The sequence below is a fragment of the Bacillus sp. FSL E2-0195 genome (assembly GCF_038003645.1).
GTDB classification, from domain to species: Bacteria; Bacillota; Bacilli; order Bacillales; family Bacillaceae_G; genus Bacillus_A; species Bacillus_A mycoides.
This window is the reverse complement of the sequence record NZ_JBBOPN010000001.1, coordinates 4,627,213-4,856,367: the sequence shown is the minus strand read 5'-3', so window position 1 is coordinate 4,856,367 and position 229,155 is coordinate 4,627,213. Positions and strand designations below refer to the sequence as shown.

General features: G+C 36.5%; 237 protein-coding genes, 22 tRNA genes, 3 rRNA genes, 7 pseudogenes, 2 riboswitches and 2 other annotated features. Of the genes and pseudogenes, 187 read left to right on the top strand and 82 right to left on the bottom strand.

Features of this window, described 5'->3' with window-relative positions; genetic code table 11:
* Positions 1 to 28: 28 nt before the first annotated feature.
* From MHH59_RS25260 to MHH59_RS25245, 4 genes are all read right to left on the bottom strand, one after another.
* The gene (locus MHH59_RS25260) at positions 29 to 346 is read right to left on the bottom strand and encodes a metal-sulfur cluster assembly factor (protein ID WP_000082522.1); all 318 of its coding nucleotides are present in this window, start codon (positions 344 to 346) and stop codon (positions 29 to 31) included.
* A gap of 120 nt (positions 347 to 466) precedes the next feature.
* Entirely contained in the window at positions 467 to 2,158 is a 1,692-nt protein-coding gene (locus MHH59_RS25255; protein ID WP_088044966.1) for a methyl-accepting chemotaxis protein, read from the bottom strand.
* Between the two features lie 228 nt (positions 2,159 to 2,386).
* Positions 2,387 to 4,081: a methyl-accepting chemotaxis protein gene (locus MHH59_RS25250; RefSeq protein ID WP_002129822.1), complete on the bottom strand. Its 1,695-nt coding sequence runs from the start codon at positions 4,079 to 4,081 to the stop codon at positions 2,387 to 2,389.
* Between the two features lie 416 nt (positions 4,082 to 4,497).
* On the bottom strand, positions 4,498 to 5,466 hold the full coding sequence (locus MHH59_RS25245) for a class I SAM-dependent methyltransferase (protein ID WP_078177974.1): 969 nt from the start codon (positions 5,464 to 5,466) through the stop codon (positions 4,498 to 4,500).
* Positions 5,430 to 5,700 (top strand) — a binding site (T-box leader). (Overlaps the previous gene by 37 nt.)
* Positions 5,701 to 5,750: 50 nt before the next feature.
* Between MHH59_RS25245 and metG the strand changes: the two genes are divergently transcribed.
* Positions 5,751 to 7,385 (top strand): methionine--tRNA ligase, encoded by a 1,635-nt coding sequence (metG, locus tag MHH59_RS25240; RefSeq protein ID WP_088044968.1) that lies wholly within the window; start codon positions 5,751 to 5,753, stop codon positions 7,383 to 7,385.
* Between the two features lie 195 nt (positions 7,386 to 7,580).
* On the opposite strand, the gene MHH59_RS25235 is transcribed toward metG, so the two are convergent.
* The 5 genes from MHH59_RS25235 to MHH59_RS25215 form a co-directional block, all read right to left on the bottom strand.
* A complete protein-coding gene (locus tag MHH59_RS25235) occupies positions 7,581 to 8,483 on the bottom strand; it encodes an EamA family transporter (protein WP_002015976.1) in 903 nt (300 codons plus the stop codon).
* 138 nt (positions 8,484 to 8,621) lie between these two features.
* Positions 8,622 to 10,061, bottom strand: coding sequence for a sensor histidine kinase (locus MHH59_RS25230; RefSeq protein ID WP_078177973.1), 1,440 nt, complete (start codon positions 10,059 to 10,061; stop codon positions 8,622 to 8,624).
* Positions 10,039 to 10,704, bottom strand: coding sequence for a response regulator transcription factor (locus tag MHH59_RS25225; protein WP_000148832.1), 666 nt, complete (start codon positions 10,702 to 10,704; stop codon positions 10,039 to 10,041). The genes MHH59_RS25230 and MHH59_RS25225 overlap by 23 nt, the downstream gene beginning before the upstream one ends.
* 364 nt (positions 10,705 to 11,068) lie before the next feature.
* A complete protein-coding gene (locus MHH59_RS25220) occupies positions 11,069 to 11,530 on the bottom strand; it encodes a L,D-transpeptidase (protein WP_147739975.1) in 462 nt (153 codons plus the stop codon).
* 30 nt (positions 11,531 to 11,560) lie between these two features.
* Positions 11,561 to 12,004 carry a DUF3978 family protein gene (locus MHH59_RS25215; RefSeq protein ID WP_147739974.1) on the bottom strand — a complete coding sequence of 148 codons (444 nt, stop codon included), beginning with the start codon at positions 12,002 to 12,004 and terminating at the stop codon, positions 11,561 to 11,563.
* Between the two features lie 410 nt (positions 12,005 to 12,414).
* Between MHH59_RS25215 and MHH59_RS25210 the strand changes: the two genes are divergently transcribed.
* The 11 genes and pseudogenes from MHH59_RS25210 (at position 12,415) to MHH59_RS25160 (ending at position 18,703) form a co-directional block, all read left to right on the top strand.
* On the top strand, positions 12,415 to 13,029 hold the full coding sequence (locus tag MHH59_RS25210) for a DedA family protein (protein WP_078177971.1): 615 nt from the start codon (positions 12,415 to 12,417) through the stop codon (positions 13,027 to 13,029).
* 402 nt (positions 13,030 to 13,431) lie between these two features.
* Positions 13,432 to 13,677 (top strand): helix-turn-helix transcriptional regulator, encoded by a 246-nt coding sequence (locus MHH59_RS25205; RefSeq protein WP_002067963.1) that lies wholly within the window; start codon positions 13,432 to 13,434, stop codon positions 13,675 to 13,677.
* Positions 13,667 to 14,374: a DUF3169 family protein gene (locus MHH59_RS25200; RefSeq protein ID WP_033713416.1), complete on the top strand. Its 708-nt coding sequence runs from the start codon at positions 13,667 to 13,669 to the stop codon at positions 14,372 to 14,374. The genes MHH59_RS25205 and MHH59_RS25200 overlap by 11 nt, the downstream gene beginning before the upstream one ends.
* 42 nt (positions 14,375 to 14,416) lie before the next feature.
* On the top strand, positions 14,417 to 15,469 hold the full coding sequence (locus tag MHH59_RS25195) for a site-2 protease family protein (protein ID WP_002129811.1): 1,053 nt from the start codon (positions 14,417 to 14,419) through the stop codon (positions 15,467 to 15,469).
* Between the two features lie 85 nt (positions 15,470 to 15,554).
* A complete protein-coding gene (locus MHH59_RS25190) occupies positions 15,555 to 15,695 on the top strand; it encodes a DUF3985 family protein (protein ID WP_000404757.1) in 141 nt (46 codons plus the stop codon).
* A 355-nt stretch (positions 15,696 to 16,050) separates the two neighbouring features.
* On the top strand, positions 16,051 to 16,230 hold the full coding sequence (locus tag MHH59_RS25185; protein ID WP_002129810.1) for a DUF4083 family protein: 180 nt from the start codon (positions 16,051 to 16,053) through the stop codon (positions 16,228 to 16,230).
* Positions 16,231 to 16,514: 284 nt separating this feature from the next.
* A pseudogene (locus MHH59_RS25180) lies at positions 16,515 to 16,619 on the top strand (XRE family transcriptional regulator); the annotation flags it as partial.
* A 189-nt stretch (positions 16,620 to 16,808) separates the two neighbouring features.
* On the top strand, positions 16,809 to 17,339 hold the full coding sequence (locus tag MHH59_RS25175; RefSeq protein ID WP_002129799.1) for a DUF4352 domain-containing protein: 531 nt from the start codon (positions 16,809 to 16,811) through the stop codon (positions 17,337 to 17,339).
* 17 nt (positions 17,340 to 17,356) lie between these two features.
* Positions 17,357 to 17,701 carry a DUF4064 domain-containing protein gene (locus MHH59_RS25170; protein ID WP_002129797.1) on the top strand — a complete coding sequence of 115 codons (345 nt, stop codon included), beginning with the start codon at positions 17,357 to 17,359 and terminating at the stop codon, positions 17,699 to 17,701.
* A gap of 59 nt (positions 17,702 to 17,760) precedes the next feature.
* Positions 17,761 to 18,009, top strand: a complete 249-nt coding sequence (locus tag MHH59_RS25165; protein WP_002129794.1) for a hypothetical protein — start codon at positions 17,761 to 17,763, stop codon at positions 18,007 to 18,009.
* A gap of 562 nt (positions 18,010 to 18,571) precedes the next feature.
* The gene (locus MHH59_RS25160) at positions 18,572 to 18,703 is read left to right on the top strand and encodes a hypothetical protein (protein WP_002129792.1); all 132 of its coding nucleotides are present in this window, start codon (positions 18,572 to 18,574) and stop codon (positions 18,701 to 18,703) included.
* Between the two features lie 299 nt (positions 18,704 to 19,002).
* Here the strand turns inward: MHH59_RS25160 and MHH59_RS25155 are convergent.
* A pseudogene (locus MHH59_RS25155) lies at positions 19,003 to 20,428 on the bottom strand (IS4 family transposase).
* A 181-nt stretch (positions 20,429 to 20,609) separates the two neighbouring features.
* Here MHH59_RS25155 and MHH59_RS25150 point away from each other — a divergent pair.
* Complete coding sequence (locus tag MHH59_RS25150) at positions 20,610 to 21,149, top strand: hypothetical protein (RefSeq protein WP_002129788.1); 540 nt, start codon at positions 20,610 to 20,612, stop codon at positions 21,147 to 21,149.
* 279 nt (positions 21,150 to 21,428) lie between these two features.
* Here the strand turns inward: MHH59_RS25150 and MHH59_RS25145 are convergent, their stop codons facing one another.
* Both MHH59_RS25145 and MHH59_RS25140 read right to left on the bottom strand, forming a co-directional pair.
* Positions 21,429 to 21,815 (bottom strand): DUF3938 domain-containing protein, encoded by a 387-nt coding sequence (locus MHH59_RS25145; RefSeq protein ID WP_002034640.1) that lies wholly within the window; start codon positions 21,813 to 21,815, stop codon positions 21,429 to 21,431.
* Positions 21,816 to 22,155: 340 nt separating this feature from the next.
* Positions 22,156 to 23,049, bottom strand: a complete 894-nt coding sequence (locus MHH59_RS25140; protein ID WP_000530031.1) for a YitT family protein — start codon at positions 23,047 to 23,049, stop codon at positions 22,156 to 22,158.
* A 275-nt stretch (positions 23,050 to 23,324) separates the two neighbouring features.
* On the opposite strand from MHH59_RS25140, the gene MHH59_RS25135 reads away from it, so the two are divergent.
* From MHH59_RS25135 to MHH59_RS25125, 3 genes are all read left to right on the top strand, one after another.
* Positions 23,325 to 23,609, top strand: a complete 285-nt coding sequence (locus tag MHH59_RS25135) for a hypothetical protein (protein ID WP_002015967.1) — start codon at positions 23,325 to 23,327, stop codon at positions 23,607 to 23,609.
* Between the two features lie 28 nt (positions 23,610 to 23,637).
* Positions 23,638 to 24,420: a membrane protein insertase YidC gene (gene yidC / locus MHH59_RS25130; protein ID WP_002015966.1), complete on the top strand. Its 783-nt coding sequence runs from the start codon at positions 23,638 to 23,640 to the stop codon at positions 24,418 to 24,420.
* Between the two features lie 129 nt (positions 24,421 to 24,549).
* On the top strand, positions 24,550 to 25,515 hold the full coding sequence (locus MHH59_RS25125; RefSeq protein ID WP_002129785.1) for a hypothetical protein: 966 nt from the start codon (positions 24,550 to 24,552) through the stop codon (positions 25,513 to 25,515).
* Between the two features lie 90 nt (positions 25,516 to 25,605).
* Here MHH59_RS25125 and MHH59_RS25120 read toward each other — a convergent pair whose 3' ends face one another.
* Positions 25,606 to 25,833 (bottom strand): hypothetical protein, encoded by a 228-nt coding sequence (locus tag MHH59_RS25120; RefSeq protein WP_002015964.1) that lies wholly within the window; start codon positions 25,831 to 25,833, stop codon positions 25,606 to 25,608.
* Between the two features lie 165 nt (positions 25,834 to 25,998).
* Positions 25,999 to 26,235 (top strand) — a binding site (T-box leader).
* 65 nt (positions 26,236 to 26,300) lie between these two features.
* On the opposite strand from MHH59_RS25120, the gene MHH59_RS25115 reads away from it, so the two are divergent.
* From MHH59_RS25115 to MHH59_RS25105, 3 genes are all read left to right on the top strand, one after another.
* Positions 26,301 to 27,614, top strand: a complete 1,314-nt coding sequence (locus MHH59_RS25115; protein ID WP_340852647.1) for an APC family permease — start codon at positions 26,301 to 26,303, stop codon at positions 27,612 to 27,614.
* Between the two features lie 110 nt (positions 27,615 to 27,724).
* The gene (locus tag MHH59_RS25110) at positions 27,725 to 28,909 is read left to right on the top strand and encodes an MFS transporter (RefSeq protein ID WP_078177968.1); all 1,185 of its coding nucleotides are present in this window, start codon (positions 27,725 to 27,727) and stop codon (positions 28,907 to 28,909) included.
* A 77-nt stretch (positions 28,910 to 28,986) separates the two neighbouring features.
* On the top strand, positions 28,987 to 29,160 hold the full coding sequence (locus MHH59_RS25105; protein ID WP_002034605.1) for a hypothetical protein: 174 nt from the start codon (positions 28,987 to 28,989) through the stop codon (positions 29,158 to 29,160).
* A 180-nt stretch (positions 29,161 to 29,340) separates the two neighbouring features.
* Here MHH59_RS25105 and MHH59_RS25100 read toward each other — a convergent pair whose 3' ends face one another.
* Positions 29,341 to 30,099 (bottom strand): TrmB family transcriptional regulator, encoded by a 759-nt coding sequence (locus tag MHH59_RS25100; protein ID WP_002034606.1) that lies wholly within the window; start codon positions 30,097 to 30,099, stop codon positions 29,341 to 29,343.
* Between the two features lie 208 nt (positions 30,100 to 30,307).
* Between MHH59_RS25100 and MHH59_RS25095 the strand changes: the two genes are divergently transcribed.
* The 4 genes from MHH59_RS25095 to MHH59_RS25080 all read left to right on the top strand — a co-directional run bounded on the left by MHH59_RS25095 (position 30,308) and on the right by MHH59_RS25080 (position 34,210).
* Entirely contained in the window at positions 30,308 to 32,308 is a 2,001-nt protein-coding gene (locus MHH59_RS25095; RefSeq protein WP_340852643.1) for a methyl-accepting chemotaxis protein, read from the top strand.
* Between the two features lie 77 nt (positions 32,309 to 32,385).
* A complete protein-coding gene (locus tag MHH59_RS25090) occupies positions 32,386 to 32,688 on the top strand; it encodes an MTH1187 family thiamine-binding protein (protein ID WP_001018862.1) in 303 nt (100 codons plus the stop codon).
* 48 nt (positions 32,689 to 32,736) lie between these two features.
* Positions 32,737 to 32,982: a YusU family protein gene (locus tag MHH59_RS25085; protein ID WP_001290599.1), complete on the top strand. Its 246-nt coding sequence runs from the start codon at positions 32,737 to 32,739 to the stop codon at positions 32,980 to 32,982.
* Positions 32,983 to 33,292: 310 nt separating this feature from the next.
* On the top strand, positions 33,293 to 34,210 hold the full coding sequence (locus MHH59_RS25080) for a proline dehydrogenase family protein (protein WP_002089421.1): 918 nt from the start codon (positions 33,293 to 33,295) through the stop codon (positions 34,208 to 34,210).
* A 22-nt stretch (positions 34,211 to 34,232) separates the two neighbouring features.
* Here MHH59_RS25080 and MHH59_RS25075 read toward each other — a convergent pair whose 3' ends face one another.
* The gene (locus MHH59_RS25075; protein ID WP_147739970.1) at positions 34,233 to 35,072 is read right to left on the bottom strand and encodes a D-alanyl-D-alanine carboxypeptidase family protein; all 840 of its coding nucleotides are present in this window, start codon (positions 35,070 to 35,072) and stop codon (positions 34,233 to 34,235) included.
* Between the two features lie 97 nt (positions 35,073 to 35,169).
* On the bottom strand, positions 35,170 to 35,316 hold the full coding sequence (locus tag MHH59_RS25070) for a YuzL family protein (RefSeq protein ID WP_002034611.1): 147 nt from the start codon (positions 35,314 to 35,316) through the stop codon (positions 35,170 to 35,172).
* Positions 35,317 to 35,553: 237 nt separating this feature from the next.
* On the opposite strand from MHH59_RS25070, the gene MHH59_RS25065 reads away from it, so the two are divergent.
* The 6 genes from MHH59_RS25065 to MHH59_RS25040 all read left to right on the top strand — a co-directional run bounded on the left by MHH59_RS25065 (position 35,554) and on the right by MHH59_RS25040 (position 42,725).
* Positions 35,554 to 37,935, top strand: coding sequence for a 3-hydroxyacyl-CoA dehydrogenase/enoyl-CoA hydratase family protein (locus tag MHH59_RS25065; protein WP_033730843.1), 2,382 nt, complete (start codon positions 35,554 to 35,556; stop codon positions 37,933 to 37,935).
* A gap of 21 nt (positions 37,936 to 37,956) precedes the next feature.
* Positions 37,957 to 39,129, top strand: coding sequence for an acetyl-CoA C-acetyltransferase (locus tag MHH59_RS25060; protein ID WP_001206332.1), 1,173 nt, complete (start codon positions 37,957 to 37,959; stop codon positions 39,127 to 39,129).
* 384 nt (positions 39,130 to 39,513) lie between these two features.
* Positions 39,514 to 41,298: an acyl-CoA dehydrogenase family protein gene (locus tag MHH59_RS25055; RefSeq protein ID WP_002089410.1), complete on the top strand. Its 1,785-nt coding sequence runs from the start codon at positions 39,514 to 39,516 to the stop codon at positions 41,296 to 41,298.
* A 130-nt stretch (positions 41,299 to 41,428) separates the two neighbouring features.
* Entirely contained in the window at positions 41,429 to 41,656 is a 228-nt protein-coding gene (locus MHH59_RS25050) for a helix-turn-helix transcriptional regulator (protein WP_002184716.1), read from the top strand.
* The gene (locus tag MHH59_RS25045; protein ID WP_016127712.1) at positions 41,653 to 41,940 is read left to right on the top strand and encodes a DUF2178 domain-containing protein; all 288 of its coding nucleotides are present in this window, start codon (positions 41,653 to 41,655) and stop codon (positions 41,938 to 41,940) included. The genes MHH59_RS25050 and MHH59_RS25045 overlap by 4 nt, the downstream gene beginning before the upstream one ends.
* A 62-nt stretch (positions 41,941 to 42,002) precedes the next feature.
* Positions 42,003 to 42,725: an MBL fold metallo-hydrolase gene (locus MHH59_RS25040; protein ID WP_016127713.1), complete on the top strand. Its 723-nt coding sequence runs from the start codon at positions 42,003 to 42,005 to the stop codon at positions 42,723 to 42,725.
* Positions 42,726 to 42,752: 27 nt separating this feature from the next.
* Here MHH59_RS25040 and MHH59_RS25035 read toward each other — a convergent pair whose 3' ends face one another.
* On the bottom strand, positions 42,753 to 42,881 hold the full coding sequence (locus MHH59_RS25035) for a hypothetical protein (protein WP_002112689.1): 129 nt from the start codon (positions 42,879 to 42,881) through the stop codon (positions 42,753 to 42,755).
* 241 nt (positions 42,882 to 43,122) lie between these two features.
* Here MHH59_RS25035 and MHH59_RS25030 point away from each other — a divergent pair, with 241 nt between their 5' ends.
* The 5 genes from MHH59_RS25030 (at position 43,123) to MHH59_RS25010 (ending at position 46,665) form a co-directional block, all read left to right on the top strand.
* Entirely contained in the window at positions 43,123 to 43,839 is a 717-nt protein-coding gene (locus MHH59_RS25030; protein WP_002184721.1) for a CPBP family intramembrane glutamic endopeptidase, read from the top strand.
* Positions 43,840 to 43,986: 147 nt separating this feature from the next.
* Positions 43,987 to 44,172, top strand: a complete 186-nt coding sequence (locus MHH59_RS25025; protein ID WP_001180550.1) for a hypothetical protein — start codon at positions 43,987 to 43,989, stop codon at positions 44,170 to 44,172.
* Positions 44,173 to 44,185: 13 nt separating this feature from the next.
* Positions 44,186 to 44,434, top strand: a complete 249-nt coding sequence (locus tag MHH59_RS25020) for a spore coat protein (protein ID WP_002015950.1) — start codon at positions 44,186 to 44,188, stop codon at positions 44,432 to 44,434.
* Positions 44,435 to 44,681: 247 nt separating this feature from the next.
* On the top strand, positions 44,682 to 45,629 hold the full coding sequence (locus MHH59_RS25015) for an L-lactate dehydrogenase (RefSeq protein ID WP_445290620.1): 948 nt from the start codon (positions 44,682 to 44,684) through the stop codon (positions 45,627 to 45,629).
* 22 nt (positions 45,630 to 45,651) lie between these two features.
* On the top strand, positions 45,652 to 46,665 hold the full coding sequence (locus MHH59_RS25010) for a PTS transporter subunit IIC (RefSeq protein WP_002089394.1): 1,014 nt from the start codon (positions 45,652 to 45,654) through the stop codon (positions 46,663 to 46,665).
* A gap of 57 nt (positions 46,666 to 46,722) precedes the next feature.
* On the opposite strand, the gene MHH59_RS25005 is transcribed toward MHH59_RS25010, so the two are convergent.
* The gene (locus MHH59_RS25005; protein ID WP_002089392.1) at positions 46,723 to 47,370 is read right to left on the bottom strand and encodes a phosphatase PAP2 family protein; all 648 of its coding nucleotides are present in this window, start codon (positions 47,368 to 47,370) and stop codon (positions 46,723 to 46,725) included.
* Between the two features lie 144 nt (positions 47,371 to 47,514).
* Between MHH59_RS25005 and MHH59_RS25000 the strand changes: the two genes are divergently transcribed.
* From MHH59_RS25000 to sufB, 15 genes are all read left to right on the top strand, one after another.
* Positions 47,515 to 48,042 (top strand): hypothetical protein, encoded by a 528-nt coding sequence (locus tag MHH59_RS25000; protein WP_078177965.1) that lies wholly within the window; start codon positions 47,515 to 47,517, stop codon positions 48,040 to 48,042.
* Positions 48,043 to 48,690: 648 nt separating this feature from the next.
* Positions 48,691 to 49,056, top strand: a complete 366-nt coding sequence (locus tag MHH59_RS24995) for an arsenate reductase family protein (RefSeq protein WP_002129756.1) — start codon at positions 48,691 to 48,693, stop codon at positions 49,054 to 49,056.
* A 41-nt stretch (positions 49,057 to 49,097) separates the two neighbouring features.
* Positions 49,098 to 49,481: a glycine cleavage system protein GcvH gene (gene gcvH / locus MHH59_RS24990; RefSeq protein ID WP_000026895.1), complete on the top strand. Its 384-nt coding sequence runs from the start codon at positions 49,098 to 49,100 to the stop codon at positions 49,479 to 49,481.
* A gap of 375 nt (positions 49,482 to 49,856) precedes the next feature.
* The gene (locus tag MHH59_RS24985) at positions 49,857 to 50,201 is read left to right on the top strand and encodes a toprim domain-containing protein (RefSeq protein WP_000640865.1); all 345 of its coding nucleotides are present in this window, start codon (positions 49,857 to 49,859) and stop codon (positions 50,199 to 50,201) included.
* Positions 50,202 to 50,204: 3 nt separating this feature from the next.
* Positions 50,205 to 50,513, top strand: coding sequence for a thioredoxin family protein (locus MHH59_RS24980; RefSeq protein WP_002015940.1), 309 nt, complete (start codon positions 50,205 to 50,207; stop codon positions 50,511 to 50,513).
* Between the two features lie 152 nt (positions 50,514 to 50,665).
* Positions 50,666 to 51,010, top strand: a complete 345-nt coding sequence (locus MHH59_RS24975; RefSeq protein ID WP_002015939.1) for a hypothetical protein — start codon at positions 50,666 to 50,668, stop codon at positions 51,008 to 51,010.
* Between the two features lie 125 nt (positions 51,011 to 51,135).
* Positions 51,136 to 51,243, top strand: a riboswitch (SAM riboswitch).
* 178 nt (positions 51,244 to 51,421) lie between these two features.
* Positions 51,422 to 52,447, top strand: a complete 1,026-nt coding sequence (locus MHH59_RS24970; RefSeq protein ID WP_002015938.1) for a methionine ABC transporter ATP-binding protein — start codon at positions 51,422 to 51,424, stop codon at positions 52,445 to 52,447.
* Positions 52,440 to 53,105, top strand: a complete 666-nt coding sequence (locus MHH59_RS24965; protein ID WP_340852633.1) for a methionine ABC transporter permease — start codon at positions 52,440 to 52,442, stop codon at positions 53,103 to 53,105. Before MHH59_RS24970 ends, MHH59_RS24965 begins: the two co-directional genes overlap by 8 nt.
* A 22-nt stretch (positions 53,106 to 53,127) precedes the next feature.
* Positions 53,128 to 53,940, top strand: a complete 813-nt coding sequence (metQ, locus tag MHH59_RS24960) for a methionine ABC transporter substrate-binding lipoprotein MetQ (protein WP_340852630.1) — start codon at positions 53,128 to 53,130, stop codon at positions 53,938 to 53,940.
* 71 nt (positions 53,941 to 54,011) lie between these two features.
* Positions 54,012 to 54,818 (top strand): methionine ABC transporter substrate-binding lipoprotein MetQ, encoded by an 807-nt coding sequence (gene metQ / locus MHH59_RS24955; RefSeq protein WP_002034573.1) that lies wholly within the window; start codon positions 54,012 to 54,014, stop codon positions 54,816 to 54,818.
* A gap of 237 nt (positions 54,819 to 55,055) precedes the next feature.
* The gene (gene sufC / locus MHH59_RS24950; protein ID WP_002034576.1) at positions 55,056 to 55,841 is read left to right on the top strand and encodes a Fe-S cluster assembly ATPase SufC; all 786 of its coding nucleotides are present in this window, start codon (positions 55,056 to 55,058) and stop codon (positions 55,839 to 55,841) included.
* A gap of 15 nt (positions 55,842 to 55,856) precedes the next feature.
* Positions 55,857 to 57,149: a Fe-S cluster assembly protein SufD gene (gene sufD / locus MHH59_RS24945; protein WP_002129751.1), complete on the top strand. Its 1,293-nt coding sequence runs from the start codon at positions 55,857 to 55,859 to the stop codon at positions 57,147 to 57,149.
* Entirely contained in the window at positions 57,149 to 58,369 is a 1,221-nt protein-coding gene (gene sufS, locus MHH59_RS24940) for a cysteine desulfurase SufS (RefSeq protein ID WP_002015930.1), read from the top strand. Before sufD ends, sufS begins: the two co-directional genes overlap by 1 nt.
* The gene (gene sufU / locus MHH59_RS24935; protein ID WP_002089369.1) at positions 58,359 to 58,790 is read left to right on the top strand and encodes a Fe-S cluster assembly sulfur transfer protein SufU; all 432 of its coding nucleotides are present in this window, start codon (positions 58,359 to 58,361) and stop codon (positions 58,788 to 58,790) included. Before sufS ends, sufU begins: the two co-directional genes overlap by 11 nt.
* 48 nt (positions 58,791 to 58,838) lie before the next feature.
* Positions 58,839 to 60,236, top strand: coding sequence for a Fe-S cluster assembly protein SufB (sufB, locus tag MHH59_RS24930; protein ID WP_050001064.1), 1,398 nt, complete (start codon positions 58,839 to 58,841; stop codon positions 60,234 to 60,236).
* 78 nt (positions 60,237 to 60,314) lie between these two features.
* Here the strand turns inward: sufB and MHH59_RS24925 are convergent, their stop codons facing one another.
* The gene (locus tag MHH59_RS24925; RefSeq protein ID WP_078422099.1) at positions 60,315 to 61,061 is read right to left on the bottom strand and encodes a VanZ family protein; all 747 of its coding nucleotides are present in this window, start codon (positions 61,059 to 61,061) and stop codon (positions 60,315 to 60,317) included.
* Positions 61,061 to 61,390 carry a PadR family transcriptional regulator gene (locus MHH59_RS24920; RefSeq protein WP_078177962.1) on the bottom strand — a complete coding sequence of 110 codons (330 nt, stop codon included), beginning with the start codon at positions 61,388 to 61,390 and terminating at the stop codon, positions 61,061 to 61,063. The genes MHH59_RS24925 and MHH59_RS24920 overlap by 1 nt, the downstream gene beginning before the upstream one ends.
* 352 nt (positions 61,391 to 61,742) lie before the next feature.
* Between MHH59_RS24920 and MHH59_RS24915 the strand changes: the two genes are divergently transcribed.
* The 3 genes from MHH59_RS24915 (at position 61,743) to yunB (ending at position 64,313) form a co-directional block, all read left to right on the top strand.
* Positions 61,743 to 63,158, top strand: coding sequence for a bifunctional metallophosphatase/5'-nucleotidase (locus MHH59_RS24915; protein WP_206764595.1), 1,416 nt, complete (start codon positions 61,743 to 61,745; stop codon positions 63,156 to 63,158).
* A gap of 65 nt (positions 63,159 to 63,223) precedes the next feature.
* Positions 63,224 to 63,526 carry a YunC family protein gene (locus tag MHH59_RS24910; RefSeq protein ID WP_002015926.1) on the top strand — a complete coding sequence of 101 codons (303 nt, stop codon included), beginning with the start codon at positions 63,224 to 63,226 and terminating at the stop codon, positions 63,524 to 63,526.
* Between the two features lie 55 nt (positions 63,527 to 63,581).
* Entirely contained in the window at positions 63,582 to 64,313 is a 732-nt protein-coding gene (yunB, locus tag MHH59_RS24905) for a sporulation protein YunB (RefSeq protein ID WP_002129745.1), read from the top strand.
* Between the two features lie 57 nt (positions 64,314 to 64,370).
* On the opposite strand, the gene MHH59_RS24900 is transcribed toward yunB, so the two are convergent.
* Entirely contained in the window at positions 64,371 to 65,354 is a 984-nt protein-coding gene (locus MHH59_RS24900; protein WP_002184733.1) for a M23 family metallopeptidase, read from the bottom strand.
* 189 nt (positions 65,355 to 65,543) lie between these two features.
* On the opposite strand from MHH59_RS24900, the gene lipA reads away from it, so the two are divergent.
* Positions 65,544 to 66,440, top strand: a complete 897-nt coding sequence (lipA, locus tag MHH59_RS24895; RefSeq protein WP_002034580.1) for a lipoyl synthase — start codon at positions 65,544 to 65,546, stop codon at positions 66,438 to 66,440.
* 20 nt (positions 66,441 to 66,460) lie between these two features.
* Here lipA and MHH59_RS24890 read toward each other — a convergent pair whose 3' ends face one another.
* Together MHH59_RS24890 and MHH59_RS24885 are read right to left on the bottom strand one after the other, a co-directional pair.
* Complete coding sequence (locus MHH59_RS24890) at positions 66,461 to 66,940, bottom strand: YbaK/EbsC family protein (RefSeq protein WP_002184734.1); 480 nt, start codon at positions 66,938 to 66,940, stop codon at positions 66,461 to 66,463.
* 74 nt (positions 66,941 to 67,014) lie between these two features.
* A complete protein-coding gene (locus MHH59_RS24885) occupies positions 67,015 to 67,569 on the bottom strand; it encodes a histidine phosphatase family protein (protein WP_002184735.1) in 555 nt (184 codons plus the stop codon).
* Between the two features lie 133 nt (positions 67,570 to 67,702).
* Here MHH59_RS24885 and MHH59_RS24880 point away from each other — a divergent pair.
* Positions 67,703 to 68,017: pseudogene (locus MHH59_RS24880) on the top strand (hypothetical protein); the annotation flags it as partial.
* Between the two features lie 297 nt (positions 68,018 to 68,314).
* On the opposite strand, the gene MHH59_RS24875 reads toward MHH59_RS24880, so the two are convergent.
* Entirely contained in the window at positions 68,315 to 69,130 is an 816-nt protein-coding gene (locus MHH59_RS24875; RefSeq protein WP_002015917.1) for a YhfC family intramembrane metalloprotease, read from the bottom strand.
* A gap of 99 nt (positions 69,131 to 69,229) precedes the next feature.
* On the opposite strand from MHH59_RS24875, the gene MHH59_RS24870 reads away from it, so the two are divergent.
* Positions 69,230 to 69,961, top strand: coding sequence for a MerR family transcriptional regulator (locus MHH59_RS24870; RefSeq protein WP_002129738.1), 732 nt, complete (start codon positions 69,230 to 69,232; stop codon positions 69,959 to 69,961).
* Between the two features lie 28 nt (positions 69,962 to 69,989).
* Here the strand turns inward: MHH59_RS24870 and MHH59_RS24865 are convergent, their stop codons facing one another.
* On the bottom strand, positions 69,990 to 70,568 hold the full coding sequence (locus tag MHH59_RS24865; protein WP_002015915.1) for a YhcN/YlaJ family sporulation lipoprotein: 579 nt from the start codon (positions 70,566 to 70,568) through the stop codon (positions 69,990 to 69,992).
* Positions 70,569 to 70,686: 118 nt separating this feature from the next.
* Here MHH59_RS24865 and MHH59_RS24860 point away from each other — a divergent pair, with 118 nt between their 5' ends.
* Positions 70,687 to 70,989, top strand: a complete 303-nt coding sequence (locus MHH59_RS24860; RefSeq protein ID WP_002015914.1) for a YutD family protein — start codon at positions 70,687 to 70,689, stop codon at positions 70,987 to 70,989.
* Between the two features lie 124 nt (positions 70,990 to 71,113).
* On the opposite strand, the gene MHH59_RS24855 is transcribed toward MHH59_RS24860, so the two are convergent.
* From MHH59_RS24855 to glpX, 3 genes are all read right to left on the bottom strand, one after another.
* Positions 71,114 to 71,611, bottom strand: coding sequence for a hypothetical protein (locus MHH59_RS24855; protein WP_002129735.1), 498 nt, complete (start codon positions 71,609 to 71,611; stop codon positions 71,114 to 71,116).
* A gap of 373 nt (positions 71,612 to 71,984) precedes the next feature.
* Positions 71,985 to 72,251, bottom strand: a complete 267-nt coding sequence (locus MHH59_RS24850) for a DUF3055 domain-containing protein (RefSeq protein WP_002034592.1) — start codon at positions 72,249 to 72,251, stop codon at positions 71,985 to 71,987.
* 16 nt (positions 72,252 to 72,267) lie between these two features.
* A complete protein-coding gene (gene glpX / locus MHH59_RS24845; protein WP_002015911.1) occupies positions 72,268 to 73,239 on the bottom strand; it encodes a class II fructose-bisphosphatase in 972 nt (323 codons plus the stop codon).
* 147 nt (positions 73,240 to 73,386) lie between these two features.
* On the opposite strand from glpX, the gene MHH59_RS24840 reads away from it, so the two are divergent.
* The 4 genes from MHH59_RS24840 (at position 73,387) to MHH59_RS24825 (ending at position 76,053) form a co-directional block, all read left to right on the top strand.
* Entirely contained in the window at positions 73,387 to 73,827 is a 441-nt protein-coding gene (locus MHH59_RS24840; RefSeq protein ID WP_002015910.1) for a DUF86 domain-containing protein, read from the top strand.
* Between the two features lie 78 nt (positions 73,828 to 73,905).
* A complete protein-coding gene (locus MHH59_RS24835) occupies positions 73,906 to 74,538 on the top strand; it encodes a helix-turn-helix transcriptional regulator (RefSeq protein ID WP_002167445.1) in 633 nt (210 codons plus the stop codon).
* 107 nt (positions 74,539 to 74,645) lie between these two features.
* Entirely contained in the window at positions 74,646 to 75,410 is a 765-nt protein-coding gene (locus MHH59_RS24830) for a TIGR01457 family HAD-type hydrolase (RefSeq protein ID WP_002089349.1), read from the top strand.
* Between the two features lie 112 nt (positions 75,411 to 75,522).
* Positions 75,523 to 76,053 carry an iron ABC transporter substrate-binding protein gene (locus tag MHH59_RS24825; RefSeq protein ID WP_340852621.1) on the top strand — a complete coding sequence of 177 codons (531 nt, stop codon included), beginning with the start codon at positions 75,523 to 75,525 and terminating at the stop codon, positions 76,051 to 76,053.
* A 32-nt stretch (positions 76,054 to 76,085) separates the two neighbouring features.
* On the opposite strand, the gene MHH59_RS24820 is transcribed toward MHH59_RS24825, so the two are convergent.
* The gene (locus tag MHH59_RS24820) at positions 76,086 to 76,667 is read right to left on the bottom strand and encodes an NAD(P)H-dependent oxidoreductase (protein ID WP_002129727.1); all 582 of its coding nucleotides are present in this window, start codon (positions 76,665 to 76,667) and stop codon (positions 76,086 to 76,088) included.
* A gap of 286 nt (positions 76,668 to 76,953) precedes the next feature.
* On the opposite strand from MHH59_RS24820, the gene MHH59_RS24815 reads away from it, so the two are divergent.
* From MHH59_RS24815 to MHH59_RS24805, 3 genes are all read left to right on the top strand, one after another.
* The gene (locus MHH59_RS24815; protein ID WP_002129726.1) at positions 76,954 to 77,742 is read left to right on the top strand and encodes an ABC transporter ATP-binding protein; all 789 of its coding nucleotides are present in this window, start codon (positions 76,954 to 76,956) and stop codon (positions 77,740 to 77,742) included.
* Positions 77,726 to 80,299, top strand: coding sequence for an FtsX-like permease family protein (locus MHH59_RS24810; RefSeq protein ID WP_340852616.1), 2,574 nt, complete (start codon positions 77,726 to 77,728; stop codon positions 80,297 to 80,299). The genes MHH59_RS24815 and MHH59_RS24810 overlap by 17 nt, the downstream gene beginning before the upstream one ends.
* 520 nt (positions 80,300 to 80,819) lie before the next feature.
* On the top strand, positions 80,820 to 81,299 hold the full coding sequence (locus MHH59_RS24805; RefSeq protein ID WP_002015903.1) for a GNAT family N-acetyltransferase: 480 nt from the start codon (positions 80,820 to 80,822) through the stop codon (positions 81,297 to 81,299).
* Between the two features lie 19 nt (positions 81,300 to 81,318).
* Here the strand turns inward: MHH59_RS24805 and MHH59_RS24800 are convergent, their stop codons facing one another.
* Positions 81,319 to 81,810, bottom strand: a complete 492-nt coding sequence (locus MHH59_RS24800; protein WP_002015902.1) for a phosphatidylglycerophosphatase A family protein — start codon at positions 81,808 to 81,810, stop codon at positions 81,319 to 81,321.
* A gap of 120 nt (positions 81,811 to 81,930) precedes the next feature.
* On the opposite strand from MHH59_RS24800, the gene yutH reads away from it, so the two are divergent.
* Positions 81,931 to 82,932, top strand: a complete 1,002-nt coding sequence (yutH, locus tag MHH59_RS24795; RefSeq protein ID WP_340852614.1) for a spore coat putative kinase YutH — start codon at positions 81,931 to 81,933, stop codon at positions 82,930 to 82,932.
* Positions 82,933 to 82,991: 59 nt separating this feature from the next.
* On the opposite strand, the gene MHH59_RS24790 is transcribed toward yutH, so the two are convergent.
* Both MHH59_RS24790 and MHH59_RS24785 read right to left on the bottom strand, forming a co-directional pair.
* Positions 82,992 to 83,207, bottom strand: a complete 216-nt coding sequence (locus MHH59_RS24790) for a hypothetical protein (RefSeq protein WP_001137788.1) — start codon at positions 83,205 to 83,207, stop codon at positions 82,992 to 82,994.
* A gap of 190 nt (positions 83,208 to 83,397) precedes the next feature.
* Positions 83,398 to 83,634 (bottom strand): NifU family protein, encoded by a 237-nt coding sequence (locus MHH59_RS24785; RefSeq protein ID WP_000431159.1) that lies wholly within the window; start codon positions 83,632 to 83,634, stop codon positions 83,398 to 83,400.
* A gap of 206 nt (positions 83,635 to 83,840) precedes the next feature.
* Between MHH59_RS24785 and MHH59_RS24780 the strand changes: the two genes are divergently transcribed.
* On the top strand, positions 83,841 to 84,149 hold the full coding sequence (locus MHH59_RS24780) for a YuzD family protein (RefSeq protein WP_000248590.1): 309 nt from the start codon (positions 83,841 to 83,843) through the stop codon (positions 84,147 to 84,149).
* Between the two features lie 52 nt (positions 84,150 to 84,201).
* Complete coding sequence (locus MHH59_RS24775) at positions 84,202 to 84,996, top strand: nucleotidyltransferase domain-containing protein (protein WP_340852613.1); 795 nt, start codon at positions 84,202 to 84,204, stop codon at positions 84,994 to 84,996.
* Between the two features lie 350 nt (positions 84,997 to 85,346).
* On the opposite strand, the gene MHH59_RS24770 is transcribed toward MHH59_RS24775, so the two are convergent.
* The gene (locus MHH59_RS24770; RefSeq protein WP_340852610.1) at positions 85,347 to 85,823 is read right to left on the bottom strand and encodes an SMI1/KNR4 family protein; all 477 of its coding nucleotides are present in this window, start codon (positions 85,821 to 85,823) and stop codon (positions 85,347 to 85,349) included.
* Positions 85,824 to 85,912: 89 nt separating this feature from the next.
* Between MHH59_RS24770 and MHH59_RS24765 the strand changes: the two genes are divergently transcribed.
* From MHH59_RS24765 to phnA, 4 genes are all read left to right on the top strand, one after another.
* Positions 85,913 to 86,167 carry a DUF7660 family protein gene (locus MHH59_RS24765; RefSeq protein ID WP_340852606.1) on the top strand — a complete coding sequence of 85 codons (255 nt, stop codon included), beginning with the start codon at positions 85,913 to 85,915 and terminating at the stop codon, positions 86,165 to 86,167.
* Between the two features lie 36 nt (positions 86,168 to 86,203).
* A complete protein-coding gene (locus MHH59_RS24760; protein WP_078422104.1) occupies positions 86,204 to 86,578 on the top strand; it encodes a hypothetical protein in 375 nt (124 codons plus the stop codon).
* A gap of 353 nt (positions 86,579 to 86,931) precedes the next feature.
* A complete protein-coding gene (locus MHH59_RS24755; RefSeq protein ID WP_078422108.1) occupies positions 86,932 to 87,705 on the top strand; it encodes a DUF2628 domain-containing protein in 774 nt (257 codons plus the stop codon).
* Positions 87,706 to 87,986: 281 nt separating this feature from the next.
* Positions 87,987 to 88,328, top strand: coding sequence for an alkylphosphonate utilization operon protein PhnA (gene phnA, locus MHH59_RS24750; RefSeq protein WP_002089332.1), 342 nt, complete (start codon positions 87,987 to 87,989; stop codon positions 88,326 to 88,328).
* A 50-nt stretch (positions 88,329 to 88,378) separates the two neighbouring features.
* On the opposite strand, the gene MHH59_RS24745 is transcribed toward phnA, so the two are convergent.
* The 3 genes from MHH59_RS24745 to MHH59_RS24735 form a co-directional block, all read right to left on the bottom strand.
* Complete coding sequence (locus MHH59_RS24745) at positions 88,379 to 89,173, bottom strand: ABC transporter permease (protein ID WP_002129719.1); 795 nt, start codon at positions 89,171 to 89,173, stop codon at positions 88,379 to 88,381.
* Positions 89,157 to 89,816: an ABC transporter ATP-binding protein gene (locus MHH59_RS24740; RefSeq protein ID WP_002129718.1), complete on the bottom strand. Its 660-nt coding sequence runs from the start codon at positions 89,814 to 89,816 to the stop codon at positions 89,157 to 89,159. Before MHH59_RS24740 ends, MHH59_RS24745 begins: the two co-directional genes overlap by 17 nt.
* Positions 89,817 to 90,079: 263 nt before the next feature.
* Entirely contained in the window at positions 90,080 to 91,150 is a 1,071-nt protein-coding gene (locus MHH59_RS24735; protein ID WP_002015890.1) for an NAD(P)/FAD-dependent oxidoreductase, read from the bottom strand.
* A 428-nt stretch (positions 91,151 to 91,578) separates the two neighbouring features.
* Between MHH59_RS24735 and MHH59_RS24730 the strand changes: the two genes are divergently transcribed.
* The 6 genes from MHH59_RS24730 to MHH59_RS24705 all read left to right on the top strand — a co-directional run bounded on the left by MHH59_RS24730 (position 91,579) and on the right by MHH59_RS24705 (position 95,444).
* Positions 91,579 to 91,818, top strand: coding sequence for a YuzB family protein (locus MHH59_RS24730; protein WP_002015892.1), 240 nt, complete (start codon positions 91,579 to 91,581; stop codon positions 91,816 to 91,818).
* A 327-nt stretch (positions 91,819 to 92,145) separates the two neighbouring features.
* Positions 92,146 to 93,012 carry a diaminopimelate epimerase gene (dapF, locus tag MHH59_RS24725; protein WP_002015893.1) on the top strand — a complete coding sequence of 289 codons (867 nt, stop codon included), beginning with the start codon at positions 92,146 to 92,148 and terminating at the stop codon, positions 93,010 to 93,012.
* Positions 93,013 to 93,053: 41 nt separating this feature from the next.
* Positions 93,054 to 93,407 (top strand): HesB/IscA family protein, encoded by a 354-nt coding sequence (locus tag MHH59_RS24720; protein ID WP_002034566.1) that lies wholly within the window; start codon positions 93,054 to 93,056, stop codon positions 93,405 to 93,407.
* Positions 93,408 to 93,675: 268 nt separating this feature from the next.
* A complete protein-coding gene (locus MHH59_RS24715; RefSeq protein WP_003192150.1) occupies positions 93,676 to 94,434 on the top strand; it encodes a hypothetical protein in 759 nt (252 codons plus the stop codon).
* An 87-nt stretch (positions 94,435 to 94,521) separates the two neighbouring features.
* Positions 94,522 to 94,713, top strand: a complete 192-nt coding sequence (locus tag MHH59_RS24710) for a hypothetical protein (RefSeq protein WP_340852598.1) — start codon at positions 94,522 to 94,524, stop codon at positions 94,711 to 94,713.
* Between the two features lie 377 nt (positions 94,714 to 95,090).
* The gene (locus MHH59_RS24705) at positions 95,091 to 95,444 is read left to right on the top strand and encodes a YxeA family protein (protein ID WP_016127721.1); all 354 of its coding nucleotides are present in this window, start codon (positions 95,091 to 95,093) and stop codon (positions 95,442 to 95,444) included.
* 30 nt (positions 95,445 to 95,474) lie between these two features.
* Here MHH59_RS24705 and MHH59_RS24700 read toward each other — a convergent pair whose 3' ends face one another.
* A complete protein-coding gene (locus MHH59_RS24700) occupies positions 95,475 to 95,936 on the bottom strand; it encodes a DUF523 domain-containing protein (RefSeq protein WP_002089319.1) in 462 nt (153 codons plus the stop codon).
* Between the two features lie 231 nt (positions 95,937 to 96,167).
* Here MHH59_RS24700 and MHH59_RS24695 point away from each other — a divergent pair, with 231 nt between their 5' ends.
* Positions 96,168 to 97,049: a helix-turn-helix domain-containing protein gene (locus MHH59_RS24695; protein ID WP_201057017.1), complete on the top strand. Its 882-nt coding sequence runs from the start codon at positions 96,168 to 96,170 to the stop codon at positions 97,047 to 97,049.
* Between the two features lie 17 nt (positions 97,050 to 97,066).
* On the opposite strand, the gene MHH59_RS24690 is transcribed toward MHH59_RS24695, so the two are convergent.
* From MHH59_RS24690 to MHH59_RS24680, 3 genes are all read right to left on the bottom strand, one after another.
* Positions 97,067 to 98,314 (bottom strand): MFS transporter, encoded by a 1,248-nt coding sequence (locus MHH59_RS24690; protein WP_078178515.1) that lies wholly within the window; start codon positions 98,312 to 98,314, stop codon positions 97,067 to 97,069.
* 328 nt (positions 98,315 to 98,642) lie between these two features.
* Positions 98,643 to 99,119 carry a GyrI-like domain-containing protein gene (locus tag MHH59_RS24685; RefSeq protein ID WP_002167457.1) on the bottom strand — a complete coding sequence of 159 codons (477 nt, stop codon included), beginning with the start codon at positions 99,117 to 99,119 and terminating at the stop codon, positions 98,643 to 98,645.
* A 165-nt stretch (positions 99,120 to 99,284) separates the two neighbouring features.
* Complete coding sequence (locus tag MHH59_RS24680) at positions 99,285 to 100,274, bottom strand: NAD(P)/FAD-dependent oxidoreductase (protein ID WP_002184753.1); 990 nt, start codon at positions 100,272 to 100,274, stop codon at positions 99,285 to 99,287.
* A 461-nt stretch (positions 100,275 to 100,735) separates the two neighbouring features.
* On the opposite strand from MHH59_RS24680, the gene MHH59_RS24675 reads away from it, so the two are divergent.
* The 5 genes from MHH59_RS24675 (at position 100,736) to pepA (ending at position 105,288) form a co-directional block, all read left to right on the top strand.
* The gene (locus MHH59_RS24675) at positions 100,736 to 101,944 is read left to right on the top strand and encodes an NAD(P)/FAD-dependent oxidoreductase (RefSeq protein WP_201057015.1); all 1,209 of its coding nucleotides are present in this window, start codon (positions 100,736 to 100,738) and stop codon (positions 101,942 to 101,944) included.
* Positions 101,945 to 102,064: 120 nt separating this feature from the next.
* Complete coding sequence (locus tag MHH59_RS24670) at positions 102,065 to 102,571, top strand: NUDIX hydrolase (RefSeq protein ID WP_002015875.1); 507 nt, start codon at positions 102,065 to 102,067, stop codon at positions 102,569 to 102,571.
* Entirely contained in the window at positions 102,568 to 102,885 is a 318-nt protein-coding gene (locus tag MHH59_RS24665; protein ID WP_002089308.1) for a YuiB family protein, read from the top strand. The genes MHH59_RS24670 and MHH59_RS24665 overlap by 4 nt, the downstream gene beginning before the upstream one ends.
* Before the next feature lie 86 nt (positions 102,886 to 102,971).
* Positions 102,972 to 103,598 (top strand): 3D domain-containing protein, encoded by a 627-nt coding sequence (locus MHH59_RS24660; protein WP_002129706.1) that lies wholly within the window; start codon positions 102,972 to 102,974, stop codon positions 103,596 to 103,598.
* A gap of 205 nt (positions 103,599 to 103,803) precedes the next feature.
* Positions 103,804 to 105,288 (top strand): cytosol aminopeptidase, encoded by a 1,485-nt coding sequence (gene pepA / locus MHH59_RS24655; RefSeq protein WP_002129705.1) that lies wholly within the window; start codon positions 103,804 to 103,806, stop codon positions 105,286 to 105,288.
* A 168-nt stretch (positions 105,289 to 105,456) separates the two neighbouring features.
* Here pepA and cdaS read toward each other — a convergent pair whose 3' ends face one another.
* The gene (cdaS, locus tag MHH59_RS24650; protein WP_002129703.1) at positions 105,457 to 106,062 is read right to left on the bottom strand and encodes a sporulation-specific diadenylate cyclase CdaS; all 606 of its coding nucleotides are present in this window, start codon (positions 106,060 to 106,062) and stop codon (positions 105,457 to 105,459) included.
* Between the two features lie 143 nt (positions 106,063 to 106,205).
* Between cdaS and MHH59_RS24645 the strand changes: the two genes are divergently transcribed.
* A complete protein-coding gene (locus MHH59_RS24645) occupies positions 106,206 to 107,930 on the top strand; it encodes a phospho-sugar mutase (RefSeq protein ID WP_016127723.1) in 1,725 nt (574 codons plus the stop codon).
* A gap of 152 nt (positions 107,931 to 108,082) precedes the next feature.
* Positions 108,083 to 108,970: a UTP--glucose-1-phosphate uridylyltransferase GalU gene (gene galU / locus MHH59_RS24640; RefSeq protein WP_002015869.1), complete on the top strand. Its 888-nt coding sequence runs from the start codon at positions 108,083 to 108,085 to the stop codon at positions 108,968 to 108,970.
* Positions 108,971 to 109,075: 105 nt separating this feature from the next.
* On the opposite strand, the gene MHH59_RS24635 is transcribed toward galU, so the two are convergent.
* The 3 genes from MHH59_RS24635 to MHH59_RS24625 form a co-directional block, all read right to left on the bottom strand.
* The gene (locus MHH59_RS24635) at positions 109,076 to 109,924 is read right to left on the bottom strand and encodes a hypothetical protein (protein ID WP_078178517.1); all 849 of its coding nucleotides are present in this window, start codon (positions 109,922 to 109,924) and stop codon (positions 109,076 to 109,078) included.
* Between the two features lie 149 nt (positions 109,925 to 110,073).
* Positions 110,074 to 110,667, bottom strand: coding sequence for a biotin transporter BioY (locus MHH59_RS24630; protein ID WP_002015867.1), 594 nt, complete (start codon positions 110,665 to 110,667; stop codon positions 110,074 to 110,076).
* A gap of 50 nt (positions 110,668 to 110,717) precedes the next feature.
* Entirely contained in the window at positions 110,718 to 111,461 is a 744-nt protein-coding gene (locus tag MHH59_RS24625) for a DUF3298 and DUF4163 domain-containing protein (protein WP_002129698.1), read from the bottom strand.
* A gap of 96 nt (positions 111,462 to 111,557) precedes the next feature.
* Between MHH59_RS24625 and MHH59_RS24620 the strand changes: the two genes are divergently transcribed.
* The gene (locus tag MHH59_RS24620; protein WP_002034550.1) at positions 111,558 to 111,941 is read left to right on the top strand and encodes a hotdog fold thioesterase; all 384 of its coding nucleotides are present in this window, start codon (positions 111,558 to 111,560) and stop codon (positions 111,939 to 111,941) included.
* Between the two features lie 36 nt (positions 111,942 to 111,977).
* On the opposite strand, the gene MHH59_RS24615 is transcribed toward MHH59_RS24620, so the two are convergent.
* A complete protein-coding gene (locus MHH59_RS24615; protein ID WP_002015863.1) occupies positions 111,978 to 113,354 on the bottom strand; it encodes a glycine--tRNA ligase in 1,377 nt (458 codons plus the stop codon).
* Between the two features lie 345 nt (positions 113,355 to 113,699).
* Positions 113,700 to 114,413: a DNA alkylation repair protein gene (locus tag MHH59_RS24610; RefSeq protein WP_340852591.1), complete on the bottom strand. Its 714-nt coding sequence runs from the start codon at positions 114,411 to 114,413 to the stop codon at positions 113,700 to 113,702.
* A gap of 123 nt (positions 114,414 to 114,536) precedes the next feature.
* Here MHH59_RS24610 and MHH59_RS24605 point away from each other — a divergent pair, with 123 nt between their 5' ends.
* Complete coding sequence (locus MHH59_RS24605; protein ID WP_002034556.1) at positions 114,537 to 115,004, top strand: hypothetical protein; 468 nt, start codon at positions 114,537 to 114,539, stop codon at positions 115,002 to 115,004.
* Positions 115,005 to 115,107: 103 nt separating this feature from the next.
* Here MHH59_RS24605 and MHH59_RS24600 read toward each other — a convergent pair whose 3' ends face one another.
* On the bottom strand, positions 115,108 to 116,433 hold the full coding sequence (locus MHH59_RS24600; RefSeq protein WP_002129696.1) for an ArsB/NhaD family transporter: 1,326 nt from the start codon (positions 116,431 to 116,433) through the stop codon (positions 115,108 to 115,110).
* Between the two features lie 290 nt (positions 116,434 to 116,723).
* On the opposite strand from MHH59_RS24600, the gene kapD reads away from it, so the two are divergent.
* On the top strand, positions 116,724 to 117,347 hold the full coding sequence (kapD, locus tag MHH59_RS24595; protein ID WP_002034559.1) for a 3'-5' exonuclease KapD: 624 nt from the start codon (positions 116,724 to 116,726) through the stop codon (positions 117,345 to 117,347).
* A gap of 40 nt (positions 117,348 to 117,387) precedes the next feature.
* Here the strand turns inward: kapD and MHH59_RS24590 are convergent, their stop codons facing one another.
* Positions 117,388 to 117,771, bottom strand: coding sequence for a kinase-associated lipoprotein B (locus tag MHH59_RS24590; protein WP_001209324.1), 384 nt, complete (start codon positions 117,769 to 117,771; stop codon positions 117,388 to 117,390).
* A gap of 165 nt (positions 117,772 to 117,936) precedes the next feature.
* Between MHH59_RS24590 and MHH59_RS24585 the strand changes: the two genes are divergently transcribed.
* Positions 117,937 to 118,113: a hypothetical protein gene (locus MHH59_RS24585; protein WP_000982764.1), complete on the top strand. Its 177-nt coding sequence runs from the start codon at positions 117,937 to 117,939 to the stop codon at positions 118,111 to 118,113.
* A gap of 68 nt (positions 118,114 to 118,181) precedes the next feature.
* The gene (locus MHH59_RS24580) at positions 118,182 to 118,721 is read left to right on the top strand and encodes a superoxide dismutase family protein (protein ID WP_002089287.1); all 540 of its coding nucleotides are present in this window, start codon (positions 118,182 to 118,184) and stop codon (positions 118,719 to 118,721) included.
* 117 nt (positions 118,722 to 118,838) lie between these two features.
* Here MHH59_RS24580 and MHH59_RS24575 read toward each other — a convergent pair whose 3' ends face one another.
* Entirely contained in the window at positions 118,839 to 119,990 is a 1,152-nt protein-coding gene (locus tag MHH59_RS24575; protein ID WP_002089285.1) for a MalY/PatB family protein, read from the bottom strand.
* Between the two features lie 117 nt (positions 119,991 to 120,107).
* On the opposite strand from MHH59_RS24575, the gene MHH59_RS24570 reads away from it, so the two are divergent.
* A complete protein-coding gene (locus tag MHH59_RS24570; protein ID WP_002015854.1) occupies positions 120,108 to 120,359 on the top strand; it encodes a YugE family protein in 252 nt (83 codons plus the stop codon).
* A gap of 215 nt (positions 120,360 to 120,574) precedes the next feature.
* Here the strand turns inward: MHH59_RS24570 and MHH59_RS24565 are convergent, their stop codons facing one another.
* Together MHH59_RS24565 and MHH59_RS24560 are read right to left on the bottom strand one after the other, a co-directional pair.
* Positions 120,575 to 121,414 (bottom strand): alpha/beta fold hydrolase, encoded by an 840-nt coding sequence (locus MHH59_RS24565; protein ID WP_002034539.1) that lies wholly within the window; start codon positions 121,412 to 121,414, stop codon positions 120,575 to 120,577.
* Positions 121,415 to 121,677: 263 nt separating this feature from the next.
* Positions 121,678 to 122,670 (bottom strand): 2-hydroxyacid dehydrogenase, encoded by a 993-nt coding sequence (locus MHH59_RS24560; protein ID WP_033707944.1) that lies wholly within the window; start codon positions 122,668 to 122,670, stop codon positions 121,678 to 121,680.
* Positions 122,671 to 122,966: 296 nt separating this feature from the next.
* On the opposite strand from MHH59_RS24560, the gene MHH59_RS24555 reads away from it, so the two are divergent.
* From MHH59_RS24555 to yugI, 3 genes are all read left to right on the top strand, one after another.
* On the top strand, positions 122,967 to 123,464 hold the full coding sequence (locus MHH59_RS24555) for an Lrp/AsnC family transcriptional regulator (RefSeq protein WP_002129688.1): 498 nt from the start codon (positions 122,967 to 122,969) through the stop codon (positions 123,462 to 123,464).
* Positions 123,461 to 124,651, top strand: a complete 1,191-nt coding sequence (locus MHH59_RS24550) for an aminotransferase (protein ID WP_078178521.1) — start codon at positions 123,461 to 123,463, stop codon at positions 124,649 to 124,651. The genes MHH59_RS24555 and MHH59_RS24550 overlap by 4 nt, the downstream gene beginning before the upstream one ends.
* A 252-nt stretch (positions 124,652 to 124,903) precedes the next feature.
* Positions 124,904 to 125,248, top strand: a complete 345-nt coding sequence (gene yugI / locus MHH59_RS24545) for a S1 domain-containing post-transcriptional regulator GSP13 (protein WP_002015848.1) — start codon at positions 124,904 to 124,906, stop codon at positions 125,246 to 125,248.
* Between the two features lie 112 nt (positions 125,249 to 125,360).
* On the opposite strand, the gene MHH59_RS24540 is transcribed toward yugI, so the two are convergent.
* A complete protein-coding gene (locus tag MHH59_RS24540) occupies positions 125,361 to 125,594 on the bottom strand; it encodes a DUF378 domain-containing protein (RefSeq protein WP_002089278.1) in 234 nt (77 codons plus the stop codon).
* Positions 125,595 to 125,876: 282 nt separating this feature from the next.
* Between MHH59_RS24540 and MHH59_RS24535 the strand changes: the two genes are divergently transcribed.
* Both MHH59_RS24535 and MHH59_RS24530 read left to right on the top strand, forming a co-directional pair.
* Entirely contained in the window at positions 125,877 to 127,229 is a 1,353-nt protein-coding gene (locus tag MHH59_RS24535) for a glucose-6-phosphate isomerase (RefSeq protein ID WP_002015845.1), read from the top strand.
* Between the two features lie 108 nt (positions 127,230 to 127,337).
* Positions 127,338 to 127,751: a YugN-like family protein gene (locus MHH59_RS24530; RefSeq protein ID WP_002131278.1), complete on the top strand. Its 414-nt coding sequence runs from the start codon at positions 127,338 to 127,340 to the stop codon at positions 127,749 to 127,751.
* Here the strand turns inward: MHH59_RS24530 and MHH59_RS24525 are convergent.
* Positions 127,738 to 128,733 carry a potassium channel family protein gene (locus MHH59_RS24525; protein ID WP_003192106.1) on the bottom strand — a complete coding sequence of 332 codons (996 nt, stop codon included), beginning with the start codon at positions 128,731 to 128,733 and terminating at the stop codon, positions 127,738 to 127,740. The genes MHH59_RS24530 and MHH59_RS24525 overlap by 14 nt on opposite strands.
* Positions 128,734 to 128,828: 95 nt before the next feature.
* Positions 128,829 to 129,512, bottom strand: a complete 684-nt coding sequence (locus MHH59_RS24520) for an MgtC/SapB family protein (protein ID WP_002034530.1) — start codon at positions 129,510 to 129,512, stop codon at positions 128,829 to 128,831.
* A gap of 552 nt (positions 129,513 to 130,064) precedes the next feature.
* Between MHH59_RS24520 and MHH59_RS24515 the strand changes: the two genes are divergently transcribed.
* From MHH59_RS24515 to MHH59_RS24395, 25 genes are all read left to right on the top strand, one after another.
* A 16S ribosomal RNA gene (locus tag MHH59_RS24515) occupies positions 130,065 to 131,616 on the top strand.
* A gap of 146 nt (positions 131,617 to 131,762) precedes the next feature.
* Positions 131,763 to 134,684 (top strand): 23S ribosomal RNA (locus tag MHH59_RS24510).
* A gap of 101 nt (positions 134,685 to 134,785) precedes the next feature.
* Positions 134,786 to 134,901 (top strand): 5S ribosomal RNA (rrf, locus tag MHH59_RS24505).
* The 16S, 23S and 5S rRNA genes sit together here with 22 tRNA genes alongside, the layout of an rRNA operon.
* Positions 134,902 to 134,906: 5 nt before the next feature.
* Positions 134,907 to 134,982, top strand: a tRNA-Val gene (locus MHH59_RS24500).
* 4 nt (positions 134,983 to 134,986) lie between these two features.
* Positions 134,987 to 135,062: transfer RNA gene (locus tag MHH59_RS24495), tRNA-Thr, on the top strand.
* A 10-nt stretch (positions 135,063 to 135,072) separates the two neighbouring features.
* Positions 135,073 to 135,148: transfer RNA gene (locus MHH59_RS24490), tRNA-His, on the top strand.
* 23 nt (positions 135,149 to 135,171) lie between these two features.
* Positions 135,172 to 135,252, top strand: a tRNA-Leu gene (locus MHH59_RS24485).
* A 29-nt stretch (positions 135,253 to 135,281) separates the two neighbouring features.
* A tRNA-Gly gene (locus tag MHH59_RS24480) sits at positions 135,282 to 135,356 on the top strand.
* Between the two features lie 16 nt (positions 135,357 to 135,372).
* Positions 135,373 to 135,461, top strand: a tRNA-Leu gene (locus tag MHH59_RS24475).
* Positions 135,462 to 135,464: 3 nt separating this feature from the next.
* Positions 135,465 to 135,538, top strand: a tRNA-Arg gene (locus MHH59_RS24470).
* Positions 135,539 to 135,549: 11 nt separating this feature from the next.
* Positions 135,550 to 135,623, top strand: a tRNA-Pro gene (locus MHH59_RS24465).
* A gap of 14 nt (positions 135,624 to 135,637) precedes the next feature.
* A tRNA-Ala gene (locus MHH59_RS24460) sits at positions 135,638 to 135,710 on the top strand.
* A 20-nt stretch (positions 135,711 to 135,730) separates the two neighbouring features.
* Positions 135,731 to 135,807, top strand: a tRNA-Met gene (locus tag MHH59_RS24455).
* Between the two features lie 4 nt (positions 135,808 to 135,811).
* A tRNA-Ile gene (locus MHH59_RS24450) sits at positions 135,812 to 135,888 on the top strand.
* Positions 135,889 to 135,905: 17 nt separating this feature from the next.
* Positions 135,906 to 135,998: transfer RNA gene (locus MHH59_RS24445), tRNA-Ser, on the top strand.
* Between the two features lie 27 nt (positions 135,999 to 136,025).
* Positions 136,026 to 136,102: transfer RNA gene (locus MHH59_RS24440), tRNA-Met, on the top strand.
* Positions 136,103 to 136,105: 3 nt separating this feature from the next.
* Positions 136,106 to 136,181: transfer RNA gene (locus tag MHH59_RS24435), tRNA-Asp, on the top strand.
* A 14-nt stretch (positions 136,182 to 136,195) separates the two neighbouring features.
* Positions 136,196 to 136,271 (top strand) — tRNA-Phe (locus tag MHH59_RS24430).
* Positions 136,272 to 136,285: 14 nt separating this feature from the next.
* Positions 136,286 to 136,361: transfer RNA gene (locus MHH59_RS24425), tRNA-Thr, on the top strand.
* Positions 136,362 to 136,371: 10 nt separating this feature from the next.
* Positions 136,372 to 136,447 (top strand) — tRNA-Lys (locus MHH59_RS24420).
* Between the two features lie 13 nt (positions 136,448 to 136,460).
* A tRNA-Gly gene (locus MHH59_RS24415) sits at positions 136,461 to 136,531 on the top strand.
* Positions 136,532 to 136,537: 6 nt separating this feature from the next.
* Positions 136,538 to 136,614 (top strand) — tRNA-Ile (locus tag MHH59_RS24410).
* Between the two features lie 7 nt (positions 136,615 to 136,621).
* Positions 136,622 to 136,696: transfer RNA gene (locus MHH59_RS24405), tRNA-Asn, on the top strand.
* 6 nt (positions 136,697 to 136,702) lie between these two features.
* A tRNA-Ser gene (locus MHH59_RS24400) sits at positions 136,703 to 136,793 on the top strand.
* Between the two features lie 6 nt (positions 136,794 to 136,799).
* Positions 136,800 to 136,871 (top strand) — tRNA-Glu (locus tag MHH59_RS24395).
* 182 nt (positions 136,872 to 137,053) lie between these two features.
* Here MHH59_RS24395 and MHH59_RS24390 read toward each other — a convergent pair.
* The gene (locus MHH59_RS24390; protein WP_340852581.1) at positions 137,054 to 138,100 is read right to left on the bottom strand and encodes an FUSC family protein; all 1,047 of its coding nucleotides are present in this window, start codon (positions 138,098 to 138,100) and stop codon (positions 137,054 to 137,056) included.
* Between the two features lie 684 nt (positions 138,101 to 138,784).
* Between MHH59_RS24390 and MHH59_RS24385 the strand changes: the two genes are divergently transcribed.
* The gene (locus MHH59_RS24385; RefSeq protein WP_002129674.1) at positions 138,785 to 139,729 is read left to right on the top strand and encodes an L-lactate dehydrogenase; all 945 of its coding nucleotides are present in this window, start codon (positions 138,785 to 138,787) and stop codon (positions 139,727 to 139,729) included.
* Between the two features lie 173 nt (positions 139,730 to 139,902).
* Here the strand turns inward: MHH59_RS24385 and MHH59_RS24380 are convergent.
* Positions 139,903 to 140,256, bottom strand: a pseudogene (locus MHH59_RS24380) (dockerin type I domain-containing protein); the annotation flags it as partial.
* Positions 140,250 to 140,369 (bottom strand): annotated as a pseudogene (locus MHH59_RS24375) (TasA family protein); the annotation flags it as partial. The pseudogenes MHH59_RS24380 and MHH59_RS24375, both read right to left, overlap by 7 nt.
* A gap of 470 nt (positions 140,370 to 140,839) precedes the next feature.
* Between MHH59_RS24375 and glgB the strand changes: the two are divergent.
* From glgB to glgP, 5 genes are all read left to right on the top strand, one after another.
* Entirely contained in the window at positions 140,840 to 142,777 is a 1,938-nt protein-coding gene (glgB, locus tag MHH59_RS24370; protein WP_002167470.1) for a 1,4-alpha-glucan branching protein GlgB, read from the top strand.
* A complete protein-coding gene (glgC, locus tag MHH59_RS24365; protein WP_050000918.1) occupies positions 142,725 to 143,855 on the top strand; it encodes a glucose-1-phosphate adenylyltransferase in 1,131 nt (376 codons plus the stop codon). Before glgB ends, glgC begins: the two co-directional genes overlap by 53 nt.
* An 18-nt stretch (positions 143,856 to 143,873) precedes the next feature.
* Positions 143,874 to 144,908 carry a glucose-1-phosphate adenylyltransferase subunit GlgD gene (glgD, locus tag MHH59_RS24360; RefSeq protein ID WP_078178331.1) on the top strand — a complete coding sequence of 345 codons (1,035 nt, stop codon included), beginning with the start codon at positions 143,874 to 143,876 and terminating at the stop codon, positions 144,906 to 144,908.
* Between the two features lie 137 nt (positions 144,909 to 145,045).
* Positions 145,046 to 146,476: a glycogen synthase GlgA gene (gene glgA / locus MHH59_RS24355; RefSeq protein WP_002167471.1), complete on the top strand. Its 1,431-nt coding sequence runs from the start codon at positions 145,046 to 145,048 to the stop codon at positions 146,474 to 146,476.
* 18 nt (positions 146,477 to 146,494) lie between these two features.
* Positions 146,495 to 148,903, top strand: a complete 2,409-nt coding sequence (gene glgP / locus MHH59_RS24350; protein WP_016095894.1) for a glycogen phosphorylase — start codon at positions 146,495 to 146,497, stop codon at positions 148,901 to 148,903.
* A 249-nt stretch (positions 148,904 to 149,152) separates the two neighbouring features.
* Here the strand turns inward: glgP and MHH59_RS24345 are convergent, their stop codons facing one another.
* Positions 149,153 to 149,875: a lipase family protein gene (locus MHH59_RS24345; protein ID WP_002089241.1), complete on the bottom strand. Its 723-nt coding sequence runs from the start codon at positions 149,873 to 149,875 to the stop codon at positions 149,153 to 149,155.
* A 141-nt stretch (positions 149,876 to 150,016) separates the two neighbouring features.
* On the opposite strand from MHH59_RS24345, the gene MHH59_RS24340 reads away from it, so the two are divergent.
* Positions 150,017 to 150,787, top strand: a complete 771-nt coding sequence (locus tag MHH59_RS24340; RefSeq protein WP_328017087.1) for a MerR family transcriptional regulator — start codon at positions 150,017 to 150,019, stop codon at positions 150,785 to 150,787.
* A 23-nt stretch (positions 150,788 to 150,810) separates the two neighbouring features.
* Here MHH59_RS24340 and MHH59_RS24335 read toward each other — a convergent pair whose 3' ends face one another.
* On the bottom strand, positions 150,811 to 151,593 hold the full coding sequence (locus tag MHH59_RS24335; protein ID WP_002015806.1) for a TIGR00266 family protein: 783 nt from the start codon (positions 151,591 to 151,593) through the stop codon (positions 150,811 to 150,813).
* 321 nt (positions 151,594 to 151,914) lie between these two features.
* Here MHH59_RS24335 and cspD point away from each other — a divergent pair, with 321 nt between their 5' ends.
* Positions 151,915 to 152,115: a cold-shock protein CspD gene (gene cspD / locus MHH59_RS24330; protein WP_001193051.1), complete on the top strand. Its 201-nt coding sequence runs from the start codon at positions 151,915 to 151,917 to the stop codon at positions 152,113 to 152,115.
* 43 nt (positions 152,116 to 152,158) lie between these two features.
* Here cspD and MHH59_RS24325 read toward each other — a convergent pair whose 3' ends face one another.
* Together MHH59_RS24325 and MHH59_RS24320 are read right to left on the bottom strand one after the other, a co-directional pair.
* Positions 152,159 to 152,890, bottom strand: a complete 732-nt coding sequence (locus MHH59_RS24325) for a yteA family sporulation protein (protein WP_002129658.1) — start codon at positions 152,888 to 152,890, stop codon at positions 152,159 to 152,161.
* A gap of 124 nt (positions 152,891 to 153,014) precedes the next feature.
* A complete protein-coding gene (locus MHH59_RS24320; protein WP_002015811.1) occupies positions 153,015 to 153,968 on the bottom strand; it encodes a 1,4-dihydroxy-2-naphthoate polyprenyltransferase in 954 nt (317 codons plus the stop codon).
* Positions 153,969 to 154,161: 193 nt separating this feature from the next.
* Between MHH59_RS24320 and MHH59_RS24315 the strand changes: the two genes are divergently transcribed.
* The 16 genes from MHH59_RS24315 to MHH59_RS30895 all read left to right on the top strand — a co-directional run bounded on the left by MHH59_RS24315 (position 154,162) and on the right by MHH59_RS30895 (position 171,728).
* The gene (locus tag MHH59_RS24315) at positions 154,162 to 155,556 is read left to right on the top strand and encodes an isochorismate synthase (protein ID WP_002015812.1); all 1,395 of its coding nucleotides are present in this window, start codon (positions 154,162 to 154,164) and stop codon (positions 155,554 to 155,556) included.
* Complete coding sequence (gene menD / locus MHH59_RS24310; RefSeq protein ID WP_340852575.1) at positions 155,553 to 157,307, top strand: 2-succinyl-5-enolpyruvyl-6-hydroxy-3-cyclohexene-1-carboxylic-acid synthase; 1,755 nt, start codon at positions 155,553 to 155,555, stop codon at positions 157,305 to 157,307. The genes MHH59_RS24315 and menD overlap by 4 nt, the downstream gene beginning before the upstream one ends.
* Entirely contained in the window at positions 157,304 to 158,116 is an 813-nt protein-coding gene (gene menH / locus MHH59_RS24305; RefSeq protein WP_002129651.1) for a 2-succinyl-6-hydroxy-2,4-cyclohexadiene-1-carboxylate synthase, read from the top strand. The genes menD and menH overlap by 4 nt, the downstream gene beginning before the upstream one ends.
* Positions 158,117 to 158,184: 68 nt before the next feature.
* Positions 158,185 to 159,003 carry a 1,4-dihydroxy-2-naphthoyl-CoA synthase gene (menB, locus tag MHH59_RS24300; protein WP_002089233.1) on the top strand — a complete coding sequence of 273 codons (819 nt, stop codon included), beginning with the start codon at positions 158,185 to 158,187 and terminating at the stop codon, positions 159,001 to 159,003.
* Positions 159,004 to 159,495: 492 nt separating this feature from the next.
* Positions 159,496 to 160,941, top strand: coding sequence for an o-succinylbenzoate--CoA ligase (locus MHH59_RS24295; protein ID WP_078178327.1), 1,446 nt, complete (start codon positions 159,496 to 159,498; stop codon positions 160,939 to 160,941).
* Positions 160,942 to 162,048, top strand: a complete 1,107-nt coding sequence (gene menC, locus MHH59_RS24290; RefSeq protein ID WP_003191956.1) for an o-succinylbenzoate synthase — start codon at positions 160,942 to 160,944, stop codon at positions 162,046 to 162,048.
* A 205-nt stretch (positions 162,049 to 162,253) separates the two neighbouring features.
* Complete coding sequence (locus tag MHH59_RS24285) at positions 162,254 to 162,952, top strand: response regulator transcription factor (protein WP_002015820.1); 699 nt, start codon at positions 162,254 to 162,256, stop codon at positions 162,950 to 162,952.
* Positions 162,945 to 164,051: a HAMP domain-containing sensor histidine kinase gene (locus tag MHH59_RS24280; RefSeq protein ID WP_002164874.1), complete on the top strand. Its 1,107-nt coding sequence runs from the start codon at positions 162,945 to 162,947 to the stop codon at positions 164,049 to 164,051. The genes MHH59_RS24285 and MHH59_RS24280 overlap by 8 nt, the downstream gene beginning before the upstream one ends.
* A gap of 82 nt (positions 164,052 to 164,133) precedes the next feature.
* Complete coding sequence (locus MHH59_RS24275) at positions 164,134 to 164,994, top strand: M15 family metallopeptidase (RefSeq protein ID WP_016120966.1); 861 nt, start codon at positions 164,134 to 164,136, stop codon at positions 164,992 to 164,994.
* Positions 164,995 to 165,269: 275 nt separating this feature from the next.
* Positions 165,270 to 166,370, top strand: coding sequence for an amidohydrolase/deacetylase family metallohydrolase (locus MHH59_RS24270; RefSeq protein WP_340852569.1), 1,101 nt, complete (start codon positions 165,270 to 165,272; stop codon positions 166,368 to 166,370).
* Positions 166,348 to 167,451 carry a DgaE family pyridoxal phosphate-dependent ammonia lyase gene (locus MHH59_RS24265; protein WP_002167480.1) on the top strand — a complete coding sequence of 368 codons (1,104 nt, stop codon included), beginning with the start codon at positions 166,348 to 166,350 and terminating at the stop codon, positions 167,449 to 167,451. The genes MHH59_RS24270 and MHH59_RS24265 overlap by 23 nt, the downstream gene beginning before the upstream one ends.
* A gap of 1 nt (position 167,452) precedes the next feature.
* Positions 167,453 to 168,208, top strand: coding sequence for a 2-dehydro-3-deoxy-phosphogluconate aldolase (dagF, locus tag MHH59_RS24260; RefSeq protein WP_002191030.1), 756 nt, complete (start codon positions 167,453 to 167,455; stop codon positions 168,206 to 168,208).
* A complete protein-coding gene (locus tag MHH59_RS24255; protein WP_201057006.1) occupies positions 168,201 to 169,217 on the top strand; it encodes a sugar kinase in 1,017 nt (338 codons plus the stop codon). The genes dagF and MHH59_RS24255 overlap by 8 nt, the downstream gene beginning before the upstream one ends.
* A complete protein-coding gene (locus MHH59_RS24250; RefSeq protein WP_340852566.1) occupies positions 169,217 to 169,942 on the top strand; it encodes a GntR family transcriptional regulator in 726 nt (241 codons plus the stop codon). The genes MHH59_RS24255 and MHH59_RS24250 overlap by 1 nt, the downstream gene beginning before the upstream one ends.
* A 65-nt stretch (positions 169,943 to 170,007) precedes the next feature.
* Positions 170,008 to 171,330: a gluconate permease GntP gene (gntP, locus tag MHH59_RS24245; protein WP_340852565.1), complete on the top strand. Its 1,323-nt coding sequence runs from the start codon at positions 170,008 to 170,010 to the stop codon at positions 171,328 to 171,330.
* 179 nt (positions 171,331 to 171,509) lie between these two features.
* Positions 171,510 to 171,728, top strand: a complete 219-nt coding sequence (locus MHH59_RS30895) for a YjcZ family sporulation protein (protein ID WP_016127572.1) — start codon at positions 171,510 to 171,512, stop codon at positions 171,726 to 171,728.
* 54 nt (positions 171,729 to 171,782) lie between these two features.
* Here MHH59_RS30895 and MHH59_RS24230 read toward each other — a convergent pair whose 3' ends face one another.
* The 6 genes from MHH59_RS24230 to MHH59_RS24205 form a co-directional block, all read right to left on the bottom strand.
* Entirely contained in the window at positions 171,783 to 173,771 is a 1,989-nt protein-coding gene (locus tag MHH59_RS24230) for an FtsX-like permease family protein (RefSeq protein ID WP_078178323.1), read from the bottom strand.
* Positions 173,768 to 174,520: an ABC transporter ATP-binding protein gene (locus tag MHH59_RS24225; RefSeq protein WP_328019535.1), complete on the bottom strand. Its 753-nt coding sequence runs from the start codon at positions 174,518 to 174,520 to the stop codon at positions 173,768 to 173,770. The genes MHH59_RS24230 and MHH59_RS24225 overlap by 4 nt, the downstream gene beginning before the upstream one ends.
* Before the next feature lie 19 nt (positions 174,521 to 174,539).
* Positions 174,540 to 176,498 carry an FtsX-like permease family protein gene (locus MHH59_RS24220; protein WP_098632316.1) on the bottom strand — a complete coding sequence of 653 codons (1,959 nt, stop codon included), beginning with the start codon at positions 176,496 to 176,498 and terminating at the stop codon, positions 174,540 to 174,542.
* Between the two features lie 79 nt (positions 176,499 to 176,577).
* A complete protein-coding gene (locus tag MHH59_RS24215) occupies positions 176,578 to 178,548 on the bottom strand; it encodes an FtsX-like permease family protein (RefSeq protein ID WP_078178321.1) in 1,971 nt (656 codons plus the stop codon).
* Positions 178,549 to 178,642: 94 nt separating this feature from the next.
* Positions 178,643 to 179,665, bottom strand: a complete 1,023-nt coding sequence (locus MHH59_RS24210) for a sensor histidine kinase (protein WP_002167488.1) — start codon at positions 179,663 to 179,665, stop codon at positions 178,643 to 178,645.
* 2 nt (positions 179,666 to 179,667) lie between these two features.
* Positions 179,668 to 180,363 (bottom strand): response regulator transcription factor, encoded by a 696-nt coding sequence (locus MHH59_RS24205; protein WP_000276730.1) that lies wholly within the window; start codon positions 180,361 to 180,363, stop codon positions 179,668 to 179,670.
* 414 nt (positions 180,364 to 180,777) lie between these two features.
* Here MHH59_RS24205 and MHH59_RS24200 point away from each other — a divergent pair, with 414 nt between their 5' ends.
* The 5 genes from MHH59_RS24200 (at position 180,778) to MHH59_RS24180 (ending at position 184,786) form a co-directional block, all read left to right on the top strand.
* Entirely contained in the window at positions 180,778 to 181,050 is a 273-nt protein-coding gene (locus MHH59_RS24200) for an autorepressor SdpR family transcription factor (protein ID WP_001070538.1), read from the top strand.
* Entirely contained in the window at positions 181,047 to 181,682 is a 636-nt protein-coding gene (locus tag MHH59_RS24195) for an SdpI family protein (protein WP_002143549.1), read from the top strand. The genes MHH59_RS24200 and MHH59_RS24195 overlap by 4 nt, the downstream gene beginning before the upstream one ends.
* A 24-nt stretch (positions 181,683 to 181,706) precedes the next feature.
* Entirely contained in the window at positions 181,707 to 182,345 is a 639-nt protein-coding gene (locus tag MHH59_RS24190; protein ID WP_340852554.1) for an SdpI family protein, read from the top strand.
* Between the two features lie 160 nt (positions 182,346 to 182,505).
* Positions 182,506 to 183,222, top strand: coding sequence for an ABC transporter ATP-binding protein (locus MHH59_RS24185; protein WP_002167491.1), 717 nt, complete (start codon positions 182,506 to 182,508; stop codon positions 183,220 to 183,222).
* A complete protein-coding gene (locus MHH59_RS24180) occupies positions 183,212 to 184,786 on the top strand; it encodes a hypothetical protein (protein ID WP_016127569.1) in 1,575 nt (524 codons plus the stop codon). The genes MHH59_RS24185 and MHH59_RS24180 overlap by 11 nt, the downstream gene beginning before the upstream one ends.
* A 65-nt stretch (positions 184,787 to 184,851) precedes the next feature.
* Here MHH59_RS24180 and MHH59_RS24175 read toward each other — a convergent pair whose 3' ends face one another.
* Entirely contained in the window at positions 184,852 to 185,724 is an 873-nt protein-coding gene (locus tag MHH59_RS24175; RefSeq protein ID WP_002191023.1) for an AraC family transcriptional regulator, read from the bottom strand.
* 305 nt (positions 185,725 to 186,029) lie between these two features.
* Here MHH59_RS24175 and MHH59_RS24170 point away from each other — a divergent pair, with 305 nt between their 5' ends.
* Both MHH59_RS24170 and MHH59_RS24165 read left to right on the top strand, forming a co-directional pair.
* Positions 186,030 to 186,800: an ABC transporter ATP-binding protein gene (locus MHH59_RS24170; protein WP_000859658.1), complete on the top strand. Its 771-nt coding sequence runs from the start codon at positions 186,030 to 186,032 to the stop codon at positions 186,798 to 186,800.
* A complete protein-coding gene (locus tag MHH59_RS24165; RefSeq protein WP_000176129.1) occupies positions 186,787 to 188,736 on the top strand; it encodes an ABC transporter permease in 1,950 nt (649 codons plus the stop codon). Before MHH59_RS24170 ends, MHH59_RS24165 begins: the two co-directional genes overlap by 14 nt.
* A 65-nt stretch (positions 188,737 to 188,801) precedes the next feature.
* Here the strand turns inward: MHH59_RS24165 and MHH59_RS24160 are convergent, their stop codons facing one another.
* Positions 188,802 to 189,260, bottom strand: coding sequence for a hypothetical protein (locus MHH59_RS24160; protein ID WP_001064712.1), 459 nt, complete (start codon positions 189,258 to 189,260; stop codon positions 188,802 to 188,804).
* A 308-nt stretch (positions 189,261 to 189,568) separates the two neighbouring features.
* Between MHH59_RS24160 and MHH59_RS24155 the strand changes: the two genes are divergently transcribed.
* The 11 genes from MHH59_RS24155 to MHH59_RS24105 all read left to right on the top strand — a co-directional run bounded on the left by MHH59_RS24155 (position 189,569) and on the right by MHH59_RS24105 (position 201,368).
* A complete protein-coding gene (locus tag MHH59_RS24155) occupies positions 189,569 to 190,147 on the top strand; it encodes a class I SAM-dependent methyltransferase (RefSeq protein ID WP_002129619.1) in 579 nt (192 codons plus the stop codon).
* Positions 190,147 to 190,761 (top strand): DedA family protein, encoded by a 615-nt coding sequence (locus tag MHH59_RS24150; RefSeq protein WP_000418950.1) that lies wholly within the window; start codon positions 190,147 to 190,149, stop codon positions 190,759 to 190,761. The genes MHH59_RS24155 and MHH59_RS24150 overlap by 1 nt, the downstream gene beginning before the upstream one ends.
* Before the next feature lie 28 nt (positions 190,762 to 190,789).
* Positions 190,790 to 191,491 (top strand): response regulator transcription factor, encoded by a 702-nt coding sequence (locus MHH59_RS24145; protein WP_000033680.1) that lies wholly within the window; start codon positions 190,790 to 190,792, stop codon positions 191,489 to 191,491.
* Positions 191,475 to 192,983 carry a sensor histidine kinase gene (locus MHH59_RS24140; protein WP_016127568.1) on the top strand — a complete coding sequence of 503 codons (1,509 nt, stop codon included), beginning with the start codon at positions 191,475 to 191,477 and terminating at the stop codon, positions 192,981 to 192,983. Before MHH59_RS24145 ends, MHH59_RS24140 begins: the two co-directional genes overlap by 17 nt.
* Positions 192,984 to 193,095: 112 nt before the next feature.
* Entirely contained in the window at positions 193,096 to 193,461 is a 366-nt protein-coding gene (locus MHH59_RS24135) for a YxeA family protein (RefSeq protein ID WP_003192005.1), read from the top strand.
* Positions 193,462 to 193,661: 200 nt separating this feature from the next.
* The gene (gene mreC, locus MHH59_RS24130) at positions 193,662 to 194,423 is read left to right on the top strand and encodes a rod shape-determining protein MreC (protein ID WP_003192006.1); all 762 of its coding nucleotides are present in this window, start codon (positions 193,662 to 193,664) and stop codon (positions 194,421 to 194,423) included.
* Between the two features lie 674 nt (positions 194,424 to 195,097).
* Positions 195,098 to 196,960: an ABC transporter permease gene (locus MHH59_RS24125; RefSeq protein ID WP_340852547.1), complete on the top strand. Its 1,863-nt coding sequence runs from the start codon at positions 195,098 to 195,100 to the stop codon at positions 196,958 to 196,960.
* A gap of 77 nt (positions 196,961 to 197,037) precedes the next feature.
* Positions 197,038 to 197,859: a peptidoglycan-N-acetylglucosamine deacetylase gene (locus MHH59_RS24120; RefSeq protein WP_340852546.1), complete on the top strand. Its 822-nt coding sequence runs from the start codon at positions 197,038 to 197,040 to the stop codon at positions 197,857 to 197,859.
* 17 nt (positions 197,860 to 197,876) lie between these two features.
* Positions 197,877 to 198,533: a YkyA family protein gene (locus MHH59_RS24115; RefSeq protein WP_033731514.1), complete on the top strand. Its 657-nt coding sequence runs from the start codon at positions 197,877 to 197,879 to the stop codon at positions 198,531 to 198,533.
* Between the two features lie 210 nt (positions 198,534 to 198,743).
* Positions 198,744 to 199,505: an ABC transporter ATP-binding protein gene (locus MHH59_RS24110; protein ID WP_340852542.1), complete on the top strand. Its 762-nt coding sequence runs from the start codon at positions 198,744 to 198,746 to the stop codon at positions 199,503 to 199,505.
* 15 nt (positions 199,506 to 199,520) lie between these two features.
* On the top strand, positions 199,521 to 201,368 hold the full coding sequence (locus MHH59_RS24105; RefSeq protein ID WP_033731510.1) for an FtsX-like permease family protein: 1,848 nt from the start codon (positions 199,521 to 199,523) through the stop codon (positions 201,366 to 201,368).
* A 168-nt stretch (positions 201,369 to 201,536) separates the two neighbouring features.
* Here the strand turns inward: MHH59_RS24105 and MHH59_RS24100 are convergent, their stop codons facing one another.
* Positions 201,537 to 201,716 (bottom strand): cold-inducible protein YdjO-related protein, encoded by a 180-nt coding sequence (locus MHH59_RS24100; RefSeq protein WP_002015777.1) that lies wholly within the window; start codon positions 201,714 to 201,716, stop codon positions 201,537 to 201,539.
* A gap of 374 nt (positions 201,717 to 202,090) precedes the next feature.
* On the opposite strand from MHH59_RS24100, the pseudogene MHH59_RS30890 reads away from it, so the two are divergent.
* From MHH59_RS30890 to MHH59_RS24080, 4 genes and pseudogenes are all read left to right on the top strand, one after another.
* Positions 202,091 to 202,261, top strand: a pseudogene (locus MHH59_RS30890) (FtsX-like permease family protein); the annotation flags it as partial.
* A gap of 121 nt (positions 202,262 to 202,382) precedes the next feature.
* A complete protein-coding gene (locus tag MHH59_RS24090; RefSeq protein WP_002143525.1) occupies positions 202,383 to 202,637 on the top strand; it encodes a hypothetical protein in 255 nt (84 codons plus the stop codon).
* A 55-nt stretch (positions 202,638 to 202,692) separates the two neighbouring features.
* Complete coding sequence (locus MHH59_RS24085) at positions 202,693 to 203,451, top strand: hypothetical protein (protein WP_340852537.1); 759 nt, start codon at positions 202,693 to 202,695, stop codon at positions 203,449 to 203,451.
* Between the two features lie 105 nt (positions 203,452 to 203,556).
* Positions 203,557 to 204,066, top strand: a complete 510-nt coding sequence (locus MHH59_RS24080) for a DUF2199 domain-containing protein (protein ID WP_016127563.1) — start codon at positions 203,557 to 203,559, stop codon at positions 204,064 to 204,066.
* Positions 204,067 to 204,107: 41 nt separating this feature from the next.
* On the opposite strand, the gene MHH59_RS24075 is transcribed toward MHH59_RS24080, so the two are convergent.
* The gene (locus MHH59_RS24075; RefSeq protein ID WP_002192389.1) at positions 204,108 to 205,010 is read right to left on the bottom strand and encodes a diacylglycerol/lipid kinase family protein; all 903 of its coding nucleotides are present in this window, start codon (positions 205,008 to 205,010) and stop codon (positions 204,108 to 204,110) included.
* A 150-nt stretch (positions 205,011 to 205,160) separates the two neighbouring features.
* A complete protein-coding gene (gene hpt, locus MHH59_RS24070; RefSeq protein WP_000687586.1) occupies positions 205,161 to 205,688 on the bottom strand; it encodes a hypoxanthine phosphoribosyltransferase in 528 nt (175 codons plus the stop codon).
* A 161-nt stretch (positions 205,689 to 205,849) separates the two neighbouring features.
* Here hpt and MHH59_RS24065 point away from each other — a divergent pair, with 161 nt between their 5' ends.
* From MHH59_RS24065 to MHH59_RS24040, 6 genes are all read left to right on the top strand, one after another.
* Complete coding sequence (locus MHH59_RS24065) at positions 205,850 to 206,065, top strand: hypothetical protein (protein ID WP_002129607.1); 216 nt, start codon at positions 205,850 to 205,852, stop codon at positions 206,063 to 206,065.
* A gap of 185 nt (positions 206,066 to 206,250) precedes the next feature.
* A complete protein-coding gene (locus tag MHH59_RS24060) occupies positions 206,251 to 206,583 on the top strand; it encodes a hypothetical protein (protein WP_000410949.1) in 333 nt (110 codons plus the stop codon).
* Positions 206,584 to 206,769: 186 nt separating this feature from the next.
* A complete protein-coding gene (locus MHH59_RS24055; protein WP_002129604.1) occupies positions 206,770 to 207,264 on the top strand; it encodes an LPXTG cell wall anchor domain-containing protein in 495 nt (164 codons plus the stop codon).
* Between the two features lie 89 nt (positions 207,265 to 207,353).
* The gene (locus MHH59_RS24050) at positions 207,354 to 207,974 is read left to right on the top strand and encodes a class D sortase (RefSeq protein ID WP_002129602.1); all 621 of its coding nucleotides are present in this window, start codon (positions 207,354 to 207,356) and stop codon (positions 207,972 to 207,974) included.
* 53 nt (positions 207,975 to 208,027) lie between these two features.
* A complete protein-coding gene (locus tag MHH59_RS24045; protein ID WP_000041840.1) occupies positions 208,028 to 208,717 on the top strand; it encodes a response regulator transcription factor in 690 nt (229 codons plus the stop codon).
* Positions 208,714 to 210,591 carry a sensor histidine kinase gene (locus MHH59_RS24040; protein WP_078213633.1) on the top strand — a complete coding sequence of 626 codons (1,878 nt, stop codon included), beginning with the start codon at positions 208,714 to 208,716 and terminating at the stop codon, positions 210,589 to 210,591. Before MHH59_RS24045 ends, MHH59_RS24040 begins: the two co-directional genes overlap by 4 nt.
* Before the next feature lie 208 nt (positions 210,592 to 210,799).
* On the opposite strand, the gene thiT is transcribed toward MHH59_RS24040, so the two are convergent.
* Entirely contained in the window at positions 210,800 to 211,471 is a 672-nt protein-coding gene (gene thiT, locus MHH59_RS24035; RefSeq protein WP_078178543.1) for an energy-coupled thiamine transporter ThiT, read from the bottom strand.
* A gap of 86 nt (positions 211,472 to 211,557) precedes the next feature.
* Positions 211,558 to 211,659: riboswitch (TPP riboswitch) on the bottom strand.
* A 194-nt stretch (positions 211,660 to 211,853) separates the two neighbouring features.
* On the opposite strand from thiT, the gene MHH59_RS24030 reads away from it, so the two are divergent.
* From MHH59_RS24030 to MHH59_RS24020, 3 genes are read left to right on the top strand one after another with little or no spacing between them, the layout of a single operon-like run.
* Entirely contained in the window at positions 211,854 to 212,081 is a 228-nt protein-coding gene (locus MHH59_RS24030; protein ID WP_000060512.1) for a FeoA family protein, read from the top strand.
* Positions 212,078 to 214,066 carry a ferrous iron transport protein B gene (feoB, locus tag MHH59_RS24025; protein ID WP_002167503.1) on the top strand — a complete coding sequence of 663 codons (1,989 nt, stop codon included), beginning with the start codon at positions 212,078 to 212,080 and terminating at the stop codon, positions 214,064 to 214,066. The genes MHH59_RS24030 and feoB overlap by 4 nt, the downstream gene beginning before the upstream one ends.
* 16 nt (positions 214,067 to 214,082) lie before the next feature.
* Positions 214,083 to 214,250 (top strand): FeoB-associated Cys-rich membrane protein, encoded by a 168-nt coding sequence (locus MHH59_RS24020; RefSeq protein ID WP_000989601.1) that lies wholly within the window; start codon positions 214,083 to 214,085, stop codon positions 214,248 to 214,250.
* Between the two features lie 35 nt (positions 214,251 to 214,285).
* On the opposite strand, the gene MHH59_RS24015 is transcribed toward MHH59_RS24020, so the two are convergent.
* Positions 214,286 to 214,864: a lipoprotein BA_5634 family protein gene (locus MHH59_RS24015; RefSeq protein ID WP_340852527.1), complete on the bottom strand. Its 579-nt coding sequence runs from the start codon at positions 214,862 to 214,864 to the stop codon at positions 214,286 to 214,288.
* Between the two features lie 403 nt (positions 214,865 to 215,267).
* On the opposite strand from MHH59_RS24015, the gene MHH59_RS24010 reads away from it, so the two are divergent.
* The 5 genes from MHH59_RS24010 (at position 215,268) to MHH59_RS23990 (ending at position 218,094) form a co-directional block, all read left to right on the top strand.
* Entirely contained in the window at positions 215,268 to 215,933 is a 666-nt protein-coding gene (locus tag MHH59_RS24010; protein WP_002015754.1) for a PspA/IM30 family protein, read from the top strand.
* An 80-nt stretch (positions 215,934 to 216,013) separates the two neighbouring features.
* A complete protein-coding gene (locus tag MHH59_RS24005) occupies positions 216,014 to 216,418 on the top strand; it encodes a DUF350 domain-containing protein (protein ID WP_002015753.1) in 405 nt (134 codons plus the stop codon).
* Positions 216,419 to 216,439: 21 nt separating this feature from the next.
* Positions 216,440 to 216,946 (top strand): DUF4178 domain-containing protein, encoded by a 507-nt coding sequence (locus MHH59_RS24000; RefSeq protein ID WP_002129592.1) that lies wholly within the window; start codon positions 216,440 to 216,442, stop codon positions 216,944 to 216,946.
* Between the two features lie 13 nt (positions 216,947 to 216,959).
* On the top strand, positions 216,960 to 217,778 hold the full coding sequence (locus MHH59_RS23995) for a DUF4247 domain-containing protein (RefSeq protein WP_002129590.1): 819 nt from the start codon (positions 216,960 to 216,962) through the stop codon (positions 217,776 to 217,778).
* Positions 217,779 to 217,875: 97 nt separating this feature from the next.
* Positions 217,876 to 218,094 (top strand): hypothetical protein, encoded by a 219-nt coding sequence (locus MHH59_RS23990; RefSeq protein WP_002167505.1) that lies wholly within the window; start codon positions 217,876 to 217,878, stop codon positions 218,092 to 218,094.
* 138 nt (positions 218,095 to 218,232) lie between these two features.
* Here the strand turns inward: MHH59_RS23990 and MHH59_RS23985 are convergent, their stop codons facing one another.
* Positions 218,233 to 219,105 (bottom strand): YitT family protein, encoded by an 873-nt coding sequence (locus tag MHH59_RS23985; protein ID WP_000738210.1) that lies wholly within the window; start codon positions 219,103 to 219,105, stop codon positions 218,233 to 218,235.
* A 202-nt stretch (positions 219,106 to 219,307) separates the two neighbouring features.
* Complete coding sequence (locus MHH59_RS23980; protein ID WP_002129589.1) at positions 219,308 to 220,342, bottom strand: YdcF family protein; 1,035 nt, start codon at positions 220,340 to 220,342, stop codon at positions 219,308 to 219,310.
* Between the two features lie 745 nt (positions 220,343 to 221,087).
* On the opposite strand from MHH59_RS23980, the gene MHH59_RS23975 reads away from it, so the two are divergent.
* Together MHH59_RS23975 and MHH59_RS23970 are read left to right on the top strand one after the other, a co-directional pair.
* Complete coding sequence (locus tag MHH59_RS23975) at positions 221,088 to 221,900, top strand: S-layer homology domain-containing protein (protein ID WP_002089166.1); 813 nt, start codon at positions 221,088 to 221,090, stop codon at positions 221,898 to 221,900.
* A gap of 84 nt (positions 221,901 to 221,984) precedes the next feature.
* Complete coding sequence (locus MHH59_RS23970; protein WP_002015747.1) at positions 221,985 to 222,218, top strand: spore germination protein; 234 nt, start codon at positions 221,985 to 221,987, stop codon at positions 222,216 to 222,218.
* A 169-nt stretch (positions 222,219 to 222,387) separates the two neighbouring features.
* On the opposite strand, the gene cydB is transcribed toward MHH59_RS23970, so the two are convergent.
* Positions 222,388 to 223,416 carry a cytochrome d ubiquinol oxidase subunit II gene (gene cydB, locus MHH59_RS23965; protein ID WP_002129586.1) on the bottom strand — a complete coding sequence of 343 codons (1,029 nt, stop codon included), beginning with the start codon at positions 223,414 to 223,416 and terminating at the stop codon, positions 222,388 to 222,390.
* Positions 223,406 to 224,755, bottom strand: coding sequence for a cytochrome ubiquinol oxidase subunit I (gene cydA, locus MHH59_RS23960; protein WP_340852522.1), 1,350 nt, complete (start codon positions 224,753 to 224,755; stop codon positions 223,406 to 223,408). Before cydA ends, cydB begins: the two co-directional genes overlap by 11 nt.
* 223 nt (positions 224,756 to 224,978) lie before the next feature.
* On the opposite strand from cydA, the gene MHH59_RS23955 reads away from it, so the two are divergent.
* Complete coding sequence (locus tag MHH59_RS23955; protein ID WP_002015742.1) at positions 224,979 to 225,542, top strand: beta-class carbonic anhydrase; 564 nt, start codon at positions 224,979 to 224,981, stop codon at positions 225,540 to 225,542.
* Here MHH59_RS23955 and yidD read toward each other — a convergent pair.
* Positions 225,539 to 225,775: a membrane protein insertion efficiency factor YidD gene (yidD, locus tag MHH59_RS23950; RefSeq protein WP_002112460.1), complete on the bottom strand. Its 237-nt coding sequence runs from the start codon at positions 225,773 to 225,775 to the stop codon at positions 225,539 to 225,541. The genes MHH59_RS23955 and yidD overlap by 4 nt on opposite strands.
* A gap of 128 nt (positions 225,776 to 225,903) precedes the next feature.
* Between yidD and luxS the strand changes: the two genes are divergently transcribed.
* The 4 genes from luxS (at position 225,904) to MHH59_RS23930 (ending at position 228,383) form a co-directional block, all read left to right on the top strand.
* Positions 225,904 to 226,377, top strand: coding sequence for an S-ribosylhomocysteine lyase LuxS (gene luxS, locus MHH59_RS23945; protein WP_001141371.1), 474 nt, complete (start codon positions 225,904 to 225,906; stop codon positions 226,375 to 226,377).
* 236 nt (positions 226,378 to 226,613) lie between these two features.
* Positions 226,614 to 227,375: a MerR family transcriptional regulator gene (locus MHH59_RS23940; RefSeq protein WP_201056991.1), complete on the top strand. Its 762-nt coding sequence runs from the start codon at positions 226,614 to 226,616 to the stop codon at positions 227,373 to 227,375.
* The gene (locus MHH59_RS23935) at positions 227,372 to 228,067 is read left to right on the top strand and encodes a DMT family transporter (protein WP_002129582.1); all 696 of its coding nucleotides are present in this window, start codon (positions 227,372 to 227,374) and stop codon (positions 228,065 to 228,067) included. Before MHH59_RS23940 ends, MHH59_RS23935 begins: the two co-directional genes overlap by 4 nt.
* A gap of 1 nt (position 228,068) precedes the next feature.
* Positions 228,069 to 228,383, top strand: a complete 315-nt coding sequence (locus MHH59_RS23930; RefSeq protein WP_002129581.1) for a DMT family transporter — start codon at positions 228,069 to 228,071, stop codon at positions 228,381 to 228,383.
* A gap of 27 nt (positions 228,384 to 228,410) precedes the next feature.
* Here MHH59_RS23930 and MHH59_RS23925 read toward each other — a convergent pair whose 3' ends face one another.
* The 3 genes and pseudogenes from MHH59_RS23925 to MHH59_RS23915 all read right to left on the bottom strand — a co-directional run bounded on the left by MHH59_RS23925 (position 228,411) and on the right by MHH59_RS23915 (position 229,138).
* Positions 228,411 to 228,641: a YczI family protein gene (locus MHH59_RS23925; protein ID WP_201057167.1), complete on the bottom strand. Its 231-nt coding sequence runs from the start codon at positions 228,639 to 228,641 to the stop codon at positions 228,411 to 228,413.
* Between the two features lie 11 nt (positions 228,642 to 228,652).
* Positions 228,653 to 228,875, bottom strand: a pseudogene (locus MHH59_RS23920) (hypothetical protein).
* A 29-nt stretch (positions 228,876 to 228,904) separates the two neighbouring features.
* The gene (locus tag MHH59_RS23915) at positions 228,905 to 229,138 is read right to left on the bottom strand and encodes a hypothetical protein (RefSeq protein ID WP_002129577.1); all 234 of its coding nucleotides are present in this window, start codon (positions 229,136 to 229,138) and stop codon (positions 228,905 to 228,907) included.
* Positions 229,139 to 229,155: the final 17 nt, after the last annotated feature.

Here is a 229,155-nt window from a genome sequence, read left to right as displayed (position 1 = left end):
TGACTGGATTGTCAGGTCTTTTCCTTATTTAGTCACGAATACCTAATGCGATTTTCGCCATACGCGACATACGTTCTTTTGTCCATGGCGGATTCCATACAACGTTTACTTCTATTTCATTTACTTCAGGTACGTTCGTTGATAATACTTTTTTAACGTCTGATACGATTTGGCCAGCCATTGGACAACCGATAGAAGTCATCGTCATTGTAATGACAGCATTATTATTTTCATCCGCTGTAACGTCATAAACTAATCCGAGATTGATAATATCAACACCTAGCTCAGGGTCAATAACAGCTTCTAAGTTTGCATATAACTTTTCTTCAAATGCTTGTTGTGACATGTGTAGCACCCCCTAAATATTAATGATATCGGTTCTCATTATAACGGATATGCGGGATAAGTGCAGGAAATGAGCTCAAAAAAATATTCCTCCCTGAGAGAGGAATATTTTTTTGAAAAGCTATTCAGTTTTAAAATGAGATACAAGCTGATCTAATTCTTCAACTGTTTGTTTCATTTGTTTTGCAGTGAGAGTCATTTCATTCATCACGATGACTTTCTGTTCAGCAGATTGTGCCGTTGCGGCTGTTTCACTAGATACTTCGTTTGAAATAGAAGCGATGTTATTAAGTGAAGCGTTCATTTCTTCAGCGCTTGCAGCCATTTCTTCAGCAGTTGCTGATATGTCTTGCATTTGAGTTGATACTTTATTTACTTGTTCAACAATTGTTGTGAAAGAAGTACCAGCCTCACGAACGACAGTAATGCCTTCAAATGCTTCAGAGCGGCCTTGAGACATCATAGAGCTAGCAGTTTCCGTATCATTTTGAATTTGATGAAGCAATTGATTAATATCTTTTGCCGCTGTTTTTGATTGTTCCGCAAGTTTACGAACTTCATCAGCTACGACAGCAAATCCTTTTCCTTGTTCACCAGCACGAGCCGCTTCAATAGAAGCATTTAAAGCAAGTAGATTCGTTTGCTCAGCGATATTAGAAATAGATTGTACAGCCGTATCAATATATTTCGTATGGGTGATTAGACGTTCGACTACTTCTGATGTAGCATTTACAGCTTCATGTATCGTTGTCATTTGTGAAACAGATTTTTGGATAACAGTACTTCCGTCGTTAGCGTGTTCATATGTAGCTACAGCAAGTTCGGCTACAGATGAAGCAGATTCAGCGATACGCTGAACACTTATTGCCATATCATCCATCGCAGTCGAGCTTTCTTCCATACTAGAAGTTTGCGATTGAATACTTGAATTTAAGTTGGACATCGAGCTTTGAACTCTTTTTGTTGCCTCGCGTGATGTATTAGTCTTTTCTAGCATATTTTCAGAAGCTGTTTGTACTTCTACAGATGTTTTTTGAACACGATTAATGATATGCTGCAAGTTTTCTAACATTTTATTAAATGATGTAGCAATAGCACCGATTTCATCATTGCTATTTACTTGTAGACGGGCTGTTAAGTCGCCTTCTTGAGAGGCTAATTCTTTTAGTTTAGTATCAATTTGTTGAATTGGTTTTACAAGCTTACCAGAGAACCACCATGCAAGAATAATTGCAGTTACAATACAAATAACAAGTGATAAGAAGACAACATATTCAATTCGTAGTGAAGATTGATCGATTTTTTCAATAGATTGTTCACGTAATTTAGCTTGTTCATTAGTGTAATTTGTGAAATCACCGATTACTTTATAAACAGTGCCATTCTCTGTAGAAGCTACTTGTAAAGCTTCTTCCCATTTTTGTTCTTTTGCAAGAGTGAATACTTTCTCTTCAATGAACTTTCTCCAAGTGGATCCTAATTCCATTGTGCTTTTCACGGACTGAGAAGTGTTAGGGTTAGAAAGAAGTTGCCCTTTTGTATCTTCAAGACGTTTACTCATCTCATTAAACTTGTCTAATTCGACTTGATCATGTTGTAGTAAATAACCTCTTAAAGCAGAAAGTTGTACTTGATAAGCGTCTCCGCGCTCTTTCAATTCTGTTGCAAGAGGAGAAATTTCTTTTTGTAATGTTTCAGCTTTATGAGACTGATCCATGGTAAAGAATAAAATAAAAGCTAAGGCGATGCCGAATAAAGCGCAAATCATTCCCATCATGAACATTAGTTTTTTTCGAATGCTAATAAAATTCATATGATAAAAATCCTCCTTGTAAAATCTTAGTATTAGAATTAATTAATTAATGTAAAAAATTGAAAGAAAGCTTTACTCCATCTGGAATAAAGCTTTCTTCTTTCCTTTAGGAATTATAGCAGACAGAATGGGAGATAGAAAGAGATATTTTAGCGTGAAAAAAGAGAGACTCTAAATCGCTCTTTCTAACAATTTAGAGTTCGTAGAAGTATAAATGAAATTTTCATTTTAACTATTTGTTTTGAAATGAGAAACGAGCACTTCAAGTTCTTGCACAATTGTTTTCATTTCTGATGATTTTTTAGCAACGACACTCATTTTGTTTACTTGGTCACCAGCTGAAGTTGCTGTTTTCGATGTTTCGGCAGCAACTTCATTTGAAATAGAAGCGATATTATTTAAAGCTGCATTCATTTCTTCAGAACTTGCGGCCATTTCTTCAGCAGTTGCAGACATTTCTTGTATTTGTGTAGAGAAATTGTTAATGTGATTAACAATTTCTGAGAATGAAGATCCAGCGGTACGAATGACTGTAATTCCTTCAGAAGCTTCTGACTGACCTTGTGTCATCATGTCATTTGCTATTTTTGTGTCCGCTTGAATTTGATGAAGTAAATGGTTAATGTCATTTGCTGCTAGCTGAGATTGTTCAGCAAGTTTTCGTACTTCATCGGCAACAACAGCGAATCCTTTTCCGTGTTCACCAGCACGGGCCGCTTCAATAGAAGCATTTAAAGCGAGCAAATTCGTCTGCTCGGCAATATTAGAAATAGATTGAAGTGCAGTATCAATATGATTCGTATGTGTAATGAGTCGCTCTACCACTTGTGATGTAGCGTTAACAGCTTCGTTAATTGTATGCATTTGTGTAATAGATTTTTCAATGACTTTATTTCCATCATCTGCTTTTTCAGAAGTTGTAACAGCTAGGCTAGCGGCAGAAGAGGCAGCTTGTGCAATGCGCTGAACACTCGTTGCCATATCATCCATTGCGGTTGAACTTTCTTCAATGCTAGAAACTTGTGAACGAATATTGTGCTCAAGAGCATTCATAGTCTCTTTAGTTTTTGCGGTATTTTCCATGGAAGCAGTTGTTTCGATAAACACATTTTCAGAAGCTTCTTTTACACTTGTTGATGTTTGTTGAACTTGCTTTATTATACGCTGTAAGTTAGCAAGCATTTGATTAAAGGAATTTGCGATGTCACCAATTTCATCTTTACTCGTTACGTGTAATCTAGCGGTTAAATCGCCATCTTGAGAAGCTAATTCTTTTAACTTCGCATCAATTTGTCGAATCGGTTTAACGAGTTTACCAGAGAACCACCATGCCAATAGAATAGACGTTAATGTACATGTAATGAGTGAGAAGAAAATAATATATTGAATAAGGGATGAAGAAGACTCTACGTCAGCAATTAATACGTCCCGTTTGTCATTTTCTTCATTTGCATATTTAGTAAAACGACTTAAAAGATCATTTACATAATCTGTTTGAGCAAGAGCAATTTTGGATGCTTCATCCCATTTTCCTTCCCGTGCAAGAGGAAGGACTTCATTATCTACGACGCTGCGCCATTTTGCTCCCATTAAAATGGCCTCTTTCATTCCTTCTGGGAGTTTTTTATCACTTGTTACTTTCTCCCTAGTATCAGCTAGTTTTTTTCCTTCCCGGTTGAATTTATCCAATCCTTTTTGGTCATGTGATAGTAAATATTCTTGTAAACCAGCGACTTGCGCTTGGAACCAATCGCCACGTTCTTTTAAAATCGTTGCTCTTTTCGATACATCATTCTTTAATGTTTCGATTTCACTTGCTTGATTCATCGCGAATGAAAGAATAACAATAAGAGCAATGCTAAATAAGGAAGAAATGCTTAAGAGTGTGAACAGTAGTTTTTTTCGAATGCTAACATATTTCATTGTTACCCCTACCTTTTTCTGAAAAACTATTTATTGTAATTTATAAATATTGAGAACGAAACTAATAAAAACATAATTAAGAAGTTATTAATCTGTTCAATGAAAATTATAGCAGATAATGGAATATGGCAGATTAATGTGAGTAAATGTTCTTAAAATGTATACATTTGTATATCAAAAAATTCATAAATAAAAATCAGAAATGGTATTGTAATTTGAAATAACATCCTGTATACTTCTAATTAGTTGATAACGATTATCACTATCAACTGAACATTACTCTTCGTTATGTTGGTCATACCCCTTTTTGACGACGTAAGTCAGAGACGAATGTTGAAATATCTTGTGTCCTATTCTACAGAATTATGGTAATCTCCAACCTCAACTTATATGCGTAAGCATGCAAAAAAAGGATCCTATCCGTGAAGGGATCCTTTTTTGCATGTTGTCGCAATTAATGTGTATAGACCTGGTATACGTTCTTCAATTCCTTCGGGTGAAGTAGAAGGGAAAACCCACCTTTGATGAGACCCGTGTTCTTCAACTAGCTTTTCAATTTTAAAACGTTCTTCCGCAAGTGTTGTAACAATTTCTCCTAACGTCCAGCGGCGTATGCTTGTCTTCGGTAATGATTCTTTCTGCGATTCTGTAAGAAGAATGCTATAAGCAACATCATCTTCAATCAATTCTTCATCGAAATAATTTCCATTGGCCCGAAATGATGGATGATCTACACCTAATAATTTAGTGTAAATAGGATGATAGTCACGAAGGATAAGCATTCCATCTTGTTTAAGTAAGTTAGCAATCTTTTGAAAGAGTGGTTTTAAATCTAAAAAGTAATGAAGTACACCAAGTTCCAGCAATACGACATCAAATGATTCGGAAAGATTTACATCCAGTACATCAGAGACGATGTATTGGATAGAGACACCAGCAGCTTCGGCTAGTTCGGTTGCGTATTTTTCATTACTTGCTGAAATGTCTACAACTGTTACATCGGCTCCTAAAAGAGCAAGAGCAACTGCTTTATTTCCTTTTGATCCGAGTAAATTAATAATACGCTTTCCTTTTGGAGATTGTATGTAAGCTAAATAATGATTTACCTCGCGCACGGGATCTTCCATGAGCTTTTTCGCATAATCCTCTGGCGCCCCGTGGCGATTTGTCCAAGCTTCATAAGCAGCTGCGTTCCAGCTTTTTTCATTAATAGTACTTAGTTGTTTTTGATTCAATTTTATCACTCCTTTTGTGAACGTATAGTTATTCGGTGAATGAGTAGGATTTCCTGTTTTTTTGAATAAAAGTTTGATTTTTCTGTTGTTAAGTCGTAAAATACGTTTTATACATAAAAGCGTTGAAAAGGAAAAGTAGAATGGAACCATTCTTTCCAGAGAGCTTCGGTAGCTGAGAAGAAGCAAGAATATTCATTTGAACAATGGCCTTTGAGCTTCGTCCTGAACTTATCAAATGATAATAGTAGGCGGCGACGAGAGTTGGTACTCGTTATCAAAACCACAGTATAAGAGCATATAGCTCCGTACTTGTTAAGGTTAGTTATGCGAATGACTGACGAAATAAGGTGGTACCGCGACTGTTTATACAGCCCCGCCCTTATCTTTTTTAAGATAAGGACGGGGCTTTTTATATTTTAAAGGAGGAATATAAGATGAGTATTTTTATTGGAGGCGCTTGGCCGTATGCAAATGGTTCGTTACACCTTGGACACATTGCTAGTTTGTTACCAGGAGATATTTTAGCACGTTATTACAGGGCAAAAGGTGAGCATGTGTTGTATGTTTCAGGAAGTGATTGTAATGGAACACCGATTACAATTAGAGCAAAGCAAGACGGTGTGATGGTGAAAGAAATTGCTGATAAGTATCACGAAGAGTTTGAGCGATGTTTTCGTAGCCTTGGTTTTACTTATGATTGCTATACACGTACAGATAGCGAGCATCATCATGAAACTGTTCAAAAAGTCTTTTTGCGACTATTAGAAGAAGGTTATATTTATAAAAAAGTAGTTGAACAAGCTTATTGCGAAACGTGTACGCAATTTTTACCGGATCGATATGTAGAAGGTATTTGTCCGCATTGTCATGAAGCAGCAAGGGGCGATCAATGCGATGCTTGTTCCGCTATTTTAGATCCACTCGATTTGTTAGAAAAGAAATGTAAGTTATGTGGTAGTACGCCATCAGTACAGGAAACAGAGCATTTCTATTTTGCATTGCATAAATTTCAGCAGCAAATTAAAGAGGTCGTAGAAATTGCAAAGCAGAAAGGAACATGGCGCGACAATGCAATTCAATTAACAGAGAGATATTTAAAGGAAGGATTACAAGATAGGGCAGTGTCACGTGATTTACCAATTGGGGTACCAATTCCAGTGGCAGGATATGAAGATAAGAAAATTTACGTATGGATTGAAGCAGTGACAGGATATTATTCGGCGAGTAAACATTGGGCTGAAGAAACAGGGAAAGATGATCAAGAGTTTTGGGATAGAGATGCGAAAACGTATTATGTACATGGTAAGGATAATATTCCGTTTCATTCAATCATTTGGCCAGCGGTATTACTTGGAATAGGAGAAGAAGCGATCCCGCGTCATATCGTTTCGAATGAGTATTTAACAGTAGAAAAAAGAAAATTATCGACAAGTAAAAACTGGGCAGTATGGGTACCTGATATATTGGAACGCTATAATCCCGATTCTATTCGTTACTTTTTAACAGTTAACGCACCAGAAAATCGTGATACTGATTTTTCATGGCGTGAATTCATTTACAGTCATAATAGTGAATTGTTAGGTGCATACGGGAACTTTGTGAACCGGACATTAAAGTTTATTGAAAAATATTATGGTGGTACTGTACCGAAGGGAAGTATTGATGTAGAGCTGAAAGATAAAGTAGAAGGATTATATAAAAGTGTAGGAGAGGCGATTGAACAAACTAAATTTAAGGTGGCACTAGAAACAATATTTGATGCAGTACGCTTTGCAAATAAATACTTTGATGAAAAGCAGCCTTGGAAACAAAGAGAAGACGACCCAGTTTCATGTGAGGAAACAATTTATAATTGTGTTTACCTAATAGCAAACTTTGCACAACTGCTTGAACCATTTTTACCGTTTTCAAGTGAAAGAGTTAGAAATACATTATCGAGTGTTAAAGTAAATTGGGAACCTCAAAATACGTTGCCAAACCGAATTGATAATGTGCAGCCATTATTTGAGCGAATCGATGTAAAACAAATTGAACATGAGGTAGAGAAGTTATATGGAGCGGTAAAGTGAAATATAAGGAAAAGACCTTTCAAATAAATGAAAGGTCTTTTGTTATGCTGTATAACCCTCTTTCTTATCTTTCAAAAAGAAAAGCACAGCAAGGATTACGAGAATAATAGCCGCAATATCATATGTTATTTTGAAGGTAGTAATAAAGTTTAACATATCGTAACTTTATTCACATTTATATACAAGTTGATGTTGTCACGCACTATGCACACGATTATGTTTTTTTTCTTTCCTAGCAGTAAGTAGTTGTGGTGTAAAAATACCGAGTAATATAACCACAATACCAATCCACTGCATTGGCGATACAACTTCATGAACAAGTGTAATAGAAGCGATAATTGCTGTTGGTAATTCAGCTGCACCTAATATTGTACCAAGTCCCGTTCCGACTTTTGGTACCCCAATTGAAAAACAAATGACAGGTATAATAACCCCGAACAGTCCAAGGAAGAAAGCATATTTCCATAGGCCTGCTTGTAAAGCGCCGTCCGTTAAAAAGGTAGGCGGGAAAAATAAGCATACAATAAGAGTAGCACTCGTTGTCATAAGAAAGCTTTTCGTATAAGGCGGAACATCTGTAGCAACGCGCCCGCTTACAAATACATAGAATGAGAAAGAGACGGCAGCTAATAGTCCGAAAATAATACCTTTCGTAGAAAAGTTTTGTCCAAGACCTTCAAATACTCCACCAGCAAACAATGTACCAGTAAATAAAATAATAATAGATATAACTTTCTCACGGCTTGGGAATGTCCGGTTGGCAATCGCTTCGATGACTACACCAATCCAAGTGAACTGAAAGAGTAAAACGACAGCGATAGAGGCTGGCAATTCTTCTACGGAAATAGCATAGAAAATACCTGTCATACTCATTGTTGTGCCGACTGTTAGTAACGAAAAGAATTGTTTTTTTGATACTTTATGACGTGAAAAGAACAGAACGAGTAAAAGTAGTCCAATCCATCCGAAGACATATTGCCCTCCTAGTAGTTGGTGTGCGGAAAATCCGTCGATGAATCCGAGTTTAAAAATAGTTGAAAGTACGCCGTAGCTACAAGCGCCGAATAAAACTAGTAATGAATACTTAAACTTCTCCATAAAAATCCTCCTTTTAAATAATAAAAAACGCCCGCCATCCAAATAAGGATAACGGGCGAACGAAACAGAGTAAGATACTCTACAAAATTCCGCCATTCATACGAAGTATGAATTTGGGGTATGAAATTAGAGTAGGTTTTACATTGCTTTTGGGAATACAATGGAGCATTTTACACCTTGAGGTGTGTTTTGTATTCCATAAGGAAACTGATGTTTATCTAATATTTGTTTTACAATATATAACCCAAGACCACTACCTTGTACTAAGCCATGTTTGTCAGGATTTGCGCGATAGAATGGTTCAAATAAATGGGCAAGTTTATCTTCATCAATTTGAGAACCTGTATTTAATACTTCTAATGCGTAACCGTTTGGCTTTTCATAAAGTTTTATATATACATGCTGATGGTCAATTGTATAATGAATTGCATTTGAAATAATGTTAAAAATAGCAGTTTGCATAAATTTAGGATCAGCTAAAATTTGTACATCTTGTTTAATGTTAGATTGAACATTTAATTGTTTTACAGATACAAAATAATCTACTTTCTTTATAACGTCCTCAATAATATTAGTTAATGAGATAACTTTTAAATTTGGTTTAAATTGAGGGTTTTGTATTTTGGATAATTCTGACACTTTTTCCGTTAATATGTTAATATCTTGCATCATCTCATATGAACGTTTTAAATATTTATCTCTATCTTTATAAGCGCCAATTCCGTGAATCATGCCATCGAGTTGTCCCATAACGGCTGCGATTGGTGTTTTTAATTCATGGGATATCATAGACATAAATTCTTTACGAGATTGTTCTAACTGTTGTTCCTTCTTGAGTTCATTTCTTAAATCTTGATTGCTTTCATGTAAATTTTTCACAATAGTAGGTACTTGTGAGGCAGCTACTTGCAAATTAAAATCTGTTTGATCTATATTTTTGTTAAGTAGCTTTTTATCTGAGAAATCAAGATTCATAATATCTTTTAAAGCATCGCTCATATATCGGAAAGGTTTGGCGATTATTTTTGCGTAGATTAAAGATCCAAGCAGAGATAATGCAAGCATTGTCGCCCCAATATGTGGAGCTAACTGCTGCAACACATCTGTTAACTTTGGATTATCATGTGTATCATTTGCTTTACTTGCTGCATTTTGTGTATGTAAGGCATCATTGTTAGTAACTTGCTTTTCCGCTTCTGTAAGTGAAGACGTTGTGTTACTTTTCCCCGGAATATTTTGTGCATGTTCTTTTGCTTTTGCAGTTTGGCTAGGCTGCAAAAGATGATTGATGGCTGTAGAGAGTGTTTTCATGTCTATTTGAGAAGATTGAAAATTAGAGATGCTACTCTCTGACACAGCTTTATTTTGCTTTGTTTTACTTTGGTCGTTTTGTTTGTCTGATTCCGCTTGTTCCGCAGTTTGCGTTCCAGAAGCTTTCAAACGATCTTTATCGTAATTTGAGGCTAGAAAATAAATAATTTGATAAAGACAAAGTGATAATAGAATACAAAATAATAAGGTTTTGATGAATATATTTTTGGTGATGTTGTCTTTGCTACGATTCGATTTTGTAGCCAATGCCTTTCACCGTTTTAATATAAGGAATTTCTAATTTTTTTCGTAAGTTTTTAATATGTGTATCTATAACCCTCACATCACCATAATGTTCATAGCCCCATACCTTATTCAACAAATCACTTCTTGATAGTACTTTTCCCCGATTTTGCAGTAAAGTATATATAATTTCAAATTCTTTTGTAGTCAATTCAATTTGATTACCATGAACATAAGCGGCATATGCTGTAGAATTTAACATCAATTCATGGAATTGTAGTATAGTTGCAGCTTCTGCTTCCTTTGTTGCTGCCCTTCTTAATACAGCTTCTACACGTTTTATAAATACGGTGTAATGGAACGGTTTTGTAATATAGTCATCAATACCTAACTCAAATCCTTTAATTTCACTTTCTTCATTATGTAAGCCTGTTAACATAATGATTGGTACATCAGATTGTCCTCGCATAATTTTACAAATACTATAGCCATCTATATCTGGTAACATTACATCGAGGAGGACAAGATCGTATGAATTTTTTTGGAAAAGAAGAATGCCTTCTGTTCCAGCACCAACTACATCAACAGTAAAGTTTTGTGCCATTAGAAATTCACGAATAAGTTCTTGTATATCTGGGTTGTCTTCAATCACCAGTATATGCGTCATAGTAACACCTCCTAAATAACGCTTTTTACTGCAATATTCGAATTCGTCATTTTTCGGATGACTCAGATTGTTTATACATATAATAAGCCCCCGCTATAAAATAGTAATGAAAGTAGCAAGGGGGATTGTTTAGTGTCACTGAATAGTTCAGAATTACAGTAGTTCTATTATAGTATGTATTGTAAAATTTATAAAACATTATAACTGTATAATTTTAATATCCATGTTTATCAATGTTACGATGAAGTTGAATGCAATCTATTTTTATTATATATGTAAATACAGTTACTTTGCTACTGTAAATGAATAAATAAAATAAGCCAAGACATAAAATTCTTGGCTACACATAAATCTTGTTCTTAGGCTAATTTACAGTGACAGTAGCTTGCTGCTGAACGCGCTCAAATAACCAGTGAATATCATTGTTAAACATACGAATACAACCAAGTGTTGTTGCTTTCCCGATTGCTTGATTATTGTTAGTTCCATGAATCGCATACGTTGTTCCGTAAGTTCCTGCCATATTTAATCCGAGCCAGCGGTCCCCAAGTGGATTACGTGGATCGCCGCCTTTAATTTTTCCTGTATAGTAAGGACGGTTTTTAATTTTATTTACGATTTGAAAAGTACCCTTAGGTGTTGGTGTTGCTGCTTTTCCAGTAGCGACAGTGAAACTTTTTATGAATTTTCCATCTTGATAATAATCCATTGTATTTATTTTTGTGTTTACGATAAGCTGATCTTTCGTCGTAGCTGCTTCTGCAGTAGTGAATGGAAGAGTTAAAAATCCTAATGATAATAGCGCACTTAATAATAGTTTTTTCATTATATTCTCCTTTTACTTATTGTAGTAGTCTTACATACAATGAATTTGTAAACCTCGTAATGCTTGATTGACATTTTCATCTAATGTTTCAAAGAAGGTAGTAATCTTTGGATTACATTTGTTGCTTTTATCAATAAGTAATCTTTCATTTAATAAAAGCTCACCATGTAGTCCAAAACTTTGAACTCGAATATTTAGTTCATCTTCAGTTTCAGAAATAATCGGTAAGAAATAGTGAAAAGCTTTCGTTGGAATGATGTAGCTTTTGCCAATCATGCTTTCTTGATTTGAATTAACCCATTTTCTCGTGACGATCTTAATGTTCTTTTTTGAAACGATAAAAGACAGCGTTGTAGATTTTGTTAAACTTACGTCAAATTCATTTGTTTCACATATTTGTAAATTAAAAACGGTTTCATTTTGATGAGATTCAGCATTCGTATTAATAAAATCGTGCATTTTATAAGCTTCCATTTCTTATTCACCCTTTTTTCAATTTCGAAAAGCGACTTATATTTATTCAGTTTAATGTTTAGTCATATATTAGCTAAATTTTTCAACAAATTCCGATATAATCTTACAATACGTATATGAAGCTAATATGAAGTTCATATGAGTTTGTGGTGGTTTTTTATAGAGAACAAAATCCGGTGGTTTTTGAGTGTTAAAAACCGGATAAAAATGTATATTAATGGTTTTTTTTACGATATATAGTTGTTAGCTCGTTTTTAAATGATAGTAGATATATGTAAATAAAGAACAGAAAACCTTAGCATGAGCCTTACAAAAATGTAATAAAAATGTAAGCTATTGTGATAGTTATTTCGACAATTTTTTTATACAATAATAGTAACAAGTTGTACGTGAATGAAAGGGGAGATGACATGGAATGGGTTCATGAATTATTTCAGCAATACGGGTATTATGTAGTACTTGTAGGCTTGCTGTTAGAATATATTGCACTTCCGTTTCCGGGAGAGCCAACATTAGCATATGCGGGATTTTTAGCACAGAAGGGTGATTTAAGTTTACCTATTTTAATTATCCTATCCTTTATTGGGACAAGTGTAGGAATGACAATCCAATACTTTTTAGGAAATAAGCTTGGTATGCCTTTTGTTCAAAAATACGGGAAGTACGTATTTTTAACACACAAAAAAATTGATTTAACGAGAATGTGGTTCGATAAGTATGGATATTTTCTAATCTTTATCGGTTTCTTCATTCCTGGAGTACGTCATTTTACAGGATACTTTGCAGGTATCATTAACTTACCGTTTCGCCGTTTCGCGATTACAATTTATTCAGGTGCTTTATTCTGGGTATCATTCTTTTTAATCGGTGGCTACTGGTTAGGTGGTAACTTACATGATATTTTCGGATTATTGGAAGATCATATCGGCAAAATCATTTTCGGAGCCATTGTCATTGTAGCAATTACGTTAAGCGTTCGTTTCCGCAAGCAACTAAAACGAGTATTTTTACAAAACGCAAGTTAATATGGAATCCATTCTATGTCAGATTTTAGGGAGGCAGTGCAAAAGCACTGCCTTTTTTATTGTATTTTCCAGTTTGCTTTTATTTTTCCATCGATACCGTAACCGGTGGCTGGTATATAATACGTTCCCGTTCTATTAGGTGAAAGTTCATACGTATCGTCACTTAGTTCGGAAAGGGGTTCATATTTATTAAATTCACTAGAAAAGCCAGTGCTATAACCTTGGTAGGTGCTATTTTCAGTAATAAGGAAGTTTACGTTGACCTCAATTATGTAGTTCTTGAAGATTATTATATAAGTTATGTTTAGTATAATATATATTCGTTTTTGACATGTATCTACGTCAAAATGACAATTATAATTGACAAAGATAAGGATATTATTTACAATTTTAATTAAATAAATGAAAAAGAGGGAAGACATGAAGCTTCAAAATCGAGTGAGGGAATTTCGAGCAAAGCATCGTTTATCACAAGGGGATTTAGGGAAAGCGATTGGCTCATCACGGCAAACCATTAGTTTAATTGAGCGTGGAGATTATGCACCATCTATTGTGTTATCGCTAAAAATCGCACAAATTTTTGGAGCGCCGGTGGAGGAGATATTTATGTTGGTGGAGGGGGAAGAGGACGATGAAGATGAAGAGTAAACGAAAAAAACAATTTGATTTTGTGGGGAAAATAGCATTAAGTATGATGGGTGGCTTTTTAACATCTTATATAGCTTTAAATTTACTCTCGAATGAACCGAGAAAATTATCATCTAATACATTTATAGGTGTATGTACTATTTTTGGAATCTTAATGATGTACTACACTTGGAAGAATACACGTATGTTAGCGGAGGCACGCGATGAAGAAGAGAGCGTACAAGGCAGAAAATTAGGCATTATAAGTATATATTTACGTGTAGGTGATATAGTTACGCAGGCATGGTTTGTATATGCAGTTATTACATGTAGACGTGCACTGTTACAGGATACAAATGTGTCATTTGCAGTGTGGAATTTAGTAGCTTCTATTGTCTGTTTAACTATTGTAGTGGTTATCGGGCTCATAACAAAAAATCGTTATAATAAGCTATATCCTGAACAAGGTGTAACATATATGGAATCTATGAAAATGTGGACGAAAAACGCAGATGAAGGATTAAAGCACATTGTGCATGAGGCTGGATATAAAGCATATGAATTTACGAATACAATATTGGCATATGTATGGTGGGCTGCCGTTATATATACAGCGGCTAGTGATATCGATTTTGTATTAATTGGCTTAATCTCATTTATTTGGATATTGCATCTCGGAAAATTCATGTACGAAATGCAGAGAAAAATGATTTATTAAGGGGAGAAAAAGGTGGATATTTTAAGAAGGCCAGCTGGTTCCATGACGGCGGCGCTAGTTCTGTCCATTTTATACGGAGTAATTCGAACTGGGAAATTAGAAGTAATGTTGAATATATGGGCAGTATTTGGAATTGTATTATTAGTGTTAGCCATTCATGAGCTAGGGCACGTAGTATTTGGTTTGATAGGTGGTTTGAATTTTAAATTTATGACAGTAGGACCTATCACTGTTCAAAAAGAAAAGGGGAAATTACGCATTCGAGAAAATAAATTATGGGCGTACTTTGGTGGTGTGGTGATGTTAGCACCGTCTTCTATAGAGACACCGAACCTTTCAAAGAAATGGGCGTGGATGACTTTAGGCGGACCAATTATGAGTTTATTATTCGGTATTACTTCAGGTTACATATACATGGTGAGCTATTATCAATATCTTTTATATTTTTCCGTTTTCCACTTTGTGATTTTTGCAGTTACAATCGTGCCGATAAAGGGAACGCTACTAAGCGATGGCATGCAATTTCTCATTTTAATTAAAGATGATGAAAAAGCTAAGCAGCATTTATATACGATTCAAATATCGAGTGAGTTATTTAGTTATAAAAGACCGAAAGATTGGGATGAGAGATTAGTAGAACTTAGTGAGGAAAAATTAAAAGAGGATAAAAGTATAAGAGAGATAATGAGCGGACTTATGCTCGTCTTTTATGCCCGAGCTGATCAAAAGGGAATGGAAAGAGCGATACCGTATATAGAACAAATTGTTCAGCTATCTGTAACGAAGGAAAATAAATTTTTCGTTGGTAGTTTTCATAGTTGGTATCTTTTATATAAAGCTCTTTATCAGACGGATAGCCTTTCTCTGCAAGAAGCAAAGGAACATGCAAAGGCCATTACCAAAATGGATTTAAACGGATATTACCGTACACAAGGAATTATTAAATATTTAGAGGACGATATGGAAGCTTCCCGCATTTATATGAAGAAAGCTGATAAAGAATTGGAGAGTGCTGAGAAGAGTGGAATGGGATATTTACAAGTAGAGAGAGAATGGTTTGAGCAGCTACAGGCGAGGGTATCTTACGATGGGTGAGGTATCCTCTTTTTTATATGTCATCTTATTCGATTTCATAAAAAACGAAGTACAGGTAGAATAAAAGAGATAGGAGGAGATACATATGGAAATTTTATCGATTATTTTGATAGTCTTGCTCATTTATGCTGTTTTTAAAGTGGCGTATGTAGCATTAAAGATACTCGCGATCCTATTAATTATCTTTTTAATCGTTGAGTTCGGCAGTAAGTTACTTGGGGGATAGGCATGTTGTGCGTTTTGAGTGTCGAACCGTCGATATAATGAAAAAATCGCTGATATAAGTGGAGAAACGATCGATATATTTTAAAAATCGTTGATATATTTAATTGAATACTAAGTGGGGTATATGGGAAAGAAGTTGCCGTGGAGGTAACTTCTTTTTATTTTGGTGATGGGGTATGAACACATCGCTATCAAGCTAATATTTTTAATTACCCCCATAACGAAAATTTTATGCATCGTTGACTATTGATAATGAGACGTTATGTTAACCGAGCATGTATACTATATACAACCAAAATCAAACAACATATCACTTCCTTCAAATGGTAAAATAGGGAAAAAGGAGGTTCTAAATAATGCCTTTAGAAACCAGTATTTATTACATAGAAGTTGCTATTATTTTAGTAATCATCGGTGCACTGTTTGGCGGGATTATACGTATAATTCGGCATACCAGCAATCGCAAAAAGCAAAATCCAATTGAGCAAAAGTTAGATAGGGTTATTCAACTATTAGAAAAACAAAACAAAGATTGACCCTCCCTCCAAACAGGAGGGGTTTGCAATAACTTCCAATAACGATAATTATGTAAATGAGCTGTCCATATGGGCAGCTTATTTTATTTTTTACTTAGCGTGGGTTTTTTCCGAAATGCTGGCGATACTCCTCAATGAATAAAATAACTTAACATGATAAAATAATATTTGGATGGGAGTCCAATACATATTATTAAAAGTAAAGTGGTTCAAGTCGGAGGAAGGCACCTTAGGTGTCTTTTTTACTGTAATTATATTAATGTTTTCTTTGTCATTTGTAATGCATTCAAAGAGTTTATAAGAAGCTTGATGGACGTCAACAAGGGCGATTCGCTAAACAATTAGCTTTATATGTCAAAATGTTACGTGATAACAAAGACATACTGTGATTTGACTTTAGAAGAAATTTTCCCCAATGAAAAACGGTAAAATTTCACACTATTTTACCATTCCTACCAGTGAGAGCTACGGCTCTCTTTTTTTTATTTTTATTCGACAAAATACGACAAAATAGTTGTAACCGTTTCTGTTATGATAGTTTCAGAAATCTTACATTCTACATAACTGGAGGAAACATAATGTATAAAAAAATGGGTACAATTGCATTAACTGGAGCACTTGCTTTTAGTTTGGCTGCATGTGGTGAAACAGAAGTAAAGGAAGTAAGTAAAACTGACGCTCCTAAACAAGAGGAAAAAAAGGACAAAAAAGCATCTACTGAAAACAAAGTTTATAAAACTGGCGAAACAGTAGAAGTTAATGGATTACAAATCACTTTCAATTCAGCTCAATTCGTTGAACCTAATGAGTATTCAAAAGCCGAAAAAGGAAAAGTACTAGAAATTGCTTTCTCTGCAAAAAACAACGGTAAGAAAGATGCTTATATTGGAACAGAAGAATTGAAGATCGCTGATGCTAGTGGTAACCAATTCAAAGAATATTTCGGCGCAGATAATGCATTTATGAATGAAAATGTTGGTCCAGGTAATCAAATTACAGGGAAAATGTACTTTGATGTATCTGAATCAGATAAATATACAGGTACATATAAACCAAACTTTACGTTGGACGATAAATCTGTGAAGTTCGAATTCACACCTGGTAAATAAAAGGAGAAATTATAAATATGAAAAGAACAACTGAATTTGTATTAGGACTTATTGGTGGTATTTTCGGTATTATTTGTGCATTTATCGCTTTAATGATCGGCGGTATGGGAGCTGCGTTTGAAGCTGAAGGTGCAGATAGCATTATCGGTTTAGGATGGGGAGCTGTCGCTCTATCAATCTTAGGGATTGTTGGCTGCGTAGTAGTTAAAAAGAATGCTAAAGTTGGCGGTATCATGATGACAATTGCTTCTATTGGCGGATTCATCTGTATCTCTATCGTTTACTTATTACCAGGAGTATTATTATTAATCGGTGGATTAATGGGCATCTTCCGTAAAGATAAAGCTGCTGTATCTGCATAAAACAGGCACTCGAAAGAGTGCTTTTATTTATGAATTAATACACAAAAGGAGATTAAACAGTGAAACTGACTTTATTTACAATATCTAACGAACAAATTAAAGAACAATTGAGCAAATTACAAACGAAGGTTGAATCTTTGGAATCTATAAAAGAGATTCAAGATAAAATAATCGCAACGAAAGATAGCCAAATAGCTTTTTTAAACGGGCAAATTGCAAATAAAATTAGGAGTAAGTCGAAATTAGGCACTCGAAAGAGTGCTTTTACTATTTCTCAATACTCGAAATTACTTAACGTGGTAAAATAATAATTGGATTGGCATCCAATACCATATTACGATGGTTCAAATCGCAGGAAGGCACCTTAGGGTGTCTTTTTTTTATTTTTAAAAAGGTATCGACAGCGTTTCAGAAAAATACCACGCTAAGAGCATGCAAGATTTTATACAGTTTTTCGGCTAATCCAGTAACAAACGAGAACTCTAAAACCGCGACAGAATAGGAATATATATAAAATACATAGATCGATAGAACAAAAAAGGAGGTTCCCCTGTGAAAATGGGATTCCCCCTTATCCTTGCTACCGATAATGATACGTTATGTTAACCGATCATGTATGGAATATACAGGGATTTATAACTTGATATAGAACATAAAAGGAGGAGTTTATACTGTAAATAAGGAGACATACATGATGTGGTGAATCTTTACACCCTTATTATAGTAAATGTTTATATATATATAATAATAATGCATTTTAATATGAAATATTGCATTTTTATACATTTAGACCTCTATTAGTCATCTCTTAATGGTATCATAGCGAGGTGAGAGTCTTCAAGGGTTCTCCTTAATAGGAGGAAACGATATATGGAAAGAGTGCAATCGATTGACAGTAATATGAAACTCAAGAGCTGGGGTAAACAGGTATTAGCTGTAGGCGGAATGTTAGGGTTCTGCTATTTGGTGTTATATGTTTTCAGTTTCTTAGTTGTTATATAAATACTATACAACTACACTAGTGGGGTCTTGCCTACAGAGGTAAGGCTCTTTTGTTGTACCTGAGGTAAACATACTATACACAATACCTCTCAAGATTTTCGGATTACCCTGTATGGTGCCTTGTTCCTCAGATGGTACAAATATAGGTTGATGGGCATGTGGCGGTACCCTATCGCTATCAAGCTAAGCTCATACAACGTCAATTATAGTAGAGAGTGTTTCTTTTTTCTAAAGGTTATGTGTAAGGAATTTAAAGATTTGCATACGAAATAAACCCTAGCGGGTTTCATTTTTTTGAATTAAGCCGCTTGATTATCAGACATGGTACAATTGTAAACGACACCTAATATAACAAAGACTGTTTTCTTCTCATATCGATGAGATTTTCTCCCGTTTTGCTGTAGGAGATTGAACAGGCGAAGTAACACCTTTGATAGCTCTTGGGTGTTTTTTTTGTATAGTTTGGAATAGAAGAAGGAAATAGTCTTTAATCATATATATGGCTTTATACTCACTAAGCTCTCGTTTTTTCTTCATGAGGAGCAATTGGCGCATTTGAAACATGATAGAAGAACAGAGTAGAATGGCAATCAATTGACCATATAAATGGCACTCTAATCGTTCTGGTTTTATCTTTTTACAATGATGAATTTGAAAGAATGACTTCCACGTTTTAAATAAAATTTCGATTTGCCAACGCAAAGAATACCAGTCATGTACCTGTCCCATCGGGACAATATCTGTAGGGGTGTTTGTCATATATACATTGATACCACTGAGTCGTTTACTACGAGGAGAATACTTCATTCCTTTCTTTTTTTCTCTTACAGCTTGATCTTGTAATCGTTTTTGTTGCTGTTGTTTTGTTAATCGATGAACAATTACACGAGCTGGCACTTTATCAATCATTCCTACATAAGCATCAGCTATTTCACATGTTTGTCCTGGTTGAAGGGAGCTCATTAACGTCTCCATATCTATCTGTATATACTCTGTACCTTTCTTAATTCTTCCGTCTTGAAAATAATCAGGGTTAGGATTTTTTTGATAAATACGTGTATTCGACTTGATACGAGAGATATAGTAGGCCTCTTTATCTTGTATATATTGAAGGTCTTTTAAATGAAAATAACCTAAATCTCGGATACATAAATCATTCGCTGTCACAGTTGGGGCACACAGAGAGCCGTAAGTGCGATCATGTTGTTTACCTGGTCCTGTATGAATATGGAGGAATTGTCCACTTAAAAGGTCATATTCAAGTTGAATTTTTACACCAGCCTTATGGCTACAACCTCCTGCACCAGGATAAACCGATGAAAATACATCTGGAAGTTGAAATGCAGTGGAATCTAAGATACGAATACGCTTAAAAATAGAAGTAAATGAAGAAGAAAACAACCTAGATGAAGATAATTTTTGGTTCAGAAGTTTAGCTAATACTGGTTGTAGAAACTGCACGGCTGCGGCATTAAATCGTTGATTTAGTCCTTCAGGACTGATGAGTACTTCTGTTGATGCTTCTAAACAACTACATAACTGGATTAAGGAAGTTTTTGCTACACTCTGGCTTATCCATACGCATAAAGCTACTAAATCTTGTGCTTGATACTTACTTGTTCGCTGTACAAACCCAACATCCCTAGCTAGATTCTGTAAGATATTTGGGGATGAAAAATTCTGAATCTCCTGTGCAAATAGTTGTAACTCGTCAGATATCGACATATAAAAACACCATCCTTTCCTATGATTCTACAGAAAGAATAGCGTATTTTTTCATTTTAAGAAAGTTTAGTTTTGTTAGCTTAATAGCGATGGGTCTTTACTCCAACAAGGGGATTTATGGAAAATTGTAGAATGTATTAATTTTAAATTCTTATACCCAATTTTTTAGGAGTGACTACAAATGCGAATATACCCTGATTGTCCAATTATTACTAGAACAGTAGAGGTTGGCGGACTTACGAAATCACAGCTTATTCAGAAATTGCAACAATACTCCATTTTGATGAATGAGTATGGAGAAAGACTGCTAGCTGATGATAAATTTACGACTTCTAATACAAAGTACAGCCTGCAGACCGTTGAACTAACCGTTATAGACCTTGGCTTTCCTGATGGAGCTACTACGGCTCAGCTCTTTAAAAGAGCGAGCGAACTTGGTTTGGAATTGTGTCCGCTTGAGCTGGGACCTCAACTAAGATTGGAGTATCTGGAACAGCCTGAAGGTTATTTGGGGAATGCCTCACAACAACATCAAGCTCCATCTGGCTCCATCACAATAGCATCGGAAATATTAACTAAAGACGATGATTTTCCGAAAGGCTTTTATCTTAGACAAATTAATGGCGTGTTTTGGCTACGCGGATACATCGCTGACCATCTGCACGTTTGGAAGCCTGAAGACCACTTTATCTTTGTCAAACAAAAAAATTTTAAAAAGTGAGAAATCATGAGAAACTTACCTGCTTTTGTTCAACTAAAGGGGGGCTTTACTTCATGAGACCGTCGTTAGACGGTCTTTTTTATTGTCCTTGTTTTTAGGGATCACCACATCACCATCAAGCTAAGAAAAGCAAATACCTCAAAACAAAAAAATAAGCTTTTTTGTTACAAGTTAATACAAAATTTAGTTCTGGGGGTACTATAAAATATTAGCTTGATAGCAATGGGGTATGAACAGGAAAGAACAGTAAACAAAAAAGCTGGAAGAATATCTTCCAGCTTACGAGTTACTTTCAATTTGACGACCATTTTCTTCTTCAGTGTCCTGTAATAGATTGAATACATCTGCTAGACAGAATGCGATAAACCAAGTCCATAGACCGTGGAAGAAAGCTGAGCTTAATTGAAGTGGTAATGTATAGTTTGTCATTGAGTAGGAAATACATCCACCAACGATTCCGATCATTGTTAATAACATTGTTTTTTGAGCATTTTCTTCTGGATTGAAGAGGAAGAAAATGTATCCGCCTAAAATTGAAGCGCTTACAAGGGTTTCGATTCCATTAAAAATGATATTCTCTCCAAGCTCTGTGTTTGTCCAGAAACAGATCACGCCGCCGACGATCGCAAATAGGACAGCTAGTGTGTATCGTATATATTGATTCATATGTTCATCTCCTTATGTAATAAGATGATTTGGAAGTCAAAAAGGTAGGTATAGTATATTGAAGTGAATTTTAGTTGTACGTATCTTTTATAAAAAGATCAGTGAAGAATAACTAAGATGATCGGTTTTTTTAAACCGTTACGTGTATGGTGTCTGAAATATACCCGACTGCTCGTTTCTTTTTGCTTATAAAAATAAGAGAAACTTCCAAGTCTATATACTCTTTTTTGTAAGTCTAGTTTTATTATAACATATTTAGTGATACAATAATAGAATTATCTGATTTTGTAATAAGTGTAAAAAATAAAAAACGCAAGGAATTGTAGTTCCTTGCGCCTTTTTATATACGTTTGAAACGGCCGACAATTTCAACTGTTTCAGTAATGTTCATAAATGCTTTATTATCCACTTGGCGGATAATACGTTTCATTTCGCCCAACTCGTAGCGAGTTACGACAGTGTAAATCATTTTTTTCTTATGGTTTGTATAGCCGCCGACAGCATCTACCATTGTTACGCCACGTATGCCGTGATGTAATAGTGAGCTTTTTATTTCCTCACCTTTTTCTGTAATTGTCATTATCGTTAATTTAATATGTTTTGTATGCACGGCATCAATTACTTTGCTGACTACAAACCGACTAATTAACGTATAAAGCGTAATATCCCATCCGAAAATAAATCCTGCTGCAACAAGTAAGATTAAGTTGAATCCAAAGATGATTGCTCCAATTGAAACATCGCGATGTTTCGCTACAATCAATCCAACAACATCAAAACCACCTGTTGAAGAAGCAAATCGGAATATGATTCCTGAGGCAGCACCGCAGATGACACCACCGAATACAGAAGACAGCAAAATATCATCTGAAACTTGGTGTACTGGGATAATGTTCATCGCTAAAGATGATACAGCCACAAAGTATGCCGTTAAAAAGGTTGTCTTCTTTCCTAAGTAAAAGTGACTTAAAATAAGAAGCGGAATGTTTAGTAAAAAGATAAGTGCTCCGATATTGTAGTGCATTAAATAACCGATAATCATCCCTACACCAGCGAATCCACCGCTAATCATATTATGCGGGATAAAAAACATATTCATAGAAATTGCATACAAAATAGAAGCTATAAAAATAACAACTAACTGTATGATGAATTCTAAATGAAATGTTTTAGCTGCTGGGAAGGATAAAAAGGCGGTGTCGGGAACGTAATCGGCGTCTCCTAGTTGACCCATAGTATGTTTCATCTCCATATTCATTTTTGATTACAAGAAGAGAATAAAGCTTTTTTCAAAAACTGGCAATAGTTTTATTATAATGCAAAAATTTTATAAATTTCTAACAAATTAAACCTATTCAAAGATACGTGTGAATATACTAAAGAAAGCGGATACATTAGTTTTCTAGCATAATTTTTTGAGAAAATATGCAAAAAAAATTTTTGAGAACAAAAGGAAATAGAGAATGTTTGCTGAATATGCTAAAATGACTTTATTAAGGATGTGAAGCGATGGAATTTTTATTGCAGGATGCAATTCTATATATATCGTTTGTAACGACAGCGCTTTGTGTATTAGAAGTCTTTTTTCTTGCTAACGTTTCTCGCTTTGTGCGTCAGCAAGCATCGAGCGGTAGACAGAGAGCTTTTAAACTAGTAGATACGTGTGAAGAGGGTACAAGAAATGTACCGCTATTTTCTATTTTTTATAAATATGGAATGATTCGTTCTGTCCGCAGACAAGAATCGAGTGGAGAGAGTGACGAGGTAGGTCCGTATACACCAATGTTTCGCTAATTAATTACGAAACATTGGAGGAATGAACATGTTAAAATCATACCGAGCTAGGCTCATTAGTTTATCATTATTACTTGTTTTTGTTTTATCTGGCTGCAGTAATGCAGGCACAATTGATTCACATAGTACGGGAATTTGGAACCATTATTTCGTATATCCAATCTCATTTATGATTCAATTTGTTGCTCATCATATACCTGGAGCTAGCTTCGGGATTGCCATTATTATCATGACGCTCGTTATTCGTTCAGCAATGATTCCATTAGCTGTTTCGCAATATCGTAGCCAAGCGAAAATGAAAAAAATGCAACCTGAATTACAGAAGCTGAAACAGAAATACGGTGATGTGGGTAAAGATCTTGAAAAACAAAAGCAGTATCAAAAAGAAATGTCAGAACTAATGAAATCAGGCGGTTGGAATCCGTTAGCTGGGTGCTGGCCAATCTTTATACAAATGCCGATTTTCTCTGCTTTGTATTATGCGATTAGCCGAACTGAAGAGATTCGTACATCTTCATTTTTATGGGTGAACCTAGGACATGCAGATCCATATCATATATTACCGATTATCGCAGCGTTAACAACATTTATTCAAATGAAGGTGTTCCAATCAAATGTAACGCCTGGAGAACAAGTTCAAATGCTGAAAATACAGCAAATTATGATGCCTGCAATGATTCTATTTATGGGATTTGCGGCGCCATCAGGACTGGTGCTGTATTGGATTACAGGTAACTTATTTACAATGACACAAACAATTGTATTAAGAAAAGTAATGGAACGTGAAGAATTACAATTACAAAAAGCTTAGAAAAACGCCGCTCGTGATGAGCGGTGTTTTTTATTTAAATCGTTAAGGAAATTTTAAGAAACCAACATTACTATTGGCATTGTATACGAAAGTGTACATGCTTTAGAACTATGAAGGAGGAAATTTCCTATGAAGAAGAAAACAGTTGGGTATGTAGCAATTGCAGGTGCTTTATCATTTGGAATTATAGGAGGAGCTTGCATACCAGCGTTTGCGGCAACGAATACTCCAGCGGCCGAGCAAGTTACAAAAGGAACTGCGAAGAAGAATTTAGATGAGGCTACAAAACAAAAAGTAAAAACGATTATGGACGATACAAAGAAACAGTTAGAGGAACTAGGTGTGAAACTTCCAGAGAAGGAGAAACGCAAAGACATGCTTGCGGACTTAGATGAGGCGACAAAAGAAAAAGCGAAGTCGATTCTAGAGCAAGAAAAATCCGGAAAATTAACTCGCGAACAAGCAAATGAGGAATTAACAAAGCTAGGCGTGAAATTCCCAGAGAAAGGTAAGCACAAAGATATATTCGCGAATTTAGATGAGGCGACAAAAGAAAAAGCGAAGTCCATTTTTGAGCAAGAAAAGTCCGGAGCATTAACGCATGAGCAAGTGAAAGAGAAATTGAAAGAATTAGGCGTAACGCTTCCAGAGAAAGGGAAGCACGGTGACATGTTCGCGGATTTAGATGAGGCGACAAAAGAAAAAGCGGAAGCAATTTTGAAGCAAGAAAAGTCTGGAACACTAACTCGTGAGCAAGCAAAAGCGAAGTTGAAAGAACTAGGTGTGAAATTCCCAGAGAAAGGGAAGCACGGTGATATGTTCGCGAATCTAGATGAGGCGACAAAAGAAAAAGCGAAGTCTATTTTTGAGCAAGAAAAGTCCGGGAAATTAACTCGCGAGCAAGCGAAAGAAGAATTGGCAAAACTAGGTGTGAATCTTCCAGAGAAAGGGAAGCATGAAGACATCTTTGCAAACTTAGATGAGGTGACAAAAGAAAAAGCGAAAGCGATTCTAGAAAAGGAAAAGAAACAATTAGCAGATTTAAATGTGGATCTTCCAAATCATAAATTTTTTATGAAAAAAGATGAAAAATAATTGAACTATGTAGTATCTTTCGTGTGGGCAACCGAAAGGTACATACGACAAATGCGAGGACCGATTTCTGTAAGCAGAAATCGGTCCCTTTTAATGATTCATTGAAATTCTTTTCATTGTTAGTATGTATCCAAAGATGCAGTAGAAGATTGCAAAACCGATAAACACTTCAGTATATTGGTATTTACCTAATACGTAGAAGGAAGCAGCTGGTATAATAGCTACCGCTAAAATGCTATAACCAGGATACTTATATCGATACATGATAGCGAATATAAAAGAAAGAACAGTAGCGATGATACAAAAAATAGCAATCATTATTAGTACACCTCCTACATGAATTATACCATTTTTAGGGAAATAGAGAAAAATGGTAACTTCTGTTATAATATAAGAAGAGAAATGTTTCTTATGTTATATAAAATATATATTGATTTTTTCTAACAATTCAATATAATGAACAATAACTACAAAATTCGACATCAAGAAGTGATGATGAGGACATGATCAATTTTTTACGATTCTCAGAGAGGGAAGCCTTTGGCTGTGAGCTTCCTAATACGAGAAAATCGATTACCACCTCTGAACTGCAGCAGTGAACGGATACCTAGTAATTGCTTGCCGGCAAAAACCGTTATTTGGACTTGAGAAATTGGTGAAGTGTGTCACTTTACGAATTGAAACAAGGGTGGAACCACGAATACAACACTCGTCCCTTTTTTAGGGAGGAGTGTTTTTTTATTTTATTTTTGCATCACACTAGTATTGGAAGGAGGATACGCAGCATGCATCATGATGAGAAAAACAAAATTGGTTTAACAGTAGCACTTTCTATCGTAGTAGGAACTATTATTGGGTCTGGTGTGTTTATGAAACCAGGGAGCGTATTAGATTACTCAGGGAGTTCTAATATGGCAATCCTTGCTTGGGTAATTGGTGGTCTGTTGACGTTAGCAAGTGGTTTAACAGTAGCCGAAATTGGAGCGCAAATTCCGAAAAATGGTGGGTTGTATACGTATTTAGAGGAGATTTACGGAAGTTTTTGGGGGTATTTATCTGGCTGGATGCAAACAATTGTTTATGGACCAGCTATTATTGGAACGTTAGGTTTGTATTTTAGTTCTTTAATGATTAATTTTTTCTATTTAGATAAAGTCTGGAATTTACCAATCGCAATTGGAACAGTTGTGTTCCTAGGCGTTATAAATAGTTTGGGAACAAAATATGGGGGCATCGTCCAAACGGTTACGACAGTTGGGAAGATGATTCCAATTATATTAATTGTTGTGCTAGGGTTTTGGAAAGGGAATAGTGATATCTTCAACGTAGTTGTACCGATATCAGAAAATCAAAGTATCGGGATGGCAATTTTAGCAACTTTATTTGCCTATGATGGCTGGATTTTGCTTGCTTCTATTGGCGGAGAAATGAAGAATCCAACAAAGTTATTACCGAAGGCAATGACAGTTGGGATTTTAATTGTAACAGCTGCTTACGTATTAATTAACTTAGCGTTACTAAATGTATTACCAGCAGCGAAAATTGTAGCCCTTGGAGAAAACGCAACGGCGACAGCTGCGGGAATGTTACTTGGAGAATATGGCGGGAAAATTATTAGTATCGGTATTATCATTTCTATTTTCGGTTGTTTAAATGGAAAGATTTTAACATTCCCACGTATTCCGATGTCGATGGCAGAGCGTGGACACCTTCCGTTTTCTAAGTTTATTGCAAAAGAAAATTCGAGATTTAAAACACCAGCGAATGCGATTACTGTTGAAATCATTTTAGGAATTATTTTAATGCTTATTAGTGATCCGAATAAGCTATCCGAGATTTCCGTATTTATTATTTATATTTTCTATGTAATGACATTTATAGGTGTCTTCATTTTAAGAAAACGTAACAAGAATAAAGAGCGTGCATATAGTGTACCGTTATTCCCGATTGTACCAATCGTTGCGATTTTAGGATCGTTGTTTGTACTTGGAAGTGCAATTATTAACGATCCGGTAAGCTGCTTCTTATCAATTGGAATTGTATTTACTGGACTTCCGGTATATTGGTACTTAAATAAGAAGAAAGAAACTGGAGTTTAATGATTGAAGGGCAGGCGTATTATACGCCTGCTTTTTTGCTATAAAAAAATTTGTACTTGCGTCCACTTTCTCTTTTGGTTACTATAATGGTAGTAACCAAAAGAGAAAGTGTGGGGAAAGGCTTGAATTTTCGTGTATATATTTTAGCTATTGCGGCTTTCGTAGTCGGAACGGTTGAGCTAATTATAGGAGGAACGCTTGATTTAGTTGCTAATGATTTAGGTGTGTCGATTAGTGCAGCTGGTCAGCTTATTACAATATTTTCAGTAGTATTCGCTCTATCAGGGCCGGTTTTATTAGCATTAACAGGCAAGTTTGAAAGAAAGAAATTGTATGTTGTGGCATTATCAATTTTCTTAATTGGAAATATCATTTCGGCATTTAGTGTGAATTACGAGATGTTAATGTTCTCGAGAGTAATTTGTGCAGCGAGTGGTTCGCTTATTATTGCACTATCGGTAACACTTGCTTCTAGTGTAGTAGAGCCGCATTTTCGTGCGCGTGCAATTGGAATCATTTTCATGGGTATTAGTGGATCACTCGTACTTGGAGTACCACTAGGTCTTGTACTCGGAAATGCATATGGATGGCGTGCACCATTTGTATTAATTTCAATATTAACGGTTATGGCGATTGCTTGTATTTCATTATTTTTAACGAAAGTACCAGCGACATCGGTATTATCAATAAGAGAACAAATTGCTACGTTAAAGGATAAAAAAATTGTAAGCGCACAGTTAACATCATTTTTATTTTTAACAGGTCATTTAACGCTATACGCATATTTAACACCGTTTTTAAAAGATGTCATGCATGTTGAAGCAAATTGGATTAGTGTGTTTTACTTCATTTTCGGAATTGCGGCGGTACTTGGAGGCGGCCTTGGCGGCTTGCTTGCTGATAAATGGGGATCGAAGAAAAGTATTATTTCCATCATTATCGTATTTGCATGTGCAATCTTTATGTTGCCGATGATGACATTCTCATTCCCGCTTTTCATTATTATGATGGGGCTTTGGAGTATGCTGAGCTGGGCAATTTCGCCAGCACAGCAAAACTATTTAATTGAAATTGCGCCAGAATCAGCTGGTATTCAGCAAGGTTTAAATAACTCTGCACTTCATTTAGGAATTGCACTTGGCTCAACAGTGGGCGGAGTTGTTATTGAGAAATCATCTGTTATATATAACGCTTGGGTAGGCGGCGTTTTCATTATATTGGCACTACTTTGTGCGATTTTCTCTATTACGAGAGGACGTTCGAATCAGCTTACGAAAGAAGAATCTATCATTTGATAGGTTCTTTTTTGTGTGAAAAATTGCAGGGGTTAGTAGAGAAATGGAGAAGGGAGTATATAGCGAGGTGATAGTATATGGAGTCTAATTTTTCAATTATTGGTTTTCTAATTTCTTTAGTCCCATTATTTCTTATTATTTTTGTATTTAGATGGATTCGTTTCATCTATCAAAATTCTGAGAAACAAGTAGAGCAAAATGAGAAGATTATTGAGCTTTTGATGGAGATAAAGGAGCAAAAAAAATCGTAAAATGAACGTTCTGTATTTACAAATCAAAACCATCCGAAAAACCAACTACATAAAATTGAATTAGCGAAAGCGTAAAAAAGAGCTGTACCAAATGAGTATGTAAAACTCCGTTTGGTACAGCTTTTTTTGTATGAAAAATTATATTATCTATTCAAATGGTAGAATCGATTTTTGGATTTGTTAATACCTCAACTTCATCAACAATTCCTTAATTTCCTCATCCTGCATAAAGAGATCATGGTGCTTCTCTGTAATCTTCGCAAGTGCAACGTCATGATAGAAGAACTCCGTAAAGAACTTCACGAAAGGTTGTGACATTGTTTTCATCGCTTGCCATGATTCTTGCTCTACACCAGCAAATAAAATTTCACTATCGTCAACGATGAGTAGTAAATAACGCTCTAATGCGTTAGGTTCTTGAGCTGGGATTAAAAAATGCATGTTTTCTAAGTCAGTTTCCACTTTTCCAACTATGAGGGACTCGACTTGGACGCCTTGTTTTTCTTTTTGTTCTAGTAAAGGAAGATATTCTAAAAGGGTATCGTTCCATGCGGAGATGCGTATGGATTCTTTCGCATCTTCTATAAGTTGCCTACTTTGTACTTTAATAGAAGACTGCATTTTTAAACTCCAAACGCGGTCATCTGTAAATGATTTTTTAGAAATATTATTTTCAAGTTCTTTAATATTAGATTGGAATTCTGTCGTTAACTTTTCAATTGCTAGCTTGAGTGGTAATGCTGTATACAATTTTTTCTTTTCAGAAACAGAATCCATTACCATCCCTTTATCAATGAGTCGTGCTAACACTTCGTATATTTTTGCTTTTGGAACACCTGAATGTTTAACGATAGTTGTTGCATCTAATGGGTCATTGCTTGATACGACAACTTCATAAGCTTGGCTTTCATATTGTGAGAAACCGAATTTTTGTAGCATAGTTCCCTCCGAACGAATGAGATTATATGTTAAGGATAATGAACTATTTGTTTTTACACAAGTGTTGAGATAACAAGTAGGTTGATTGAAATGAGAATAAATTTCAATTTTTTAAACTATATGGATTGAGCTTTCCGATTTATCTATTATACTTAATATAATGATTAATGCGATTGAATTTTACCGAGAAGGGGATGCTTGAGGGAATATGTTGAGAAGTTTACGTTTAAAAATTGCAGTAGTATTTTCGGTACTTATTTCTATGATGTTTGTAATATTAGGTACAGCTGTGTATCAATTGCAAAAAGAGAAAGAAACGCACTCATTAGACCAGTATTCTGAAAATACGATGGATCTTGTGACAGAGCAGTTAACTGCATTTATGCAGCGAATTGAAGAAGATATGGGTCATTATGGATCTCATGATGATATTCAAAACATGCTAAAAGATGGGGTTACTCCAGAAGAAGAGAGTTTTATTTTAAAGGAATTTTCAAGGTTTAAAAAGAATCATCCTGATATTTTAGATGTCTACATTGGGACGAAAGATAAAAAAACGTTGAGTGCAAATCTTGCAGATGGTGGGACAGTTCCAGAAGGATATGATCCGACGAGTCGCCCTTGGTATAAAGCGTCAGAAGCAGCTACAGAATCGACTATTTGGGGAGAACCACAATATGAAATCGCGACGGGTAAGTTAAGTATTGGAGTTTCAAAAGCCATTGTCGGACAAGATGGTTCTGTGTTAGGTGTTGTAGCAATGGATGTATCACTAGGAACGATTCAAAAGCTACTCCATAATATTCAATATAATAATGGCGGAGAAATGTTTGTTATAAATGATAAAAATATTGCCATTGTGTACCCGGAGAAAGTAGGAAAAGATGTTTCGAAAGAACCACTTGTTAAAAGTTTAAATAAAGATGAAACGAAATTTGCGGCGGCGACATTAGGTGGCAAAGATGTAGTAGCCTATAGTCAATTGTTTGATAAGATGAAATGGAAAATCGGGATTGTATATCCGAAAGAGTCCATTGATAACTTACTAATAGAAACAAGAAATACAGTTATTATAATGGCATGTATAAGTTTATTGATTGGAATATTAGCTTCATATGTATTCTCAAGAAGATTAGCAAGACCATTGCAACTATTAACAAATCACGTTCAAAAAGTAGCAGAAGGTGACTTAACGTTGCAAATGAAAGTGACAAGTAAGGATGAAGTTGGAGAACTGACAAATCATTTTAATCATATGGTTGAGCAAATGAATGAAATGGTAAGTAAAATTAAAAATAGTGTATCGACAGTACAGAAATCGACTCACAATCTGCATTATTTAACGAATGAAACTGTAGCAGCTAGTAGAGAAGTTTCAGGTGCAATGGATGATGTGAGCGGAGGCGCGTCTACTCTTGCTAATAGTGTAGAGGAGGTTTCAGCGCAACTTGAAAATATGGCGCAGTCGATGGGAGAAATGAATAGTTCCGTTGGTGAAATAAAGGGAGTGACTGGTAAGGCGGAAGAAGCGTCTAAGCAGGGACTCAATACGATGCGAAATTTAGTTCGTACAAGAGAACAATCATCTTCTATCGTTGTTCATACGGAAGAAGCGTCCGGTAAGTTAGAGCAAAGGGTTGGATCGATTCAAAATGTGGTAGAACTTATAAAAGGTCTTTCGGATCAAACGAATTTACTGGCTTTAAACGCTTCAATTGAAGCAGCACGTGCAGGTGAGCAAGGTAAGGGCTTTGCTGTTGTTGCGGAAGAGGTTCGGAAATTAGCTGAACAATCAAAAGAGGCAACGGGTGAGATTACAATAATGATTAGCGATGTGCAGTTAGAAGTAAAACGAGTTGTAGAAGTTGTAAGTAAATTGAAAGACATTGCGGATATACAAAATAAAGTTACGACAGAGGCGGAGACAGAATTCCGCACAATTATGTCAGTTGTAAATACTATTAGTACCTCAGTTGAAAAAATTGTAGAAGAGGTAAATAACATAGGTCACGAGCAAGAAGAAATTACAGAAGTTATGCAAACAATTGCTAGCACGAGTCAAGAGAGTGCGGCTGTTTCTGAAGAGGTAAATGCAGCAACTGAGTCACAAGTGAATCATTTAGAAAAAGTAGCTCATACGATGGAAAGTTTGACAGAGAATATGCAGGACTTAGAAAAATTGATTGAGCAGTTTAAAGTAGAAGAGTAACGTATTAGTAAAATGATGAGAATTTCGGTAAAATAGACAATGGATATATAAGAAGCAGTAATAGGAGGAAGATTATTATGGCAATTGTTGATGTATCGATTATTCCAGTAGGAACAGGTAACCCAAGTGTTAGTGAATATGTAGCAGAAGTACAAAAGGTCCTAGAGAAAAATGCTGATCGCGTGAAGTATCAATTAACACCGATGAATACAGTAATTGAAGGAGATCTTCCTGTCATTTTAGAAGTCATTCAACAAATGCATGAAGTTCCATACACGAAAGGTGCACAGCGCGTTGCGACAACAATTCGTATCGATGATCGCCGTGATAAAGTAAGTACGATGGAGAAGAAATTAAACTCTGTTCGATCAAAATTATAAGAAAAAGCAGCGATCTTCGCTGCTTTTTTCATATAGGAGGAAAATAAGATGAGTGAAAAGTTTAATGAGCAGTTTGATGGCTTGCTAGAGAAATACACGGAACTATTACTTGGAGAGAGCAACGAAGAGCGAAAAGAGCAGGTACAGAAATGGGCACTTTATTCTTATATGGCTAAGACGATGCCAGCTTTAGTGAAACATTGGAATGAGACGTATCCAGATGCAAAAGAAGAGATGGTACAGTTAATTACGAATATTAAAAAGCTGAATGATGAGAAGCGAAATGAGAAGTAAGAAGGCTTGAGATAATGTTACCTCAAGTTTTTGTTATTAATATCCTTATATAATTTACATGAAATATAAATGGTTTTGTGAGCATGTCGAATATTTTCGGCATGCTCATTTTTTCCCTAGTAAACCCGTTTTTTCTGAATGTCGAAAAATATTTTCTTTATATTTATAAACGAGAATATAGGGTTTTAAATGTTTTGATAGTATTTTATAAATTATCTAAATAATTATTTGTATCAAATAATTTTAAACAATGATATAATTTTGAAGAGGGGTAAAAAACAGATAAATTATAGTCGTAGGGGTGAATTACATGGAACAATTAATGCGAAATTCGTTTCTTTTCTTATCTAAAAATAAAGCGCTAACAAAACTGGCTAAAAAGTACGGTTTACGCTTTGGTGCAGGTCGCTTCGTCGCAGGGGAAACGATTGAATTAGCGACAGCTGCAATTAAAGCATTAAATAAGCAAGGTCTTTGTGTAACAATCGATTATTTAGGTGAATTCGTTGATAACGAAGCGGAAGCAAATGAAATGGCTAGCGAATCGATTGAAGCGATTCGTGCAATTGGAAGAGAAGGTCTTAATTCGCAACTTTCTTTAAAGATGACTTCTATGGGATTAGATATTTCTGACGAAATCGTAATGAACAATATGCGCCGTATTTTAGAAGCTGCAAAAGAAAATGGTGTGTTTATTACAATTGATATGGAAGACTATACGCGCTGCGGAAAAACAATTGATATCTTTAAACAATTAAAATCTGAATACGATAATATTGGTACAGTTATTCAAGCTTACTTATATCGTACAGAAAAAGATATGGAAGATTTAAACGCTTATAATCCTAATTTACGTCTTGTAAAAGGGGCCTATAAAGAACCTGAAGAAGTAGCGTTCCCGGAAAAGAAAGATGTAGATGACAATTATAAAAAAATTATTAAAATGCACTTATTAAATGGAAATTACACTGCAATTGCTTCACATGACGAAGCGATTATTGAATATACGAAAAAACTTGCGGAAGAACACAACATTCCAAGGGATCAATTTGAATTCCAAATGTTATTTGGTATTCGTACAGAGCGTCAACTTGAGCTAGTAAAAGAAGGTTACAAAATGCGCGTTTACGTGCCTTATGGAAACGACTGGTATGGCTATTTCATGCGCCGTCTAGCAGAACGTCCAGCAAACGTTGCGTTCGTATTAAAAGGTATGATCAAAAAATAACCAAGGAGAAAATACTCCTTGGTTATTTTAATTGCTGAAATGCGTAGTGCGCCATTTTCTTCGTATCAGGATATAGCTGCGTACGAGTAGAAGATAACACGACGTTAATGACGCGTTTACCGTCTTTTTCATCAACTGTTACGACTGTGTATTTTCCGAGTGCTGATAAACCGCTTTTACTTCCAATCGCATATGGATCATCATATAGTTCTTCCCGTCCATAGTTTGCGATTTTCGGAGAACGCTCTGAAGTATGTAGTGTTGTATGTATTGAATTCATATATTCTAAAACGATCGGATACTTCAAGGCTTCTTTCGTAATAATAGCAATGTCATATGGTGATACTTTATTTCCAAGTGCATCAGCACCGCTTGCGTTTTTGAAAGTCGCATGTTTTGTCCCAAGTTCCTTCGCCCTAGCGTTCATCATTTTCACAAACTCATTTTTTGATCCTGCGATATGTTCTGCAATTGACTCAGCGATTGGGTCTGCACTAATAATAAGCATAAGTTTTAATGCCTCATCACGTTTTAATTTTTCACCCGCGCGAAGCTTAATCTTCTTACTTTGACTTTCCGTTTTAATCGCATTCTCTGTAACCGTAATTTCTTCATCTTCTTTCACATTTTCTAGTAAGAGTAAGGTAGTCATCATTTTCCCTATACTAGCCGGATAAGAGCGTTCATCTTCCCGTTTTCCATACAAAATTTCACCTGTGTCTGCATCGATTGTAATCCCGTATTGCCCATTAATGTTAGGCTGATCTGCTCTTACAACTTGTTGCCTTTGTGCATAAGAGAAGAAAATCATCCCTGTAAATAGTGTGGCAATCATTACAATCATAATTATTGTTCGTTTCATCGTCGTTCCCTCTTTTGTTTTCCATATGTACAAATAAATTGGGCAGAAAAAGCAGCCATTAATCATTATGCCACGTCCTCTGCCCAAAAATATAGCGTTATTTTTCGCCCATATTATGCTTCTTATATTGTTGGTTATTACTTTGACGCCCTTTTTCAACACCGTGATTATGCGGACCTGCATTTCCAGTTACACTTGCTGCGCTAATTCCAGCTTTTGAAGGGTTCTTCTTAAGTTTTGCCATATATATTCCTCCAGTTTCGTCAGATTATAAAAAGGAAAAGTGCATTTTAATGAAGAAAATACACATGTATAGCATAGCCAAATGAAAGAAATATATTTATTTCAGAAAATTTTATCAATAAATATATTGCGAAAATTCAAACTGTATCATATATTTATTAGTAGAGGCTCACTCATTGATTGCGACTCATGTCGAAAAATTGAATGAGCATTCATTCAAGAATAGGGGGAGAAATGGATGTTCCAAATTAAAAAGGCTGCTGTTCTAGGTTCAGGCGTAATGGGTTCAGGAATTGCGGCACACTTAGCTAATATTGGTATTCCGACATTATTGCTTGATATTGTACCACCTGCGCTTACGAAAGAAGAAGAGGCGAAGGGACTTACATTAGAACATAAAAGTGTGAGAAATCGTTTTAGTAATACGGCTGTGCAAAAACTATTAAAGCAAAAACCAGCTCCTCTGACAGTGAAAGGAAATCTAGCACTGATTGAAGCAGGTAACTTAGAAGATGATCTTGAGCGTCTAGCTGATGTAGATTGGATTATCGAAGTAGTAGTTGAAAACTTAGATATTAAAAAGAAACTATTTGAAAAAGTAGATGCCGTTCGTAAAGCGGGTTCTATTGTAAGCTCGAATACGTCAGGCATTTCAGTAGAAAAAATGGCAGAAGGTCGTTCAGACGACTTCCAAAAGCACTTCTTAGGAACACACTTTTTTAACCCACCACGATATTTAAAACTTCTAGAGGTAATACCGACGAAAGAAACTGATCCACAAGTATTAAGCTTCATGAAACTATTTGGCGAAGACGTTCTTGGAAAAGGCGTTGTTATCGCAAAAGACACACCAAACTTTATTGGAAACCGCATCGGTACGTACGGTTTATTAGTAACTCTTCAAGAGATGATAAAACGCGGCTATAGCATTGGGGAAGTTGATTCTGTAACAGGCCCACTTATTGGTCGCCCGAAGAGCGCAACGTTCCGTACATTAGATGTTGTTGGTTTAGATACATTCGTACACGTTGCAAATAACGTATATGAAAACGTACAAGAAGAAGAGCGTGATGTATTTAAAGTACCAGCTTTCATGCATGACATGCTTGATAAAAAATGGCTTGGAAGCAAAACAGGTCAAGGCTTCTTCTTAAAACAAGGAAAAGAAATTTTAGAACTAAATCCTGAAACGATGGAATACGAAGCTCGCAAAAAATTAAAAGCTGCATCTATCGAATTAAGTAAACAAGAAAAAGGTTTATCGAATAAATTGAAAGCGCTTGTATACGCGAAAGACCGCGCAGGAGAGTTGTTATGGAACATCATCACACCAACTCTTTTATACTCTGCAAAACTTCATAAAGAAATTGCTGACGATATCGTTGCAATTGACCAAGCGATGAAGTGGGGCTTCGGCTGGGAGCAAGGACCATTTGAAGTTTGGGATGCAATCGGCGTTGAAAAGTCCGTTCAAAAGATGGAAGAAAACGGCGTAGTTGTTCCGACTTGGGTGAAAGAAATGTTAGAGAAAGGTTTCACTACTTTCTACAAACACGATAACGGAGATAGCTACTATTACGATAATGGCGAATATAAGCTAATCGAACGTAATAAAAAGGCAATTTCTCTTAAACAATTAAAAGCGAAAAATGGCGTATTAAAGAAAAATAGCGGAGCGAGCTTAATCGATTTAGGCGATGGTATCCTTTGCTTAGAATTCCATTCGAAGAGCAATGCAATCGGTATGGATATTACGCAAATGATTAACTACGCTGTTGATGAAGTAGAAAAGAATTATAAAGGTCTTGTTATCGGAAACCAATCGAAGAACTTCTGCGTTGGTGCGAACCTTGCAATGATCTTAATGGAAGCACAAGATGACAACTACTTTGAAATTGAGTTGGTTGTGAAAAACTTCCAAGATGCAATGACGAAAATTAAATACTCTTCTAAGCCAGTTGTAGCGGCACCATATGGTATGACGCTTGGCGGAGGTACAGAAGTTTGTTTACCAGCAGCGAGCATTCAAGCTTCTAGTGAGACTTATATGGGCTTAGTAGAAGTAGGTGTTGGCTTAATCCCTGGCGGAGGCGGTAACAAAGAGTTATACATTAAACACTTAAACAAAATGGCAAACGGTGTAGAATTTGACTTACAAAAAGTTGCGAATAAAGTATTCGAATCTGTAGCGATGGCGAAAGTTTCTACATCAGCACAAGAAGCTGTATCGAACAACTTCTTAGGCGATAAAGACGGTATTAGTGTGAATGGTGATCACTTACTATATGATGCGAAACAAAAAGCACTTTCTTTATATGAAGCAGGTTATAAAGCACCTATCCGCAAAAAGATACCAGTTGTTGGTGAGACAGGATATGCAGCGCTTGTACTTGGTGCAGAGGCAATGCATTTATCAGGTTACATTTCTGAACATGATCTGCACATTGCGAAGAAACTGGCATATGTCATTGCGGGTGGAAAAGTGCCGTACGGAACAGAAGTTGATGAGCAGTATTTATTAGATGTAGAACGTGAAGCATTTATTAGCTTAGTAAGTGAGATGAAATCACAAGCAAGAATGCAGCACATGCTTGTAAAAGGAAAACCATTACGTAACTAATAACGAGGGGAGATATCGTTCATGAGAGAAGCTGTCATTGTTGCGGGAGCAAGAACACCAATTGGAAAAGCAAAGAGGGGTTCATTAAAAACAGTTCGTCCTGACGATCTAGGGGCGTTAGTAGTAAAAGAAACGTTAAAGCGTGCGAATTATGAAGGACCAATTGATGATTTAATTTTCGGTTGTGCGATGCCAGAAGCAGAGCAAGGTTTAAATATGGCTCGTAATATCGGCGGGCTAGCAGGACTTTCTTACGATGTTCCAGCTATTACAATTAACCGTTACTGTTCTTCAGGTTTACAAAGTATCGCTTACGGAGCAGAGCGCATTATGCTTGGTCACTCTGAAGCTGTATTATCAGGCGGAGCGGAATCAATGAGTTTAGTTCCAATGATGGGGCACGTTGTTCGTCCGAACAGTCGCCTTGTAGAAGCTGCTCCAGAATATTATATGGGTATGGGACATACAGCAGAGCAAGTTGCTGTGAAATATGGAATTTCTCGTGAAGAACAAGATGCATTTGCAGTAAGAAGTCATCAACGTGCTGCGAAAGCATTAGCTGCAGGGAACTTTGCGGATGAAACAGTATCTGTAGATGTGACGTTACGCTCGGTTGGATCAAACAACAAACTGCAAGAAGAAACAATCATTTTCGCACAAGACGAAGGTGTAAGAGCAGAGACGACGCTAGACATTTTAGGTAAATTACGTCCAGCATTTAACGTTCGCGGTTCTGTAACGGCTGGTAACTCTTCACAAATGAGTGACGGTGCAGCATCTGTACTATTAATGGATCGTGAAAAAGCAGTGAGCGATGGCATGAAGCCACTTGCAAAATTCCGTTCATTCGCAGTAGCTGGAGTACCACCAGAAGTAATGGGAATCGGCCCAATTGCTGCAATTCCGAAAGCGTTAAAATTAGCTGGTTTAGAGCTATCTGATATCGGTCTATTTGAACTAAATGAAGCATTTGCTTCTCAATCTATCCAAGTTATTCGTGAACTTGGTTTAGATGAAGAAAAAGTAAACGTAAACGGCGGTGCAATCGCACTTGGACATCCACTTGGCTGTACAGGAGCAAAACTAACACTATCTCTTATTCACGAAATGAAACGTCGCAACCAACAATTCGGTATCGTAACAATGTGTATCGGTGGCGGAATGGGAGCAGCGGGAGTATTTGAATTACTATAAAAAAAGTGTAAGCGGCTCGCTCAGAATGTGAGGGGGATGGAGCTTCAGACGTAGAGGCGCTTTTTGCCTCGTAGGAAGAAGCGAAGCCACCGAACATTCTAGCCGCTGGAACTGGATTATATAAAAAGTGCAGGTGGCTTGCTCAGAACAGGAGGGCGTTGGAAGCCCTGACGAAGAGGCGCTTTTTGCCTCACAGGAAGGGATGAAACGACCGACTGTTTTAGCCACCGGAACTGGATTATAAAAAAAGCGCAGGCGGCTCGCTCAGAACAAGAGGGCGCTAAAGCAAAGAATGGAAGCAACAAAGGTTTATAAAAAAAATGAGAGCCAGCTTCTTTCAAAATGAGAAAAGCGGCTTATGAAAATATGAAGGAGGAAATTTTCATGGAAAAAACAGTAGGAAATGCGGTTAAAGGCGGTAGCTTTTTAGTAGAGGAGATTACGATTGATCAAGTATTTACGCCAGAAGATTTTTCATCTGAGCATAAAATGATTGCAAAAACGACAGAGGACTTTATCGTAAATGAAGTTCTTCCGGAGCTTGAATATTTAGAACAACACGAGTTTGATCGTTCTGTGCGTCTTTTAAAAGAAGCTGGTGAACTTGGTTTACTAGGCGCTGACGTACCAGAAGAGTACGGCGGAATTGGTCTTGATAAAGTAAGCTCAGCGTTAATCGCAGAGAAATTCTCGCGCGCTGGTGGTTTTGCAATCACTCACGGTGCTCACGTTGGTATCGGATCGTTACCAATCGTATTATTTGGTAACGAAGAGCAAAAGAAAAAATATTTACCATTACTTGCAACTGGTGAAAAATTAGCGGCATACGCATTAACTGAGCCAGGTTCAGGATCTGACGCATTAGGTGCAAAAACAACTGCACGTTTAAATGCAGAAGGTACGCATTACGTATTAAATGGTGAAAAACAATGGATTACAAACTCTGCATTTGCTGACGTATTTATCGTATACGCAAAAATAGACGGTGAGCACTTCTCAGCATTTATCGTAGAGAAAGACTATGCTGGTGTATCTACAAGCCCTGAAGAGAAGAAAATGGGTATTAAATGTTCTTCAACTCGTACGTTAATTTTAGAAGATGCGTTAGTACCGAAAGAAAACCTACTTGGTGAAATCGGTAAAGGCCATATTATCGCGTTCAACATTTTAAATATCGGTCGTTATAAATTAGGTGTTGGTACAGTTGGATCTGCGAAACGTGCAGTAGAAATTTCAGCACAATATGCAAATCAACGTCAACAATTCAAACAACCAATCGCTCGCTTCCCATTAATTCAAGAGAAACTTGCGAATATGGCAGCGAAAACATATGCAGCTGAAAGCTCTGTATATCGTACAGTAGGTTTATTCGAAAGTCGCATGAGCACATTATCTGAAGAAGAAGTAAAAGACGGTAAAGCAGTAGCAGCTTCTATCGCTGAATATGCAATCGAGTGCTCTTTAAATAAAGTATTCGGTTCTGAAGTGTTAGATTATACAGTAGATGAAGGTGTTCAAATTCACGGTGGTTACGGATTTATGGCAGAGTACGAGATTGAAAGAATGTACCGCGATTCTCGTATTAACCGTATTTTCGAAGGAACGAACGAAATTAACCGCCTAATCGTACCAGGTACGTTCTTACGTAAAGCGATGAAAGGTGAATTACCATTACTACAAAAAGCACAAAAATTACAAGAAGAGTTAATGATGATGATGCCAGAAGAAGTAGGCGATGAGCCATTAGCACTTCAAAAATATTTAGTAAAGAACGCGAAGAAAATCGGTTTAATGGTAGCTGGATTAGCAGCTCAAAAATACGGTAAAGCATTAGATAAAGAGCAAGAAATTCTTGTGAATATCGCTGACATCGTAAGCAATCTTTACGCAATGGAATCAGCTCTTCTTCGTACAGAAAAAGCAATTAAAACAACTGGTCTTGAAAAGAATAAACAAAAAGTGTTATACACTGAAGTATTCTGCCAAGAAGCATTCAACGAAATCGAAGCAGATGCGAAAGAAACACTTATCGCAGTTGAAAATGGCGACATGCTGCGCATGATGTTATCATCATTACGTAAATTAACTCGCCACACACCACTTAACGTAATTCCGAAGAAGCGTGAAATTGCTGCGAAAATTTTAGAAGATGAGCGTTATACAGTTTAATAGATGAAAGAGAACCAGTGGCCTGTTGGCTGCTGGTTTTTTATTTTTATTGATGTTAAAAATAGTTTACATGATGTTAAAAATAAATTACAATTAGAATATAGAAAATAATGTAAAATGAGGAGAGGTTATGAAACAGAGTGGAACGTTACAAAATAATCTCGTTGTACTCCGAGCAGAAAAACGCTGGTCACAAACGGATTTAGCGAACCAAGCTGGGGTAAGTAGACAAACAATCGCTTCAATTGAAGCGAATCGTTACAATCCATCTTTAATTTTAGCTTTTGAAATTGCAAGTATTTTAGGTAAGGAATTTCATGAAGTTTTTCAATATAAGATAGAGGGGGAAACGGAATGAGTATTGTAGTAGGGATAATAATCTCAGTAGCAGGACTAATAGGTGTTTTATATTCAACACGTTTTCAGAAGAATGAGGGGGAAGACGAAAGAGGCGAGCATATTACGGGGAATGCAGCTAAAATTTCGTTATTTGTATTTTTACTTCTATATTTAGTTATCTTTTTAATTGGAAATCTATATTCATTGACAGGCGAACAATATAAACTAGCGAATTCATTTTTGTTAGCAGGGGTACTTTGTTCTTATGCTTTAACTATTGTAGTTTTGAAAAGAAAATATTAACTGGAAAAGGGCTGTTTTACATATGTATTTGTAAACGGCTCTTTTTTATGGAGGTACAGGAGATGAGCGTAATAAAAGCAGGAACAGTTCATCAAATAGCATTTTTCCCGCATCTATTTCCAATCAACTGTTATTTTGTTGAGGAGGAGGCTGGATTAACTTTAATTGATGCTGCTTTATCATTTTGTGGAAAGAAGATTTTAGAATCGGCCCAAAAAATTGGTAAACCGATTACGAATATTATTATTACTCATGCTCATGATGACCACATAGGAGCGCTTGATGTTATAAAGAAAGAATTGCCGGATGTTCCGGTTTATATTTCTAAAAGAGATGCTCATTTACTTGAAGGAGATATGGCACTGCAAAAGGGAGAACGAAACACACCGATAAAAGTGGGTGTGTCCAAAAAGATAAAGACGATTCCAGATATTCTTCTTCAAGAAGGAGGTAGAATTGGTTCTCTTTTAGCGATTGAGACTCCAGGTCATACACCAGGTTCAATGGCGTTTTTAGATACGAGGAATGATGCGCTAGTTGTTGGAGATGCGTTTCAAACGAGGGGAGGAGTGGCCGTAGCAGGACAAATAAAGTGGTTATTTCCGTTCCCTGTGTTTGGTACTTGGGATGCAGAAACGGCGTTAATAAGCGCTCAGAAATTACTGGAATATAGGCCGACTATATTGGCGACAGGGCATGGGAAGATGATTAAGGATCCGTTAGTGCAAATGCAACGGGCGATTGAAGAAGCGGAAAGGAATTTAACAAGAAAGAGTCTCAAATAATTTTGAGGCTCTTTTTGCTAGATGATATTATTTTGCTGGTTTTAAAAATGTGTATATGGCTAAGGAAAAACAAAGGAAAATAAATGCGATAGGATCTTGATATGGATTAGGTTCAGAGCCCTTCTGGATTTCTGTAAGGAAGTCATGTGTTTTCATGTTCATTTCTCCTTTAATTAATAAGTTTTATATGATGCGAGGGTTATGGTGGATAGATAAGGAATTTTTGGAATTTCATCTAATAATTATTCTATAGTAATCTAATTCCTAAATCTATAGAATGCAAAGTTTTCGTGATATGTAAAATTGCATATTATTCTTGTTTTGGTTTTTGTTATGTTGTTTATATGTATATTAAGAACTAAAGATTATTATGAATTAAAACAAGTGGAGGAATAGTATGAGTAAAACAGTATTAGAGGCTTATAGCGTAGAAGAGAGGATAGACAATTTAACATATAAAAATTTATTAGTAATGATAGCAAGTATTTTGGGGTTCCTATTAATGGGGGGATTATTCCTTGCTTTAGCTCTTGGAATTTTTGGAGAAGAGGTATTACGTGCTAATTTAGAGGGATATTATTTACTTCTATTTGATGCGGCTGTGGTTGCTATTGTTTTATTTGCTTATAAACCAGTGCTTCATTTTATTAAGAACATTTGGGATGTATCTGTTTTAAAAAGTGGGAAAACCTACTTGTATTTATTACTAGGTTTTATCGTCATTGCATTAGCTCAGTATGTAATGTTAGAGCTGTTTAGCTTTGAAAGTGCAGGGCAGCAACGAGATCAATTAGGGGGAGAGACACTTCAAAATAGTGTGATACAAAGCATTATATATGTGTTAAGTGTGGCTATAATTACACCAGTTAAAGAAGAGGTTTTATATAGAGGGATTTTGTATCGATTTCTTGAAAAGAAATATAGTTTTCTAGTTGGTATCATTATTTCTTCCTTCATTTTTGGGATTTTTCATGGTGGTTTTCCAATTACGGCAACGATTATGGGGATTGTATTTGCTATGTTATATAAGAAGACACAGTCTATTGTACCTAGTATCATTTTACATATTGCATGGAACTTACTTGTGAGTATAAGTATGATTGTCTCTTTATAAAATTGAACGAATATTTAGCATAAAAGATGGATGGCTTAGCTATGCATCTTTTATTTTGTTTATAGGTAGGAAAAGTTAATTCATGCATACAATCCAAAAAGAACCAAATACTAATGACGAATGAACAAAGAAAGGTAGGAGTATCCTATGCAAAATTTAACAGAGCTTGAAGTAGAAAATTTACGTCATTTAATTGGTGGTCATGCGACGATTATTAACAAATTGGACCAGTATGCACAGGCTTGTACAGATCCACAGCTAAAGCAAATGCTACAAAAGGATGCGCAAGATGCGCGAAATACGAAACAGCAATTAATGACTTTTTTAGGATAGGAGGAAGAGAGAAATGAATGAAAAAGATATGGTAAACGATTATTTAGCAGGGTTAAACTCAAGTTTAACAAGTTATGCAAATTATATTTCTCAGTCTGATAACGAACAGTTACATCAAACGTTAATTCAAATTCGTAATCAAGATGAGATGCGTCAACGTAATATGTATGAATATGCAAAGCAAAAAAGTTATTACAAGCCGGCAGCACCTGCTAATCCAATGATTGTGCAGCAATTGAAAAGTCAATTAAGTGCGGAATAGTGTGATGAATGAAACGAGCGAATGGATTCGCTCGTTTTTTTGTTTGGTATATGTCAATAAATACATAATAAATATTTTTTCAGTTGTAACAAATATGACGAAAATTAAATATAACAATTCACAAAAAGGACAAAAGCTTTGCTCAATATTTCACAAAGTATCCATGGTTTCTATCGTGAGAACCTCTATAATTAGGGGTGTAAAGAACGAAAGAAATAGACTACATGATCAATTAGGAGAGATTGCTATGAATAGAAACACAAGAAAAATTGCAATTATCGGTACTGGATTAGTTGGATCAAGCTGTGCGTATTCCATTGTAAACCAAGGGATTTGCGAAGAGCTATTGTTAATTGATATAAATCATGAACGTGCAGTTGGAGAAGCGATGGATTTATCGCACTGCATTAACTTTACAAATACAAGAACAAAAGTATATGCCGGAAGCTATGAAGACTGCAAAGATATGGACATTGTTATTACAGCAGGACCAGCGCCGAAGCCTGGACAAAGTCGTTTAGACACTTTAGGAGCCAGCGCTAAGATTATGGAGGGTGTTGTTGGCGGCGTAATGGAAAGTGGATTTGATGGCATTTTCTTACTCGCATCGAACCCAGTTGACATTATTACATATCAAGTGTGGAAGCTATCTGGATTACCTAGAAATCGTGTGATTGGTACAGGTACATCACTAGATTCTTCTCGCTTAAGAACAATTTTATCTGAAATGTTACATGTAGATCCTCGTAGTATTCATGGGTATTCATTAGGAGAACATGGTGATTCTCAAATGGTTGCTTGGTCTCACGTAACTGTTGGTGGAAAATCAATTCTGCAAATTTTAGAGGAACAAAAAGAACGCTTAGGTGAAATAGATTTAGATGAAATTGTTGAGAAGACTGCAAAAGCTGGATGGGAAATTTATAAGCGTAAAGGAACTACTTATTACGGAATCGGAAATTCTTTAGCTTATATTGCGCGCTCAATTTTCAATGATGATCACCGTGTTATCGCTGTTTCAGCTATTTTAGATGGTGAATATGGCGAATACGATATTTGTACAGGAGTACCAGCAATTATTACTAGAGACGGTGTAAGAGAAGTTGTAGAACTAAACTTATCAGAAGATGAAGAAAGTCGCTTTGCAAAATCAAACGATGTTTTACGCGATTATATGAAAACAATTGGTTACTAAATTATAGGAGAAGGTGAAACAAATGAAGGAATATATAATGTCTCGTGTGTTTAAAGCTTCTGCCGGAATCGCACAGGGTATTTTCGTATCCCTTGGAATTGGTTTACTGATCGAAAATATAGGAAGAATTGTTGATATACCATTACTTATTACAATCGGAGTCGTTGCAAAATCACTTATGGCACCAGCAATTGGAGCCGGGATTGCCTTTATGCTCGGTGCAAACGGACTCGTAATTTTCTCAGCGATGGTAGCTGGAGCAATTGGAGCTGGTTCCATTTCAATTACTGAAGCTGGTCTCATCATTAAAACAGGTGAACCAATCGGTGCATTATTAACAGCGACTTTAGCAGTTTATATTGGTAAACGATTAAGTGGAAAAACTGCTTTAGATATGATGCTCGTTCCATTTGCAGCAATATTAGGTTCTGGTTTAGTCGGTATTTGGTTAGCTCAAAATATTAGCCCAGTTTTAAATACAGTTGGAGCATTCATTAAAGATAGTTCAGCTGGTAGCCCGTTTATCGCTTCTATCGTGATTGCTGTAGTTTGGGGATTGTTACTTATCTCTCCAGCTTCATCAGCTGCGTTAGCGATAGCGCTTAGCTTAGATGGTGTTGCAGGCGGTGCAGCACTTGCAGGATGTGTTGCTCAATTTATCGGATTCTCTGTTATTTCAGCGAAAGAAAATAACTTAGGTGGCATATTAGCCCAGGCACTTTGTACTCCAAAAGTGCAGTTACCGAACATTACTAAAAATCCAATGATTCTCGTCCCAACTGTCGTCGCCAGTGCAATAGTTGGCCCAGTATCGGCACTAATTTTCCAACTGGAAGCAGGAAAAGAAATTGCAGGTCTTGGATTAAGCTCTCTTATCGCACCAATTAATTTAATTTCCAGCCAAGGGTGGGAAGTTGTCCCAGCGATGGTAATCACTTATATCATCATTCCAGTAGCTGTTTCTTATATACTGTACATTGCTCTTAAAAAAGCAGGTCGTATTCATTCTGGTGATATGACTGTACCGCAATCTTAATTTGAAAATCTCCTTAATAATAGATAAAAGCAGACTGAGAAGACACAGTCTGCTTTTTTACATTTTATGATTTTGTTTTACTGGAACACGTACGGTTTCTTTTGCTAATAACAACTGAACGCCGAAGTAAAGTACGCTTGCAAGCGTCATTCCAGAAATGGCGTCTACAAATGCATGCTGCTTCGTAAATAATGTTGATAAAATAATAAGCGTACCGAAGAAAGTAAGGATGTAATATTCCAAAGTATGCTGTTCTCTACGCTTAAAGGCAGCTAACATAATTACAAATGTCGTAAGGACATGAATGCTTGGGAAGCAGTTTACTGGATGATCAATACTATAAATATAGCGGACTAGTTCGGAAAATACATCTGTTCCAACGACGGTTGGGCGTGGTACAGTTGTCTGCCAAAAAAAATAAATCGAAAAACAAGCAAGTTTTCCAAGAATTACACTACTTAAAGTGACATAATATTGCTTTCGATCAGCAAAACAGTAATAAATAAGTGCACCGTATAAGTATGGAAACCAAAGTAAGTAAGGAATAATAAATGCTTTCACAAATGGAATCCAATCATCTACTACAGTTGTGACATCTACTGCGTGAACAGTAGATTTATTTAATACATCGTAAAGGGGACTTACGAGTACGAGTAGAAGTATATAACTTAACGGAAGAAGAGATGAAAGTTTAAATTTCTTCATGATAATCTCCTATGTTTTAGTAATGTAAATAAATTCAATTGATTATAATATAGAAAATCCAATTGGGCTATCGATTTTACTTACATTTTCTTGAATTCACCTTACATTTTTGTCACTTGACTTAAAAGAGGGGGAGGGTGCTATATGAAGCGTTCACTGTATTTCTTAGTTTTTATATTGTTATGCCTAGTGAGTACTGGGTGTGCAAAGGATAAAGAAGGAGAAAATTTAGAATATAACGGGAGAGCACTCGTCATTGGAGTTGTTGGTGAAAAGCCGAAAGATACATTTAGAAATATAAAGTTTGAAAAAGTGAAGTTAGAGGAATTGGAAAAGAAAGCTAAGGAAGTGGATGGTTTTCTAATAATGAAAGATCACTTTCAAGAAGCCTCAACAGAGCAGTATAAAGATGTATTTTCATCGCTAAAGAAACCAGTATTTTTTATTGGTTTACAAGATAAATCATATTCAACTTTTATTACAAAAGGGATAGAGTATAACAGTGCACGAAAAGATGTAAATGCTATGTACGCGCAAGGTTTTGCAAATATTGGAAGTGGCGAAGGGCAACAATGGGGAGTAGGTTTATTGAATGGTGGAAATACAGAAGAAAGTATTCATAATATGTATATAGTAGTATTTCAAACCATTTCGGACTATTTAAGTCGATGATGAAGGAGCCTGTAAAAGGACTTCTTATTTTTTAAATAAAGTGAAACTTTAATCAGTGGGGGGTGTCCATCCCCCACTGATTATTAGCCCGCACCAATCGGGCTTTTACGGGCAGTTATCTCCCACCTAACTTCCTCGCATTTGCCGAATTTCGAGGTGGGAGTCTTACTGCCCGCAAATAGCGGGATAAACGTTTGTTTAAGATATATGTTCGGTATAGAAAATCATGTATTCCAAAGGTGATATAGAAAAACATGAAATTAATCAAACGTTTGTTTAAGAGGTATGTTCGGTATGGAAGAATTCATGTATTCCAAAGGTTGGGGTAGAAAAACATGAAATTAATCAAACGTTTGTTTAAGGTATATGTTCGGTATAAAAGAATCTACGTATTCCGAAGGTTGAGGTAGAAAAATATGAAATTAATCAAACGTTTGTTTAAGATATATGTTCGGCGTGGGATGAGAAAAAATTTTTAAAAAATTATATATTTATTTTTTCTTAATAAATGGCGGAAAAATAAGAAAAATTAGCAGGATTATTAAAAATTATCACGAAATAAGTAAAAGTTTAGCGAATAATCGTTTGAAATAATAAAATGTTTTCTATATGATAAAGGTAAAGGTTAGTAAAAAAGTAGGTGAATTTATGACAGTAACATTTTATTCATATCCAAAATGTGGCACATGTCAAAAAGCAAAGAAATGGTTTGAGGCAAACGATGTAGCATATGAGATGATTCATATTGTTGAAAATCCACCGTCAAAAGAAGATTTACGTAATTTACATGAGAAAAGTGAATTACCATTAAAAAAATTCTTTAATACAAGTGGAATGCGTTACCGCGAACTTGGTTTAAAAGATAAGTTAAAGGATGCAAGCGAAGACGAAATGTATGAGCTTTTAGCATCTGATGGCATGTTGATTAAACGTCCAATTGTAACAGATGGAACGAGTGTAACACTTGGTTTTAACGAAGAGCAGTTTGAAAGTGTGTGGAAAAAGTACCAATAAGGTATTTTTACATAATTAATACATTCACTGGAGGTACAGTCATGAGCATTCCAAATAATTTACGTTACTCTGAAGAACACGAATGGGTAAAAACAGAAGGTAATGCGGTTGTTATCGGTATTACTCATTTTGCGCAAGGTGAGTTAGGCGATATCGTATTCGTTGAACTTCCTGAAGTAGGTGCAACAATCCAAGCTGACGAGCCATTCGGAAGCGTAGAATCTGTTAAAACAGTTTCTGAATTATACGCACCTGTAAGTGGTAAAGTTGTAGCAGTAAACGAAGAATTAAGTGACCAACCAGAACTAGTTAACGAATCTCCATACGAGGGTGCATGGATGGTTAAAGTTGAACTTTCTGATGCAAGCCAAGTTGAGAAGTTATTAACTGCAGAAAAATATGCAGAAATGACAAACCAAGACTAATTATAGTCGAAGAAAAAGGACAGCCTTTGTGCTGTCCTTTTTTATGTTGTGTACATAATGAATTTAAAAACATATATATTAATTATTATGTAGGAGAACGTTTTTGAAAAACTTTTTTCATGTAGGCTTCATGCTGAGCAAGCCGCTTGAGCTTTTCGTTATGATCCAGCTCCAGCGGCTAGAACAGTCGGTCATTTCACTCCTTCACTTGAGGCAAAGAGCGCCTCTAGTTCAGGAGTTCCAATGCCCTCCTGTTCTGAACGAGCCGCTTGCGCTTTTCTTTTGCAAAAATAAACAGGAAACAACATGAAAATAACGAATATACTATATACTAAGTTAAAGGTTGTATAGTATATGGTGATCGGGTGATGACATATGATTTATGTGGAAAAAGTCATTATTGTAGAAGGTAAATCGGATAGAAGAAAGATTGAATCTATTATTCGTGAACCAGTGGAAATTGTTTGTACAAATGGTACAATTGGTTTGTCGAAAATGGATGAGCTCATTGATCAATTTTTTGATAAGGACGTATATGTGCTAGTGGATGCTGATGATGCAGGAGAAAAGTTAAGGAAACAATTCCGAAAAGAATTTCCGCAAGCAGAGCATATTTATATTGATCGCTCGTATCGCGAGGTGGCGACTGCACCTTCTTCACATTTAGCAAATGTATTATGGGGAGCAGACATTGACGTTTATACAGAATATTTACGGTAAGGAATGATAGAAGTGATTGATTGGACAGGTGCCGAAGCTACAGCCCTAATAGGAAATGAAGAAAAAACAGTGTTATATGTGTATACACCAATGTGTGGAACATGCCAATTGGCAAAGAAGATGTTAACGGTCGTTGAGATGACGATTGAAGATTTGAAAATTGGAATGTTAGATTTAAATTATGCCCCGCATTTAGCGAAAGAGTATGGGATAGAAAGTGTACCGTGTTTACTTATTTTTGAAAATGGGACACTGATGAAGAAAATATATGCATTTCATTCGGTTGAATATTTATATACGGAATTAAAGTAGGCGGCAAAGTTTTTGCCGCCTCGACATATTTCTTGGGAAATATGTCGACATGCGTGATAGATACAGTATTTGTCGAGCGAAAATAACAGGATTGCCCTTTAATAAGAGGGAATGGTATGTAATAGAAAGTGATATGAGGGATGTGGTTTAGGATGAAATTATATTCTTTGCTTCAATCATTTGTAAATTACGCTAATGGTCAATATCATTTAGAACCGCTTTTAAGGCAAGGAGAAAGAACTGTTAATTTTCGTTTTGGAGATGAATGCTGTTCGTTACAAATTTCAAGAGATTATATAGAACTTTTGAAAGAGGCGAGAGGAACGGAACAAATCGTTTGTTTAGAGGAAGAGGATGTACAAAAGTTAGTGACTGGAAATATGAGGTTGCAAAAGTTAATGAGTGATGGACGGGTACAATATTCTGGAACGTATCGAACGATGTTATTAGTTGAATCGATGTTTCATATATGTAAACCGATGTCAGTCGGAGCTTAAAATTCTGAAGTTTCTTTTTTTACGAAAATTTCTGTTGACAGAGCGTGTGGATATTGATACAATTCAATTCATAAAATATAGACAATTTCATAAATTTTAAATCAGACGAAAATTTAATCTGATTTCTCTTATTAAGAGAGGTGGAGGGACTGTGCCCTGTGAAGCCCGGCAACCGTCAACTTATGTTGAAATGGTGCCAATTCCTGCAAAGCAAATGCTTTGAGAGATGAGAGAGAGGGATAATGTTGTTATATACGCATATAAACCTTTCTGCTTCTCTAGAAGCGGAAAGGTTTTTTGTTGTTTGAATGCGGAGGACATTCAAATAATAAGAGGAGCTATAACGATGGACTACACGCATGAAAAATAAAAAAATGCGGAGTCTATCCAAACAAAAAAGGGGTGAACATCATGATCTTATTAGAAAATGTAAAGAAAATATATAAGGCAAAAAGCGGTGATGTCACTGCTGTAGATAACGCCAACTTAAAAGTAGATAAGGGTGAAATATTTGGTGTTATTGGATATAGTGGCGCTGGGAAAAGTTCGTTAATCAGATTGTTTAATCAGTTAGAGAAACCAACTTCTGGCCAAATTACAATTGCGAATCGTGTGATTTCAGCGATTACTGGAAATGAACTTCGTAAGGCAAGACAAGAAATCGGAATGATTTTTCAGCATTTCAACTTACTTTGGTCACGAACTGTGCGTGAAAATATCGCATTCCCACTTGAAATTGCAGGTGTCGATAAGGCGGAGAGAAGAAAACGTGTCGATGAGTTAATTCATCTTGTTGGATTAGAAGGAAGAGGAGACGCGTACCCATCTCAGCTAAGTGGTGGACAAAAGCAGCGCGTCGGGATTGCAAGAGCGTTAGCAAATAATCCACAAGTACTTTTATGTGATGAAGCAACGTCAGCTCTTGATCCGGAAACGACAGATCAAATTTTAGATTTATTGTTAGATATTAATAAGCGTCTCGGCTTAACAATTGTATTGATTACGCATGAGATGCACGTTATTCGCAAAATTTGTAATCGAGTTGCTGTAATGGAAAAAGGGAAGATCGTAGAAACGGGTCCAGTACTTGACGTATTCCGTAATCCACAGCAAGACATTACAAAACGATTTGTACAGCAGTTAACTGATTCTGAAGATACAAATGAAACGATTGAAAGTTTAATAGAAAAGTATCCAGATGGAAAAGTAATTCGTTTGCAGTTTGTCGGTGAAGCGGTAGAAAGACCGGTACTTCAAAGGTTAATGCAGCGCGGTGATATAGAAGTTAGCATTTTGCAAGGAAATATCGCGCAAACGAATAACGGATCTTACGGAAGTTTAGTCGTTCATTTAAATGGTGAAGAAACAGCGATCCAGCAAGCAATAGAAGGGATTCATCAAGATCAAGTAGAGCTGGAGGTGATTGCACATGGATAAGTTAATCGCAAATATTGATTGGAATCAAATGTTAGAAGCAACTGGTGAAACGTTATATATGATGGCAATCGCAGCACTTGCTACATTTGTTTTAGGACTTATTTTAGGACTATTACTCTTTATGACAGCGAAAGATAATTTATGGGAAAATAAAGCGATTAATACGGTGATTGGAGCGTTCGTAAACATTTTCCGTTCTATACCGTTCATCATTTTAATTATTTTATTAATCCCGTTCACAAAGATTCTTCTTGGAACAATACTCGGAGCGAGTGCAGCGCTGCCAGCTTTAATTATTGGAGCGGCACCATTTTACGCGAGAATGGTTGAAATCGCGCTTCGTGAGATTGATAAAGGTGTAATTGAAGCTTCAAAAGCGATGGGAGCAAAAACAAGCACAATTATTTTGAAGGTGTTAATTCCAGAATCGTTACCAGCGTTAGTATCTGGTATTACGGTTACGACTATTGCTTTAGTAGGCTATACAGCAATGGCAGGTGTTGTTGGTGCTGGTGGTCTTGGAACACTTGCTTACTTAGAGGGATTCCAGCGTGGAAATAACGATGTAACAATCGTTGCGACAATTTGTGTATTACTCGTTGTATTTTTAATTCAGTGGATTGGTGATAGTTTAACGACTCGAATAGATAAAAGATAATGAAAACAGGGGGATATTTCAAATGAAAAAATTATTACTTACAGCACTTATTTCAACTTCAATTTTTGGGTTAGCTGCTTGTGGCGGGAAAGATAAAGATGAAAAGAAACTTGTTGTTGGTGCTTCTAACGTACCGCACGCTGAAATTTTAGAAAAGGCAAAACCGTTACTTGAGAAAAAAGGAATTGAGCTAGAAATTAAAAAATTCCAAGACTACGTATTACCAAATAAATCGTTAGCGGATAAGGAATTAGATGCAAACTACTTCCAGCACATTCCGTATTTAGAAAAAGAGATTAAAGATAAGAAATATGATTTTGAAATAGCAGGAAAAATTCATTTAGAACCGATTGGTGTGTATTCTCAAAAATATAAGAGCTTAAAAGAACTTCCAAACGGGGCGACAATTATTATGAGTAATTCTGTTACTGATCATGGTCGTGGTTTAGCAATTTTACAAAAAGAAGGCATTTTAAAAATTAAAGACGGAGTAGAGCCAGTTAAAGCAACTCCAAAAGATATTGCGGATAATCCGAAAAACTTAAAGTTCAAAACAGATATCGAGCCTGGTTTATTGCCACAAGTGTATAACAATAAAGAAGGCGATGCGGTTCTAATTAATTCTAACTATGCAATTGATGCGAAATTAAACCCAGAAAAAGACGCGATTGCAATTGAAGGAAATGATTCTCCATACGCAAACGTAGTAGCTGTTCGTAAAGGCGATAAAGATAAAAAAGAGATTAAAGCTCTTATAGAAGTACTGCATTCTAAAGAAATTGAAGACTTAATTACTAAAGAATATAAAGGGGCAGTTGTTCCTGTAAAAGAATAATTGTGGAAAAAGGGCTGGTGTATGCCGGTCCTTTTTTTACTACATAACTATAGGGGAGAAGGGGACATCATATGAAAAAGATTCTATTGTCAGTTGTTACAGCACTGTCTGTATTTACATTAGCTGCTTGCGGGGGGAAAGATGAGAATAAGCTTGTCGTTGGCGCTTCTAATATACCGCACGCTGTTATTTTAGAAAAGGCACAGCCAATATTAGAGAAAAAGGGCATTAAGTTAGAGATAAAAAAATTCCAGGATTATGTTTTACCAAATAAGGCATTAGCTGATAAAGAAATCGATGCAAATTATTTTCAACATATCCCTTATTTAGATAAAGAGATTCAAGAAAAAGGATACAAAATTGTAAATGCAGGAAAAATTCATTTAGAGCCAATGGGCATTTATTCTAAGAAATATAAAAGCTTAAAAGAACTTCCAGATGGCGGAACAGTTATTATGAGTAATAACGTAGCGGAGCGTGGCCGTATGCTCGCATTGTTACAAAAAGGCGGCGTTATTAAATTAAAAGACGGTGTAGATGTTGTTAAAGCAACAGTAAAAGATGTTGTAGAAAATCCGAAAAATTTAAAGTTTAAAACAGATGTAGAACCTGGACTTTCACCGAAGCTGTACGAAAACAATGAAGGTGATGCTTTATTTATTAATTCAAACTACGCAATTGATGCGAAATTAAATCCAACAAAGGATGCAATTGCAATTGAAGGATCAGACTCTCCTTATGCAAATATTATCGCAGTTCGTAAAGGTGACGAGAAGAAAAAAGAAATTAAAGAGTTAGTAGACGTATTGCATTCAAAAGAAATTCAAGACTTTATCAATAAAGAATATAAAGGTGCTGTACTTCCAGTAAATGAATAGGTGCTGGGAAGGACTGGGAATCATCCAGTCCTTTTTTCTTTATATATATAAGAAGAAAGGTGTATCATAAGAGGATGTAAAGGAAATACTTATATACATTTTTGAAAAAATTGTTACATTTTCTTAGTGTTTGCGATATCATTTTATTTGATATAAGATTAGAATGAGAATAAAATGAGAATATGAACGTTTTAGTAATTTTTAAAATGTATATAGAGGATTAATGGAGGTATTGAGATGGCTGGTTCTACATTAACGGTTAAAGACTTACACGTATCAATCGATGGCAAAGAAATTTTAAAAGGTGTAAACCTTGAAGTAAAAGGTGGAGAAATCCACGCAATTATGGGACCTAACGGAACAGGTAAATCAACTTTATCTTCTGCGATTATGGGTCACCCAAAGTATGAAGTAACAGAAGGTAGCATTATCATCGACGGTGAAGATGTATTAGAAATGGAAGTAGATGAGCGTGCGCTAGCAGGTCTATTCTTAGCAATGCAATATCCAAGTGAAATTAGCGGAGTAACAAACGCGGACTTCTTACGTTCTGCAATTAATGCACGTCGTGAAGAAGGCGATGAAATTTCTCTTATGAAATTTATCCGTACTTTAGATAAAAACATGGAATTCCTAGAAATGGATCCAGAAATGGCACAACGTTACTTAAACGAAGGTTTCTCTGGTGGAGAGAAAAAACGTAACGAAATTCTTCAATTAATGATGATTGAGCCAAAAATCGCAATCTTAGATGAAATCGACTCAGGTCTTGATATCGATGCATTAAAAGTTGTATCTAAAGGTATTAACCAAATGCGCGGCGAAGAGTTCGGCTGCCTAATGATTACGCATTACCAACGTTTATTAAACTACATCACTCCAGACTTCGTTCACGTTATGATGAACGGTCGTATCGTTAAATCTGGTGGCCCTGAGCTTGCACAACGTCTAGAAGCTGAAGGTTACGACTGGATTAAAAAAGAATTAGGTATTGAAGACGAAACAGCAGAGCAAGAAGCGTAAGAGAGGAGCATAAACATGACAATCGGTACATTACCTTTCGATCAAGAAACAATCCGTCAGCGCGCAAGCGAAGTAAACGAAGCTGCTTGGTTGACTGAGTTCCGCTTACAAGCTCTTGCACAAGCAACTGAACTTCCAATGCCAACGCCTGATAAAACGAAAATTGAAAAATGGGACTTTATCGGAAAAGGCGACGCTGCTAAGCAAGAGCCTGTAAGTTCTTTAACAGAGCTTCCAGAAGCAGTGAAAAACTTAATCGATGAAAATAACAGCGTATTAGTACAACGTACTGGTACAACTGCTTTCGTTTCTTTAGCAGACGAAGCAAAAGAAAAAGGTGTTATTTTTACAGACATCGTAACAGCTGCAACAGAGCATGCTGAATTAGTACAAAAGTACTTAATGAAAGACGGCGTGAAAGTAGACGAGCATCGTCTAACTGCACTTCATGCTGCATTAATCAACGGCGGTGCATTCGTATATGTTCCGAAAAACGTTGTTCTTGAAACTCCACTTCAAGCTGTATTCTTAGTAGACGGCGAAGAAGCTAACGTATATAACCACGTATTATTCGTAGCTGATGCGAACAGTACTGTAACATATGTAGAAAACTACGTTGCAAATGAAAATGCTAAAGGTATTGCAAATATCGTAGCAGAAGTAATCGTGGAACAAGGCGCACAAGTGAAATTCGGTGCGGTTGATCTATTAGCAAAAGACGTAACAACTTACGTTAACCGCCGCGGAATTGTTGGACGCGACGGCCGCATTGATTGGGCTCTAGGCCTTATGAATGACGGAAATACAATCTCAGAGAACGTTACGAACTTAATGGGCGACGGATCATATGCTGATACAAAAACAGTAACAATTGGTCGTGGTAACCAAACACAAAACTTTACAACTAAAGTTGTTCACTTCGGTAAACACTCTGAAGGTTGGATTTTAAAACACGGTGTACAAAAAGATAGTGCAACATCTATCTTTAACGGAATTGGTAAGATTGAACACGGTGCATCTAAATCAAATGCACAACAATCTTCTCGCGTTCTTATGTTAGATGAGAAAGCTCGCGGTGATGCAAACCCAATTCTTTTAATCGACGAAGATGATGTAATGGCAGGTCACGCAGCTTCAGTAGGCCGCGTAGATCCATACCAATTATACTACTTGATGAGCCGTGGGATTCCAAAACGCGAAGCAGAACGTTTAGTCATCCATGGATTCTTAGCACCTGTAGTAAATGAGCTTCCAATTGAAGGAGTAAAGGCACAGCTTGTTGAGGTAATTGAAAGGAAAGTTCGCTAATGAATATTCATGAAATACGCAAACAGTTTCCAATTCTTGATCAAAAAGTGAACGGCAAACAACTTGTTTATTTCGATAGTGCAGCAACTTCTCAAAAACCAATTCAAGTCATTGAAACGTTAGAACGTTATTATAAAGAATATAATTCTAACGTGCATCGCGGTGTTCATACGCTCGGTACGAAAGCTACCGATGCGTATGAAGGTGCACGTGAGAAAGTTCGCAAGTTTATTAATGCGAAATCAATGGAAGAGATTATTTTCACGCGCGGAACGACAACTGCATTAAATACAGTAGCAGCTAGCTATGGTCTTGATAATGTAAAAGAAGGCGATGAAATCGTCATCTCTTACATGGAGCACCATAGTAACATCATTCCGTGGCAACAAGTTGCGAAGAAAACTGGTGCAACTTTAAAATACCTTCCGCTTCAACTAGACGGTACAATTTCTTTAGAAGATGTTCGTCAAACAGTTACACCGAATACAAAAATCGTTTCTATCATGCACGTTTCTAACGTACTTGGAACGATTAACCCTGTAAAAGAAATCGGAGCAATCGCACATGAAAACGGTGCAATCATGATCGTTGATGGAGCACAAAGTGCACCTCATATGAAAGTGGATGTACAAGATTTAAACTGTGATTTCTACGCATTATCTGCTCATAAGATGTGCGGACCAACAGGTGTCGGCGTATTATATGGTAAGAAAGAATTGCTAAACAATATGGAACCAATTGAATTTGGTGGTGAAATGATTGATTTCGTAGACTTACAAGAGTCTACTTGGAAAGAGCTTCCGTGGAAGTTCGAAGCAGGTACACCGATTATCGGTAATGCAATCGGACTTGGTGCGGCAATTGATTTCCTAGAAGAAATCGGTCTTCATAATATTGAAAAGCATGAACATGAATTAGCGCAATACGCTTTAGAGAGACTATCAGAAGTAGATGGCGTTACAATTTATGGTCCAAAGCATCGCGCTGGTCTAGTTACATTTAATATTGAAGACGTACATCCTCACGATGTAGCAACTGTATTAGATGTAGAAGGCATTGCGGTTCGCGCAGGACATCACTGTGCACAACCGCTTATGAAGTGGCTAAAAGCTTCTTCTACAGCACGTGCGAGCTTCTATTTATATAATACAAAAGAAGAAATTGATACATTTGTTGAATCACTAATCAAGACAAAGGAGTATTTCACAAATGTCATTTAATAATTTAGATACGTTATATCGTCAAGTTATTATGGATCATTATAAAAATCCTCGTAACCATGGCGTGTTAGAAGATAGTGTTACCGTTAACTTGAACAATCCAACTTGCGGCGATCGTATTCAACTTACGATGAAAGTAGAAGAGGGTATTGTACAAGAAGCGAAGTTTGAAGGCGAAGGATGTTCAATTTCAATGTCTTCAGCTTCAATGATGACACAAGCAGTAAAAGGAAAGAAAATTGAAGAGGCCCTTAAGCTTTCTAAAATTTTCTCTGACATGATGCTAGGAAAAGAGTATGATGACAGCATTGATTTAGGAGATATTGAAGCATTACAAGGCGTATGCAAGTTCCCGGCACGTATTAAATGTGCAACATTAGCGTGGAAAGCGTTAGAAAAGGGCTTAAACGAAGATAAGTAATGTTAAAGGTTCCTAAAAACGAGGTTATATAAGGAGGGACACACCAACATGGCGAAGCAACTGCCAGATATCGGCGATTATAAATATGGTTTCAAGGATAAAGACGTTTCGATTTTCCGTGCTGGACGCGGTTTAACAAAAGAAATCGTTGAAGAGATTTCACGTATGAAAGAAGAACCACAGTGGATGTTAGACTTCCGTTTAAAATCACTGGATAAGTTCTATGAAATGCCAATGCCACAATGGGGCGGCGACTTAAACGACTTAGATTTCGATGAAATTACGTACTACGTAAAACCATCTGAGAAATCTGAGAAGTCTTGGGATGAAGTACCTGAGGAAATTAAAGCGACATTTGATAAATTAGGTATTCCTGAAGCTGAGCAAAAATATTTAGCTGGTGTATCTGCACAGTACGAATCTGAAGTTGTATACCACAACATGAAAGAAGACCTAGAAAATCTAGGAGTCGTCTTCAAAGATACAGATAGCGCATTAAAAGAGAACGAAGATATTTTCCGTGAGCATTTCGGAAAAGTAATCCCACCAACAGACAACAAATTCTCTGCATTAAACTCTGCAGTTTGGTCTGGTGGATCATTCATCTACGTTCCAAAAGGTATTAAAGTTGATACACCACTTCAAGCGTATTTCCGTATTAACTCTGAAAATATGGGACAATTCGAGCGTACGCTTATCATCGTAGACGAAGGCGCACACGTACACTACGTAGAAGGTTGTACAGCACCTGTTTACACGACTAACTCACTTCATAGTGCGGTAGTAGAAATCATCATTAAGAAAGATGCATATTGCCGTTATACAACAATCCAAAACTGGGCGAACAACGTATACAACCTAGTTACAAAACGTGCGGTTTGTGAAGAAAACGCAACGATGGAATGGATTGACGGTAACATCGGATCTAAATTAACGATGAAATACCCAGCAGTTATCTTAAAAGGCGAAGGCGCTCGTGGTTTAACATTATCTATCGCGATTGCTGGTAAAGGCCAACACCAAGATGCTGGTGCGAAAATGATTCACTTAGCACCAAACACGTCTTCAACAATCGTTTCTAAATCGATTGCGAAGCATGGTGGTAAAGTAACTTACCGTGGTATCGTACAATTCGGACCAAAAGCGAAAAACTCTCGCTCTAACATCGAGTGTGACACGTTAATCATGGATAACCAATCTACATCTGATACAATTCCTTACAACGAAATCAAAAACGATTACGTTTCACTTGAGCACGAAGCGAAAGTATCTAAAGTATCAGAAGAACAATTATTCTACCTAATGAGCCGCGGTATTTCTGAGCAAGAAGCTACAGAAATGATCGTAATGGGCTTCATCGAGCCATTCACTCGCGAACTTCCAATGGAATACGCAGTTGAAATGAACCGTCTAATCAAGTTTGAGATGGAAGGTTCTATTGGTTAATATTTAAAAGTGAAAGCGCCCTGCTGTGCAGGGCGCTTTTTTATGTTCTATAAGCTGAGATGGGTATATACCCCGAACCTAAATCGTATCCACCTTATCCACAGATTTAATACGCTCCCAAATATGTTTCATCCCAACGAAAGAACCATATCCAATTAAAGCACCTAGCATATTCAGTATGATGTCATCGATATCGAAAATACCACTAAAAGTAAGGAGTTGTAACGATTCGATTAATAAAATAAACTTAATAAAAATTTTGGATGCCATTTTTACATTGTTTATTTGTTTAAATAATAAAGGTAGAAGGAATCCGAATGGGATGAATATGATGACGTTTCCTAATGTATTCATAAGTACGATGTCTATATTATAAGGATCTAGTAGATGTGTTAGATCGAATCCATTTAAATAGCGGATTGTACTTTTGAGCGGAACTAAGTTTATTAATCCGCCGTGTATAAAGTGCCAGTCGCCTGTTTCAAAGAAGTACTTCAGACTATCAAAGTAAACGGCTGGCCTTCCGAGCAACAGTTTAAATAATAAAACAAAAGAATACGGTAAAAATAATCCCCAGCCAATCCACTGTACATATTTTTGCGTGGAAGATTGCATCGCTTTTTCAATTTCAGTTCCTAAAGTAGAGGCTTCTCCAAAATTTTGGATGGCTAATGTAGTAGCTTCTTCTTCTGATTTTCCTTGATTGAGAAATTCTTGCTTTAAGCTTGTAAGATGATCATAAATTTCAAAGTATAGTTCGTCTCTATCAGATTGCGATAGGCTTGTTTTTTGAACGATACTCTTTATGTATTCTTCAATCGTCATTAATTTAAAGCTCCTTTCTGACAAGTTTTAATAAGAGTTGTAACTGAATCCCATGCTGTTAGTTTTTCTTCTAAAATTTTCTTCCCGCTCGTAGTAATGCGATAAAATTTTCGTTTCATACCAGTTTCAGATTCACCCCAGTATGAATTGATGAAATCCTTTTGTTCCAAGCGTTTGAGTGCTGGGTAGAGTGTACCTTGGCTCATCGTGTATAAATCATTGCTGTTTTCTTTTAGCTTTTGAATAATTTCATATCCGTACGTATCGTGCTGTTTAATGATGGAGAGAAGTAAAATATCAATACTTCCTTTTAATATCTCTTTATCCATTTTATGGTTCACCACCTTATGATGAGATTGTAACACGACATATGTCGTATTACAAGGTATATGTGTAGGGTAATACTCCATCTAGTAGGCAGCAAAAAGCTCTTCGCCAATCCGTCCAACAAACTTCCTGACAAATAGGTCCCCAACACCGACTACAAAAAGAATCCCCCTCAAACTAATCAACAGACTAGAAAAAGTAAAATAAAGTTTTCCATATTAAAAGGGCAATCTTTGGCTTTTTCTTATAATGCGAGTACAATGTAGAATAGCAAGAAAAGACGAAAAGTATTTACAGGATTATTGCGTACGTATAGCGTAAATGGCAGTAAGGAACTGAGAGGAGGTTTTTTCTCTGAATATAAATAAAGAAACAATCATCCACCTTTATCATACAAACGATATACATAGTCATTTTGAAAATTGGCCACAAATTTCTCGGTTTGTACAAGGGGAGAAAAGGCGAAGACAGGAAGCGGGAGAGACTGTTTTAACTGTGGATATTGGCGATCATGTGGATCGTTTTCATAGTATTTCGGAAGCGACAAATGGACTTGGGAATACAAAATTATTAAATGAGGCGTTATATGATTATGTAACGATCGGAAATAATGAAGGAATTACATTGGCGAAAGAGCATTTGAATCGTCTATATGATGATGCTGGGTTTGAGGTGCTCGTAGCGAATTTATTTGAAAAAGAAGGTGTACGTCCAGCGTGGGCGCAGCCTTATAAATTACATACAACGACAGATGGGATTACGATTGCCTTTATTGGATTAACGGTAGCTTATCCAGAGTTTTATCATATGTTAGATTGGCATATTGAAGATCCAATCATCCATTTAGAGTCTATTTTAGAAGAAGTTAAGGATACAGCTCATATTACTGTTGTGCTTTCTCATCTTGGAAAAAGTATGGATGAGTATATGGCGGAGCATTATGATATAGATGTTATTTTAGGGGCACATACGCATCATTTATTTGAGCGCGGTGTTCTTGTGGATAATACTTTGCTTTGCTGTTGTGAAAAGTGGGGACATTACGTTGGTCACGTTCAGCTTACTGTGGATAAAGAGACGAAGAGACTGTTGAAAAAAGACGGTAGAGCGATTAAGACAGAACGGTTAGGTGCTTATAGCGAGCCGTTATCCACAATTGAAATGCTAAAGGAAGAAAGTAAACAGATAATGGCTGAGCCTGTCGTTCATTTAAAAGAATCATTGCCGGTTGATTGGTTTAAGGAGACGACGTTTTCTCATATGTTGGCAAGTGCACTTAAAGAGTGGTGTAATGCGGATGTTGGGATGGTGAATGCTGGTGTACTTCTTGAGGGATTAAATGAAGGTGTTGTGACGCGCGGAGATATTCACAGAATTTGTCCACATCCAATTAATCCATGTTTATTAAAAGTGCCAGGAAAAACGTTACGAGAAGTTATTTTGAAAGCGCGTCGTCCGAATATGGAGAACCTTGAGGTGAAAGGATTCGGATTTCGTGGAAAAGTAATGGGGAAAATGATTTACGATGGTTTGGAAGTGATTCCAGATACGATTCCAGGGAATAAAATTTTACTAGAAGATGTATTGATTAACGGCGAATCGCTGGAATTAGACCGGATATATACGGTAGGAACGATTGATATGTTTACATTCGGATACTTATACCCAGAGCTATCCACACTTTCTGACAAACAATATTATATGCCGGAATTGCTTAGAGATGTACTAACAGACATGTTGATAACTTATACATCTTCAGTCAAACTATAGGCTAGTTAACTTGTAACACTCATTTTTCTCTTGTCATAAAGATAAGAAAGAGAGGAGTGTGAACTATGGTTAATGTAGAGCCAATTATAATTGATAACTATACGTTCATTGCTGTTAGCGTAAAACTTCCAAAGACAAATTTGCTAGCTGTAATGAGCGATAAAGGATATATTATGTGCGGTGCTTTAGATGTAGGTCTTCTAAATGAGAAGTTAGGTGATAGAGGAATTATTGCTGGCCGTGCGGTTGGTGTAAGAACGATTGAACAACTTCTTGAAGCACCGCTGGAATCAGTAACGACTGGAGCCGAAGCTTTAGGTATTCCGGTAGGCACAATCGGAAAAGATGCACTATTAAAAATGAGATAAGCATATATCGTCCCTCTTTCTTGCATAGAAATAATATAAGAAGGAGGGTTTTCTTATGGGCATATTTCGTTCGAAAAATTCGCGGTTTCGAAGGGGACCGATTTCCTTTCGGTATATACTGCTTATTTCATTTATTATTTTTATCGTAATGGTAGTTCAAGGTTTATGGATTGTAAATAAAAGTATTCAGCCAACGTTAATTAAGTATGGGGAAACAGAGACTCATAAAATGGCAACAGCAGTTATGACGAAAGCGGTAAAAGACCGGATTAATGAAGGGTTTGATGTAGATTCATTAATGAAAGTACAAACGGATAGGAACGGGAAAGTATCTACAATTGATTTAAATACAAAACAAGTAAATGAAATATTAACATCGACTACTGCATACATAGAAAAATATTTACAACAAGTAGAAAAAGGGGATACGAAAGCACTTGGTATTTTTGAAGAGAATGGGGTATCTATGTCAGTTCCTTTTGGGCGCATAACTGATAATGCGCTTCTTGGTAATATAGGACCGGATATTCCGATTAATTTTACGCCAATTGGTCATGTGAATACGGATATTAAACAATTAGTTGAGCCGCAAGGAATTAATAATACAGCGATCAAAATTATTATGGAAGTGGAAGTGACGTTACAAGTTATGATTCCGTTACGCACGAAAGAAATTAAAGTGAAGCAAAACATTCCGATTGCAACGCGCATCGTTCAAGGTGAAGTGCCTACTTATTACGGAAGCGGGGGGGTTGTTGTACCAGATAAAAAGAAAACGGATAATTAGTCAGTAGTGTTCTATTGATTTATATTTATAAAAAATAACCGTAGCAATTTGCTACGGTTATCTTTTTGTATTTGCTCGTTCTTTTCGTTCCCAGAGGCTTAAATGCATGTATGGATCGAAAGCCCATTCTGTATAGCCATTGTCTTTATACATGCCGAAATGTAAGTGAGGCGGGAACTTTCCAGCTGTACCAGGAGGACCGTAGCCGGTACTACCGACAAATCCGATTACTTTTCCTGGTTCGACAATTTGTCCGAGCTGTATTTCTTTAGAGAACCCGCCTAAATGAGCGTAATAGTGGTAATTATTATGAAGGTCACGAATACCAATGCGCCATCCACCAAGGCGATTCCATCCTTTTGTTTCAATAACGCCATAGCAAGTTGATCGTACTGGTACGCCATATCCAGCAAAAATATCGGTTCCTTCATGAATCCTCCTGCCGCCAAAGCTTCTACCAGCACCGAAAGTACTACGATAGCTATGGTCACTGCGAATCGGGAGAGGGAAAGCATTACCTTCTAAATTAATGCGTCCATAATGTTTATAAATTCGGGCGTATTCTGTAATTAATTCAACTGTTTTTGCACGTCTATAATATTCCCAAAGCATAATGTTAATACGGTCTTCCGACGTTCCTTGTTTCTTTAAAATAGTTGCTGCTGTATGCAGAAGATCACGGTCGTTATTTGCATTTGCAAATCCATCTTTGTCACCATCTAAACCCATTCCGCCAAATAGAGAAATTGTATGGGGGAGAGTATCATTACTATTAACAGGTCCAGCCCATATTTCAGGTTTGAAATAAAGGGAAATGATGGCATCTGGTTTTTTCGGAATATTTTTTCTTACGCTCCGTATGTTTCTTTCGTATTGATCCATTGCGGCTAAGTAATACCACGGAATACCGGAAGATTGCTCAGTTTCTTTATATAGTGCCATGCGCTTTTCATATATGCTTTGCTGATTATCTTCACCGTAAGCGATGTTTTGGTGGAGAAGAAAGCAAATCGAAAGCAAAAGAGAAATTTTTCGAAGCATGAAATAGACTCCTTTCACAACATCACTCTTTTTAGTGTGGGATATACGGAGTATTTCATTATAGGGAACGATTGGAAAAAATCTTAGAATCTTCATTTGAGCAAATCGCTTTCATACGTTAGAATAGATATGTTACATTGAAAGAAGCGAACACGGTAAACTATTTCATATTGTGCGGAGTTGATAACCATGACAAAACAAACAGAGTATAAGCGCAAGCCCGAATGGTTGAAAATTAAGTTAAACACGAATGAAAACTATACAGGCTTAAAGAAAATGATGCGTTCTAAGAATCTTCATACAGTTTGTGAAGAGGCGAAATGTCCGAATATTCATGAATGCTGGGCTGTAAGGAAAACAGCAACATTTATGATCTTAGGTGCGGTTTGTACACGTGCTTGTCGTTTTTGTGCGGTTAAAACAGGCTTACCAACTGAGCTTGATTTACAAGAGCCAGAACGCGTAGCAGATTCTGTAGTACAAATGGGCTTAAAGCACGTTGTTATAACAGCGGTTGCACGTGATGATTTAAAGGACGGCGGAGCAGCTGTTTTTGCTGAAACAGTACGCGCTGTACGTCGTGAAAATCCATTCACGTCTATCGAAGTATTACCATCTGATATGGGTGGGGTAGAAGAAAACTTAAAAATGTTAATGGATGCAAAACCAGATATTTTGAACCATAACATTGAAACAGTACGTCGATTATCTAACCGAGTTCGCGCTAGAGCAAAATATGACCGTTCATTAGAGTTTTTACGTCGAGCAAAAGAAATGCAGCCTGATATTCCAACTAAATCGAGCATTATGCTGGGCTTAGGTGAAACGAGAGAAGATTTAATTGAAGCAATGGATGACTTACGTGCAAACAATGTGGATATTTTAACTCTTGGACAATACCTACAACCATCTAAGAAGCATTTACCAGTTATTAAATATTATCCACCAGCAGAATTTGCAGAGCTAAAAGAAATTGCACTTAGCAAAGGATTTAGCCACTGTGAAGCTGGTCCACTTGTACGTTCTTCTTATCATGCGGACGAGCAAGTACGTTCTGCAAAAGAAAAAACAGCAGAAGCGAAATAATGAAAAAAGAGAGCTAATCATTAGCTCTCTTTTTTCTTATACTCTAAAACTTTATTTTGACATGTGGATAAAATCTTTTTTAATTCCTCTGTGGATAATTCAATTGTAAATTCAGGTACACCAGGTGTAATTAAAATTTTATCGTAAGTATAAATTGAACTGTCCACAATAATCGTTACATTTTGTGAATAACCGAAAGGAGCTACACATCCAGGAGTGCAACCAGTCTCTTCTCTTAGCTCATTAGGAGAACAGAGAGATAAGCTCTCTCCTGTTATTTCTTTCATCTCTCCTCGGTTGAGGCGAGTGCCTTCTAACGTAAAGAATACGTAATGCTCCCCGGATTTTGATTTTAAAAATAAGCTTTTACTTGGAGTGCCTTGCAAACCAAGTCTTTCACGAACGATACGATCTGTTTCATAGTCAAGTACTGGTTCGTGTTCAAATTTTTCATAAGAAGCATTTGTTTTATGTAGTAAAGAAAGTACATCTTCATACATATGGAATGATACCCCTCTCTATTGTTAATACAGTCTCTTCTCGTGGCGTCAACTGAGTGTTTTGGAAAGGGATACTACTTGGACGATGCTTCCCATAATCGTTTTATGAAACTTTGTTCATCGATTGTAATTTCGTAAACATCAGGATTCGTTAAAGTTCTCCATTCACTAAAGCCGATCGTACGATCAAAGTGCTTTAAAATGAGCGTAAGTAAGTTTCCATGTGTAACGAGTAGTGTTGTAGTATGGTTTAACTTTAAAACGTCTTGGATAAGCGATATAGCACGGTCCGTTGCTTGTTTTGTTGACTCTCCGCCTGAAAAGGCAATATCTATGTTTGTAAAAGTAGATTCTAGTTTTTGCATCCAATCATCCATCGGAACGTTGCTTAATATACGTTCAGCTAATCGTTCATCCTCTTCGATAGATAGGTTAGCTTGAATCGCATAGGGCCGAATGGAATCGATAGCTCGGACAAATGGGCTCGAAATAATATGATCTATTTGTAGCTGATTTTCTAAGAGGAATGCAGCAAGGGTGTTAGCTTGATCTTTTCCGGCAAACGTTAATTCGGCATCACGTTTTTGTCCAGTTGCGGAACAATGTCGTATTACAATAATTTTCTTCATAATTCATCCCCATCTTTCAAGTTGACGCTATATACTTCGACAAATGTGGAAAAAATTCCTTTTTATTGGAAACGGAATAGTGATCTAAGTATGTGGAAAAGTAATGTGGATAATGAAAATTTGAGGTGCAATTATGAAAAAAATGATATGCATTGTATTCAGTATTTGTTTTCTCGCGCAATTGTCCACAACATATGCACAATCAAATCAAAAATTAGACTATCCAAGCAATCGAAATAAGCCATTTGTGAGTGAGGATGTGTTTTACGAACAGTTAGATAAAAAGGTGTATAAAGAATATAAAAATGCAGCATATAGTGTTCGGAAAAAGATTTTATTTAAAGAAGTGCCCGATGAAGAATTTTCTTTCAGACAAAAAACAGCCGTGGGTTGTCGGAGTAGCGTGGTGTTTCAAGATTTTTTTATTCACCCTGATCGCCAAGTTTACCCCGCATTAACGGGCAGTAAGACTCCCACCGCAAAATTCAGTTTTAAAGAAAAGTAGTTAAATGGGAGATCAACTGCCCGTAAAAGCCCGATTGGTTCAACTAATAATCAGTGGATAAACCCCCACTGATTAAAGTTTCACTTTATTTTTCGCTTCCTTTTCTCAAGATGAAGTAGATGAGTTCCATAAGTACATCGTTATAGATGCGGAAACAAAGAGGGGGCTGCAAGGGGGGAAAAGTTATCATCACTACGAAAATCCATATAAAAAATAACCCACCAACTGGTGGGTTATTTTTTACTCTGGCACACTTACTAATTTCGCTTTCATTTTACGAATAAGAATGAAACCACCAATCGCGAAGAGAAGAGTAATTCCTTCTGCTACAAAGATGTTAATCATTTTTGTTTGGTAAAGTGCCGCGAAAAAGTCTACAAGTGCGTGGAATAATATAGCGTAAACAAGGAAAATGTATTTCTTTTGTTTTACTGCGTATACGACAAGCATTGTGAAGGCAATTTGCAGCACGAGTGCCATAATTCTTTCTAGGCTACCGAGTAAGTATAAATAGGCAGGTTGTTCTATTAACATATCCTTTACAAGATTTAATTGTGGTAGTTTTTCTGCCATTTGAGCGAAGCTACCATTGTTAATAGCATTAGCGAATATAAGTGTCTGCAATGCAGAGAATCCGCCAACTAAAATGGATTCAATCCCGCCATGACCAATTCCATAAGCGAAGCCATCTTTATATTCTAGATATTTTTTTAGTAGGAAGAAGAAGGCAACGAAGCGTCCTAATTCTTCAAAAATACCAGCAGTTAGTCCGCCATAAATTGCAAAGACATACGGATTTTCTAAAAATGGAGCGATTGCTGGATTACCACGCATAAATAGGTGGAACGGTGTTTCGAGAATTTGGGTAAATCCAATAAAGATAAGAACACCAACGCCGACCACTTTCCAATTAATATTATATTTTTTACGGAAATAAACGAGTACAATAATTGGGACCAGAACCGAAACAACAAGTTGAAATATGATGCTGGCAATTACAGTATTTGAAACCATACTTTCACCGCTTTCTAATATATGTACATATCTATTATGCATGAAATATGGGAGAGATGAAACTTTTAGAGATAAATGAATTTACTTATTGACTCTAACGTTGCGTCATACTTTATTGTATGTACTAAGGGGGAGATACACATGACAATGAAGGTAAAAGAAGTAGCTAATTTAGTTGGAATTAGTGTGCGCACACTGCATCATTACGATGAAATTGGGTTATTAACCCCAGACGAGACGACAGAGTCTGGATATCGTCTGTATTCCAATGAAAATTTAGAGACACTGCAGCAAATTTTATTTTTTAAAGAACTAGGCTTCCCTTTGAAGAAGATTAAAGAAATTATCATGAGTCCATCATTTGATCATGAAGAAGCACTACAGCTTCATAAGAAAATGCTTCTTGAAAAGCGTGCCAGGTTAGATAAGGTGATAGCGACGATTAATAAAACAATTCAGCATACAAAAGGAGAGATTGATATGACGAATAAAGAGAAATTTGAAGGATTTGATTTTAGTCATAACCCGTACGAAGAAGAAGCACGTGAACGATGGGGAGATGAGGCTGTAGATAAAGCGAATAAAACAGCGAAGGGGATGTCTAAAGAGAAACAGGAGGAGTTTAATAATATTTACAGAAATTTAGCAACACTTCGAAATGGAGCACCGGATTCTAAAGAGGCGCAATCCGCAATCGGGGTATGGTACGATTACTTGCAAAACTTCGGTGAATATTCATTAGAGGCCTTTAAGGGACTCGGTCAAATGTATGTTGCTGATGAGCGTTTTACGAAAAATATTGATAAGTTTGGTGAAGGTTTAGCGCAGTTTATGTGTGATGCGATGGAGGTTTATGCGGATCGTAAGAAATAGTAAAAAGGTGGAGGTTTTCTCCACCTTTTTATTTTTTAATCATGTCATTTAAAGTTTGATCCCCCGTATTGTTCAAATGAGGATTATCGCTCATTTCACGTTTTAACATATCAAGACTTTGTTCATATTCTTTATCGTTTAAGCTGCCAGATTGAAGACCTTGAATTTGAGAAATCAACTTTTGGTTTGTTGATACATATGCTTTATAATAGCGAGGAACGATGGACAAAGCAGTTTTATATACTTGATCTGTTACGAGTTTCGGATCTGTTGTGTTTGCACGGTATACAACGAACACTTCGTCGTCGGTAACGAGTGTAGCGGCATTGGTGACGTCAGGAAGTTTGACTGTCATGCTTGTAATCATTTCAGCGACTTTCTCACGGTTAATGGCGCCTACTTGTTTGTTAGATACTTCATGTTTTTGTTTAGATGAATAGCCCACCCTTGTGAGCCGTGTATTTGTATTTTCCGTATGATACATGTCGTTTTTGTTGGAAACAAGAACACGACTTCCTTCTTCACGCTCCATTTCGGCTTTATTAGTTGATTGGCAGCCTGCAAATAAGGAAAGAGTGAGAAGAGAGAGTATAATTTGTTTTTTCACGATGTAGCACCTCCTTCTCCATAGCATGCACTAATTTTCAATTTTTTGTATTTGAAATTGTTGGTTGTTATGCTTTGTGATACGATAAAAAGAAGAATGCTTAGAGAGGAAGTTCATAATGGAGCAAAAGCAAGAGATTCATACTACGGTGAGCGTTAATAATGTTCAGTACGAAGTGATTAAAAACTTTCGTGACGGTTTTAGTGAAGAAGCACTTAAAGAGCGCTATGCAGAAATTTTAAATAAATATGATTATATCGTTGGAGACTGGGGTTATGAGCAACTTAGATTGCGCGGATTCTTTGATGATAGTAATCAACGTTCGACATATGATACGAAAATTAGTACTTTATCAGAGTATTTATACGAGTACTGTAACTTCGGTTGTGCACACTTTGTATTACGAAAAGTGAAGAAATGAAAAAATCCTCTTACGATTGTAAGAGGATTTTTTCATAGCAATTATGAGGAGACTGTTTACATTACATCTAAGTCATTCAATAAATCAATCGTACCTTTTCTCACCTTTAACATGAGAGTCCACCTTACAAACAAATTGAAATGTAATCACCTTCAGAAAGAGTTTTGTTTGGTTTCATTTGTTGTCCGTTCAATTGGATATGCCCATTTTTAATTTTATCCACAATGAGTGCACGGCTCCAATCTGAAATATATGTGGATAACACTTTATCAATCCGGTGGGAACCGAAAACTATGTCTAATACGATCGTTATTTCGGCTATACCACTTTCTTTGTATTGTGTAATGGAAATGGTAGTACTTGTTTCCGTTTGTTCTTGCTGAGTCATCTCGACAGTTTCGACGTGATCAGTAAATGATTTATAAATATGAAGTTTTTGATTCCACGTATGATCTTTCGGACATTTATAAATTGCAAATCGGTATATGTTCTTTCCGTTTGCGTTATGCCTGCGAATGTTCGTGTCGGTAAAAAGGGTAGTACGCCTGCAATTTTTACAATATTTTTCGATTGTTGCTAGTTCGTTTTCATATAAACTCCAAGAAAGTTGTACTTTCTGCATTTTCCTTCACCCCTTATATTAGTGGCAAAGGAACGTAATACAGCTATTTGGATGTCTTGTAGTATGAAGACATAAGAAGTAGACAAAAATAAAAAGAGGTTCCCCCAAGAGGAACCTCCGTAAACATCATACTACAGATGCGTTACGTTCCTTCGTAATGGGAATGGGCAGACTACTCCCTTGAAAAAGCACGGTGCTTTTTTGAGAGTAATGCTATCCAATTGCTGATCCATTACAAAGTAAATGTTGGCATACGCAGATAACGTCCTTTCTATCCAAATAGATTTGTTCATAAGTATAACACGTAAGATTGAAAATTCAAAATATTAATTGTAAAAAAGCACCAGCTAACATAGCTGGTGCTCCAGATAAATTATATAAGTTCAAATAAAAATGAGCGTAATTCTTCTGCATTTTCTTCAGACATCGAAAATGCATGCTCTAAGTAGCCTTGTTCGTTTAAATCGTCAGGACCGATGATAGCAAATTTGTTGCTTTGCATATCAAGGACTATCGTTTTACCGTAATGACGATCGGAGTATAAAAGCGCTAAATCATGACGCTCATTTTCCCCCAAAAAGCTAACGAAACGAGTTTTTGTAGCGACTGTATCGTCGTACAGAAAGAAACGTTCTTCCATACACATGGCTCCTTTATTAAATATCTAAGTTTAAGTGTGGTTTATGATCTAAATGGTGATGCGTTTTAATGAAACGTACTGTTCTTGTTTTGTAACGCATTACGATAGAATATGTTTCAGCTAAATCTCCGCCAAGGAATTTCACGCCGTCTAATAATTCACCAGCAGATACACCTGTTGCTGAGAAGATTGCATCATCACCAGATACTAAGTCATCTAACATAAGAAGTTGACGAGGATCTTCTAATCCCATTTCACGACAACGAGCTTCTTCTTCTTCGTTCATTGGAACTAAGCGAGCTTGCATTTCACCTTCAAGGCATTTTAATGCTGCTGCAGAAATAACGCCTTCTGGAGCTCCGCCAACACCTACGAATAAGTCGATACCTGTTCCAGGTAAAGCTGTTGCGATTGATGCACCAACATCTCCATCACCAAATAGTTTTACGCGTGCACCTTTTGCACGAACACGGTCAATAATATCTTGATGACGTTCACGTTCTTGGATGATAACCGTTAGGTCACGAATTTTTTTATTGTTTGCTTCTGCCACAATATCAATTGTTTTTTCAATTGGATCATCTAAGCTAATTTTACCAGCTGCTTTTGGACCAACCGCGATTTTTTCCATGTACATATCCGGAGCATGAAGAAGGTTTCCTTTATCTGCGATTGCGATAACTGCCATTGCATTTGCAAGGCCTTTTGCAACGATGTTTGTACCTTCTAATGGATCAACGGCGATATCTACTTCTGGACCGTTACCTGTTCCTAGTTCTTCACCAATATACAACATCGGTGCTTCATCAAGTTCTCCTTCACCGATTACAACTGTACCTGCCATGTTTACTGAATCGAACATATCACGCATAGCTGTAGTTGCTGCATCATCTGCTTCGTTTTTCTTTCCGCGGCCCATCCACTGTGCGGATGCTAAGGCTGCTGCTTCTGTTACACGGACAATTTCTAGTGCGAGTTCACGTTCCAAGGTTGCATTCCTCCAATTTCAAAAATCATACAAATATAACTATAACAAATAACGAGGAAAAGGTGAATTCGAAAAATTGTCGATTTTTTCAGAAGAAAGCGTTACAATTAAAATGTAAATGCTTTAATTTCCAGGTAGGTGACATTCATGTACTTCGTAGACAGAAAGAAAATAGAACAAATGCTAGTATGTTTAGAACGAGCAACAAATACATTTCAAGAGAAAAAGACATATGAAACCGAGTTTGAATTTTACGCATTAGAGCGCATGGCGCATCTTATTATCGATTGTATATTAGATGTAGGGAATGCGATGATTGATGGATTTATTATGCGCGATCCAGGAAGTTACGAAGATATTATTGATATTTTAATGGACGAGAGAGTTATAAGTGGAGAAGAGGGAGCGCATATTAAAGAAATTATTCTTCTTCGAAAAATGCTTACGCAAGATTATATTCAAATGAATCATGATGAATTATATAAGACGATTCAAAAACATATCGCCGTGGTAGAGAAATACCCAGCGAATATTCACAGTTATTTAGAAAAGGAATTAGGACCTGTATCTGCATTTGTACCAGAATAATTGTGCTTATAAGATCCCCGGGAATTCCTTTGGGGATCTTATATTGTATAGGAGAAAGAAAAGGGAGAAGGGTGAGCTATGGGGGAAGCACGTACTACGAGAGAAGAGATTGTACAATTACTGAAGATAAAAGGAGAGCATACTGTAGCAGAATTAGCCGAAGCTTTAGAAATTACAGAGATGGCGATTCGTCGACATTTAAGTAAACTAGAAAATGATGAGCTAATTTATTCAAAGATGGTAAGGCAGCATGTTGGACGCCCAACATATTTGTATGGATTAAGTCAAAAGGGAGAAGATACATTCCCGAAAGAATATAAGCAGTTTGCTATTGATATGCTAGAAGATTTAGCTCGAATGGGCGATGAAAAAATGCTGCGTCACGTCTTGCAAGCGAGAACGAAACGAATGGAAGAACAGTTGCAAAAGAGGATAAGTAATCAAAGTAATTTAGCGTATAAAGTTCAAGAAGTAGCTGCTATGCAAGAGAGAAACGGTTATATGGTTCAAATAAAGCGAGATGGGGAGCATTCTTTCATATTTGAAAAGCAAAACTGTCCGTTAAAGGAAATTGCAGAGAGATTCCCGCAAGTGTGTGAAGATGAAAAAGATATGTACAAGCGGTTATTTGCAGATGCAAATGTGAAGACGTTAGCAAACATGTGTGAGGGAGATTGTAATTGTTCGTACCAAATAAAAGAGAAAAAATGAACGTTATGGGACGCTTTAGGGTAAAGCGTTTTTTTCTTTTGAAAAAGGGGTTAATATAAGAGTGGTATGATAGATGAGAACGTTAGCATAGAAGGAGAGACAAACAGATGTATAAAGGCTATTTAATTGACTTAGACGGTACAATGTATCGCGGTGAAGAGCAAATTGAAGAAGCAAGTGACTTCGTAAAAGCATTAGGGGAGCGCGGTATTCCATATTTATTCGTTACAAATAACTCAACTCGTAAACCAGAACAAGTTGCAGAAAAGCTTGTTCGTTTCGATATTCCAGCGAAAGCGGAGCAAGTATTCACAACGAGTATGGCTACAGCGAACTTTATTTATGAGCGCAAACAAGATGCAACTGTATATATGATTGGTGAAGAGGGCTTACACGCTGCACTTGTGGAAAAAGGCTTTGAACTTGTGGATGAAAATCCTGATTTCGTCATTGTTGGTTTAGATCGCGATATCACATATGAAAAATTAGCAAAAGCGTGCCTTGCTGTGCGTAACGGTGCAACGTTTATTTCAACAAATGGGGATATCGCAATTCCGACTGAGCGCGGATTATTACCAGGTAACGGTTCATTAACATCAGTTGTTGCAGTATCAACAGGTGTGGACCCAATCTTTATTGGTAAACCAGAATCAATCATTATGGAACAAGCGTTAAAAGTGCTTGGCATAGGAAAAGAAGAAGCTTTAATGGTTGGGGATAACTACGATACAGATATTTTAGCGGGGATAAATGCTAGTATGCATACCCTTCTTGTCCACACTGGAGTAACAACTGTGGACAAGTTAACAGAATATGAAGTACAACCGACGCAAGTTGTGCACAACTTGACGGAGTGGATTGAGAAGATGTAATGAAATGCAGGTAACCGGAAGAGGTTGCCTGTTTTTTTATGCACAATTGCATATGTACTATAGGGATTTAAAATGTAAAATTTATATATAATGATGAGAAGGGGGGATAAGAGTGTACTGGATGTCATGTATTATGTTTATTTTTACATTATGTGTTTTATTCTTTGTTCTATGGAAGATATATAAAATAAATGAAATGAAAAAAAGCGCGGGAAAGCTTATTGCAGCATATCCTCGGGTGAAACGACGTTGGATTGCCTTACTTGGACCAGTGTACTTTATCGGACAATGTATGTATATATATGCTCAATACGTAAGTGGTGATATTGGTACATTTGAACAGTTTCTCATTCAGTCAGGTAGTTATGCTGTAGCAAGTTGTTTTATGATTTTAATAGCGATCAATCTTATTAAAAGTGTACAAATATATGGAAAAGGTGTAATAGACGGATTGAACTATTATTCATACGAAGAATTAAAAGGCTATAAAACATCAACATGGGAAAATCCAAAAGAAAATATATTTTTATATCGCGGGCGAGAAAAAATGAATGATAATGTGAATTTACTTATTAGACAGGAAGATATGAATGAATTAGAAAGCATTCTTCAAAGATATATTCCGAAATTGATGATGAAATAAAAACTCCGGTTGTTATAACCGGAGTTTTTTTATTAAAACGCACGATTCACTACGTCTTTAACTTCTTCAAGATATTGTTTACGCACACTGTCATCCACAGAAGGAACACTTGTGTAGAATGTATGTTCCAGTGTTTCAATGCCTGTAAATTCAAAAATACCAGCATCAGTTGTTTTTTTCATTGCATCAAACATACCGCCTGCTGTGTATACTTCTTTCGAATTTCCCATCGTAGATAATAACAATCCTTTTTTACTGCTTAATAACTTTTCAATACCATTCTCACCGTAAGCATAAGCGAAGCCGTGGCTAAATACACGGTCAACGTATCCTTTTAAAATAGCAGGAAGACCCGCCCACCAAACTGGGTAAATGAATGTAATACTATCAGCCCAAGAGATATGCTTTTGTTCTTCTTTAATATCTTCTGGTGTGTTTCCTTGGGAAAATGAGATGAAATCGGAAGCACCTAATACTGGATTGAAGTTTAATTCGTATAAATCACGAACGCGTACTTCATGACCTTTTCCTTCTAATTCACTTTTTACAGTTTCTAAAATTGCATGGTTGAAGCTTTCTGTATTCGGGTGTGCATAAACGATCACATGTTTCATTGTTCTTCCTCCTAATTGTGGATATGTGAATAGTTTTTATATATTCGTGTAATTATTATGGTTACTTCCGTTGCGAGAGTCAACTTTTCTGACGTGAGAAATAAAGTGAAATTTTAATAGGTGGGGGGTGTCCATCCCGCACTGATTATTTGCTCACACTAATCGGGCACTTACTGCCGGTTAATATAAATGTTAGTATGTGACAAAAAAATACAAAATAGTAGGTATTTTGCATTTTCGAATAGAATATATAGATTGGTAAATAGAGAGAAAAGGGGATATCGGGATGAATATTATTGAAATTGAAGGGTTAGAAAAATCGTTTGATATTGGGGATAGTAAAGTAAAGATCTTAAAAGATATTAATGTTCAAATTCAAAAAGGTGACTTTGTTTGTATTATGGGGGCAAGTGGATCGGGTAAAACGACTTTACTTCAGCTGTTAGGTGGATTAGATATTCCATCGGTAGGTAGTATTCGAGTTGATGGTACGGAGATTTCAACATTAAAAGAAAAAGAGCTCGCTTTATTTAGAAGGCATAAAATCGGTTTTATTTTTCAGCAGTTTAATTTAATTCCAGTGTTTAATGCGGAGGAAAATGTAGGGTTGCCTTTACTATTAGATAATGTTTCGCAAAAGAAGGCAACGGTGACAGCAAATCGTTTATTAGAGCTCGTTGGATTGAAAGGAAAAGAAAAGCATTTACCAGCACAGTTATCAGGTGGGCAACAGCAAAGGGTTGCGATAGCAAGAGCTTTTGCAAATGAGCCGGCTATTATATTAGCAGATGAGCCAACAGGGGCGTTAGATTCAGAAAACAGCAAAAATATTATCGCGGCACTTCGCAATGCATGTGATGAATTAGGGCAAACAGCTGTCATTGTAACGCACGATCCGTTCGTAGCGGCCCATGCTGATAAAGTCGTTTTCTTATTAGATGGTGAGGTGATTCATGAGCATACTGAAAGTAAAGGGTGGAAATTTCGAAATATCCCGCAACAAGTTACTCAAATTCAAGAGATTATGAATCGTCACTTTAAAGTAGGAGGTAAAGGTGATGCGATGGGTAATTAAGTATGCGGTAAAATCGATGAAACAAAATTGGTTGCGAAATATGTTGATTGCCCTCGGTGCAGCTTTAGGTGTTATGTTAGCGACGATGTTATTACTAGGTAATCAATCAGTAGAGCAAAGTGTGAAGGAACAAGTAGTAAGTCGGTATGGAGATTATAATTTACAATTTGGCTATATAAAAAATGACATGTATTTAAATAATGAAAGTTTAAAAGGAATAGATGGCTTAGAAAATGCTGAAAAAATATCAAAAGCACTTATACCGTATCCTTTTCCACATTATAAAGAACTATCGGGAAAGCCATCTTATTGGGGTGTTGAGCAAGATTCTCCAGAAATGCATTCTTATAAAATATTAGAAGGACGATATCCGAAAGAAGGTGCTGAAGTAGCACTGACAAAAGGGTATACAGATCGTGAAAATATACGGGTAGGAGATACGATTAAACTGCCATTCCCGCAGCATGGTGAAAAGGCTGTGAAAGTTGTCGGTATTTTAAATCCACCGTTAATGGCGTCAATGGGGCATAGTGCTTATTTTCCAATCCATTGGCTTCAAAAAGAATTAAATTTACCAAATCAATTCAATCTTGTTCAAGTGAAAGTACAAGATGTAAATGTGAAAAAAGCAATTGCTTTTGATGTACATAAAAAGATTGAAAATATAAAGGTAGACCAACGTACTTATGTAGATAAGGCATTTGAACGACTAAATGTAATGAAGCCATTAATTTTTAGTTTAGGTGGTATTGCCTTATTTGTTGTAGCCCTTTTAATAATGGGAAGTTTCTTCTTATCTGTCAGAAGTCGATTTAAGCAATGGGCATTATTACGTGCACTTGGTAGTAATCCAAATCAAATTATATTAGTCGTTTTATTAGAGGCTTTATGTATTGGGGCAATCGGATCACTAGCAGGAGTTATTCTTGGAGCAGGTACGCAAACAATCGCCGCATCATTTATTAATAAATGGGTGAATATTGAGGGGGCAGGGAAAGAAGCATTCTCGATTTCAGGCGAGATTTTACTCATTACGTTTTTACTAGGGATTGTTATGTCTATCATAGGGGCTATTATACCAGCCTTTATGGTTAGAAAGATTCCACCAGTTCAAGCGCTTAGGCCAGGTCTTCCTAGTAATGAGAAAAAAGAAAAAAGGTGGAGTGCTTTTAGTGGTAGCATTTTAATCATTGGTAATGTTATTGGACTAGCGGGTAACGTATTAGAGCGATATATCGGTTTTAATCCAAGTGCGATAGGTGCGCTGTTATTTGCGGTCGGTTTGTTATTTGCGATTCCGTTATTTATTCGGATGATAGCACCAGTGATTGCAAAACCACTTCAAATGATATTACGAATTGAAACGACGATTAGTAGCCGAAATGTAATTCGTTATCGAAATAAGGCAGCTGTATCGGTTGCTATACTAGCATTTGGTTTTATGTTAGCACTTGTTGGAACGATGTATATAAACTCTATTTACGAAGGGATGAAAGATGGGTTACAAAAACATTTACCAGCTGATTTAGTAATAAGAATTCCAATAGAGTCGCAAAGTACTGAAGTATTACCATTTAGTTGGATGGAGAAGGTTAAAAAAATTGATGGTGTAGAAGAGAGCGTAGCAAATGTTACTGACTTTACAGCGAAGCTTATAAATTATGATTTTAAAAAAGCGGATCAAGAGTGGTATGAAAATGTGAGGAAAGATGATTTTGAATATGATGTGATAGAAGTTGTGGGGAATGATATTGTTGCTTATCAAAAAGTAACAAAAGCGAAAGTGATTACAGGACAAGATTTAAATAAGCCATTACAAGATGGTGAGGGAGTCGTTACGAAGAGAACTGCTAAAACATTAGGGATTCAGTTGCATGATACGATTGAAGTACAAGGAAAAGGGAAAGAAAAACAAACGATTAAAGTCGTTTCGATTATTGAGAAAGGATTAAGGGGAAGAGGATTAGACATTTTCGTAAATGAACAATGGGTTCGTGATAAGTTTCACGTGCAAGGATATGAAGCAATTCAAGTTATGACAAATTCTAATCAATCATTTGAAGAGATTAAGAAGCAAGTAAAACAAATTACAAATAATAAAGAGAACGTAGAAGTTATTAATAGCCATGATTTATTAAAAGAACAGGAGCAGTTATTATCGCAAATGATGATGTTAATTCGCTTGTTAGTTGTAATTGTTTTCATTATTTCTGGTATAGGGTTAATGAATGCGATTGTCTCAAGTTTACATGAAAGACGTGCTGAAATTAGTATGATTCGTGCGGTAGGAGCTATTCCGAAGCAAATGAGACGGATTGTTTTATTAGAGGGCACTTTACTTGGAGCGATAGCTGGTTGTATTGGGGTTTTAGGTGGAATTGTATTTAGTTATATTGTGTTATCAAGCTTAGAGTTAACGGTTATTATCATTCCGTATAATCAAGTTTTAATATTGGCACTAGCTAGCATTATACTCGGAGCAGGAGCAGCAATGATTGCTTCATTACAATTAAGAAAGTTTAAATTGAGTGATACTTTAAAGGAGTTATCAGCATAAAAGATTATTATATCCCGCTCATACAAAGTACAAAGAAGACGAATAAAATGATAACAATACCGATACCAAAGTTAAATACAAGAGTACTATCCATATATGTAACCTCCTTGTTTGAAAGTAAAAAGCACTCTGGCTGGAGTGCTTTTTATTATCCGAATATGTCGCAACGAACGCCGCAACATATAGAAAGGGAATAATGCGTTTAAAGAGTTATATTAATTTATGCATTAATTTTGTAAATGAGCAGGTCCTGCTCAGGTATAGAAAAAAGACACTCTTTCGAGTGTCTTTCATGATGACAAAACGTGCCAATTGCTTGAGTTTGATAAGACGTTAATTTTCCGGTTAACAGTCTTTCTTAATCAAGAAGTGTAACAACAGCGATTCAAATAGATTTTAGCATTTTTTAAAGGGGTGTGCGTATGTAACTATGCATATTACGATTAGAGGAGAATCAAGTTTGGAAATGAATGAGTAAATACATATAGATTAGTAGAGTATTTGATAAGGAGCGAGATGAATGGATATACATAAGTTAACAGAAGAAGAAGCGAAAGAAATAAATACGTGGAAGTATGAAAATCCCTATACGTTATATAGCTTTTCGGGAGATGCTGAAGTAATAGAAGAGTTGCTAGATGGAACGTATTACGGTTGTTGCGGAGAGAATGGAGAATTCATCGGCTATTTTTGTTTTGGAGAAAATGCACAAGTGCCAGGGGGAAGAGATGCTAATTTATATAGGGGAGAAGATGTAGTAGATATTGGGCTTGGAATGAAGCCGGAGTTAACAGGGAAAGGGATGGGAGAAATATTTTTTCAAGCGGGAATAGCATTTGCTACTGAGGAATTGAATTCGAAAATGTTTCGACTGAGTGTAGCGACATTCAATAAGAGAGCGATTAGGCTATATAAAAACATTGGATTTCAAGTGGGACCTCTTTTTTTGAGCCGTGGAAGAGAGTTCATGCTTATGGAATATGAAAGGCCGTCAGTATGAAACTGACGGCCTAGACCCCTTATTCCGAATGCTCAGCACGGTGCGCTAAACGACTTGAAGCAGCGGCAGCGATTCCGCCAACGATATCATCAAGGAATGTATGCACCTTTCCAGTTGATTTATCATTTAAGTATTCTAAAATACCTGGTTTTAATTTATCGATATATCCAAAGTTCGTGAAGCCAATTGACCCGTACACGTTAACGATTGAAAGTGCGATGACTTCATCAATTCCATATAGTCCTTCATCGCGTTTTACGATATCTTGTAACGGCTGACTTAACATTCCTTTTTCAGCAAGGACATCAAGTTCAATGCCTGTAATAAGAGCGTTTTGTACTTCTCGTTTTGATAGTACACGCTCAACGTTATAGCGACATTCTGACATCTCTAAATTTGCATGGTATTTCTTTTGAAGAAAATGAACAAGATCAGCAATATCGTCAATTGTAACACCGCGCTCTTGTAATAGTTGTAATGCTCTTTCTTGTAGTTGATTTGAGTCTTTCATGTTTATCACCTTTTTTTCTTTTTAGTATTTGTATACGTTTCGTTGCTTTATCATGTGCATAGGAATGAAAGGCGAGCACAAGCTCATATATATAAAGAAAAACCATAGGTGGCGACTGCGATGATTCAGCATATTTATGAGCATTATCACATGCATGTTAAAGAATTAATCCCCCTTGGCCCCTATAAAAGCTTTTGGATTCGCAACAAAATTTATGTACTTGTTCCAATTGGAGAAATGGAGGAAGAAGTACTTGTAGAGATGAAAAAGCTCAGTGATTATATGAACCAGCAAGGGGATATAACTGTTTCGACTTTCGTTCCGACTATACACGGCTACTATGTAAGTGAGATAGAAGAAAAAAATTACTGCTTATTAAAAGGTATGCGTATGTTAGAGCGACATGCTACATCATTAGGAAGTGAGCTTTCTATATTCCATAAACGTGGCGCATTCTTTCCAGAAGAAGTTGAGCAATTAAGCCGCATTGGTGAATGGAAAGCATTATGGGAAAAAAGGCTCGACCAATTAGAAAGGTTTTGGCAATCGCAAGTGATGAACCATCCTTTAGACGTATTCGATCAATTGTTTATTGAATCCTTCCCGTATTACTTAGGAGTTGCAGAAAATGCAATTCAATATGTTGTCGATACAGAAATGGATGATACACCACAAATAACTGACGCAGCAACAATTTGCCAAGAACGATTTACACCTTTATTATGGCAGCAAACGAAGCGTTTAAAACTTCCTTTTGATTGGGTATATGATCACCCAAGTAGAGATATAGCAGAATGTATTCGCTATATGATGATAGAAAAAAAGAAAGATTGGGAGCAAACGGTAGTTCAATTCATTACAGATTATGAACGTAATTATTCGCTCTCTTCATTTGGTTGGCGCTTATTATTCGCAAGGCTTCTGTTCCCGCTTCACTACTTTGAAACAATTGAACGATATTATCAAACAGGAAACGAAGAACAAAAAGGCATATATAGAGCCCGTTTAGAAATCATTTTACATGATGTGAAGCGCACTGAGCAATTTATGAATCATTTTTACGAGTCATTTCGTTTACCTGTTGATAAGTTAGGCATTAGGAAATTAGATTGGCTGTCTTAAAATGAAAAAAGAGACCGGGTGAGGTCTCTTTTTTATATATCACAATTGTATGTAATACATTATGCCCCTACCTGTTGATCTGCACATATATTTAAAATGAATTGATGTCTTTCGATTTTTTCATTTACTTTACTCAATAATTCTTGCTGGATTTCTTTAAATAAAAATTGATAACTTGCATTCCATGTTGGTATAACGGATGAAAGGTCTAATAAATACTCTTTTTTCTTTTCTAGTTCTTGAATTGTTAAGAAAGTGTTCCCCATTCTTGGCATGTGTCGTCCCCCTATGTTTTTTTCTGTATATGTGTGAACGATTCTATAGTATTAATTATCGCATTTTTTGAGAAGGATTTCCAATTTTGTTTTATGATGTTAAAGGGGAAGTGTTATTTGAATAAAAAAAGAGACCCATTTGGGTCTCTTTCTAGGAAGCGATTCTGAACGAGCCGCTTCTGCTTTTAGATTAAAATACTTGTTCTACTTCAATAACGCCTGGTACTTCTTCAAGTAGTGCGCGTTCGATACCAGCTTTTAGTGTGATTGTAGAACTTGGGCAGCTTCCGCAAGCACCCATAAGGCGTAATTTTACGATACCTTCTTCAATGTCTACTAATTCAACGTCTCCGCCATCGCGAAGTAAGAATGGACGTAATTTATCTAATACTTCTAATACTTGTTCTTGCATATGTGGGTTTTCCATTTTTATCGACTCCTTTCATCAGTTTTATTATAATCAAGATAGAGGGGAAAATCTATTTTTTCTGTTCTTGTTTTATTGTCGAAATTTTTTATCATGTTTACAACGTGTTTTTTCAGTATAGGGGTAGGGAATAAGTTTGTAAAATGATGTGCTTATGTACTAAGACATCTGAATATACTGTTGAAACAAGAAGCGGGGGAGAAGAAATGGTTAATGTGCAAGTGTATGGGACGAAAGTAATTTGTGCGAGCTGCGTTGGAATGCCATCTTCAACAGAAACGTTTGAGTGGTTACAAGCGGCGATTGGTCGTAAATATGAAGGACAAGAAAATAAATTTAATTTCGAGTATATTGATTTTCAAGAAGAACAAGAAGATGAAGATAAAAAAGCATTCGCAGAGCGCGTAGTGGAAGAAGATCTATTTTATCCGGTCGTTCTTGTAAATGGAGAAATTGTTGGAGAAGGAAATCCTCGTTTGAAGGATGTTTACGAAGAAATCGAGAAATATTTATAAAGCAGGAAGCCTTTGCGAATTTGCGAAGGCTTTTTTTATTGGAGGGATAGATGTGGAGAATGGAATAAAACATGCTTTACCAGAAGAAGTAAAGCAATTAATGGAGCAGTACATAGTAGAATTAAAAGAAATTTTTTCGGATGAAAAAATAGTCGGGGTATATATTTACGGATCAATCGCGCTAGGAGCATTTCATATAGAAACGAGCGATGTTGACTTTGTTACGGTAATAAGTGATTCCGTGAATGAAGCTGAAAAACAACAAATTATAGAACTGCATAAAAAAAATAGTAAAAGTACGTTAGGTAAAAGAATGGATGGTATGTATATTCCGCTTGCTGATTTAGGGAAATACAATGATGAAATGAATGCGTACGTGTATTGTGCAGATGGTAAGGCTGATATTGGTCATTGGGATATTAACGCGGTCACATGGTGGACATTGAAAAATCAAGGTATTACAGTTAGCGGGAAAGAAGTAGAAGACCTTTCCTTTCAAATAAAGTGGGACGATGTAGTAAATACAATGAAATACAACGTAGAACATTACTGGCTTGAAAAAGCGAAGCGTCCTTATTTATTTTTCATAGAAGAATGGGTAGAATCAGCTGTCGTTACGATGGGACGTATTTTATATACGTTAGATCATGAAACAATCGTTTCAAAAGATAGAGGATTACAATACTTATTAGAACGTTCAGCGAAAGAATGGGAGCCTTTATTAAAAGAGGTAGAGCGAATGCGAAATAATCCAAAGGGAAAGCGCAAGCTCTCTATTTGGAGGAGGGCTGATATGACGAAGAGGTATTTGCTGTGTTTGATTGAAGAGTGTAGGGGGAAGTGGTAGGTGAATAGTAAAAGCATCCTTCATATAAAGGATGCTTTTACTATTTTTATATAATGAAAAAGTACTTTGCAAGGAATGAGAAGTCGAAAGATAATCTAAAATATGGATAGTTTCATGTGAAACATTATGCAATAGACTGTTCTTTTTGATGTTTATCCCGCATTAACGGGCAGTAAGACTCTCACTTCAAAATTCGGCTGGAGCAAAGAAGGTAGTTGGGAGATCAACTGCCCGTAAAAGCCCGATTGGTGAAGGCTAATAATCAGTGGTGGATGAACAAAACCCCCACTGATTAAAGTTTCACTTTATAATGAAATCTTGCACTATTGCGCACTCCTTTAGAGATAGGTTTACTCTTCATCTTCATCATAATTGTATGTAGTTAAATTTTGTAAGAAAGTTTCAAAGTTAGGTGCTAATTCAATAATTTCCTCAAACTCATTATCGATAAATATAACTGGAGGATTTTCAGCTACGTTTCGATAGTCTAGTGCAATCCACGTATGTCCGTCACCAGATAAAAGCACGATATTCTCAGGCGTGTCCCATTCCTGAATTAAATAATGGCTCTCTAAAATACTAGATTCATTTTCATCAAAAGAAATGCCATATAATCCAGAAACATTAACGTGATCGTCTGCCCAAGAATTTGGCTCTGAAGTAGGATGAGCATCTAATCGAAGAGTTCCTCCGTTTTGTTCTTTTAGAAGATTTATGTACGATTCTGGGAGCTTTACGTTTAGTACTTCTTCTGCTTTTTTTATTAGTTCGTCGTTAATAGGTGCTAATTTTAAATAGTCATCTTCTGCCCAAAGTGTAGTCTTCATATTTGGTCACCTCAAATAATAGTTTTAAGAATCTTATTTCATATATTATAGTTAGTTTAAATGACGAGCAATAGAAAGGGGGAATGAATATGGATATATTCAAATACCTTGATCATGTGAATTCTAAGGAAGACTTGTTGAAGTTTCTTGTATATCTTCAAAAGGATTTCAAAGTGAATCAAGATGAATGGGAGAATATAGAGGTAGAGACTTATTTAGAGGCATTACATGGTTGGTTAGGTGCTTATGAAGGTGTTTATATAAATCAAGGGGAGAAGCTTCCAGAAAATATTCCATGGAAGTTTATTGCCCAGATGTTGCTTGCAGCAGCTTATTATGAATAAAATTAAATTTTTAAAAGATCTAATGGAGAAGATATTATGATTAACCACAATAAAATTAAACAACTTTTAGCACATGTAGATCGCGCTGAGGATAATGAAATTGAGTTAGAGTGCGAATTTGAACCTATGACAATCGAATTATTTAATAGTGAAGAAATAGAAGAAGGACAACTTGGTTATAGCTTTGATGAGGGAGGGCAAAACTTAGTCGGAAATGAAGAGGGAGATTGGAAAGACGGGTGGATTGTAATTGGGATAGATTCTTATCTCGGAGACCCGATCTTTGTAGATAGTAATGATGAGAATTGTCCGGTTTATACAGCTATGCATGGTGAGGGAGATTGGGAGCCAGAATGTATAGCTAAACGTATAGAAGATGTTATTGAGAAAGTGAAGGGTAATGTGGGATAGTTGTGTAAGTGGAAATATGTTTGAAATAGTAGAGAGCTAATTTGTGAAGTCTCTTAAGTCGAGATTTTAGGCTAGGTCATATTACAATAGTAGTTTAATAGGAGAAGGGTGTTTCAAAATGATTTTGATACATCCTTTTTTGCGAATATACAAGATGTTTAACGTAGTGTATTAAATATCTTATATATGAGTATTCTAATATATTTAATAGTAAAATGGAATATAGAATGGATAATTGTCGGAATGTATTCGATTTTTGTTCATTTTTATGAAATATAACTATTTTTTGTTAGATTCCTTCTTTTTATAGATATACAATAAAGTTATATAGAAATAAGAGAAGGATGATGTACGTGAAGGACACTGTTTTACAGGAAGCGATAGCTCCTAAAGAGTTACATAAAGTTGTGAGAAATAATACTGCATATTACGACTTTAAGTGGGGGAAAGCAAAAGATCCCGAGAAGGGAAATAGTTGGAACTGGATAGCCTTTTTCTTCCCATTATTGTGGTTAGCTTATCGCAAGATGTATAAATTATTTATTATTATTGCATTAGTAGGAGTTCCTACTTTAATTACCTCTGTTTTTATAGATATCCCGATGTGGATCGATTTTATTGTTTATTTCGGAACTATGCTATTTACTGGATGGCAAGGGAATCGTTTATATTACAAGCATACAGTTCGTGTTTTACATAAGGCAAAAGAGTTATCTGATGCACAACACAATTATTACTTCCAAACAAAGGGTGGCACTCATGTTGGGATTATGCTTGGATTAAATGCGTTATTATTTGTAGTATTTGGTGCAGCTGGTTATGGGTTATCGTATTTATCGACGGAACCAAATATAAAAGATGTAGTTCGTTTAAGTGATGAAGGGATTACATTGGAAGTTTTTACTGATGATCCAAAATGGACGTATGTAAAAAAAGAAGGACGTTTTGATATAGTAGAATTTACTGGTTATGATTATGAGGAAAAAAAGGATGTAAAGGTTAAGTTCGCTGTGTATTTAGATAAACAGAGATTTGAATGGAAAGAAATTTATTTAAACGATAAAAAGTTAAATGAAGAAGAAGCAGAAGAGTATCAATTTTATATTGAAGAAAATGCCTGGTATTAATATAAATAGATAATGATGTATCGCAAAAAGAAGAGTCTAATGAAGATTCTTCTTTTTATTTATGAGAAAGGATATGTAACAAGAAGAGAAAAACATTAGTAAACAAACGCCATACTAATTGAAATTTTGTAAAATACAATAAAAAATGAGAATTTGAGGTAGGCTTGTCAATAACGTGAGACTATGGCAGTATAAAGAAATGCTATACAAATTTTATTTATCGACATGTAAAAATCCGATTTGATTTTTACGTATAAATAATGAACGGAGGAAATGAATTTATGGCTACTTTACCAAATTGTCCAAAATGTAATTCAGAATATACGTATGAGGATGGCGCTCTTTTCGTATGTCCAGAATGTGCCCATGAGTGGGGTCAAGAAGCGGAAGCTGAAAGTAATGATGGTGCAAAAGTTGTAAAAGATGCGAATGGAAACGTTCTTCAAGATGGCGATGCTGTTACTGTAATTAAAGATTTAAAAGTAAAAGGAACTTCTTCAGTTGTAAAGATTGGTACGAAAGTAAAGAGTATCCGTCTAGTTGAGGGAGATCACGATATTGATTGCAAAATCGACGGTTTCGGAGCTATGAAGTTAAAATCACAGTTCGTTAAGAAAGCGTAAGATTAGCAAAGAAAAAAGACGCTCTGTAAGTAACTTGCAGAGCGTCTTTTTTATGATTGTACTTCAACTTCTTTCAACTGGCACCGCTTATTAAAGAACGTTTTATACCCAAGCTGTAAGAAGATAATAACAGAGAAAGCTGTACTTCCAGAAATGCCAAGTATAATCGCAATTTGATATTGGATAGCTGTAAATGGTGATACACCGGATAAAATTTGTCCTGTCATCATGCCGGGAAGACTTATAATTCCCATTCCGACCATGGAATTAATTGTTGGTAAAATAGCAGAATCGAAAGCGTCCCGTATGAGCGGAGCAGCTGCTTGTTTTGGAGTTGCGCCAAGCATAAGTGCACCTTCAATATGGTCTCTTTGTGATTTCATACTGTTTAAAAAGGTGTTTGCCCCGAGGCAAATACCTGTCATAGCATTACCGATTAGCATGCCGGCAATAGGAACGATATACTGCGGAGCATACCAAGGATCGTGTCCGATAATGACAAAGATAAATAGTAGAAGAGGGCCAATTGATCCAGCAATCATGGAGAGGGCAGCTACTCGTTTTAATTCTTTTGACATTGGAATATTAACTCGTTTATAAATATTGAAAATCGCAAAGGTAGTAATAGAAGTAATGAGAGCTATTGTATAAAACGGATTACTATTTTCAAATATGTATGTAAGAACATATGCGACTAGTACGAGCTGAATTGTCATACGTAATGTAGCAATTGTAATTTGTTTCTCACGCGGTATTCCTTTTAATTTCACAAGCCCGATTAAAATAAGGATGAAAATATATGCAGCTGCAAGTTGCCAAATTTGTAGTTCAATAACGCCCTTCAATTGATAGCACTTCCTTTCTAGTTGCACCGTTTGTTTTACTAATTTCAATAATATCGTCTGCGATTTCTTCTGGAAGTTGTTGCGAGTGCGTGATGAAGATAACTGTTTTTTTCTTTTCTCTTGCTAGCATAGTAAATTGTTTCATAACGCGGCGTTCTGTGTCACCATCTAGCGCAGAAGTTGGTTCATCTAATAAATAGACGGGCGGATCCATTAGTATAATACGAGCGAAAGCAAGTCTTTGTTTTTCGCCACCTGATAAAGAAGAGGCGTTATCTTCTAATTTTTTATCTAGGCTAACAGTCGTTAATGCGCCTTGCAGGGCGTCGTCATTTGGAAATGGCTTTTCAGAAAATCGAAGCCCCATTAATAAATTATCTTTAATTGTTCCATCAAAAATAGGCGGAGTTTGTCCGAGCATGACAACTTCACGGCGTAATTGAATGGGAGGATAATCTAAAATAGATTTTCCGTTATATTCAATTGTGCCAGATGTTGGTGATTGTAAATCGTTTAACATGCGAAGTAATGTGCTTTTACCACTACCACTTTCACCGATAATACAAGTTGTTTTTTCTTTTTGAATCTGTAAATAAGGAATGTGTAGAATATCTTTATATGTGATGTCTTTTAATATAAACATAAATTGCTCCTTTCTGATTCTAGTTATATCGTATCAAAAAGAGAGAAAAATAGAAAAATAAAGTCTCTTTAGAAGGAACATCTTTTTTCTTTGTTTTAAAACTTTGCGCGTGGCAGGAAAAGGTACTGACGGATCCTATACATAGCCAGTCCCTTTCGACCATTTAAAAAAATGCTTTTTTGTCGGTTTTTCATAGAATGACTGAGTAGTTACAAAAAATGAATAGAAAAAGGCTGTCTACTATGTAGGCAGCCTTTAAAGTATTAACCGTTATGATATTTGTACATCCAAAGAAGACCGGATTTTAATAATCTCGGTACACGTCCCATTAATGGTTGGTTTGCTAGTAAACCAAATCCATGTTTTTTGCCGAGAGAACCGAGAACACCTTTTAATTTAATAACAGGCAGTTCATCAGGAAGGGGTTCATTATTCCAACGTTTTAATAATATTTGGACAATTTGTTCTCCTTGACCTTCAGCAAGTTGAGCAGATGGTGCGTGTGGAAGTGCTGCACAATCTCCTACGACATAAACGTGCTCGTTATTTGGAATATTGTGATATTTCGTTAAAACAACCCGTCCGCTACCATCTTGTTCTACTGGAAGGTTTCGAACAACTTCATTTGCTTGAATACCAGCTGTCCAGACGATTGCATCACATTCAAGTGGTTCATCATGGTTGTATACAATGTTTGGTTCCACTTTTGTAATGTTAGAGTTTCGTATAATGGTAACTTTATGTTTTACAAACCATTCTTCTACGTATCTACTTAATTTCTCTGGATATGGGAATAAAATTCTATCTTTTCGATCAAATAAATAGATTTTTAAATCCGAACGGCTTTCGCGAAGTTCACTTGCCACTTCAACGCCGCTTAAACCAGCCCCAACGACAGCTACTGTTGCATTTGGTTCTAAGCTATTTAATTGTTCATATGTCTTACGTGTTTGTTCAATTGATTGTAGGCTATGTGTATATTCCTTTGCCCCAGGAACGTTATGATATTTATCTTCACAGCCAAGCCCGATAATTAAATCATCATATTGAATCGTTTCACCGCCATCGAGATGAACGGCTTTCGTTTCGAGGTCAATATTTGTTACTGTTCCGTATTGAATATTGAGACGTGGGTGCTCAGGAAACGGTATGCGAATATGCGTTTCTGAAATTGTACCCGCAACTAATGCATAATATTCAGTTTTAAAGCAATGATATGGTACTTTGTCGATTAATGTCACTTGTACATCATCTGGAAGTTGGTTGCTTGGAAGTAGCCGCTGCAGAATTCTCATTCCACCGTAGCCACCACCTAGTAGTACGAGGTGTTTCATGATGGATTACCCCTTTTCTGTTGAAATATCCCCTAATCATACAATTTTATATTAATAAAATATTTTGACTTTACACAATCAAATTATATCGAATTTGTGAACAAATAACAATGCATGAATGAATACTCTGTTGTACAATAAGAAGAAAAGTAAAGTAAGTGGTTTTCATTTTCTAGTTACTATTTACTATTTCATTATGAGTAGTATGTTATATAAAGAAGACCATCTATTATGAAGTGAAATAGTGAAGTAACTAAATAGTTTAGAATATATAACGAAAACAACAAGAAACAGCTTAGTTTTCTTCTTATAAATAAAGTGGAATGGTAACAAGTAGAGAGGGTTACTTATCCGTTTCGCAAATTAGGTATGCACATACCATATAAAGTAAATGGTAATTTGTTTAGAGATACAGGGGGGAGAGAGTTTTGATTAAACCATTAATCGAATTTTGTGTAGGTAACCTTGCAAGCGGTTCGCAAGCAGCTTTAGAAAAATTAGAAAAAGATCCTAATTTAGACGTAATGGAATATGGTTGTTTAGGATATTGTGGCATCTGTTTTGAAGGTCCATTTGCACTTGTAAATGGTGAAGTGGTACAAGGTGCAACAGTAGAAGAACTTGTAAATAATGTATATGATTATATGGATGAAAATCCAATGTTTTAAAGCGTTGCAAACAGGCAACGTTTTTCTTTTTTCATTTATCCCGCTATTTGCGGGCAGTAAGACTCCCACCTCAAAATCCAGCTGAAGCAAAGAATTTAGGTTAAAGCCCTGTTGCCCGTCCCCCCACTGATTAAAGTTTCACTTTATTAGGAGTGTTTATTTCGAAAAAAAAGCCCTTTTAGAAGGGATTTTTTCTTACACGATTTGTGTAAGAACGGCTTATTGCCAAAACACTGTCAAATATGAGAAACGGGGGACATTCATATTGTGTTCTAAAAGCATGCATTTTATACTTGAAATAATAAATTATTTTTGGAGTGAATAAAAATGAGCCAATTTTCTTTTACAAAAATGCATGGTCTTGGAAATAGTTATATATATGTAAATATGTTTGAGGAACAAATTAGAGAAGAAGATTTAGCAATTGTAGCGGAAAAGGTTTCAAATATTAATACTGGTATTGGTGCAGATGGAATGATTTTAATTTGTCCTTCTGACGTGGCACCAGTAAAAATGCGCATGTTTAATAACGATGGCTCAGAAGGAAAGAGCTGTGGAAATGGTTTACGCTGCGTAGCGAAATATGCGTATGAGCATAAACTAGTAGAAGGTAAAGTTTTCACAATTGAAACGTTAGCTGGTATTGTTACGGCAGAAGTAACGGTAGAAGATGACAAAGTTACATTAGCGAAAATCGACATGGGAGCACCTCGTTTAACACGTGAAGAGATACCGATGCTTGGTGAAGGAGAAACACCATTTATTCGTGAAAACTTCTTATACAATAATCACCGTTATGCATTTACAGCTGTTTCAATGGGGAATCCACATGCGGTTATTTTTGTTGATGATGTAGAAAAAGCGCCTCTTACAACGTTAGGACCGGTTCTTGAGACTCATGAAATGTTCCCAGAGCGAGTGAATGTTGAATTCATCGAGATTTTGAATGATGAAGAGATGAATTTCCGCGTTTGGGAACGAGGATCTGGTGTAACACAAGCTTGCGGGACAGGAGCATGCGCAGCTGTCGTTGCGGCAATTTTAAATGGGAAAATGGAACACGGTAAAGAAATTACGGTTCACTTAGCAGGCGGCGACTTAATGATCGCATGGACAGAAGAAGGAAATGTATTAATGAAAGGACCTGCGGAAATAATTTGCCGCGGAGTGTATGAGTACAAGATAGAAGCGTAAAGATGTATAATAGAATGAGAACAGAAAGGATGGTGTATTTCATGATTGAAGTAACAGAACAAGCAGCTTTTCAAATTAAAGATATGTTAAAAGATGCTGAAGATGGAGAGAAGTACGTGCGCCTTGCTGTACATGGCGGCGGATGTAGTGGTCTTTCTTACGGCTTAGGATTTGAAGTAGAACCAAAAGAAGACGACACAGTTCTTGAGTTTTTCGGTGTTGAATTTGTTATCGATAAAGAAAGTGCTCCGATTGTAAAGGGAGTGAAAGTTGACTATAAGCAATCTATGCTTGGCGGCGGATTCACAATCGACAATCCAAACGCGATCGCATCATGTGGATGCGGATCATCTTTCCGTACAGCGTCGAATGCTGGTAAGCCAGAAGATTGCTAAGTTTTTTCATCCCTTTATTCTAAGTGGAAATTGAATGGGTAGGTTGCATATAAAGACCTTCTTAGCGATGAAACCAAATCGTTAGGAAGGTCTTTTCTTTTGCGCTAAAAAGAAAAAGAGCATGACAAAGATAACGAATACATGCAAGAAGAAGGCTAAAGAGGATGCATGAAGGTGCAGGCTATATCGAATTGTATAGAACTGACTCGTTCCATATTAATTAAAATACGCTGATTACTAGAAATTAAAAACTACCGGAGGAATTACAATGAAGTCATTTAAGAAAGTACTGGTATTAGGGATGACGTTGGTTACAGCATCAATATTTGGAGCTTGTTCTAACGATACCGACGTGTTAACAAAAGCGGGAGCAAAGCAACAGGTGAAATCGGAAGCGGAAGTACTAAAAGAACAGAAGGAAACCCCTATGACTACGAGCGAACGTGACAGCATTAAATATGAGGACGCTACATCGTCACAGAAGCGTTATATTTCTCGTGACGAAGCCGAAAAGATTGAGGAAGGCATGACATATACGGATATCCTTAACAAGATTGACTACGGTGGTGAGAACATAAAACATTATAATAACAAGGAAAAACGCGTGTTTTATACTGAAAAGGATACGGATGGTACATATGAAATTATGGTTGAATTAAATACATATGGTTACGTTGTGAATATTGAACGCACTGCTATAAGGGATGCGGATAAAGAGAGTCCGGTATCTACGAAAAGCAGTGAAGAGCCTGTAAAGGAATATGAAGAAAAAAACGACCGCGTACCGTGGTATAAAGATGTAAATAACGATTCGGCGGAAGTAGACTATAATCACTATTTGAAAATAAAAAAAGGTATGCCTGCGAATCAAGTAAAAGCTGCGATTGGACAGCCACGTATGATTGAGAAATATAAATCGTATTCAGTATACGGCTATACCGGTTATGGCGGCGAAGGAACATTACGTGTAATCTTCGAACCAAATGGAACTGTTACGCAGGTAGTAGAAGATGGATTACAACGATAATAAATTAATTACGGGAACAATTGCAGTAAAGTTGTCGGTGGCTTTATAAAGTCTTGGAGAGAGAACCGAGAGTAATCGGAGAGGACAATGATGAACGAAGATAAGATAACGATAATTATGCTAGCAGTATTAACGATAGTGTTAGTATTTGTTGGGGTTTCATCCAAATTCAATAGCCTCATTGTGGACGCTATCGCCGTACTATTTTTGTTGATAGTTACTGCAGTAGGCGCAGCGGTTGTAACAGAACGTAGATTACGCAAAAAGAATGGGAAGTAGCAGTTCTTTGTACGAGCGGGAGGGGACGCAAGATTGACGATATTTTTGAATTCGTAAGGAGATATGTGATTAAACCTATAATTAGATTTGTAAGTTACCTTGTAATTGATATCATAATAGAGTGCGTAATAGAAGGTGTAATAAGCGGTATAAGGAAATTACGTGATAAGATTCGTGACAAGTGGAAAAATTGGCGTTAATAGATTGTCATGACTAGGCTAGATGAGTGTCAATAACGTTTTCAATGAAAAAACACTGATTAAAGTTTTAATTTACTATCTTACAAAAGTGTAATGTTTATGTCATGTTTTTGAATTTCTTCTTTAAAGCGAAGGCCTTAAGATAACAATATAAGAAAAACATATGAGGTGAAGGAATTGAAAAGATATATTGCACTTTTTAGTATTTTAGTCGTATTTGCAAGCCTATTAGTTGGCTGTGATTTAAACCGTATGGGTAAAGATGAGTATTACGTTCAAATTACAGTAGATGGAAAAGAATATCATAGTAAAGCTGATAATGGTGAGACGTTTAAAGATTATCAATATAAGCTAACTGGTTTTAATAAAGACGGTAAAGAGAAAGAATTAGAATTCATAGCGCAAAAAAATCTTCGTAAAGAAGCATTCCTACGCGTATACCACTCAGATAAAAAAGGTGTATCAGCTTGGGAAGAAGTGAAAAAGGACGAGCTTCCTGCGAAAGTGAAAGAAAAATTAGGTGTGAAATAAGACAGATGGAAAAGGAATTGACGAACAGGGTCAATTCCTTTTTTTACTTTCAAAATCCTCTTCTGAAATGACTTTAAATCCGTGTCTTTTAAATAAAGCAGTTGTCACTCCGTAACCAGTTTGTTTATTGCCGTTAAATTCCCCTGTGTAAATAGTAGAACTACCACAAGATGGGCTGCGTTCTTTTAAAATTATATATTCTGGGTTTAAATCTTTTATTTGTTCTAATGCTTTATAAGCACCACGCACGAAAGCTTCCGTGACATCTTGTCCTTCTTTCGTCATTACTTTTGCTTTTCCATCTAAAACATCATCGCCATTACCGCCGATAATTTCAGCAGAAGGGCGTGGTGTTGGTAAACCGCCTAATACTTCGGGACAAACAAGGATGGTATCTTCCCTCTGTAATAACTCTTCTATTTGTGAAACGAGATTATCGTTACCGTCATAACGACAAGCAATACCACCTAAACAAGCACTAATTACAATCATATTTTCATCTCCAATAAAGTGAAAATTTAATCAGTGGGGGTTTTGTCCATCCCCCACTGATTATTAGTTGAACCAATCGGGCTTTTACGGGCAGTTGATCTCCCACCTAACCTCCTCGCATTCGCCGAATCTGGAGGTGGGAGTCTTACTGCCCGTTAATGCGGGATAAAAAATATTAAATATCACGCCAATTTCTCTTCCTAGTTCTTACCTATAAGTGAGGTGATAAAAATGGGAAGCTTATATAATTTAATGAAACCATATAGTCAATTTCGAAGTAAAGAAGAGTTTAATACATATCAAAAACAAGTTTTGAAGTGCTATCGATTTCAAATGAATAAAACGGATTCTATCATTATTCATTTTTTAGGAAAGTATGCAGTGAATGAGAAACAGAAAACAGTGGGAGTTGCTTGTCCGTTAATGGAGACGATTGCTACAAATGTTGGAAAGAGTATTCGTACGGTACGCCGCTCGATTGCAAAGTTAGAGGAACTAGGGATTATAAAACGTGTTGCGACAAAAGAAAGATATAAGCGCGGGGGATATAGTGCAAACTTATATGTATTTCTTAAATCCGCAATTGACCGCATGGATGACCGTATGAAAATGTCCGCATGTGAAAGTGATGATCGTACAGATGGCTGTAGTGGAAACGAGCAAAAAAATGAGGGGGAAACAATTCTTTCTAAAAACATTCCACAAATAAAAGAGAAAAGAAAAGTAACGTACGAGCTTGATGAAACGTATTGTCGTCACGATATACCGAAGCCTTTTATATACGCACTGGTGCCGATGACGAGTAATCCGAAGAAGATTAATATATTTTGGAGTAAGGTGGAACTTGCTTATAAAAAGAGCGGATTACTAGAGCAAGGTGCTTTATTAGAGGGAATATTAGCTGATGAAGAAGTGTGTGGAAATTTAATTTGGAGGGTGAAAAGTGTTGTGAGAGCGTATAAGTACGGAGAAATTCGTAAAGATGTTGGAGCACTATTGTATAGTACGATGCGAGATTTATTTTTAGAAATTGGATTAGAGTGGGGAGCGGCATTAAGGAGAAGTAAGGGAATACCGTTATTCGATCCATTTAAAAAGGAGCCATGCGTATAATACATGACTCCAAGTAGCTAATCGAACTTTCTTACAACTGGAACACGAATTGCTACAAATAGTACAAAGACGATAACAGCGATTGCACCGCTTTTCATAACCGTTACAATTGGAATGCCTACCCCAAGTGCAAGCGATGTAAATGCGTAAGAGAGCGGAATGAATCCCATCGATGAAAGCATGAGTAAGCTCATAACGCGTCCCATCATCTCTTCTTTTACTGTTGATTGAATCATTGCCATAAGTGGAACGATAGCCATCGCAATTGTAATACCGTAAAACATTCCAGCTAATAACGCTTGCCAAAGTACGCTGCTAAAGTTGATGGCTAGGAAGAATACACCAGACAGTAGCATCATGATAATACAAAATAGGCCACGTCTACGGTTAATGTTTTTTAATCCGACAATGACAGCTCCTATCGCCATCCCGCCGCCAACAGACGCTTCTAAGTAACTAAACTGAAGTGAATCACCGTGCAGGACGTTTTTGACGAAGAGCGGAAATCCTACTTGCATTGGGCCGATTAAAAATAAGTTTAAAAAGGCGCTACATATAAGGAAAGTTGAAAGAAATGGTGATTCTTTTACATATAAAATTCCCTCTTTAATAGAAGTAAACATGCCTTTATCTGTTTCATTTTTTTCGGGTACGGTAAATTGTATTTTTTGAACGAGTATTGCAGCGATAATGAGTAGCAGGATTGTAATTGAAAAAATTGTTTCATAGTTCGTAAATTTAATGAGAATACCGCCAAGTACAGGTCCTAAAATGACAGATGCTTGGTTTGTCATTTGAGTAAGTGAATTTGCTTGTGTTAAACGGCTCTTTTCTACAAGTTCAGGCAGAATAGATCCATCTGCTGACCAGAAGAAAGCGTCAGCAAGTCCGAAGAACAATGCGAATAAAGCAAATGTATATAGTGTTACATCACCGACGATGAACCAGGTGAGAATAGTTGCGACAAGAATAGCGCGAATAATATTAGAGTAAAACATGATATTTTTTTTCGGGAATTTATCAGCCAATGCTCCGCCGATAATCATAAAGATGAGCCTTGGAACACTAAGAGCCACGAAAACAATACCGAGTGAAGCCTCAAGGTTTAATGTTTTTGCTATGTACCATGTTTGTGAAAAAGTAAAAAAGGCTAAAGCAAAGCTTGAAAAGAGAGTAGCTGCCCAAAGAAAAAGGAAATTCGTATTTTTTAATAACGGTTTTCCGCTTCCTTCTAAAGCAGATTTATTTTGTTGTAGTTCCTCCATATTGCTTCCTTTCTATGTACCGATTTTAGACTGAAAAACCTATTAACAATCGTTTTATCCCGCGTTAACGGGCAGTAAAACTCCCACCTCAAAATTTGGCTAGAGCAAAGAAGTTAGGCGGGAGTCGGGCTGCCCGTAACCACCCGATTGGTGAAGGCTAATACTCAGTGGGGGATGAACAAAACCCCCACTGAGCATAGTTTCACTTTATACAGTTTCTAATAGTTCTATACTGCACTTTCTCATTGTAGACAATAATAATGAATTTGCACAGTGGCTATTTAACGACAAAAAAGAAGATACCAAAGGGTATCTTCTTTTTTGTCATTCAGGCTAAAGCAATATAAATATCCAATTGTACGTTATTTGGATCAACTGCACTTTCGTCATAAAGCTCAAAGTCTGCTGTAAAAGCACGTGTGTTTTCTTTCGACCATTGCCAAATATATTCCCAAGCTTCACAAACGACTTCAGACACAGGACCTTTTCTCGTTGTAAATACCGCATACGTAGCAGCAGGTATTGTTAAGGTTGTCATATTTTCAGGAACTTCTTCTAATGAAGAAACAGGCATGCCGATAGTAAATTGATATGTACCAGTTTCATCCGATTCGTAGTTTGAGTAGAAAGCGAATGTTTCTTTTGTTTGTTGATTTGGAATTTGATGCATGATTTTTTCTTGGAAGTAGCGATTCCAAAGCACCGGAATCTTTCCTTCATTTGATGCTTCTTTTTCGTTTGTAGTTGTAATAGAAACACCGATTGCTTGGAAAGCTTCTTTTTTTACGATAATAGGTTCTTTCATTAATAAAACCTCCCTTTATTAAATGAAACGTACGTTCTGTTTTATTGTAACATATTTTGGAAAGAAGTAGTGTTTTTTATCAAATTGCGATGTATTTTAGTTAGGAAAAAGAGAGAGTATGAAAAGAACTCCTTTCATGTAAAAGGAGCTCTTTTCATTTCTATATTAAAACATACTTGAGCTATGCATTGGTTGAAGTTTTGCGTTTGGATCGAAGTAAGCTTTTGCATTGTTTACTGCTGTCGGTGCTTCACCAAAGCCGCAAGCAATGAGTTTTACTTTTCCTTCATATGTACAAATGTCACCAGCAGCGTAAATGCCAGGAATATTTGTTTCCATTTTTGAGTTCACGAGGATGCTGTTTTTTTGAATATCTAAGCCCCAATTTTTAATTGGACCAAGTGAAGAAACGAAGCCGTAGTTTACGATTACGTCATCAACATCGATGATAATTTTTTCTTCTGTTTTTACGTGCTGAAGAACAACTTGTTCAATAGTATCATCACCAATAAGTTCAACTGGAACGTAAGGTGTGCTTACTTCTGCACGGGAATTCATTAAGCTTTCTACGCTATGTTCATGTGCACGGAATTTATCACGGCGATGAACAATTGTAACTTTGTCCGCGATCGTTTCTAACATCATTGTCCAATCTACTGCTGAGTCACCGCCGCCGAATACAACGACGCGTTTTCCAGCAAATTTATTCATATCATCAACGAAATAATGTAAGTTTTTCTTTTCGTATTTTGCTGTGCCTTCTAATTCTAAGCGGCGTGGTTGGAAAGCACCATTGCCAGCAGTAATGATGACAGATTTAGAGTAGTGAGTTTGTTTATTTGTAACAAGTTTAAATATACCGTCAGCTTGTTTTTCAAGCGTATCAACAGCTTCTTCTAAGCAAATAGTTGGATCGAACTTTTTCATTTGCTCTTTTAAGTTATCAACTAACTCTTGTGCACGCACTTTTGGGAATCCAGCTACATCATAAATATATTTTTCGGGATATAGTGCGGATAATTGCCCTCCAAGTTGAGGTAAGCTTTCAATGATTTTTACACTTGCTTGTCTCATTCCGCCATAAAATGCAGTGAATAGTCCTGTTGGGCCACCACCAATAATCGTTATGTCGTAAACTTTTTGATTTTCTGTCACTTTCATTCCCCCTATAGATGGAATTTTAATATTGATTTCATATATTGTTCATATGTACACGAAAATCCTGCAAATGATGACACTTTCAAATAAATGATAGCATATTTCAGTTAATAATACTTCTGAAAACGACTGAATAATAAGTAAGTTTGCGTATAGATGTTTTAGAATCGTATAAAATACAACGGAAGGAAAATACATGAAAAAAAGGCTAAAAAATCCTTGAAAACGCTATGTTATTTTAAAATATCGATAATTCTCTAGGTGCTTGAATTATGGAATGAAACCGACTAATATAGGGAAGTATTATGTTAAATTTCTATGACAAATTTCGTACGATTTTTTGACTGCGTTTTGTTATGATATAGAATGTGATAAATTCCACATTCTTGACAAATAGAGTTTTTAGTACTTGGTATTATTTTTTATTACTATTATATAAAGAAAAGGGTTGTGATTTAGTGAAGACTCCAAAAATCGTAGTTTTAGGTGCAGGTTATGGCGGGATGATTACGACTGTTCGTCTGCAAAAAACATTATCTGTAAGTGAAGCTGAAATTACGTTAGTAAACAACAACAGCTATCACTACCAAGCAACTTGGTTACATGAGAGTGCAGCTGGTACATTACAAGATGATAAAATCTGTCTAGATATTCAAGACGTTATCGATACAAATAAAGTGAACTTTGTACAAGATACAGTAGTAGAGATTAAAGCTGCTGAAAAACGTGTTATCTTAAAAGATGGTGAATTAGAGTATGATTACTTAGTAATCGGTCTTGGTTTCGAATCAGAAACGTTCGGAATTAAAGGATTAAAAGAGCATGCATTCTCAATCACTAACATTAATGCAACTCGTCAAATTCGTGAGCATATGGAAGAAAAATTCGCTCAATATGCGACTGAAAAACGTGATGAGTTAGTAACAATCGTTGTTGGTGGCGCTGGATTTACTGGTATCGAGTACGTAGGTGAGCTTGCAAATCGTATTCCTGAACTTTGCAAAGAGTACGATGTTCCACGTGAAAAAGCACGTATCATCTGTGTAGAAGCTGCTCCAACAGCACTTCCTGGTTTCGATCCAGCATTAGTAGAGTACGCTGTAAAACAACTTGAGAAAAAAGGTGTAGAATTCCGCATCGGTACAGCAATTAAGGAAGCAACTGAAGAAGGTATTATCGTTGCCAACGGTGATGATGCTGAACTTCTTAAATCTGAAACTGTAGTTTGGGCTGCAGGTGTTCGTGGTAATGGTATTGTGGAAGAGTCTGGATTTGAAGCAATGCGCGGACGTATTAAAGTGGATGAGTACATGCACGCTCCAGGTCATGAAGATGTATTCATGGTTGGTGATGCAGCGTTAATCATCAACGAAGAGATTAACCGTCCATACCCACCAACAGCACAGATTGCAATTCAAGAAGGTTATAATATTGCACACAATTTAACTGTGTTAGTTCGCGGCAAAGGTGAAATGAAAAAGTTCGCATTTGATAATAAAGGATCTGTATGTTCATTAGGTCATGACGATGCAATGGGCGTTGTTATGGGTAAAAAGTTAACAGGTTGGAAAGCTTCATTCATGAAGAAAGTAATCGACAACCGTTACTTATTCTTACTAGGCGGACCTTTATTAGTTCTTAAAAAAGGTAAATTGAAGTTCTTTTAATATATAGTAGAAAAAGCAGAAACGGCTATGAGCTGTTTCTGCTTTTTTCGTATTGAAAATATAGTATAATATATAAAAAAGAAAGAATATTCTGTTCGTTTTGATGGAGGAGGTTATATCATGGGGAAGCGAGGGAAAGTGTGGTTAGCTGTCAGTGGCTTAGTAGCTACAGAAGATGGGAGATGGCTATTCGTTAAGAAAAAATACGGTGGATTGAAAGGGCAATGGTCTTTACCTGCTGGTTTTGTTAATGAAGGCGAGACTGTTGATGAAGCTGTGAAACGTGAAATTTTGGAAGAGACAGGCATTGTTGCTCATGTAAAGGGGATTATTGGTATTCGCTCAGGTGTTATTCATAATGAAATTAGTGATAATATGATTATTTTTCTTCTAGAGCCAGAGGGAGAAGACGTTATCGTACAGGAGAAAGAATTGTCGGAAGTAGCTTTTTTACATCCAGAAAATATTGCAGATGATCAAAATACTTCTGTACTCATCAAATATTTATTAGAAGGAAGAGCAGAGTCGCATTTTGAAATGGACAAAACATTAAATCCAGGAGAGCAATTTGGTTATACGGCTTATCATGTGTTTACGGCGTATGCGAAGGAGAGGGAGAAGAAGTGAGTATACCGGTACTACTTATTTCAATGATGTTGTTCTTTATTTTATTTTTTGGAATTGGATTTTTACTCAACATGATTTTGCGAGCTACGTGGGTAATGGTTATTGTATATCCGATTATTTGTATGCTTATTATTAATAAAGCGAGTGTATGGGACTATTTTTCAAAGCCAAAAGAAACATTTTCTTCATTTGGGACAAGTGTATCGCATTTAGGACACGCAGATGTGTTTATTCTATCTACTGGATTAGTAGGTGCTGCTTTAGCAGGAATCATAATTAAAAAACTTCGAAAAAGTGGATATCAAATGTTTTAATCTCCAATCAATTTGGAGATTATTTTTTTGCATATTCCTTCATCGTATAGGGAATGATTAACGATGAAGGAGTGTGGAATATAAAAATGTTAAAACGATATTGTATTCGCATTATGATGACTTGTTTACTTGCATTCGCATTATGCGTAACATGGCAGGCTTTCACAGGAGTTTCTTTATTAGAGATTATAAAATTATATGAAGGAACAAGTGTAAAAGAAGTACATGCAGCAGAAATTGAGAAAAAAGTTGCTCCGAGTAAAGAAGTGATAAATGCTTTAGAGCAGGCAAATGACTGGTCTAAATATCGTGTTATAGAAATGACTGCAACTGGTTATACATCAGGTATAGAGTCGACTGGAAAGAGGCCGGGGCATCCAGAGTATGGCATTACATATTCAGGTGTTAAAGCAAAAAGGGATTTATATTCCACAATCGCTGCCGATTTACGCGTATTCCCGCTTGGGACAATTCTATTCGTGCCAGGTTACGGATATGGTGTTGTAGCTGATAAGGGCGGTGCTATAAAAGGAAATCGTCTCGATTTATATTATGATACGGTGAAAGATGTTTATAGCCAATGGGGTAAGAAAAAAGTAAATGTGTATATAGTGAAAATAGGAAATGGCAAGTTTTCGGAAGAAGAGTTAACGATGTTAAATCAAGACGAAACGATGCAAGTGTTTCGTGGACAATATTTAAAACAAAGATAGTCTAGTGGCAATAACGCTAGACTTTTTTCTTGTCTTATTTCACCATAGAAGATATTGGAGATAGCATCTTTATCCTGCTATTTGCGGCCGGTAAAACCCCCACTGATTAAAGTTTCACTTTATATGAAATAACAGAATTTAGAATTGTCGCATTTTATCGAAAATAAAGTTATAATGGACGTAGAGAAATTTAGGGGGTCTGAACATGTTTCAAGTACAAAAAGAATTAGTAAGTCATGAAGCGGTAATTGTTGCCTTATTTGAAGAAGATAAAAAGAGTAGCTTTGTACAAGAACTGGATAAAGCGTTTGAAGGACAATTACAAGTTTTATTAGAAGAAAAAGAACTTTCAACTAAGAAGAAAGCCATTTCAAAAGTACATAGCTTAGGAAAAACAAATGTTAAACGTTATTATTTTGTTGGTTTAGGTAAGAAAGAGTCATATACAACGGAAACGTTACGTGCTGCTCTTGGTAAGGCGTTTAAAGCATTACAAGCAGCAAAAGTACAAGATGCAGCAATCTTACTTGATTCTTTCGTGACAGATAAATTAGATGCGATTGATGTAGCTCATATTGCGGCAGAAGTACAAGGTCTTGGTACATATGAATTACAAACGTATAAAACAGATAAAAAGGATCGTGTAGAATTAGAGAAGTTTACGGCTATTACAGCAGAAGATGCACAAGAAATTGAAGCAGCATTAACTGTAGGATACGTACATGGACGTGCAACGAATTCAGCTCGTACGCTTGTAAATATGCCGCCAAACGTATTAACAGCGACAAAGCTTGCTGAGTATGCAGTTGAATTAGCAGAAAAATACGATATGGATTATAAGGTTCTTGAGAAAGAAGAGATGGAAGAGCTTGGTATGGGTGCATTACTTGCAGTAAACCAAGGATCTACTGAACCGCCAAAAATGATTGCTCTTATTTATAAAGGAAAAGAAGAGTGGAAAGATGTAATTGGATTTGTTGGAAAAGGGATTACATATGATACAGGCGGTTATTCTTTAAAACCACGTGAAGGCATGGTTGGTATGAAAGGTGATATGGGCGGAGCTGCAGCTGTTCTTGGCGCGATGGAGATCATCGGTGAACTTCGTCCAGAGCAAAATGTAATTGCTGTTATTCCATCAACTGACAACGTTGTAAGTGGTACAGCATTTAAGCCAGATGATGTTATTACATCTATGAGCGGAAAAACAATTGAAGTATTAAATACAGATGCAGAAGGTCGCCTAGCGTTAGCTGACGGTATTACGTATGCGAAGAAACTTGGCGCAAATTACTTAGTTGATGTTGCAACATTAACAGGCGGTGTAATTGTTGCACTTGGAAATCATACAACAGGCGCGATGACAAATAATGAAGAATTGTTTGAACAAGTGTTAGAGGCTTCTATGGAAACGGATGAGCCAATTTGGCAATTGCCGATTTTTGAACGTGATAAAGAACGTGTCAAAAACAGTAAATTTGCTGATTTAAATAACTCACCAGGCCGTGAAGGACATGCGGTTATGGCTGGGACATTCCTTGGTGAATTTGCAGAAGAAACACCATGGGTACACTTAGACATCGCTGGAACATCTGAAACATCAGGAGCACATGATTTAGGACCATCTGGAGCAACAGGTGCAATGGTGCGTACACTTGCAACACTTGTTGAGCGTTTCGGAGAAGAATAATTTTTGAAGAAAGGGCTGTCTCAAATTTTTGGGATAGCCTTTTCTTAGTGATATGGTATGACTATTGTAAGTTTTTGTCGGTAAGTCGATATATTTGGAGTTACGGTTAATATAATTTCATTTACTATTTTACCGTTTCAAAAAGTGCTACATAGTGAAAGATTCGTCCTATAAAGAAATCGTATATAACGTCCCGCCTAAAGCGAATGAAGTACGCCCTGTTTCCTCAGAGACAACTAATATAAGTGCATCAATTTTCTCGGATAAGCCAATTGCAGCCCTATGACGTGTTCCTAGCTCAGGATTGATTTCCATGCTTTTTGTTAATGGGAGAATATTAGCTGCTGAGACAATATGATTATTTTTAATGAGAACGGCTCCGTCATGAAGAGGGTTCCCTGGATAAAAAATCGATTCAAGTAGTGGCGCGGTTAAGTGTGCGTTTAATGTCGTTCCAGTTTGAATGAAAGAATCAATAGCGTCACTTCGTTCCACAATAATAAGAGCACCGTGTTTTCGAGCGCTTAAATGTTGGACAGCTGTAGTGATGAAATGTGAACTTTCCGTATAAGGTGATAAATATGCTTGAATATAATATGTAGCTGCTAACGTCTGTACATTTGTTAACATATGATGAATATCTTCCATTTTACATAAAATACATTCATCTTCTTTATCGATTGCATGCTTCATGTTTGATAATTCTTTTTCAGCAATTTCAATCATCTGCTTTGTTTTTATTTTGAGCTCTTCTGACAAGCCCCATTCTTGCATAATCCTCATTCCCTTTGGTGGAGTATTTAACCATAGTGTATACAAATATTTATAGTAAAATCCTGCTAGATTTTAAAAAATATTGAGATTCAGGTTGTTTTTTTCATATAATGAAGGTACGACAGGCGAGAGGAGATGGAAGTATGAATTGGAAACAAGAATTTAGTCGCTGGCTTTCATATGCAGAATTAGACGCAGAATTAAAAGAACAGCTAGAAAACATGAAGCAAGATGAGAAGAAAATCGAGGATAGCTTTTATAAAAATCTAGAGTTCGGAACAGGTGGTATGCGTGGTGAACTTGGTGCTGGTACGAACCGTTTAAATGTATATACAGTTCGTAAAGCAACAAAAGGATTAGCTATGTTTATTGAAAAACTAGGTGAAGAAGCGAAAAAACGCGGTGTTGTTGTCGCGTATGATTCTCGTCATAAATCACCTGAATTCGCAATGGAAGTAGCTGCTACTCTTGGTGCACACGGTATTACAACATATGTATTTGAAAGCTTACGTCCAACACCAGTGCTTTCTTTCGCAGTTCGTCATTTACATACAGCAAGTGGAATCGTTCTTACGGCAAGCCATAATCCGCCCGAATATAACGGTTATAAAGTATATGGTGAAGATGGTGGCCAGTTGCCTCCAAAGGAAGCTGATGAGTTAATTAGCTACGTAAATGCAGTAGAGAATGAATTAACAGTTGAAGTTGCTGATGTTGAGCAATTAAAAGCTGACGGTTTATTACATATAATTGGACAAGAAGTAGATGATGCTTATGCAGCAGAATTGAACAATGTCATTATTAATAAAGAGATGGTGAAAGAAGTAGGAAAAGATTTAAAAATCGTCTTTACACCATTGCATGGAACATCAAATATTTCGGTACGCCGTGGTTTAGAAGAAGTTGGATTTACAGATGTAACAGTTGTAAAAGAGCAAGAGTTACCAGATCCAAATTTCTCTACAGTAAAATCACCAAACCCAGAAGAGCATGCAGCGTTTGAGTATGCAATTCGCGACGGTGAAAAAGTAGGCGCAGATGTGTTAATCGCAACAGATCCTGATGCAGACCGTCTAGGTGTAGCAGTTCGCAATCACGATGGTGAGTTCCAAGTATTAACTGGTAACCAAACAGGTGCGTTAATGCTTGATTACTTATTATCACAAAAGAAGGAAAACGGAACGCTTCCAGAAAACGGTGTTGTTTTAAAAACAATCGTAACGTCTGAAATTGGCCGTACAATCGCAAAAGCATACGGTTTAGATACAGTTGATACGTTAACTGGATTTAAATTTATCGGTGAAAAAATTAAACAGTATGAAGAAAGCGGACAATATGAATTCCAATTCGGTTATGAGGAAAGCTACGGTTATTTAATCCGTCCATTCTGCCGTGATAAAGATGCGGTACAATCCGTCCTATTTGCATGTGAAGTAGCTGCATACTACAAATCACAAGGTAAAACGTTATACGATGGTCTGCTAGAAGTATTTAAGAAGTATGGGTTCTTCCGTGAGGACCTTGTATCGTTAACGTTAAAAGGAAAAGATGGTGCCGAACAGATTCAAAAGATGATGGCAACATTCCGTGAGAATCCTCCGAAAGAAGTAGCTGGTTTAACAGTTGTTGCAGTTGAGGATTATAAAGAAAGCATCATTACAACGTTACAAGATGGAAATAAGGAAGAGATTCACTTACCGAAATCAAATGTGTTAAAATATCAATTAGAAGATAGTTCTTGGTTCTGCTTACGTCCATCTGGAACAGAGCCGAAAATTAAATTCTACTTTGGTGTACAAGATGATTCCTTACAAAATAGTGAACAAAAGTTACTTACTATTAAAGAAGATATTATGAATTGTTTATAATAGAATAGAGTGCTACTGATAGGAAAAGAGGAGAACGGAGAACGGCCTCCTCTTTTCTTGTAGTTTTGTTTGATGTAGAGGATTATTACGAGCGAGTGTTATAAATTTACACTTTACTAAGAGAATTAGAATGAAAAGCGAGGGTATTTGTCATGAAAAAAGTGAGAAAAGCAATTATCCCGGCAGCGGGATTAGGAACACGCTTTTTACCAGCAACGAAAGCAATGCCAAAAGAAATGCTTCCAATTGTAGATAAACCAACAATTCAATACATCGTAGAAGAAGCAGTAAAATCAGGCATCGAAGATATTATTATCGTTACTGGTAAAGGAAAGCGCTCTATCGAAGATCATTTTGATAACGCATTTGAATTAGAGCAAAACTTATTAGAGAAGAAAAAGTATGAGTTACTTGAAAAAGTACAAGCTTCTTCTAAAATGGTAGATATCCATTACATTCGACAAAAAGAACCAAAAGGATTAGGACATGCTGTTTGGTGCGCACGTAAATTCATTGGTGATGAGCCGTTTGCAGTATTATTAGGCGATGATATCGTTCAAGCTGAAAAACCATGTTTACGTCAATTAATGGACGAGTATGACAAAACACTTTCTTCTGTTATTGGTGTACAAACTGTTCCTGAAGCAGAAACACATCGCTACGGAATTATTGATCCGTTAGAGCAAGAGGGACGTCGTTATCAAGTTCGTAAATTCGTTGAGAAACCAGCGCAAGGTACTGCGCCTTCAAACTTAGCGATTATGGGACGTTACATTTTAACTCCTGAAATCTTTATGTTCTTGGAACAGCAACAAGTTGGAGCGGGTGGCGAAATTCAGTTAACGGATGCAATTCAAAGCTTAAATGAAATTCAACGTGTATTTGCATATGATTTTGAAGGAAAGCGTTATGACGTTGGTGAAAAATTAGGATTTGTTCAAACGACAATTGAAATGGCATTGCAACACCCAGAATTACGTGATGATATGCTAGTAATGATGAAGAAAGTTTTAGACGAGCAAATGAAGCAAGAGTCTTAATATAGTGATATAATCCCCTGTTGGATGAGCGGTAAAGGAACGTATTTACTGCTTAATCTAAAGGGGATTTTTTTGAGAAAAAAAGACACTCTGGAAAGAGTGTCTTTAATTAGAACTTAAATTTTTATCGGTAGGATTCAATTCATTAGCTTTTGATTTAATTTCATCAGTAATAGCGATATTAATATTTCCAGCTGCTTTTTTGTATTCCTGAATTAATGTATTAACGTTTTGGTTGAATGTGATTAAACTGCCACTTGGAGATTGAGCTTGTTCATTGAGAGCGGTAATAATACCATATATTTTTTTATATTCTTCATAGGTTTCTTTATACTTATTTGGCTGTTCTTTTGCAGCTTCAGAGACTAACTTTAAATCTGTTCCCATATTGCTGTAAAACGTATCTACAGTTGTAACCGTCCCATCAATTTCTGTTCTCTTAGATCTAAGCGCATTATTGAAGTCATTTCTTTGATCAATCGCTTTTGACCATGTAGTTGAATACTCGGATAATACATAAGAAGCTGAATATCTAAAGGTTTCTATATCATTATAAAAAGATGCCGCAGCAATTAAGTAATCAGCTTCTTTTTTCTTTTGGGCTTGAATAGCTTGATATTCTTCCTCCATATTCGTTACTTTTGTTATCGTAAAGAGAAGGATGATGATTGATATAACTGATGTAAGAAAGAGTATTATAGATGTTAATAAAGATTTTTTTGCTGGTAATTTTCGTACTTTCTTAATTAACCCAATAACAATAAAGATTAAGGCTGTGCATAAACTAATTATAGTAAGTATTAAAAAGAAAAATGCTAGACCGTTTCCAAAGGTATATTGCATTCCTAACTCGCTATTTCCATATAATTTGTAACTGATGCTCATACCTAGTATGAAAAATAAAGATAGTACTCCGACACTTATTTTAATAAGTGTATTTTTTGATAGCTTCACTGATTTTCCTCCAAAATATTGTTTTAATTAGATGTGCAAAATGTAAGATTTGCTGAACTATCATAACAAAATTTATTTCTAATATGTGTCGTATATTGTCGAAAATAAAAAATGAGTTATTTCAGTATACTGAAATAACTCATTTTTTATTATGAAATCGTCGAATGAGAATGCTGATAAGCGGAACGACGTACAGCATAGTATATGCGAGGTGCGATAATAGCGCCGATAATTGTAAACGCAATATCCTTTACTGCGAACCACATCATAATCATCCAGGCAGCTTTATAACTCATATTACCACCCATGAAAATATTGACTGCCCCGTACATATAAGTAGTACCGATAATATACGTTAAAATGATTCCGACGAAAGAAGAAATTGCAAAGGTGCTGAATGTTGGTCGTTCTTTTTGTTCTACTAGTTTTCCTGATACGTAAGCAACGATAATAAATGCGATAATAAAACCACCAGTAGGATCTAAAAGTGCTCCAAATCCAGCTTTGAAGTTAGCGAAGATTGGCGCACCTGCTACTCCAACAAGCATGTAAACAGTCATTGATAATGCCCCAAGTCTACTCCCAAGAAGAAGACCTGCTAAAATTGCGAAAAATGGTTGCATAGATAATGGAATGCCCGCTATTTGTAAGAATGGTGCCCACGATACAATATTTGCACCAATAGCCATAAGAGCGACGAACATGGCAGCTAATGCTAAATCTAAAACATGAAGCTTCTTCATAATGTTAACCTCCAGTTGTGTTTAGGTTAACATTATCGTAGCGAAAATATTTACTTGTTGTCAATCAAAATATTTTGATAAGAAGGCTTTAAATAGTCTCTAAGCAATGTGTATGGAATACGAAACTGCGGAATTCCGCTTGAATAAGGAGCAATTTCATATAAAGAGAAATAAATTACAAGATTATCCGGTTCTAAAAAGTAGTGAAACTTTTTAGTGCTCGTTACTTTTTCGACTGCATCAGGAAAATAAATGCTTTCATTTTGTTTAATTTGTCTTACAATCTCTGTGCGAATTATTTCTTTATATTTATCCTCTTGTTGAAATAAATCGTCTAAGTGTAATAATTTTTTTTCGTTTAAATCAAATGTATTTGCCTTCCACGTATACAGTCCGTGCGCTCCGCCTGTATATTGATAGTAATTCACATATAGGCTGAGGAAAGGTGGTTTGTTTAAAGCTACTTTATAGTCAACATTTGCAACGTATGGATGAAAAGGTGTGCTAGATCCTTCTGTTTCCTCATAATATTTCTTCGCTTCTTTTTCTAATTTACTTTTAAATTTAGTAGTAGAGTTTTTGTAATAGGAATTCAGCTTATTTTGAAATTTTGAATCAGAAAAGTTGTGAAAGGAAGGCCTATTAATTTGATATTCTATATAAGGTTTCTTACCTTTTTGCGTTACAGTCTTAACATTGATTGTCAGGTTGGATGCTTTGGCTGCTATTGCACAATTTGGTACAATAGTCAGCAAGGAGAACATAAGCAATAGTATACAAAATTTCTGTTTCATTTAGGTGAAACCTCCTTATATAAGTGTTATAGGTAGTTTGAAATTAAACAGGTAAAATTATACATTTGATCTAAAGTGAGAGAGGTTGAAAACGATATGTCAAAAACTTTAATGGATTCGCTTGGAATTGAGTTGTTAGAAATGACAGAGGATAAAGTAGTTGCTACAATGCCTGTTGATGAACGCACGCATCAGCCGTTTGGATTTTTACACGGTGGTGCATCTGTTGCATTAGCAGAAACTGTGGCAAGTGTTGGTTCATACAATTTAATTGATCAAGAAAAATGTATTTGTTTCGGATTAGAAATTAATGCAAATCATATTCGCTCAAAGCAAGATGGAATTGTAACAGCAATTGGAACACCGATACATAGAGGACAATCGACAATGGTTTGGGATATTCGCATCATTGATGAAAATGATGAGTTACTATGTATATCAAGATGTACAGTAGCAATTAAAGAAAAACGTGAAAAGTAAAAAGAGGCGGCTCAATAGAGCGCCTCTTTTTTATAATTAGAACTGGATTTTTTTCTCTAAGAAACCTTTTAGTTCGCTAATTGGCATACGAACTTGTTCCATTGTGTCACGGTCACGTACTGTAACAGCTTTGTCTTCAACAGAGTCGAAGTCGTATGTGATACAGAATGGAGTACCGATTTCGTCTTGACGACGGTAACGTTTACCGATAGAACCAGTTTCATCAAAGTCTACCATGAAGTCTTTAGCTAGTTCTGCGAATACTTCAGTAGCACCTTCAGATAGCTTTTTAGATAATGGTAAGATAGCTGCTTTATATGGTGCTAAAGCAGGGTGGAAACGAAGAACTGTACGAGAATCGTTTTCTAATTGCTCTTCTTCATATGCATCACATAAGAATGCTAATGTTACACGGTCTGCACCTAGAGATGGCTCGATGCAGTAAGGCACGTAACGCTCATTCGTTTGTGGATCGATATAGTTAAAGTCTTCGTTAGAGTGTTCCATATGACGTTTTAAATCGAAGTCTGTACGAGATGCAACGCCCCATAGTTCGCCCCAACCGAATGGGAATCTGAATTCAATATCAGTTGTTGCGTTACTGTAATGAGATAACTCGTCTTCACCGTGGTCACGAAGACGCATGCTTTCTTCAGTCATACCAAGTGAAAGTAACCAGTTTTTACAAGTTTCACGCCAGAATGCGAACCACTCTAAATCTTCACCAGGCTTACAGAAGAATTCAAGTTCCATTTGTTCGAATTCACGTGTACGGAATGTGAAGTTACCAGGTGTGATTTCGTTACGGAAACTTTTACCGATTTGGCCGATACCAAATGGAAGTTTCTTACGCATAGAGCGTTGTACGTTTTTAAAGTTTACGAAAATACCTTGTGCTGTTTCAGGACGAAGGAAGATTTCGTTTGTGCTAGACTCTGTAACACCTTGGAATGTTTTGAACATTAAGTTGAACTGACGGATTTCCGTGAATTCTTGGCTACCGCAATCTGGGCATTTTACTTCATGTTCTTTCATTAAGTCAGCCATTTGGTCGAAAGTAAGACCGTCAACGACCATTTCGATACCTTTTGCGTCTAATGCATCTTCAATTAATTTGTCAGCACGGTGACGAGCTTTACATTTTTTACAGTCGATCATTGGATCATTAAAGTTACCAACGTGACCAGAAGCGATCCAAGTTTTTGGGTTCATTAAAATAGCAGCATCTAAACCAACGTTGTGTGGAGATTCTTGAATGAATTTTTTCCACCAAGCTTTTTTGACGTTATTTTTTAATTCGATTCCAAGTGGACCGTAATCCCATGTGTTTGCAAGACCACCGTAAATTTCAGAACCAGGGAAAACGAAACCGCGATGTTTCGCTAAGTTTACAACTTGTTCCATTGAATACATAATAAAATCCTCCTTTTGAAAGTTAACGTATTTGCGATGACGTGATAGGTACTTTGGAAACGAGCAATATATGCTTTAAAAAACATAAAAAAACGCTCATCCCAAGGCTTAATCGCCTAGGGACGAGCGTTTGCCCGCGGTTCCACCCTAGTTGATACACAAAATGTGCATCCACTTTATCACGTATTGCTCGAGACTGCCGTTTCCTCGCAGCTTCAGGCTTTCACTATCCCTGAATCGCTTTTTATGCAAGTACTTATAAGTCCGTCATCGCTACTTATATTAATAATAATGAACATATTTTAACACGTTCTTTTTTAAATCTCAATAGAGGAACGTGCCCATCTAGGATAGAGTCTCGCCTATTTTTTCGTTATTTATTCCGTAATTTTGCTTAATATGCTTAATTGCTTCACGTTTACTAAGTGGAGCGAGCTCGTTAGTTTGAACGTATTCCCATACTACATCTGGTTTTGTTTTTGCATATTCGCGAAGGACCCAGCCGATTGCTTTTTGAATGAAAAATTCTTTTGAGGAATGTAGTTGTCCGATAATCCAGAAAAGGAGTTCTTCATCCATTTTTTGTTTGTATTTTAGCTGGAATAAAATAGCGGTACGTTGTAACCATATGTTTTCTGATGCAATCCATTTTGGAATGTATGCAGAAATTAATTCTGGATGTTTTAAAAAGATAGCACCTAAAAATGTAGGGACGATGCTATCGACAGAGTCCCACCAAGATTTTGTGACAATAAGTTCTTCTAAAAATGGGATGTGAGTTTCATTTATGTGTTTTTTATATTTTTGCATGATATCGAGTGCGGCAGCTTGAAATTCACGTTCTGGTAGGTCCCAAAGTTCACGCACGATAATTTGGAAGTCCTTTTTATCTGGGAGAGTATGTATTTGAATTACGTCTTTCAATAACTGTCTTCTCTCAGGAGTTTGAATACCGAGAAACGGGAAGTGATTTTTCATATAACGTGCCATCGGTTCTGCTTTTTCGGGATTTTGATGAGCTGTAAAATGCTCTTGTAATGCCTTTACAAATGGATGCATAGGTATGTACTCCTCTCTCATTATCTTTCTCTTCTTATTATACAAAGAGTTTGGTTAAATTTTAAAACATAACTTGCACTGTAATGAAATATGTTGAGAAGAGAGAGGAGAGGATAAGATAAGATGGAAGATCAAGGCGTACTAGCAGGTTTCTTTGCTCTTAGTTTTGCGTTTATGCTTGTTATAATAATTTGGGCAATTATTTCGTATTTGTTAACGGCTTTTGCACTTTATACGATGGCGAAAAATGATGGTGCAACTGATGGTGTTCTTGCTTTTATTCCGTTTATAAATAGTAAGATATGGGGTGATTTAGCGAAAGATAAATTACCAGATTTCTTGAAAGAAGAAGCAGGGTGGAAAGTATTTGGCATATATGTTGGATGCTTCATCTTTAATTTCGTACCAATTCTATATATATTAGCAACAGCTGTATCACTTGTACTGTCTATTTATCTTATCTATGCTATTTTGGATAGATACGGAACGAATTCCATACTGTTTACGATCATTCATACAATCACGTTTTCGGTTTTCTTGCCGATTCATTTGTTCATTATTCGGAATGAGCCGGTGAGGTATAACGAGTAGGCGTATCAAAGTTGCCCTGCGGTCGATATATTTGGTTCTATAATAATTCGGATATGCTGAAAAAAGAACGAAAGCGCCCTGCTGAGCAGGGCGCTTTTTTCTACTACATAAGATAGCGTAAGTAAATGTAAATGTGAGAAATGATTAATGAAACGATCATAATTGGGAAGCCGACTTTAAGGAATTCCATGTAGCTGAATTTATGTCCTTCACGACTTGCGATTCCGGCTACGATTACGTTAGCAGAAGCTCCGATTAATGTTCCGTTTCCACCTAAGCAAGCACCTAATGCTAATGCCCACCATAGTACGTCAATTTGTGCGTCAGAAGGTGATAAACCCAGCCCAACTGCCATATCGTTAATAAGTGGAATCATTGTTGCAACGAATGGAATGTTATCGATTGTTGCAGAGGCGATACCAGATACCCATAAAATAAGGATAGATGCGTGAGAAATATCTCCGCCTGTTATTCCAATTACTTTTTGAGCTAACATTTTGATAAGCCCGATATCGATAAGTCCTCCAACGAGTACGAATAGTCCCGCGAAGAAGAAGATTGTTACCCACTCTACACTTGCGAATACCTCTTCAATTTCATGTTCTTTCACACCGATTAACATAAGTACAGTAGCGCCAGTTAAGGCGATGATAGCTGCATCAATATGGAAAATAGAATGAGTCATGAAGCCTACAATAGTAAGGCCAAGTACTGTTAAAGATTTCTTCATTAATACTGGGTCTTTAATGTATTGTTTTTCATCTAAGCTCATTAACTTTTTAATTTGTACAGGATCAGCAATTAATTGCTTACGGTACATGAAGTAAAGCATTGTTGCCGTAACAGCAATAATGATGATCACGATAGGTGCTAAGTTGAATAAGAAAGCATTGAAATCTAAATGCTTATTTGCAGAACCAATCATAATATTTGGCGGATCACCAATTAATGTTGCTGTTCCTCCGATATTTGAAAAAATAATTTCAGAAAGTAAATATGGAACAGGATTTACTTGCAAGATGCGCGTAATAGATAAAGTAACTGGAACAACAAGAAGTACTGTTGTAACGTTATCTAAAAATGCTGAGCCAAGCGCGGTAAGTAAGGAAAGTGAAATTAAAATTTTAATTGGATTTCCTTGTGCTCCTTTTGCGGCTTTAATGGCAACGTATTGGAAGACACCTGACTTACTTGTAATGTTTACCAGTATCATCATACCGATGAGTAATGTAATTGTTCCCCATTCAATATGTTTCGTAAAGGCATTGTGTAAGTCAACGACCCCTGCAATTACCATGAATGCTGCACCAAGAAGTGCGATGACAGCACGGTTAATTTTTTCAGAAATAATAATGGCATATGTAATTAAAAAGACTGCGATAGCGAAATAATACTGCCAGTTTGCGAGTTCTTGCGTTGTTTCGTGCAAAACTCTCATCTCCTTTCATTCACTTTTCTTAGTGTGTCAAAAAATTAACTAGATGAAACACACATAACGTCATTATAAAGTAGAAAAATGGCGGATGTAAATGAAAGGGTTTATTTTGTCATATTTTCTGCATAGGTCATTTTTTCTTATTTTTAAAAATATTTGTGGGCATCTGACATATATATAAGATACATCCAATCTGAATATTTAAAATCGAATCAGCATTCGAGCTTGTTCGTGTAGGAGTGTCAAATAGAAAGGAATGACAAATATGATAAGGAAGGGATCGTATGGATGAACAACGATTTTTGTTTTTAGACTTTGAGTTTACGATGCCCCAGCATAGAAAAAAGCCAAAAGGTTTTTTCCCAGAAATTATTGAGGTCGGACTCGTTTCAGTTGTTGGTTGTAAGGTGGAAGATACGTATTCATCGCATATTAGACCGAAAACATTTCCGTCTTTAACGGATCGATGTAAAAAATTTTTAGGAATTAAACAGGAAGTAGTGGACAAAGGAATTTCTTTTCATGAACTTGTTGAGAAACTTGCAGAATATGAAAAGAGTGGTAAACCGACAATTGTAACGTGGGGAAATATGGATATGAAAGTCTTAAAGCATAACTGTGAAATGGCGGGAGTAGAATTTCCATTCTTTGGACAGTGTCGTGATTTATCGCTTGAGTATAAGAAGTTTTTTGGAGAGAGAAATCAAACAGGGCTGTGGAAAGCAATTGAGGCGTATGGAAAAGCAGGAACAGGAAAGCATCATTGTGCGCTTGATGATGCGATGACGACATATAATATTTTTAAGTTAGTAGAAAAAGATAAAGAGTATTTAGTCAAACCAGCACCTCCGACATTAGGGGAACTTGTTGATTTTTCGAAAGTGTTAAAGAAAGTGAGTACACAGTAACGACCAAATTGCAAAATATGTAATTTGGTCGTTTTGTTTTTTAAAGTTTGTAATCTTGCTTCAATTGCTGAAGTGTTTCTAGACTACGCCCCGCAAAAGGTGAATCATCTTCAGAAAATGAATTCATTTGAGTTTCTAATGCTAATTTTAGTGACTCTGTATAATCCGGAATTTCTCCTTCATATTTCTTCACCATTTGCTCTGGAATGTTCGTCTGTTCACGAAAAGCTAAAGCACGTCTTTCATGGAAGAATGGTACGTCAGCTTGTTTTACATTATGTAAATCACCTTGCACTGGATGTTTTAAAACAGCTAGTACTTTTACGACGTAACTGCCAGGACGGCTATTTGTAATTTCGCCGATGTATTTTCCAGTTTTATAAATACCAGTAACGATTTCACCAATTTCAAATGTTTCTCTCATATTTTTCACCTCAAGTTTATAGTAAGGAAAGTGCGCGAAGGAGTCAAAGAAATCATTCGCTTTCGGAACGCCCCCTTGAGAATATGAACTGGTTCAACTATAATTTAAAGATATATAACAGAAAATTCTGATGTTTTTTGAATCCTATAATAAGGAGTGTTCGTTATGATGCCTTTATATTTCCCTGAAGATAAAACGGAGTATATTATTCCAGGTATTGTTTGCGTTCTATTTATCATCGGTGCGGTTGCTACGTGGCGTATGTTTATTCGTGTATCAAAACGAGAAGCAGAGCGATTACAGAAAGTAGAAGAAAAGCTTTTAGCTGAAAAGAAACGGTAATTCATTTTTGTATGTTTCCCTCTATGCTCGGACAATCTAAGGGCAGAAAGCATTTTGGAGGGAATTGAATGAAAAGACGGCTTTTTTTCAGTTGTTGTTTATTATTTCTAATGGCGGGTTGTGACCAAGGGAAGCCGAAAGAAATTGATGTGAAATTACATAATGCTTCAGGTGATGAAGTTGGGACTGCAAAAGTAGCTCAGCAAACAAGTGGAGTGAAAATTACGATTAAAGCGGAAGGTTTTACACCAGGACCACACGGTATACATGTACACGAAATCGGAGAATGTAAAGCGCCTAGTTTCGAATCATCTGGGAATCATTTTAATCCAGATAATAAAAAACATGGGCTCTTGAATCCGAAAGGTGCGGAAAATGGTGATTTACCGAATGTAGTGGCGGATGGTTCTGGAAAGATTAAAGCAGAAATCGATGCTCCGCATATAACGCTTGAAGAAGGAAAAACGACGATTCATAGAAAAGATGGAGCGTCTATTATTATTACAGAAAACGCTGATGATGGTATGACGCAACCAACTGGTAAATCTGGTGGCCGAATTGCTTGCGGTGTTATCGTAAAAAAAGCGTCGGATCTGAAGAAAAAATAGAAGCTACCGTGAATGATAGCTTTTGTTGTAAAACCGCATGATAGTAAGTGGAATTATATCGATTTACCGAAAAAAGGAGGCTATCTCAATATCATTTTGGGATAGCCTCCTTTTTTGTTATGAGAATGTATGGTGTAGTCTGTTTAAAATTTCTTCTAAAACAGATCTAGGACAGCCAATGTTAATTCGGATATGGGCTTCTCCACCTGTTCCGTATTTCTCACCGGGCTCAATGATGATTTTACCTTTCTCTTCAAGCAATGCTGTTCGTTCATCTTGAGAAAGATCCAAGTGGGAACAATCAATCCACAGTAAAAAACTACCTTCTGGTTTAATTACAGAAAGAGCTGGTATGTGATTTTGAATATACTCACAAGCAAATTGAGCGTTATCTTCAACATACAATCGAATTTCATTTAGCCAATCATTACATTCTGTATAGGCACTTTGCATTGCTGTATAAGCAAATGTATTTAATCCGTGGAATCCTTGTCTATATTGGATAGACATAAAGGCATTACGGAGATTTTCATTCGGAATAATAATGATCGATGCTTGTAATCCAGCGATATTAAATGTTTTGCTCGGAGCCATACAAGTAATAGTGCGTGCTGCTAATTCTTCAGATAAAGAAGCAAACGGTGTATGAGTATGGCCTCTATAAATAATATCGGCGTGAATTTCATCCGCGACAACGGTTACATTATATTGCGTACATAACGTACCGAGTTTTGTTAGCTCCTCTTTCGTCCAAACGCGCCCGATAGGATTGTGAGGGCTGCAAAGAAGCATTAGTTTTACACCTTGTTTAAATTGAGTTTCTAGATGCTCGAAGTCTATCTTATATATGCCATTTTGTTTAAATAAGGGACTCTCACATAATTGTCTATTATTTGTTTTGACCATTTCAAAAAATGGTGGATAAATAGGAGGTTGTACTAGTACGGCTTCTCCTTCTTTCGTTATAGCTTGTATGCTCGTACTAAGAGCTGGAACGATACCTGCGCTAAATACAATCCATTCTTTTTGTATTTCCCAATTGTATTGGCTTTTCGTCCAATTACAAATGATATCCCCAATATTTTCAGGAGGAAGTGTATAGCCGAAAATAGGATGTTCTGTGCGTTTTTGTAATGCAGTTTGAATTGGTTTTGGTACTTCAAAATCCATATCGGCAATCCAAGCGTGGATGAGCTCTTCATTTTTATATGTATCCCATTTTGTACTATGCGTTCCGCGACGATTTACCGTTTTATGAAATAGTTGCATATGTTGGCTCCTTTCTTCTGTCAAACTGTTAAGTTATGAAAATTCTCACTCTTCTTATAGAATAGCTGATGTGATACGATAAAGAAAAGCATTAAAAAGTGAAAAGGCGGGAAGCAGATGGGTGCATATGACAAAATGATTGAGGTTGTGAAAAATTGGGATCCGTTTCAAATGGGACCGGAGTTTTATGAAACAGAAGCGAGCGATGTTGTAAACGTCGTAAGTGTGTTTGATGATCCGAAATACATCGCAAAGAAGATTCAACATATATACTTTATGTCTTTTGAAGAAGTACCTGCACTTGAAAAATGCGAAAAATTAGCAGTAGAGTTACTCGTACTAAAAGAAGGCGGAAGTTGTTCGTTATAGGCTGTCGGAATTTACGACAGCCTTTTTGTTTATTTTCATTTGTGCTGATTGATTAAAGCTTCACTTTATCCCATTTTAACGGGCAGTAAGACTCCCGCCTCAAAATTAGGTTGAAGCAAAGAGGTTAGGCGAGAAATCAAACTGCCCGTAAAAACCCGATTGGTGAAGGCTAATAATCCGTGGGGATAGAGCCTCCCAAGGATTAAAGCTTCACTTTATTGCGTCGCAAACGTAATAATTTCTTCATAAACATGATCGGGCTTTTCTTCAGGTAGTAGGTGCCCTGTATTTTCGTAAGAAATGAAAGTTGAATTAGGTAGGTCCTTATGGAGACGGTGTCCTACATGTACAGGGACGACGCGATCTTTTTCACCCCAAATGAGTAATACTGGGGTTTCGATTTTTTGTAATTCAGTTGAAGATAAGTCACCTTCACGGTCTCTTATCATTCGAGTTAAAGCAGGGAATATACGATCATCATAAAAAGGAGCAGCATAGCCTTCCATCATTTCATTGTCAATTAATGAATGGTCATGAACGACATTCATTAAGTTATGGACGATGCCCCTTCGAATAATCCAGTTCTTCACGTATAAGTGGAAGAACGGTAAATAAGAGGAGTACAGTAAAGGTAAGTTTGCGCGTGCTAAATAACTAGAGCTACATAGTAAAATCGTCTTTGAAATTAATTCAGGGCGTAGTCGGTTTACAAAGAGTGAAATTTGTCCGCCCATAGAATGGCCAACTAGTACAATATTCGAGAGAGATAAATGTTCGATTAAATCGATAATAATAGCTGCTAAATTGTGATAAGAATATTTAAAGAGATGAGATTTATCACTTTTTCCGAATGGTGGTAAATCAAGGGCAATTACTGTACCTTCCTTTGTTAGTAAAGGAATGAGTCGTCGATAGCTAAATGAGGAAGAGAGGAAGCCGTGAACGAGTACGAAAGTAGGTCGTTCTTTTTTAGTATTATGTTCATACAATTCGTAATGAATAGTAGTCCCGCGAGTGGAAAAAGTGAAGTAAGGGCATTTGCATTCATGGTTCATTTTTTGTCACTCCATTGATTTTTGTTCATATCATCTCCCGGTAAGAAACAAAATATGTTAACAAAAAAAGGCAAGATGACATCGTCATCTTGCCTTTCGCTTATTTATCCCGCTATTCGCCGGGCAGTTGACTCCCACCTCAAAATTCGGCGAATGCGAGGAAGTTAGGTGGGAGATAACTGCCCGTAAAAGCCCGATTGGTGAAGGCTGATAATCAGTGGGGGATGGACAAAACCCCCACTGATTAAAGTTTCACTTTATAATTACCCACGCACAATATTAGGTGGTGTTTTTCCTTGTAATCCTGCTACTAAATTTTCAGCAGCTGTCATTGCCATTTGCTGCCGAGTTTTTAATGTTGCAGATCCGATGTGCGGTAAAGTTACAACGTTTTGTAATGATAAGAGCGGATTCTCTTTTTGAATCGGCTCTTGTGTAAATGTGTCGATGCCGGCTGCAAATATTTTCTTTTCTGTTAACGCATGAATTAATGCAGTTTCATCTACTGTTTTCCCGCGAGAAGCATTAATGAAAATTGCTGTTTCTTTCATTAATGAAAATTCCTTTTCACCGATAAGATGATACGTTTCATCTGTTAATGGAGTAAGAAGAATAATAAAATCAGATTGTTTGATTAAAGTTTGTAAATCACAATATGTAGCATCAAATTTTTGCTCAGCTTCTTCTTTACGGCGACGATTATAGTAAAGGACATTCATATCAAAGCCGAATTTCGCTCGTTTTGCGACAGCTTCTCCAATTCGTCCCATTCCGATAATACCAATCGTACTATGATGTACATCTAGTCCGAAGTGTTCTTTTCCAATTTCAGCGTTCCATTCACCATTTTTTACATAGGAATTGAGTTCGCAAACACGGCGACCAGCAGATAACATAAGAGCGAAAACGAGATCGGCTACTGTATCATCTAACACATATGGAGTATTCGTTCCGATAACATTTTGTTTTTCCATCGCTTTTAAATCAAAGTTATCATGGCCAACAGAAATGTTACTTACTACTTTTAAATTAGGAGCAACCTGCAATAACTCTTCATTTATAGTAGATCCGAAATTTAATAACCCATCTTTATCTTTTATTTTTTCTAATAGAACATCACGAGGTACTTTCTCATTTTGATCCCATTTTTCAAAATCACAGTGTTCTGATAAATAGTTTTCTACAAATGTTGGAACTGGTTCGGCAATATATACTTTTGGTTTCACGGTTCCATCCCCTTTCCTCTTTACCTGGATTGGTGTGTGCTAATAATCAGCGGGATAAAGCATTCCGCTGATTAAAGTTTCACTTTATCCCGCATTAATGGACAGTAAGCTTTCCGCCTTGAAGAACAGCTAAGGCAAAGAATATAAGTTGGAAAGCAACTATCCGTAAATGCCCGATTGGTGCGGGTTAATAATCAGCGGGATAGAGCATTCCGCTGATTAAAGTTTCACTTTATTTTGACATAATTCTCAAAAAAAATCTTCTTTTCAAACTGGAAAGAGTATTTGTATAATTTAGACAGAAACTAAAAGGAAGGATGATTTATATGGTGACAGAGAAAGAATTGGAATTATTAGCTTGTCTTGAAAAGAATAGTCGTTTATCTGTAGATACATTAGCGAAGTTGTTAAATATAGAAGTAGAAGAAGTGAAAAAAATGGTTGCGAAATTAGAAAGTGAAAAGATTATCGTGGACTATGTAACACATATCGATTGGACAAAAGTGAAAGAACATACTGGTTTAACGGCGATGATTGATGTGAAAGTTACACCGAAGCGTGGTGTCGGTTTTGATGCAGTAGCTGAACAAATTTATCGCTATTCAGAAGTGAAATCCGTTTATTTAATGTCTGGGACATATGACCTTTCTATTACATTAGAAGGAAAGACGATGGGAGAAGTAGCGATGTTTGTTTCTGAGAAATTAGCAACAATTGAATCTGTCGTTTCAACGACAACTCATTTTATTTTGAAGAAGTATAAACATGAGGGGATTATTTATGAAAAGACAGATGATGATAAGAGAATTGTGGTGACACCGTGAAGCAATTTGACCTATCTAGAGTAGCAGAATCTTTACAACCGTCCGGTATACGAAAGTTTTTTGATTTAGCGGCAAGTATGAAAGGTGTTATTTCACTTGGAGTGGGAGAGCCGGACTTTGTTACACCTTGGAATGTAAGGCAAGCATGTATTCGTTCTTTAGAACAAGGATATACGTCATATACAGCAAATGCAGGATTATTGGAGCTCCGTCAAGAAATAGCAAAGTATCTAAAAAAACAATTTGCAGTATCTTATGATCCGAATGATGAAATCATTGTTACAGTTGGAGCGAGTCAAGCGCTAGATGTAGCGATGCGTGCTATTGTAAACCCTGATGATGAAATACTTATTATTGAACCAAGTTTCGTTTCGTATGCACCGCTTGTTACGTTAGCGGGCGGGGTCCCTGTTCCAGTGGCGACTTCATTAGAAGATGAATTTAAAGTACAGCCAGATCAAATTGAAGCAGCTATTACAACGAAAACAAAGGCAATATTACTTTGTTCTCCCAATAACCCAACAGGCGCAATGTTAAATAAATCCGAATTAGAAAAGCTAGCTGTTATTGTTGAGAAGTATAATTTAATCGTGTTATCGGATGAAATTTATGCAGAGCTCGTATACGACGAAGCATATACGAGTTTCGCGAGTATTAAAAATATGCGTGACCATACGATTTTAATTTCAGGATTTTCAAAAGGGTTTGCCATGACGGGATGGCGTCTTGGGATGATTGCAGCCCCTGTTCAATTTTCAGAATTAATGCTCAAAATCCACCAGTATTCAATGATGTGTGCACCGACGATGTCTCAATTTGCAGCACTTGAAGCATTACGCGGGGGAAATGATGAAGTAATTCGAATGAGAGATAGCTATAAAAAACGTCGTAACTTTATGACGACATCTTTCAATGAAATGGGCTTAACATGTCATGTGCCAGGCGGGGCATTTTATGTCTTCCCTTCTATAGCTTCAACCGGACTATCTTCAGCAGAATTTGCAGAACAATTATTATTAGAAGAAAAAGTGGCTGTTGTTTCTGGAAATGTGTTTGGCGGGAGTGGTGAAGGATTTATTCGTTGTTCATATGCAACATCGCTTGAGCAACTTATGGAAGCAATGAAGAGAATGGAACGGTTCATAGAGAATAAAAAAAGGACAAAACACAATACGTTTTGTCCATAAAAGGGGGGGAATACTAGAAAGCCATGTGTTAGTATTCTATCCTAATATTGGAGAATTATACGTATTACAGGAAATTTTTTCGTGAATTTTGAATGAGTTCTATCAAAGTGGTATAATTTACTAATATAAGGTGGGAGTATCCTCGGTGTTTTACTTAGGATACTTACCACTAATCGGATATTTAACAATAAATACATCTGCTTTGCTATTTACAATTGTAGAGAAAATGGTAAACGTATGGGAGTGTTTCACATGTCAGAACAATATACAACGGGAGTGGTTGTAACAGGGAAAGTAACTGGAATTCAAGATTACGGTGCATTTGTAGCTTTGGATGCAGAAACACAAGGACTTGTGCATATATCTGAAATCACAAATGGGTATGTAAAAGACATTCATGACTTTTTAAAGGTCGGAGATACAGTAGAAGTAAAAGTACTTTCAATTGATGAAGAACACAGAAAAATGAGTTTATCGTTAAAAGCGGCGAAAAGAAAGCAAGGACGAATTCTTATACCGAATCCATCAGAGAACGGATTTAATACACTGCGAGAAAAGCTAGCAGAATGGATTGAAGAGTCGGAGGTAATAAAGTAAAAGAGGAACGCATATGAGCGTTCCTCTTTTACTGTGACTTATGATATATATATTTGCAAATATGATTGCATGCAATCATATTCGTATGTCGGAGGCGAAAAAGACATACTGACTATTGAATTTCATGTGTTTCTGGGTGAGTACCAAGATTCTCGGATGGTTTAAATAGTAAGCCGAGATTGATAAGCCCAGAAATACCAACGATGCCGTAAATAATACGTGCAAGAGCTGATTTCTGTCCCCCGAAAATAGCTGCTACTAAGTCAAACTGGAAGAACCCGATCAGTCCCCAGTTAACAGCGCCGATTACAGTGAAGACTAATGCGATACGTTGCAAGGTACTCATGAAAAGCCCCCCCTTAATGTGAAGCGTGAGCAAGCAAGGAGTTAATAAGAAAATTTAACTCCTTTATAGAATGGTATAGTTTTGTTGTTTTTATACATGAAAAATGTACGAAAAACGATGTATATACATCTATACCGAAAAATTCGAATTTTTATGCAAAAAATGAACTTTTTCTAAAAAATAAATAATGGTTACGTTTACAATTGTTGAATCGCTTGATTTACAACTTTAGTTTCGCTAAAGTGAATACAGAAATACATATACATAATTGGAGGGAAAAAGATGAGTACACATGTAACGTTCGACTATTCTAAAGCGTTATCCTTCATCGGTGAAAATGAACTAACTTATTTACGTGATGCAGTAAAAGTAACACATCATGCAATCCACGAAAAAACTGGAGCTGGGAACGATTTCCTTGGGTGGGTAGAGCTTCCGCTTCAATATGACAAAGAAGAATTCGCTCGCATTCAAAAATGCGCAGAAAAAATTAAAAATGACTCTGACATTTTACTTGTTGTAGGTATTGGTGGTTCTTATCTAGGAGCACGCGCAGCAATTGAAATGTTAAACCATTCTTTCTATAACACGCTTTCTAAAGAACAACGTAAAACTCCACAAGTGCTATTTGTTGGACAAAACATTAGCTCCACTTACATGAAAGATTTAATGGACGTACTAGAAGGTAAAGACTTTTCTATTAACGTTATTTCCAAATCAGGTACAACAACAGAGCCTGCAATCGCATTCCGTATTTTCCGTAAATTATTAGAAGAAAAGTATGGAAAAGAAGAAGCACGCAAACGTATTTATGCGACTACAGATAAAGCGCGCGGTGCTTTAAAAACATTATCTGATAATGAAGGCTACGAAACGTTCGTTATTCCAGATGATGTTGGCGGTCGTTTCTCTGTATTAACACCAGTAGGTTTATTGCCAATCGCTGTAAGTGGCCTAAACATTGAAGAGATGATGAAAGGTGCAGCTGCTGGCCATAATGATTTCGCGAAATCAGAACTTGAAGAAAACCCAGCTTACCAATACGCAGTAGTTCGTAATGCTCTATATAATAAAGGGAAAACAATTGAAATGCTTGTTAACTATGAGCCAGCACTTCACTACTTCTCTGAGTGGTGGAAACAGTTATTTGGTGAAAGTGAAGGAAAAGATCAAAAAGGTATTTTCCCATCTTCAGCAAACTTCTCAACTGACTTACACTCATTAGGTCAATACATTCAAGAAGGTCGTCGTGACCTATTCGAAACAGTTCTTAAAGTAGGTAAATCTACACACGAACTAAAAATCGAATTAGACGACAACGATTTAGATGGATTAAACTACCTTGCTGGTGAAACGATAGACTTCGTAAACACAAAAGCATACGAAGGTACATTACTTGCACATAGCGATGGCGGAGTACCAAACTTAATCGTAAACATCCCTGAATTAAATGAGTACACATTCGGTTACCTTGTATACTTCTTCGAAAAAGCATGTGCGATGAGCGGCTACCTATTAGGCGTAAATCCATTTGACCAACCAGGAGTAGAAGCATACAAGAAAAACATGTTTGCTTTACTTGGTAAACCAGGATTTGAAGAATTAAAAGCAGAATTAGAAGAGCGTTTAAAATAATGAAAAGCGATCGGGTCTCCGGTCGCTTTTTATTATTTTATTGAAAGGTACATCGGTATATTCAAACTAGAATGGGTATGCTAAAGGAAAAGTCTAGGAGGGATGGGCTTGATTCCGATTCAATCAAAATTAGAAGGATGTACATATGCGTTATATAAGTTAGAAGAGGTTATGAAACCACTTGGATATAGTATTGGCGGTAATTGGGATTATGATAAAGGATGCTTTGATTATAAAATCGACGAAGAAGAAGGGTATCAATTTTTACGCGTACCATTTACAGCGGTGGATGGGGAACTAGATGTGCCTGGTGTAATAGTCCGTCTTGAAACACCGTATATTCTTTCGCACGTATATCAAGACGAACTAGATGATAATGTTAATGCTTTAACAGCTGGAACGAGTGGATTGGATCAATTTGCGGAGCCGCAAGATCCAGATGGAGATGTGAAAAGAAAGTATGTCAATATTGGTAAAGTATTGGTACAAGAACTAGAAAATCATTTTTTTAATGGTGAATAACGATGAGTATGTCGCTTTCGATGAGAATGAAAGAATGAACTGGATTGATCATATATTGTTCGTCGCGCTTTACACCTAGTAAGAGAATGTTTTGCTTTAAAAGAGTATAGCTACAATTTGCAAAGGATTGTCCGGTGCAGGACGGGGGAATCTCCATCAGTTGTAATTTGTTATCAGAGATTTCATCGTAAAGTGAGAATAGTACACCTGAAATGGAAGGGAATAAAAGAGAAGCGGTAAATACATAGCTCGTTAATTTATTTCCTTCTATAATTTCTGATACGCCAGCTCTCGTTGCATTTTGGATTTGTTCAGAAGTAAGAAGTTCAGCGATGCAGTGAATGTTTGGATTAAGTCCTTTTGCAGTTAAAATATTTAAAATGGACTGTGTATCTGCTAAGCTTTCGTTCTTCTCTTTATCCGCTGTTATTAATATAGTGTGAGCTGTTGTAATGTTAGCTTTTAATAAAGTTTGATCGTGATGCGGACAACCTTTTATAAATTCTAAATGATGAAATGGCTTTGGAAGTAAAGAAAGTGTTTCATCAATTAAAACGATATCAAGGTCCGGTTGTAATATGTGCATTTGTTTTACAACATGTTTTGCACGCTCATTCCAGCCAACGATAATCATATGACCATTAGAGGTAGCAGCTGCTTCACCCTTAATTCTCATATATTGTTTATTAATCATGTCGGTAGCGAATAGAACCATATAATAAGAACAAAATCCCGTTCCTAATAAAATAATACATATACCAATAAGTTTTCCTATCGTTGTATGAGGGGCGAAATCGCCGTATCCAACGGTGAAAATGGTAACGATTGACCACCAAACCCCGTCGAACCATGTGGTGAAGTGAGATGGCTCTAATATATGTATAAGAAAGCCGGAGAAGGTAGTAAGTACAATAATAAAACAAATTAAACGAAATATAATGGAATCACGAAATGTATCTACTAAATTCGGACGGGATTTCAAGTTCCTATTCCTCCTTACTTTTCAGGACTACATTCATTGTTACCATTATAGAAAAAAGAAAAACTCTCTAATTAAAAAGAGAGTTCATTTCATAATTAATACATACTTTCAACTTCAGTTTGTTGAACACTTTCAAGATGCTGAAGAGCATAATAAACATCAGCAGTATGTCTTTTTTGATCGATAGACAATTTTAAATGTAAATAGTGCGAACCATTTTCCAATGTTTTGAGCTTCATGTTCTTAACTTTTATATCCATTTCTTTTATTTCTTCAATTACGGTCGGGATATTGTCCATATTTCGTACAACGAGTTTCACTGCGATATCACGTTGGCGAAATGATCTAGGACCGACGTATTTCATCGCTAATGGTATAAGTTCTACACTAATCATAAGGAAACACATTCCAAAAATAGCCTCGATATAGAAACCAGCTCCAACGGCAATGCCGATGCCAGAAGCACCCCAAATCATAGCGGCGGTCGTTAACCCCGCAATACTATCGTTTCCTCTGCGTAAAATTACACCGGCACCTAAAAAACCAATTCCTGATACAATTTGAGCGGCAAGTCGAAGTGGATCCATATTCATATGATCGGTATGTGGTAAGTTGTAAGCTGCTTTAATAGAAACAATGGTTAGGAGGCAACTAATAATAGAAATAACTAAACACGTTTTTAAGCCGAGTGGTTTACGTTTTAATTCGCGCTCTAAACCGATAGCGAATCCTAAAATAGCCGAGAGACCTAGTTTTATTAATAAGTCGGTGTAGTCCATGTATATTCCTCCTTGTATGATATGGTATATGAATAAAACGTTTATCCCACTATTTGCGGGCAGTAAGCCCCGCCTCAAAATTCGCCGAATGCGAGAAAGTTAGGTGGGGGACGACTGCCCGTACATGCCCGATTGGTGAAGGCTAATAATCAGTGGGGGATGAATACCCCCCACTGATTAAAGTTTCACTTTATATAGAAAGAAACGTTTTTTGACAGAGTGACTTTCTATAGAATATATGTAGGAATTACTTAGAAATGAAAGAGATGTTTCGTTTAAGTATATGATATTAAAAAAGAAATGTAGTTGGTTTCAAAAAAGTTTTCAAAAGGTGTTGCATTTCATTTTTTCACATGATATATTAATAAACGTCGCTGATGCAGAAACGCAGAAAACGACAAAAAAGAAATTGAAAAACATAGTTGACATCGAAAAATGAAGATGTTAATATGATGAAGTCGCTTCTGAAGCGGCAGATAAGTTCTTTGAAAACTGAACGAAACAAACAACGTGAACGTCAATTTTTATTTTTAGATGCTAGACAAACTAACTTTATTGGAGAGTTTGATCCTGGCTCAGGATGAACGCTGGCGGCGTGCCTAATACATGCAAGTCGAGCGAATGGATTAAGAGCTTGCTCTTATGAAGTTAGCGGCGGACGGGTGAGTAACACGTGGGTAACCTACCCATAAGACTGGGATAACTCCGGGAAACCGGGGCTAATACCGGATAATATTTTGAACTGCATAGTTCGAAATTGAAAGGCGGCTTCGGCTGTCACTTATGGATGGACCCGCGTCGCATTAGCTAGTTGGTGAGGTAACGGCTCACCAAGGCGACGATGCGTAGCCGACCTGAGAGGGTGATCGGCCACACTGGGACTGAGACACGGCCCAGACTCCTACGGGAGGCAGCAGTAGGGAATCTTCCGCAATGGACGAAAGTCTGACGGAGCAACGCCGCGTGAGTGATGAAGGCTTTCGGGTCGTAAAACTCTGTTGTTAGGGAAGAACAAGTGCTAGTTGAATAAGCTGGCACCTTGACGGTACCTAACCAGAAAGCCACGGCTAACTACGTGCCAGCAGCCGCGGTAATACGTAGGTGGCAAGCGTTATCCGGAATTATTGGGCGTAAAGCGCGCGCAGGTGGTTTCTTAAGTCTGATGTGAAAGCCCACGGCTCAACCGTGGAGGGTCATTGGAAACTGGGAGACTTGAGTGCAGAAGAGGAAAGTGGAATTCCATGTGTAGCGGTGAAATGCGTAGAGATATGGAGGAACACCAGTGGCGAAGGCGACTTTCTGGTCTGTAACTGACACTGAGGCGCGAAAGCGTGGGGAGCAAACAGGATTAGATACCCTGGTAGTCCACGCCGTAAACGATGAGTGCTAAGTGTTAGAGGGTTTCCGCCCTTTAGTGCTGAAGTTAACGCATTAAGCACTCCGCCTGGGGAGTACGGCCGCAAGGCTGAAACTCAAAGGAATTGACGGGGGCCCGCACAAGCGGTGGAGCATGTGGTTTAATTCGAAGCAACGCGAAGAACCTTACCAGGTCTTGACATCCTCTGAAAACTCTAGAGATAGAGCTTCTCCTTCGGGAGCAGAGTGACAGGTGGTGCATGGTTGTCGTCAGCTCGTGTCGTGAGATGTTGGGTTAAGTCCCGCAACGAGCGCAACCCTTGATCTTAGTTGCCATCATTAAGTTGGGCACTCTAAGGTGACTGCCGGTGACAAACCGGAGGAAGGTGGGGATGACGTCAAATCATCATGCCCCTTATGACCTGGGCTACACACGTGCTACAATGGACGGTACAAAGAGCTGCAAGACCGCGAGGTGGAGCTAATCTCATAAAACCGTTCTCAGTTCGGATTGTAGGCTGCAACTCGCCTACATGAAGCTGGAATCGCTAGTAATCGCGGATCAGCATGCCGCGGTGAATACGTTCCCGGGCCTTGTACACACCGCCCGTCACACCACGAGAGTTTGTAACACCCGAAGTCGGTGGGGTAACCTTTATGGAGCCAGCCGCCTAAGGTGGGACAGATGATTGGGGTGAAGTCGTAACAAGGTAGCCGTATCGGAAGGTGCGGCTGGATCACCTCCTTTCTATGGAGAATTGATGAACGCAGTTCATCAATAAACGTTGACTTGTTTTGTTTCGTTCAGTTTTGAGAGAACTATCTCTCAAGTTTAAATGTATGTTCTTTGAAAACTAGATAACAGTGTAGCTCATATTTTTTTAATTTTAGTTTGGTTAAGTTAGAAAGGGCGCACGGTGGATGCCTTGACACTAGGAGTCGATGAAGGACGGGACTAACGCCGATATGCTTCGGGGAGCTGTAAGTAAGCTTTGATCCGAAGATTTCCGAATGGGGAAACCCACTATACGTAATGGTATGGTATCCTTACCTGAATACATAGGGTATGGAAGACAGACCCAGGGAACTGAAACATCTAAGTACCTGGAGGAAGAGAAAGCAAATGCGATTTCCTGAGTAGCGGCGAGCGAAACGGAATCTAGCCCAAACCAAGAGGCTTGCCTCTTGGGGTTGTAGGACATTCTATACGGAGTTACAAAGGAACGAGGTAGACGAAGCGACCTGGAAAGGTCCGTCACAGAGGGTAATAACCCCGTAGTCGAAACTTCGTTCTCTCTTGAATGTATCCTGAGTACGGCGGAACACGTGAAATTCCGTCGGAATCTGGGAGGACCATCTCCCAAGGCTAAATACTCCCTAGTGATCGATAGTGAACCAGTACCGTGAGGGAAAGGTGAAAAGCACCCCGGAAGGGGAGTGAAAGAGATCCTGAAACCGTGTGCCTACAAATAGTCAGAGCCCGTTAATGGGTGATGGCGTGCCTTTTGTAGAATGAACCGGCGAGTTACGATCCCGTGCGAGGTTAAGCTGAAGAGGCGGAGCCGCAGCGAAAGCGAGTCTGAATAGGGCGTTTAGTACGTGGTCGTAGACCCGAAACCAGGTGATCTACCCATGTCCAGGGTGAAGTTCAGGTAACACTGAATGGAGGCCCGAACCCACGCACGTTGAAAAGTGCGGGGATGAGGTGTGGGTAGCGGAGAAATTCCAATCGAACCTGGAGATAGCTGGTTCTCCCCGAAATAGCTTTAGGGCTAGCCTTAAGTGTAAGAGTCTTGGAGGTAGAGCACTGATTGAACTAGGGGTCCTCATCGGATTACCGAATTCAGTCAAACTCCGAATGCCAATGACTTATCCTTAGGAGTCAGACTGCGAGTGATAAGATCCGTAGTCAAGAGGGAAACAGCCCAGATCGCCAGCTAAGGTCCCAAAGTGTGTATTAAGTGGAAAAGGATGTGGAGTTGCTTAGACAACTAGGATGTTGGCTCAGAAGCAGCCACCATTTAAAGAGTGCGTAATAGCTCACTAGTCGAGTGACTCTGCGCCGAAAATGTACCGGGGCTAAATACACCACCGAAGCTGCGAATTGATACCAATGGTATCAGTGGTAGGGGAGCGTTCTAAGTGCAGTGAAGTCAGACCGGAAGGACTGGTGGAGCGCTTAGAAGTGAGAATGCCGGTATGAGTAGCGAAAGACGGGTGAGAATCCCGTCCACCGAATGCCTAAGGTTTCCTGAGGAAGGCTCGTCCGCTCAGGGTTAGTCAGGACCTAAGCCGAGGCCGACAGGCGTAGGCGATGGACAACAGGTTGATATTCCTGTACCACCTCTTTATCGTTTGAGCAATGGAGGGACGCAGAAGGATAGAAGAAGCGTGCGATTGGTTGTGCACGTCCAAGCAGTTAGGCTGATAAGTAGGCAAATCCGCTTATCGTGAAGGCTGAGCTGTGATGGGGAAGCTCCTTATGGAGCGAAGTCTTTGATTCCCCGCTGCCAAGAAAAGCTTCTAGCGAGATAAAAGGTGCCTGTACCGCAAACCGACACAGGTAGGCGAGGAGAGAATCCTAAGGTGTGCGAGAGAACTCTGGTTAAGGAACTCGGCAAAATGACCCCGTAACTTCGGGAGAAGGGGTGCTTTCTTAACGGAAAGCCGCAGTGAATAGGCCCAAGCGACTGTTTAGCAAAAACACAGGTCTCTGCGAAGCCGTAAGGCGAAGTATAGGGGCTGACACCTGCCCGGTGCTGGAAGGTTAAGGAGAGGGGTTAGCGTAAGCGAAGCTCTGAACTGAAGCCCCAGTAAACGGCGGCCGTAACTATAACGGTCCTAAGGTAGCGAAATTCCTTGTCGGGTAAGTTCCGACCCGCACGAAAGGTGTAACGATTTGGGCACTGTCTCAACCAGAGACTCGGTGAAATTATAGTACCTGTGAAGATGCAGGTTACCCGCGACAGGACGGAAAGACCCCGTGGAGCTTTACTGTAGCCTGATATTGAATTTTGGTACAGTTTGTACAGGATAGGCGGGAGCCATTGAAACCGGAGCGCTAGCTTCGGTGGAGGCGCTGGTGGGATACCGCCCTGACTGTATTGAAATTCTAACCTACGGGTCTTATCGACCCGGGAGACAGTGTCAGGTGGGCAGTTTGACTGGGGCGGTCGCCTCCTAAAGTGTAACGGAGGCGCCCAAAGGTTCCCTCAGAATGGTTGGAAATCATTCGTAGAGTGCAAAGGCATAAGGGAGCTTGACTGCGAGACCTACAAGTCGAGCAGGGACGAAAGTCGGGCTTAGTGATCCGGTGGTTCCGCATGGAAGGGCCATCGCTCAACGGATAAAAGCTACCCCGGGGATAACAGGCTTATCTCCCCCAAGAGTCCACATCGACGGGGAGGTTTGGCACCTCGATGTCGGCTCATCGCATCCTGGGGCTGTAGTCGGTCCCAAGGGTTGGGCTGTTCGCCCATTAAAGCGGTACGCGAGCTGGGTTCAGAACGTCGTGAGACAGTTCGGTCCCTATCCGTCGTGGGCGCAGGAAATTTGAGAGGAGCTGTCCTTAGTACGAGAGGACCGGGATGGACGCACCGCTGGTGTACCAGTTGTTCTGCCAAGGGCATAGCTGGGTAGCTATGTGCGGAAGGGATAAGTGCTGAAAGCATCTAAGCATGAAGCCCCCCTCAAGATGAGATTTCCCATAGCGTAAGCTAGTAAGATCCCTGAAAGATGATCAGGTTGATAGGTTCGAGGTGGAAGCATGGTGACATGTGGAGCTGACGAATACTAATAGATCGAGGACTTAACCATATAATATGAAGCAATGTTATCTAGTTTTGAAAGAATATAAAAAACTTGTTGACTTTAAATGTCGAATAAGTTATGATAATTCTTGTCTTAAATGAATACAGTCTGGTAATGATGGCAGAGAGGTCACACCCGTTCCCATACCGAACACGGAAGTTAAGCTCTCTAGCGCCGATGGTAGTTGGGACCTTGTCCCTGTGAGAGTAGGACGTTGCCAGGCAATTCGGAGGATTAGCTCAGCTGGGAGAGCACCTGCCTTACAAGCAGGGGGTCGGCGGTTCGATCCCGTCATCCTCCACCATTTAGCCGACTTAGCTCAATTGGTAGAGCAACTGACTTGTAATCAGTAGGTTGGGGGTTCAAGTCCTCTAGTCGGCACCAGAAAATCATGGCGGTTGTGGCGAAGTGGTTAACGCACCGGATTGTGGCTCCGGCACTCGTGGGTTCAATTCCCATCAGTCGCCCCATTTTTCTTTTTAAATTATAATATGCGGGTGTGGCGGAATTGGCAGACGCACTAGACTTAGGATCTAGCGCCTTTGGCGTGGGGGTTCGACTCCCTTCACCCGCACTTTTAACAAAATAACTCAAACATGTCTTGCGGAAGTAGTTCAGTGGTAGAATACAACCTTGCCAAGGTTGGGGTCGCGGGTTCGAATCCCGTCTTCCGCTCCAATTTTCAGTATGACATGCCGGGGTGGCGGAACAGGCAGACGCACAGGACTTAAAATCCTGCGGTGGGTGACCACCGTGCGGGTTCGACCCCCGCCCTCGGCACCATATGCGCCCGTAGCTCAATTGGATAGAGCGTTTGACTACGGATCAAGAGGTTAGGGGTTCGACTCCTCTCGGGCGCGTTTTTTATTAACGGGAAGTGGCTCAGCTTGGTAGAGCACCTGGTTTGGGACCAGGGGGTCGCAGGTTCAAATCCTGTCTTCCCGATATTTTCAAAATATGGGGCCTTAGCTCAGCTGGGAGAGCGCCTGCCTTGCACGCAGGAGGTCAGCGGTTCGATCCCGCTAGGCTCCACTTATTTGAATATAACTTATGGCGGTGTAGCTCAGCTGGCTAGAGCGTACGGTTCATACCCGTGAGGTCGGGGGTTCGATCCCCTCCGCCGCTACCATAAAGGACCTTTAGCTCAGCTGGTTAGAGCAGACGGCTCATAACCGTCCGGTCGTAGGTTCGAGTCCTACAAGGTCCACCACTCAAAGTTCATATCTCGGAGGTATACCCAAGTTCGGCTGAAGGGATCGGTCTTGAAAACCGACAGGCGGCGAGAGTCGCGCGGGGGTTCGAATCCCTCTACCTCCTCCATTTTTTCTAAATTAAATATTATATCATCGCGGGGTGGAGCAGTACGGTAGCTCGTCGGGCTCATAACCCGAAGGTCGCAGGTTCAAATCCTGTCCCCGCAACCAAATGGTCCCGTGGTGTAGTGGTTAACATGCCTGCCTGTCACGCAGGAGATCGCCGGTTCGACCCCGGTCGGGACCGCCATTTTTTTACATAAAGGCTCGGTAGCTCAGTCGGTAGAGCAGAGGACTGAAAATCCTCGTGTCGGCGGTTCGATTCCGTCCCGAGCCACCATTTTGAAATCGCAAGCCGGCTTAGCTCAATTGGTAGAGCAACTGACTTGTAATCAGTAGGTTGGGGGTTCAAGTCCTCTAGCCGGCACCACTTTCAAAATGAGCCATTAGCTCAGTTGGTAGAGCATCTGACTTTTAATCAGAGGGTCGAAGGTTCGAATCCTTCATGGCTCACCATTTTTAATTTAATGCGGGTGTAGTTTAGTGGTAAAACAAGAGCCTTCCAAGCTCTGGTCGAGAGTTCGATTCTCTTCACCCGCTTTTTATGGGCCTATAGCTCAGCTGGTTAGAGCGCACGCCTGATAAGCGTGAGGTCGATGGTTCGAGTCCATTTAGGCCCACCATAATTATTCCGCAGTAGCTCAGTGGTAGAGCTATCGGCTGTTAACCGATCGGTCGTAGGTTCGAGTCCTACCTGCGGAGCCATATTATAGAGAAGTACCCAAGTGGCTCAAGGGGCTCCCCTGCTAAGGGAGTAGATCGCGAACGCGGTGCGAGGGTTCGAATCCCTTCTTCTCTGCCAGATTTTGGCCCGTTGGTCAAGTGGTTAAGACACCGCCCTTTCACGGCGGTAACACGGGTTCGAATCCCGTACGGGTCATACTAAAAGAGATAGCATAATCTGCTATCTCTTTTTTGTTGTATATATGTTATCTAAAGCGAACTTTTAGTAGTCTGCTTTTTTTATAAAAGATGGAGTATGAAAAGGTCATTATAGGGGGGGGGGGTTCTACTGGAAAAGATACCTAAAATGTTAAAGCATCTTTCGCTAGATAACCACCTTTACACTGATTTCGCCATCGCTCTACTGAATATCAAGTTCACTGCAATCACGATGACTGCACCGATAAGGGTTGCAAATACACGGTCGAACAGAATGATAAACTGGAACGGCTTGCCGGCTTCCATGATCAAAATAATGAGCGGGATCATGGTTGCAGAGTATACAAGATAATTTCGAACCTTTAGAAGAGGTCGAACACCTGCGAATAGCCCGATACTTATAACTAACCCCAAAATTGGTAGACTAGTTGCGAGAAGCAAGCTCGCAACAATCACGCCGATTACTGTACCAAGCACTCGTTGTGTTGTTTTGATTGGAAAGAGTTCTATTTTCCGCTGAGTAAGGATTGCTACGGTAATTGCAATCCAATAGAAGTGGTGCTCGGGCCAAAGTATTCGCAATCCCTCAGCTATACCTAGACATAATGCGAGCCTGATTGGGAATTGCCAACTGGATAGGTGTACAAGAGAGTTCCACCATAGAATGATTTTTTTCGATGTTGGCCCTTTCACAGCTCCATCCAGCGATGATTTAAAACAACGGTGTACCCAGATGCCTAGCACCAAGCTGATACTGACGGTCCAAATCGCCCCTGCTAAGATTGAAAAAATTAGTTCCATCCGGTACTCCGTCTGGTCGACCATATTGAGGATGATAATCAGGAATACGACAAAGCGTGTTGTTGCCACCGCCAAGGCACGACTATATCCGCCAATTAACGCAGCAAGGCTTACCAGCAGGATCAAGACTCCAAATGTCAGATAGCCATGTCCGAAAGAGAGAACAGCAGCAATCGCAGCGAGCACTACTGATATCAGCGCTGATGCCAACCTTTTCCCGTGATTTATAAAACTCGAACCGACTTTCACGCTACTGACTGCCAAACTGCCGACCGATGCAGCAAAACCAAGAGCGGGATAGCCTAGAACTGTGGCGAACAGAACGGGTCCGGCCATACCTATGCCGGCGGAAATGAGTTCTACTATTTCTACCTTGGCCTCCTTAGACCAAGAAAACACTTGAGCCCTATATGTCTTTACATTCATCTATAGCACCTCTTCCGACCCAAAGAGTAGGGTACAGTTTAATAATAGGCTCTTTCTTTAATCCATGGACATGTGGTGATACCTATGTCCATCAGGCTAATATTTTGAAGTATCCCCAAAATGAAAATTTTATCTTTCCAGAGTTATTTATAATAATTCAGCTCATTTTTTTCGATATGGGGAAATACCAATTTCTTAAGTTGATGGCAATGTATGGTGACCCCTTATAAAAACCTCTAAAAGTATTGCTGCGGATTTACAAAAGTTAAATGATGAGAATTATGTGAAGGCTAACTTCTTCGCTCCAGCCAAATTTTGAGGTGGGAGTCTTACTACCCACAAATAGCGGGATAAATAATATAGATAGAAGAAGCTATTCTTGTCGAAACGTCGATATAACCAAAGTTGTGTTCGATATAATTTCACTTACCAAGAAAACTTTAAGAAAAAACCTTTCACAATCTAAAGAAAACGCCTCCATTGAGATGGATTTCACCCGCATTCTAACAACTTTACACTCTATGTGAAAAAGTTCACAAATAGGTCATAATTTGTGAAGGAATTCACAATAATCCGTGCTACAATATGTATGTAAAGAAGTTAAACAACATTAAATTAGTATTTTAATTAATTACTTAAACAATAATAAAAAATAGATATAAACAATTGAAAGGGGAAATTAACATGAAAAAAGGTATCAATCGCGTAGTATTAGTAGGAACAGGAGCTGTAGGTTGTAGTTACGCTTACTCAATGATCAACCAAGGTGTAGCTGAAGAATTCGTACTAGTAGATGTTAATGAAGCAAAAGCAGAAGGAGAAGCAATGGACTTAAGCCATGCGGTACCATTCTCTCCAGCACCAACAAAAGTTTGGAGCGGTAGCTATGCAGATTGTAAAGATGCAGATTTAGTAGTTATCACTGCTGGATTACCACAAAAGCCAGGCGAAACTCGTTTAGACTTAGTTGAGAAAAATACAAAGATCTTTAAACAAATTGTTCGTGGTATTATGGATAGCGGATTCGATGGAATCTTCTTAATCGCAACTAACCCAGTTGATATTTTAACTTACGTAACTTGGAAAGAATCCGGTTTACCGAAAGAGCGCGTAATCGGTTCTGGTACTACTTTAGACTCTGCTCGTTTCCGTTACATGTTAGGTGACTACTTAGATGTAGATCCACGTAACGTTCATGCTTACATCGTTGGTGAGCACGGTGACACTGAACTTCCAGTATGGAGCCACGCTACTGTAGGTGTACAAAAACTAGAAACAATCTTAGCGAACAACGAACAGTATAACCAAGAAGATTTAGATAAAATCTTTGAAAATGTACGCGATGCAGCTTACCACATTATTGAGCGTAAAGGTGCAACTTACTACGGAATCGGTATGTCACTACTTCGTGTAACTAAAGCAATCTTAAGCAACGAGAACAGCGTATTAACTGTATCGGCATACCTTGAAGGTCAATATGGTGAGAAAGATGCTTTCGTAGGTGTTCCAGCTGTTATTAACCGCGAAGGTGTACGTGAAATCGTAGAACTTGAGCTAAATGAAGAAGAAAAAGCGAAATTCGCTCATTCTGTAAAAGTATTAAAAGAAACAATGGCACCAGTACTATAATAATTGCTAAATAATTCAGAGGCGGGAAACTGCTTCCTACCTCTGAGTTTTTATATAATTTAATATAAATTCCTTTTCCGGTTTCCCTTGTATATCCCCAATATACCCCTTTTGCTGGATAAGGGTCGTTTATAGAAAAGAGCACTCTACTTTATATAGAGTGCTCTTTATTATTATTTTTTAGGTGTTAATCCTAATTTCTTTAAAATATCTGCCAGTGTACCGCTTTTTGATTTTTCTACAGGTGTTTGTGATTTTGCTGCATCTGGTCCTTTTTTCAAGAATTTCTTTTCTACGAAGCGAATGTCTTTTTCGTCGACGATGCCGTCATTATTAAGATCGCCATCTTTTACAGATACTCCTTTTTTACCATAGTTATTAGCGATAATTTCAGCATCTTTAATATCAATTATTTTATCGCCATTTACGTCGCTTGCAAGGTTTTCATCTGGACGAGCATATTAATATTGAACGAGTAGCTTACCATCTTTTTCAGTACCTAATTTCGTTGTTAGACGGTTTGAAATGAATTACTCGATGTTTCAGAATCACTGAAATAGGCGAATACACCGCCGAATGTAAGGGATAAGCCAAGTGAAGCTGTGACAACTCCCATTCCAACCTTTTGTTTTAATGACATAAGAAAGCCCCCTAATTTAATTTTTATCAGACTTTCGCCTGGAGCATCGATAGAGTAAACATAGTGTTTCAGTATGAATTATATTTGCGAAGGTTCAATGTTCTTTATTGAGAATGAGTATATGCTTATGAATTTTCCATTTCAATAAAATTGTGACAAAAAATATTGAGAAACATTTTTTTATGACAGATTATTTTGTTACGATTTTAAGTGATAAATAGCGAGTAAAATAGGATAAATCTTATGAAATAAAGGTTGAGAAATAAATAATAGGATGAAAGGATAGTAGGAAATGAAGCGTTTGCAATGAATATTCGTCAAAATTCGATAATTTACACGGAAAATGTGAAAATTTTAAGTGAAATTTAAGAAAAAAACGAATATTTTTTAAAAAATAACAAGGATATTTCAGTTTTTCGCAGAAATGATAAAGAGTAAAAAAATTCTGTCATCTTAGTGAGGTGAACATATTGGATGTAATAAATTGTGAAGAAGTGAAACGAGATGAGTTTCATACAGAAAAGTACTATGACAGTTATAACATCTTTGGCGCACATATTGTGACGGAAGATGGGATGCGAGGTGTACGATTCACAGTATGGGCTCCTCATGCGAAAGCAATGAGTGTTGTTGGGGATTTTAATGAATGGGATTATGAGCAACATAAGATGCTACAAGTGACAGAAGAGGGGATTTGGTCCTTGTTTGTACCGCATATTGAAGAGAATGATATATATAAGTATGCGATTGAAACGATGGATGGTGACGTTATTTTAAAAGCGGATCCTTATGCAGTATATGCAGAAGTAAGACCAAATACGGCATCTGTAGTTTTTGATATAGAGGGATATGAATGGAATGATAAAAACTGGATTCGTAAGAGAAAGAAAAAATCGATTTATAAAGAAGCGATGACAGTTTATGAATTACATTTCGGTTCTTGGAAAAAGAAAGAAGATGGCGCTCTGTATTCTTACAGAGAAATGGCCGAGGAGCTCATTCCGTATGTGGTGGAACATCAATTTACACATATTGAAATTATGCCGCTTGTTGAGCATCCATATGATCGTTCTTGGGGATATCAAGGAACAGGATATTATGCAGCGACAAGTAGATTCGGCACGCCACATGATTTGATGTATTTTGTCGATGAATGTCATAAATATGGAATCGGTGTCATTTTAGATTGGGTACCGGGGCATTTTTGTAAAGATGCTCACGGTTTATATTTGTTTGATGGGACACCGACTTATGAATATAAAGATAGAGACGTACAAGAAAACCTTGTATGGGGAACTGTTAATTTTGATTTAGGGAAGAGAGAAGTACGTAATTTCTTAATTTCAAATGCGTTATTTTGGATGAAGTATTTCCATATTGATGGTTTCAGGGTAGATGCAGTTGCGAATATGCTGTACTGGAATAAAGAAGGAAAAGAGCAAAGCAATGAACACGCCGTTTCTTTCTTACGAGAGTTAAATGAAGCCGTGTTTGCAGAAGATGAAGAGTTTCTTATGACAGCGGAAGATTCAACAGCTTGGCCACTTGTAACAGCTCCAACATACGAGGGTGGACTTGGATTCAATTATAAATGGAATATGGGTTGGATGAATGATGTGCTGAAATATATGGAATGTGCGCCAGAGTACCGGAAATACATTCATGAGAAAATGACATTCTCTTTAATATATGCTCACTCTGAAAACTTCATATTGCCGCTTTCTCATGATGAAGTCGTTCATGGGAAAAAGTCGTTATTAAATAAAATGCCGGGAGATTACTGGGATAAGTTTGCTCAGCTTCGTTTATTATATGGATATTTCTTTACTCATCCAGGTAAGAAATTACTCTTTATGGGTGGAGAATTCGGGCAATTTGATGAGTGGAAAGACCTTGAAGATTTAGATTGGAATTTACATGATTTTGAAATGCATCGTAATATGCATGATTACTTTAAAGAGCTCATAGCATTGTATAAGCGCTCAAAACCACTTTGGCAGTTAGATCACTCGCCTGAAGGATTTCAGTGGATTGATGCTAATAATAATGAGCAAAGTATTTTCTCGTTTATCCGCCAAGGGGATAAGCAGGAAGATGCGTTAGTTGTCGTATGTAATTTTACGAAAGCTACATATGAAAACTATAAAGTAGGTGTACCAGATTTCGAGTACTATAACGAAATTTTAAACAGTGACTCGGCGCAATATGGCGGATCGGGGCAAGTTAATAAGAAACGTCTCAAGACGATTCTAGAGCCATATCATAATCAAGCGGCACATGTAGAAATTACAATTCCACCATTTGGCGTATCCATATTACGACCAGTGAAGACGAGAAAGGGGAGCAAAAAACAAGATGGCTCAAAAACAAAAGTGCGTAGCAATGTTACTAGCAGGGGGAAAAGGTAGTCGTTTAAGTGCATTAACAAAAAATTTAGCCAAGCCAGCTGTTCCATTTGGTGGTAAATATCGCATTATTGATTTTACGTTAAGTAATTGTGCAAACTCCGGTATTGAAACGGTTGGGATTTTGACGCAATATCAACCACTCGAACTTCATAATTATATCGGAATCGGCAATGCTTGGGATTTAGACCGAGTAAACGGTGGAGTCACAGTATTACCTCCTTATGCGGAGTCTTCAGGTGTGAAGTGGTATACAGGTACGGCAAGTGCCATTTATCAAAACTTAAACTATTTAAGTCAGTATGAACCAGAGTATGTCCTTATTTTATCAGGAGATCATATTTATAAAATGGATTACAGTAAAATGCTAGATTACCATGTTGAGAAAGAAGCGGACGTTTCGATTTCTGTTATTGAAGTGCCTTGGGATGAAGCGAGTCGCTTTGGCATTATGAATACAAATGAAGAGATGGAGATTGTTGAGTTTGAAGAGAAACCGCAATTTCCAAGAAGTAATCTTGCATCAATGGGAATTTATATTTTTAACTGGGCAATTTTGAAAGAGTATTTAGAAATGGATGCAAGAAATCCTGAATCTAGTAATGATTTCGGAAAAGATGTACTTCCGCTTTTATTAGATGAAGGGAAGAAGCTAATGGCGTATCCGTTTGAAGGGTATTGGAAAGATGTTGGAACAGTGAAAAGCTTATGGGAGGCGAATATGGATTTACTTCGCGATGAAACATCGTTGAATTTAAACGACCGTAACTGGCGTATTTATTCTGTCAATCCAAATGAGCCACCTCAATATATTGCGGAACAGGCGAAAGTAGAAGAATCGCTTATTAATGAAGGATGCATCATTGAAGGGGACGTGAAGCATTCTGTGTTATTCCAAGGGGTAACGGTGGAAGAAGGTAGTATGGTTATTGATTCCGTTGTTATGCCAGGGGCAAAGATTGGAAAAAATGTTGTGATTGAAAGAGCGATCGTTGGATCGGAAATGGTTATTGAAGATGGAACAATCATTCGTCCAGAAAAAAATGTTGACGATGTAGTATTAATTGCTGAAGGGAAATAGAAAAGGGGGATGAAATGAATGGGAGAAAAAATGTTAGGAATTATTAATGCAACGGGAAGTTTTCCTTCCTTAAAGAAAGTAACAGGGCATCGTTCATTAGCGGCGTTACCGTTTGGGGGCCGTTACCGACTCATTGATTTCATGCTTTCAAATATGGTGAATTCTAATATTCATAGCGTAGCGGTTTTTACAAGTCATAAAAATCGTTCTTTAATGGATCATGTAGGTTCAGGGAAACAGTGGGATTTAGATAGAAAACGAGACGGACTGTTTTTATTCCCACCAAATTGCCAATGTGACCAAGATGAGTTTGGGTCTTTTGCACATTTTAGAAGGCATATTGATTATTTTCTAAGAAGCAGAGAAGAATACGTTGTTATTACGAATAGCCATCTCGTAACGGCATTAGATTTTCAAGCAGTGTTAGAGCGACATATACATACGTCAGCTGATATTACCGAGGTTTGTCATGAAGGCATTTCGCTTCAAACATACGTGTTAAAGAAACAATTGTTGTTAGATTTATTTGAGACATATAAAGATGTGGAGCAATACAGTTTATTTGATGTAGTGAGAGAAAAGCGCGGAAAATCACTACATATTGCTACGTACGAGCATACAGGATATGTAGCTATTATTGATTCGATTGAAAATTACTATAAACATAGCTTAGAAATTTTGCAACCTTCTATTTGGAAGCAATTATTTAAGAAAGAAGCACCAATCTTTACGAAAGTAAAAGATGAGCCACCAACTCGTTATATGAAGGGTGCAGTCGTGAAAAATACGATGATTGCAAACGGCAGTATTATTGAGGGTGAAGTAGAAAATAGTGTTGTCTCCCGTTCTGTTAAAATTGGAAAAGGTTCAATTGTTCGTAATAGTATTATTATGCAAAAGAGCCAAATTGGAGATAATTGCATAATAGACGGTGTTATTATCGATAAAGATGTGAAAATTGGCGACGGCGTAGTGTTAAAAGGAAATGCCGATGAGCCATATGTTGTAGAAAAAGGTAGTGTACAAAATAGTACAATCAACAGTTATTCGTAAATAGCAGGTGCATAATTAGTGGGGGATTTAGAAAACCCCCACTAATTAAGGTTTTACTCTATATGAAAACTTGAAGGGAGGAAGCTGTAAGAAGAGCGATTTATGATGTATACGCTTTTCGTGCAGTGGAACAACAGGTGAATATTTTATTTGCAGTATCAGAATGTGTACCGTTTATTAAATCCGGAGGTCTAGCTGATGTAGCAGGAGCGCTTCCAAAAGAATTAAAAAAATTAGGAGTGAATGTTCGCATTATACTTCCAAACTACAGTCTTATCCCGAAAGAGTTAAGAGAAGGATGTACGCTTCATAAAGTAATTAGCGTTCCCCTTGGATGGAGAAATCAATATTGCGGGATTTTAAAAGGTGAGCAGGACGGGATTACGTATTACTTAATAGATAATGAATATTATTTTAAGAGAGATTCTCTATATGGCCATTATGATGATGGGGAGCGTTTTTCTTATTTTTCAAAAGCAGTTTTAGAGTGTATTCCGCATCTTGATTTCGAAGTAGATGTTCTTCATAGCCATGATTGGCATACAGCTATGGTTAATTTCTTACTTCGTGAAAAGTATCAAGATAACCCGTTATATGAGCATATTAAAACGGTATATACGATTCATAACTTGCAGTTCCAAGGTGTATTTCCTCCTGAAGTGATGTACGACTTACTGGAGCTTGGTCATGAATATTTTCATAGTGAACAGCTTGAGTTTTATGGAAACGTGAACTTTATGAAAGGCGGTATTATCGCATCTGACCAAATTACAGCGGTTAGCCCGACATATAAAGAAGAGATTCAATATGAGTTTTTCGGTGAGAAGTTAGATGGATTGCTACGAAAATATAATGATAAGCTTAGTGGCATTGTAAATGGAATTGATACGAGCGTATATAATCCAGAAACAGATCCATATATTACGGCTCAGTATAGTGCAGAATCGCTAGATGAAAAGAATGAAAATAAACGCGCATTGCAGCGTTATTTTGGTTTACCAGAAAAAGAAGATACACCAGTTATTTCGATGGTAACACGATTAACGAAACAAAAGGGGCTTGATCTAGTACGTACTGTATTCCGTGAAATAATGGAAGAAGATGTACAATGTATTATTTTGGGGTCAGGCGATTCTGAATACGAGCAGTTCTTTGAATGGATGGCATACGAGTATCCAGAAAAGGTAAAAGTATATATTGGGTTTAATGAAGCGTTAGCGCACCAAGTGTACGCGGGAAGCGATTTGTTTTTAATGCCATCGCTGTTTGAACCGTGTGGACTTGGACAACTTATTGCGTTAGCATATGGCACGATTCCAATTGTAAGAGAAACAGGCGGATTAAATGATACTGTACATTCTTACGATGAGGACACTGGAATTGGGAATGGCTTTAGCTTTACGAATTTTAATGCGCATGACATGTTACATACGATTCTTCGTGCAATTGAGTTTTATCAAGATAAACCGGTATGGGATAAGCTTGTAAAGCAAGCGATGACTGAAGATTATAGCTGGGGGAAATCTGCTCTTGCATACAAGAAATTGTATAAAAGTCTCATGGAATAACATTGAGGTGGTGAAAAAATGTTTACTCATGTTGAAAGCTTCAAATCCGCTTTTCTAGAAAAATTAGAAACGATGTATGGGAAAAGTTTCAAAGATTCTACAACTCGTGATCAGTATAATACGCTCGGTCATATGGTACGTGAGTATATGAATAGTCAATGGATTGCAACGAATGAAAGTTATCGTTCTGGAGATCAAAAACAAATGTATTATTTATCCATTGAATTTTTACTTGGGCGTTTACTAGGCAGTAACATATTGAATTTAGGCATTCGAGATGTATGTGAAAAAGGACTTTTTGAACTTGGAATTTCTTTGCACGAGTTAGAAGAGATTGAAGCAGATGCTGGCCTTGGTAACGGCGGACTTGGACGTTTAGCAGCCTGTTTCCTCGATTCACTCGCTTCTTTAAACTTACCAGGACATGGCTGTGGTATTCGTTATAAGCATGGTCTGTTTGATCAAAAAATTGTTGATGGCTATCAAGTAGAATTTCCAGAACAGTGGCTTCTTCATGAAAACGTTTGGGAAGTAAGAAGGTATGACCAAGCTGTAGAAGTAAGTTATTTTGGAAACGTTGAACCACTAGAAATTGATGGACGTTTAGAGTTCAGGCATACAAATGCAGAAGTTATTATGGCAGTACCATATGACGTTCCAGTTGTAGGGTATGAAACGAGTACTGTAAATACGCTTCGGCTTTGGAATGCGGAGCCAGTTCCTTTCCCGCAAAATTGTAAAGATATTTTGAAATATAAGCGTGAAACAGAGGCCGTATCGGAGTTTTTATATCCAGATGATACGCATGATGAGGGGAAAATACTTCGTTTAAAACAACAGTATTTCCTCGTATCAGCAAGTTTGCAAAATATCGTTCGTATGCATAGGGAGAGACACGGTAGTCTTCGTCAGTTACATGAAAAAATCGCGATTCATATAAACGATACACATCCGGTTCTAGCAATTCCAGAACTTATGCGTATTTTATTAGACGAAGAAAAATTGACATGGGAAGAAGCTTGGCACATAACAACGCAGACGATTTCCTATACGAATCATACGACGTTATCAGAAGCGCTTGAGAAATGGCCAATTCGCATTTTTAAACCGTTATTACCGAGAATTTATATGATTATTGAAGAAATTAATGAACGTTTCTGTCATGAGCTTTGGGACCGTTATTCGTACGATTGGAAGCGTATTGAGGACATGGCCATTATTGCGCATGACCTTGTGAAAATGGCTCATTTAGCGATTGTTGGTAGCCATAGCGTTAACGGTGTGGCTAAAATTCATACAGAAATTTTAAAGCAGCGTGAAATGCGATTGTTCTATGAATTTTATCCAGATAAGTTTAATAATAAAACGAATGGAATTGCTCATAGGCGCTGGTTAATGAAGGCGAATCCACAGCTGACGAATCTTATTTCGGAAGCGATTGGAGAAGAATGGAAGAAAGAGCCAATTAAGCTGCAAGCACTGCAAAACTTCATACATGATACTAGTTTTCAAGAAAAGCTTGCAGGGGTAAAACAAGAGCGTAAGATTATTTTAGCGGAGAGCATTCATAATAAAATGGGGATCACTATTGATCCAAATTCTATTTTTGATGTGCAAGTGAAAAGGTTACATGCCTATAAACGACAGTTATTAAATGTTCTTCATATTTTGTACTTGTATAACCGTTTAAAAGAGGATACTAGTTTTTCATTTTACCCGCGTACTTTTATTTTTGGAGCGAAAGCATCACCTGGCTATTATTATGCGAAGAAAATTATTAAATTAATAAATGAGCTTGCAAGAAAAGTGAATACCGATCCGTACGTAAGTCAATTTATGAAAGTTATCTTTCTAGAAAACTACCGAGTTTCTTTAGCTGAAGATATATTCCCGGCGGCAGATGTAAGTGAACAAATTTCAACTGCGAGTAAAGAAGCATCGGGAACAGGTAACATGAAATTCATGATGAATGGTGCAATTACACTCGGAACGTTAGATGGAGCTAATATTGAAATAAAAGACCGGGTCGGTGATGATGCCTGCTTCATTTTCGGCTTAACAGCGGATGAGGTTCTTCATTACTACCAAAACGGTGGATATCGTGCAAGTGACTATTATCACCACAATATGCACATTAAAAAAGTAGTAGATCAGTTAACGAATGGTTTCTTTGCACAGTCGGGAGCTGAATTTGAAGCGATTTATGATTCTCTCGTTATTCAAAATGATGAATACTTCGTTCTTCGAGATTTTAGCCCATATGCTGAAAGACAAGAAGCTGTCGGAAGGGCCTACGAAAATAGGGAGAAATGGCTGGAAATGTCGATTTTGAACATTGCACAATCGGGGCATTTTGCGAGTGATCGAACAATTTTGCAGTACAGTAATGAAATTTGGGGTATTGGTAATACTGTTAAACTTTTTTAGATGAAGGCCCCTTTTGAAGGGGCTTTTATTTATTTTGCTTAAGAAAGGTAAGGCATGAACGTATATATTATACCTGTTCCGCCATATTCGCCTGTCGCAAAGTATGAAAATGTAAAGAAACCTGTAAACGAAAAAATTATTATAAGAAAAAGTGCAAAGAAAAATTTTAGCATGTAAGGTCCCCTCATCCGAAAGTAATTTCATAGATTATTATAGTATACAAATATTAAATTTCCAATTGTTTACTGGTTAAAAATGAGAGGTCAGACATGTTTTGTATGTTGTAATGGAATGGTTATTCGTAATGGATTTTGTATTTTTCGTAAATGTCATGTTGTGATGGACGTGTGCATATTCCCAGTCTTTATCATTAAAATGGACATTTCTTGGAGGGAGAAGAGGAACGACATCGAATAAATTGACAAAACGAAAGCTACTAGCTACTTGCAGTTTATAATAATTTCGAAAGGCGATATCTCCAACTTTTGGAGAGGCAAAGGTATAAAGACCGTACTGTGCGAAGGCAGTATTTATACGTGCATCTAGTATGTGTAGTGTAGCGAGTGCACCGCCTAAGCTATGGCCTGTTGCAAGAAGTTTCTTATGGGCTGGTAATGACACGAGCATATCCATAATGGAATCCCGGCAAGATTCATAAATTGAAAGAAAGCCATTATGGACATTTCCACTATTTAAAGCATATGGGTATGGCTTTTGGTTAACGAGTGAATCGATAATCCAATCTGTATCTGTTTGTGTGCCCCTAAAAGCTACAATAATTGTATCCTCAGATTCTAATATGAATCCGAACCATTCTGTCTTTTGAATGGCCTTTCCTTGAAACCCTTGTACATATTGGAACCCATCGGGTATTTCGAAAATGCCATTTTGTTTATATTGTTCATACGTTAGATCGCAGCAAGATGCTAACAATATGGCAGTGTCTTTATCAAAGGATAAAGGAGTACGCATCAAGAAAGCCCTCCTTAAGAAAAGGTATAGTTCAATATATGCAGTGAGGGACTTGATTCATTCTTTTTGAAAAAAGGCTTGAACCTACAGTTACGTGAGGGAGTATGATTTTTGTAAACATATTGTTAGGAGGAGTGTAGGATGAGCAAAAAGGAAGGCTATTCAATTGGTGAGTTTTCAAAGAGAACAGGTATATCAATACGAACACTACAGTATTACGATGAACTTGGCCTGCTTAAACCTGAAAAAAATATAAGTTCAGGACACCGTGTATATAAAGATAGAGATATATTAGCGCTCCAAAAAATAGTGAGTCTTAAAGTATTAGGATATAGTTTAGAAGAAATTCGTGTCATGCTCAATGTGAAAAGTTTGAATATAAGCTTAAAAGAAACATTACAAAATCAAAGAGTAGCCTTTGAAGAAAAGAAAAAACAACTTGAAGTTTCGATAAAGGCGATTGAACGAACAATGGTATACCTTGAGGAAGATGAAGAGGTAGATAGTAACATATTAATGAGCTTAATTAATAGTATCCAAAAAGAAAACGAACAACGTTTATGGCTTGAAGAATATGTATCAAAAGAAGTGGCTGATGGATTATATAATAAGCCGGAAGAAGAGGACATAGCACTTGATAAAGAGTTTATGCGTTTAGCAAAAGAAGTGAAAAGGTTATTTGGAAGACAAATTGAGGATTCAGAAGTGCAAAAATTGGTTGATGAACATATGAAAGTGACTCTTAAGTATGTCGGTGAAGAGACAATGTATTCTCTAGGTAAATTAGAGAATGTAGAAGAACAATATAATAATATGATGCCTTTTCCTTATACGGAAGATGAAGGGGCGTGGCTTAATGAAGCGATGAAATACTTTATGATCCAAAATGGTTTGTATAGTCCACCTAAATAAAAAGTGCCCTATAAGGGCACTTCTTACTCTTTTCCATCTAATAAACGACCAAGTCCGCCTAAAACGCTACCTTCACCGCTGTTTTGAGCTGCTGGGCTTGTAAGGCGTGCTGCTAAGCGGCTAAGTGTTAAGGACTGAATCCAAACCGTTCCAGGACCTTCTAGCGTTGCGAAGAATAAACCTTCACCGCCAAATAGAGCTGTTTTTACTTTTCCAACGAATTGAACATCGTAGTTAACGTCTTTTGTCATTGCAACGAGACAACCTGTATCAATGCGAAGTTTCTCACCAGGTTTTAATTCACGCTTATATACAGTTCCGCCTGCATGCATGAAAGCTAGACCATCACCTTCAAGTTTCTGCATGATGAAACCTTCACCACCGAAGAAGCCAGTTCCTATTTTTTTAGTAAACTCAATTCCGATAGAAACACCTTTTGCGGCACAAAGAAATGCATCTTTTTGGCAGACTACTTTTCCTTGATATTCTGTTAAATCAACAGGAATAATTTTTCCAGGATAAGGAGCGGCGAATGATACGTGTCGTTTGCCATGACCTGTATTTGTAAATACAGTCATAAACATACTTTCACCTGTAACGAGACGTTTACCTGCGCCCATTAATTTACCGAATAGACCATTAGATGGTCCAGAACCATCACCGAAAATCGTTTCCATTTCGATATGATCTTCCATCATCATCATTGCGCCAGCCTCTGCGACAACGCTTTCTTCTGGATCCAATTCAATTTCAACAAACTGCATATCATCGCCATATAATTTATACTCGATTTCATGTGCTTGCATTTTTTCACCTCATCATATGTAGTAATTATATTGTACAGAAATCAAAGGAATTAGAATACTGTAGTTTTATTAATTTTTGAATAAAAATAGAATGAAAATTTAAGGTTATACTAGAATTATAAAAAACGATGGGACGAAAGTGTTCTCATTTGACGTTTTTGATATAGCATGATATAGTGAAAACACTATTGAGCTACATAATGTGGTACGGAAATAAAGCACGTTGTATTAAAGGCTGTAAGCTTGTTATACATTCATGTCCTTTATATCCACCTTTTCATGTGGATTCATAGTTTCATTTTTATTTAGGAGGTACATGACATGCAAACAGGTAAAGTTAAATGGTTTAACGGCGAAAAAGGTTTTGGCTTCATCGAAGTTGAAGGCGGAGAAGACGTATTCGTACATTTCTCAGCTATTCAAGGCGACGGCTTCAAAACTTTAGAAGAAGGTCAAGAAGTTTCTTTCGAAATCGTTGATGGAAACCGCGGACCACAAGCAGCTAACGTTACAAAAAACTAATTAGCTAGCGAAAAGAAGCATTCCGAATTTCGGAATGCTTTTTTTATGCTTTAGAACCAGACTCATCTGAAGATAATTCACCTTTAAAGGTGCGTTCTTCAAAGTCATCAAGCAATTGTTCATATTCTTCATGTTCTTCTGTTGCGAAAACTTGTGGGTTTTTTCCATACATATCTGTTCCAATAAAGTTTTCGAAATCCTCTACATACCCAACATTTTCTTCACTATTTACGTACATGCCATTATAGTTTTTTGAATCCTGTCTTTCTAAATCGGATGGTGTTTCTGATGTTCCGTAATTTGCGACGTCTTGCCAAGCATCTTCAGCATCGTACTCTACAGAATGATCTTCGTCGTGCTTATGAAACGAAGGATCTAGCACCTCTTCTTCAACTGGGCGCGTCTGCATATCTAATTTATTTGTAGTGTGCTGAATACACGTTGTAGCAGTTGGCATTGCTTCTAATCTTTCAAATGGAATTTCCTCACCAGACACTTCGCAAATTCCGTACGTACCAGCTTCAATTTTTTGCAGAGCATGTTTCGTATCTTCTAACTGTTTATGCCAAAATTCGATGAGTCCGAAATCTTTCTCACGTTCGTACAATTCTGTAGCCATATCACCTGGATGGTTGTCATAGCTAGACAATTCTCCTACTGAATCACGTTCAGATGCACGGTTTTCATCTTCATGAGTTTGTATCGTTTGTTCAACTTCTTGCTGTTGTTTTTCTAGAATAGATTTAAATTGATTTATTTGTTGTGGAGTTAACATAGTCGTCCACCTTCCTACAATTCAGTTTCTTTACATAGTATGAGCGTTGAGAGTAGGAATTATGAGATGAATTTCAGCCGGGAAGTCGGTATATGAAAAAAGGAGCCGCATAAGCAGCTCCTTTCTATAGGAAATATCCAAGCAATAATCCGATTCCCATTAGGAGACCGAAAATTGTATTTGTTTTTGCTGTTGAAATCATCGCAGGTACCATTTCCATTGGAATGCTTTTGCCGATAAAGCCTTTCGTCGCTTTAAATGCTTTCGGTACACTTAAGAATACGATAAGCATCCATGGTGATACGATGTTAACGATGATTAAAGCGATTGTCCAAATGTAGGCAACGATAAACATAGAAGCAAGTACACCAACGGCTCTTTCGCGTCCAACGAGAATTGCTAACGTTTTACGACCATTTTCTTTATCACCATCTAAATCACGAATATTGTTAGATAGTAAAATTGCACCAATTAAAATGGAGCTTGGAATAGATAATAAAATCACTTCTGATGTTACTGCGCCTGTTTGGATAAAGAATGAAATACCAATAATAATGACACCCATAAATAATCCTGCTGTTAGCTCTCCAAATGGTGTGTACGCAATTGGAATAGGGCCACCAGTGTAAAGGTAAGCAACGGCCATACAAACAAGACCGATTGCAGCAAGCCACCAGCTAGAGTTCATACAAATATAAACACCTAATAGCGTTGCGATGCCTAAAAATCCGAATGCTAAGTTAAGAACGGTTTTTGGTTTAATGCCATCGCGGACGATAGCACCGCCTATTCCAACTGAACCTTCATGATCGAGTCCTCTTTTATAATCAAAGTATTCATTAAACATGTTCGTTGCTGCTTGAATGAGAAGGCAAGCAAGAAGCATCATAAAGAAAAGAGGAAGATGTATTTGATTTATACCTCCGACCTGCATTGCAAAAGCTGTTCCGATGAAAACAGGAACGAAAGCTGCTGTTAATGTATGGGGACGTAATAAACTCCACCAAATTCGCCAGCCTGTTTGTTTACTTGGCTTTGGCGCCGTAGGAGAGGAATTCGTTTCGACGTTCATTTCCATGTTGAATCCTCCTTGGTCACATATTGTACACAATTAAGTGTAGAAAAAGCATCATTTAGTGTCAACGTTTATTTTCTAGGAAGAGAAGGTGAATTTCTCAGAAATGCTAAACGTTGACAGGCCTTTCCTTTGAGGTGTATCTTAAAATCAAGCGTAATTATGACTATTTTTCGCCCATAGGGGGGAGACAATTGTGATTCAAACGAAACGAAAAGGCTTACAAGAAGTTCTTGTTACAGCTATTAAGCGTGCGACTGATGAAAAAACATTAGTTAGTTTTGTAAAACAAATAGATTGGGTGGATCCACTTCTGTTTTATGCAGCAGGAAAAAGGATCGCATTCGAAAATAGATGTTATTTTGCAGACCCAGCTCAGCATGTAATATTTGCTGGAATTGGCTCTGTTTTCACTATAGCAAATTCTTCTCACAAACGCTTTCAAACTGCTCGTGACGAGTGGGATAAAGTAAAAGAGAAAGCATTCGTACAAAGAGAAGGATACGAATTTGGAACAGGTCCTCTTTTATTTGGTGGATTTTCATTTGACCAAGAAAAAGAAAAAACGAATCTTTGGAAAGAATTTGATGATACCACATTTTCACTACCAGCATTTTTATTAACTGTAAAAAATGAAAAGGCGTGGTTAACGATTAATCAGTTCGTTTCAGCTGAAGATTGTGCAGAAACTCTTTATAACGAAATTATTTCTGTAGAAGAGAGAATTTTACAAGAGAGTAAATGTGCACTAGTAGGATCAAAATTAACAGTTACTTCTAAAGTAGAAGTTGATCCGAGTGGCTGGATGAACGCGATTGGAAAAGTGCAAGATGAAATGAAGCAAGGGAACGTGCAGAAGGTTGTATTAGCAAGGGAGCTAAAATTAACGATGGATCAGCATATTGATTCCGTTCTTGTTTTAGAAGCGCTTCGCATTGGGCAACCGGATTGTTACGTATTTTCTTTTGATTATAAAGGAGCATGCTTCTTAGGGGCGACACCTGAGCGATTGATTCGAAAAGAAGGCGAGAAGTTCACATCGATGTGCCTTGCTGGTTCAATTGGTCATGGCAATTCTATAGAAGAAAGTAAACAAAATGGTGAGACGCTTCTTCATGATGAAAAGAATTTGGCTGAACACGGTTATGTAGTTAACATGATTCGAGGTGTGCTAAGTGAGCATTGCGAATCTGTTAATATTCCGGAGAGCCCAGGCTTATTAACGACGAAAAATTTAATCCATTTATATACGCCAGTAGAAGCAAAAGGTGATGCAAGTCTTTTAACGATGGTAGAAGAATTACATCCAACACCAGCTCTTGGTGGTACACCTCGTCATGAGGCGTTGAAATTAATTCGTGATGTAGAGCTTTTAGATAGAGGATTATATGGTGCACCAATTGGCTTTATAGATGATGAAGGAAATGGTGAATTTGCGGTTGCACTTCGCTGCGGATTATTAAATGGCGAGAAGGCATCCTTGTTTGCCGGCTGTGGTATCGTAATTGATTCAGTAGCGCAGCTTGAATATGAAGAAACAAGTTTGAAGTTTAGACCGATGCTTGGTGCTTTGGAGGAATTAATGAAATGAACAATCATATAGAAGCATTATCATATTATTTAGGCGCGTTCGTGGACGAACTGACGCGTCTAAATGTATGTGATGTTGTCATTAGTCCTGGCTCACGGTCAACGCCGATTGCCTTACTAATGGAACAACATGAAGGAATGAAAACATATTTACATGTAGACGAAAGATCAGCAGGATTTTTTGCGCTCGGTATTGCGAAAGCAAAAAAACGTCCTGTTGCGCTATTATGTACGTCAGGGACGGCAGCAGCGAACTATTATCCAGCTGTATGTGAAGCGTTTCATTCACGAGTGCCGCTTATCGTATTAACAGCGGATAGACCGCATGAATTAAGAGATGTGGGTGCACCACAGGCGATGAATCAATTTAATTTATACGGTACTTTTGTGAAGCAATTTACAGAGATGGCACTTCCTGAAGCGAGTGAAGCAATGTATCATTACGCTCGAATAACAACGCAGCGTACGATAGCAAGTGCACTTCTAGCCCCGCAAGGACCTGTTCATCTTAATTTTCCAGTTCGCGAGCCGCTTATACCGGATTTCTCATTAGAAAGTTTATGGGATAAAGGGCGTGGTGAATATACAGGAGTAGTTCAGCAAGGGAACGTGACGATGCCGAGTGAATATGTAGATTCTCTTGTAGGGCGCCTTTCACATATGGAAAAGGGGCTTATTATTTGTGGAGACGGCAGTCATCCAGAAATAACAGAAGTTGTTATGAAAGTAGCTGAGAAAACAGGGTATCCAATTTTAGCAGATCCACTTTCTAACCTCCGTAGTGGTAATCATGATAAAACGATGGTTATAGATTGTTACGATACATTTTTACGAAATGAATTGTTAAAAGAAACGTGGAAGCCGAATGTTTTAATTCGTTTCGGAGGAATGCCTGTCTCTAAAGCATTAACGCAGTTCATCAAAAAACAAACGAAAGCTGTTCATATCGTTGTCGATGAATCTGGACAATGGAGAGATCCAGCTCTAGTTGCGACAGAAGTTGTACAAGCTAGTGACAGTGAATTTTGCAGAGCATTACTAGAGAAAATGCCAGTTATGAAAAAGAATGATTGGTTCGGAATGTGGAAACAAATAAACGAGAAAACGAGAGAAACGCTTCGTGAGATGGAAACATATGAAACGGCATTTGAAGGAAAAGTAATTACGGATATTGTAAGTGTATTACCAGAAGGGGCAACGTTATTTGCGAGTAATAGTATGCCAATTCGCGATACCGATTCATTTTTCTTCACATCGGATAAAAACATTCAAGTAATGGCGAACCGCGGTGTAAATGGTATTGATGGAATCATTTCAACAGCTTTAGGAGCGAGTATTATTTGTGATCCGCTCGTATTAGTAATCGGTGATTTATCATTTTATCACGATTTAAACGGACTATTAGCCGCGAAACTACATGAGTTAAATATAACGATTGTTGTTGTAAATAATGATGGTGGAGGTATTTTCTCATTCTTACCACAATACGAGAAAAAGGAACATTTCGAATCATTATTTGGAACACCAATTGGGCTTGATTATGAACATGTTGTCAAAATGTATGGTGGTTCATTTAGCCGTGTAAATGGTTGGGAAAACTTCCGAGAAGAAGTACAAACTGGAACGAAAACGAATGGATTACACGTCGTGGAAATTTGTACGAATCGCGAAGAAAACTTGAAATTACATCGTGAACTATGGGCAAAAACAATGGACGTTATTACTACATCTTTGCAAGGTGAATCAAAATGAAAGTAACATTGCAAGGTGTATCGTATGAATATGAAGTAGCCGGAAGCGGGGAACCACTTCTACTTCTTCATGGTTTTACGGGAAGCATGGAAACGTGGGGTTCCTTTATTCCTTCTTGGAGCGAGCAGTTTCAAGTCATTCTAGTAGACATTGTTGGACACGGGAAAACGGAAAGTCCTGAAGATGTGATGCATTATGATATTCAAAATGTGGCGCTGCAAATGAAAGAACTACTGGATCATCTTCATATTGAAAATGCGCACATACTTGGCTATTCAATGGGTGGTAGACTTGCGATTACGATGGCATGCTTATATCCAGAATATGTGCGTTCGCTTCTTTTAGAAAACTGTACAGCTGGACTTGAGAGTGCAAAGGAGCGAAAAGAACGCAAGGAAAAAGATGAACGACTTGCCGATAAAATTGAGCAAGAAGGCATCCGAAGTTTTGTATCGATGTGGGAAAATATTCCGCTATTTGAAACGCAAAAACGTTTAGTGCAAAACGTAAAAGAAGCGGTGCGAAAAGAACGACTTGCTAATAATCCAAAAGGACTTGCAAATAGTCTTCGTGGCATGGGAACAGGGGCTCAACCTTCATGGTGGAACGAATTGCAAAACCTAAAAATGCCTGTCCTTTTACTGAATGGAGAAAGCGATGAAAAGTTCTTTCGCCTATTAAAAAACATCGAAAAATGCATCCCTCATGCGAAATTTGTCAAAATTGATGGGGCTGGCCATGCAATTCATGTGGAACAACCGGAAAAGTTTGATACAATAGTAAAGGGATTTCTAAAAACTATGCAGTGATACTTTTTTCAGCAAGAAGGAAGTTGCACTTATAGCGGAGATCAGAAATATAAAAGGAGGTAATAGTAATGACTATTGAATGGGTAAAAGAAGGCAATTACGAAGATATTATTTATTCAACATACAATGGCATCGCAAAGATTTCGATTAACCGCCCTGAAGTACATAATGCATTCCGTCCTAAAACGGTAATGGAGTTAATCAATGCTTTTGCACACGCTCGTGATGATGCAAATGTTGGCGTTATCATTTTAACAGGTGAAGGTGGACGTGCATTCTGTTCTGGCGGCGACCAAAAAGTTCGCGGTCATGGTGGCTATGTAGGTGACGACCAAATCCCACGTTTAAACGTATTAGACTTACAACGTCTAATTCGCGCAATCCCTAAACCGGTTATCGCAATGGTAGCAGGTTATGCAATCGGTGGTGGACACGTACTTCATATCGTATGTGACTTAACAATCGCTGCAGACAACGCTGTATTCGGACAAACAGGTCCTAAAGTAGGAAGCTTTGACGGTGGATACGGAGCTGGTTATTTAGCTCGTATGGTAGGCCATAAGAAAGCTCGTGAAATTTGGTACCTATGCCGTCAATATAGTGCACAAGAAGCACTTGATATGGGCTTAGTAAACACAGTAGTACCATTAGAAGAACTTGAAGCAGAAACAGTACAATGGTCACAAGAAATTTTAGCAAACAGCCCAATGGCACTTCGTTTCCTAAAAGCTGCATTCAACGCAGACACAGACGGTTTAGCTGGTATTCAACAACTAGCTGGAGACGCAACGTTATTGTACTACACAACTGACGAAGCAAAAGAAGGCCGCGACGCGTTCAAAGAAAAACGCACTCCGGACTTCGGTCAATTCCCTCGTTTCCCGTGATCAAACCAAAAGCGGAAGCGGCTCGCTTAGAATGTGAGGGGGATGGAGCTTCTGACAGAGAGGCGCTTTTTGCCTCGTAGGAAGAAGTGAAGCCACCGAACATTCTAGCCGCTGTAGCTGGATGAAACCAAAAGCGGAAGCAGCTCGTTCAGAACAAGAGGGCGTTGGAACTCCTGAAAAAGAGGCGCTTTTTGCCTCGCAGGAAGGCGTGAAACGACCGACTGTTCTAGCTGCTGTAGCTGGATGTTTTAAAAGCGGAGCCGACTGTTTAGCCCCGTAGGCTAAGGTTCTTTCACACAGAAAGTGTTTTTTACTTTCTCGTGCGGAAGGTTCTTAGACGGAAGGGGCTAGGAGGCGCAGCTGGATGTGATGAAAAGCGGAAGCAGCTCGCACACAATGTGAGACGCAACCAAAAGATCACACCGGAAACAAAACAACTAAGAGACTTGATGTCATATCAGGTCTCTTTCTTTCATGAAAGGAGAATGAGTGATGGAGACGATGCCGAATTGGTTAATGCAACGTGCATTTTTAACACCTGATCGCACTGCAATTGAAATTGAAGAGGAGAAGGTTACTTTCGTGCAGCTGCATGAAAAAGTAGTATCTGTTTGTGAACACCTCACGCATGTAGGAGTGAAGCGGGCGCAAAAGGTGGCTGTTCTGATGAAAAATGGTATGGAGATGATTACAGTTATTCACGCCCTATCTTACATAGGTGCAGTAGCTGTGCTTTTAAATACGCGTCTTTCAAGAGAAGAGCTACTTTGGCAAATGGATGATGCGGAAGTTGTTTGTTTAGTGACGGATCAAGAGTTTGAGACGGAAAATGTTCCAGTATGTTCATTTGCTGAAGTGATGCAAGGACCGAAGGCGGAAGCATTTATACAAGAAGAATTCTCTTTAGAAGAAGCGATGACAATTATTTATACGTCAGGGACGACAGGGAAACCGAAAGGCGTTGTTTTAACGTACGGTAACCACTGGGCAAGTGCAGTCGGTTCTTCGCTTAATTTAGGGCTTCGTGATGATGATTGTTGGTTAGCTTGTATGCCAATGTTCCACGTTGGCGGGTTATCTCTTTTAATGAAAAATATTATGTACGGTATGCGCATTTTACTCGTTCCAAAATATGATGCTAATTTTATTCATAAAGCACTTCAAACGAGAGGCGTTACGATTATTTCTGTCGTTTCTAAAATGCTAACAGATTTATTAGAACTACTTGGCGAAGGTACATATCCATCTTCTTTACGATGCATGTTACTTGGGGGAGGACCAGCACCGAAGCCGTTATTAGAAACATGTGTGGAAAAAGGAATTCCTGTGTATCAAACGTACGGTATGACAGAAACATCATCGCAAATTTGTACGTTAACAGCAGATTACATGTTAACGAAAGTAGGATCAGCCGGAAAACCACTATTTCAGTGTCAGCTTCGTATTGAAAAAGACGGCGTAGTTGTGCCGCCCCGTGCTGAAGGAGAAATTGTAGTAAAAGGACCGAACGTAACAGGTGGCTACTTTAACCGTGAAGATGCGACGCATGAGGCGATCAGAAAGGGATGGCTTCATACTGGTGACCTCGGTTATTTAGATGAGGAAGGATTTTTATACGTATTAGATCGACGCAGTGATTTAATTATTTCTGGCGGAGAAAACATATATCCAGCTCAAATTGAAGAAGTATTGCTCTCTCATCCGGCGGTAGCAGAAGCGGGTGTTGTCGGTATGGCTGACGAAAGTTGGGGACAAGTACCAGCTGCTTTTGTTGTAAAAAGTGGAGAGGTAACAGAAGAAGAAATTCTTCGTTTTTGCGAAGAGAAATTAGCGAAATATAAAGTGCCGAAGAAAGCATGTTTCTTAGAGGAATTACCACGAAATGCTTCGAAGAAATTGTTAAGACGAGAGTTAAGACAATTAGTGGAGGAGATGTAGGTGGAAATAAAAAAAGCGACACTTTATATAACGGAAATGCCGCTCATTATCCCGTTTGCGGCAAGTTACGGGACTTATGAAAAGCGTGAAAGTATCGTCATTGAATTAGAAGATACAGATGGATACATTGGTTTTGGTGAAGTCGTTGCATTTTCTGAACCGTGGTATACGGAAGAAACGGTAAAGACAGCGCTGCATGTACTTCAGGATTTTTTATTACCAGATTTATTGAAAGCTGAAATTTCTCATCCGAATGAAGTACCGTCTTTGTTCAAACATATAAAGAGAAACCGAATGGCAAAGGCCGGAATTGAAGGTGCTGTTTGGGATTTATATGCGAAGCGTCAAAAGCAGTCGTTAGCGATATTGCTTGGCGGAAATAGGTCTGAAATTGAAGTCGGCGTTGTGATTGGGATCAATACAATTCCAGTTATGCTAAAACAAATCGAGGAGTACGCGGAAGAAGGATACGAGCGCTTTAAAGTGAAAATAAAGCCAGAACATGATTACGAATTGCTGAAAGAAATTCGTAAAGAGTTTCCGAATATCCCGTTAATGGCTGATGCAAATTCAGCTTATACATTAGCGGATACGGAGAAGTTGAAACGACTAGATGAATTCCAACTTATGATGATTGAACAACCGTTAGCGGATTACGATTTTCTGGATCATGCACAGTTGCAAAAGAAAATTGAAACACCGATTTGTTTAGATGAAAGCATCCATAGTTTAGAAGACGCACGTGTTGCGATTACGCTTGGCAGTTGCCGCGTCGTTAATATTAAACCAGGGCGAGTGGGCGGATTAACAGAGTCCGTTCAAATCCATAATTATTGTATGGAGCATAACATACCAGTTTGGTGCGGTGGCATGGTAGAAATGGGGATTTCACGAGCTCAAAATGTTGCACTCGCTTCATTGCCAAACTTTACGATTCCTGGAGATATATCTGCTTCTAGTAGACATTGGGAGAGGGATATTATTTCACCGGAAGTGATGCTTGAAGGCGGAAAAGTAAGGGTACCGCAAAGTATTGAACGTGAGTATGAAGTAGATCGAGGCAGGTTGGAAGAAATAACAAAGCAGCGGATTATTTTTGAGCGATGAATGGGAGCTTTTATTAGTACTGACTACCTGCAAATAGCGGGATGATTTTGTCGTTAATTTTCGGTAAGTCGATATACTTAAAAAATCGCCGATATAATTTCATTTATCAAGGTTACTCTTACGGGTAGCCTTTTCTTATTGTACAAATTGGATAGACTAGTTTAAAATCGAGCGTATGAAAACAGAATAAAGTAGGGGGACTAAAATGAAGCGCATTTCAATTTTAATAGCTGATGATGAAGCGGAAATTGCTGATTTAATTGAGATACATTTAGAAAAAGAGGGTTACCACGTCGTTAAAGCAGCTGATGGAGAAGAAGCCATGCATATTATTCAAACGCAGCCAATTGACTTAGTGGTTTTAGATATTATGATGCCGAAAATGGATGGATATGAAGTGACGAGGCAGATTCGCGGCAAGCACCACATGCCAATCATTTTCTTAAGTGCGAAAACATCTGATTTTGATAAAGTGACAGGTCTTGTATTAGGCGCAGATGATTATATGACGAAACCTTTTACACCGATTGAATTAGTTGCACGTGTAAATGCACAACTGCGTAGATTTCTTACGTTAAATCAGCCGAAAGTAGCGGAGAATAAATCTGCTTTAGAAATAGGCGGAGTCGCTATTGATCCTGAGCGAAGAACAGTAAATGTGTACGGAGAGCCAATTGAATTAACACCAAAAGAATTTGATATTTTATATGTATTAGCAAGTCATCCGAAGAAAGTGTACAGTGTGGAAAATATTTTTCAGCAAGTATGGGCTGAAGGGTATTACGAAAGTGGAAATACAGTTATGGTACATATCCGTACTTTGCGAAAAAAGCTTGGGGAAGATAAAAGAAAGGATAAGTTAATAAAAACAGTGTGGGGGGTAGGTTATACTTTCAATGGCTAAAACGATGAGAAGCTTTCGCTCGAAGATGATTATGCTATTTGCGTTAAGTATGATATTAGCTGGTGGCGTAACGTATTTGATTTATGAGGGGCTACGTCTCTATTATAAATTAGCAGTTCGTTATGAGGATCCTTTAGCCCAATTTCGTTCAATGGTAAGACAAATTGGGGACATTAATTTCTTTTTAATTGTATTTATTCCTCTGTCCATTATGTTTTTCTTCTTCCTTACTAGACCGTATTTAAAATATTTTGATGAGATTTCGAACGGGATTCATCATCTTGCGAACGGAGATTTTTCAAATCAAGTTCGTGTTTCATCAAATGATGAGTTTGGATATATCGCACGCGAAATTAATGTAGCGAGTGAAAAATTAAAAGAAGCGGTTGAACGAGGGGACTTTGCGGAAAGTAGTAAAGATCAGCTCATTGTCAACTTAGCTCATGATTTAAGAACGCCGCTAACATCTGTTTTAGGGTATTTAGATTTAATTCTTAAAGATGAGAATTTGACGAAGGAACAAATTAAACATTTTTCCACAATTGCTTTTACGAAATCCGAAAGGCTTGAAATCTTAATTGATGAATTATTTGAAATAACAAGAATGAATTATGGCATGTTGCAAATTGAAAAAAGACCAATTGATATAAGTGAATTACTTATACAGTTAGATGAAGAATTATATCCGTTATTAGAAAAAAAAGGTTTAGAAGCGAGATTGAATATGGATTCACATTTACCTATTAACGGTGACGGGAAATTGTTAGCTCGAGTATTTGAAAATCTTTTAACGAATGCGATTCGCTATGGATACGATGGAAAGTTTGTTGATGTGAACGGATATATTGATCATGAAGAGGTAGTTGTACAAATTATTAATTACGGAGATAGCATTCCAGAAGAGGATTTACCATATTTATTTGATATGTTTTATACAGGTGATAAGGCCAGGTCAGAGCAACAGGGCGGAACAGGCCTTGGGCTATTTATCGCAAAAAATATTATCGAACAGCATGATGGGACAATCTCTGCTGAAAGTAACGTAATTAGAACGATATTTGAAGTGAGATTACCAAAAGAAGAGAGCAAAGCAATTTAATAAAAATTTAAACTTTACCCCACTTTTTATTTTAATAGTTTTTTCTATTCTATACGTAAGTTACGTTAAGGAGGAACTAGAAATGAAAAAGTGGGTATTTATTTCTCTTTTTATAGTATGTACAGCATGTGTAGGCTTTTATATATTACCAGTATTTCAAAAGGAGATCGATGTTAAAATTGCAGAAAAAGATAATAAAGTAAAAGCCGCGAACACTGAAAAGATAGAGGTCACAAAGGAACAAATTTATAAAGGGGATCTACTATTAGTTAATAAAGATTACCCGGTTAAAAAAGATAGTGTTAGGTCCGATATTATAAATGTAAATCACAATAGTGAATTAGTAAGGGGCTATGTAATATTTGATAGAAATCTTCGCTTATCAAAGGGTGTTGTAAAAAAGTTTTTGAACGTTGTCGATGCAGCTGGGAAAGATGGAATACAGCATTTCTTAATGAGTAGCGGTTACCGAGATTTTCAAGAACAAAGTAAATTATATAAAGAAATGGGATCTGATTATGCACTTCCAGCAGGATATAGTGAACATAATTTAGGGCTATCACTCGACGTTGGGTCTACTCAAAAGAAAATGGAGAAAGCTCCTGAAGGAAAATGGATTGAAGAGAACGTATGGAAGCACGGATTTGTTTTACGTTATCCGAAAAATAAAAGTGATATTACGGGCATTCAATATGAGCCGTGGCACATACGTTATGTCGGCTTACCACATAGCGCAATTATGCAAAAAAAGAAGATTACGTTAGAGGAATATTTGGACTTTTTAAAAGAGGAAAAAGAAGTTTCAACTGAGGTTGAAGGTAAGAAATATACGGTTTCTTATTATAAAGTTTCAGATCGTATGAACGTGAATGTTCCAGTAAATAAGCAATATGAAATTTCGGGGAACAATATGGACGGGGTTATTGTGACTGTTCAAGAATAGAGAAAAAGGCTGGTCCGTTTTGGGTCAGTCTTTTGGCATATAAGAAATAGATTGCCGTTTTTTGTCGGTAAATCGATATTCCTTGTCGAATCATTGATATAATTTCCTGTACTATCAACATTTTGTGGATTTTTTTTTATTTACCATTAAACATTATAACGTTATATTTACTTTTCTTTTTTTTCGTGATACTCTAAATATGTGAAAGAGATATAAAATGAAATTTTAATGTAAGCGTATTCTTATGGCTTCTTATAGAAAAGGGTGGAAATACAATGACAGAACGATTCGTGCTACGTAATGTGAAGCGTGTGAACGGGGAAGAGATTGACATTGTAGTTGAAAATAATAAAATCGCACAGGTGACGAAAGCTGGTTTTGGCGAGGGCGAAAAGGTTCTTGATTACGCAGGTACTTACGTATCGAGTGGATGGATTGATTTGCACGTTCATGCTTTTCCAGAGTTTGATCCGTATGGCGATGAGGTAGATGAAATTGGCGTTAAGCAAGGGGTAACGACAATTGTTGATGCGGGAAGCTGCGGAGCTGATCGTATCGCAGATTTAGTACAAAGTAGAGAACAGGCAAAAACGAATTTATTTGCCTTTTTAAATATTTCTCGCATCGGTTTGAAACGAATTGATGAATTATCCAATATGGAATGGATAGATAAAGAGAAAGTAATAGATGCAGTAGAAAAGTATAAAGATGTAATCGTTGGATTAAAAGCGAGAATGAGTAAAAGTGTCGTTTGTGATAGCGGAATTGAACCGCTGCACGTAGCGCGTTCTTTATCTCGTGAAACATCATTACCGATTATGGTACATATCGGTTCAGCTCCTCCGCGTATTGAGGAAGTTGTAGCCCTTTTAGAAAAAGATGATGTCATTACACATTACTTAAACGGGAAAGAAAATAATTTATTTGATGAAGAAGGCAAACCGCTACCTGTGTTGTTAGATGCAGTGAAACGCGGTGTGCATTTAGATGTTGGGCATGGTAATGCTAGTTTTTCTTTTAAAGTAGCAGAGGCAGCGAAGCGTTACGGTATTGCCTTTAATACAATTAGTACAGATATTTACCGGAAGAATCGTATACACGGTCCAGTTTACAGTATGGCTAACGTTCTTTCGAAATTCCTTTACTTAGGGTATCCGCTAGAAGAAGTAATTGATGCAGTTACGAAAAATGCGGCAGAGTGGCTGAAAAAACCAGAGCTTGGCCGTATTCAAGTAGGGGATATTGCAAACTTAACTTTATTTACGGTGAAAGATGAATCGATTACGTTAATTGATTCAGAAGGGGATCAGCGCGTTGCTGAAAGAAGAATTGATACGAAAGGGGTTGTAATCAATGGGTTATTCATTGAATGCTAAGTACGGATTAAAAAGAGTTATTAATGCGAGCGGTAGAATGAGTATTTTAGGTGTATCCGCTCCGACAAATACAGTGATGGATGCGATGAAGCATGGTGGACAAAATTATGTGGAAATTGCCGATTTAGTAGATAAAGCAGGAGACCATATTGCAAGAATTTTAGATTCAGAGGCAGCGGTCGTTGTGAACTCAGCATCGAGTGGAATTGCGCTTTCTATCGCTGGTATCGTTACAGAAGGAAATCGCCGTAAAAGTGAAAGACTTCATCAAGAAGTAATCGCGAAAAACGAAGTGATTATGTTAAAAGGTCATAACGTTCAATACGGTGCTCCTGTTGAAACGATGATTTATTTAGGCGGCGGTAAGCTCGTTGAAGTAGGTTACGCAAATGAAGGGAAAGCGGAGCATATTGAAGATGCAATTGGCGAAAATACAGCAGCTATTCTTTATGTGAAATCGCATCATGCAGTGCAAAAAAATATGATTTCTGTTGAAGAAGCGTGGGAAGTAGCGCAGCGAAATAATGTACCACTTATCGTTGATGCAGCAGCAGAAGAAGATATTCAAAAATATGTGAAGTATTCAGACCTAGCCATTTATAGCGGTTCAAAGGCAATTGAAGGACCTACTTCTGGTATTGTCGGCGGGAAACGAAAATATATCGAGTGGCTGAAAGTGCAATTACATTGCAGTGGTAGAAGTATGAAAGTTGGGAAAGAAACAACTTTCGGTTTACTTCAAGCGCTTGATGAGTACGGAGTAAAAGAAGATAAGAGTGAACAAGAAAAAGAGTTATTACAAGTACTTATGCCGCTAAAAGAATTAAATGGTGTAAATGTAACGATCGTTCAAGATGAGGCAGGAAGAGCAATCTTTAGAGCACGTATTCATATTAACGAGAACGAGTTAAATAAATCAGCAAAAGACGTTGTAACAGCATTACGCGAAGGGGAAATCGCAATTTACACACGTGATTACGGAGTAAGACAAGGATTCTTTGATATTGATCCACGCCCACTTCAAGGTGATGACATACATGTAATTGAAGAAAAAATGAGAGAAATTGTAGGGGGAAACTAAGATGACAAACATTCAAAAACGTTTTTATAAAGGCCGCGTAGCATTAAATGTATTAGCGAACAATACCCGAAATGCGAAAGATATTTTTGAAGCCGCAGAAGGTTATGTAGTAGTCGGAGTGTTATCAAAAGATTATCCAACAGTAGAAGAAGCAGTAACTGCGATGAAAGCATACGGAAAAGAAATTGATGACGCTGTATCAATCGGACTAGGAGCAGGAGATAATCGCCAAGCAGCAGTTGTAGCTGAAATTGCGAAGCATTATCCAGGTAGCCATATTAACCAAGTGTTCCCTTCAGTTGGAGCAACACGTGCAAATCTTGGCGGAAAAGATAGCTGGATTAATAGTTTAGTATCACCAACAGGAAAAGTAGGGTACGTAAATATTTCTACTGGTCCAATTAGTGCAGCTGGAGAAGAAAAAGCAATCGTTCCAATTAAAACAGCGATCGCACTTGTACGTGATATGGGCGGGAATTCATTGAAATACTTCCCAATGAAAGGTTTAGCGCATGAAGAAGAATATCGCGCTGTTGCGAAAGCATGTGCGGAAGAAGGATTTGCATTAGAGCCAACGGGCGGAATTGATAAAGAAAACTTTGAAACAATTGTACGTATTGCATTAGAAGCAAACGTAGAGCAAGTTATCCCGCACGTGTACTCTTCTATTATTGATAAAGAAACTGGCAATACGAAAACAGAAGATGTTCGTGAATTACTAGCGGTCGTGAAGAAGTTAGTTGATCAATATGCGTAAGAAAATTGCAGCATTCGGTGAAGTTATGATGCGCCTGCAAGTGCCAGGGTATGAATTGCTATCGCAAGCAAACTCATTAAATTACTCATTTTCAGGTACAGGTGTGAACGTTGCAGCAGCACTTTCTCATCTAGGGCATGAAGGTTTTCTTATTTCAACTTTACCGGAAAACTCTGTTGGGGATGCTGCGGTATCACATATTCAAAAGTTAGGCATTCAGGCACCGCTTGTTTCAAGAGGCGGTAAATATGTGGGCATGTACTTTTTGGAAAATGGATTTGGCGCACGCGCAAGCCGCGTTACGTATTCTAACCGATTAGAAAGTAGTTTCAATACGGCATGTGAAGAGATGTACCAATTTGAAGAAATCGCAAAAGAAATTGATATCGTTCATTTTTGCGGGATTACCCTTGCTATGAATGATACTGTGCGCCATCATATGAAATCTTTGGCGAAGGCAGTTAAAGAAAATGGAGGCACTGTTGTCTTTGATTGTAATTATCGTCCATCGCTTTGGGGAGAAGATGGGTATGAACAGGCGAAACCGCATTATGAAGAAATGCTGGGACTTGCTGATATTGTTATGATGAATGAAAAAGATGCGATGTTTGTTCTCGGAATGAAAACGGAAGAGACGGAGCGAGAAGCACAGCTTGTTGATCTTATTCCAAAAGTCGCTGAAATATATAATATCGCTACGATTGCGGGAACGCATCGCTCTATTAATAGTGATAATACACACTCACTTCGCGGATTCATATGTAAAGATGGGACGTTCACTTTTGCCAAAACACTTACGTTTTCTGTATATGATAGAATAGGTGCTGGAGATGCTTATACGAGCGGAATTATTCATGGCGAGATAGAAGAGTTTGCACCAGAGAAAGCTGTTTCATTTGCGTCAGCAGCTGGAATGCTTGCACATACAATCGTCGGTGATACGCCAATGTCATCAGAGAAAGATATACTCCGGGCAATGACGGCATCAGTAGGTGATATAGAAAGGTAGTGGGTGTAACGGTGAACGTAACGAGAAAAAGAGGTCCATTATATTTACAAATTAAAAATATTATTCGTGATCGAATATTACATGGTGTTTATGCCATTCATACAAATATTCCTTCTGAACCACAATTAGAAGAAGAGTTCAAAGTGAGTAAAATTACAGTGCGAAACGCAATTAAAGAACTCGTTCAAGAAGGGTATTTAGAAAAGAAAAGTGGTAAAGGAACGAAAGTCATTCGAAATACTTCTGCGACAAAGCTTTCAAAGGGAAAGAAATTTACAGAAGTGTTAGTGGAAGAAGGCTATAAAGTACAAAAGAAATTGCTAAAGGCAGAAGTGGTTCATAATGAGGAAGGAACAGTACCATTTCGTTTGTTTGGTAAAGAGAGTTTTCGTATTGAGCGTCTATATACTTTAAATGATACTCCGTACATTCATTATACGCACTATTTCTCAGCACAAATGGCAAGTACAGACTTAGCGGACTTTGACTTACAATCGCTTTACGATTTAGTTGAAGACCGTGGTATACATTTAGAAAACTTCAGAGATGAATTCGCTGTTGGATTTGCGCCTAATTTCGTTGCAGAAGCGTTAGGAGAAAAAGAGGGAACAGCGTTATTAAAACGTATGCGCTATTCTTACGATGAAGTTGGCGAAGTAATTGAATATAGTGAAGGCTACTACAATACGGAAATGCAGCATTACGTTGTAAATTATGATGTGTAAAAAATGAAGAGGGACCAATTCCCTCTTTTTTTGTAAAAAAATTTCATATCGAAGGGGAATGGGATATGGATATATACTTATTAATCGTCACGTTAATTGCGATCGCAATTGTTATTTTAGGGGTATCATGGTGGAAATGGCATGCGTTTATTAGTTTAACAGTTGCTAGTCTATTTTTAGCTATTATGTCTGGGTTGAACTTGACCAAAATTGTTACTGTCTATGAAACTGGTGTTGGTAGTGTACTAGGGCATTTAGTTGGTATTTTGGCTCTCGGAACAATTTTAGGGAAAATGATGTCTGATTCAGGGGCTGGCATGCAAGTAGCAGATTTCTTCATTCGATTCTTCGGGGTGAAAAAATTACCTTGGGCTATGTTATTCGCCGGATTTGTTATAGGGATTCCAGTGTTTTTTGAAGTGGGAATCGTCATTTTATTACCACTTGTTATTTCAATTCGAAAAACAACGAAACAAAATATATTGTTAATTGCTTTACCTGTTATTGCTGGATTATCGATTGTACATGGGCTAGTGCCGCCGCATCCAGGTGCGATGACAGCAATCGGGATTTATAACGCGAATCTAGGAAAGGTACTATTGTATTCATTAATTATCGCGTTACCAACAGCAATTATCGCAGGACCGGTATTTGCAAAGTGGGTACATAAGAGGGTTATACCTGAAAATGAACCGGAGCTTGTTCGAGTTACGACAGTATCTACTGATTTGCCAAGTCGTAAAGCTTCATTCTTTATCATTTTATTACCAGTAGTTTTAATGATTTTATCAGTAGTCGCACCATATATTTCATTACCGAAAAAAACTGAATTTTTAGTATTTGTAGGAAGTCCGGTAATCGCTTTACTTATTTCATGTTTCGCAGCGTTTTATTTGCTTGGTATAAAACAAGGAATTAATAAAAAGATGATTAAAAAATTAACAGATGAAAGTTTACTACCTGTCGGTTCCATTATTTTAATAATTGGTGCAGGCGGTGGATTTAAACAAATATTAATTGAAAGCGGCGTTGGAACAGCCATCGCTCAAATGGCAGAACATATTTCATTATCACCAATCGTCTTAGCGTTCATGGTAGCGGGATTAATCCGAATTGCAACAGGTTCAGCTACTGTAGCATTAACGACAGCAGCTGGAATTGTTTCACCGGTTATTCAGCACATGTCTGGTGTAAATTTAGAATTACTCGTTATTGCAACAGGGGCAGGATCATTAATGTTTTCTCATGTAAATGATGCAGGATTTTGGCTTGTAAAAGAGTATTTAGGATTAACAGTGAAGGAAACGTTTAAAACGTGGACTGTACTTGAGACATTATTATCATTTATTGCATTTGGCTTTGCTCTTTTACTTAATATGTTTGTTTAGAAGAAGGGGGTGCCTATTTAAAGGTATCCTCTTTTTGTGTTGGGGCTCTTTTCATGAAACAAGCCCGTTTTTAGGAGTGCCAAGCTTCCGATTTGCCCTGAAAACATAATATAAATGGAATCCCCTCATTTAGAGCAAGAAGAACTTGTTATGAATGATACTAAAGGAGGAATAGAATAATGGGCGAAAAGTGTGAACACAGACATGATGATTGCGACCGCAGATGTGATGATTTCGATCGCAGACGTGGCTGCGGAGGCGGTTTTGCGCTTCTAATCGTATTGTTTATTTTATTAATCATTATCGGTGCTAGCTGCTTCGGCGGAGGCGGCGGTTATGGTGGCGGTTATGGTGGTTACGGCGGTTATGGCGGCGGCTATGGTGGATATTGCTGCTAATTATTTAAAAACTATTGAAAATGGCCTTGTGCAATATGCACAAGGCCATTTTATTCATATTTTTATATGCTGTGATAATTTACTAATGTACAGAGAACGGATTAAGAAGAAGAAAATGATCTCGATAATCCCGAACAACGTAAGTATAATGATTAATTCTTTTAATAAAGAGAAAGAAAACATGCTTTGTAAAAACTTAATCGCAAATATTGTATGAATACCAGCAACTATATAAGGAATGAAAAATAAAATTCCTAACTGAATCGTTGCAGAACGAAACATTTCCGATTCTGTTAAGCCGAGTTTTGTAATCGTAATGTACTTTTGTTTTTCAGTCGTTAAGTCGTTATACATACGGAAGTATAAAACGCTAGCTGCTCCGATAAAGAAAATAAAGCCGAGAAATGCCCAAATAAAGAAATTAGCAATTGCATCTTCTTTACCGTGAACTAGTTCATCAGTAGCCGTATATATGTAGAAAGGAACTTGCGCTTTCTTTTCTTTATGTTTTTCGTAGAACTCACGTGCATCATCACCAATAGCACGTAACATATTTTTTGTTGGAACCATTGCATTTTCCCAGTTTTCTACGAAGTAGTTATAGATTACGGTCGTTTCAATATGAGGAATCATATTGTCAAAAACATAATCTTGTACAACAATTAAATGGGGGAATGCAAAGGATGGTTCTATCCCTTTATTAATAAATCCTTTAATATGAAATTCTTTTTTATTAGATCCGATTGCAATTGTATCTTGTTTTGCAAATGGATTTGATACAAGATTTAAGAGCGCTGGTGAATGACGAGAAATAATATAAACTTGTGTAGAATCAAGAGCTATTTCTGGTCTCTGTAATTGCTTAGCAATCGAGTTATAATCACTCATTTTCATAAGCGCAATCTCTTCTTTTAAAGCTGTATCTTTTAAAGCTGTATCTTTTAAAACTGTAAACTTATACTTATTGTATTGAAAATTAGCATTTGTAAGCTCAGTTTCAATTGTAGTAATGTGCTTTTGTTCTAGGGAATTTTCACCTTCTGATGTATACGTAAAGGGGACAGGATATCGCTCTAATACCGATGCCTTTGTATTGTTATTAGCAGCAAACAGCCCAATAATAATTGTAAATGCAAGTGCAGACAACATAGAAACGATAAAAAGTACATTAATATTACTACGAGTACGAGCAACTAAATCTGAAATCCATAACATATTTATTTGTTTCATATAAAACTTTCTTCTTTTTTTTAGAATGAAGATGAAGAGAAGAAATGTTTGTGAAAAGAAAAAATATGTCCCGATTACTACGAGTGGCAAAATAGATAATATGATAAAGAATACAGATCCATTTTGTACATTTTTTTCCGTTACATAGCCTTGCGGATAACCAGCAATATAATAGCATAGTCCTAAACAAGTTAAGGCAAACAACGAGATTATTATTGATGGTCTTTTTTCTTCCGTTTCTTTTTTAGTAACTTTAATTAGTCGAATTGTTTTACGAGTACGAATGAACATCGGTGTAAATGTAGAAACGATGAAAAATAAAATAATAAAAGTTAATGTTGTAACGATAATTGCCTTTGTAGGCCAATATAAGTAGAGGCCTTTCGCACCTGTTAATTTAGAAGTAACTAGTAAGAAAAAGTTAGAAAACACAAGCCCGCCTTGTATACCAACAAAAATAGCCAGTATTCCAATTATCATATTTTCAGTAAATAAAAGTCGCTTTAATTGTTTTTTTGATATACCAAGAACGGTTAATACCCCGAATTGTTGCTTCCTTACATTTAAAAATGTTCCAAGTGAATAAAGCAGGAAGAAGAATGAGAACAAGACAATGACAAACTGTGCTGAACCAGCTAAGTTCATCAGGGTATCTCGTTCTTGATAGCTCTGAACATTTTGTAGGCGCGGATGATACGTATAAACAGCAAATGAAAAGAAAACCATGATAGAAAAAGCGCTACTTACAAAGTAGGCGAAATATGCTTTAGAATTACGAGAGACATTTTTAAATGCGAATTGCCAAAATGTCATCCACGTCTTCCTCCTAGTAATGCTAGGACATCTAATATTTCTTGATAAAATTTCTCGCGATATAATCCGCGGTGTAGTTCATTGTAAAGCCCACCATCTTTAATGAAAATAACACGGTTACAATAACTAGCTGCAAAAGGATCGTGCGTAACCATTAAAATTGTTGCATCTTCTTCTTTATTTAACTTCGTAAATAGTTCCATTACATCGATAGCTGCTTTTGAGTCCAAGTTTCCTGTCGGTTCATCAGCTAGTAAAAGAGAAGGGTTATGAATAACGGCACGTGCTACTGCAGTACGCTGTGCTTGTCCTCCAGAAACTTCAAAAATACGTTTGTCCAAAATATGATCAATTCCAAGCTTTTTTGAAATGTTATCGAGTTTTTCGTCCATTTCTTTTAAAGGAATATTGTCTAGCGTTAAAGGTAATACGATATTTTCACCAATTGTTAGTGTATCTAATAAGTTAAAGTTCTGGAAAACAAAACCTAACTCTTGGCGGCGGAAAATAGCTAACTTTTCTCTACGGAATGTATGCGGTTGTTTTCCGTTAATAACGACTTCTCCAGAAGTAGGTGAATCGATAGTCGAAATAACGTTTAAAAATGTGGATTTCCCACTTCCGGATGGTCCCATAATCGCAACGAATTCACCTTTATCTACGTGTAAATTTATATTTTTTAAAGCAGTATGAGGGACTTTTCCTTCATACACTTTTGAGACGTTTTTTATGTGTAATACCTCTTCCATAATAATCACCTTTCTATTTTTAAAACTTAATATGTTGTGATAACTTTTGCATATAAAAGGAACGAATTAAAAGGAAAAAGAGAATTTCAACCGTTCCAAAAATCATAAGCACGACTGTAATTTCAGCGAAGAACGAGAGATTTAATACATCTTGTAGCATCTTTGTCGCAAACATCGTATGGATGGATGCCATAATGTAAGGGACGAAGAATAAAATAGCAAGTTGGATTGTAGCAGATTGCTTCATCTCAGTTTCTGTTAAACCAATTTTTGTAATCGTTATATACTTTTCTTGCTCATTTGTTAAATCTGTATACATTCGGAAGTAAAGAACACTGCCAGCACCAATAAAGAAAATAACGCCAAGGAAAGTTCCGATTAAGAAAAAGGAAGCAACATTTAGTTTCTTGTTGTATAAAGAGTCACTTGCTTCACTTGCGTGGAACGGTGGATGTTCTGCTTGAATCGCCGCATTGTCGTTAGCGATTTTTGTTATAAATGCTGAACCAATATTATATGCTTTTTCCCAATCCATAACTTTGAAGCTATATACACTCATTTGTTTCGAAATAGATGATAATGCTTCTACATTTTCATCAGATAGTACGATTAATTGAGGTACTAAACCAATTGGGAACGGGCTATAACTTGTATAGTCTTTAACCTGCAATGGTAAAGAGTTTTGAGTAAGTGTAAGAGTGTTTTTCTTTTCCTTATTATGAAGCGTTCCAATGACTTGAGCATCTAAATCTTTAATTAATATATAAGACTCGTCTTTATTCACTGTGAGAGTTTCCCAATTTAACGCCTTAGCCAGTATATTATAGTCACTTTGTTTAATTGCATAATAGAGCTGCGGGCTTTCTTCCGCCGAAGATACTTCATATATATCCGTTTTAAATTTCTTATAAGTAAACTGCTCTTCGTTAAATTTTTGTTCTAACCAATTTAAATGTTCATCAGCTAACGTATTTTCAGTATGTGATAAATAAGTAAACGGGAAAGGGTTTTGCCTTATTTCATCAAACTTTGTGAATTTCCCAAACCCATATAAGAATGTAATCATTGTGAAAGCGAGTGTCGATAACATCGTCACAATAAAGAGCATGTTAATATTCGTCCGAATACGGGTTGCTAAATCAGAAATCCAAAGCATATTAATACGTTTCATATAAAATTTTCTTCTCGTCTTTAATATGCGAATGAGTAAGAAGCTAATTTGTGAGAAGAAAAAATATGTCCCAGCTGCAGCAAGTGATGGGATGACAAATATACAGGAGGCAGCGTACAAAAGCCCAGCGATATCTCCTAGTGAAATAAAATATAGCGGGTTTGCTGCTAAAACATATCCAGATATTAAACATATCGCACCAAATAGAGAGATGAGTACGGATGCTTTTCTTTCTTTTTGTTTTGTTCCTTCTTTTAAAAGACGTACAGCTTTTCTCGTACGGATTAGCATCGGTGTAAAAGATGATACGAGAATGAAGAGTCCAAGAAAGATAATTATAGTTAAAATGATAGCACCTGTAGGCCACCAATATAAATATAAACCAGGCACATGCGTAATTTTGGCGGTAACTAATAAAAAGAACTGTGAAAAGACAAGGCCAAATTGAATGCCGAAAAATATGGATAGGCCACCAATTAACATGTTTTCTAGAAATACAAGCCTCTTTAACTGCTTTGGAGATATGCCAAGTACTGTTAAAATCCCGAACTGTTTTTTTCGTACTTTTAAGAAAGTACCGATTGAATATAGTAAAAAGAAAAATGAAAAGAATACAATGACAACTTCTGAGATTGTCATTAATATGTTCAGAGCAGCATTCACGCCTGTCATATGCAATTTAGGATGAAATAAATAAACTGCAAACGAGAAGAAAATTGCAATGGAAAACGCACTGCTTACAAAATAGGCGAAATAAGCTCTGGCGTTCCTTGTTACGTTTTTAAAGGCAAACTGCCAAAATGTCATTCACCTAAACCTCCTAATAGAGTGAAGAAGAAAAGGATATAAGAGATACCCTTTTCCTGTACTAATATATTCATAAAACTTAACCATTCGTATACTCTGATAACTTTTGCATGTAAAAGGAACGAATGAATAAGAAAAAGACGATTTCAACTATGCCAAAAATAATAAGAACGGCTGAAATTTCTTTGAATAGTGATAAATCAATTACATCTTGAAGCATTTTTGTTGCGAACATTGTATGAATGGATGCCATAACATATGGAACGAAAAATAAAATGCTAAGTTGAATGGTTGCAGATCGTTTCATCTCTGCATTTGTTACACCAATTTTTGAAATTGCTACATATTTTTCTTGTTCGTTTGTTAAATCTGTATACATTCTGAAGTAAAGAACGCTACCTGCTCCAATAAAGAAAATGACACCTAAGAATGTCCCGATTAGGAAGTATGCAGCACTTCCTGATGTGATTCTATATAATGAGTCTGCTGATTCATAGGGGCGGATAAGGGGGCCTTCGTATTGGAATTCCTGTCGATCTTTTTGTATTTTTTTCATAAAATCATTAGCAATTTTATACGTCTTTTCCCAATTTTGTACGTTATAATTGTACGCTGATATATGCTTTGTTGTACTTGGTAAGTTGTTTACAACAACATCAGGTAAAATTAAAGTTTGATATGAAAAGTTAGATGGAATGGCCCCTACTTGTTCATAGCCCTTTACTTGTAATATCGTATTTGTGCTAGAAAGTGTAATGGATTTTCTATTGAAGCTTGGCTCAAATTGGCTAAATAAGGTGAAATAAGCGCTATCGCTTAAGACATATGCTTCGTTATCGCTCATGAATAGTTGTTTCATTCGTAGGGAAGCTGCAAGTTTATTATAGTCACTTTGTTTCATTGCATAGACGTCATTGTAAGCCGTTATACCTTCATCTTCTTTCAGTGGTGTTTCATATAAATCAGCTTCTATCTTTTTATAAGAGAAATTTTCTTTTTGTAACTGCTGTTCAAGCCAAGTTAAATGCTTGTTAGCAAAAGGATTTGCGTCATATGAAAAATAAGAAAATGGAAAAGGTGAACTTCTCGTAACATCTAGCTTTGTAAACTTTCCAAATCCATATAGAAATGTAATCATTGTAAAGGCTATTGTAGATAGCATCGCTACAATAAAAAGCATATTGATATTCGTGCGAATACGACTTGCTAAATCCGAAATCCAAAGCATATTAATACGTTTCATATAAAAATTTCTTCTTTTCTTTAAAATATAAATAAGTAAGAAACTAATTTGAGAAAAGAAAAAATATGTCCCAATTGTAACAAGTGCTGGAATCACAAAAATACTTGAAACCATATATATAACGCCTACTTGCGGGTTTATTGAGAAAAAATATTTAGGGTTTACAGCTAAAATATAACCACCTAATAAACAGATAGCACCAAATAGAGAAATGGATATGGATGGTTTTCTTTCTTTTTGTTTTACATTGTTTGTTTTTAAAAGGTGCACTGCTTTTTTTGTTCGAATAAGCATTGGTGTGAATGCAGATACAGCGATAAAGAGACCAAGAAACACAATCGTTGTTAAAATGAAAGCATTCGTAGGTATATATAAATATATCCCTGGTAGGTGTGTAATTTTCGCTGTCACTAATAAGAAAAATTGTGAAAATACAAATCCAAACTGCATACCGAAAAAGATAGATAAAATACCAATTAGCATATTTTCAGTGAAAACGAGTCGATGTAATTGCTTTTTTGATATACCTAAAACAGTTAAAATCCCAAATTGCTTTTTACGAACCTTTAAAAACGATCCGATTGAATAGAGTAAAAAAAAGAACGAGAACAAAACAATAACAACTTCTGAAAAAATCATTAATCCTGAAATTTCAGAGATCATAGTGGAATTTTGTAATTTTGGATGAAACAAATAAACAGCGAATGAAAAGAAAACAGCAATGGAAAAGGAACTGCTTATAAAGTAAGCAAAATAAGCTCTTGAGTTGCGCGTTACATTTTTGAATGCGAATTGCCAAAATGTCATAATAAGTACCTCCCGATAGAAGGCTGATATGTAGTTTTATTGCAAAAAATGTATGAGAGTAAATTCTCATACATTTTGCTAGCATATGTTATGGTCATGCTTCGGTCACCTTCTCCGTGTTTTCTGCTTGGTTATTGGCAGCGTTGTGGAAGATGATTTTAATCGTCGTTCCTTTACCAACTTCAGAGTCTAGTTTCACAGAGTGACCTAAATAATCACAAATTTTACTTACAATATAAAGCCCCATACCAGTAGATTCTCCAAATGCACGACCGTTTTTTCCAGTGTAAAAAGGTTCAAATACTCTTCGAATATCTTCTTGCGGAATACCAACGCCTTCGTCACGAACTTCCAAAATAATATCTTTACCATTGCGATAAGCTGATAAGAAAACTTTCTTTCCGCGCTCACCAGAGTAGCGAACTGCATTTGTCATTAACTGATAAATAATGAACTTTAGCCATTTCGCATCAGAAGCAACTTTTAAATCTGAATGAACTTCTAAAACGGGGAAGACTCCGTTTCGAATGAATAGTTCTTTTAATCCGTTAATATTTTTTGTTACAGCATCTTTTAATGAAATCGTCTCAACATGGAAGTCCTCATGGAAGTTATTTAATCTTGCCATGTATAAAGCCATATCGAGCCCTTGATTTAATCGCTCTAGCTCTTTTTTGAATTTAGGGATTAAATGCTCATCTTCCATTTCAAGCACCATAAGCTGCATAACAGAAACAGGCGTTTTCATTTGATGTACCCAATGGTTAATAAATAATTGGTGTTCTTGCTGTTTTACTTCGAATGTTTGTAGGTCTTTTTGGAATAGGCGATATTGCGTACGAACGAGCTCGTTTACACTGTGGGGCATAGGAGCAGTCGCTCTTTCAATAAACGCATCTTCCATTTTCTCTGGTGGTTCACTTAATCTGTGGTACATTCTACGGTTACGAACGTAACGATAAGCGAGGAAACAGATGAATAAGTATAAGCTTAAAACGATGAAGTAAAACTTATTATTTTGAAATCCGTCTACTGCATCATAAAGAACGAAAATGATTCCGAAGTTTAATACATATAGTAGGAAAAATGCAAAATGATCACGTAAAAATAGCTTCATGTTTATTCACTCCAAGTTGCGTTAAAACGATACCCAAGTCCACGTACTGTTTCAATAGCATTTTCAATACCAAGCTCATTGAACTTTTTACGAAGACGCGTGATGTTTACGTTTAATGTATTTTCCTCAACGAAGCTTTCGTCGTCCCAAAGAGCGGCTAGTAAATCTTCACGACTCGCTGTACGCGGGAATTTAGATAATAGCATTTCTGCTAAAATTGCTTCTTTCTTCGTTAAAAGAACTTGCTCAGCTCCAAAATGAATTTCTGGACGCTCAGGGAATAGTTTTAGTCCTTCAACCTCAACGATACGTTCAGAAATATTTGGTGCATAATCACCGTAAATACGGCGTAATTGACCTTTGATTTTCGCCATTACAACGTCGTAGTGGAACGGCTTCGTAATATAATCATCCGCACCGCTTTCAATCGCCATAATTTGTTCCATTTCACCAGCACGAGCTGAAATGAAAATAATTGGACAAGTAGATTCATGACGAATTTGACGGCACCAGTAGAAACCATCGAATTTCGGTAAGTTTACATCAAGTAAAACAAGATGTGGTTTCACGGCGTTAAACGATTCCATAATATCATCGAAGTTCTCCGCAACAACAGCATCATAGCCATATTTTTGAATGTGAGATTGTAATAATGATGAAATATTTGGATCGTCTTCAACGATTAAAATTTTATACATATGTATATTCCTCCTAAAAAAACAATTGTAGCTATAGTGTATCATGTGTTTCAAGTCTTTTCATTATGTTGAAATGAGAGCTATATAAATATAAAAGTTTAAAAGACGACATAGAACTTGTCTTTTTAGGGGAGAGAGAGGATCCAGCCATGCATAGAAGCGGTCAGAGCCTTTTTTGCCCCGTACGAAGTAAAAACAAAGAAATCAAATGAATAGGCTTTCCTTTTTTGTTATACATAGCATAGTTGTGGCGTATTTATATGATGAAAGATTAAACAGGATTTATATAGTAAACAGTATGGGTCAAAAGTGGAAAAAGTAAAAAGGGCCTTATATATAATTGACAATTGACTGAAATCATTTTAACATTTAGATAAATATCTAAACGTCTAATTAGTGAAAGGAAGAAAGACATTGAATCAAGCATTCAAAGCATTAGCAGACCCAACAAGGCGAAAAATTTTAGATTTATTAAAAGAAGGCGATTTAACTGCTGGGGAAATTGCTGAACAGTTCAACATGACAAAGCCAAGTATTTCACACCACTTAAATGCACTTAAAAATGCTGAACTTATTCAAGATGAAAAAAGAGGGCAATTCGTTGTGTACTCTTTGAACACAACTGTCTTTCAAGATTTATTGACTTGGGTGTTTACATTTACAAATAAGGGGGAAGAGGGGAAATGAAAAAGCATCTTTTTGCAATTATATTAATTCTTATAACTTGTATAGCTTGGGCGTTTGCTTGGCCACATTTGCCGGATACAATCGCGACACATTGGAGTGGTGGTAAGGTAGATGGTTATTCTTCTAAATTATATGGAATGATTTCTATGGTTGGAATTATGATTGCGTTATATGTATTTCTAAATGTGATACCAAAGATTGATCCAAGGAAAGCAAATTACGAGAAATTTTCTAAAGCTTTTATGATGATGAATAACGGGATACTATTGCTACTATTTGTAGGAAATATAGATATTATTACAAGTGGACTAGGATATAACTTATTCATTAATCGCATGCCTGAATTATTAGTTGGTATTCTATTCATAGTTATCGGAAACTATTTACCACAATGTAAACCAAATTACTTTGTAGGCATAAAAACACCGTGGACGTTAAGTAACGAAGAAGTATGGAGAAAAACACACCGTTTTAGTGGAAAGGTGTTTGTTGCATTAGGAATCATTATGATTTTAAGTGTTTTCGCGCCGGTAGCATGGAAATCTTTCGTAATGGCTGGAATTATTATTGGTGCAGTAGGACTAACGATGGGATATTCCTATGTTGCTTATAAGAAAGAGATAGGGGCTTAATATAAAATTTATGGGGGAGAGAGGATGAAAAGACACGTATTACCATGGAGTTTAATTATTGCAATTGCAATTGGCTGGTACATTGTATGGCCTTATTTACCGAAACAAATTCCACGTCATTATAATGCTGCAGGAATGGTAGATGGATATTTTTCTAAAGTAGAAGCGAGTTCAGTTTCAATAGGTAGTATGGTGTTGCTGTATTTGATATGGCTAGCTATGGGGTATATTGATGTAACGAAAGATAAGTATAAACAGCATGCTAAAGTCCTTTCTGCAATCCATTATGCAATTCTTTTGATAGGGTTCGGCTGTAATAGATTTGCGCTATTAGCAGTGTCTAATTATATTGCATCGGGCTCCATTGCATTTAATTTCGGACTTGGAACATTGTTTTTAGTACTCGGCAATTATATGCAACAAACGAAGCCAAATGGCTTAGTAGGAATCCGGGTGGACTGGACATTAGAAAATCCTGTAGTTTGGAGAAAAACACACAGATTTGCTTCGAAGGTATTTGTAATAGGTGCACTTTGTATATATGCTGGGGCGGTACTTCCAGATCCATTCAATATTTTTATGGGGATTGGAATAATATTAATATGCATCTTCATATCAACGATAAAGTCATATGCTATTTATAAAAAAGAAATGCAATTGTGAGCAATAAGGGATTGAACTGTACTAGTCAAATTTTATATTTATAGTTTCTATGTGTTAAGAAATTTTAATACTCAGTGGGGATAACGAAAAAGCTCGCTGAGTAAATTTTTTGCTTTTGGGTCTGAAAATTCAGTTAAAAAGATAGTTTGGGGGAAATCACATGTTAGAAATTATAAATTTTAGTAAGACATACAAAGGTGGCAAAAAAGCAGTAGATCAGTTAAATATTACTGTTCAAGCAGGAGATATCTTTGGATTTATTGGGCATAACGGTGCGGGGAAAAGTACAACAATTAAGTCGTTAGTTGGAGTTATAGATTTTGAAGAGGGTGAAATTTTTGTTGATGGATATTCAGTAAAAAAGGATCCGATTGCATGTAAGAGAGTAGTGGCGTATATTCCCGATAATCCAGATTTATATGAGCAATTAACAGGAATTCAATATTTAAACTTTGTTGCGGATGTGTTTAAAGTGTCTGCAAAAGATCGGGAAAAGGAGATACAAAAGTATGGAGATGCTTTTGAGATTACACCGTACCTAGGTGATTTAATATCTTCTTATTCACATGGTATGAAACAAAAAGTGGCGATTATATCAGCGGTTTTGCATAAACCGAAATTATTAGTTTTAGATGAACCCTTCGTCGGTCTTGATCCAAAGGCTGCTGTAGTATTGAAAGGTATTATGAAGGAGCTTTGTGAAAAGGGAAGTGCGATTTTCTTTTCTACGCATGTTTTAGATGTGGCGGAGAAGTTATGTAATAAAATAGCGATGATTAATAGAGGGAAATTAGCACTTTCAGGGGAAGTGAATTCTTTAATAAAGGAAGGATCATTGGAAGAGCTCTTTATGAAGGAGCTTGCTAATGAATATTAGTAGTCTAGGTCTTTTAAAAATCCGCTTGATAACGCAGCTTGGTTTAAATACTTTTAAATACGAAAAAGATAAAAAGAAGAAGCAGAATAAGATTTTACTGTCAGCATCTATTGCCTTAGTTGGTGTCATGTTAATGCTATATTGTGGGGCCTCGGCATATGGATTGGTGAGACTAGGAATAAGTGAAATTATCCCAGTTTATGCACTAGTTATTAGCAGTGTATTGACGTTGTTTTTCACTATATTTAAGGCAAATGGAGAGATTTTTGCTTTTAAGGATTACGATCTTTTAATGTCATTACCGATTCGTGTAAGTACGGTTATTACAAGTAGGTTTTTGTATTTATATTTGCTGAATACGATCTTTTCAATCATAATCATGCTACCAATGGGAGTTGTTTATGGCATACATGAGAGGCCATCAGTTTCTTTTTACTTTATGTGGTTCATCAGTATGTTTATAGCATCTTTAATTCCAACAACAATAGCAGCGATTTTTGGAGCTGCGATTACGGCAATCGCTTCTAAATTTAAAAATACGAATAAAATAACTACGACTTTAAGTTTTATAGTAATTATTACATTCGGTTTCTTTATGCTAAAAAGCGGAAATGCTCAATATAGTCTTAATGATATGAACGGAATAGGTGCAATTATTTCAGAGCAACTAACTAAAGTGTATCCATTAGCTAACATGTTTCAAAAAGCAATTGTTCATGCTGATATTGTAGCTTTCATCCTGTTTGTTGGGATATCGGTTATTTGGTATTATCTTTTTGTAAAAATCCTTTCGTTAAAATATAAGCAAATAAATACAGAGATTACCACTTATCATATGCTTTCAAATTATGAAATTCATAGCATGAGAAAAGAAAGTGTATTGGCCGCATTGTATAAAAAAGAACTGAAGCGTTTCTTTTCTTCTACAGTGTATGTGGTAAATAGCGGAATGGGAGTTGTGATGGCGCTAGCTTTCGCACTAGCTATAGTTGTAGTAGGGCCAAGTCAATTAATAGCGTATCCTGGAATTGAGGCCCTGTTGCAAAAGGTTGCGCCATTTGCTATTGCAGCAGCGATTTCGATGACGTGTACAACATGTGTATCATTGTCATTAGAAGGAAAAAATGTATGGATTATTAAGTCGTTGCCTATAGCGCCAAAGATGATTTATGACAGTAAAATTCTTATGAATCTTTCATTAAGTATACCTGCATCACTTATTAGTGCTGTATTACTGATAATAGGGTTAAAACTAGATGTTTGGAGTTCTCTTTTCATCGTAATAACACCGATAACATATTCATTCTTTTCGGCAGTATGGGGGATTTTTATTAATAATCGATTTGGTTATTATGATTGGGTATCAGAAACTCAAATAGTAAAACAAAGTGTAGGATCGTTTGTCGGTATGTTTGGTGGCTTAATTACAGCTGTTATACCTGCCTTGTTAATCGGTACTGCTACGATCTCGAACTATAGAGTATTTACTTTGGTAGTTATTATAGTGCTTGCGATTATTACTATTTTCTTGTATAAGAACGAGTCGAGAAGAAGTATAAAATAAAAAGCTGCTTTTCCTTTAAAGAGGAAGAGCAGCTTCTTTATTTTGAAAAATTTTAGACCTTTATATTACTTTTTTAAAACAGGTACCCATATCTCGCTTCTGAAATTCGGCGATGATACGTCTTTACTTTCATTCCACAATATTTCCGGTCCTTCCGCTAGTTCATAGTTCGAAGAAGGGAACCATTCGGAATAAATACGTCCCCACACATTTTGTAATGCATCAGGAAATGGACCGACAGCTTCAAATATAGCCCATGTTGAAGCTGCGACTTCAAGTTGTTTGAATTGCTTTGGACAATCTTTCGTTGTGGCTACTCCAATATAGTGATCGAGTTCGCCTTTTTCCTCCATTCTTCCTTCAGAAAAATTCGTAGAAGCACTAATAATTCCGGTAGGTTCAATATTTGAAAGGGACTTTAATGTTTCGATTGATTGGCTGTCTAAACTTTTCCACATAGAAGCAATTTCTTCGTTTACACCGTTAAAAACAATCGGTACTCGTTTTTGTATACCAATGATTTGAAATGGCCCTTTTTCTTCAATTCGATAGTTCATTTCATTTCCTCCTTGAATGGATAGTTGGAAGGTCATTGGTGAATAAGCTTTCAAAGAACGACTAGTACTTCGAGCTTCTGAAGGCGTTATTCCGTGCAAATTTTGAAATGCACGTGTAAATGAATCTGGTGAGTTGTAGCCATATTTTATAGCGACATCAATGACTTTTGCATTGCTATCTGTTAGTTCAAAGGCAGCAAGGGTAAGACGTCTACAGCGAATATATTCTGATAGTGATATGCCAGCTAGAAAAGAAAACATTCTTTTGAAATGATATTCGGAGCAGAAAGCTATTTTTGCGACTTCTTTAAAATCAATTTCGTGTGTAAGGTTGTCTTCAATATACTGCATTGCCGCATTCATATTTTTAAGTGAATCCATTATATGACCTCCTTTGTATATAGAATATCAGGAACGAAATAGCTCCATCCGACATTTCATGCACAACTTTGTGGGGGCATTTTTAACCTTACAAAATTGTAATGTTCCTGTAAGGAGAATGAATGGATGGCATGATATCCCAATGTTATAGTAACAAAGTACTTTAGTACATTAGGTTAAATTCTGATGTCTTTACTTATGTGCCTTACATAACTGTCATGTTTGTGTAAGAAACATCGATAGTGGCAAGAGTAGAGAGTGTATATAGTTGAAAATAGAGAATAGAAGAAATGAGGGATGTCGAGATGAAAACAGTGTTAGAAGCAAAAAATATTGAAAAAGTATATGACACAGGTGGGAATAAATTTGCAGCTTTAAAAGGTATTAACTTACAAGTAAAAGAAGGTGAGTTCGTTGGAATTATGGGACCTTCTGGTTCGGGTAAGACGACTCTTTTAAATGTTCTTTCTACAATTGATAATGCGACGAACGGTGAGATTTTAATTGATGGAAAAGACATCGTGAAGATGAACGATGATAAGCTAGCGTTATTCCGCCGTGATCATTTAGGGTTCATTTTCCAAGATTATAACTTATTAGATACGTTAACGGTGAAAGAGAATATTGCGTTACCTCTTGCGTTATCAAAGGTGAAAGCGAGTGAGATTGATCGCCGCGTTCTTGAAATCTCAAAGAAATTCGGTATTGATCATATTTTAAGTCAGTTCCCATATCAAGTATCCGGTGGACAGAAGCAGCGCTGCGCAGCATCGCGTGCGATCGTTACAAGTCCTAGTATGATATTTGGGGACGAGCCGACTGGAGCACTTGATTCTAAATCAGCGACAGATTTATTAGAAAGTATGAAGTCGTTAAATGAATATGATAATTCTACAATTTTAATGGTAACGCATGATGCGTTTGCGGCTAGTTATTGTAAACGAGTTATTTTCATTAAAGATGGTGAGTTATATAAAGAATTACACCGTGGTGAATTAACACGTAAACAGTTCTTCCAAAAAGTCGTTGACGTAATGTCTTCCATTTCTGGAGGTATGGCTGATGACCTTATCTAGCATTGCCCTCCGCAACATACAGCGGAACTTTAAAGACTACTTTGTATATTTTGCATCTATGATATTTAGTATCGTAATTTACTTTACATTTAAAGCACTGCAATATAATTCACAAATGGAAAAAGCAGCGGAAGCATCAAAAAAGATTAGCGGTGCATTCCAAGTTTCCAGTGTAATGCTAATCATTTTCGTAGCAGTGTTTATTATATATTCGAACGGTTTCTTTACAAGAAAACGTAAAAAAGAAGTTGGGCTATATTCGTTACTTGGTATCCGAAAAAGACAGATCGGTAAAATGCTCTTTTATGAAAATATGTTAATGGGATTAATGTCTTTAATTATCGGGATTGCGATCGGTAGCGTCCTTTCGAAACTATTCCTTGAACTACTAGTAAGTATGATGGGATTAAACTTAAATGTTCATTTTGAAGTACCGATGGCTGCGATTATTGATACAGCAATTATTTTCTTTGTGATTATTTTATATACATCACTTCAAGGGTATCGTTTAATTTATCGCTTTAAGTTAATTGAACTTTTCCGCGCAGAGCGTGAAGGAGAAGCAATGCCAAAAGGATCCGTAATTATGGCGTTAATTTCAGTTTTCTTAATCGGCTCAGGTTATTTCTTAGCGTTAATGTTTATGAAGGCAGTTATGTATGCAAACTTTATGGCAGTCGCACTTTATATATTACTTGCGACAGTATTAGGTACGTATTTACTATTTATGTTCTTTACAGTATTCGTATTGAAACGTGCAAGAAATAATAAATCATCGTTTTATAACGGTATGAATATGATAACGACGTCACAGTTACTATATCGTATTAAAGGAAATGCAAAGTCACTTGCGACAATTTCTATTTTAAGTGCAGTAACATTAACGGCGGTTGGTACGTCAGTTACGATGTATTACAACACATTTACACAATCAAAAGCAGTTGCACCATACAGCTACTCTTATGAGAAGAAAGATGCAGAACTAGATAAGAAAGTAAATGCGATTTTTGCTGAAGAGAAAGAGAATCACCCTGTAAAAGATCAATTTGAAGTTGAGATGGTTCCTGTAAAAGGAAAGTTTGAAGGAGCTAAAGTCGATTTCATCTTTAATATGAACTACAGTATCTCAGAGAAATATCAATTTATATCTCAATCTGAATTCAACAAACTTGCGAAAAAAATCGATGCGGAAACAGTGAATATAGCTACTGGCGAAGCATTTATATATGATAGTTCTTATATTGAAGGGTATGAGTTTAGCCCTGAATATAAAGGAAATAAAGCGGTATTCCAAATTGGAAATGAAACGAAGACATTGACGATCCAAGGTGCAAATAATAATGCAATTACGAACTTAGGTGAATTAGTTGTTGTCGTTTCAGATGAAATGTATGAACAGGCGAAGCAAGCATTTGGAACACGTGTTGTAAAAAATATTGATGTAAAAGATGAAAGAAACAGTAAAGTATTAACAGAAAAATTAACAAAAGTGATGCCAGCTAGTGAATCAGAAATGGCACCACCATTTAGAGACTTCTATACTGGTTTCCATATGGGACTTGAAGCAACTGGACTAATGATGTTCATCGGAATGTTCTTAGGACTTGTATTCTTACTAGCAACAGGTTCTATTATTTACTTCAAACAGCTAACAGAAGCAAGTGCAGATCGTGAGCGTTACGTTGTCCTTCATAAAGTCGGTGTAACGAAACAAGAAATGAAAAAAGCTATTGCAAAACAAGTGAGCTTTATCTTTGCAATTCCACTAGTAATCGGAATTCTACACAGTTTGTTTGCATTAAAAGGTTTAGGGAACATACTACCATTTGAAATTATGATTCCGCTTCTAATTAGTATCGGAGTATACAGCGTTATTTATATCGGATATTACTTCTTAACAGTTCGCTCTTATTATAAGATTGTGAGCGCGAAGTAATGAAAGAGTTGTTTTATCTTAGTAAAAAAGCATCCGACTAACATGTTAGTCGAATGCTTTTTTGTCTATACGTGAGCTTTATTTTCGTCCGAACTATCAAACATGTCCATTACTTTAAAAATACCTTCCAATAGCAAGGTACATAGAATAGCGAAAATTAATACGGCATGAGGTGATAATTCAACTGATGTGAAGTTAAGGTCTGCCAACCAAAAGTAACCTACATAAAAACTTAGAAATGTGCTAACAGCCGAAAGTGTAAATCCTAAAAATCCTAATTCCTTTAATTTTTCCTCAGATAATTTACATAAACGTAAAACAATAGAGAAGAGAATTCCTACTATGAAAAATCCCATACATAATGCGAACAATGATATTATGCTTGGATACTTAACTTCATCGGGCATCCACTTTTTCATTCCCACTATTAAAAATGTAGGGACAAGAATAGGTAATAAAAGTGGTAGCACTATTTGTATAGCTGCAAATAATGCATTTGATTTATTATCGTTTTGATTATTCATAAAGCCTCCAAAAATGATTTCTATACTAATTTCAAATATCTTAGAGGATTCTAACATAAAAATAGTAACTTCGCTATACAAAATCGGAGTAGGAACATGATCATTCATGGTAAATAAACAAGCTGACTTATTTGTATATGTTTGATTCGCTTATCTTTGGAATTCAATTTTTTATGTTTGTTTATAGTAAAGATGAAGATTTCCTTCATCTTCATAAAATCTTAAGAAATCTCCTCAATATTTGTTAAGAAACGATAGTTATACTTAAACACAAGTTAAAAACTATTGAACGAATGGAGAGAGAGTATATGCAGCTCATAACATTCTTAAATGAATTTATTAAACATCCGAAACATACTGGTGCGATTGCGCCAAGTTCAAAGATATTAGCAAAGAAAATGGTAGATGTAATTGATTTTAATAGAGCGAAATGCATTGTAGAGCTAGGGCCTGGTACAGGAGCCTTTACGAAAGAAATTATAAAGAGAAAGAAGAAGGAGACAATATTTCTTCTTATTGAAATTAATGAAGTATTTTTCAAAGAGTTAAAGAGAAAATTTAAAGATGAGCAGAACGTGATTGTTATACACGGATCAGCGGAAAATATAAAGAAGTATATGGAACAATTGAATATAGAATGTATTGATTACGTCTTATCGGGATTGCCTTTCACTTCTTTACCAGAAGAGGTTTCAAAGCGCATTTTAAACAGTGTAATGGAAACGATACATGAGAATGGAGAATTTATTACATTCCAATATTCACTTGTGAAAAAAGGATTTATACAGCATTTCTTCCCTGAAATTACACTAGAAAAAGTGTGGTTCAATTTCCCACCAGCTTACGTCTTTAGCTGTAAAAAAGAGCTAAGGGGAGCATATGCATAATGGAGCTACATGAATTAATGTCATACATTGAGCAGTATGGTTATTGGGCACTATTTTTTTGTTTATGGCTTGGTATTATCGGTATGCCGATTCCAGATGAAATGATTGTAATGAGTGGTGGATTTGTATCATCGATGGGTATATTGAATTTGATTCCCGCCTTTTTATTAACGTATTTAGGCGTTGTATCCGGCCTTTCTTTAGGGTATATACTCGGGAAAATCTTTGGCATAAAAGTGCTTAATAAATTGATGAAAAAGAAAAAGATGAAGTATCTTCTAAAATCGCAAGAGATGATAGGGAAATATGGTCATTATGCATTAGTTATAAGTTATTTTATACCTGTTGTGAGGCATATCGTACCGTATTTAGTAGGAATGAATAACATGTCTTTTAAGACATATGCGATTTATTCATATGTAACAGGATTTGTCTGGACGTTAGTTTATTTTGTACTAGGTTCTATATTTGGAAAGCATATAGAAGTGATAGTAACCCTTGCGACCGAGTACGGTATATATTTTGGTGGCATCGTTATTGTAGTTTGTAGTATTTCTTATGTGTATATGCATAAGAAGAATGCAGTAGTGAGTGAAATAAAGCAACATTCTTAGTTTGGTAAATGATGCTGGAGGAGATTTTGTGAGTAAAGGAACGATACTAATCGTGGACGATGAGAAGGAAATTAGAAAACTTATCGCTATCTATTTAAAGAATGAAGGATACGAAGTATTACAAGCTGTAGATGGTGAAGAGGGGTTAGAAATAGTAAAGAAAAGAGACGTGCATCTAATTGTACTTGATATTATGATGCCGAAAATAGATGGCATTCATATGTGTATGAAAGTGAGAGAAATAGCGGAAATGCCTATTATTATGCTGTCGGCAAAAACGCAAGATATGGACAAGATTTTAGGGTTAACAACTGGGGCAGATGATTACGTAGCAAAACCATTTAATCCGCTGGAACTCATTGCTCGGATTAAATCACAACTTCGGAGATATATGAAAATGAGCGGGACAAGCGTAAAAGATGAAAGTGTATTTGAAGTTGGAGATATAAAGATAAATATAGTAACGCGTCAGGTCATTATTGCAAATGAAGAAGTGAAATTGACACCGAGAGAGTTTGAGGTATTAGAATTGCTCGCACGAAATCAAGGAATGGTATTAAATGCAGCGCAGATTTATGAAAGAGTATGGAAAGAACAAGCTTTCCAATCCGATAATACCGTGATGGTACATATTCGGAAAATACGCGAAAAGATAGAGGCGATTCCAAGAAAGCCTCGTTATATTAAAACAGTATGGGGAGTTGGCTACAAGATTGAGAAAGATATTTGAACCGATAATATGGATGAATCAAATTTTTAAAAAAATGATAGGTAAAACAGTGAGTTATTTGGAAAAAAGTATACGGATACAGCTAATTGCTACATTTACTTTCTGTACGTTACTCGGTGTATTAGTAGGATGGTCTTCATCTTCCTTTTTCGAGGATGCGAATAAAATTTCTATCATTGATTATGCATCAGGTATGGAAGCCATTGATGGACAGACACAATGGCTTGTTGGAAGTATAACAGAGGAAGGTAAGGAAATTAATATACAAGAACTGCTTGATCAATCGAATCATCAAAATCAACTGAAAATTTTAATAATAGATGAGAATGGGAAAGTCGTTTATAAAACAAAGGGAGCGCCGGAAGAACAAATCAATCTTCATGAGACGATGCGTAATGTGATGGATTTTAAAATGGATCAAGTACGATATGTAGAGGCGCAAAATTTAATTCAAGATGGAACTGAACAAAAGCGTAAGGAGTTTACAACCTTTTATCCGGTTACTGTTAATACGAAAAATATGTATATCATTGCAAGTGGTATACCACAAGGAAATGTGAAGTATATAGTGAATGAGAGTAGCCCATTTCCATCTTTACTAGGTTTTATCACTTTTATACTGTCTTTCTTTTATATAACGAAAAGGAAGATGAATCAGATTGAAGCGATGGCAGAAGGAGTAAGGGAATTTTCGAAAGGTAATTTACAATATAAAATCAAGCAGGCAGGTCAAGATGAAATAGGTTTATTAACTTCTAATATTAATCAAATGGCAGAAAAGCTTTTGGCTAATATAGAAAAGGAAAAACAAATAGAGAAGCAAAAAAGTGAATTGATTACAAATGTATCACATGATTTAAGAACACCACTTACTTCTATTATGGGGTATTTACGTTTACTAGGTGATGCGAAATATGAAAATAAAGAACAGCATGATGAGTATATAAAAATTGCTTTCTCAAAATCAGAGCAGTTGAAGATGTTAATAGAGGATTTGTTTGAGTATACAAAACTAACAGATGAAAATATGGCGTTAGATTCGCAAGAAGTGTGTATGAATGAACTACTTGATCAGTTAATAGAAGAGCTAGTACCACAAGCGGAGGAGCATAATCTTTCTTTTGTGAAAGAATTTCAGGAAGATCGTATATATGCTGTTGTGGACTCAGAAAAAATGGTACGTGTGTTTGAAAATCTTTTAATAAATGCAATTAAATACAGTATAGATAAAGCAGAAATTCGAGTTTTACTTCAAAGAGAAGAACAGCATATCAAAATTTCTATAGCGAATCATAGTGAAGAATTTACAAAAAAAGAATTAGAGAATTTGTTTGAGCGTTTTTATAAAAAAGATCAATCAAGAAGTAGAGCTGTAGAAGGTTCAGGTTTGGGGCTTGCAATTGCAAAAAGCATTGTTGAATTGCACAAAGGAGAAATTCGAGCAGAATATGAAAATGGGGTTATTCAATTTATTATCTTATTGCCAATTTAATTAGAAGAGCATTAGGAAATTTGGTTACATTTTAATAAGTAATAGCGCTGCGATTGATTTAGAGGAAGTCCTTTAAGGGGAAGTATCTGAGAAGAGGAGAATAGAAAGTTTCATGAAAAAAATAAGTGTGTTTATCGTATTGATTATAGTTGGAGTTACATTACTTATCGGGAAAGGTGGACCGATTGTAGATCAACTCAATCCATTTATTAAAGAAGATGTTTATTATGCTGTTGTAGACAATGATGGTAAATTTGAGGCTAAGAAAGATGGTTTTGGTAGATGGCAATATAAATTCAAAGGATATAATGAATCCGGTCAAGAGCAAAAGATCGCGATGACTGCTTCAAAACATTTAAGAATAGGGTCATATTTAAAGATTAGATCTAAAGGAAGTTATGGTATGAAATGGGAGGAAGTACAAGTAGATGAAATACCTAATAAAGTAAAAGAGAAAGTACAAATAAAACATAATTAGTTATAGAAATTATAAGTTGCATTCCATGGATAAAGTAACGATCAAGCTTCGAATATAGTGGCAGTATATGATAATTTCTAAATTTTTTATAAAGAAGATAAAGTTTATCTGAACTTTATCCAAACTGCATTTCTTCTGTGTACAATGACTAGTATTCTATAGTATGTAGATAAAAAATAGTAAGGAGTAGCAGGATAATTATGCAGGTTTCTAAGAAGAAAATATTATTATTTCTTTCAATTATTCTTTTGGCTTTATTGATGGTGTATGTATGTACAAATAATAAGCATGTCCAAAATATTGTTCATAATATAGAAGACATCTATAAAGTATATAAAGAGAATCAGGTATTGAAAGGGAAAATTGAACATCAAGAATCGTTAAAGAGTAAAGTGCAAATGTTAAGTGAGGAGAAAGAAAGCCTTACTAAAATTATCAACAAAACGAAAGAATTAAAGGAACAGGGAAAATATAATTTCATTCAAGCTACAGTAGTAACCCGTGTAGCAGAAGAGTGGTATAGAGAAATTACTCTCGATAGAGGTTCACAACATGGTGTAAAGGCTGATATGGCTGTTATTACAGTGAACGGTTTTATCGGAAAGGTAGAGAGTGTAGATCAATATACATCTGTTGTGAAATTAATTACGAAAGATGAACGAACAAATCGTTTAGCAATCACCTTCCAAAATGATTCATCTATTTTAGGATTTGTTACAGGGTACGATAAGAAAAAACAAGCCCTTCGAATTGATAATATTCCATCAGATAAAGCGAAAGAAATAAAAATAGGTGATAGCGTTATTACCTCTGAATTAAGTCAGAAAATACCACCCGGTCTTGAAGTAGCAGAGGTGATAGAGCAAGAACCAGATCAATATGGTCTTGCTTATATTATTTATGCAAAACCAAAGGCAAATCTATATGATTTAGAAGATGTAATTTTAATAGAACCTAAATAATAGTTTTATATAGTGTCTATGAGAGGTGAATTAGAAACGAAGAGAATTAATGTAAAGTAAAGAGTAAGAGGGATAAGGGAAAATAAAATGGTACTAAATTTAATAATATGTAGTTATATCTTTATATCGTTTTTATTTTATCTTTATCTTATCTTTATCTCGGACAATTATAATGAAGAGGTAAACTGATGATAAGTGCAAAGTTATTAAGTATTACAGTGGGTCTTTTTTTGTCCATTTTTAATATTAATTATTTATATAACCTCTCCAGTAGGCTAGAAAACCTATACAATATCCTTCGAATTTATATTTGTAAATGCATTATTTGAGCGCGAGAATAATGGCTCTTCGAAAACGTTATTGACGCCATCTTCGTGAGAACAAAGTAATGGTATATGAATTGGGTTATAAAACATTTAATTCGTATATTATAATTTCATTAGAAATATACATTACAAAAATGTAAGGATAATGTAAGGGGAATCAATATTGCTGTTTGTAAAGAAAAGATAAAATGATAGTTAGTGTCTATAAAAATAGCATAATCGCAACACTGGCCATATGACAGGAGGCAATATGAAAAATTTAATATTTGATGAGAACGTTGTGCAAAAAGTGCATAGTAAAAAGGTGAATGTAGTACACCATACTGTAGAGAAGCGTGGGCATAGAGTATGTTATTAAAACTTTCTATTTCCAGTATGAAAAAAATGATAAAGGATTACATCGTTTTACTAATAGGTCTTGTAATCTCAATTTCTATATTTTATATGTTTCAAACGCTTGCGTTAAATAAAGAATTTACAATGAATAACAGCATTATTGGTTCAATTGTATTTGTATTTCAAATAGGATCTATTTTGGTGGCGTTTATTACCTTCTTTTATATTTTTTATGCAAACTCATTTCTCCTCTCACTCCGGCGGAAAGAACTTGGCATGTATCTTGTATTAGGAGCAAAAAAGAGTAAAATCAGCCAACTCTTATTTTTTGAGACGTTAGCCATGGGAATGATTTCACTAGTATTAGGTAGTGTATTCGGAGCTATTCTTTCTAATTTCATAAGTGGGTTTTTAACAAAACAATTGGAAATATCAGCTGAAGGTTATCAAGCTTTTTATGGTCCTGCATTCAAAATAACATTTATATTCTTCAGTGCATTGTTTCTGCTTACATCTGTTGTGAATGCAATTCGAATAACACTTAAAACAGAGTTAGATTTAATTCGTACAGAGCAAAAGGCGGAGCAGATACGAAAAAAGGGTCCTGTCACAATGGCGTTAACTTTATTTAGTTTATTAGGACTAAGTGTAGGATATTATTTCGTAATCTTTGTAGGAATAAAAGGTGCTGGTGCCATTTTACTCCCATTATTCACAATTACATTGGGAACATATCTTATATTTATTTCTCTTTTACCCACGTTTGTTAATAGATTAAAAAAAACGCGCTATTTAAACGAAAAGAAATTAAGTGCATTTACATTTGCACAATTGCAGTTCCGTGTAAGTAGTTTGGCGAAAATATTAGGAACGGTAACGATGCTAATTGGACTAGGCGTGGGGGCAATGGCCGGTGGCATGTCTTTACAGAAAAATGTAATCCTTACAGCAGATAAAATGCCAGGGTATGATATTACAATTCATGATCCAGAAGCAACGGATTATAAAGCTATGGAAAAAATGAAAATTATAGATAAAAAACAGTATAAATATAAAGTTGATAATGAGGCTGTTTACTATTTAAAAGAGGAATTATTAGAGAATCCTCCACTTCTATTCAGAAAGAAAGAGACAACACATATTTCTGAACAACTTCCATCTTCGAGCTATAGGATGTTTAAGGGAGAGGAAGTTGATCCATCTAGTTCTACGTTACCGATGAACTGGGACAAGATTGTGGATAGTGATTTTAGGTCGAATATTACTGTATATGATCGTAAGCCTGTCTATATTGTCGATAAAAACCGTTATGAAACAATTCAAGGGAATGAGCATACGTTTTTTATTGCTAAAGTAGATAATATTTTACAGTATAAAACAGAGTTAAAAGAGATGGATAATCGTCAAATTGAAAAAATAGCTGCTGCCACTAATAGGCCTAAAGCAGATGTATATTTACCAACGAACTATGGTGATTATGAATCTATGCTCGCCTTTTCAAAAGGAACTTCCTTTATGGGATTCTTTTTAGGTCTTGCTTTTTTAGCTATGATGGCAAGTTGTTTAATGTTTAAAATCCTTTCTGGGGCTACGAAAGATATAGGGCGGTATGAGATGCTTCGAAAAATTGGGGTGCGTAAAGAATTACTTATAAAATCTATGTATAAAGAATTAGGTATCGTATTTCTATTTCCAGCAATATTGGGTCTCATTCATGTTTTGGTAGGAATGAACATATTTACATTTGTTAAATTTTTTGTGAATCCATATGTGAACATATGGATGCCGATTTGTATATTCCTAGGAATTTATATAGTCTACTATTTAATCACTGTACAATTATATAAGAGGATTGTTCTTCCGAAGGAAAGATAAATATATAACGAGGAAGACTTGAAAAGCTAGATTAATATTTCATTAATAAGTAAGGGATGTAGAAAGGAATTAATAGAATGGGGAAATTGTTAAAGATAAAAAACATAGTTGTAATGACAGTAGCTACAGTTGTAGTGGGAGGAGCTTTTTTCGTATTTCAATCGATAACCTCACCTGCAAAAGCGATAGCAAATCAAGAAAATTCAGTTCAGTATGCAAATGAACAAATAAAAGTGGAAATGAATAAGGTAGCACCAACGCAATTTAATGGTCAAACTAGGAAAATTGCCTATCTTACTTTTGATGATGGTCCAGGAAAGTATACGGCACAGTTACTAGATATATTAAAGGAAAATAATGCGAAAGCAACATTTTTTCTAATCGGTCAAAATGTAAAATCATATCCTGATTTAGTAAAACGAGAAGAAGTAGAAGGACACTATGTGGGAATGCATAGTATGACGCATAATAACAAGAAATTATATGCCCAGGGTGGCTATGTTGATGAAATGAAAGAGGATCAAAGTTTAATTGCTAGTATTCTTGGACATGCACCAAAACTCACACGTCCGCCATATGGTTCGAAGCCTGGGTTACACGAAGAGCTTCGTAATAAAGTTGTAGAAAATGGTCTTAAAGTATGGGATTGGACAATTGATTCATTAGATTGGGAATACAGTGGGATGCCGATAAATACGGCAACAGTAAAAATTGTTCAAAATGTACTGGCTGGTGCGACAGATCAAAAAGAAGTGATTTTGATGCATGACATTCATCCGCAGTCCGTTGCAGCAGTACCTGCTATTATTAAAGGTTTAAAAGAAAAAGGGTATGAATTTGAAGCATATCATGAAGATGATCATTTCCCATTGAACTTTATGCATGATAAACGTATGTAACATAGGGGGAATTGACATTGACTTATAAAGCGTTAGCGATTACGGGAATTATATCTATAAGCTTATTGACAGGGTGTTTTGGCGCAAAGCCAGAAGCAGAATTGTACGTCGCATTTGAAAACGCGATGAAGCAAGAAAAGATGGTTTCTGAAGATGCGAAAAAACTAGAGGTCTTAGAAAAAGAAGGTCAAGAGTTATACAATCAAATTATAAATGAGGGTAAAGATAGTAACCAAGCAATTATGCCGAAGTTAGAGCAAGCTACAAAAAGTATTGATGAACGTGAAAAAGTATGGAACAAAGAAAAAGAAGCTTTTGGAAAAGCACAAGAAGAAGTAAAATTAGTTCATAAAACTATAGATAAAATGGAAGATGCAGCTCTTCAGAAACAAGCGAAAAACATACAGGATATTTATAAAAAGCGTTATGCATCTTTTAGTAAGATAAATGATTCGTATCAAAAGTTAATGAAATCTGAAAGAGAATTATATAAAAGCTTAGGTGAAAAAGAAACGAACTTAAAAAAGGTTAGTGAAAAGATTAAAGGTGTAAATCAAATGAATGAGGACATTCAACGAGAAAAAGAGAAATTTAATAGATATACACAAGAATATAACAAAGAGAAATTAGATTTTTATAAACAAGCGAAAATTAAGATGAAAGAGGAGAAATAAATACTTTATTTCTTACTCCAAAATAGAATAGAGAAATCAAAAGTCCCAAGCTACTAGCCTTGGGGCTTTTTCATATTCTTAAAGAAATGTTAAGAATATCCGCTGCTATTTATTAAGAAATGCTATCTATACTTAGAAATGGGTTAAGAAGTGCTCGGAAAATATGTAGGGAAAATAAAAGATAGGAAAAAGAAGTGTAGGAGGATATATATGAAAGCATCAGTTGTAGAGGTAAAGAATGTACAAAAGGTATACGGTAAAAAAGATGAGAGTCAATCACATGCGCTAAAGAATGTATCGTTCTCAATTCAAGAGGGTGAATTCGTTGGAATTATGGGACCATCTGGTTCAGGAAAAACAACAGTATTGAATGTAATTTCTACATTAGATAAGGCAACAGGTGGAATTGTTGAAATTGCTGGAATAGATATTACGAAAATGAAGCAGGGGGAATTATCTGATTTTCGCTCAGAGAAACTAGGGTTTATCTTTCAAGATTTTAACTTACTTGAAAATTTATCAATCTATGAAAACATTGCATTACCGCTTTCTCTGCAAGGTGTTCATTCGAAAAGAATTGAATCAAAGGTGAAAAAGGTAGCAGAAATGTTAGGAATTTCAGAGATTCTTCAAAAATATCCGTCCGAAGTATCTGGTGGACAAAAACAACGTTCGGCAGCGGCCCGTGCACTTGTACATGAGCCAGCCATTATTTTAGGAGATGAGCCAACAGGAGCGCTTGATTCTAAAAATGCGAAAAGTTTATTAGAGTCGATGACCAACTTAAATGAAGAACAGGATGTTTCGATTATGATGGTTACACATGATCCATTTAGTGCGAGTTACTGCCGACGTATTTTATTCATCCAAGACGGAGAACTGTATAAAGAAATTCATCGCAGAGGTACGCGTGATGAGTTTTATAAAGAAATTTTAGATGTGCTTGCGGATTTAGGCACACAAAAAGCATAAGAAAGAAGGTTCAACATGTTATTCAAACTTTCCATGTCGGGACTAAAAAGTAAACGAAAAGACTATATGGTCTTATTAGTTGGGCTTATTATGTCTATTTCAATTTTTTATATGTTTCAAACGTTAGCGTTAAATAAAACGTTTATTGAAGGGAATTCTATGGATGGGATTTTTTCCGTCTTTCAAACGGGCTCATTTTTATTAGGATTTATTACATTATTTTATATTTTATACGCCAATTCATTTTTATTATCACTTCGGCAAAAAGAATTTGGTATGTATATGGTATTAGGGGCAAAAAAGCATAAAATTACATTGCTCATGTTTATTGAAACAATTGTATTAGGAATAGTATCTCTTATAGTAGGTGTGATAGTCGGTATAATCTTGGCACAAGGTGTTGGACATTTACTGATGAAGGAGCTGGAATTTACTGGTGGTGGTTATCATGCATTTTATGTACCATCAATCGTTGTTACTTTCATCTTTTTCATTGCATTATTTATGTTGTCCGCAATTATGAATGGTATGAAACTAGTGCGTAATTCGCCATTACAACTCGTTCACTCCAATAGTCAAACAGAGCGTACGTTTACTAAAGGGAAACTAACGAATATAGTAGCACTTTTATCAATTATTTTATTAGTAGTTGGTTATGTTTCGATGATATATATGAAGGAGCTAAAGGAATCAGGATTTATCATTGCTACAATTACAGTAACATTAGGAACTTACATGCTATTTGCATCATTCCTTCCCATTATTATTAATAAACTAAAAGCGAATAAAAATCATAGTGAAAAAGGAATCAATGCGTTTACGTTTGCACAGTTAAGTTTCTCTATTAATAGCTTAACGAAAGTATTAGCGACAGTTGCTATGTTAGTGGCTCTTGGTGCGGGTGCAATCTCCAGTGGTATGGCGTTAAAAAATAATGTTACAAATATAGTGGAGAGTGCAGAATACTATGATGTCGAAATTAAAAATCCCACAGCAGAAGAAAAGAAAATACTAGATAGTATTACATTTAAAGAAAAGAATGAATATCGATACAAAGTAGATGAGCAGTTTATTTATCAGTTGAAAGAAGATTTGGAAAGAAATCGTCCGCTAACACGTACTGGAAAGGACGAGAATAGTAGCCGATTCGTTCCTGTTTCGAGGGAACTAATTGCGGGATCCGTTTTAAGTCATAGCCAAGAAAAAAATGAGAATAATACCAATGTAATTCCAGAAGAATGGGGAAATATTTTACGGTCTCTTCAAAAGACATATATGAATCCTAGTCAAAAGATAAAAATTGTAGATCAAAAGATGTATGATGGGATACAAGGTAAAGAAGAAATTATAATACTGGGGAAAACGGACAATTTTATAACGTATAAAGAAGAATGGAAAAAAATTGATGAATTAGAGCTAGCTAAATATAAAGATATGAAAGAAGTACATCTTTTGAGTAAATATATGCTGTATGAAGGATATTACAGTACTTACAGTGGAACAGTATTTATGGGATTTTTCTTAGGCATAGCTTTCTTAGCAATGTTGGCAAGTTGTTTAATGTTTAAAATTCTTTCTGGTGCTTCAAAAGATATTATTCGCTATCAAATGCTTCGTAAAATTGGTGTACGTTATGAGCTATTAACGAAATCAATTTATAAAGAGTTATTTTTCATTTTCTTGTTCCCAGCGATCGTAGGTATAACGCACGTATTAGTCGGAATGAACATGTTCTCGTTCTTAATAGATAATCCATATTTCCGGATTTGGCTGCCGATTATTATTTTCTTAGTCATTTATGTGTTTTATTATTTCATTACAGTTCAATTGTATAAAAAAATTGTTCTTCCGAAAGAAGTGTAGTATGTAGTGAATAAGGGGGATGATGAATCGAGCTAAATTTAGGGGAATATTATATGGAATTTATAGCGATGAAGAAGTTAAATAATGAAAGAAGCAACTTGTACTGTAGATAAGGAGAAACAAAATCCTCTATTTTTTCAGTATATAAAAGATAAAGAGGGAAAGGTATTATAACTTCTGTAGTAATCGTTCGCCGCTTTTCATGTCGCCTTTACACAACGGGCATTGTGGCTTATCTTCTAAAGAAAAGTTTTTACGCATCCATCCAAGGCAGTCGTCTGCTTCGCATTCCCACACAGCAATTGCTTCTGGTTCTTCTACAGGTTTATCATTTTTTCTCCAATACATGTGATCGCTTCTTTAATTTGAAAAGTTTTTCGGAAAAAACAAAAAAGGTTGTTAACGTTTTTTGTTAACAACCTTTTATTTATTCATTATACTGTATTTTTTAAAAAAATGCGAAGGTTAGTAATTGTTAAAGTATAGCGAAATAGCGATTATACAAGCTCAGGATTATAAATCATCGTTGAACGCCTTAGTAATAATTCAATTTGACACGGTGTATGCCGTCAACCTTCTCCGCATGTTTCTACCTCTTTTTCTTCTCTTATTTCAATTCAGATAAGCCTAAAGAACTATAAAGGAAAATGAGTATACTATCAAAAAAAATTTTAAGAGAACTGAATTAAAATAGATTTAATATGAGTAATTGAGGAATATATCCATTAGTAGTTAGAGTTTCACATAGTTTATTTGTGCTAAAAGGCTTATCGGCAGTACTTCCGTATGAAATTGCAGTCCCGTTATTAATTAGTATTGGTCTGTATAGCACCATGTATATTGGCTATTATTTCTTAACGGTTCGTTCTTATTTTCGGATTGTTAAGGAATAAAAATAGTGATGAAATTTCTCGTGAAACGAAAGGAAACATAGTGGGAATTATGTTCTCTTTCGCTTTTTTATTAGTTAAAATGAAGTGTGTATGACAATGGTATTTAAATGGAGTGTTATAATTGGGGATTTTAATTATAGTAGGATGCCTATTAATAGGCATCCTTTTGATTGGCCTAAGTATTTATAGGTTTGTAAAAGAAATAAAAGAAAAAGATTCAAAGAAAGATAAATGGACAGTAGTGGCACAAAATATTCTAGGGTTATTTAGTGATCCGCTGCACGGAGCACCATTCTACTTTTTAATTGGTGCGCTCTTTTTTGTAGTGGGGCTTTTATTTCTCTCTATGGGAATGGGCTGGGTTGAAATTGATTAGTTGGTGCTAGAGAATTAATTATATAATCGTAGTGGTATTAAGAAGGAGAGAGTAAATGCCAATTATAAGAGATATCCAATTAATGTTTCTAAAAAGAAAAGAGAATATAAGTAGCCTAGAGATATTAAAATTAACATCCTCAAGCAACTACGATGAAGAAATATCTTTTTTTAAAGAAACGAGCTGTATTACTTCTTTATATTGGCGACATATGCCAAAGTTAAGAACAGACTATGAAAAAGGTATCTTGATTCACTGTGTGGATGATATTTCATTATTAAATCAGTGGGAGAAGGAATATCAGATTTCCCCTGAATATATTAATGTTTTTGTAGATTATGGGAGTGAAAAGGATTTTTCGTATTTATCAAATCGAGAGAAAAAAGAATTAGCTCTTCGTATTGTACACTCTGAAATGAAGAATTTAGCTGTGAAATATGATTGGGATATAGAGGCGTTAGAAAAAGCATACAATAAGATACTGGATTTGGATTATAAAAATGAACTGGCATATATAAAGAAGAGTAGTCTAAATAAAAAATATGTATGTAGTATAATTTGTCAGCATGAAGTGGCTTATGCTGATATTTACTTAGAAATAAGGGAGTATAGAACTAGAAGGTTAATTAGAAAAGACAAACTTATTAGAGAAGAAGACATGTATAAAATGTTTAATCATGTTAGTGACGTGGCTTGGAAATTAAACTATAAAGTGATGTTGATGAACGATAAAGGGAAAACTATGTGGATGTTAACCTTTTTGGAGAAAAACGATCCGGCTAATTTAGTTTGGAAAATTGAGAAGATAGATTAGAAAGAGGGATTCTTCCTACTATAGTAGAGTGTGATGAATATTATAAGACTCATTTAGATAATATTGAGAGTTAAATTTATATAAAAAATAGGAGAATAACAAAAGATGAAAAGAAGAAGAAAGTCCGGAGAAAAGATACAAATGAATCGCTTTACACTCCCTTTATGTTATGGAAGTGAAGCACCATATTATTACTACGAGGTAGCACCTCATGAAAGAGAGGGACGCTTCCATTTAACATCAGATCTTTGCATAATGGACGATGAACATTACTTCATTAGAGGGTGTTTAGAACTTCCTATAATTGATTACCACGAAAATTTCATCTGGGCTGTGTGGGTCTCACTTAGTAAAGAAAGTTATGATAAAGTACTAGAAAAGTGGGATGAAAGAGGGCGAGAAAATAGCGATCCTCATTTTGGCTGGTTATCTGTAGAAATACCAGTTTATCCAGAAACACTAAATTTAAAGACAAATATACATATAAGAGAAGTTGGAATGGCGCCGTATGTTGAATTAGAGCCAACCAATCACCCTTTAGCGATAGAACAAAGAAATGGAATTACTTTGGAGAGAGTGAAAGAAATACAAGAAATTATACAACGATATAATTAGATTAGAAGAGAAAAAACGAGTGATATCACTCGTTTTTTTCATTACACAATATTAGGATTATAAATCATCGTAAAGTGCGCTTGTAACAACTCAATATGACACGGTGTATGAAGAGAGCTTTCACCATCTGTATCTACTTCTTTTTCTTCTTCTGTTTCAATATGAATGGATTTAGCTTTGACGTGGAAGATGTCATTTTCATTTGAGTCTTCAAATAGTTTCTTTCCGATATAATCTTTAAACGCTTGAATGCCTGTTGATTTGACTACGAAAATATCAAGTGTTCCGTCATCACATTTTACGTTCGGAATAAAGGATGGGATACCCCCGAGATATTCACCGTTTCCAACCATAACAAGGACAGCTTCATCTTCATACACTTGTCCGTCGTAAGTAATTTTTACTGGGAATGGTTCAGCATTTTTTACAGTTCGAATGGTGCTTAAATAGTAACCAATTTTACCAAGCTTTGCTTTCTCTTCTGCATCAATATTGTTTGATACTTCAGATACGAGTCCAATGCCCCAGAAGTTTAAGAAGTGTTGTCCGTTTGCTTTTGCGACATCAATTGGTTTTACATGTCCTTTTGTAATGAGTTTCGCTGCTTCTGCAATATTTTGCGGAACACCAAGTGTGCGAGAGAAGTCGTTGCAAGTTCCGCCTGGAATGATTGCAAGTGTAGGTCTAGTTTCAAGAGGGGCTAAGCCATTAGTGCATTCAAATACAGTTCCGTCACCACCAAAGACTATAATTAAATCTACTTTACTAGCAAACTCTTGGCAATATTTTGTTGCATCACCTTGTTTTTTCGTATGAAGGATATGTAGGTCAGGAAAAGCTGTGGCAAGTGGTGGTACGATTTTTGTTAAGTTCGTATGTAAATCGCCTTGTCCTGCTTTCGGATTTACGATGAGGAGTACTTTTTCAAATTTTGTTTTTGTCATTCTTCATCTCTCCCTTTGTTTTTATAAATTACGGTAGAAATAAAACTTCCACCAATAATGCATGGAAGCTTATTTGATCCCGCTATTTGCGGGCCAATAATCATTGGGAATGGACAAAAATCCCACTGATTAAGGTTTCACTTTATTATATTATTCCGTTACAACTGAAGCGATAAATGGTAAGTTACGATATTTTTCTGCGCAGTCGATACCGTAGCCAACGATAAATTCGTCTGGAATTTGGAAGCCAACATATTCAGCTTTTAAGTCCACTTTACGGCGTTCAGGTTTATCAAGTAACGTACAGAATTTCAATGCTTTTGGTTTATGCATGAAGAAGTGATCTTTTAAGAAGTGAAGTGTTAAACCAGAATCGATAATGTCTTCTACGACAATTACGTTTTTTCCAGTAATGTTTACATCGATATCTTTTAATAGTTTTACTTTTCCAGTTGTTTCTGTTTGATTTCCGTAGCTAGATGCAGAGATAAAATCGATAGTTACTTCGTTTTTAATATGACGAATTAAATCAGCAGCGAATACGAAAGATCCTTTTAATACAGCGATTACAACGATTTCTTCTCCTTCAAAATCACGTTCGATTTGAAGTGCTAGTTCTTTTACTTTTTCTTGTAATTGTTCTTCAGAAATTAAAGTGTCTTTTATTTCAATTTTCATTTGAATCCTCCTACAGTGTAAAACTTGTGAACATTTCGACTGTAAAGGATAGAAAGAAAAAAGTCAAAGAAGATATAAGGTTTTTACAGAAATGCCCACAAAATAGTCAGATGATATGATATACTGATCATATTAAGAAAACGCTTCCGTGAAGGGTGATTATGATGAAAAAGAAACAGTATACAAGTGTAACATTTATAAAAGCATTGCTTTTAACAATCGTTCTTGGTATGTTGGCTTACATAATTGATGTACCTGCAATTCGGATTTCATTAATTGGAATGACTTTAGTATTAGGCGCAATTTCCCATGGTATGATGTCACAGCTGCAAGAAGTTGGACTTGATGATATGAAAGATCATATAGATAAGAAATGAGAAACCTTCACGTATATAGAGTGAAGGTTTTTTCGTTTCTTACAAAAATGTAAGGTGATTTGTAAGACAAATCGATAGTTGCATAGTAGTGTTTTGGATAAACTATAAGTGTAAGGTAAAAGGCAAGCATATTTTAGGTAAATTAAGTTTTAGGCACTCTATATGTGAAAAAGGAGTAGGAGGGCATGGAGAAACATTGGACGACCTTTTCTTTTTTAGCAACTAGTAACACCGTAATGCTAGCTGGAGAAATGGATTTTTTGCATACGTTTGATCGAGAAGACGATCATTCTTCTTCTAAATTTACAATGAAATGGAGTAAGTGGAGCGATAGTTGTAAATTGGAAGAAGAGGCCCCTAACGAAAGGCAAAAAATTATTTTAACAAATCCTATTAAAGCATGGGTCGTTCAATGTCGTAAGTGTAACGTCAAAAATCACTTCAAGAAAACTGAGCCGAGACAATTAGTTATCACTCCGGCCCTTTCTACTTCTCAATCACGCGAAAGTAACAAATAAATATCGAGACACACACCCGAAAAAACATCGTATATATTACGGTGTTTTTTTATTTTTCTAAAATGAAATCTTTAACAGAATTCCATTTCATCTGCATCTTATATTTACATCTCTTGTTTATTCTAGTAATACATCCGGTGCGACGTGATGTGTTACTAGAATAAAGTATAAAAGGAGAGAAATAAAATGAAAAAAAAACTATTACCAATTTGTGCAATGGCACTTTTAACAGTAGGATATTCTTCAGTAGCGAGCGCTTCTACTGGAACATTAACAAAAGAAGAATCAGCGCAAATGCAGCAAGATAAAGCTAAAAAAGAAGAAGCAATTAAGGAACAGCAAAAGAGCGAAGTAGAGAAAAAAGAAGCAGCACAAGTACAAGAAAAAAGTGATATGGCTAAAAAAGAGGAAGCAATAAAAGCAGGGCAAAAGAATGATACAGCGAAACAAGAAGTAACACCACAAGTGCAAGAAAAGGAAGCTCTTGCAAAAAAAGAAGCAGCAATTAAGGCAGGGCAAAAGAATGATGCAGCGAAACAAGAAGTAGCGAAACAAGCTGTACAAGGTGAAAAATTACCAAACACAGCATCAAATAATGTAGCAATGATGGCATTAAGCGCATGTCTTGTAGCGATAGGGACATTATTTGGTTTGAACCGTCGTAATAAGATTAAGGCATAAATAAAATATTGTTCTATAAAGAATGGGATAATTTCATATATTAAAAATGGTAGGTTACTCCTACCATTTTTTGCATGGAGGGATTCACAGTGACAGTTCTAAATCGTATTGGATTTACGTTAATGATAGTAGGCTTATTAATGGGAGCCTATTACGCTTTTGAATGGTATAAAGGAAAAAGTTCTGCACAAGATTTAACGACAGAAGAAATTAAAAATTTTGAACAACAAACATCCAAGCAGCATTCTAGCGAAGTACCAGTAAATGCACAAGTACCTTCTTCTCAAATACAACATAAAGAAGGAGAAAAGATAGCTATGTTAAATATACCGAAAATAAAGAAGAAATTTTCTGTTTATTGGGGAGCGAATGATGCAACTTTGAAAAAAGGAGTGGGTATGTTTGTTAGTGATTTAACGACAACTCCATCTGGAGGAGGACATACTGTACTCAGTGGGCATCGAGATACTGTATTTACAGATTTAGGAGAGTTAAAAGAAAAGGATAACCTTATTTTGGAGTATGATAATAAAACTTACACATACGAAATTCAAAAGACATGGATTACACATGCGGATGATCGTACCGTTATTGTTAAAAAAGAAGAACCTACATTAACATTGACGACTTGTTATCCATTTGATTATATAGGGGATGCACCGGATCGATATATTATCGAAGCAAAGTTAATTACGAGTAATTCAAAATAAATTATAGAGCTTTGAATAGTAATTTCTTAAAGCGAGAGGGGGAGACATAGATTATGTCAAAAAACATTTTGATTGTTGAAGATGAAGATATTTTACGCGAAATATTAAAGGATTACTTTTTGAGTGAACAATATAAAGTGCTTGAAGCGAGAGATGGAAAAGAAGCTTTAGTCTTATTTGAAGAAGAAGAGGTCGATTTAGTTATACTTGATATTATGTTGCCGGAACTTGATGGATGGTCTGTTTGCCGAAGGATTCGTAAGACGTCCGGGGTTCCAATTATTATGCTGACGGCACGTGTAGATGAAGATGATACATTACTTGGGTTTGAGCTTGGGGCAGATGATTATGTTGCGAAACCATATAGTCCGCCTATTTTATTAGCGAGAGCGAAACGATTATTAGAAAGCAGACAAGCATCAAAAAAACCTTTGGAAAATGAAGATGATACGTTATCAATTCATGGCATTCACGTCCATTTTCCGTCACGTACTGTTACTGTTGATGAGGCAGACATTACTTTAACACATACAGAATTTGAAATATTAGCTTATTTCATGAAAAATCAAGGGATTGTACTAACAAGAGAACAGTTAATTTCAAGAATTTGGGGGTACGAATTTGCTGGCGATGATCGAACGGTTAATAGTCATATTCGTAATTTGCGAAATAAATTAGGAGAGAAAGCAAAGTACATTACAACTGTAGTGCGAACCGGTTATAAATTCGAGGGGAACATATGAGAAATGGGATTGTACTTAAATTATTTACACTTACAACAGCTCTATGTATGTTGATTTTAGCGACGATATTTATTGGGCAAACAATATTTTTCAAACAATATTATGCGAATCGAAAAGTGGAAGATATTAAAGTGAACTTAAATTCCTTTGCAAAGAACTATTTAAATTATGCAGGAAGTGCAGAAGAAGTTCAGAAACTGGAGCAAGATTTTTTAAGAGAAAATAATACGTGGATTACGACTTTAGACCAGTATGGGAATTTAAAACATGCGGATGATTTTTATTTTGAAGTAACGATAGACCGTAGGCAACAAAAGAGCTTTGGACAACAAATATTCAAGATTCCCTTAGGTAATCTCGTCAATATAGAGGAGATTGATAATAAATTATCAGAGAATTTTTCAGGACAAGAAATTTATTTTTCTGGAGTGAGAAAAGAAGAAAGTTTTATTCCATTCTCTTTCTCGTTAGGTAAGCAAAATTTAAGTGGATCTAATAAACCGTTAGAAAAAGCATTTAATGAGAAAATGATTAAATTAGATCAGGAGAAAAAGATTAAATTAGATCAGGAGAAAAAGAAAGAAGCTGAGGAACAAGTTGTTAAGGAAAAGAAGCCGGCCGTTCAGGAGCAAGCTGCTCAGGAATTAGATGCTCCCATAGTAGGACGTGTTACGAAAGTACAGTTCCCCGATGTAAAAGGTCCTGTGAATCCAATTTATAAAAATAGTTTATTCTTAGATAGCATAAAGGAATTTCAAACTGATTTATTATTAAAAGAGAATAATCATATACAGTATTCAACACAAATAATGGACTATGAAAAAAATGATATAAAATATAAATTATTAATTAAACCCAAAAAAGAAAAAGACGGATCGGTAACATATATATATGCGATGGCTTCTTTACAGCCTGTAGATGAGGCTGTACAAATGGTGCAAGATTATTACATCTATATTGTTGCATTTGTAGTCGTTCTAATTTTTCTAGCTTCGTTTTATTACTCAAAACAAATTGCAAAACCGCTACTAAAAATAAATGATACAACGAAGAAAATAGCTCATTTGGATTTCACAGAAAAAATTCCGATTACTTCAAAAGATGAAATTGGTGATTTATCGCAAAATATTAATACATTATCTAATAAACTACATTCACATATTGGACAGTTAGAACAAGATATTGAAAAAGAAAGAAAGTTAGAAAACACAAGGAAAGAATTTATTGCGGGTGTATCGCATGAACTAAAAACGCCGCTGAGTATTATGAAAAGCTGTATTTCCATTTTAAAAGATGGGGTAGCTGAACATAAGAAAGACTACTATTTTCAGGCGATGGAAAAAGAAGTAGACAAGATGGATATACTAATTTTGGATATGCTTGAATTAGCTAAATTTGAGTCTGGCACATATAACATGAAGATGGATTCTTTCTATATCGATGGAGTGATTGAAGAAATATGTGAACAGCTTTCATCGGAGATAGAGAAAAAAGAACTGAGTGTGCACAAACATATATGTCCAGCTGAAGTGGTTGGGAATCAAAATAGAATTGAACAAGTAATTGTGAACTTCATTACGAATGCAATACGTTATACACCAGATAAAGAGGATATTATTATTTCCACAATAGACGAGAAGAATTATATAAAAGTGTGTATTGAAAATAAGGGTGCCCACATTGAAGAAGAACAATTAGATAAAATTTGGGATCGTTTTTATCGAGTAGATGCGGCACGGAAACGTTCACAAGGTGGAACCGGGCTTGGCCTTGCGATTTCAAAAAACATTTTAGAGCTGCACAATGCTGAATATGGGGTCAAGAATACAAAAGATGGTGTGTTATTTTACTTCTATTTACCGAAAAAAGCGTAGACAATACTATCTACGCTTTTTTAATTTATTTTCATATTATCTTTACCTAATCTTTACTTCTAAACAGTATACTTTGAATAGAAAATGAGGTTATGTAAGGAGTCGATGAACCGTGCATAGCAATTGGCTAAGTATAATGGTATTTATTTTCTTTTGTGCATTTATTGTATTTTTAATTGATATTACGATGTGAAAAAAGAGCGCTAAGTTAAGCGCCCTTTTTTTGTGAATTTATTTGATAAGCACTCATGCTTTTGAATAATCTTGGTGAAGTGATAAATAAAAATATAAGTAAAACGGTACATAGAATATAGGAACCAATCATTGTGCTACCGTTAAATATTAAAGAATATAGAATAGCTGATTGACCTTTCGGTGCATATTGTCCCCAGAAAATAATACCGGCAATAAAGTGACAGAAGTAACGAGCTAGACTACCGATAAAAGTAGCGATGATAATGTATCCAATTACTTTCTTTCCTTGGTTTTGTTTTGATGAAGGCTTATCTTTACGGCTACTTAAGTTTGATTGTTCGTTTTCATTCTTATTAGATGCTAGAAGTGCTTTTTGAATTGGACGATAGAATAAACCAGCAAATCCAATGAATGCGAAAGCAACGAAGTATTCAATGATTACTTGAATTGGTGTGACGATAATGGCATCGCCTACGACAATTTGTAATAATCCCCAAATTAAGCCTCCTAAGAAAGCCATTTTGAAGCCCCAGCGGTATGCGATAATAAAGATAGGAATCATAGCGAATGAGATGGAACCGCCTGTTGCTGATATTTTGATTGAAAGTGGTAAAATATCGATGACCAAGGCGAAGGCTGCAAGAATAGCAGATTCGATCATCGCTTGTAAATTGGTGTTACGCATGTTGTCTCCCCCTAAATCCAAGTTGCAAAAAAAGAATAGATATCATAGGAGGATACGAAATACGTAAATAAAAAAAGAGGTGTGTATTTCGGACGTTTGCACAATTCCTGCGTTAGCATTAACTAACAGGTTCAAAGGGTCGGAACGAATTGTTCCCTCTCAGCGGTAAGGCTCCCCCTGTGATAACGAGATTCTTTATTTGCTATTGTTCATTGTAAGCGAAATGGATGAGAATGGCAAATGAATACCGTATGACAATTATTGAAATAGAATTGTAGCGAAATGTTAATAAATATGAAGCAAAAGGGTATAGTCCAATTGAAATAGAGTATGATATAATTTTCCTGAAAATAATTATCATTCTCTTCTGAGGGGGAAGGTTATGAGCTTAGTAGATATTAAAATTGGCGAGAAAGTGTTAGTAAAAAGTATTCAGTCTTTAGATCAGTTATTAAAGCGTAGACTAGCTGCTTTCGGTCTCGCGGAAGGAAGCGAACTTCGCTTGAAACAGAAAGCGATGTTTAAAGGTCCTTGTACATTGGAGTGTCGTGGACAGTTAATTAGTATTCGTCATTGTGACGCGAAAATGATAAAGGTGGAATTAGCGTGAATAAGGTTGCTTTGCTAGGGAATCCGAATACAGGGAAAACATCATTATTTAATGCACTTACTGGTTCTTATGAATATGTAGGAAACTGGAGCGGTGTAACAGTAGAAAAGAAGGTTGGTAAATTAAAAGATAAGCAAGGAACATTAATTGATTTACCAGGCGTTTATGATTTGAATCCAGTTTCACGTGATGAAGGTGTCGTTACGAATTTTCTACTAACAGATGAATTTCATCATATGTTAAATATAGTGGATTCTTCTCAATTTGAGCGAAATATGCATTTAACATTGCAATTACTTGAATTTGGTAAGCCCGTTTCAATTGGTTTAAATATGATTGATGTGGCAAAGCAAAGAGGAATTGTGATTAATGTAAAACGGCTATCAGAAATATTAGGTGTAACAGTCGTTCCTGTCATCGCAAGAACCGGAAAAGGCTGTGAAGAATTACTTACTACTCTTCATGAAGAGAAACAAAAAGAGAAAAAGCCATTCATTATTTCATATGGTGTACAAATGGATGAAGGAATTGGAGAGGTAATCGCTCTTTTAGAGACAGCGAATTATGAGCATCCGAGATGGTTAGCCCTTCAATTTTTAAGCAATAACGAAGTAGTAGAAAAAGAAATGAAAGCATTACCAATTTATAAGGAACTTATAGCCATTCGATCTCGTTTAGATGGAAAACTTGATTGTACGTTGGAAGAGCACATTTACAAGACTCGTGAAGCGTATATTGAAAAGTTAAAAACAAATGTTATGCAACATGAGAAAGAAGGAAAAATTCCTTTTTCAGAAAAAATTGATAGGTTAATTACACATAAAATTTTAGGACTTCCAATCTTTTTAGCAGTTATGTTTTTTATTTTTCAGGTTACGTTTACGTGGATTGGTACACCTTTATCTGATATGCTTGATGGATTTTTTGGCGGACAACTTACTGATTGGGTTACAGCTGGGCTCACAAGTGTTGGGGCTTCTGACTTTATTCAAGCACTCGTTACAGAAGGTATTATTGCTGGTGTTGGTGCGGTATTAGTATTCGTTCCACAAATCTTTGCACTATTCTTCTTCATTTCATTATTAGAAGACTCAGGATATATGGCACGAATTGCAGTTGTTATGGATAGAATTATGGAGTTTTTCGGTTTAAACGGAAAAGCATTTATTCCGATGATTATCGGCTTTGGATGTAACGTTCCAGGTATTATGGCAGCGAGAACGATTGAACAAGAAAAAGAAAGATTACTTACCGTTCTTGTAACACCATTTATGTCTTGTTCAGCACGTTTACCTGTATATGCATTATTTGCGGGAGTATTCTTCCCTAATAGTCAAGCGACTGTTGTGTTCTCTTTATACATTGCAGGTATTGTTCTTGCATTACTCGTTACAAAAATTATGTCTCTTACTATTTTAAAAGCAGAAAAATCTATTTTTGTAATTGAACTACCACCTTACCGTGTGCCGCAAGCGAAAACGTTATGGCTGAGCACGTGGGAGAAAGGTAAAGGATTTGTTCGTAAAGCGGGTACATTCATCTTCGGTGGTTCTGTTGTCATTTGGTTATTAAACTATGCAGGTCCATCAGGATTTGGTGTTGATATGGGAGACAGTTTCTTAGCGATGATTGGTGGATTTATTGCACCACTTTTTGCACCGCTCGGCTTTGGAACGTGGCAAGCTGCAGCATCCCTTTTAACAGGATTTTTAGCGAAAGAAGTTGTCGTTTCTACGATGGCAATTATTTATGCGGTTAAAGAAGATGTGCTAGGAAATGTAATGGGAGCACATTATACTGCGCTATCAGCCTATGCATTTATGTTCTTTATTTTATTATATGTTCCGTGCTTAGCGACAGTAGCTGTTATTAAACGTGAAACAGGATCGATGAAATGGACAGTTTTCTCTGTCGTTTATCCGCTCGTTGTTGCTTATGTATTAACGCTCATTATATACCAAGTTGGATCCTTACTGGGATTCTAGAAGGAGATGTATCGCGGTGATGGTCAATATTATAATTGGAGCTATCATTTTTGGTTATGCAGCATATACGTTAGTTAATTTTGTAAAGAGAAGTAAAAAGGGAAAATGCGCAGCATGCTCTTTAAGTAAGTCATGTCAGTCGCAAACTTGTAGTCCAGATATGGAGCAAATTGCTCATAAATAGAAAAAAGCTTTGCGAATTTCGCAAAGCTTTTTTGTTTACTTTTTAATTTTTACAAGCTGAGAAGCTTCTACTCCGTTGTAACCAGGGAATTCTTTACTAGGGTCTTTATCGAATTTTAATACACCAACAGATTTTTCATCACCTTTTACATTTCCATAAGTTGCATCGTCAACAATTGCGAACATGTCTGCATATGCACGGCCACTTCCGATAATTGTGTTGCCTTCGTATTTTAATTTTGCCCCATCAAGTGTAGCATTTTCTACTTTCTCTTTTGCAAATAACACGCCTTCTTCTGTTGTTACAGCTGGTAATTTATCAAGTGGTCTTGTATCATCGTTTTTATCAACTTTGCTAAGTAATTCTTTTTTCACCAGTTCTTCACCAGTTTTCTTATCCATTACAAGAACTTTTTTACCCTCTAATGTTGTCATTTTCATTTTATAGAAGTCTTTTTCTTTCACTTCTTTTTTATTTTTATCTGTAACTTGTTGAATTTGCTCATCTGTTCCGTATAGTACAAAGCCGTTCGCTTTTTCTCCTAATAAAGAACAACCTGATAATGCTCCGAATGAAATTGCTGCTGCTAATCCGATTCCTACTAATTTTTTCATGATGATTGCTCCTTTTATATGTTTTATAGTAAATACATTTTTTGTATTAGTCCTGAAATTATGAGAAGCTTGTTTGTTGCTTCTGGTATTAGTGTATAAGAAATATTGAAACGTAACTATCGAGTTAGCTTACAGTAACATTACAATAATGTAATTTAGTGAAAGTGCATAAAAATATGTCAATTCTGAAGAGGATTAATGAGAATATATTAGGAATACAATGTTTTATCTAGAATGTCATATTATATTGGCTGTATTTTGGAAATAACATGTAAGGACATATTAGTTTTGTTATAATAAACACATAGGCTGTAAAAATGAATATTCTTTACTGTTAAGGGAGATTTTTCAGTTTTCCAAGTAGTGAATTTGAAATATGAGGTAAGTCATAGGAGGAATTAGAATGTCTGTATTTAAACGATTACGAGATTTAACAATGTCGAATGTATATTCATTAATTGAAAAAGCGGAAGATCCAGTTAAGATGACGGATCAATATTTACGCGATATGCAAGCGGATGTACAAGAAGCTGAGAAAAGTGTAGCAGCTCAAATTGCACTTGAGAAGAAATTCAAAATATTATTTGAAGAGCAAGAAGCACTTGTGAAAAAACGTGAAGAGCAAGCTCATATGGCTGTTCAAGCAAGCAATCTTGACCTTGCGCGTCGTGCTCTTGAAGAAAAACAAAATGCAGAGCAAAAGATGAATGAGTATAAAGCGAGCTATGAGCAAAACAAAGCAGCTGCTGATAACCTTCGTCTTAAGCTAGAAGAAATGCGTAAGCAATTAACAGAGCTGAAAAATAAACGTGAAACACTTGTTGCACGTGTAAATGCAGCGAAAGCACAAAAGAATATTAATCAGGCGATGTCTGGATTTGATTCAAATTCAGCAAAAGCTGGTTTAAGCCGTATGGAAGAGAAAGCACTTCAATTAGAGGCTGAAGCAGAAGCAAGCGGTGAAATTTACAAGAAAGAAAAGTCGTTAGATGATGAATTCGCAAGCTTAAACAAAAATTCTGTTGTTGACGATGAATTAGCTCGTATTATGAAGCAGTACGAGAAATAATATAGAATAGACAAAGAAACCGACATGTCTGAAGAGAATTCATGTCGGTTTTCTATTACTTTTTTAGAGGAGGTTTTGTAATGACGTGGATGAATGTTTTAGCTATGCTTGTATGGACTGGAGCGAGTGCGGTACTTTTATTTGCAATTATGTGGGTTGATTCGATTTTTACAAAATACAATGATTTAAAAGAAATGAAAAATGGAAATACAGCAGTGACAACGCGTTTCGTTATGAAATTATTTGCGCAAGGGTACATTTTATCTCAATCTATAACGAAAGCGAATGACTTATGGCAAGCGCTTCTTGCCTCAGCAGTTTCATTCGTTATTTTATTAATTGTAGAAATGTTCATTGAGTTTGTGTTAAAGAAAATGTCTGGTTTAGATTTAGAAGAAGGAACGAAAGAAGGCAGCTTAGCACATGCGTTGTTAGCTGGTTCATTACATATCGTTGGTGCACTTATTTTAGGTGCTTGTTTATAAAGAGAAAAGGAGGGGTAGATTGTGAGTTTATTTAAACGTATTAAAAATATAATGAAGAGTCCGGAGCCGCCGAAGCCAGAAAAGAGTCTTTTAACGTTGGCTCCTGGCGATATGATTGAAGTCTCGTTAGTCATGTACGAATTAACTGGGAAAATGAGCATGCATTCTCGCAAGGAGATTATTTTAACTTTGCAGGATGGGAAAGATATTCGTTATTTGAAAATTGAAGACCGTGAAAATACGTATTACAAATTGTATACACCGATTGATGGTCGTTTAGATTCAATCGATGAAATTCCGACGACGATTGAAATGGATGATATAGAGTATCATATGGAAGAACAATATAATGGACGTGTTGTTGTTATGGGGAAAACACCATTCGCTGCTTCAGAAGAACAGTACGTATGGGAATTCCAATCTGATAACCGCAAATTATTACGTGTTGAATGGCAAAATGGTCGCACAATGATGTATGAGGGAGAAGTAATTATTCCTGCTGATGTACAAATCATAAGAGCAACATAAGGGGGGCGTAATCATGTCAAACCGATTGTTTACCATGATTAAATCGTTCGTGATCCCTATACTTGCTATCGTTACATTACTTGTTATTGCCGGTTATGCTTTATCGGGCTGTCAAAGTGGTCAGGCGAAGTCAATTCAGGACCGTTACCCACTAGAGTCTGTCGCAAAGGATGGTAAACAAGAATCTTACGTGTATAGGGCCGCCAATCGGTCAGTTCCTGAAGTTGCAAAGGAACTTATAGCCGAAAGGAAACCGAAGCAAGCATCTAAAGAAGACGAAAATCAAATGTTCCTCGTTTATTCTGATAAAATGTATAATTTACAAAAGGATAAAGAGAAACCATCTGATACGTTAATTGAAATAAGCAATGAAGAATTTGTCCGTCAAAATTACCAACCATCCTTCTTACAAGGATATATCATGGGGAGTATATTAAACGATATATTCGGTTCACGCAAATCATCATACGGTGATTATCGCGGATATAATGACAGACAAAATCATAAACCGGTGATCCCGGAAAGACCACCTACGAAAGAGGAAAAGAAAACCCCGCCTCCAATTACGAAGGAAGGGAAAGGATCTATTATTAAGCGAGGCGATAATGTAGATCCGAAATCATCTGTAGGTGATAAAGGAAGTATTACGGAAAAAGGAAGTAAAACGACGCCACCGCCTTCTACCGGAAGCAAAGGGAAAATTACGAAAAACCCGGGTGGCTCGAGTGGATCTGATGTGAAGCCGAAATCATCCATTAAAACCCCACCAAAGAATACGTCGCCCCCGAAAACAAGGGTTGGCGGTTCAGGGAAAATTATGAAGAGAAGATAGTATAGAGACCGAAAAGTGGAATTTGCTTTTCGGTCTTTTTATTATGGGAATTAATTCCTTATAGCTGGTACAATTAAGTTATAAGGAGGAGATTATTATGAGTATATATAAAAGGTTTAGTTTGATTATGTTCCTCGTCTTATTCCTCAGTTTGTTTATTAGCACAACGATGAAATTTCACTTTATAGTAGGTATTCTATGGATACTGTGTACATGTACTCTCTTTCTATATGTTCCGCTTCGCTTTCAGCATGAAGTGCCCGCCTTTCAAAAGTACGTCGATTGGATTAAAAGCGGGGGAAGATGGGGGGAGTAAAATATATCAACGGTTTTTCGATTATATCTATCGTAGCTCAAAATATATCAACGATTCGAAAAGGAATATCGATTTACCAACTTCATAATAAAAAGAGGCTGCACCAATATTTTGGCACACCCTCTTTTTTCATAATGATTAATGAATATCACGTTTCTTAAAGTTACCGCCTTTTACTTCAGCTACGTCATAAACTGTAATAAAGGCATTAGGATCGATTTCATTAATCAGGTCCTTCATTTTACTTTCTTCTAAACGGTTAATTACACAAGAAATTTCTTTGAATTTCTCTCTTGAATAACCACCATATACTTCGTTATACGTTGCGCTTCGGCCTAAACGATCGCGAATTGTTTCTACCATTAATTCAGGCTCTTTCGTGATGATTTTAAATGTTTTCGAACCACTTAAACCAACTTCAACGATATGAATCACTTTCGAAGCGATAAAGTAAGCAATTGCCGAAAGGATAGCCCCTTGAAGACCAAATACTGTTGAAACAAAAATAAAGACAAACATATTTAAGAATAAAATAAGGTCACTTGTTCCAAAAGGTAACTTACGAGAAAGTAATACAGCTAGCATATCGATTCCATCTAATGCGCCGCCGTTACGTAAGGCTAGTCCCATACCGAAACCGATAATAATACCACCAACAACTGTAACGAGTAGTGTATCGCCTTCAATAATAGTTGGTATTCCGTGCATGACAACGGTACCTATTGCTAATGAAGCAATCCCGATGATGGAATAAATTGCAAAGCTTTTACCGATTTGTTTATATCCTAACCAAACGAAAGGAATGTTAATAACTGCGATTAGAGCTCCTAATGGCAATCCAAATAATCTTGAACTAACGATACTTAAACCAGTCACACCACCGTCGGATACGTTATTTGGAATTAAGACAGCTTCTAATCCGTAAGCTGTGATAAATGCCCCAATAATAATCATCAAAGCTTTTGAAGCAATTTTCAGCTTATTGGGCTTACTCTTGATCATTTTTTTCATATAATTTCCTCGTTTCAAACTAGTTTCTTTTCCTTACATGTTTGCTAATCAGTTCGATTCATGCCTAACAACCATTTTAACATTATATTTGAAAAAATTCTCCTTTAATGGATGTATGCAGGGAATATTATCACCATAGTACCATTAAAATATTTTTGAAATTCGTATAAGAAATCCCACCCTTTTAAAGGATGGGATGTTGTTAAGAAAGTATAAAACTAACGACTGTTAGGAATAAAGCGAAACCTAAAATAGTTCCACATATTTTCATATGGCGCTTACGCCCCATAACGACAATTGCGACATATTCGCGAATCATTGCATTAGGCCAGTAATAAAAGGCTGTTTTTGATCCGATTCCTTGGCTATTAAGGCCAGCTTGTCTTGCATATATGCCAGCACGGAAAAGATGGAAATTATTCGTTGTAAAAATACTTTTATACTTACCTTCTGGTTTTAAAGAATCCATAATTTCTTTAGAGAACGACATGTTTTGATATGTGTTTACAGAACGATTTTCTTGTACCGTATGTTCAAGCGGAATGCCTTTTTCAACAGCATAATTTTGCATCGCTTCTGCTTCCGGAAGACCTTCATCAGGCCCTTGCCCACCAGAGAAAATGATTGTTGGTGGTGTATTCACAGCGGCTTGCTTCCAATAAAAGTCGATTGCTTTATTAATGCGACTTGCAAGTAAGGGTGGCACTTTGTCATTAATTAAGCCGCTACCAAGAACGATGATGAAATCTTGATTACGTCTCGGTCTATTGAATTGGTATAGAAAATAAGCGCTTAAGAAGTTAGATAAATGTATAAAGAAATACATAGTTACAAGAGAAATAGCAGCAAAAATAAATTGAAAATGCTCTGAGAATAAACTTGCTGGATTTATGATAGGGATTAGTATACAGAATAAAATCCCTAAAGCAGCAATTAAAGTTAAAGAGTTTGTAAAGCGTCTTCCTTCACGCCTCATCAAGATTCTCGCATTAAGAAATAGTCCAAACATTAGAGCAACGATGCCAAAAGGTATCATGAAAAGTAGAGCTAACATGGGTAGAATAACGATGAAATGTAAAGTGTTACTACCAGATGCAAACGAGGCGATTGCACAAAATAATAGAAATGAACAGAAAAAGGCATTAAATAAAAAGCCATTTATTATTTTTCGTGGATCTTTTAAGTAAGAGATAAGAAAAATAATAAACAATATAAGAGGAATGATTCCGAAAAACATAAATATAGTACACCTCAATTTGTATAATGTTTTATTGCATCCTTAATATTACATGATTTTGAAGATGTTGATAAAAAAATAACGATTTAGAATTTTCTCAACAATCGATATAGTTAAATATGGTAAAATGTATTCAAAGTGATATATTAAAAGTAAAATGGTTGAAGAGGCACTCTGTGGAGTGTCTTTTTCTTTTTGGTATGTAATTATGCATATTATGTTTATTTTCAAGGGAAGAGGATTAAAATATAAGTTGTGGATACACGCTATAAAGCAGAATTTTATATTAATATTTACCTCTACTCTTTTTGTACCTAACAATCTTGTAACAATTCATGATTCTGTTTTCTAGTGTGTGTTTACAAAAAGCTGGATGGGGTATATATAAACAGGGGAAAGGACGTCTTCTTGAAAGGCGTCTTTTTGTTTCTTAGTATAGATAATTTCCACTATTAACGTAGTGCAAACTATCTATACTAAACATTAGCAATCTTCCGTATAAAGATTATCAATTTACTATATATTCCAGTGGTGTTAAGCTACATATGAAAGGCTTTCTTTTTCAAAATATTACCCCTAATAAATTTTGAAAGAGTCAACTGTCTCCAAAATTGCCATTTGTGCTTAGCAAAAAAAGAATCCTTCGGGGTTCTTTTTTTGTATTCGACAGAATATGACAAAATGAATTTATATAATTTGTTATATTGTTAAATGGTTATTATGGAAAAGAGAAGGAGAATTAAGTATGGGATTTAAAAAATTACTTTTAACAGGTGCAATTGTTGCAACTACAGCATTTACTTCAATCGGGACAGCGCAGGCAAGTACTCAGTTTAAAGATGTTCCAAACAATCATTGGGCTTATAAGGCAATTATGGATTTAGCAAATAAAAACATTGTTGCTGGATATGGAAATGGGATTTTTGGATTTGGTGATGATGTAACTCGTGAGCAAGTTGCAGCCCTTATGTTCCGTCAATTAAAGCCAGCAGTAAAAGAACAGTATAATAATCCTTATAAAGATGTTACTGATCGTTCGACTCAGTTTAAAAAAGAGATTCTTGCTTTAACAGAGATCGGTGTATTCGCTGGAGATGACACAGGGAACTTTAGGCCGAAAGATTCGTTAACTCGCGATGAAATGGCACAAATTTTAACAAAAGGGTTTCAATTGCAAATTAGAGGGGATCATAATTTCCCGGATGTAGATAGAAATGGATGGGCGAATCCTGCGATTACTGCAGTTAAATCAAATTATATTACAGCTGGAACTGGTGATGGTAAATTCGCACCTAGAATGCATGTAAGTCGTGAGCAATATGTTCAGTTCTTATATAACGCGACATTACCACTTGAAGAAAGACCAGGAGCAAGACAAGAACAACCACAACCAGAGGTGAAGCCGGAACAAAAGCCAGAACCAAAACGCTTTGCTAACTGTAAAGAAGCAAATGATGCTGGAGTTTACGATATTACAAGAGATAGTCCGTATTACGGTAAGCATTTAGATCGTGATGGCGATGGAATTGCTTGTGAGAGAAAGAAGAGCGGTAAATAAGAAAAAAGCACTCAGCCTGAGTGCTTTTTTCTTATTCACACATGCTATTTTTTTAGGCGATTCTCATAGAATGGGAGTAACGAAATGAAAGTAGGTGATAAAATGCCAGCTATTGTGGAAGGGGTTATTATTGAGAACTGTAATGGGACAATTAACTTAGGTGATAAATATAACGTACATCCAATTGAAAAAACGAAAGCTTATAATGGATCGGGATCTTCAAATACCGGATTAAATGTGAGGACATTCAGTGGTATTAGTACGGCAGATGTAACGGATAACGATGTGTATGACCAAGTAATTCAATCTACGTTATAATTTTTATATGTAAAATTGCATAAAATGATGTGCTTGCCCTGTGATACAATTTAGTTGTGAGCTGTTAGTGATTCTTCTTTATCATAGTTGTTAGATTAGAAATGTAACATCTTATCGAAAATCATACGTAAAATAAAAAAGACACTTCGCTCGAAGTGTCTTTTTTATTTTAGTGATATCCTTTAGCAGAGTCTTTATGAATTTTATTTTTAAATATGCTGTAGCTCCAAAGCTGATATCCAATAACGATTGGTACCATGACGATTGCAACGAAGAACATAATTTTTAAATTTAATTGACTACCAGCTGCGTTGTATAACGTTGTACTATAAGCGTCGTTAATACGAGATGGTAACATTCTTGGGAACATACCTGCAAAACCAGTTGTCATAAACATTGCGATTGTTAAGCAAACGAATGTGAATGCAAGGCCGATTTTATGTTTGTACACCATAATAAGTGTGAGTACACTCATTAACATTGCAAGTACTGGAAGAATGAATAGTACAGGATATTCCGTGAAGTTTTGGAATAAATTTGTACGATTTGCAGTTGCGACATAGAAGATAGCTAAAATGATAGCAGCTGCCATTGAAAATGGTCTTGCAATTTTATAAGCACGATCAGATACTTCGCCAGTTGTTTTAATCATAATCCAAAGGGCACCAGATACGACGAATATAGCAGTGAAGAAAAGACCGCCTAAAATACCATAATGGTTTAGTAAGCTAAGTAAAGTTCCTTCATAACCATCTTTTCCGATTTGCAGCCCGTAATACAGGTTAGCGAATGTAACACCGAATAAGAAGGCGATTAGGAAACTACCAATTGTAAATGCCCATTTACAAGTTTTTTGCCAAATTGGTGAATCGTCTTTATGCATAAATTCAAGTCCAGCGGCACGAGCAAATAGTGCAAGTAATACTAAAAATAGTGGTGTATATAGGTAGCTAAACATATTTGCATATGTGACTGGAAAGGCAGCAAATGTTGCACCACCAGCTGTAATTAACCATACTTCATTACCACCCCAGAACGGGCCGATAGCTTCTTGTAATTGATTTCGTTCTTGTCGGTCTTTCGCAACGAATGGGAAAATCATTCCGTTACCGAGTGCGTAGCCATCAAGAATGAAGTACACTGTCCAAATTACGCCCCATAAACCGAACCAGATAATTGCAAGCATATCATGAGACATGAGCCACACCTCCTTCAGTAGCAGGTTCTTCTAATGCAGCGGGTCCTTTTTTCGCGAACTTCAGCATTAAGTATACGTCTGCAATTAAGAGTAAAGTGTAGAACAATATTAAACTAATTAATGAGAACCAAATTTGTGGAACTGATATAGGTGACACGGATTCTGCTGTACGCATTAGTTTATAAACTGTCCACGGTTGACGACCTACTTCAGCGACAATCCAGCCAGCGTTAATTGCAATATATGGAAGTGAAACGGACCACATTGTAATTTTTAAATAACGTTTTGAGTTTTCTAGTTTTCCTTTTCGGTTTAAATAGAAACCGTACCAAGTTAATGCCATAAAGAACATGCCAAGTGCAACCATTAAGCGGAAGCTATAGTACACGAGGTTAACATTTGGACGATCTTCTTTTGGAATATCTTTTAAACCAACAATTTCTCCATCAAATGAGTTTGTATAGAAGAAACTTCCGAGCTTTGGAATAGTAAGTAGTTCAAAGTTTTTTTCATTTTTCACATCAGGAATTTGAATGATTGAGAAGCCTTGTCCTTTTCCGGTTTCCCAAACAGCTTCCATCGCAGCTCCTTTTGCTGGTTGATATTTAGCAGCTGATACACCGGATTGATGGCCCATAAATGGTGTAATTGTTGCGGCGAATAAACCTAACATTAAACCAAATTTAAATGATTTTTTGAAGAATTCCACTTCGTTTTTACGTAGTAAGTGATATGCACTAATTGCCATAACGAAGAAAGCACCGACAATATAACAACCAATTACAGTGTGGAAGAACATATTCCATGCATATGGATTTGTAACAAGTGCCCAGAAGTCATTTAATTCAGCGCGGCCGTTACGTACTACGTACCCAACAGGATTTTGCATGAATCCGTTTGCAGTAATAATCCAAAGGGCAGAAATATTTGTTCCAAGTGCAACCATCCACATACAGAAAGCACGGAATTTTGGTGAGATTTTGTCTTTACCGAATAACCATATTCCCATGAAAGTAGATTCTAAGAAGAAGGCAACGAGTGCTTCGATTGCGAGAGGTGATCCGAAAATATCCCCCATATATTTGGAGTACTCAGACCAGTTTGTTCCAAATTGGAATTCCATCGTAATCCCAGTTATAATCCCCATTACGAAGTTAATTGTAAAAAGTTTTCCCCAGAAATTTGCCATTTTGCGGTATGTTGGATTCAATGTGCGGGCGTATTGAGTTTCCATACATGCTACTAAAATAACAAGTCCGATTGTCAAAGGTACAAATAAAAAGTGATAAAAAATAGTAATTGCAAATTGAAAACGACTTAGTAACAGAACGTCGGACATAATAAATATTCACTCCTTTTTTACATTATCTACAATCAGTTTATAGTGAAAAACGTTTAAAGTATGTGAGACTTGTTACAAAGGTGTGTGTATATTTTGAAAGAATTATGTCGATTATCTGAAAATATCCTATTTTTACTATAAAGCAATATCCTTTTTGAGTTTTTCAAATTTTGGTACACTACATATGTAATGTAAATGAGAGAAAAGAGGGTTCTTTACTATGAAGTCATTAGAAGAGATTTTACAATACAATGAAAAATTCGTTGAAGAGAAAAAATACGAAGAGTATGAAACAGGAAAATTTCCAAATAAAAAAATGGTAATTATCTCTTGTATGGATACTCGTCTTGTTGAATTATTACCGAAAGCAATGAATATGCGTAACGGTGATGTGAAAATTATTAAAGTAGCAGGCGCTGTTATTTCACATCCATTCGGAAGTATTATGCGTAGTATTTTAGTCGCTGTATATGAGCTTGGAGCTGATGAAGTATGTGTTGTCGGTCATCATGATTGTGGTATGGCAAAAATTCAAGCAAGCAGCACAATTGAAAAAATGAAAGAGCGCGGCGTAACAGAAGAGAAATTAGATACACTTCGTTATTCTGGAATCGATTTAGAAAGATTCTTACAAGGGTTCTCTAGTGTAGAAGAAAGTGTAGAACATAGTGTGTCAATACTCCGCAACCATCCGTTACTTCCGGAAGAAGTACCTGTTCACGGTCTTGTTATAGATCCTGACACAGGAAAATTAGATTTAGTTGTAAATGGTTACGACAATTAAGAATTTACTTTGTCATCCTTTTTATCTGGGACAGGATCAAATCCTCCTGGATGGAAAGGGTGACATTTTAATATACGCTTACATGTAAGCCAAAATCCTTTGAAGGCACCGTGTTTTTGAAACGCTTCTAATCCATAATGAGAGCAAGTCGGATGAAAGCGGCACGTTGGCGGTGTCATCGGAGAAATGAACTTTTGATAAAAGCGTATAATACCGATAAAAATCTGTTTCATAATGGTCTCCTTTTCAGCATAGTCTTAAAGTATTATAGCACGACAGTACATAATACTTTACTAATGTGCATTTCCGTTATATCATATTGGATATAACGGAATTAAATTAAAAGCGGGAGAGATGTTGTATGCCATCAGTAGAAAGCTTTGAATTAGATCATACGATTGTAAAGGCACCTTATGTAAGACATTGCGGAGTTCACAACGTAGGTAGCGACGGTATTGTAAATAAATTCGATATTCGTTTTTGCCAACCGAATAAACAAGCAATGAAACCAGATGTTATTCATACGTTAGAACATTTATTAGCATTTAATTTACGTAAATATATTGATCGTTATCCGCATTTTGATATTATCGATATTTCACCAATGGGTTGCCAAACAGGATATTATCTTGTAGTAAGCGGAACACCGACGGTTCGAGAAATCATTGATTTATTAGAACTAACATTAAAAGATGCGGTTCAAATTACAGAAATTCCAGCTGCAAATGAAACACAATGTGGCCAAGCGAAGCTTCACGACTTAGAAGGAGCACAACGCTTAATGAACTTCTGGCTAAGCCAAGATAAAGATGAACTTGAAAAAGTATTTGGATAAAGAAAAACTGCCTGTGAAAGGGCAGTTTTTTTATTTGTAAAAAAGAAAGGTACAGATTTTATATAAAAACAATGAGTTTCACTTATGAGCATTTTTAAGAAATGAAAGGCAGTAGGTGAATATATTAATGAGAGCTCCTGTTTAAAAAACAGGAGTTTTTTGTGTGAATGGAGTATTGACTTTAACGTATACGTCAAAGTTTATAGTGAAGATAAATAAGGCGTGAGGAGGAAACGATGGATAAGTATAGCATTGGTGAAATTTCAAAAGAAACGAATGTAACGACGAGAACACTTAGATATTATGAGGAAATTGGATTATTAAAACCGTCGTACGTTGCCGAGTCAGGATATCGTTACTATTCAAAAGATGATGTAATTACATTGCAACAAATAACAACGTTTAAAAAGCTTGGTTTTAAGCTTTCGGAAATAAAAAAAGTGTTAAAAGAGGAAAAGGGAAATTCAGAAGAAAGATGGAAAAGTGCAATTCAAAATGAGATTCGAACAATACAAGCAGAAGTAAAAAGATTACAGGACTTAGAAAAACTATTATATACAACATTTCATTCCATTGAATTAACAGGGGAGCTTAAAACAGAGGATTTAATGTTATTTATAAAATCAGTACAGGGAATTGATCAGAGGGAGAAATTTTGGAAAAGGTATTTTAATGAGGAAGAGCAGCAGATTATTCAGGGCTTACCAACATTTGAAGAAAACGATAAAAGAACGAAAGAGTGGTTGCAAGTATTAAGAGAAATTCGTGAGCGTATAAATGAACCAGTAGATTCACCAGAAGTTCAACAATTGGCGGAAAAAGTAGTGGATTTTTCCATGCACGTATTTCAAGAGGATGAACAATTAATAAATAAGTATTGGGAATTAATTAGACCTGAAGAGGGGGAGATTGAAAAAGTATATGGACTTGATTCGGAAACAATGGAGTATATAGATGAAATGGTAGAGTATTATTTGAAAAAGGAGGAAGATAAATGACAGCTATGCAAAAAGAGAAGCTATATGGAAAGGAGCACGCACGATTAGAGCGGCAATACTTTTATAAACATGTGAGCATTTTCATTCTTGCACAGCTTTTATTTATTTTTGTAATAGGGCTTGTACCAGCTCAAGAGTTACCAAGTGGATCTTATATTCTTCATATGAAAGAATGGATTTTGAATAAACAAATAGGCTTTTATAAAAATGAAACTATTAATACCATTGTCAGTGTTTGGACATCGGTACTTATGATTCATTTTATATGGGCGATGTCTTACATTCTTTTTCCGAAAAAGAAACGTAGCTCTTCAAAACAAGAAATGCGACAAGAGGTAAAAGAAGAAGTGAAAAAGAAAAAGGAGATTAGTACAAATAGGGCGTGGCTGTATTTAGTATTTGGAGGCTTAATCGAAATATATTGGGCAACAGGATTAAAAACAAATTCGATGAGTATTTTGACACTTATTGCAATTTTATCTAGCTTTCATCTATTAATTGAAGCAACTAAAAGAATCCCAATTGGAACGGCATATGCAGTATTTACTGGAATTGGGACAGTGGGAACGATAGTAGTAGATATTTTATATTTTAAAGAGCCATTTTCGTTTATTAAAATTTTCCTTGTTTGTTTATTAGCATTATTTATTATCGGATTGAAATTTAGTGGCGACAAGGAAGAGGTGAAATAAAATGGCATGGATGTATTTAATTATAGCTGGGCTCTTTGAAATTGTCGGTGTAATTGGGATAAAGAAAGTAGCAAAAAATAATAGTTGGACGAATAATATTATTTTAATAGGTGGTTTTATTATTAGTTTTCAATTTTTAACGATGGCGCTTCAAGAAATTCAGTTATCCATCGCATATGCAGTTTGGACTGGAATCGGAACGCTCGGGGCAGCAGTTGTCGGTATTTTATTCTTTCAAGAACCTAAAAACGCTTTTCGGATTATTTGTATCGTTGGGATTATGGGGACGATTATTGGATTGAAAGTAGTGAGTTAAAGAGGAGCAAAATCTGCTCTTCTTTTTTTATGAAAGTAGACTAGACACCCCAACATATAAAATAAAGGCAGAACCGAGAAAATAAACAAATGCTTTTGCTTTTTGCCACTCTTTTATTTCATCAATTCCAAAAAGGATAAACATAATACTTAAAAGGATAAATACGAATGGTAAAAGCATAGAGAAGTTTGAAAAGAGGCTAAATAGGGCGAGAATAAGAGCGATAGTCGCTATTATAATTCGAATGTTTTTTAACATGAAATCCTCCTTTAGAAGAACAGTATAAATGGAATGACAAAAATAATGGTAAACATACTTAAACCGATGCTAATAGCTCCAATTTGCTTTTACTGCTTTTGAATCATCTCAATTCCTACTAAAATGCCATACAAATGGTAGGTGAAAAGATTTGTATGGCATTGTAAATGTACTGTATAAACATAGAATCAAAGTAATAAAAACGATGATTAGTTGTATTTGTTTTATGTGCATTTTAGCCCCTTTTAAGTAGAAAGAGTTAGTTACCTGGAGATAATAATTATAATAGCGACGATTAAAGTAAATACGCCAGAAAAGAAGGAGAGTGTACTATGTACTTTCTTTCCTTTCTGTTTTTCTTCTGCGCTCATGATGAAAGTCATAATAGATAAGGCAATAAGCATATAGGGCATCGTAACAAGCGGGTTTGTAGATATTCCATATAGAGCGAGAGAGATGACAATAAGAGCGGATATGATGCGAAATGTTTTTAGCATACTACCACCTATCTTCT

Excerpts from the sequence above, each read along its gene's own strand:
- MHH59_RS25260 (WP_000082522.1), bottom strand. The coding sequence starts at position 346 with ATGTCACAACAAGCATTTGAAGAAAAGTTATATGCAAACTTAGAAGCT.
- MHH59_RS25255 (WP_088044966.1), bottom strand. The coding sequence starts at position 2,158 with ATGAATTTTATTAGCATTCGAAAAAAACTAATGTTCATGATGGGAATG.
- MHH59_RS25250 (WP_002129822.1), bottom strand. The coding sequence starts at position 4,081 with ATGAAATATGTTAGCATTCGAAAAAAACTACTGTTCACACTCTTAAGC.
- MHH59_RS25245 (WP_078177974.1), bottom strand. The coding sequence starts at position 5,466 with ATGGTTCCATTCTACTTTTCCTTTTCAACGCTTTTATGTATAAAACGT.
- metG (WP_088044968.1), top strand. The coding sequence starts at position 5,751 with ATGAGTATTTTTATTGGAGGCGCTTGGCCGTATGCAAATGGTTCGTTA.
- MHH59_RS25235 (WP_002015976.1), bottom strand. The coding sequence starts at position 8,483 with ATGGAGAAGTTTAAGTATTCATTACTAGTTTTATTCGGCGCTTGTAGC.
- MHH59_RS25225 (WP_000148832.1), bottom strand. The coding sequence starts at position 10,704 with ATGACGCATATACTGGTGATTGAAGACAACCCAGATATACAAGAACTT.
- MHH59_RS25220 (WP_147739975.1), bottom strand. The coding sequence starts at position 11,530 with ATGAAAAAACTATTATTAAGTGCGCTATTATCATTAGGATTTTTAACT.
- MHH59_RS25215 (WP_147739974.1), bottom strand. The coding sequence starts at position 12,004 with ATGGAAGCTTATAAAATGCACGATTTTATTAATACGAATGCTGAATCT.
- MHH59_RS25210 (WP_078177971.1), top strand. The coding sequence starts at position 12,415 with ATGGAATGGGTTCATGAATTATTTCAGCAATACGGGTATTATGTAGTA.
- MHH59_RS25205 (WP_002067963.1), top strand. The coding sequence starts at position 13,432 with ATGAAAAAGAGGGAAGACATGAAGCTTCAAAATCGAGTGAGGGAATTT.
- MHH59_RS25200 (WP_033713416.1), top strand. The coding sequence starts at position 13,667 with ATGAAGAGTAAACGAAAAAAACAATTTGATTTTGTGGGGAAAATAGCA.
- MHH59_RS25195 (WP_002129811.1), top strand. The coding sequence starts at position 14,417 with ATGACGGCGGCGCTAGTTCTGTCCATTTTATACGGAGTAATTCGAACT.
- MHH59_RS25190 (WP_000404757.1), top strand. The coding sequence starts at position 15,555 with ATGGAAATTTTATCGATTATTTTGATAGTCTTGCTCATTTATGCTGTT.
- MHH59_RS25185 (WP_002129810.1), top strand. The coding sequence starts at position 16,051 with ATGCCTTTAGAAACCAGTATTTATTACATAGAAGTTGCTATTATTTTA.
- MHH59_RS25175 (WP_002129799.1), top strand. The coding sequence starts at position 16,809 with ATGTATAAAAAAATGGGTACAATTGCATTAACTGGAGCACTTGCTTTT.
- MHH59_RS25170 (WP_002129797.1), top strand. The coding sequence starts at position 17,357 with ATGAAAAGAACAACTGAATTTGTATTAGGACTTATTGGTGGTATTTTC.
- MHH59_RS25160 (WP_002129792.1), top strand. The coding sequence starts at position 18,572 with ATGGAAAGAGTGCAATCGATTGACAGTAATATGAAACTCAAGAGCTGG.
- MHH59_RS25150 (WP_002129788.1), top strand. The coding sequence starts at position 20,610 with ATGCGAATATACCCTGATTGTCCAATTATTACTAGAACAGTAGAGGTT.
- MHH59_RS25145 (WP_002034640.1), bottom strand. The coding sequence starts at position 21,815 with ATGAATCAATATATACGATACACACTAGCTGTCCTATTTGCGATCGTC.
- MHH59_RS25140 (WP_000530031.1), bottom strand. The coding sequence starts at position 23,049 with ATGGGTCAACTAGGAGACGCCGATTACGTTCCCGACACCGCCTTTTTA.
- MHH59_RS25135 (WP_002015967.1), top strand. The coding sequence starts at position 23,325 with ATGGAATTTTTATTGCAGGATGCAATTCTATATATATCGTTTGTAACG.
- yidC (WP_002015966.1), top strand. The coding sequence starts at position 23,638 with ATGTTAAAATCATACCGAGCTAGGCTCATTAGTTTATCATTATTACTT.
- MHH59_RS25125 (WP_002129785.1), top strand. The coding sequence starts at position 24,550 with ATGAAGAAGAAAACAGTTGGGTATGTAGCAATTGCAGGTGCTTTATCA.
- MHH59_RS25120 (WP_002015964.1), bottom strand. The coding sequence starts at position 25,833 with ATGATTGCTATTTTTTGTATCATCGCTACTGTTCTTTCTTTTATATTC.
- MHH59_RS25115 (WP_340852647.1), top strand. The coding sequence starts at position 26,301 with ATGCATCATGATGAGAAAAACAAAATTGGTTTAACAGTAGCACTTTCT.
- MHH59_RS25105 (WP_002034605.1), top strand. The coding sequence starts at position 28,987 with ATGGAGTCTAATTTTTCAATTATTGGTTTTCTAATTTCTTTAGTCCCA.
- MHH59_RS25100 (WP_002034606.1), bottom strand. The coding sequence starts at position 30,099 with ATGCTACAAAAATTCGGTTTCTCACAATATGAAAGCCAAGCTTATGAA.
- MHH59_RS25095 (WP_340852643.1), top strand. The coding sequence starts at position 30,308 with ATGTTGAGAAGTTTACGTTTAAAAATTGCAGTAGTATTTTCGGTACTT.
- MHH59_RS25090 (WP_001018862.1), top strand. The coding sequence starts at position 32,386 with ATGGCAATTGTTGATGTATCGATTATTCCAGTAGGAACAGGTAACCCA.
- MHH59_RS25085 (WP_001290599.1), top strand. The coding sequence starts at position 32,737 with ATGAGTGAAAAGTTTAATGAGCAGTTTGATGGCTTGCTAGAGAAATAC.
- MHH59_RS25080 (WP_002089421.1), top strand. The coding sequence starts at position 33,293 with ATGGAACAATTAATGCGAAATTCGTTTCTTTTCTTATCTAAAAATAAA.
- MHH59_RS25075 (WP_147739970.1), bottom strand. The coding sequence starts at position 35,072 with ATGAAACGAACAATAATTATGATTGTAATGATTGCCACACTATTTACA.
- MHH59_RS25070 (WP_002034611.1), bottom strand. The coding sequence starts at position 35,316 with ATGGCAAAACTTAAGAAGAACCCTTCAAAAGCTGGAATTAGCGCAGCA.
- MHH59_RS25065 (WP_033730843.1), top strand. The coding sequence starts at position 35,554 with ATGTTCCAAATTAAAAAGGCTGCTGTTCTAGGTTCAGGCGTAATGGGT.
- MHH59_RS25060 (WP_001206332.1), top strand. The coding sequence starts at position 37,957 with ATGAGAGAAGCTGTCATTGTTGCGGGAGCAAGAACACCAATTGGAAAA.
- MHH59_RS25055 (WP_002089410.1), top strand. The coding sequence starts at position 39,514 with ATGGAAAAAACAGTAGGAAATGCGGTTAAAGGCGGTAGCTTTTTAGTA.
- MHH59_RS25050 (WP_002184716.1), top strand. The coding sequence starts at position 41,429 with ATGAAACAGAGTGGAACGTTACAAAATAATCTCGTTGTACTCCGAGCA.
- MHH59_RS25045 (WP_016127712.1), top strand. The coding sequence starts at position 41,653 with ATGAGTATTGTAGTAGGGATAATAATCTCAGTAGCAGGACTAATAGGT.
- MHH59_RS25040 (WP_016127713.1), top strand. The coding sequence starts at position 42,003 with ATGAGCGTAATAAAAGCAGGAACAGTTCATCAAATAGCATTTTTCCCG.
- MHH59_RS25035 (WP_002112689.1), bottom strand. The coding sequence starts at position 42,881 with ATGAAAACACATGACTTCCTTACAGAAATCCAGAAGGGCTCTGAACCT.
- MHH59_RS25030 (WP_002184721.1), top strand. The coding sequence starts at position 43,123 with ATGAGTAAAACAGTATTAGAGGCTTATAGCGTAGAAGAGAGGATAGAC.
- MHH59_RS25025 (WP_001180550.1), top strand. The coding sequence starts at position 43,987 with ATGCAAAATTTAACAGAGCTTGAAGTAGAAAATTTACGTCATTTAATT.
- MHH59_RS25020 (WP_002015950.1), top strand. The coding sequence starts at position 44,186 with ATGAATGAAAAAGATATGGTAAACGATTATTTAGCAGGGTTAAACTCA.
- MHH59_RS25015 (WP_445290620.1), top strand. The coding sequence starts at position 44,682 with ATGAATAGAAACACAAGAAAAATTGCAATTATCGGTACTGGATTAGTT.
- MHH59_RS25010 (WP_002089394.1), top strand. The coding sequence starts at position 45,652 with ATGAAGGAATATATAATGTCTCGTGTGTTTAAAGCTTCTGCCGGAATC.
- MHH59_RS25005 (WP_002089392.1), bottom strand. The coding sequence starts at position 47,370 with ATGAAGAAATTTAAACTTTCATCTCTTCTTCCGTTAAGTTATATACTT.
- MHH59_RS25000 (WP_078177965.1), top strand. The coding sequence starts at position 47,515 with ATGAAGCGTTCACTGTATTTCTTAGTTTTTATATTGTTATGCCTAGTG.
- MHH59_RS24995 (WP_002129756.1), top strand. The coding sequence starts at position 48,691 with ATGACAGTAACATTTTATTCATATCCAAAATGTGGCACATGTCAAAAA.
- gcvH (WP_000026895.1), top strand. The coding sequence starts at position 49,098 with ATGAGCATTCCAAATAATTTACGTTACTCTGAAGAACACGAATGGGTA.
- MHH59_RS24985 (WP_000640865.1), top strand. The coding sequence starts at position 49,857 with ATGATTTATGTGGAAAAAGTCATTATTGTAGAAGGTAAATCGGATAGA.
- MHH59_RS24980 (WP_002015940.1), top strand. The coding sequence starts at position 50,205 with ATGATAGAAGTGATTGATTGGACAGGTGCCGAAGCTACAGCCCTAATA.
- MHH59_RS24975 (WP_002015939.1), top strand. The coding sequence starts at position 50,666 with ATGAAATTATATTCTTTGCTTCAATCATTTGTAAATTACGCTAATGGT.
- MHH59_RS24970 (WP_002015938.1), top strand. The coding sequence starts at position 51,422 with ATGATCTTATTAGAAAATGTAAAGAAAATATATAAGGCAAAAAGCGGT.
- MHH59_RS24965 (WP_340852633.1), top strand. The coding sequence starts at position 52,440 with ATGGATAAGTTAATCGCAAATATTGATTGGAATCAAATGTTAGAAGCA.
- metQ (WP_340852630.1), top strand. The coding sequence starts at position 53,128 with ATGAAAAAATTATTACTTACAGCACTTATTTCAACTTCAATTTTTGGG.
- metQ (WP_002034573.1), top strand. The coding sequence starts at position 54,012 with ATGAAAAAGATTCTATTGTCAGTTGTTACAGCACTGTCTGTATTTACA.
- sufC (WP_002034576.1), top strand. The coding sequence starts at position 55,056 with ATGGCTGGTTCTACATTAACGGTTAAAGACTTACACGTATCAATCGAT.
- sufD (WP_002129751.1), top strand. The coding sequence starts at position 55,857 with ATGACAATCGGTACATTACCTTTCGATCAAGAAACAATCCGTCAGCGC.
- sufS (WP_002015930.1), top strand. The coding sequence starts at position 57,149 with ATGAATATTCATGAAATACGCAAACAGTTTCCAATTCTTGATCAAAAA.
- sufU (WP_002089369.1), top strand. The coding sequence starts at position 58,359 with ATGTCATTTAATAATTTAGATACGTTATATCGTCAAGTTATTATGGAT.
- sufB (WP_050001064.1), top strand. The coding sequence starts at position 58,839 with ATGGCGAAGCAACTGCCAGATATCGGCGATTATAAATATGGTTTCAAG.
- MHH59_RS24925 (WP_078422099.1), bottom strand. The coding sequence starts at position 61,061 with ATGACGATTGAAGAATACATAAAGAGTATCGTTCAAAAAACAAGCCTA.
- MHH59_RS24920 (WP_078177962.1), bottom strand. The coding sequence starts at position 61,390 with ATGGATAAAGAGATATTAAAAGGAAGTATTGATATTTTACTTCTCTCC.
- MHH59_RS24910 (WP_002015926.1), top strand. The coding sequence starts at position 63,224 with ATGGTTAATGTAGAGCCAATTATAATTGATAACTATACGTTCATTGCT.
- yunB (WP_002129745.1), top strand. The coding sequence starts at position 63,582 with ATGGGCATATTTCGTTCGAAAAATTCGCGGTTTCGAAGGGGACCGATT.
- MHH59_RS24900 (WP_002184733.1), bottom strand. The coding sequence starts at position 65,354 with ATGCTTCGAAAAATTTCTCTTTTGCTTTCGATTTGCTTTCTTCTCCAC.
- lipA (WP_002034580.1), top strand. The coding sequence starts at position 65,544 with ATGACAAAACAAACAGAGTATAAGCGCAAGCCCGAATGGTTGAAAATT.
- MHH59_RS24890 (WP_002184734.1), bottom strand. The coding sequence starts at position 66,940 with ATGTATGAAGATGTACTTTCTTTACTACATAAAACAAATGCTTCTTAT.
- MHH59_RS24885 (WP_002184735.1), bottom strand. The coding sequence starts at position 67,569 with ATGAAGAAAATTATTGTAATACGACATTGTTCCGCAACTGGACAAAAA.
- MHH59_RS24875 (WP_002015917.1), bottom strand. The coding sequence starts at position 69,130 with ATGCATAATAGATATGTACATATATTAGAAAGCGGTGAAAGTATGGTT.
- MHH59_RS24870 (WP_002129738.1), top strand. The coding sequence starts at position 69,230 with ATGACAATGAAGGTAAAAGAAGTAGCTAATTTAGTTGGAATTAGTGTG.
- MHH59_RS24860 (WP_002015914.1), top strand. The coding sequence starts at position 70,687 with ATGGAGCAAAAGCAAGAGATTCATACTACGGTGAGCGTTAATAATGTT.
- MHH59_RS24855 (WP_002129735.1), bottom strand. The coding sequence starts at position 71,611 with ATGCAGAAAGTACAACTTTCTTGGAGTTTATATGAAAACGAACTAGCA.
- MHH59_RS24850 (WP_002034592.1), bottom strand. The coding sequence starts at position 72,251 with ATGGAAGAACGTTTCTTTCTGTACGACGATACAGTCGCTACAAAAACT.
- MHH59_RS24840 (WP_002015910.1), top strand. The coding sequence starts at position 73,387 with ATGTACTTCGTAGACAGAAAGAAAATAGAACAAATGCTAGTATGTTTA.
- MHH59_RS24835 (WP_002167445.1), top strand. The coding sequence starts at position 73,906 with ATGGGGGAAGCACGTACTACGAGAGAAGAGATTGTACAATTACTGAAG.
- MHH59_RS24830 (WP_002089349.1), top strand. The coding sequence starts at position 74,646 with ATGTATAAAGGCTATTTAATTGACTTAGACGGTACAATGTATCGCGGT.
- MHH59_RS24820 (WP_002129727.1), bottom strand. The coding sequence starts at position 76,667 with ATGAAACATGTGATCGTTTATGCACACCCGAATACAGAAAGCTTCAAC.
- MHH59_RS24815 (WP_002129726.1), top strand. The coding sequence starts at position 76,954 with ATGAATATTATTGAAATTGAAGGGTTAGAAAAATCGTTTGATATTGGG.
- MHH59_RS24810 (WP_340852616.1), top strand. The coding sequence starts at position 77,726 with ATGCGATGGGTAATTAAGTATGCGGTAAAATCGATGAAACAAAATTGG.
- MHH59_RS24805 (WP_002015903.1), top strand. The coding sequence starts at position 80,820 with ATGGATATACATAAGTTAACAGAAGAAGAAGCGAAAGAAATAAATACG.
- MHH59_RS24800 (WP_002015902.1), bottom strand. The coding sequence starts at position 81,810 with ATGAAAGACTCAAATCAACTACAAGAAAGAGCATTACAACTATTACAA.
- yutH (WP_340852614.1), top strand. The coding sequence starts at position 81,931 with ATGATTCAGCATATTTATGAGCATTATCACATGCATGTTAAAGAATTA.
- MHH59_RS24790 (WP_001137788.1), bottom strand. The coding sequence starts at position 83,207 with ATGCCAAGAATGGGGAACACTTTCTTAACAATTCAAGAACTAGAAAAG.
- MHH59_RS24785 (WP_000431159.1), bottom strand. The coding sequence starts at position 83,634 with ATGGAAAACCCACATATGCAAGAACAAGTATTAGAAGTATTAGATAAA.
- MHH59_RS24780 (WP_000248590.1), top strand. The coding sequence starts at position 83,841 with ATGGTTAATGTGCAAGTGTATGGGACGAAAGTAATTTGTGCGAGCTGC.
- MHH59_RS24770 (WP_340852610.1), bottom strand. The coding sequence starts at position 85,823 with ATGAAGACTACACTTTGGGCAGAAGATGACTATTTAAAATTAGCACCT.
- MHH59_RS24765 (WP_340852606.1), top strand. The coding sequence starts at position 85,913 with ATGGATATATTCAAATACCTTGATCATGTGAATTCTAAGGAAGACTTG.
- MHH59_RS24760 (WP_078422104.1), top strand. The coding sequence starts at position 86,204 with ATGATTAACCACAATAAAATTAAACAACTTTTAGCACATGTAGATCGC.
- phnA (WP_002089332.1), top strand. The coding sequence starts at position 87,987 with ATGGCTACTTTACCAAATTGTCCAAAATGTAATTCAGAATATACGTAT.
- MHH59_RS24740 (WP_002129718.1), bottom strand. The coding sequence starts at position 89,816 with ATGTTTATATTAAAAGACATCACATATAAAGATATTCTACACATTCCT.
- MHH59_RS24735 (WP_002015890.1), bottom strand. The coding sequence starts at position 91,150 with ATGAAACACCTCGTACTACTAGGTGGTGGCTACGGTGGAATGAGAATT.
- dapF (WP_002015893.1), top strand. The coding sequence starts at position 92,146 with ATGAGCCAATTTTCTTTTACAAAAATGCATGGTCTTGGAAATAGTTAT.
- MHH59_RS24720 (WP_002034566.1), top strand. The coding sequence starts at position 93,054 with ATGATTGAAGTAACAGAACAAGCAGCTTTTCAAATTAAAGATATGTTA.
- MHH59_RS24715 (WP_003192150.1), top strand. The coding sequence starts at position 93,676 with ATGAAGTCATTTAAGAAAGTACTGGTATTAGGGATGACGTTGGTTACA.
- MHH59_RS24710 (WP_340852598.1), top strand. The coding sequence starts at position 94,522 with ATGATGAACGAAGATAAGATAACGATAATTATGCTAGCAGTATTAACG.
- MHH59_RS24700 (WP_002089319.1), bottom strand. The coding sequence starts at position 95,936 with ATGATTGTAATTAGTGCTTGTTTAGGTGGTATTGCTTGTCGTTATGAC.
- MHH59_RS24695 (WP_201057017.1), top strand. The coding sequence starts at position 96,168 with ATGGGAAGCTTATATAATTTAATGAAACCATATAGTCAATTTCGAAGT.
- MHH59_RS24690 (WP_078178515.1), bottom strand. The coding sequence starts at position 98,314 with ATGGAGGAACTACAACAAAATAAATCTGCTTTAGAAGGAAGCGGAAAA.
- MHH59_RS24685 (WP_002167457.1), bottom strand. The coding sequence starts at position 99,119 with ATGAAAGAACCTATTATCGTAAAAAAAGAAGCTTTCCAAGCAATCGGT.
- MHH59_RS24670 (WP_002015875.1), top strand. The coding sequence starts at position 102,065 with ATGGGGAAGCGAGGGAAAGTGTGGTTAGCTGTCAGTGGCTTAGTAGCT.
- MHH59_RS24660 (WP_002129706.1), top strand. The coding sequence starts at position 102,972 with ATGTTAAAACGATATTGTATTCGCATTATGATGACTTGTTTACTTGCA.
- pepA (WP_002129705.1), top strand. The coding sequence starts at position 103,804 with ATGTTTCAAGTACAAAAAGAATTAGTAAGTCATGAAGCGGTAATTGTT.
- cdaS (WP_002129703.1), bottom strand. The coding sequence starts at position 106,062 with ATGCAAGAATGGGGCTTGTCAGAAGAGCTCAAAATAAAAACAAAGCAG.
- MHH59_RS24645 (WP_016127723.1), top strand. The coding sequence starts at position 106,206 with ATGAATTGGAAACAAGAATTTAGTCGCTGGCTTTCATATGCAGAATTA.
- galU (WP_002015869.1), top strand. The coding sequence starts at position 108,083 with ATGAAAAAAGTGAGAAAAGCAATTATCCCGGCAGCGGGATTAGGAACA.
- MHH59_RS24630 (WP_002015867.1), bottom strand. The coding sequence starts at position 110,667 with ATGAAGAAGCTTCATGTTTTAGATTTAGCATTAGCTGCCATGTTCGTC.
- MHH59_RS24625 (WP_002129698.1), bottom strand. The coding sequence starts at position 111,461 with ATGAAACAGAAATTTTGTATACTATTGCTTATGTTCTCCTTGCTGACT.
- MHH59_RS24620 (WP_002034550.1), top strand. The coding sequence starts at position 111,558 with ATGTCAAAAACTTTAATGGATTCGCTTGGAATTGAGTTGTTAGAAATG.
- MHH59_RS24615 (WP_002015863.1), bottom strand. The coding sequence starts at position 113,354 with ATGTATTCAATGGAACAAGTTGTAAACTTAGCGAAACATCGCGGTTTC.
- MHH59_RS24610 (WP_340852591.1), bottom strand. The coding sequence starts at position 114,413 with ATGCATCCATTTGTAAAGGCATTACAAGAGCATTTTACAGCTCATCAA.
- MHH59_RS24605 (WP_002034556.1), top strand. The coding sequence starts at position 114,537 with ATGGAAGATCAAGGCGTACTAGCAGGTTTCTTTGCTCTTAGTTTTGCG.
- kapD (WP_002034559.1), top strand. The coding sequence starts at position 116,724 with ATGGATGAACAACGATTTTTGTTTTTAGACTTTGAGTTTACGATGCCC.
- MHH59_RS24590 (WP_001209324.1), bottom strand. The coding sequence starts at position 117,771 with ATGAGAGAAACATTTGAAATTGGTGAAATCGTTACTGGTATTTATAAA.
- MHH59_RS24585 (WP_000982764.1), top strand. The coding sequence starts at position 117,937 with ATGATGCCTTTATATTTCCCTGAAGATAAAACGGAGTATATTATTCCA.
- MHH59_RS24580 (WP_002089287.1), top strand. The coding sequence starts at position 118,182 with ATGAAAAGACGGCTTTTTTTCAGTTGTTGTTTATTATTTCTAATGGCG.
- MHH59_RS24575 (WP_002089285.1), bottom strand. The coding sequence starts at position 119,990 with ATGCAACTATTTCATAAAACGGTAAATCGTCGCGGAACGCATAGTACA.
- MHH59_RS24570 (WP_002015854.1), top strand. The coding sequence starts at position 120,108 with ATGGGTGCATATGACAAAATGATTGAGGTTGTGAAAAATTGGGATCCG.
- MHH59_RS24565 (WP_002034539.1), bottom strand. The coding sequence starts at position 121,414 with ATGAACCATGAATGCAAATGCCCTTACTTCACTTTTTCCACTCGCGGG.
- MHH59_RS24555 (WP_002129688.1), top strand. The coding sequence starts at position 122,967 with ATGGTGACAGAGAAAGAATTGGAATTATTAGCTTGTCTTGAAAAGAAT.
- yugI (WP_002015848.1), top strand. The coding sequence starts at position 124,904 with ATGTCAGAACAATATACAACGGGAGTGGTTGTAACAGGGAAAGTAACT.
- MHH59_RS24540 (WP_002089278.1), bottom strand. The coding sequence starts at position 125,594 with ATGAGTACCTTGCAACGTATCGCATTAGTCTTCACTGTAATCGGCGCT.
- MHH59_RS24535 (WP_002015845.1), top strand. The coding sequence starts at position 125,877 with ATGAGTACACATGTAACGTTCGACTATTCTAAAGCGTTATCCTTCATC.
- MHH59_RS24520 (WP_002034530.1), bottom strand. The coding sequence starts at position 129,512 with ATGGACTACACCGACTTATTAATAAAACTAGGTCTCTCGGCTATTTTA.
- MHH59_RS24390 (WP_340852581.1), bottom strand. The coding sequence starts at position 138,100 with ATGAATGTAAAGACATATAGGGCTCAAGTGTTTTCTTGGTCTAAGGAG.
- MHH59_RS24385 (WP_002129674.1), top strand. The coding sequence starts at position 138,785 with ATGAAAAAAGGTATCAATCGCGTAGTATTAGTAGGAACAGGAGCTGTA.
- glgC (WP_050000918.1), top strand. The coding sequence starts at position 142,725 with ATGGCTCAAAAACAAAAGTGCGTAGCAATGTTACTAGCAGGGGGAAAA.
- glgD (WP_078178331.1), top strand. The coding sequence starts at position 143,874 with ATGGGAGAAAAAATGTTAGGAATTATTAATGCAACGGGAAGTTTTCCT.
- glgP (WP_016095894.1), top strand. The coding sequence starts at position 146,495 with ATGTTTACTCATGTTGAAAGCTTCAAATCCGCTTTTCTAGAAAAATTA.
- MHH59_RS24345 (WP_002089241.1), bottom strand. The coding sequence starts at position 149,875 with ATGCGTACTCCTTTATCCTTTGATAAAGACACTGCCATATTGTTAGCA.
- MHH59_RS24340 (WP_328017087.1), top strand. The coding sequence starts at position 150,017 with ATGAGCAAAAAGGAAGGCTATTCAATTGGTGAGTTTTCAAAGAGAACA.
- MHH59_RS24335 (WP_002015806.1), bottom strand. The coding sequence starts at position 151,593 with ATGCAAGCACATGAAATCGAGTATAAATTATATGGCGATGATATGCAG.
- cspD (WP_001193051.1), top strand. The coding sequence starts at position 151,915 with ATGCAAACAGGTAAAGTTAAATGGTTTAACGGCGAAAAAGGTTTTGGC.
- MHH59_RS24325 (WP_002129658.1), bottom strand. The coding sequence starts at position 152,890 with ATGTTAACTCCACAACAAATAAATCAATTTAAATCTATTCTAGAAAAA.
- MHH59_RS24320 (WP_002015811.1), bottom strand. The coding sequence starts at position 153,968 with ATGGAAATGAACGTCGAAACGAATTCCTCTCCTACGGCGCCAAAGCCA.
- menD (WP_340852575.1), top strand. The coding sequence starts at position 155,553 with ATGAACAATCATATAGAAGCATTATCATATTATTTAGGCGCGTTCGTG.
- menH (WP_002129651.1), top strand. The coding sequence starts at position 157,304 with ATGAAAGTAACATTGCAAGGTGTATCGTATGAATATGAAGTAGCCGGA.
- menB (WP_002089233.1), top strand. The coding sequence starts at position 158,185 with ATGACTATTGAATGGGTAAAAGAAGGCAATTACGAAGATATTATTTAT.
- MHH59_RS24295 (WP_078178327.1), top strand. The coding sequence starts at position 159,496 with ATGGAGACGATGCCGAATTGGTTAATGCAACGTGCATTTTTAACACCT.
- MHH59_RS24285 (WP_002015820.1), top strand. The coding sequence starts at position 162,254 with ATGAAGCGCATTTCAATTTTAATAGCTGATGATGAAGCGGAAATTGCT.
- MHH59_RS24280 (WP_002164874.1), top strand. The coding sequence starts at position 162,945 with ATGGCTAAAACGATGAGAAGCTTTCGCTCGAAGATGATTATGCTATTT.
- MHH59_RS24275 (WP_016120966.1), top strand. The coding sequence starts at position 164,134 with ATGAAAAAGTGGGTATTTATTTCTCTTTTTATAGTATGTACAGCATGT.
- MHH59_RS24270 (WP_340852569.1), top strand. The coding sequence starts at position 165,270 with ATGACAGAACGATTCGTGCTACGTAATGTGAAGCGTGTGAACGGGGAA.
- MHH59_RS24265 (WP_002167480.1), top strand. The coding sequence starts at position 166,348 with ATGGGTTATTCATTGAATGCTAAGTACGGATTAAAAAGAGTTATTAAT.
- dagF (WP_002191030.1), top strand. The coding sequence starts at position 167,453 with ATGACAAACATTCAAAAACGTTTTTATAAAGGCCGCGTAGCATTAAAT.
- MHH59_RS24255 (WP_201057006.1), top strand. The coding sequence starts at position 168,201 with ATGCGTAAGAAAATTGCAGCATTCGGTGAAGTTATGATGCGCCTGCAA.
- gntP (WP_340852565.1), top strand. The coding sequence starts at position 170,008 with ATGGATATATACTTATTAATCGTCACGTTAATTGCGATCGCAATTGTT.
- MHH59_RS30895 (WP_016127572.1), top strand. The coding sequence starts at position 171,510 with ATGGGCGAAAAGTGTGAACACAGACATGATGATTGCGACCGCAGATGT.
- MHH59_RS24230 (WP_078178323.1), bottom strand. The coding sequence starts at position 173,771 with ATGACATTTTGGCAATTCGCATTTAAAAATGTCTCTCGTAATTCTAAA.
- MHH59_RS24225 (WP_328019535.1), bottom strand. The coding sequence starts at position 174,520 with ATGGAAGAGGTATTACACATAAAAAACGTCTCAAAAGTGTATGAAGGA.
- MHH59_RS24220 (WP_098632316.1), bottom strand. The coding sequence starts at position 176,498 with ATGACATTTTGGCAGTTTGCCTTTAAAAACGTAACAAGGAACGCCAGA.
- MHH59_RS24215 (WP_078178321.1), bottom strand. The coding sequence starts at position 178,548 with ATGACATTTTGGCAATTCGCATTCAAAAATGTAACGCGCAACTCAAGA.
- MHH59_RS24210 (WP_002167488.1), bottom strand. The coding sequence starts at position 179,665 with ATGAAGCTATTTTTACGTGATCATTTTGCATTTTTCCTACTATATGTA.
- MHH59_RS24205 (WP_000276730.1), bottom strand. The coding sequence starts at position 180,363 with ATGTATAAAATTTTAATCGTTGAAGACGATCCAAATATTTCATCATTA.
- MHH59_RS24195 (WP_002143549.1), top strand. The coding sequence starts at position 181,047 with ATGAAAAAGCATCTTTTTGCAATTATATTAATTCTTATAACTTGTATA.
- MHH59_RS24190 (WP_340852554.1), top strand. The coding sequence starts at position 181,707 with ATGAAAAGACACGTATTACCATGGAGTTTAATTATTGCAATTGCAATT.
- MHH59_RS24185 (WP_002167491.1), top strand. The coding sequence starts at position 182,506 with ATGTTAGAAATTATAAATTTTAGTAAGACATACAAAGGTGGCAAAAAA.
- MHH59_RS24180 (WP_016127569.1), top strand. The coding sequence starts at position 183,212 with ATGAATATTAGTAGTCTAGGTCTTTTAAAAATCCGCTTGATAACGCAG.
- MHH59_RS24175 (WP_002191023.1), bottom strand. The coding sequence starts at position 185,724 with ATGGATTCACTTAAAAATATGAATGCGGCAATGCAGTATATTGAAGAC.
- MHH59_RS24170 (WP_000859658.1), top strand. The coding sequence starts at position 186,030 with ATGAAAACAGTGTTAGAAGCAAAAAATATTGAAAAAGTATATGACACA.
- MHH59_RS24165 (WP_000176129.1), top strand. The coding sequence starts at position 186,787 with ATGACCTTATCTAGCATTGCCCTCCGCAACATACAGCGGAACTTTAAA.
- MHH59_RS24160 (WP_001064712.1), bottom strand. The coding sequence starts at position 189,260 with ATGAATAATCAAAACGATAATAAATCAAATGCATTATTTGCAGCTATA.
- MHH59_RS24155 (WP_002129619.1), top strand. The coding sequence starts at position 189,569 with ATGCAGCTCATAACATTCTTAAATGAATTTATTAAACATCCGAAACAT.
- MHH59_RS24150 (WP_000418950.1), top strand. The coding sequence starts at position 190,147 with ATGGAGCTACATGAATTAATGTCATACATTGAGCAGTATGGTTATTGG.
- MHH59_RS24135 (WP_003192005.1), top strand. The coding sequence starts at position 193,096 with ATGAAAAAAATAAGTGTGTTTATCGTATTGATTATAGTTGGAGTTACA.
- mreC (WP_003192006.1), top strand. The coding sequence starts at position 193,662 with ATGCAGGTTTCTAAGAAGAAAATATTATTATTTCTTTCAATTATTCTT.
- MHH59_RS24125 (WP_340852547.1), top strand. The coding sequence starts at position 195,098 with ATGTTATTAAAACTTTCTATTTCCAGTATGAAAAAAATGATAAAGGAT.
- MHH59_RS24120 (WP_340852546.1), top strand. The coding sequence starts at position 197,038 with ATGGGGAAATTGTTAAAGATAAAAAACATAGTTGTAATGACAGTAGCT.
- MHH59_RS24110 (WP_340852542.1), top strand. The coding sequence starts at position 198,744 with ATGAAAGCATCAGTTGTAGAGGTAAAGAATGTACAAAAGGTATACGGT.
- MHH59_RS24105 (WP_033731510.1), top strand. The coding sequence starts at position 199,521 with ATGTTATTCAAACTTTCCATGTCGGGACTAAAAAGTAAACGAAAAGAC.
- MHH59_RS24100 (WP_002015777.1), bottom strand. The coding sequence starts at position 201,716 with ATGTATTGGAGAAAAAATGATAAACCTGTAGAAGAACCAGAAGCAATT.
- MHH59_RS24085 (WP_340852537.1), top strand. The coding sequence starts at position 202,693 with ATGCCAATTATAAGAGATATCCAATTAATGTTTCTAAAAAGAAAAGAG.
- MHH59_RS24080 (WP_016127563.1), top strand. The coding sequence starts at position 203,557 with ATGAAAAGAAGAAGAAAGTCCGGAGAAAAGATACAAATGAATCGCTTT.
- MHH59_RS24075 (WP_002192389.1), bottom strand. The coding sequence starts at position 205,010 with ATGACAAAAACAAAATTTGAAAAAGTACTCCTCATCGTAAATCCGAAA.
- hpt (WP_000687586.1), bottom strand. The coding sequence starts at position 205,688 with ATGAAAATTGAAATAAAAGACACTTTAATTTCTGAAGAACAATTACAA.
- MHH59_RS24065 (WP_002129607.1), top strand. The coding sequence starts at position 205,850 with ATGATGAAAAAGAAACAGTATACAAGTGTAACATTTATAAAAGCATTG.
- MHH59_RS24060 (WP_000410949.1), top strand. The coding sequence starts at position 206,251 with ATGGAGAAACATTGGACGACCTTTTCTTTTTTAGCAACTAGTAACACC.
- MHH59_RS24055 (WP_002129604.1), top strand. The coding sequence starts at position 206,770 with ATGAAAAAAAAACTATTACCAATTTGTGCAATGGCACTTTTAACAGTA.
- MHH59_RS24045 (WP_000041840.1), top strand. The coding sequence starts at position 208,028 with ATGTCAAAAAACATTTTGATTGTTGAAGATGAAGATATTTTACGCGAA.
- MHH59_RS24040 (WP_078213633.1), top strand. The coding sequence starts at position 208,714 with ATGAGAAATGGGATTGTACTTAAATTATTTACACTTACAACAGCTCTA.
- thiT (WP_078178543.1), bottom strand. The coding sequence starts at position 211,471 with ATGCGTAACACCAATTTACAAGCGATGATCGAATCTGCTATTCTTGCA.
- MHH59_RS24030 (WP_000060512.1), top strand. The coding sequence starts at position 211,854 with ATGAGCTTAGTAGATATTAAAATTGGCGAGAAAGTGTTAGTAAAAAGT.
- MHH59_RS24015 (WP_340852527.1), bottom strand. The coding sequence starts at position 214,864 with ATGAAAAAATTAGTAGGAATCGGATTAGCAGCAGCAATTTCATTCGGA.
- MHH59_RS24010 (WP_002015754.1), top strand. The coding sequence starts at position 215,268 with ATGTCTGTATTTAAACGATTACGAGATTTAACAATGTCGAATGTATAT.
- MHH59_RS24005 (WP_002015753.1), top strand. The coding sequence starts at position 216,014 with ATGACGTGGATGAATGTTTTAGCTATGCTTGTATGGACTGGAGCGAGT.
- MHH59_RS23995 (WP_002129590.1), top strand. The coding sequence starts at position 216,960 with ATGTCAAACCGATTGTTTACCATGATTAAATCGTTCGTGATCCCTATA.
- MHH59_RS23990 (WP_002167505.1), top strand. The coding sequence starts at position 217,876 with ATGAGTATATATAAAAGGTTTAGTTTGATTATGTTCCTCGTCTTATTC.
- MHH59_RS23985 (WP_000738210.1), bottom strand. The coding sequence starts at position 219,105 with ATGAAAAAAATGATCAAGAGTAAGCCCAATAAGCTGAAAATTGCTTCA.
- MHH59_RS23980 (WP_002129589.1), bottom strand. The coding sequence starts at position 220,342 with ATGTTTTTCGGAATCATTCCTCTTATATTGTTTATTATTTTTCTTATC.
- MHH59_RS23975 (WP_002089166.1), top strand. The coding sequence starts at position 221,088 with ATGGGATTTAAAAAATTACTTTTAACAGGTGCAATTGTTGCAACTACA.
- MHH59_RS23970 (WP_002015747.1), top strand. The coding sequence starts at position 221,985 with ATGAAAGTAGGTGATAAAATGCCAGCTATTGTGGAAGGGGTTATTATT.
- cydB (WP_002129586.1), bottom strand. The coding sequence starts at position 223,416 with ATGTCTCATGATATGCTTGCAATTATCTGGTTCGGTTTATGGGGCGTA.
- cydA (WP_340852522.1), bottom strand. The coding sequence starts at position 224,755 with ATGTCCGACGTTCTGTTACTAAGTCGTTTTCAATTTGCAATTACTATT.
- MHH59_RS23955 (WP_002015742.1), top strand. The coding sequence starts at position 224,979 with ATGAAGTCATTAGAAGAGATTTTACAATACAATGAAAAATTCGTTGAA.
- yidD (WP_002112460.1), bottom strand. The coding sequence starts at position 225,775 with ATGAAACAGATTTTTATCGGTATTATACGCTTTTATCAAAAGTTCATT.
- luxS (WP_001141371.1), top strand. The coding sequence starts at position 225,904 with ATGCCATCAGTAGAAAGCTTTGAATTAGATCATACGATTGTAAAGGCA.
- MHH59_RS23940 (WP_201056991.1), top strand. The coding sequence starts at position 226,614 with ATGGATAAGTATAGCATTGGTGAAATTTCAAAAGAAACGAATGTAACG.
- MHH59_RS23935 (WP_002129582.1), top strand. The coding sequence starts at position 227,372 with ATGACAGCTATGCAAAAAGAGAAGCTATATGGAAAGGAGCACGCACGA.
- MHH59_RS23930 (WP_002129581.1), top strand. The coding sequence starts at position 228,069 with ATGGCATGGATGTATTTAATTATAGCTGGGCTCTTTGAAATTGTCGGT.
- MHH59_RS23925 (WP_201057167.1), bottom strand. The coding sequence starts at position 228,641 with ATGTTAAAAAACATTCGAATTATAATAGCGACTATCGCTCTTATTCTC.
- MHH59_RS23915 (WP_002129577.1), bottom strand. The coding sequence starts at position 229,138 with ATGCTAAAAACATTTCGCATCATATCCGCTCTTATTGTCATCTCTCTC.